194 protein-coding genes, 2 tRNA genes and 1 pseudogene are annotated in these 213,503 nt (G+C 39.1%); 119 read left to right on the forward strand and 78 right to left on the reverse strand.

Translation table 11 applies throughout. The annotated features are described in order from the left end of the window. Positions 1–195 precede the first annotated feature (195 nt). Both H5160_RS05120 and H5160_RS05125 read right to left on the reverse strand, forming a co-directional pair. Positions 196–1,800 carry a hypothetical protein gene (locus H5160_RS05120; protein WP_182736999.1) on the reverse strand — a complete coding sequence of 535 codons (1,605 nt, stop codon included), beginning with the start codon at positions 1,798–1,800 and terminating at the stop codon, positions 196–198. A gap of 126 nt (positions 1,801–1,926) precedes the next feature. Then, positions 1,927–3,945 carry a recombinase family protein gene (locus H5160_RS05125; RefSeq protein ID WP_182737000.1) on the reverse strand — a complete coding sequence of 673 codons (2,019 nt, stop codon included), beginning with the start codon at positions 3,943–3,945 and terminating at the stop codon, positions 1,927–1,929. A gap of 79 nt (positions 3,946–4,024) precedes the next feature. On the opposite strand from H5160_RS05125, the pseudogene H5160_RS05130 reads away from it, so the two are divergent. After that, positions 4,025–5,332 (forward strand): annotated as a pseudogene (locus H5160_RS05130) (YifB family Mg chelatase-like AAA ATPase); the annotation flags it as partial. On the opposite strand, the gene H5160_RS05135 reads toward H5160_RS05130, so the two are convergent. Both H5160_RS05135 and H5160_RS05140 read right to left on the reverse strand, forming a co-directional pair. Then, entirely contained in the window at positions 5,329–6,033 is a 705-nt protein-coding gene (locus tag H5160_RS05135) for a response regulator transcription factor (RefSeq protein ID WP_002957913.1), read from the reverse strand. The pseudogene H5160_RS05130 and the gene H5160_RS05135 overlap by 4 nt on opposite strands. A 216-nt stretch (positions 6,034–6,249) precedes the next feature. Further along, a complete protein-coding gene (locus H5160_RS05140; RefSeq protein WP_182737001.1) occupies positions 6,250–8,745 on the reverse strand; it encodes a S9 family peptidase in 2,496 nt (831 codons plus the stop codon). A gap of 84 nt (positions 8,746–8,829) precedes the next feature. On the opposite strand from H5160_RS05140, the gene H5160_RS05145 reads away from it, so the two are divergent. Then, positions 8,830–9,906: a hemolysin family protein gene (locus H5160_RS05145; protein WP_002957910.1), complete on the forward strand. Its 1,077-nt coding sequence runs from the start codon at positions 8,830–8,832 to the stop codon at positions 9,904–9,906. Between the two features lie 32 nt (positions 9,907–9,938). Here the strand turns inward: H5160_RS05145 and H5160_RS05150 are convergent, their stop codons facing one another. Next, entirely contained in the window at positions 9,939–11,150 is a 1,212-nt protein-coding gene (locus H5160_RS05150) for an EAL domain-containing protein (RefSeq protein ID WP_182737002.1), read from the reverse strand. Positions 11,151–11,316: 166 nt separating this feature from the next. On the opposite strand from H5160_RS05150, the gene H5160_RS05155 reads away from it, so the two are divergent. The 6 genes from H5160_RS05155 to H5160_RS05175 all read left to right on the forward strand — a co-directional run bounded on the left by H5160_RS05155 (position 11,317) and on the right by H5160_RS05175 (position 16,965). Next, on the forward strand, positions 11,317–12,333 hold the full coding sequence (locus H5160_RS05155; RefSeq protein ID WP_101217613.1) for a metalloprotease: 1,017 nt from the start codon (positions 11,317–11,319) through the stop codon (positions 12,331–12,333). 131 nt (positions 12,334–12,464) lie between these two features. Further along, positions 12,465–12,857, forward strand: a complete 393-nt coding sequence (locus H5160_RS20375; RefSeq protein ID WP_259416711.1) for a biotin/lipoyl-binding protein — start codon at positions 12,465–12,467, stop codon at positions 12,855–12,857. Positions 12,858–12,895: 38 nt separating this feature from the next. Beyond that, entirely contained in the window at positions 12,896–13,714 is an 819-nt protein-coding gene (locus tag H5160_RS05160; protein WP_259416713.1) for an HlyD family secretion protein, read from the forward strand. 202 nt (positions 13,715–13,916) lie between these two features. After that, on the forward strand, positions 13,917–14,099 hold the full coding sequence (locus tag H5160_RS05165) for a hypothetical protein (RefSeq protein ID WP_133120273.1): 183 nt from the start codon (positions 13,917–13,919) through the stop codon (positions 14,097–14,099). Between the two features lie 13 nt (positions 14,100–14,112). Next, a complete protein-coding gene (locus H5160_RS05170; protein WP_155945840.1) occupies positions 14,113–14,286 on the forward strand; it encodes a hypothetical protein in 174 nt (57 codons plus the stop codon). A 567-nt stretch (positions 14,287–14,853) separates the two neighbouring features. Further along, positions 14,854–16,965 (forward strand): peptidase domain-containing ABC transporter, encoded by a 2,112-nt coding sequence (locus tag H5160_RS05175; RefSeq protein WP_182737003.1) that lies wholly within the window; start codon positions 14,854–14,856, stop codon positions 16,963–16,965. A gap of 48 nt (positions 16,966–17,013) precedes the next feature. On the opposite strand, the gene H5160_RS05180 is transcribed toward H5160_RS05175, so the two are convergent. Next, the gene (locus H5160_RS05180; protein WP_182737005.1) at positions 17,014–18,324 is read right to left on the reverse strand and encodes a short-chain fatty acid transporter; all 1,311 of its coding nucleotides are present in this window, start codon (positions 18,322–18,324) and stop codon (positions 17,014–17,016) included. 169 nt (positions 18,325–18,493) lie between these two features. Between H5160_RS05180 and H5160_RS05185 the strand changes: the two genes are divergently transcribed. Next, positions 18,494–19,561, forward strand: coding sequence for a potassium channel family protein (locus tag H5160_RS05185; protein WP_182737006.1), 1,068 nt, complete (start codon positions 18,494–18,496; stop codon positions 19,559–19,561). After that, complete coding sequence (locus H5160_RS05190; protein WP_149603303.1) at positions 19,561–19,758, forward strand: PLDc N-terminal domain-containing protein; 198 nt, start codon at positions 19,561–19,563, stop codon at positions 19,756–19,758. The genes H5160_RS05185 and H5160_RS05190 overlap by 1 nt, the downstream gene beginning before the upstream one ends. 36 nt (positions 19,759–19,794) lie before the next feature. Here the strand turns inward: H5160_RS05190 and H5160_RS05195 are convergent, their stop codons facing one another. Together H5160_RS05195 and H5160_RS05200 are read right to left on the reverse strand one after the other, a co-directional pair. Then, entirely contained in the window at positions 19,795–20,829 is a 1,035-nt protein-coding gene (locus H5160_RS05195) for a cytosolic protein (protein WP_182737007.1), read from the reverse strand. Positions 20,830–20,898: 69 nt separating this feature from the next. Further along, positions 20,899–21,357 (reverse strand): EVE domain-containing protein, encoded by a 459-nt coding sequence (locus H5160_RS05200; protein ID WP_182715852.1) that lies wholly within the window; start codon positions 21,355–21,357, stop codon positions 20,899–20,901. Positions 21,358–21,434: 77 nt separating this feature from the next. Here H5160_RS05200 and tesB point away from each other — a divergent pair, with 77 nt between their 5' ends. Further along, positions 21,435–22,292 carry an acyl-CoA thioesterase II gene (gene tesB / locus H5160_RS05205; RefSeq protein WP_002957902.1) on the forward strand — a complete coding sequence of 286 codons (858 nt, stop codon included), beginning with the start codon at positions 21,435–21,437 and terminating at the stop codon, positions 22,290–22,292. 20 nt (positions 22,293–22,312) lie between these two features. Here the strand turns inward: tesB and plsB are convergent, their stop codons facing one another. After that, positions 22,313–24,751 (reverse strand): glycerol-3-phosphate 1-O-acyltransferase PlsB, encoded by a 2,439-nt coding sequence (plsB, locus tag H5160_RS05210; RefSeq protein WP_182737008.1) that lies wholly within the window; start codon positions 24,749–24,751, stop codon positions 22,313–22,315. 417 nt (positions 24,752–25,168) lie between these two features. Between plsB and rpsJ the strand changes: the two genes are divergently transcribed. The 21 genes from rpsJ to H5160_RS05315 all read left to right on the forward strand — a co-directional run bounded on the left by rpsJ (position 25,169) and on the right by H5160_RS05315 (position 41,484). After that, entirely contained in the window at positions 25,169–25,480 is a 312-nt protein-coding gene (rpsJ, locus tag H5160_RS05215; RefSeq protein WP_002957900.1) for a 30S ribosomal protein S10, read from the forward strand. Between the two features lie 27 nt (positions 25,481–25,507). Beyond that, positions 25,508–26,143, forward strand: a complete 636-nt coding sequence (gene rplC / locus H5160_RS05220) for a 50S ribosomal protein L3 (protein ID WP_002957898.1) — start codon at positions 25,508–25,510, stop codon at positions 26,141–26,143. A 17-nt stretch (positions 26,144–26,160) separates the two neighbouring features. Further along, complete coding sequence (gene rplD / locus H5160_RS05225; protein ID WP_002957897.1) at positions 26,161–26,766, forward strand: 50S ribosomal protein L4; 606 nt, start codon at positions 26,161–26,163, stop codon at positions 26,764–26,766. Continuing rightward, positions 26,763–27,065, forward strand: a complete 303-nt coding sequence (rplW, locus tag H5160_RS05230) for a 50S ribosomal protein L23 (RefSeq protein ID WP_002957896.1) — start codon at positions 26,763–26,765, stop codon at positions 27,063–27,065. Before rplD ends, rplW begins: the two co-directional genes overlap by 4 nt. 15 nt (positions 27,066–27,080) lie before the next feature. Further along, positions 27,081–27,905, forward strand: coding sequence for a 50S ribosomal protein L2 (rplB, locus tag H5160_RS05235; RefSeq protein ID WP_002957895.1), 825 nt, complete (start codon positions 27,081–27,083; stop codon positions 27,903–27,905). 15 nt (positions 27,906–27,920) lie between these two features. After that, positions 27,921–28,199, forward strand: coding sequence for a 30S ribosomal protein S19 (gene rpsS / locus H5160_RS05240; protein WP_004588689.1), 279 nt, complete (start codon positions 27,921–27,923; stop codon positions 28,197–28,199). Between the two features lie 13 nt (positions 28,200–28,212). Next, on the forward strand, positions 28,213–28,545 hold the full coding sequence (gene rplV / locus H5160_RS05245; RefSeq protein ID WP_002957892.1) for a 50S ribosomal protein L22: 333 nt from the start codon (positions 28,213–28,215) through the stop codon (positions 28,543–28,545). An 11-nt stretch (positions 28,546–28,556) separates the two neighbouring features. Continuing rightward, complete coding sequence (gene rpsC / locus H5160_RS05250; RefSeq protein ID WP_002957891.1) at positions 28,557–29,258, forward strand: 30S ribosomal protein S3; 702 nt, start codon at positions 28,557–28,559, stop codon at positions 29,256–29,258. 12 nt (positions 29,259–29,270) lie between these two features. After that, positions 29,271–29,684: a 50S ribosomal protein L16 gene (gene rplP / locus H5160_RS05255; protein ID WP_002957890.1), complete on the forward strand. Its 414-nt coding sequence runs from the start codon at positions 29,271–29,273 to the stop codon at positions 29,682–29,684. Beyond that, positions 29,684–29,875 (forward strand): 50S ribosomal protein L29, encoded by a 192-nt coding sequence (gene rpmC / locus H5160_RS05260; RefSeq protein ID WP_002957889.1) that lies wholly within the window; start codon positions 29,684–29,686, stop codon positions 29,873–29,875. The genes rplP and rpmC overlap by 1 nt, the downstream gene beginning before the upstream one ends. Beyond that, on the forward strand, positions 29,875–30,132 hold the full coding sequence (gene rpsQ / locus H5160_RS05265; RefSeq protein WP_002957888.1) for a 30S ribosomal protein S17: 258 nt from the start codon (positions 29,875–29,877) through the stop codon (positions 30,130–30,132). The genes rpmC and rpsQ overlap by 1 nt, the downstream gene beginning before the upstream one ends. A 622-nt stretch (positions 30,133–30,754) precedes the next feature. After that, complete coding sequence (gene tsaE / locus H5160_RS05270) at positions 30,755–31,222, forward strand: tRNA (adenosine(37)-N6)-threonylcarbamoyltransferase complex ATPase subunit type 1 TsaE (RefSeq protein WP_002957887.1); 468 nt, start codon at positions 30,755–30,757, stop codon at positions 31,220–31,222. Between the two features lie 27 nt (positions 31,223–31,249). Further along, positions 31,250–32,593 carry an N-acetylmuramoyl-L-alanine amidase gene (locus tag H5160_RS05275; RefSeq protein ID WP_138489744.1) on the forward strand — a complete coding sequence of 448 codons (1,344 nt, stop codon included), beginning with the start codon at positions 31,250–31,252 and terminating at the stop codon, positions 32,591–32,593. Positions 32,594–32,629: 36 nt separating this feature from the next. Next, entirely contained in the window at positions 32,630–34,477 is a 1,848-nt protein-coding gene (gene mutL, locus H5160_RS05280; protein ID WP_182737009.1) for a DNA mismatch repair endonuclease MutL, read from the forward strand. Positions 34,478–34,487: 10 nt separating this feature from the next. Next, entirely contained in the window at positions 34,488–35,405 is a 918-nt protein-coding gene (gene miaA, locus H5160_RS05285) for a tRNA (adenosine(37)-N6)-dimethylallyltransferase MiaA (protein ID WP_182737010.1), read from the forward strand. 78 nt (positions 35,406–35,483) lie between these two features. Beyond that, positions 35,484–35,747, forward strand: coding sequence for an RNA chaperone Hfq (gene hfq / locus H5160_RS05290; protein ID WP_024597268.1), 264 nt, complete (start codon positions 35,484–35,486; stop codon positions 35,745–35,747). Positions 35,748–35,762: 15 nt separating this feature from the next. Further along, positions 35,763–37,052 (forward strand): ribosome rescue GTPase HflX, encoded by a 1,290-nt coding sequence (gene hflX / locus H5160_RS05295; RefSeq protein WP_024597267.1) that lies wholly within the window; start codon positions 35,763–35,765, stop codon positions 37,050–37,052. Between the two features lie 100 nt (positions 37,053–37,152). Further along, positions 37,153–38,322 carry an FtsH protease activity modulator HflK gene (gene hflK, locus H5160_RS05300; protein ID WP_002957881.1) on the forward strand — a complete coding sequence of 390 codons (1,170 nt, stop codon included), beginning with the start codon at positions 37,153–37,155 and terminating at the stop codon, positions 38,320–38,322. Between the two features lie 5 nt (positions 38,323–38,327). Beyond that, positions 38,328–39,206, forward strand: a complete 879-nt coding sequence (gene hflC, locus H5160_RS05305) for a protease modulator HflC (RefSeq protein ID WP_002957880.1) — start codon at positions 38,328–38,330, stop codon at positions 39,204–39,206. Between the two features lie 214 nt (positions 39,207–39,420). Continuing rightward, entirely contained in the window at positions 39,421–40,734 is a 1,314-nt protein-coding gene (locus H5160_RS05310; protein ID WP_024597266.1) for an adenylosuccinate synthase, read from the forward strand. A 111-nt stretch (positions 40,735–40,845) separates the two neighbouring features. Continuing rightward, positions 40,846–41,484 carry a tetratricopeptide repeat protein gene (locus H5160_RS05315; RefSeq protein WP_024597265.1) on the forward strand — a complete coding sequence of 213 codons (639 nt, stop codon included), beginning with the start codon at positions 40,846–40,848 and terminating at the stop codon, positions 41,482–41,484. 69 nt (positions 41,485–41,553) lie between these two features. Here the strand turns inward: H5160_RS05315 and H5160_RS05320 are convergent, their stop codons facing one another. Then, a complete protein-coding gene (locus H5160_RS05320; RefSeq protein ID WP_002957877.1) occupies positions 41,554–43,401 on the reverse strand; it encodes a sodium:proton antiporter in 1,848 nt (615 codons plus the stop codon). An 869-nt stretch (positions 43,402–44,270) separates the two neighbouring features. Here H5160_RS05320 and proB point away from each other — a divergent pair. Further along, the gene (proB, locus tag H5160_RS05325) at positions 44,271–45,377 is read left to right on the forward strand and encodes a glutamate 5-kinase (RefSeq protein WP_002957876.1); all 1,107 of its coding nucleotides are present in this window, start codon (positions 44,271–44,273) and stop codon (positions 45,375–45,377) included. Then, positions 45,374–46,621 (forward strand): glutamate-5-semialdehyde dehydrogenase, encoded by a 1,248-nt coding sequence (locus H5160_RS05330; protein ID WP_182737011.1) that lies wholly within the window; start codon positions 45,374–45,376, stop codon positions 46,619–46,621. Before proB ends, H5160_RS05330 begins: the two co-directional genes overlap by 4 nt. A gap of 72 nt (positions 46,622–46,693) precedes the next feature. Here H5160_RS05330 and H5160_RS05335 read toward each other — a convergent pair whose 3' ends face one another. From H5160_RS05335 to H5160_RS05350, 4 genes are all read right to left on the reverse strand, one after another. Beyond that, positions 46,694–48,901 (reverse strand): EAL domain-containing protein, encoded by a 2,208-nt coding sequence (locus tag H5160_RS05335; RefSeq protein ID WP_182737012.1) that lies wholly within the window; start codon positions 48,899–48,901, stop codon positions 46,694–46,696. 59 nt (positions 48,902–48,960) lie between these two features. Next, positions 48,961–52,179: an ATP-binding protein gene (locus H5160_RS05340; RefSeq protein WP_182720360.1), complete on the reverse strand. Its 3,219-nt coding sequence runs from the start codon at positions 52,177–52,179 to the stop codon at positions 48,961–48,963. Beyond that, positions 52,179–53,441, reverse strand: a complete 1,263-nt coding sequence (locus H5160_RS05345; protein ID WP_182715861.1) for a PotD/PotF family extracellular solute-binding protein — start codon at positions 53,439–53,441, stop codon at positions 52,179–52,181. Before H5160_RS05345 ends, H5160_RS05340 begins: the two co-directional genes overlap by 1 nt. Before the next feature lie 179 nt (positions 53,442–53,620). Further along, positions 53,621–53,696, reverse strand: a tRNA-Ala gene (locus H5160_RS05350). Positions 53,697–53,862: 166 nt separating this feature from the next. Here H5160_RS05350 and H5160_RS05355 point away from each other — a divergent pair. Together H5160_RS05355 and H5160_RS05360 are read left to right on the forward strand one after the other, a co-directional pair. Beyond that, the gene (locus tag H5160_RS05355) at positions 53,863–54,258 is read left to right on the forward strand and encodes a hypothetical protein (protein ID WP_002957870.1); all 396 of its coding nucleotides are present in this window, start codon (positions 53,863–53,865) and stop codon (positions 54,256–54,258) included. Position 54,259: 1 nt separating this feature from the next. Continuing rightward, complete coding sequence (locus tag H5160_RS05360; RefSeq protein ID WP_182737013.1) at positions 54,260–54,760, forward strand: prolyl-tRNA synthetase associated domain-containing protein; 501 nt, start codon at positions 54,260–54,262, stop codon at positions 54,758–54,760. Here H5160_RS05360 and H5160_RS05365 read toward each other — a convergent pair. Beyond that, the gene (locus H5160_RS05365) at positions 54,727–55,875 is read right to left on the reverse strand and encodes an MFS transporter (RefSeq protein WP_182720361.1); all 1,149 of its coding nucleotides are present in this window, start codon (positions 55,873–55,875) and stop codon (positions 54,727–54,729) included. The two genes, H5160_RS05360 and H5160_RS05365, sit on opposite strands and share 34 nt — an antisense overlap. A gap of 198 nt (positions 55,876–56,073) precedes the next feature. Here H5160_RS05365 and H5160_RS05370 point away from each other — a divergent pair, with 198 nt between their 5' ends. The 4 genes from H5160_RS05370 (at position 56,074) to H5160_RS05385 (ending at position 59,254) form a co-directional block, all read left to right on the forward strand. Next, on the forward strand, positions 56,074–56,613 hold the full coding sequence (locus H5160_RS05370; RefSeq protein WP_002957867.1) for a DUF2058 domain-containing protein: 540 nt from the start codon (positions 56,074–56,076) through the stop codon (positions 56,611–56,613). A gap of 182 nt (positions 56,614–56,795) precedes the next feature. Beyond that, positions 56,796–57,119 carry a c-type cytochrome gene (locus H5160_RS05375; RefSeq protein ID WP_182737014.1) on the forward strand — a complete coding sequence of 108 codons (324 nt, stop codon included), beginning with the start codon at positions 56,796–56,798 and terminating at the stop codon, positions 57,117–57,119. A gap of 165 nt (positions 57,120–57,284) precedes the next feature. Next, the gene (locus tag H5160_RS05380; protein WP_010554363.1) at positions 57,285–58,052 is read left to right on the forward strand and encodes a class II aldolase/adducin family protein; all 768 of its coding nucleotides are present in this window, start codon (positions 57,285–57,287) and stop codon (positions 58,050–58,052) included. Positions 58,053–58,078: 26 nt separating this feature from the next. Then, positions 58,079–59,254 carry a mandelate racemase/muconate lactonizing enzyme family protein gene (locus tag H5160_RS05385; protein WP_007375956.1) on the forward strand — a complete coding sequence of 392 codons (1,176 nt, stop codon included), beginning with the start codon at positions 58,079–58,081 and terminating at the stop codon, positions 59,252–59,254. 101 nt (positions 59,255–59,355) lie between these two features. Here the strand turns inward: H5160_RS05385 and H5160_RS05390 are convergent, their stop codons facing one another. The 8 genes from H5160_RS05390 to zapB all read right to left on the reverse strand — a co-directional run bounded on the left by H5160_RS05390 (position 59,356) and on the right by zapB (position 65,064). Continuing rightward, entirely contained in the window at positions 59,356–59,727 is a 372-nt protein-coding gene (locus tag H5160_RS05390; RefSeq protein WP_182720363.1) for a hypothetical protein, read from the reverse strand. 49 nt (positions 59,728–59,776) lie between these two features. Beyond that, the gene (locus H5160_RS05395; protein WP_182737015.1) at positions 59,777–60,616 is read right to left on the reverse strand and encodes an amidohydrolase; all 840 of its coding nucleotides are present in this window, start codon (positions 60,614–60,616) and stop codon (positions 59,777–59,779) included. After that, positions 60,613–61,341 (reverse strand): SDR family NAD(P)-dependent oxidoreductase, encoded by a 729-nt coding sequence (locus H5160_RS05400; protein ID WP_182737017.1) that lies wholly within the window; start codon positions 61,339–61,341, stop codon positions 60,613–60,615. Before H5160_RS05400 ends, H5160_RS05395 begins: the two co-directional genes overlap by 4 nt. Positions 61,342–61,362: 21 nt before the next feature. Next, on the reverse strand, positions 61,363–61,851 hold the full coding sequence (locus tag H5160_RS05405; RefSeq protein ID WP_002957860.1) for a peptidylprolyl isomerase: 489 nt from the start codon (positions 61,849–61,851) through the stop codon (positions 61,363–61,365). A 66-nt stretch (positions 61,852–61,917) separates the two neighbouring features. After that, positions 61,918–63,387, reverse strand: a complete 1,470-nt coding sequence (locus tag H5160_RS05410) for a LysM peptidoglycan-binding domain-containing protein (protein ID WP_182737018.1) — start codon at positions 63,385–63,387, stop codon at positions 61,918–61,920. A gap of 55 nt (positions 63,388–63,442) precedes the next feature. Next, positions 63,443–64,465: an MBL fold metallo-hydrolase gene (locus H5160_RS05415; protein WP_182737019.1), complete on the reverse strand. Its 1,023-nt coding sequence runs from the start codon at positions 64,463–64,465 to the stop codon at positions 63,443–63,445. A gap of 63 nt (positions 64,466–64,528) precedes the next feature. Then, positions 64,529–64,834 carry a cell division protein ZapA gene (locus H5160_RS05420; protein ID WP_002957856.1) on the reverse strand — a complete coding sequence of 102 codons (306 nt, stop codon included), beginning with the start codon at positions 64,832–64,834 and terminating at the stop codon, positions 64,529–64,531. Beyond that, positions 64,834–65,064 carry a cell division protein ZapB gene (gene zapB / locus H5160_RS05425; protein ID WP_002957855.1) on the reverse strand — a complete coding sequence of 77 codons (231 nt, stop codon included), beginning with the start codon at positions 65,062–65,064 and terminating at the stop codon, positions 64,834–64,836. Before zapB ends, H5160_RS05420 begins: the two co-directional genes overlap by 1 nt. Before the next feature lie 238 nt (positions 65,065–65,302). Between zapB and H5160_RS05430 the strand changes: the two genes are divergently transcribed. Continuing rightward, positions 65,303–66,142, forward strand: coding sequence for a 23S rRNA (adenine(2030)-N(6))-methyltransferase RlmJ (locus tag H5160_RS05430; protein WP_182737020.1), 840 nt, complete (start codon positions 65,303–65,305; stop codon positions 66,140–66,142). A gap of 107 nt (positions 66,143–66,249) precedes the next feature. Here H5160_RS05430 and H5160_RS05435 read toward each other — a convergent pair whose 3' ends face one another. From H5160_RS05435 to H5160_RS05445, 3 genes are all read right to left on the reverse strand, one after another. Then, entirely contained in the window at positions 66,250–67,068 is an 819-nt protein-coding gene (locus tag H5160_RS05435; RefSeq protein WP_024595822.1) for an META domain-containing protein, read from the reverse strand. Between the two features lie 121 nt (positions 67,069–67,189). Next, positions 67,190–67,756 carry a PhnA domain-containing protein gene (locus tag H5160_RS05440; protein WP_007586451.1) on the reverse strand — a complete coding sequence of 189 codons (567 nt, stop codon included), beginning with the start codon at positions 67,754–67,756 and terminating at the stop codon, positions 67,190–67,192. Between the two features lie 78 nt (positions 67,757–67,834). Beyond that, positions 67,835–68,584 (reverse strand): ABC transporter substrate-binding protein, encoded by a 750-nt coding sequence (locus H5160_RS05445; RefSeq protein WP_024595823.1) that lies wholly within the window; start codon positions 68,582–68,584, stop codon positions 67,835–67,837. A 149-nt stretch (positions 68,585–68,733) separates the two neighbouring features. Here H5160_RS05445 and H5160_RS05450 point away from each other — a divergent pair, with 149 nt between their 5' ends. The 7 genes from H5160_RS05450 (at position 68,734) to H5160_RS05480 (ending at position 78,033) form a co-directional block, all read left to right on the forward strand. Further along, on the forward strand, positions 68,734–69,999 hold the full coding sequence (locus H5160_RS05450) for an HDOD domain-containing protein (protein ID WP_182737021.1): 1,266 nt from the start codon (positions 68,734–68,736) through the stop codon (positions 69,997–69,999). Between the two features lie 2 nt (positions 70,000–70,001). Then, a complete protein-coding gene (locus H5160_RS05455; protein ID WP_182737022.1) occupies positions 70,002–70,616 on the forward strand; it encodes a paraquat-inducible protein A in 615 nt (204 codons plus the stop codon). Between the two features lie 94 nt (positions 70,617–70,710). Beyond that, a complete protein-coding gene (locus H5160_RS05460; RefSeq protein ID WP_259416767.1) occupies positions 70,711–71,073 on the forward strand; it encodes a hypothetical protein in 363 nt (120 codons plus the stop codon). Positions 71,074–71,330: 257 nt separating this feature from the next. Further along, the gene (locus tag H5160_RS05465; RefSeq protein ID WP_182737023.1) at positions 71,331–72,707 is read left to right on the forward strand and encodes a TolC family protein; all 1,377 of its coding nucleotides are present in this window, start codon (positions 71,331–71,333) and stop codon (positions 72,705–72,707) included. After that, positions 72,697–74,259 (forward strand): efflux RND transporter periplasmic adaptor subunit, encoded by a 1,563-nt coding sequence (locus H5160_RS05470; RefSeq protein ID WP_182737024.1) that lies wholly within the window; start codon positions 72,697–72,699, stop codon positions 74,257–74,259. The genes H5160_RS05465 and H5160_RS05470 overlap by 11 nt, the downstream gene beginning before the upstream one ends. An 8-nt stretch (positions 74,260–74,267) precedes the next feature. Beyond that, on the forward strand, positions 74,268–77,387 hold the full coding sequence (locus H5160_RS05475) for an efflux RND transporter permease subunit (protein WP_182737025.1): 3,120 nt from the start codon (positions 74,268–74,270) through the stop codon (positions 77,385–77,387). 190 nt (positions 77,388–77,577) lie between these two features. After that, the gene (locus H5160_RS05480; protein ID WP_024600196.1) at positions 77,578–78,033 is read left to right on the forward strand and encodes a hypothetical protein; all 456 of its coding nucleotides are present in this window, start codon (positions 77,578–77,580) and stop codon (positions 78,031–78,033) included. A gap of 137 nt (positions 78,034–78,170) precedes the next feature. Here the strand turns inward: H5160_RS05480 and H5160_RS05485 are convergent, their stop codons facing one another. Then, entirely contained in the window at positions 78,171–78,677 is a 507-nt protein-coding gene (locus H5160_RS05485) for a glycine cleavage system protein R (RefSeq protein ID WP_002957843.1), read from the reverse strand. A gap of 380 nt (positions 78,678–79,057) precedes the next feature. Between H5160_RS05485 and H5160_RS05490 the strand changes: the two genes are divergently transcribed. The 7 genes from H5160_RS05490 to H5160_RS05520 all read left to right on the forward strand — a co-directional run bounded on the left by H5160_RS05490 (position 79,058) and on the right by H5160_RS05520 (position 87,705). Beyond that, entirely contained in the window at positions 79,058–81,292 is a 2,235-nt protein-coding gene (locus H5160_RS05490; protein WP_182720009.1) for an ABC transporter permease subunit, read from the forward strand. A gap of 15 nt (positions 81,293–81,307) precedes the next feature. Further along, positions 81,308–82,957, forward strand: coding sequence for a phosphate ABC transporter permease PstA (pstA, locus tag H5160_RS05495; protein ID WP_002957841.1), 1,650 nt, complete (start codon positions 81,308–81,310; stop codon positions 82,955–82,957). A gap of 27 nt (positions 82,958–82,984) precedes the next feature. Continuing rightward, entirely contained in the window at positions 82,985–83,812 is an 828-nt protein-coding gene (gene pstB / locus H5160_RS05500; RefSeq protein WP_002957840.1) for a phosphate ABC transporter ATP-binding protein PstB, read from the forward strand. Positions 83,813–83,858: 46 nt separating this feature from the next. Next, complete coding sequence (gene phoU / locus H5160_RS05505; RefSeq protein ID WP_007586465.1) at positions 83,859–84,560, forward strand: phosphate signaling complex protein PhoU; 702 nt, start codon at positions 83,859–83,861, stop codon at positions 84,558–84,560. Between the two features lie 150 nt (positions 84,561–84,710). After that, positions 84,711–85,388, forward strand: a complete 678-nt coding sequence (locus H5160_RS05510) for a TIGR00153 family protein (protein WP_002957838.1) — start codon at positions 84,711–84,713, stop codon at positions 85,386–85,388. 39 nt (positions 85,389–85,427) lie between these two features. After that, positions 85,428–86,696 carry an inorganic phosphate transporter gene (locus H5160_RS05515; protein ID WP_024597536.1) on the forward strand — a complete coding sequence of 423 codons (1,269 nt, stop codon included), beginning with the start codon at positions 85,428–85,430 and terminating at the stop codon, positions 86,694–86,696. 82 nt (positions 86,697–86,778) lie between these two features. Then, a complete protein-coding gene (locus H5160_RS05520; protein ID WP_002957836.1) occupies positions 86,779–87,705 on the forward strand; it encodes a hydrogen peroxide-inducible genes activator in 927 nt (308 codons plus the stop codon). 18 nt (positions 87,706–87,723) lie between these two features. Here the strand turns inward: H5160_RS05520 and H5160_RS05525 are convergent, their stop codons facing one another. Together H5160_RS05525 and H5160_RS05530 are read right to left on the reverse strand one after the other, a co-directional pair. Then, the gene (locus H5160_RS05525) at positions 87,724–87,936 is read right to left on the reverse strand and encodes a hypothetical protein (RefSeq protein WP_002957835.1); all 213 of its coding nucleotides are present in this window, start codon (positions 87,934–87,936) and stop codon (positions 87,724–87,726) included. Positions 87,937–88,127: 191 nt separating this feature from the next. Then, entirely contained in the window at positions 88,128–90,659 is a 2,532-nt protein-coding gene (locus H5160_RS05530; protein WP_039489071.1) for a GGDEF domain-containing protein, read from the reverse strand. Between the two features lie 186 nt (positions 90,660–90,845). Here H5160_RS05530 and queA point away from each other — a divergent pair, with 186 nt between their 5' ends. The 7 genes from queA to H5160_RS05565 all read left to right on the forward strand — a co-directional run bounded on the left by queA (position 90,846) and on the right by H5160_RS05565 (position 99,131). Beyond that, complete coding sequence (queA, locus tag H5160_RS05535) at positions 90,846–91,877, forward strand: tRNA preQ1(34) S-adenosylmethionine ribosyltransferase-isomerase QueA (protein ID WP_182737026.1); 1,032 nt, start codon at positions 90,846–90,848, stop codon at positions 91,875–91,877. A gap of 183 nt (positions 91,878–92,060) precedes the next feature. Then, positions 92,061–93,188, forward strand: coding sequence for a tRNA guanosine(34) transglycosylase Tgt (tgt, locus tag H5160_RS05540; RefSeq protein ID WP_002957831.1), 1,128 nt, complete (start codon positions 92,061–92,063; stop codon positions 93,186–93,188). Positions 93,189–93,213: 25 nt separating this feature from the next. Continuing rightward, positions 93,214–93,549: a preprotein translocase subunit YajC gene (gene yajC, locus H5160_RS05545; protein ID WP_002957830.1), complete on the forward strand. Its 336-nt coding sequence runs from the start codon at positions 93,214–93,216 to the stop codon at positions 93,547–93,549. Positions 93,550–93,568: 19 nt separating this feature from the next. Beyond that, positions 93,569–95,428 carry a protein translocase subunit SecD gene (gene secD / locus H5160_RS05550; protein ID WP_007586473.1) on the forward strand — a complete coding sequence of 620 codons (1,860 nt, stop codon included), beginning with the start codon at positions 93,569–93,571 and terminating at the stop codon, positions 95,426–95,428. Between the two features lie 9 nt (positions 95,429–95,437). Continuing rightward, complete coding sequence (gene secF / locus H5160_RS05555) at positions 95,438–96,385, forward strand: protein translocase subunit SecF (protein WP_182682574.1); 948 nt, start codon at positions 95,438–95,440, stop codon at positions 96,383–96,385. Between the two features lie 129 nt (positions 96,386–96,514). Next, positions 96,515–98,302: a GGDEF domain-containing protein gene (locus H5160_RS05560; protein WP_182715871.1), complete on the forward strand. Its 1,788-nt coding sequence runs from the start codon at positions 96,515–96,517 to the stop codon at positions 98,300–98,302. Between the two features lie 19 nt (positions 98,303–98,321). Beyond that, positions 98,322–99,131 (forward strand): ABC transporter substrate-binding protein, encoded by an 810-nt coding sequence (locus H5160_RS05565; RefSeq protein ID WP_182695500.1) that lies wholly within the window; start codon positions 98,322–98,324, stop codon positions 99,129–99,131. 53 nt (positions 99,132–99,184) lie between these two features. Here the strand turns inward: H5160_RS05565 and suhB are convergent, their stop codons facing one another. After that, complete coding sequence (suhB, locus tag H5160_RS05570) at positions 99,185–99,988, reverse strand: inositol-1-monophosphatase (RefSeq protein WP_002957826.1); 804 nt, start codon at positions 99,986–99,988, stop codon at positions 99,185–99,187. A 243-nt stretch (positions 99,989–100,231) separates the two neighbouring features. Between suhB and H5160_RS05575 the strand changes: the two genes are divergently transcribed. Then, entirely contained in the window at positions 100,232–100,648 is a 417-nt protein-coding gene (locus H5160_RS05575; protein ID WP_002957825.1) for a VOC family protein, read from the forward strand. Positions 100,649–100,686: 38 nt separating this feature from the next. On the opposite strand, the gene H5160_RS05580 is transcribed toward H5160_RS05575, so the two are convergent. Then, positions 100,687–101,355, reverse strand: a complete 669-nt coding sequence (locus tag H5160_RS05580) for a LiaF domain-containing protein (RefSeq protein WP_182737028.1) — start codon at positions 101,353–101,355, stop codon at positions 100,687–100,689. 328 nt (positions 101,356–101,683) lie between these two features. On the opposite strand from H5160_RS05580, the gene H5160_RS05585 reads away from it, so the two are divergent. The 4 genes from H5160_RS05585 (at position 101,684) to H5160_RS05600 (ending at position 103,689) form a co-directional block, all read left to right on the forward strand. After that, the gene (locus tag H5160_RS05585; RefSeq protein ID WP_182693927.1) at positions 101,684–102,250 is read left to right on the forward strand and encodes a BON domain-containing protein; all 567 of its coding nucleotides are present in this window, start codon (positions 101,684–101,686) and stop codon (positions 102,248–102,250) included. A gap of 72 nt (positions 102,251–102,322) precedes the next feature. Next, a complete protein-coding gene (locus tag H5160_RS05590; RefSeq protein WP_002957822.1) occupies positions 102,323–102,481 on the forward strand; it encodes a YqaE/Pmp3 family membrane protein in 159 nt (52 codons plus the stop codon). A 380-nt stretch (positions 102,482–102,861) separates the two neighbouring features. Further along, entirely contained in the window at positions 102,862–103,359 is a 498-nt protein-coding gene (locus H5160_RS05595; protein WP_259416769.1) for a hypothetical protein, read from the forward strand. Positions 103,360–103,612: 253 nt separating this feature from the next. Next, positions 103,613–103,689: transfer RNA gene (locus H5160_RS05600), tRNA-Ile, on the forward strand. A gap of 310 nt (positions 103,690–103,999) precedes the next feature. Here the strand turns inward: H5160_RS05600 and H5160_RS05605 are convergent. Next, positions 104,000–104,329, reverse strand: coding sequence for a 5-carboxymethyl-2-hydroxymuconate Delta-isomerase (locus H5160_RS05605; protein WP_002957818.1), 330 nt, complete (start codon positions 104,327–104,329; stop codon positions 104,000–104,002). 207 nt (positions 104,330–104,536) lie between these two features. On the opposite strand from H5160_RS05605, the gene H5160_RS05610 reads away from it, so the two are divergent. The 6 genes from H5160_RS05610 (at position 104,537) to H5160_RS05635 (ending at position 109,569) form a co-directional block, all read left to right on the forward strand. Continuing rightward, on the forward strand, positions 104,537–105,022 hold the full coding sequence (locus H5160_RS05610) for a CreA family protein (protein WP_076925008.1): 486 nt from the start codon (positions 104,537–104,539) through the stop codon (positions 105,020–105,022). A gap of 35 nt (positions 105,023–105,057) precedes the next feature. Next, positions 105,058–105,831, forward strand: a complete 774-nt coding sequence (locus tag H5160_RS05615; protein ID WP_170072317.1) for a hypothetical protein — start codon at positions 105,058–105,060, stop codon at positions 105,829–105,831. 11 nt (positions 105,832–105,842) lie between these two features. Further along, complete coding sequence (locus H5160_RS05620) at positions 105,843–106,469, forward strand: LysE family transporter (RefSeq protein WP_182737029.1); 627 nt, start codon at positions 105,843–105,845, stop codon at positions 106,467–106,469. Positions 106,470–106,495: 26 nt separating this feature from the next. Then, complete coding sequence (locus H5160_RS05625; protein ID WP_121953767.1) at positions 106,496–106,999, forward strand: gamma-glutamylcyclotransferase family protein; 504 nt, start codon at positions 106,496–106,498, stop codon at positions 106,997–106,999. Between the two features lie 7 nt (positions 107,000–107,006). Next, positions 107,007–108,548, forward strand: coding sequence for a serine hydrolase (locus H5160_RS05630; RefSeq protein ID WP_121953768.1), 1,542 nt, complete (start codon positions 107,007–107,009; stop codon positions 108,546–108,548). Positions 108,549–108,651: 103 nt separating this feature from the next. After that, positions 108,652–109,569 (forward strand): histone deacetylase family protein, encoded by a 918-nt coding sequence (locus H5160_RS05635; RefSeq protein ID WP_182737030.1) that lies wholly within the window; start codon positions 108,652–108,654, stop codon positions 109,567–109,569. 13 nt (positions 109,570–109,582) lie between these two features. Here H5160_RS05635 and H5160_RS05640 read toward each other — a convergent pair whose 3' ends face one another. The 14 genes from H5160_RS05640 to rsmD form a co-directional block, all read right to left on the reverse strand. Continuing rightward, entirely contained in the window at positions 109,583–109,876 is a 294-nt protein-coding gene (locus H5160_RS05640) for a hypothetical protein (RefSeq protein ID WP_182737031.1), read from the reverse strand. 6 nt (positions 109,877–109,882) lie between these two features. Beyond that, positions 109,883–110,692, reverse strand: coding sequence for a DUF2797 domain-containing protein (locus H5160_RS05645; protein ID WP_182737032.1), 810 nt, complete (start codon positions 110,690–110,692; stop codon positions 109,883–109,885). 22 nt (positions 110,693–110,714) lie between these two features. Next, positions 110,715–113,255 (reverse strand): EAL domain-containing protein, encoded by a 2,541-nt coding sequence (locus tag H5160_RS05650; RefSeq protein WP_182737034.1) that lies wholly within the window; start codon positions 113,253–113,255, stop codon positions 110,715–110,717. Positions 113,256–113,367: 112 nt separating this feature from the next. Beyond that, positions 113,368–114,651 carry a phosphoribosylamine--glycine ligase gene (gene purD, locus H5160_RS05655; protein WP_165744701.1) on the reverse strand — a complete coding sequence of 428 codons (1,284 nt, stop codon included), beginning with the start codon at positions 114,649–114,651 and terminating at the stop codon, positions 113,368–113,370. Positions 114,652–114,666: 15 nt separating this feature from the next. Beyond that, entirely contained in the window at positions 114,667–115,488 is an 822-nt protein-coding gene (locus tag H5160_RS05660) for a class I SAM-dependent methyltransferase (RefSeq protein ID WP_024597551.1), read from the reverse strand. Positions 115,489–115,594: 106 nt separating this feature from the next. Further along, positions 115,595–117,181 carry a bifunctional phosphoribosylaminoimidazolecarboxamide formyltransferase/IMP cyclohydrolase gene (purH, locus tag H5160_RS05665; RefSeq protein ID WP_024603412.1) on the reverse strand — a complete coding sequence of 529 codons (1,587 nt, stop codon included), beginning with the start codon at positions 117,179–117,181 and terminating at the stop codon, positions 115,595–115,597. A 326-nt stretch (positions 117,182–117,507) separates the two neighbouring features. Beyond that, positions 117,508–117,798, reverse strand: a complete 291-nt coding sequence (gene fis / locus H5160_RS05670) for a DNA-binding transcriptional regulator Fis (RefSeq protein WP_002957804.1) — start codon at positions 117,796–117,798, stop codon at positions 117,508–117,510. A 19-nt stretch (positions 117,799–117,817) separates the two neighbouring features. Further along, positions 117,818–118,789: a tRNA dihydrouridine synthase DusB gene (gene dusB, locus H5160_RS05675; RefSeq protein ID WP_024597553.1), complete on the reverse strand. Its 972-nt coding sequence runs from the start codon at positions 118,787–118,789 to the stop codon at positions 117,818–117,820. Positions 118,790–119,071: 282 nt separating this feature from the next. Next, entirely contained in the window at positions 119,072–119,953 is an 882-nt protein-coding gene (gene prmA, locus H5160_RS05680; RefSeq protein ID WP_182737035.1) for a 50S ribosomal protein L11 methyltransferase, read from the reverse strand. A gap of 68 nt (positions 119,954–120,021) precedes the next feature. Next, positions 120,022–121,872, reverse strand: a complete 1,851-nt coding sequence (gene rpoD, locus H5160_RS05685; protein WP_002957800.1) for an RNA polymerase sigma factor RpoD — start codon at positions 121,870–121,872, stop codon at positions 120,022–120,024. A gap of 390 nt (positions 121,873–122,262) precedes the next feature. Next, positions 122,263–124,014 carry a DNA primase gene (gene dnaG, locus H5160_RS05690; RefSeq protein ID WP_182737036.1) on the reverse strand — a complete coding sequence of 584 codons (1,752 nt, stop codon included), beginning with the start codon at positions 124,012–124,014 and terminating at the stop codon, positions 122,263–122,265. Positions 124,015–124,258: 244 nt separating this feature from the next. Next, positions 124,259–124,705 (reverse strand): GatB/YqeY domain-containing protein, encoded by a 447-nt coding sequence (locus H5160_RS05695; RefSeq protein ID WP_007376027.1) that lies wholly within the window; start codon positions 124,703–124,705, stop codon positions 124,259–124,261. 19 nt (positions 124,706–124,724) lie between these two features. Beyond that, positions 124,725–124,940, reverse strand: coding sequence for a 30S ribosomal protein S21 (gene rpsU, locus H5160_RS05700; protein ID WP_002957797.1), 216 nt, complete (start codon positions 124,938–124,940; stop codon positions 124,725–124,727). A gap of 145 nt (positions 124,941–125,085) precedes the next feature. Then, positions 125,086–125,691 (reverse strand): 16S rRNA (guanine(966)-N(2))-methyltransferase RsmD, encoded by a 606-nt coding sequence (gene rsmD, locus H5160_RS05705; RefSeq protein WP_182737038.1) that lies wholly within the window; start codon positions 125,689–125,691, stop codon positions 125,086–125,088. Positions 125,692–125,898: 207 nt separating this feature from the next. Between rsmD and ftsY the strand changes: the two genes are divergently transcribed. From ftsY to rpoH, 4 genes are all read left to right on the forward strand, one after another. Then, on the forward strand, positions 125,899–128,013 hold the full coding sequence (ftsY, locus tag H5160_RS05710) for a signal recognition particle-docking protein FtsY (RefSeq protein ID WP_182737039.1): 2,115 nt from the start codon (positions 125,899–125,901) through the stop codon (positions 128,011–128,013). Positions 128,014–128,100: 87 nt separating this feature from the next. Further along, positions 128,101–128,778, forward strand: coding sequence for a cell division ATP-binding protein FtsE (gene ftsE, locus H5160_RS05715; RefSeq protein WP_002957793.1), 678 nt, complete (start codon positions 128,101–128,103; stop codon positions 128,776–128,778). Next, positions 128,775–129,761: a permease-like cell division protein FtsX gene (gene ftsX, locus H5160_RS05720; protein ID WP_002957792.1), complete on the forward strand. Its 987-nt coding sequence runs from the start codon at positions 128,775–128,777 to the stop codon at positions 129,759–129,761. Before ftsE ends, ftsX begins: the two co-directional genes overlap by 4 nt. A gap of 314 nt (positions 129,762–130,075) precedes the next feature. Next, the gene (gene rpoH / locus H5160_RS05725; RefSeq protein WP_002957791.1) at positions 130,076–130,939 is read left to right on the forward strand and encodes an RNA polymerase sigma factor RpoH; all 864 of its coding nucleotides are present in this window, start codon (positions 130,076–130,078) and stop codon (positions 130,937–130,939) included. A 379-nt stretch (positions 130,940–131,318) separates the two neighbouring features. Here rpoH and H5160_RS05730 read toward each other — a convergent pair whose 3' ends face one another. From H5160_RS05730 to gpmM, 4 genes are read right to left on the reverse strand one after another with little or no spacing between them, the layout of a single operon-like run. After that, the gene (locus tag H5160_RS05730) at positions 131,319–132,080 is read right to left on the reverse strand and encodes a divergent polysaccharide deacetylase family protein (protein WP_182720031.1); all 762 of its coding nucleotides are present in this window, start codon (positions 132,078–132,080) and stop codon (positions 131,319–131,321) included. A 50-nt stretch (positions 132,081–132,130) separates the two neighbouring features. After that, complete coding sequence (locus tag H5160_RS05735; RefSeq protein WP_024597558.1) at positions 132,131–133,396, reverse strand: S41 family peptidase; 1,266 nt, start codon at positions 133,394–133,396, stop codon at positions 132,131–132,133. 34 nt (positions 133,397–133,430) lie between these two features. Further along, on the reverse strand, positions 133,431–134,570 hold the full coding sequence (locus tag H5160_RS05740; protein ID WP_182737040.1) for a murein hydrolase activator EnvC: 1,140 nt from the start codon (positions 134,568–134,570) through the stop codon (positions 133,431–133,433). Positions 134,571–134,573: 3 nt separating this feature from the next. Further along, positions 134,574–136,118 carry a 2,3-bisphosphoglycerate-independent phosphoglycerate mutase gene (gene gpmM / locus H5160_RS05745; protein ID WP_182737042.1) on the reverse strand — a complete coding sequence of 515 codons (1,545 nt, stop codon included), beginning with the start codon at positions 136,116–136,118 and terminating at the stop codon, positions 134,574–134,576. Between the two features lie 605 nt (positions 136,119–136,723). Here gpmM and H5160_RS05750 point away from each other — a divergent pair. The 4 genes from H5160_RS05750 to gpsA are packed head-to-tail and all read left to right on the forward strand — an operon-like array spanning position 136,724 to position 138,975. Then, the gene (locus H5160_RS05750; RefSeq protein WP_024604567.1) at positions 136,724–137,155 is read left to right on the forward strand and encodes a rhodanese-like domain-containing protein; all 432 of its coding nucleotides are present in this window, start codon (positions 136,724–136,726) and stop codon (positions 137,153–137,155) included. A 31-nt stretch (positions 137,156–137,186) separates the two neighbouring features. After that, positions 137,187–137,444, forward strand: coding sequence for a glutaredoxin 3 (grxC, locus tag H5160_RS05755; RefSeq protein ID WP_002957783.1), 258 nt, complete (start codon positions 137,187–137,189; stop codon positions 137,442–137,444). Positions 137,445–137,478: 34 nt separating this feature from the next. Then, the gene (gene secB / locus H5160_RS05760) at positions 137,479–137,964 is read left to right on the forward strand and encodes a protein-export chaperone SecB (protein ID WP_002957782.1); all 486 of its coding nucleotides are present in this window, start codon (positions 137,479–137,481) and stop codon (positions 137,962–137,964) included. A gap of 3 nt (positions 137,965–137,967) precedes the next feature. Beyond that, positions 137,968–138,975 (forward strand): NAD(P)H-dependent glycerol-3-phosphate dehydrogenase, encoded by a 1,008-nt coding sequence (gene gpsA / locus H5160_RS05765; RefSeq protein WP_024597561.1) that lies wholly within the window; start codon positions 137,968–137,970, stop codon positions 138,973–138,975. 68 nt (positions 138,976–139,043) lie between these two features. On the opposite strand, the gene trmL is transcribed toward gpsA, so the two are convergent. Next, a complete protein-coding gene (gene trmL, locus H5160_RS05770; protein ID WP_002957780.1) occupies positions 139,044–139,508 on the reverse strand; it encodes a tRNA (uridine(34)/cytosine(34)/5-carboxymethylaminomethyluridine(34)-2'-O)-methyltransferase TrmL in 465 nt (154 codons plus the stop codon). Positions 139,509–139,668: 160 nt separating this feature from the next. On the opposite strand from trmL, the gene H5160_RS05775 reads away from it, so the two are divergent. After that, the gene (locus tag H5160_RS05775; protein ID WP_182194048.1) at positions 139,669–140,532 is read left to right on the forward strand and encodes a cation diffusion facilitator family transporter; all 864 of its coding nucleotides are present in this window, start codon (positions 139,669–139,671) and stop codon (positions 140,530–140,532) included. On the opposite strand, the gene H5160_RS05780 is transcribed toward H5160_RS05775, so the two are convergent. The 3 genes from H5160_RS05780 to H5160_RS05790 are packed head-to-tail and all read right to left on the reverse strand — an operon-like array spanning position 140,495 to position 143,528. Next, positions 140,495–141,442 carry an alpha/beta fold hydrolase gene (locus H5160_RS05780; RefSeq protein WP_182737043.1) on the reverse strand — a complete coding sequence of 316 codons (948 nt, stop codon included), beginning with the start codon at positions 141,440–141,442 and terminating at the stop codon, positions 140,495–140,497. The two genes, H5160_RS05775 and H5160_RS05780, sit on opposite strands and share 38 nt — an antisense overlap. A 3-nt stretch (positions 141,443–141,445) precedes the next feature. Next, entirely contained in the window at positions 141,446–142,861 is a 1,416-nt protein-coding gene (locus H5160_RS05785; protein ID WP_182737045.1) for an ATP-binding protein, read from the reverse strand. Further along, a complete protein-coding gene (locus H5160_RS05790; RefSeq protein ID WP_165735455.1) occupies positions 142,839–143,528 on the reverse strand; it encodes a response regulator in 690 nt (229 codons plus the stop codon). The genes H5160_RS05785 and H5160_RS05790 overlap by 23 nt, the downstream gene beginning before the upstream one ends. A gap of 177 nt (positions 143,529–143,705) precedes the next feature. On the opposite strand from H5160_RS05790, the gene H5160_RS05795 reads away from it, so the two are divergent. Next, a complete protein-coding gene (locus tag H5160_RS05795; protein ID WP_182737046.1) occupies positions 143,706–144,194 on the forward strand; it encodes a periplasmic heavy metal sensor in 489 nt (162 codons plus the stop codon). A 72-nt stretch (positions 144,195–144,266) separates the two neighbouring features. On the opposite strand, the gene yacG is transcribed toward H5160_RS05795, so the two are convergent. The 8 genes from yacG to nadC form a co-directional block, all read right to left on the reverse strand. Then, entirely contained in the window at positions 144,267–144,497 is a 231-nt protein-coding gene (yacG, locus tag H5160_RS05800) for a DNA gyrase inhibitor YacG (RefSeq protein WP_002957774.1), read from the reverse strand. Positions 144,498–144,607: 110 nt separating this feature from the next. Next, positions 144,608–146,284, reverse strand: coding sequence for a type IV-A pilus assembly ATPase PilB (pilB, locus tag H5160_RS05805; RefSeq protein WP_002957773.1), 1,677 nt, complete (start codon positions 146,282–146,284; stop codon positions 144,608–144,610). A gap of 126 nt (positions 146,285–146,410) precedes the next feature. Next, the gene (coaE, locus tag H5160_RS05810) at positions 146,411–147,052 is read right to left on the reverse strand and encodes a dephospho-CoA kinase (RefSeq protein ID WP_182737047.1); all 642 of its coding nucleotides are present in this window, start codon (positions 147,050–147,052) and stop codon (positions 146,411–146,413) included. 1 nt (position 147,053) lies between these two features. After that, positions 147,054–147,947, reverse strand: a complete 894-nt coding sequence (locus tag H5160_RS05815; RefSeq protein ID WP_182737048.1) for an A24 family peptidase — start codon at positions 147,945–147,947, stop codon at positions 147,054–147,056. A gap of 51 nt (positions 147,948–147,998) precedes the next feature. After that, the gene (locus tag H5160_RS05820) at positions 147,999–149,228 is read right to left on the reverse strand and encodes a type II secretion system F family protein (RefSeq protein ID WP_182737050.1); all 1,230 of its coding nucleotides are present in this window, start codon (positions 149,226–149,228) and stop codon (positions 147,999–148,001) included. A gap of 14 nt (positions 149,229–149,242) precedes the next feature. Beyond that, positions 149,243–150,913, reverse strand: a complete 1,671-nt coding sequence (locus tag H5160_RS05825) for a PglL family O-oligosaccharyltransferase (protein WP_182737051.1) — start codon at positions 150,911–150,913, stop codon at positions 149,243–149,245. Between the two features lie 47 nt (positions 150,914–150,960). Then, positions 150,961–151,380 (reverse strand): pilin, encoded by a 420-nt coding sequence (locus H5160_RS05830; protein WP_310736667.1) that lies wholly within the window; start codon positions 151,378–151,380, stop codon positions 150,961–150,963. 483 nt (positions 151,381–151,863) lie between these two features. After that, on the reverse strand, positions 151,864–152,715 hold the full coding sequence (nadC, locus tag H5160_RS05835) for a carboxylating nicotinate-nucleotide diphosphorylase (protein WP_182737052.1): 852 nt from the start codon (positions 152,713–152,715) through the stop codon (positions 151,864–151,866). Between the two features lie 326 nt (positions 152,716–153,041). Here nadC and ampD point away from each other — a divergent pair, with 326 nt between their 5' ends. The 7 genes from ampD to H5160_RS05870 all read left to right on the forward strand — a co-directional run bounded on the left by ampD (position 153,042) and on the right by H5160_RS05870 (position 162,695). Further along, the gene (gene ampD / locus H5160_RS05840; protein ID WP_182715890.1) at positions 153,042–153,596 is read left to right on the forward strand and encodes a 1,6-anhydro-N-acetylmuramyl-L-alanine amidase AmpD; all 555 of its coding nucleotides are present in this window, start codon (positions 153,042–153,044) and stop codon (positions 153,594–153,596) included. Positions 153,597–153,609: 13 nt separating this feature from the next. After that, complete coding sequence (gene ampE / locus H5160_RS05845) at positions 153,610–154,461, forward strand: beta-lactamase regulator AmpE (protein ID WP_182671424.1); 852 nt, start codon at positions 153,610–153,612, stop codon at positions 154,459–154,461. A gap of 352 nt (positions 154,462–154,813) precedes the next feature. Then, a complete protein-coding gene (gene pdhR / locus H5160_RS05850) occupies positions 154,814–155,563 on the forward strand; it encodes a pyruvate dehydrogenase complex transcriptional repressor PdhR (protein WP_002957764.1) in 750 nt (249 codons plus the stop codon). Positions 155,564–155,653: 90 nt separating this feature from the next. Next, positions 155,654–158,320, forward strand: a complete 2,667-nt coding sequence (gene aceE / locus H5160_RS05855; RefSeq protein ID WP_002957763.1) for a pyruvate dehydrogenase (acetyl-transferring), homodimeric type — start codon at positions 155,654–155,656, stop codon at positions 158,318–158,320. Between the two features lie 10 nt (positions 158,321–158,330). Next, a complete protein-coding gene (aceF, locus tag H5160_RS05860; RefSeq protein ID WP_182737053.1) occupies positions 158,331–160,247 on the forward strand; it encodes a pyruvate dehydrogenase complex dihydrolipoyllysine-residue acetyltransferase in 1,917 nt (638 codons plus the stop codon). A 205-nt stretch (positions 160,248–160,452) separates the two neighbouring features. Further along, positions 160,453–161,877, forward strand: coding sequence for a dihydrolipoyl dehydrogenase (gene lpdA, locus H5160_RS05865; RefSeq protein ID WP_002957761.1), 1,425 nt, complete (start codon positions 160,453–160,455; stop codon positions 161,875–161,877). 137 nt (positions 161,878–162,014) lie between these two features. After that, complete coding sequence (locus tag H5160_RS05870; protein ID WP_182737054.1) at positions 162,015–162,695, forward strand: tRNA-uridine aminocarboxypropyltransferase; 681 nt, start codon at positions 162,015–162,017, stop codon at positions 162,693–162,695. A 10-nt stretch (positions 162,696–162,705) separates the two neighbouring features. Here H5160_RS05870 and H5160_RS05875 read toward each other — a convergent pair whose 3' ends face one another. Next, the gene (locus tag H5160_RS05875) at positions 162,706–163,221 is read right to left on the reverse strand and encodes a hypothetical protein (RefSeq protein WP_024604547.1); all 516 of its coding nucleotides are present in this window, start codon (positions 163,219–163,221) and stop codon (positions 162,706–162,708) included. Positions 163,222–164,157: 936 nt separating this feature from the next. Here H5160_RS05875 and H5160_RS05880 point away from each other — a divergent pair. From H5160_RS05880 to H5160_RS05895, 4 genes are read left to right on the forward strand one after another with little or no spacing between them, the layout of a single operon-like run. Beyond that, positions 164,158–165,162 (forward strand): Fe(3+) ABC transporter substrate-binding protein, encoded by a 1,005-nt coding sequence (locus tag H5160_RS05880; protein ID WP_182694322.1) that lies wholly within the window; start codon positions 164,158–164,160, stop codon positions 165,160–165,162. Then, positions 165,162–166,793, forward strand: a complete 1,632-nt coding sequence (locus H5160_RS05885) for an iron ABC transporter permease (RefSeq protein ID WP_182737055.1) — start codon at positions 165,162–165,164, stop codon at positions 166,791–166,793. Before H5160_RS05880 ends, H5160_RS05885 begins: the two co-directional genes overlap by 1 nt. Beyond that, a complete protein-coding gene (locus tag H5160_RS05890; RefSeq protein ID WP_024604545.1) occupies positions 166,794–167,843 on the forward strand; it encodes an ABC transporter ATP-binding protein in 1,050 nt (349 codons plus the stop codon). It abuts the gene before it with no gap. 48 nt (positions 167,844–167,891) lie between these two features. Next, entirely contained in the window at positions 167,892–168,791 is a 900-nt protein-coding gene (locus H5160_RS05895; RefSeq protein WP_182693601.1) for a Dyp-type peroxidase, read from the forward strand. A 7-nt stretch (positions 168,792–168,798) separates the two neighbouring features. On the opposite strand, the gene argR is transcribed toward H5160_RS05895, so the two are convergent. Beyond that, entirely contained in the window at positions 168,799–169,266 is a 468-nt protein-coding gene (argR, locus tag H5160_RS05900; RefSeq protein WP_002957753.1) for a transcriptional regulator ArgR, read from the reverse strand. A gap of 225 nt (positions 169,267–169,491) precedes the next feature. Here argR and mdh point away from each other — a divergent pair, with 225 nt between their 5' ends. Next, on the forward strand, positions 169,492–170,424 hold the full coding sequence (gene mdh / locus H5160_RS05905; RefSeq protein ID WP_002957751.1) for a malate dehydrogenase: 933 nt from the start codon (positions 169,492–169,494) through the stop codon (positions 170,422–170,424). A gap of 247 nt (positions 170,425–170,671) precedes the next feature. Here mdh and ispB read toward each other — a convergent pair whose 3' ends face one another. Continuing rightward, on the reverse strand, positions 170,672–171,643 hold the full coding sequence (gene ispB / locus H5160_RS05910; RefSeq protein ID WP_024596483.1) for an octaprenyl diphosphate synthase: 972 nt from the start codon (positions 171,641–171,643) through the stop codon (positions 170,672–170,674). A gap of 422 nt (positions 171,644–172,065) precedes the next feature. On the opposite strand from ispB, the gene rplU reads away from it, so the two are divergent. The 7 genes from rplU (at position 172,066) to H5160_RS05945 (ending at position 176,907) form a co-directional block, all read left to right on the forward strand. Then, a complete protein-coding gene (rplU, locus tag H5160_RS05915; RefSeq protein ID WP_002957748.1) occupies positions 172,066–172,377 on the forward strand; it encodes a 50S ribosomal protein L21 in 312 nt (103 codons plus the stop codon). Between the two features lie 16 nt (positions 172,378–172,393). Further along, positions 172,394–172,651: a 50S ribosomal protein L27 gene (rpmA, locus tag H5160_RS05920; protein ID WP_002957747.1), complete on the forward strand. Its 258-nt coding sequence runs from the start codon at positions 172,394–172,396 to the stop codon at positions 172,649–172,651. A 138-nt stretch (positions 172,652–172,789) separates the two neighbouring features. Further along, positions 172,790–173,947: an Obg family GTPase CgtA gene (gene cgtA, locus H5160_RS05925; RefSeq protein ID WP_002957746.1), complete on the forward strand. Its 1,158-nt coding sequence runs from the start codon at positions 172,790–172,792 to the stop codon at positions 173,945–173,947. A 73-nt stretch (positions 173,948–174,020) separates the two neighbouring features. Continuing rightward, the gene (gene folA, locus H5160_RS05930) at positions 174,021–174,512 is read left to right on the forward strand and encodes a type 3 dihydrofolate reductase (protein ID WP_138489689.1); all 492 of its coding nucleotides are present in this window, start codon (positions 174,021–174,023) and stop codon (positions 174,510–174,512) included. Positions 174,513–174,590: 78 nt separating this feature from the next. Further along, the gene (locus H5160_RS05935; protein WP_002957744.1) at positions 174,591–174,968 is read left to right on the forward strand and encodes a DUF3718 domain-containing protein; all 378 of its coding nucleotides are present in this window, start codon (positions 174,591–174,593) and stop codon (positions 174,966–174,968) included. A 448-nt stretch (positions 174,969–175,416) separates the two neighbouring features. Then, a complete protein-coding gene (gene galU, locus H5160_RS05940; protein ID WP_024594811.1) occupies positions 175,417–176,301 on the forward strand; it encodes a UTP--glucose-1-phosphate uridylyltransferase GalU in 885 nt (294 codons plus the stop codon). 132 nt (positions 176,302–176,433) lie between these two features. Then, on the forward strand, positions 176,434–176,907 hold the full coding sequence (locus tag H5160_RS05945) for a peroxiredoxin (protein ID WP_024594812.1): 474 nt from the start codon (positions 176,434–176,436) through the stop codon (positions 176,905–176,907). Positions 176,908–177,012: 105 nt separating this feature from the next. Here the strand turns inward: H5160_RS05945 and H5160_RS05950 are convergent, their stop codons facing one another. After that, positions 177,013–179,139 (reverse strand): S8 family peptidase, encoded by a 2,127-nt coding sequence (locus H5160_RS05950; RefSeq protein WP_154903589.1) that lies wholly within the window; start codon positions 179,137–179,139, stop codon positions 177,013–177,015. A gap of 328 nt (positions 179,140–179,467) precedes the next feature. Between H5160_RS05950 and H5160_RS05955 the strand changes: the two genes are divergently transcribed. Next, a complete protein-coding gene (locus H5160_RS05955) occupies positions 179,468–180,652 on the forward strand; it encodes an NAD(P)/FAD-dependent oxidoreductase (RefSeq protein ID WP_182737056.1) in 1,185 nt (394 codons plus the stop codon). Positions 180,653–180,849: 197 nt separating this feature from the next. Here H5160_RS05955 and H5160_RS05960 read toward each other — a convergent pair whose 3' ends face one another. The 4 genes from H5160_RS05960 to H5160_RS05975 form a co-directional block, all read right to left on the reverse strand. Then, positions 180,850–181,929, reverse strand: coding sequence for a DUF4238 domain-containing protein (locus H5160_RS05960; RefSeq protein WP_182737057.1), 1,080 nt, complete (start codon positions 181,927–181,929; stop codon positions 180,850–180,852). A 353-nt stretch (positions 181,930–182,282) separates the two neighbouring features. Continuing rightward, on the reverse strand, positions 182,283–183,482 hold the full coding sequence (locus H5160_RS05965) for an AGE family epimerase/isomerase (RefSeq protein WP_182737058.1): 1,200 nt from the start codon (positions 183,480–183,482) through the stop codon (positions 182,283–182,285). Continuing rightward, the gene (locus tag H5160_RS05970) at positions 183,479–184,456 is read right to left on the reverse strand and encodes a carbohydrate kinase (RefSeq protein WP_182737059.1); all 978 of its coding nucleotides are present in this window, start codon (positions 184,454–184,456) and stop codon (positions 183,479–183,481) included. Before H5160_RS05970 ends, H5160_RS05965 begins: the two co-directional genes overlap by 4 nt. 16 nt (positions 184,457–184,472) lie before the next feature. Then, a complete protein-coding gene (locus H5160_RS05975; protein ID WP_182737060.1) occupies positions 184,473–185,774 on the reverse strand; it encodes an MGH1-like glycoside hydrolase domain-containing protein in 1,302 nt (433 codons plus the stop codon). Between the two features lie 196 nt (positions 185,775–185,970). On the opposite strand from H5160_RS05975, the gene H5160_RS20580 reads away from it, so the two are divergent. The 4 genes from H5160_RS20580 (at position 185,971) to H5160_RS05995 (ending at position 192,674) form a co-directional block, all read left to right on the forward strand. Further along, positions 185,971–188,412 (forward strand): TonB-dependent receptor domain-containing protein, encoded by a 2,442-nt coding sequence (locus H5160_RS20580; RefSeq protein WP_182695562.1) that lies wholly within the window; start codon positions 185,971–185,973, stop codon positions 188,410–188,412. A 197-nt stretch (positions 188,413–188,609) separates the two neighbouring features. After that, the gene (locus tag H5160_RS05985; protein WP_182737061.1) at positions 188,610–190,190 is read left to right on the forward strand and encodes a sodium:solute symporter; all 1,581 of its coding nucleotides are present in this window, start codon (positions 188,610–188,612) and stop codon (positions 190,188–190,190) included. Between the two features lie 10 nt (positions 190,191–190,200). After that, complete coding sequence (locus H5160_RS05990; RefSeq protein WP_039488287.1) at positions 190,201–191,442, forward strand: glycerate kinase; 1,242 nt, start codon at positions 190,201–190,203, stop codon at positions 191,440–191,442. A 74-nt stretch (positions 191,443–191,516) separates the two neighbouring features. After that, entirely contained in the window at positions 191,517–192,674 is a 1,158-nt protein-coding gene (locus H5160_RS05995) for an ROK family transcriptional regulator (RefSeq protein WP_002957728.1), read from the forward strand. 285 nt (positions 192,675–192,959) lie between these two features. On the opposite strand, the gene H5160_RS06000 is transcribed toward H5160_RS05995, so the two are convergent. The 3 genes from H5160_RS06000 to coaBC form a co-directional block, all read right to left on the reverse strand. Then, positions 192,960–195,728, reverse strand: a complete 2,769-nt coding sequence (locus H5160_RS06000) for a prolyl oligopeptidase family serine peptidase (RefSeq protein WP_182737062.1) — start codon at positions 195,726–195,728, stop codon at positions 192,960–192,962. Positions 195,729–195,868: 140 nt separating this feature from the next. Beyond that, on the reverse strand, positions 195,869–196,456 hold the full coding sequence (gene slmA, locus H5160_RS06005; RefSeq protein WP_004335558.1) for a nucleoid occlusion factor SlmA: 588 nt from the start codon (positions 196,454–196,456) through the stop codon (positions 195,869–195,871). 111 nt (positions 196,457–196,567) lie between these two features. Then, positions 196,568–197,761 carry a bifunctional phosphopantothenoylcysteine decarboxylase/phosphopantothenate--cysteine ligase CoaBC gene (gene coaBC, locus H5160_RS06010; protein WP_182737063.1) on the reverse strand — a complete coding sequence of 398 codons (1,194 nt, stop codon included), beginning with the start codon at positions 197,759–197,761 and terminating at the stop codon, positions 196,568–196,570. Between the two features lie 144 nt (positions 197,762–197,905). Between coaBC and radC the strand changes: the two genes are divergently transcribed. From radC to rpmG, 3 genes are all read left to right on the forward strand, one after another. Continuing rightward, complete coding sequence (radC, locus tag H5160_RS06015) at positions 197,906–198,580, forward strand: DNA repair protein RadC (RefSeq protein WP_007581936.1); 675 nt, start codon at positions 197,906–197,908, stop codon at positions 198,578–198,580. 274 nt (positions 198,581–198,854) lie between these two features. Continuing rightward, positions 198,855–199,091, forward strand: a complete 237-nt coding sequence (gene rpmB, locus H5160_RS06020; protein ID WP_004335549.1) for a 50S ribosomal protein L28 — start codon at positions 198,855–198,857, stop codon at positions 199,089–199,091. An 11-nt stretch (positions 199,092–199,102) separates the two neighbouring features. Continuing rightward, positions 199,103–199,258, forward strand: coding sequence for a 50S ribosomal protein L33 (gene rpmG, locus H5160_RS06025; RefSeq protein ID WP_004335545.1), 156 nt, complete (start codon positions 199,103–199,105; stop codon positions 199,256–199,258). A gap of 202 nt (positions 199,259–199,460) precedes the next feature. Here rpmG and H5160_RS06030 read toward each other — a convergent pair whose 3' ends face one another. After that, positions 199,461–200,387 (reverse strand): manganese-dependent inorganic pyrophosphatase, encoded by a 927-nt coding sequence (locus H5160_RS06030; protein ID WP_004335532.1) that lies wholly within the window; start codon positions 200,385–200,387, stop codon positions 199,461–199,463. A 118-nt stretch (positions 200,388–200,505) separates the two neighbouring features. Here H5160_RS06030 and H5160_RS06035 point away from each other — a divergent pair, with 118 nt between their 5' ends. Together H5160_RS06035 and mutM are read left to right on the forward strand one after the other, a co-directional pair. Further along, on the forward strand, positions 200,506–201,021 hold the full coding sequence (locus tag H5160_RS06035; RefSeq protein WP_004335529.1) for a hypothetical protein: 516 nt from the start codon (positions 200,506–200,508) through the stop codon (positions 201,019–201,021). Continuing rightward, positions 201,021–201,830 (forward strand): bifunctional DNA-formamidopyrimidine glycosylase/DNA-(apurinic or apyrimidinic site) lyase, encoded by an 810-nt coding sequence (gene mutM / locus H5160_RS06040; RefSeq protein ID WP_004335526.1) that lies wholly within the window; start codon positions 201,021–201,023, stop codon positions 201,828–201,830. The genes H5160_RS06035 and mutM overlap by 1 nt, the downstream gene beginning before the upstream one ends. A gap of 69 nt (positions 201,831–201,899) precedes the next feature. Here mutM and H5160_RS06045 read toward each other — a convergent pair whose 3' ends face one another. From H5160_RS06045 to H5160_RS06060, 4 genes are read right to left on the reverse strand one after another with little or no spacing between them, the layout of a single operon-like run. Next, a complete protein-coding gene (locus tag H5160_RS06045) occupies positions 201,900–202,400 on the reverse strand; it encodes a DUF3299 domain-containing protein (protein WP_004335523.1) in 501 nt (166 codons plus the stop codon). A 14-nt stretch (positions 202,401–202,414) separates the two neighbouring features. Further along, on the reverse strand, positions 202,415–203,656 hold the full coding sequence (locus tag H5160_RS06050) for an ABC transporter permease (protein WP_182737065.1): 1,242 nt from the start codon (positions 203,654–203,656) through the stop codon (positions 202,415–202,417). Then, positions 203,653–204,351, reverse strand: coding sequence for an ABC transporter ATP-binding protein (locus H5160_RS06055; RefSeq protein ID WP_024597019.1), 699 nt, complete (start codon positions 204,349–204,351; stop codon positions 203,653–203,655). The genes H5160_RS06050 and H5160_RS06055 overlap by 4 nt, the downstream gene beginning before the upstream one ends. A 7-nt stretch (positions 204,352–204,358) precedes the next feature. After that, complete coding sequence (locus H5160_RS06060) at positions 204,359–205,429, reverse strand: CDP-glycerol glycerophosphotransferase family protein (protein WP_182695555.1); 1,071 nt, start codon at positions 205,427–205,429, stop codon at positions 204,359–204,361. Positions 205,430–205,607: 178 nt separating this feature from the next. Between H5160_RS06060 and H5160_RS06065 the strand changes: the two genes are divergently transcribed. The 7 genes from H5160_RS06065 to H5160_RS06095 all read left to right on the forward strand — a co-directional run bounded on the left by H5160_RS06065 (position 205,608) and on the right by H5160_RS06095 (position 213,148). Then, complete coding sequence (locus H5160_RS06065; protein WP_182737066.1) at positions 205,608–206,711, forward strand: phosphoribosylaminoimidazolesuccinocarboxamide synthase; 1,104 nt, start codon at positions 205,608–205,610, stop codon at positions 206,709–206,711. Positions 206,712–206,833: 122 nt separating this feature from the next. Next, on the forward strand, positions 206,834–207,496 hold the full coding sequence (locus H5160_RS06070) for a methylamine utilization protein (RefSeq protein WP_182737067.1): 663 nt from the start codon (positions 206,834–206,836) through the stop codon (positions 207,494–207,496). After that, complete coding sequence (locus H5160_RS06075; protein ID WP_182712864.1) at positions 207,489–209,804, forward strand: EAL domain-containing protein; 2,316 nt, start codon at positions 207,489–207,491, stop codon at positions 209,802–209,804. Before H5160_RS06070 ends, H5160_RS06075 begins: the two co-directional genes overlap by 8 nt. Beyond that, complete coding sequence (locus tag H5160_RS06080; RefSeq protein ID WP_182716626.1) at positions 209,791–210,624, forward strand: DUF3034 family protein; 834 nt, start codon at positions 209,791–209,793, stop codon at positions 210,622–210,624. The genes H5160_RS06075 and H5160_RS06080 overlap by 14 nt, the downstream gene beginning before the upstream one ends. After that, a complete protein-coding gene (locus tag H5160_RS06085) occupies positions 210,624–211,043 on the forward strand; it encodes a group 1 truncated hemoglobin (RefSeq protein ID WP_182716625.1) in 420 nt (139 codons plus the stop codon). Before H5160_RS06080 ends, H5160_RS06085 begins: the two co-directional genes overlap by 1 nt. 105 nt (positions 211,044–211,148) lie before the next feature. Beyond that, complete coding sequence (locus H5160_RS06090) at positions 211,149–212,315, forward strand: capsular biosynthesis protein (protein ID WP_182737068.1); 1,167 nt, start codon at positions 211,149–211,151, stop codon at positions 212,313–212,315. Continuing rightward, positions 212,315–213,148, forward strand: coding sequence for a sulfurtransferase (locus H5160_RS06095; protein WP_182720739.1), 834 nt, complete (start codon positions 212,315–212,317; stop codon positions 213,146–213,148). Before H5160_RS06090 ends, H5160_RS06095 begins: the two co-directional genes overlap by 1 nt. The last annotated feature ends 355 nt before the right edge of the window (positions 213,149–213,503 follow it).

Raw genomic sequence — 213,503 nt, forward strand, 5'->3', positions numbered from 1 at the left:
ATATGTCACAAATGAATGATTAGTTATTGGGTAATTTGTGACATTTTTATACGAATCAACTTGTTGATGAAGTGGTGCGCAGCACTAATATTGTGAGTAGTTTAATTTCATTCCATGAAATCACAACGCTTTCGTAGAAAGCTTGTAGTAACTAATAAAAATAGTATTAATGATAAATATGTCACAAATGAATAATTAGTTTTGATCAAAATCTTTAAGCATAACCATCGTTTGTTTTTTGTTCAATAATAAGAATTCATTAATACCACCATCTATCTTATCAATTAGTGATTTTATTTTTTCTTTACCAAAATCAGCACGTCGCCTTTTAAGCCTCTGTCTTTCATTAACACTTAATGATGAGCCGTCTTTTTTCACGATTCTGACTTTTCTTCCAGGTTTTTTATTAAATATTTTGCTTGTTAGCTCTGCACACAAAGCCTCTACTTCTATAAAAATATTGAACTCATCTTTAAAGCGTTTCTGTACATAATGCGCTACTTTGTCATCAGGAAAAATAATAACAGCCTTACTATTATTGTTTGTATCTCGCAAAGATCCTCTAATCGCTGTCTGAAAATAGTTATTGTACTCAGATTGGGCTAGTTGTTCCTCCGTAGTTAAACCATAAATTAATTCATTTAGTTTGAGAATATGATCATTAGGTCTATTAGACCCAGCACATATTATTAGAGTGTTCTCAGTATATTTGTTTGAACCTTTAGTTATGGTACTTAATATGTTTAGGTTAAAATGCTTTTCCAATTTATTAGTAAGTGTAGAAGCTTTATTCTTAGTATTAAGAGAGACTAAACAGTTCTTGTGCTGATTTTTAAATTTTTTTACAATAATTGCAGCTAAGTCGTTTTTAATCGCATCATTGGTAGTAAACTTAGTCGTTCCAACTCTCGTGCTTCCTCCAATAGAAAAAAATGAGATATCGCGATTAGAAAAATTATATCTATGATTTTTAACTATGTTACGTTTAAATTTGATATCGCTCTTTTTCCATAGCTGTACATTTAGATTGTTATCAACTTCATCACCTATCCATACTACTGAAGCAAAGCTATCAGCTATCTTTGGACTTAGTAAAGTAGTTAGATAAAGATCGTAAGAATCTCTAACCTTCCCTTTTAGTGCAATTAGTTGAATATCAGCGGACGTCCCCTTATTCATACATTTCTTTATTTTCAAAATAAGTGGATTAAAAATATTTAGAAGCTCATATCTATCTGTATTTACAGCACTATTGAAAGCTGGATTTACTTTTAATAAGGAAAATACCGCCCCATGCTCAGTCTCGTTAGATTTTACGTATTTAAAGCATTTTAAAATACGGTCGATCTCAAAACCTCTTGCTGAAGCTAATAGATCTGTTTTGAAGCTATTAGATTCGTCATCAATGAATAATATATCTTTTTTTTTGTTCATTTCCTCAAAGTTAAATTTAATAAGGGATGCTGAGCAAACAAAGATACATTTACCGATGTGGTTATGATTTTTCTCTTTAACTACTGCCTTAAATGATTCTGATACATAACTGCTATTAAGGTCAGATTTAACCGTGTATATATTGTCGAGCAGCTCTTTTTTATCAGATGTAGTATGTAACTTAATTAAATTTTTTAGCTCTTCTTTTTTTTCTTCCATAGTTGCAATGCTATGTACGGCAATTACTACGTTAGCCCCATTCAATAATAGATTTATTGATTTCTCAAGTACTAAGGTCGTTTTACCTGAACCAACTGTGCCACATAGCAGTTGAATAGTTTTTTCTGTCTTTGTTAGTTTAATCATTTTTTTACCTATAGACTCTCCTTAAAGAGTATTTTTTTGAACGAAAAAAATTCCCCGACTACAAGTAGAGGGGGAATTAAATAAATTGTTGTGTTTTCTAACACTGCATATATTGTAATATAAGTGTTACTTTAAGTAAATAGCCTGAGCACAAAGCTCATTTATTAACTCACCTTTAATCGTTTCAAAGCTCTTTTCAGAAATTATAGTTACCTTAGAGTGATTACCTTTAGAAGTTATATATTCAAGTTCTTGAGCAAGGCCTAGTTTAATAAAGTGCTTCTTTGCTTTCGTTTTATGTGTTTGCCACCTTTTTTCTGAAACACCCTCAGCTAATATATTCTTTTTCCGGTAAATCAAAAAATTTCGCTTTATTAGTCTATTTTTAATATAACTTTGAAATGACTCAAGTGCAGTTTCTTTAGTTGAATCTTCAGAATACAATTTCAATAAAGTTGGATCAATATGCTCTAGTTTTGTAGATAAGTATGCTTTGCTTCTTATTTCATCAATTGAAAATGCTATTTTACCAAAAACAGTATCTTCTTTTAAATCAGCATATGGGGCTTGCTTATCTTTCAAGGCCATAAGTTGAACTCCAAGGCGTCTACCTGTCTTTTTAACTTGTTCAGGTATATAAAAGAAATCAACACCACCAGCACTTTTTATAATTTCGATAAGCCCATCTTTATGTACAATAATATCCTCTATAAGAGTTGATAACTTTTTTTGTAATACTCTTTTATTCTCAGAGCTTTCGCTAATAATTTTATCGATATACTCTTCGTTATAGTTTTTTTTATCAAAAAAATCTGCCCCAAATATTAATTTAGAACTTTTATACTGAATCTCCTTAATTTTAGCTTCTAGATTATCAATTTCTTCTTTTCTACTATACATATCCACCTCTATTTCTTTGTTGTAGAAAAGATGATTGTTATAGAAGAAAAGTTGCTTCTCATTAAATTCTTCTAACTTAGACTTTAACTTTTCTTTTAAAATTGTAAGCTCTTTTGGATTATCAATATTAAAATTATTGCCTCTAAAGTAAGCAGCAAGATGACTGATTACTATCTTATCAATAGTGTATATTTTTTCTAAGTTATTACATTTCGCGTTAATACAAGCGTAGTAAGTTGCTCCTTTAGTATTTGTACGGATTACAGTCATACTACTTCCACACCCGCAATGAAGCTTCTTCATTCCTGATAGAAGAGTATATTCTTTTCTGCAATAGTTTTGATCTACATTTCCTCTAAATAAGGACTGCAATTGATACCATTCATCTTCATTACAGGCCGCAGGGTAGAAGTTATTCCGCTCATATTTTTTACTAATATACTTTTCTATATTTGTTTCTTCTCTAACTTTAGCTATTGCATCAAGGTCTTTTATTTTCACTACTAATCGACCATAAAGAGAGTGGGATTTTAGTAAATTACGAAGACCTGCTGAAGTCAGCGCTATATTTCTCTGAGACAAGAACTCTAAACACTTGCTTAAGCCGTTGCCTTTTAATGCAAACTTTATTAGTTCTTGTAAGATTGAAAAGTTTGTTGGATGAGCTGTTACTGTTTTATTAATAATTTTTACGTGAAAGGGCACACCTCCTACACCGATGTTATATGGTGCATTATTTTCACCTCTCTCTCCTCTATCAAATTGTTTTATTCTATTAATAGCATGGCTGTTAACTAAAAAAGATTTTTTTACAGACTCTTCATTTGCCAGTGAGAAAGATAAAGAGGCTAATACGAATGATAATTTACCATTATCTCCATGGCGTTCATAAAGACGACAGTCCATCGTTGTGTAGATCTTGACCCCAGATGTTAAAATTTTAGTGAAAATCTCCATAGCATCAGCGATATTTTGTCGGCTTAAGCGATCCAAATGTCTCATAACTATTATATCATTCGGCTTAATCCTTAATTCATCGATGTCAGATATTAAGTTTCCTAGTTCGTTTTTTAGGTTTTTCCCGTGGTATGCAGAGAATCCACTATCGGAATAAATTCTATCGGATAATGTTGTATTAAATTTCTGAGCAATTTCTTCTAATAGTTTTTTATCATTCTGCAAGCTCATCGATAAGCCTTCTAATTGCCTCGATGAAGACACTCTACAATATGCAATAATCGCCAAAATTTAATCCCCAAGTCAGTTTTACATATTGTAACTCAATTAAGTACACAATAAATCCCATCAGTTATATGTTTATTACTTAGCTCCAGCCGACTTACCAAAAGATGGTGGGCGGTTTGATCTGGCTATTGCGGTGGGTATTTTAGTCGCCTCTGGGCAAATAGTGTGTCCTGATATTCATAAGTACGAGTTTTATGGTGAGCTTGCTCTTAATGGTGAAGTGCGTGGTGTAAACGCTATTTTACCTTCGGTACTTGCTGCTAAAGAAGAAGATCGCTGCTGCTTTTTACCTCTTGCAAACGACAGCCTAGCAAGCCTAGTTAATGGCGTTAAACGCAAAGCCGTAAGCTCTATTCAAGAAGTATGGGGCGACCTACTTAATCAACAACCCTTGCCATTAAATATAGAGTACCCCGACTGCACGCAAGCCCCTGACTTTTTACTCGATTTAAGCGATGTTAAAGGTCAGCCCGGTGCAAAGCGAGTATTAGAAATAGCCGCAGCTGGCGGGCATAATTTACTATTTTTAGGCCCTCCAGGTACTGGTAAATCAATGCTGGCCCAGCGAATGGCTACAATTATGCCTACTATGTCGGACGATGAAGCTATTTCAACAGCTGCGCTTTACTCTATTATTGGACAATCCATAGATTTAACTAATTGGCGACAGCGGCCATTTCGTAATCCGCATCATACGTGCTCAGCTGTTGCTTTGGTGGGGGGCTCTTCAAATCCCAAGCCTGGTGAAATTTCTCTGGCACACAACGGTGTGCTCTTCTTAGATGAGTTACCGGAATTCGAGCGTAAGGTGCTTGATTCACTGCGTGAACCAATGGAGACCGGCACAGTAACTATTTCACGTGCAGCTAGGCAAATGGAGTTCCCAGCGCAGTTTCAGCTTATTACAGCATTAAACCCAAGCCCAACGGGGAGCCATACTGATAAGCGGGCAACTCCCGATCAAGTTATGCGTTATTTATCGCGAGTATCAGGGCCTTTTATTGACCGTATTGATTTGCAAATAGAACTACCTCGTTTAACGAGTGTTGAGCTACAAAGTACCAAACCAGAGGAAACCAGTGCTGAGGTTAGAGCAAGAGTTGAGGCTGCTTATTATGTGCAGCTAAAACGCCAAGGTAAGGTTAATGCGAGACTTAATAATAAAGAAATGAGTGTGCACTGTGAACTTGCGCCTGCAGAGTTGCAATTTTTAGCTAGAGCAAGCGAGAAGTTGTCTTTATCGCCACGCTCTTACCATAGAGTAATTAAGGTGGCGCGGACTATTAGTGATTTAAAAGGCGCTGAAAACATTAGTTTAAATGAGCTTAAAGAAGCACTTAATTACCGCGCATTTGAGCGCCTTATTGCGCAATTAACTAAGTATTAAATAGAAAGCATATAGCCTTTACCGCGTACGGTAACGATGCGTTTTTGATCTTTTTCGTCATTTAATTTTTTACGTAAACGACCAATAAGCACATCAACAGTACGATCGTTTGGGCTCCAATCGGGCTGGCCTATTTCTTCTGATATTTTTTCACGGGATGTGGCTTTACCTGCATTACTAATTAAGCAAATAAGCACTTTATGTTCGGCTTCAGTTAAGCGTGACTCAACGCCCGCAGCAGTAATTAATGTGCGGTTATCAGGATGAAGCTTAAAGTCAGCATATTCTATAAACTCTTCGCTTTCGTCGTCTTCTAGGTTAACTGCAACACGCTTATAGAGCGCGCGCATGCGAAGTTCTAACTCAAGTAAATCGACGGGCTTACAAATATAGTCATCAGCACCTTGTGCAAGACCTGCAATACGATCGGCTTGGGAGTCACGACTCGATAATACAATAACGCCAATATCGGTCAGTGTGTTTAATTCTTTTGCGAGCTGAAGCCCGTCGCGCTTTGGTAAGACAATGTCAATTATGGCTAATGATATAGCACCGCGCAGGTTTACCCGCTGCCTTACAATGTTAAGTGCATCAGCGCCAGTGGGGTCTACCTCTATTGTAAATTCGGTATCTGCAAAGTGATTTTGGATGCGTTTAACGAGTAGTTCATCGTCTTCAACCAATAAAACATTAATAGCCATAGTACTTTATTTTGAATGCTTATAGCTCTGTATGGTAGCACCAATAGGTAAATGCTGAGAAGGGGGTTTATTAGTTTTAAGTAACTTAATATTTCAAAGGTGTATAAGACGTTATTAGAGGATGAGGTTAGCACCTTTAGACTAATTAAAAGGTGCTAAATAATTAATTCTACTATTAATAAATCTGTATTAAGTCGTTATTTTAAAGGTTCAGGCTCAGTCATTTTTATACATCGAGTCCCACCATTGAGGCTCGTTTTTTAGCTTTTTATCAAAGTATGCGAGCATAGTGTTCCACCAATCAAATCGTTTATCGCGTGCAAAAATTTGATGGTCGGCGCCTTTGTATTCGATTAACTCTACGTCCTTATTAAGCAGTTTAAGTGCAGTGTACATTGTTAAGCTTTCGCCAACAGGTACATTGGTATCGCTATCACCATGAAGAAGTAGCATAGGTGTTGTTACTTTGTCGGCATGAAATACAGGGCTATGTTGGCTGTAAAGCTCAGGGTTATTCCACGGGAAGCTATTTTTTGATGCTTCGCCAGAATATAAGTAGCCCCACCAACCTTCACCCCAATACGAGGTAATATTAGAAATACCCGCATGAGCTATTGAAGCACTAAATATATCGGTTTTAGTTGCCAATAACATGGTCATGAAGCCACCGTACGATGCCCCTAAGTTACCTACTTTTTTACTATCAACATAGTTGTATTTATTTAAAAAGGCTTGTGTGCCTTCGATAATATCATCTGCGGTGTAGTCGCCCCAGGCATTAACATGCTGCGCTGAAAACTTTTGTCCAAACCCTGTTGCGCCAGTAGGTTGCACTACATAAACAACGTAGCCATTTTCTGCCCATAAGTTAAACGGGTAACGACCTGTAAAACCACGCGTAACTGGTGAAGTACCGCCGTAGTAATACACGAGCGCTGGGTGCTTTTTAGTTTTATCTAAATTGCTTGGAATGTAAACACGGCCCGTTATTTCAACCCCATGTTTATTTTTAAAATTAAACTCTTCTAATGTAGGGAGTCGTGTATTTGCATAGCTACTTGGTTTTGAATCCCATATTAAATCTGTTTTATTTTTACTTACGTTCAGGCGCTTTAGTTGTTGTGGTGTTAAAGCGTTAGTGCCACTTAATAAAATATCGGTATTACGGTCGTGTGAGTAACTAAATTGTTCAACAATATCCAATCCTGTATTTAACTTTTTAAAGCGCTGTTTACTTAAATCAAATAGATAAAGTGGTTGAGTGTCTTGCTCAGTTACTTTAATAAGCGCATCGCCGTTTTCTAAAACGTGCAGTTGGCCAATAGCGGGGTCGAACTGTTTACTGAGTGCTTTTACGTTTTTACCGCCTTCAGTAAGTAGGTAAAGTTGTCCGTCGTAGTTATTAGCGAGCATAGCTTTTGGTAATGCTCTGCCTGCGCCATTTTTAAAGTCAGGGCCTGCAACTACATAAATATCTTTATTTGTATATTTGGCTAAATTAAACGTTTTGAATTTACCAAGCGATGAAAGCTTGTTTGATTTTAAATCGAGTTCAACAAGCTCTGTTTCAGGGTGAGTTGATGCTTGCATTGCCATTACTGGGCGGCTCATTAATACTTTGCCACGGTTACTATTTGAATCTTCAAGGCTGTAAGAAAGAGGACCTTGGCTAAGTGCTTTTGTTAAACCACTTTTAGTATCAAGCATATAAATTTGGCTGATGGAACGTGCATACGACCAGCGATCTTGTAGACCTTTATAGTGCTTGGTTAAGCTGTTAGTGCTCTCAGGTGATTTAGACCAGCTAAACAAAAGGCTGGTGTTGTTATAAAAGGTAAAGCTATTAGCTCCTTCTAAATCGTTTGCTAATGTTTTTATTGAGAAGTTTTTACGGTTAAGTTGTTTAAGCTCACCATTTAACAAATACACTAAATATTGGTTATCTGGACTCCAAATAATGTTACTTGGTTGGCCTGCTTCAAAGCGATAAAGCGTTTGATTGTCTGAATCTTCAAGTATAGTAACTGTATTTGCTTGATTTTGTGTTTTATCACTATAAGTGCGAGTGGTAGTAACGTACTGCTTGGCATTAGGTGCGAGTGATAATTGGCTAATTGTAGGAGCATCAAACAGTTGTTTTGCAGATAAACGTTTTGTTTGTGAAGTGCTGAGCGTAATTTTATCAACCTCGCTTTTAGGTGCAAAATCAAGCGTTACATCGTGCCAATTAGCTACTTGCTGGGCTACTATTAAAACAGTGTGAGTACTGTTATTTAAAGCTAACTTATAGCTATTTTTATCGCCTGTTTGTAGTTCGCCATTAATAAATAACTGCCCTTGCTCAATCCCTTTTAAGGTAAGCGTACCTTGCGTAAAGCGGGTTGTTTCAATATTAAATTTTAGTGCCTGTAACCCACCTAAAGTGAGCGCATTGATTTTATTAAACGGTTGCCAGTTTTGTTTTTTCCCAAATATAGAAAAACTATCGGTGTCTGCTTGTAGTTGCGGCAATAGGTTGTTAATAATCGCACTGCCATGAGGTGTCTGAAAAGGCTTTAACTGCATATCTTCGGCAAGTGGGCCGATAAACTGAATTTTTGATTTATCCAATGGTGCAGCTATTGCAGCAAAGCTTAAGCTGCTAAGTGTTAAAAGAGCTGCTGCGTACTTAAATAGCTTATTTTGATGACACCATGGTGCGCTAAATTTCATTATTATGCCTATTATTATTGGAAGTTTGGCCAAATATAGCATGTATTGTTACCATGCTCACATATCCAATATAGAGGAGAGAAAGTGACTTTACTGATAGTTTATATGGTAGTGGCGATTGTTATTTCGTTTTTATGTTCTGTGATGGAGGCTGTGTTATTAAGTATTTCGCCCAGCTATGTTGCATCACTTAGAAAAAAACACCCTGAGCTTGCTAAACAGCTCGAAAAGCTTAAAAACAATATAGATCAGCCTTTAGCTGCTATTTTAACTTTAAATACAGTTGCCCATACAGCAGGTGCAGCGGGAGTTGGCGCACAAGCGGCTGTCGTTTTTTCCGATGCGGCTGTAGGTATTGCATCAGCCATTATGACATTTCTCGTATTAATTCTTTCTGAAATTATACCTAAAACCTTGGGGGCTAATTACTGGCGAGCTTTAACGCCAAGCGTTACCTACGCTTTGCGTTTTTTAGTTATATCGCTAAAGCCTTTTGTATGGTTTGCTCAAAAGCTAACAAATTTAATGGGTCCAAAGCACGATGAGGCTTATTATATTCGTCAAGAGATAGAGGCAATGGCAGATATAGGCACGGAGTCGGGAGCATTACATCAAGATGAATCTGATATTATCCGTAATTTGTTGCATTTTAAGCATGCAAAATTATGTGATTTAATGACGCCGCGAACTGTTATTTTCAAAATCCATAAAGATTTAACAGTTAATCAGTATTTAAATGAACATGGGTCGTCATCGTTTTCTAGAGTGTTGGTATTTGATAAAGATGCCGATGATATCGTTGGGTTTGTGCATAAAAACGATATTATGCTGGCATTTCACCGCTTAGGCACCGATTACAAAATTAGCAAATTGATTAAGCCTATTTATACCGTACCAACTTCTCAGAACGTATCGTCGTTACTGCAAACTCTTTTAACAAAGCGCACGCATATATGCCTAGTTGTAGATGAGTACGGTGACGTGCAAGGTATTGTAACGCTAGAGGATATGATTGAAGCTTTAATGGGGCTAGAGATTGTAGATGAGCGTGACCAATCTACTAATATGCGCGCAGTAGCAAGGCAGCGTTGGCACAAACGTTTAGCAAGTAGTGCGCATATAGTCAGTGAAGAAGATAAACACACTCGGGGTGATAATTAGTTAACCAGCCCCGATTAAATATTAATACCTCTTTAAGCGGGGCTGCCATCAGTTTTTAGCCAATCTTTAGCCCAAGATATAAATTCGTCTTGTGGTTTAGGGCGGCTAAATAAAAAACCTTGTATAGCTAGTTTTCTTTTATAATGCCTTAAATAAACGAGCTCTTCTGGGCGTTCAACGCCTTCTGCTACTAAGTCTAAATTATCTTTACTCGTAATATTAAATAACGAACTTACGACCACTTGAGAAAATAAATCTGTTTCTATATGGCTAATAAGTGAACGGTCTATTTTAATTTCAGTAAAAGGAAGATTTCGAAGCTGATTCATATTAGTAAAACCAACACCAAAGTCGTCTAGCGATATACCAAAGCCATGCATTCTTAATCTGTTTAGTGTTTCTAATTGCATTAGGCTTGAGAGTGCATGTTGTTCTGTTATTTCTATAATTATGTTACTAGGCGTGAGTTGGTTTAATTCTAAAATGAGCAGTAATTTATTAGGGCAGTTTAAGTCGTCGAGCTGAGTTGGCGATAAATTAAATGCCATTTTAAAATCATGACCTAGTTGCGCTTTCATATTTATGAATTCGCTGGTGGCCTTTTCAAAAAGAGAAAATGTAATTTGATTAATTAAGTTGTGTTGTTCGGCAGTGTTTATAAAACGGTTAGGTAAAATAATATTGCCGTCTTTACTTGATAAAATACGTGCTAAGACTTCAACGCTTTCAATTTTATTGTTATCAGCGTTTATTTTTGGTTGGTAAAAAGGCGTTATTTCATCGTTTTTTAATGCATCAATAAGCTCATCTTTTGAAATGGCTGACTCTTTTAATAAAGTGTGGCTGTTTAATTGCGCCACTTTAATAAGTAACCTACTAACCTGAGACAGTTGCACTGGTTTTGTAATATTACCAATGAGGTGAGCGTTATGTTGTTTCGCGAGATTGGCAGCTAAGCTAATAACTTTATGGTCCATTTCAGAAACAATTATAATACCGCCTTGATAATGTAGCTCTCCTAAGTGGCGGATTAGTTCCATGCCGTCCATTTCGGGCATATTGAGATCAGTAAAAATAGCATCAAAGTAGTTGATATCCTCTTTAACTTTTTCAAGAGCTTCTTTTGCATTCAGGCACGTAGTTATAGTGTTAGACATACCCAATTCGTTAAGTATAGCTTCCATAACGATCAAAATTGCTTTTGAATCGTCAACAACTAAAATATTAGGCACTATCTTCTTCACTGTTATCCCTTTCAATGTATCGCTTGGAGTTACTATAAAAGTAGTAGTGTTTTTTTATTTTGTCAGTATCAAATACTTTTATTTTGAAAATAGTTACCTAGCACCTTCACTCGTGTTTTTAAGCTGATTAGGTATACTAGCGCCATTATTTTAAACGGTCTTAATTATGATAAGAATAGATCTTACTTTAGCCGAGCAACCATTTTCGCTTATGGTGTCTGGGCAAAGAATTGTGCAGGTATTTCACGCGCAACAAGCCATTACCTTTGATAACCCTCGTGAAAACTATTTTCAATTTACTTACGACAACAAAGTAATAGGTATCGATACAGCGGCGGTGAAAGAGCAAAGCATTTCGCTCTTTGTAGATGATCAATTTGCAACACAACTTGCGTTACCAGCACCTACAAATGGGTCACCTAAAAAAGGCTTTTTAGGGCTAGCTGCATTAGGTTTTAAGCTTTTTAAAAGTGCTAAGGTAATTAAAGTGGTGCTTGCAGGGGCTTCTGTTGCAGGCTATGCGTGGTTATTTAGTATTGAATTTGCACTAATGCTAATTGGTTGCTTAGTTGTACACGAGTACGGCCATGTGCGAGCAATGAAATACTTTGGCATAAAAACCAAAGGTATTTATTTAATCCCGTTTGTTGGTGGGCTTGCTGTAAGTGACGATAAAATAACAACCCGTTGGCAAGATGTAGTTATATCATTAATGGGGCCTGCATTTGGTTTAATTACCTCGGTACTGGGTGTCGTTTTATATTACGCCACCGAGATGGAAATATTTGCAGGTGTTGCGGTGCTTAGTGCGTTATTAAATTTATTTAACTTGTTACCTATTTTGCCGCTTGATGGCGGGCATGTATTAAAAAGTATTAGCTTTTCAATGCGTTCATGGATTGGCCTAAGTGTATGTTTACTCGGTGTACTGTTTGGTTTATGGCTGAGCTACACATTTGGCTTAATGTTACTGGTATTCTTTTTGTTTGTAGGTGCGCTGGAAATTGTATTTGAATGGCGAGGCCGTCACTATTCACACTTAATGCCACTAGATAAATATGGCCAAGGCTTTTCAGCAGTTATGTATGCAATTGTAGTAGCGGGGCATGTAGCTGTAATGATGCACTTTGCCGATTCAGAAAATCCAATATTGAGCCTGCCGATGACTATTTTATCGAGCTAGTATTTTTATTTTTCCAACAACATAAGTTAGTTTTTTGCATTAATGTTTTATTTTTTAACTTTCTATGTTGATTTATTGTTAATTGAATTCTAGTGTAATATAAATTAGAACAATCTTAGCGAATCAACTGGATGTTATTTAGAAAGGAAGCTGTCGCTCAGCAAAGTGAGCGTTTAACTGGCGTGATTACGCTAGCACAACCATTATCAATAAAACTTACCGTATTTGTTTTGGTATGTATTGCGATTGTAGTGATAAGCTTCTTATTTACAGCAGAATATTCCCGCAAGGAAACAGTACGGGGGTTTTTAATACCCAATAAAGGGATAATCCAAAGCTTTGCTAGTCAAGGTGGTATGATTGAGCAGCTATTTGTACGAGAGGGTGATGCCGTTACTAAAGGTCAGCCTTTGGCGACCATCATTGTGCAGCAAAATAACAGCCAAGGTATTGCCTTAAGTACCCAGCTTGTTGAGCAGTTAAGTATGCAAATACAATTGCTTAATGACGAAATAACGAAATAACACAAAGCCATACCCTACAAGAACAAGAATCCCTTAACTTGCAAGCGCAAAAACGTGCGCTAACTAATGAGCAAGTGGCATTAAAAAACCAGCTTACACTGACCGATGAAAAACTCGCACTACTTAACCGCCAACAAAGTAATATCAACCAGCTTAATAAAAATGGCTTTTTATCAAATATTGAGCGTGAGCAACAACAGCAAGCTTTGTTAGATGCTAAGCAAGAAAAACAAAACCTAGCACGCTTGCTGATGCAGCAAGAAAACCAATTAAGTCAACTTAGCTTTAATATTGCCAACGTGCCCCAGCAGTATACGTTGCGTATAAATAGTCTTAAACGTCAACAAGCGGATATTCAAAACCAGCTCACACAAATTAAAAGTAACTATCAATATACCATAACAGCCAGTAACAGCGGTGTTGTTACTGGCATTCAAGTGGTTGAGGGTGAAACACTCACTCAAGCAAAACCGCTACTGCATATTATTCCCGAAGGTTCAGAGCTAGTGGCGGAATTGCTGCTACCTACTCGCTCAGCAGGGTTTATTGCGCTTGGTAATGACACTCGCTTACGCTTTGATGCCTTTCCTTATCAGCGCTTTGGTTTTATTAACAGCAAAATTAGTCGGATTGATAAGGCGCTTATTACCCCAAATGAAATACGCCTGCCTATTACCCTGCAAGAGCCTGTGTACCGTTTGCGAGCAACACTCAGCCAACAGCAAATGCAGGCCTATGGTAAGGCGTTTGAGCTGAAAAGTGGCATGTTGTTTGAGGCAGATATTATGTTGGAGCAGCGCACATTAATCGAGTGGTTACTCGAGCCACTGTACAGCCTAAAAGGGCGCGTAAGTTAAGTGTAGCGTTTTATGAAATAAAGAAAAATTTGAAAGTTTTGGTGGTTTGCTAAATGCAAACAACCGAAAAAGACGGCCAGCTTTAGTTAACTTTAGCGAGCAGCTAAAGCTAGCCTATTAACCGCTCACCTTTATTGAAGGGGAGCATATTAACAACCCGATGACTTAATTAAAAAGCATCGGATTTATGGAGTATAACATTATGCGTGAATTAAACGTAAATGAAATTAAAGACGTAAATGGTGGTAATCCTATAGTTGTAGCACTTATTGCTTATAGAATTTATAAAATAGTTAAAGCAGGAACGAAAGCTACGGCTGCTGCTACAGCTTTAGGCGGTGCTGGTGTTGTAGGTAACGAAGTTGGAAAAGCTTTAGCTAATTAATAAGGGACTAATTATGAGAGAGTTAACCAAGAAAGAGCAAAGTAATGTTAGTGGTGGTTTTCCTATATTAGGAGCTATCGCTGCTACTTTTATTGCAGGGGTTATTGTTGGCTATGCACATGAAAAGTACAAACAATACCAAAGTTCTAAAGAAACAAAACAAGCAGGGTGTGAACCGACCTGTTAACTAGCATATTTAGCTGAAAGAGGTAATAGAGTAGCTTTTTAAAGCTGCTCTAAAAAGCCGCAGGAAAATGTATGAATAATATTCAAAAAATTATCTTATCTTTACTTTATATTTTATTAATTCATTTGATCTTTAATGTTTATGAAAAAATAATAAGTCCTGATTTATATTATCCATTATATATAATATTTTTAATGATCCCATCTTATTATTTATATGAATATTTAAAAAATATTAGAAAATAAAACTACTTTAGTTTCGTTGGCAGCTACTAAGAGGAGTTTTATCGTACAGATTGAGGCTATTAATGATACTTTTTCAGCTAGACAGAGGGATTAGAAATTATTTCCAATCTGAATACACGTGTCGCCAAAATAGATATTTTAGTTGTAATTATTGAGATAGCGTCAGTTTTTATTTGTGCATACATATCTAGAAGAAAGTAAAACTATATAGAAAACTTCTTAGTTGTACTTCCATTCTGCCATCTTATTTATAGTGGTAATAATATTAACAACGGAAAATTTACCCTTTATCATGCAAGCTACAATAGAATTTAAAATAAACATGTCAGTTCCTCTAATTCTTCAATCCGAAATAGCCGAATGCGGCCTCGCGTCTATGGCTATGGTTGCGTATTATCACGGCCATAAGCTGGATATGCCTGCCATGCGAAAACGCTTTTCGGCTAATCTAAAGGGTATGAACTTACAGCAGTTGATTGAGCTAGGTGATAATTTAGGGCTAGCTAGCCGTGCGCTACAATGCCCGCTTGATGAAGTTCATAAACTGCAAACGCCGTGTATATTGCACTGGGATATGAATCACTTTGTAGTATTGACCAAAGTCTCTGGTAAAGGATCTTCAGCTAAATTTGCAATTAACGACCCAGCTGTTGGTAAACGCAGTTTAAATAGTAATGAGTTTAGTAAACACTTTACCGGTATTTGTTTAGAGCTCACGCCAACGAGTAAGTTTGAAGCTAAACAAGAAAAAGCGCAGATGAAGTTTACCCAACTTTGGAGCACCATGAAGGGCTTAAAGACGGGATTACTAAAACTGATAGCATTATCACTTGTATTACAGTTGTTTGCCTTGATGACCCCTTATTATATGCAGTGGGTGGTGGATGAAGTACTCATTAGTTTTGATGAATCGTTATTAACGGTGCTTGCTATGGGTTTTGCGCTGATTGCTATTATTTCGGTGGTGACTAATGCGGTACGAAGTTGGCTAATTTTACGTCTTTCCAGCCTTTTGAATATGCAAATGGGTGTGAACTTACTCCGGCACTTATTGCGGCTACCGATGAATTATTTTGAGTCGCGCCATGTCGGCGATATTGTGTCGCGCTTTGGCTCATTAGCGCAAATACGTGAGCGTATTACCACGGGGTTTGTAGAAACACTGGTCGATGGCGTGATGGCTATTACCGTATTGATTATGATGCTAATTTATTCGCTAAAGCTCACTGCAATAGTTGTAGGTGCAATTGTGCTTTACACCTTAGTACGTTTAGCGCTGTATCGTCCACTACATCAAGCCACCGAAGAAATGATTCAATCATCTGCCAAAGAGCAATCGAACTTTTTAGAAAATATTCGGGGTATGCAAACTATAAAATTGTTTGGTAATGAATCGCAGCGCCAAGGTATTTGGCAAAACCGTTATGCAGAGGTAATAAACAGTGAAATTCGTTTAGGGCGTTTAAACATTAGCTTTGATTCATTTAATAAACTGTTATTTGGCCTTGAAAATGTATTGGTGATTTACTTTGCTGCATTGCTAGTTATGAGCAATAGTTTGTCTGTTGGTATGGTACTGGCGTTTATTGCTTATAAAAACCAGTTAACCAGCCGCTTTGCCAACTTAATTGAGCAAATTATTCAATTCAAAATGATGCGCTTACACTTAGACCGTATTGCAGATATAGCACTCACGAAACAAGAAGCTAATCGTGACGGTGAAATGGCCTATACCGGTGATGACGAAGGTAAAGTTAAAGGCCAGCTTACGCTCGAGAATATTTGCTTTAGTTACAGTGAAGAGCAAGCGCCTATTTTAAATAATGTTAATTTAACGCTGAATACCGGTGACTCGATTGCGATTACAGGGCCATCTGGCGCGGGTAAAACTACGCTAATGAAAATTATGCTGGGGTTATTACAGCCGACCTCGGGTAAAGTGCTGCTGGATGGTAAAGATATCACCCAGTTTGGCCTTAAAAACTACCGTAAACAAATAGCTGCAGTGATGCAGGATGACACATTGTTAGCTGGCTCAATCGCCGATAACATCAGCTTTTTTGACCCACAGCCCAATTACTTGAAAATAGAGACGTGTGCTCGTCATGCGGCTATTCATGATGATATTACCAAAATGACTATGGGTTATAACTCATTAGTAGGTGATATGGGATCAAACTTATCTGGCGGTCAAGTACAGCGTTTACTCCTTGCTCGCGCATTGTATCAATCGCCCTGCGTGTTGTTTATGGATGAAGCAACCAGCCATTTAGATAAGGATAACGAGGCGAAAATAAGTGAGCAAATTCAGCACTTACCAATCACACGGATTATGATTGCTCATCGCCGAGAAACTATTAATATGGCTGGCAAAGTCTATCATTTAAATGCAGGTGAATTAGTGGACTTAGGTCAGCAAGGTGAGAGTGCTTAAAGCAATGAAGGCGTGCGTATATTGCACGCCTTTGCACAATGCTTGCAGTTAATAAAAGCTCAATACCAGCGATATAAAAACCCCAGTTACAAATAGCTGCACAACACAAAACCCCATAATATCTTTTGCTTTTAAGCCTGCGATAGCAAGGACGGGTAATGCCCAAAAAGGTTGAATTAGGTTAGTCCACGCATCACCCCATGCAACAGCCATTGCAACGCGAGATATATCGGCACCTAGCTCTTGTGCTGCGGGTATAACAATAGGCGCTTGTACTGCCCATTGGCCGCCGCCAGAGGGTACAAACATATTAACGAGTCCTGCACTTATAAAACTAAAAAATGGCAAGCTATCAGCATCTGCAACGGCAATAAAGCCACGTGATATCTGTTGTGCTAATCCGCTATCAACCATTACCGCCATAATGCCAGCATAAAAAGGAAATTGAATAATAATGCCAGCCCCGCTTGGAATTGCTTGTTGCAGACTGTTAAGTAAATTATGAGGTGTTTGATGCAGCGTAATAGCTAAAAACAAAAATACGGCAATAACGCTATTAAGGTTTAAGTTTCCGCCAGTAATAAAGAAGTAATAGCCTAAATATGCCAAACCTAATAAGCCAATTGTCATACCGAGTAGTTTACTTTGTTCCAAATGTTGGGCAGGTCTGGTTATTGTTGTGGGCTTAGGTGTTGTCTCTTGTAAAAGAGCTGGGTCGATATATACGCTTTCTTGCTCGCTTGGCAGCATATAGCGATTAACGAGCGGCATAATAATGAATAAACCAACTAATATGGCTATATTAAAGCCCGCAAATAAAGTGTGCTCTGTACTCATAATACCAATGCTGGCCTCTGAAAAGTGACCATCGGTTGCGATAGTTAAAGGAATCGAACCCGCTAATCCGCCATGCCATACAACAAAACCTGAGTAAGCGCTGGCTACTAATAATCGATAATCAACACGAGTATGTTTAGCAATTGCTTTGGCAAAAAGGGCACCAATAACTAAGCCAAATCCCCAATTTATCCAGCTCGCTAAAAGCGAAATAAGCGTGACTAATATAATTGCTTTAGGTGCGGTGCTTGCAAATGTTGCTAGCTTTTCTAATAACTTACTTATAGGTGGCGTACTTGCCAACATATAGCCTGTAATTAACACTAGTAGCATTTGCATCGCAAAACTTAATAAGTTCCAAAACCCACCTCCCCACGCTTGTAATACTTCAATGTTAGTTGCGGTTGTAAATAAGCTCGCACTGACAAGGGTAATTATTGTAAGTAAAATTACAAATATAAAGGGGTCGGGAAGATAACGCTCTACAATTTTAGTAAAAGGGCGGGCTATTTTATTAAGCATAAGCACAACTGTTTTGGTTATTATTTTAACGCTAATTAATCATGAAAAATCACCATTGGCAAACAGCATTTAGTCTAATATTTGCGGTTAAAAGCTTAAACATTGCTTAAAAGCATCGCTTACAGTAACGTACTGTTTATAGATAATTTACTAACGAAGACTTTGTATTATGCCGGTGATATTTAAAAGGCTAGCGTTACTTGTTCGCGCTCATATAGATCAGTTGAGTTGGCAAGCAGTGGCATTAGCTATTTTGACTCATATGCTATTAACATGGAGCTTACTATTTATAGCGAATGAGAAAGCGTTAACCTCGCTTACTACCTTTTTTTACTATTACACAGTAACAACATCAACAGTGGGATATGGTGACTTTAGTCCAACTACTGATCTTGGTCGTTGGGTGGTTGCATTAATACAAATTCCATTTGGTTTAGCTTTATTTGGTGTTTTGCTAGGAAAAGCAGGACAAACTGTTACTTACTTAATTAGGCGCGCTATGACTGGTGATAAAAACTTTGCCCACAGTAACCACCATATTATTATTTTTGGTTGGCACGACACTCGTACAAAAAAGATGATTGATTACATTTTGGCAGATACGAAACGTACTGACCGTCGTATTTTACTCGCGGTAACAGAGCAAATGGATCATCCTTTTTTAGCTAACGAAAGCGTTGATTTTGCACGTTTAACGAGTTTTACTAATTTAGCTGAACTAGAGCGGGTAGCTATTCGTAGTGCTGATAAAGTGATTATTGATGGTCAAGATGACGATCAGACATTTACAACAGCCCTGCGCATTAGTCGCTTAGTAAAAGATGATTGCCATATAAGCGCTCACTTTTTAGATGAAACCAAAGTTGAGATGATGTTAGAGCATTGCCAAAATGTAGAGTGTAGTAGTTCAAAATCAGCTGAGATACTCGTACGCTCAATGCAAGATCCAGGTTCGAGCCGTGTGCAAGAGGAGCTGCTATCTACTTTGCACGGCGATACACAATTTAGTTTGAAAATACCAAGCGGCTGCAAAGATATGGAGTTTGGTACTTTGTTTCATCATTTTAAGCTTGAGCATGATGCAATACTGTTGGGTGTTGCTCATAATTTAAGTGCGCAAAATATGGATTTAAACCCACCATTAGATTACAAAGTAAGTGAAGGCGATATTTTGCACTATATATCGGTAGATCGAGTATTAAGTAGTGAAGTAGACTGGTCGAGCCTAGAAAAATAATGAATGAAGTTGTATTTTTAATTGTTGTTTTAAGTGCTTATATATTACCTGTCGTTATTGTACTCAACAGTAGGCGTACACAGGGTCATGAAAAGAATGGCTGGCTAATGGGAATAATTATATTTTCTTGGTTAGGGTTAATGATGTACTTTGCCATTGTGCCCAAGTATGGGCACAAAAAGAAAAAGGCCAAATAGAGTAGTTGGCCTTTACAGCCGCTTTTACTGGCGTAACTACTCTTCTAGTTGCTTAATTTTATGCTCAATTAAAGGATCGTCAGGTACAAGTTGTTGAGCAACTTCTAATAACTGAATGGCATCATTAGGATGCTCATCTTGATGCTTAAGGGCAACATCTATTAATGGCTGAATATCAATTTTTGCCTGATGTTCCTGTACGTGAACTTCTTTTTCATCAATCAAAATATTATGAGCTTTGCTTAATAGTGCTTGACGGTGAGCTGAGTTTACATTCGCTTTATTAAGGCTTTTGTAATAATCCTCTTTAAAACGTAAGGTTTTAGTTTGCATACGAAATTGCGCAATATCAATTTGCTGATGCTGGATAAAATCGACGGCTACTTGCTTATAAAATCCAAACTTATTCAAATATGTGGCATGTGTGCCATGTCCCATACCAAATACTCGTAAGTGAGTTAACTGCTTATAGCGCTTAGCGTGCATTCGGTCTATACGATTAGTAGGATCGTAAATAATATAGCCTTGGGCATCTCCCAAATCTAGATCGTGATAATCTTGCTGCCAATCAAACTGCTGAGCTATATCGGTACTAGAGCGGTCATCCCACGGTACTAATTCTTTATTTTTAGTACTTACCGGATGGAAGAACAACACCTGATTTAGCTTTAATAGTTTAGCAAAAGCGCCAACAGCAAATCCGCCACGACTTAAACCATAGCCAAGTCGACAATTAAACGGCGTAAGTAATGTTGATAATTGCTCGAGAAAAAAGATTAAATTACGATTACGAAACCAATTACTTTTACCTAAATGCTGAAAAGCGATTACGTTTACGTTTTGTTTTTGAGCTAAGTGATAACCCCATGGTGCAAAATCAGGGTGAAGATCTTGCTCTTGCACGTTAGTGCCAGCAGGGGAAAAGGTAAAAAGCAGGGGTTTATTAACGTCAACAAAATCATACTTAACAAATACATCGCCGAGTAAATCACTACCCGTCATGGGTAATCGAGTTTGTTGCTCATTGCGCGGGAGAGTTAACCATTCATCTAACCAATACAGTAATTTCATTAATCCTCCAGCTATAAGTCAGCATAGATCATATCAAACTCAATGAAATTAGGTCAAACCGATAGGGTATTACTGCGCCATTTTGATTATTTCATCCCAGTCATTTTTAGTAACAGGCATTATTGATAGACGTCCGCCCTTTTTAAGTGCGATTTCAGTAATATTGTCATTGGCTTTAATATCTTTAAGGCTAATTAATTTTTTTAAATGGCTTTGATAAGTAACCTCAACAACCACCCAACGTGGTTTATCGCTGGTGGCTTTTGCATCGTAATAGTCGCTGCTTAAATCAAATTGAGTGGGGTCTGGGTAGGCTTCTTTAGTAACCTCGGCAATGCCCGCTACGCCCACGTGTTTACAGCTTGAATGGTAAATCATGACTGAATCACCGACTTTGACGCCGTCACGCATAAAATTTCGAGCTTGGTAATTACGCACGCCTTCCCAAAGAGTCGTTTGTTTTGGTGCATTTTTTAAGTCATCTAATGAAAACGCATCGGGTTCAGTTTTAAATAGCCAGTAAGCCATAACAGTATTCCTAACAAATATTTACTTCCCACTATTGTATAGTATCATTTGGACACTAGGGTAATGAGGAAGAAATAATGAGCCAAGTATTAGATGATTTATTGTCGTTGTTAACACTTGAAGAAATTGAGCAAGGTTTATATCGAGGACAAAGCCAAGATTTGGGCTTTGGTGCTGTATTTGGTGGTCAAGTAATGGGGCAGGCGCTTTCTGCTGCCAAAGAAACTCTACCTGAAGGGCGAATAGTTCATTCATTACATTCTTACTTTTTACGCCCAGGCGATCCGGCTAAACCCATTGTTTATGACGTTGAAACTATTCGTGATGGAAAGAGCTTTAGTACGCGCCGAGTCAAAGCAATTCAGTACGGTAAACCTATTTTTTATATGACCGCGTCATTTCAGGGTGAAGAAAATGGGTTATCGCATCAAGCGACAATGCCTGATGTTCCCGCACCGGAAGAATTACGTTCATCGCTTGAGTTTTACCAAGATAATGCTTCGCATATCCCAGAGGTTATCCGTAATAAGTTTACCCGTGAAATGCCAATTGAAATGCGACCGGTTACTTTTCATAACCCGTTTAAACCAGAGGTTATGGAGCCGGTAAAGCATATTTGGTTTAAAGCTAATGGTGAAATGCCGGACGATCAGCGTATCCATAATTACTTATTAGCGTATGCGTCTGATTTTGAGTTTTTACCAACTGCATTGCAACCTCATGGTGTATCGTTTATGCAGCCAAATATGCAAGTAGCTACTATTGATCATGCAATGTGGTTTCATCGTCCATTTAGAATGGATGATTGGATTTTGTATTCAATTGATAGTCCAAGTGCGAGTAATGGGTGTGGTTTGGTACGGGGGCAGTTTTTTGATCGCCAAGGCAACTTGGTTGCCTCAACAATGCAAGAAGGGGTTATGCGTCAACGCTAACCCCTTCTGTAAATGCATTGCTAGTTACACTGATCTTGAACTATATCGCTGATTGACTGCCAGACGCGTGCTGGCAGTAATGTTTTAAGGTGTGCGTAGGTTTCACATAGTTGTGTACTACCTACTAAGCCCTTATCACCCTCTGTTATTAATGACTCACCACGTAAGTTTTCGATAAAACTAACAAGTACTTTTTTGTCAAAAAACTCAGGTGTTTTTATGCCGTGCAGTGTACCTAAACGTTGTGCGAGTACTTGGCTTTCTCTTTCAAGTTCTGCTTTTTCAATGCCATCACTTGTTTGAATAAAACCAATTACAATAGCGTAACGTTGTAGAGTAAAGCTAAGTGCTCGTCCAAGCATTTCAAGCTTAGCTAGGCAGTCATTACTGTTCGTTATATGAATGTTATTGCCATCAAACTCAATTAAATTTTGATCAGCAAAGTTAGCTAAAATACGCGTTATGTAGTTTTCATCAAGAGGCTGTAAATACCATTCTTTAGCAAATAACGGATAAAACGTTTTTACAAGTTGCTGGCATTGAGCAATCGTAGTGCTGTGTTGTTTAAATAGATGTAGTGCAATTAAGCTTGGTACTGCAAACAAGTGCAAAATATTGTTTCGGTAGTAATTAAACAGTACTTTTTCTTTATCGCTAATAGTAATAATTTCGCCAAACTCATCACTGATAACTTCAAACTTATTAAGCTTTAATGCATGCGTTAGTAATTGCTCTGGTGTTTCGTCTGGTGTAGTTACTTTATTACTGTAGCTGGCATCACGCTGTAAGCGCAGATAAAAATCAAGCTGTGCTAATAGCTTTGGTTTACTCAATGCTTGCTTATCATTAACCAGCAATATCATCGCTAGTAAGTTAACCGCATTAAGCGCCGCTGCATTATTAATTTTAACCATTACTTGGTCGGCAAGTTTAGTTACTTGTGGTGCTAACCATTGTGGCTTTTGCACGTCAGTTGGGTGTATTGAATCACGCCAATCAGGTTGGTTATCGTTTAAGTATTGGTTAATAGAGATTGGATCGCCAAAGTTTAAGTTACCACGACCGTAGTTTTTAAGGTTTTTGATTGCCTTAAAAATACCAAATATAGATTCGCCTTTTTTATCTTTACCATCCAGCTCTTTAAGGTAGGTGTTAATTTCCATGACGTGCTCGTAGCCAATGTACACAGGAACAATAGATATTGGTCTGTCTATTCCGCGTAGCATTGCTTGTAATGTCATAGATAGCATACCCGTTTTAGGCGGAAGTAAGCGTCCAGTCCGGCTTCGACCGCCCTCCGTGTAAAACTTAACAGAGTAACCTTTAATAAACAGTTGGCTTAAATACTCTTTGAATATGGCAGAATAAAGTTTATTACCTGCAAATGAACGGCGAATAAAAAACGCACCAGAGCGTCTAAATATGCCTCCGGCAGGGAAAAAGTTAAGATTTATACCAGCAGCTATATGCGGAGGTACTAAACCCAAATGATAAATAGAGTAAGTAAGCAGTAAGTAATCCATATGGCTGCGATGACAAGGCATATAAATTATTTCATGTCCTTTATCTGTTAGTTCATGAATTTGTTCGGCGTGTTTAATATCAATACCATTATAAAGCTTATTCCATAACCAAGTTAAAAACCTTTCGGCCACACGTATCATTGCTTCAGAGTAATTAGCGGCTATTTCATCAAGTAGCTTAAGTGCATTTTGACGAGCTTCTGTTTGGCTAATGTTTTTAGCGTTAGCTTCATCTTGAATTGCTTTTTTTATAGTAGGTGACGCTAATAATGAATTAAATAATTGCTCACGAGATGGCATTTTAGGGCCTGTAGCAGCTAGCTTTTGGCGCTTAAAGTGAACACGCGCTACGCGTAATAATTTATGAGGTAACTCACTTACGTCGGCTTTTTCATTGACCAAAAGTGATAAGTCGAGTGGTTGGCTAAAGCGAATAAAGTTATCGCGCCCTGAAAATAACACCACAAAAAACTTTCTAAACCAGCTTGGAGTAAGAGAGTGTGTAATTAAAGTACGTAGTCCTGGCTTTTCTTTACCTGGATCGCGCCCCCATAAAATAGTAACAGGCACCACTTGTACGTTTTGCTGACCGCTTTTTATTAAGTACTCAATAATTTGCTTGCCTTGGGCTAAAGCATTGGTTGGTTTTGCTTCATCACCAAATAACGGTGGAGGATTTTTAATACCAATAAAACGGTCTAAATTTTGGGTCCCTAGCACTTGCTCTTCTGTTGGGCTAGGTAGGCCATTCTTTTTACAAACATGCGCCAGCGCGGCTAAATCAAAACGTGAATTTAAACGCACTATGTAAAATGTAGGGTACTCAGGGTTTAGATCATACTGTTTAATAGGATTTTCTGGCAGCACTTTGCTTTTCACAAATAAGCGGCTAAATCCAGCAGACATAACATTTAAACAATAATTAAAAATACGCATCGACTCACCATATTGAGAGTATTAAGGGCAAAATTAGCGCAACAGGATACCATAATATCTAAAAATCCCTTAGTTTGCGCAATTAAGATGTTTAGTTGTTTGTTGACTAGCATCAAAAGCATTAGTTCAAGTATAGCTATTGAACATGTATGGACGCATATTTAATCAAATAAGTATTCATTACATTGTTTCTAAATAGTTGTTGCATTTATCACCAATACCTCTATAATACGCAGGCTTTCAAAATTCCTCTGGGAATTAGAAAGGATAAATTAAGCTTGGATTTCAAGCTAATAAACAGGAGTTCCGATTTGGAACTCAACGTAGATATAATCAAACAGCCGACATCTTAAGTTTTAAGATTGTTTCGGTCGTTTTTTTATGCTCTTTTATATGCTCTTTATATTGAGGTTAAGAATGTCAAATCAACGCATTCGTATTCGCCTAAAAGCTTTTGACCACCGTTTGATTGACCAATCAACGGCAGAAATCGTGGAAACTGCGAAACGCACTGGCGCACAAGTACGTGGTCCAATCCCACTACCTACACGCTTTGAACGTTTTACTGTACTAACTTCACCGCACGTTAATAAAGATGCGCGTGATCAGTACGAGATCCGCACCCATAAACGTCTGATAGACATCGTAGAACCAACTGACAAGACTGTAGACGCGCTTATGCGTTTAGATCTTGCTGCTGGTGTTGATGTTCAAATCAGCCTGGGTTAATCGAAAGATTAGAGAGGTTTTAGGAAAATGGCATTAGGTCTAGTCGGTCGTAAAGTGGGTATGACACGAATCTTCACTGAAGATGGTGTATCTATCCCTGTGACAGTTATTGAAGCGACACCTAACCGCATTGCTCAGATCAAATCTGACGCAACAGACGGTTATAACGCGCTTCAAGTAACCGCAGGCACTAAAAAAGCAAGTCGTGTAAACAAAGCTAAAGCGGGTCATTTCGCTAAAGCTGGTGTTGAAGCGGGTCGCGGTCTGTGGGAATTCCGCCTTAACGGTGGTGAAGGCGATTTTGAAGTAGGCGCTGAGCTTACTGTTGAATTATTCAACGAAATCAACAAGGTTGACGTAACCGGTACTTCTAAAGGTAAAGGTTTCCAAGGTGGTGTTAAGCGCTGGAATTTCAGCATGCAAGACGCTACACATGGTAACTCTCTATCTCACCGTGCTCCTGGTTCAATCGGTCAAAACCAATCACCTGGTAAGGTGTTTAAAGGTAAGAAAATGGCCGGTCATATGGGTGCTGAGCGTGTAACGACTCAAAACTTAGAACTAGTTCGCGTTGACGCTGAGCGTAATTTGCTTTTAGTTAAGGGTGCAGTACCTGGAGCTATTGGCGGTGACGTTATCGTTAAACCAGCTGTTAAAGCATAAGTCCTGGAGATTTAGTGATGGAATTAGCAATTAAAGACGCTTCTGGCGGTCTTGAAGTTTCTGAAGCTACTTTTGGACGTGAGTTTAACGAAGCATTAGTACACCAAGTAGTTGTTGCATACGCAGCAGGTGCTCGTCAAGGTACTCGTGCTCAGAAGACACGTTCTGAAGTAAGCGGTGGTGGTAAAAAACCATGGGCTCAAAAAGGTACTGGCCGTGCACGTGCCGGTACAATCCGTAGCCCAATTTGGCGTTCAGGTGGCGTTAGCTTTGCAGCTAAACCACAAGACCACAGCCAAAAAGTAAACCGTAAAATGTACCGTGGTGCGATTAAAAGCATCTTATCTGAATTAGTTCGTCAAGAGCGTTTAATCGTTGTTGAAAGTTTTGCTCTAGCAGCACCAAAAACTAAAGAACTAGTTGCTAAGCTTAAAGAACTTGAGCTTAAAGATGTTCTTATCGTGACTGAAGAAGTAGATGAAAATCTTTTCTTATCGGCACGTAACCTTTATAAGGTTGACACACGTGATGTAGCTGGTATCGATCCTGTAAGCTTAATTGCTTTCGATAAGGTACTTATTACAGCCGCTGCTGTTAAGCAACTTGAGGAGGCGCTAGCATGATTCGCGAAGAACGTCTTTTAAAAGTGATCCTTGCTCCACATATCTCTGAAAAAAGCACAATTGCTGCTGAAGAAAACAATACTATTGTTTTTAAAGTAGTAAATGACGCAACTAAAGCTGAAATTAAAGTAGCAGTTGAGAAGCTTTTTGAAGTAGAAGTAACGGGTGTTCGCACACTTAACGTTAAGGGTAAAACAAAACGTACTGGCGCACGTTTCGGTCGTCGTAGCGACTGGAAAAAAGCTTACGTTACTCTTAAAGAAGGCAGCGAGCTAGACTTTGTCGGCGGCGCCGAGTAATAAGGGGATAGAATTATGGCACTTCAAAAGTGTAAGCCTACTTCTGCGGGCCGTCGTCACCTAGTTAAAGTGGTTAACTCTGATCTACATAAGGGTAAGCCATACGCACCACTTTTAGAGAAAAACTCTAAATCAGGTGGTCGTAATAACAATGGTCGTATTACGGTTCGTCATATCGGTGGTGGTCATAAACAACATTACCGTTTAATCGATTTTAAACGTACTAAAGATGGCATTCCAGCCACTGTTGAACGTTTAGAATACGATCCAAATCGTAGCGCAAACATCGCTCTTGTATTATATGCAGACGGTGAGCGTCGTTACATTATCGCACCAAAAGGCTTAAAAGCTGGCGATGCAATCCAGTCTGGTGTTGATGCACCAATCAAACCTGGTAATGCATTACCAATGCGTAATATGCCTGTAGGTTCGACTGTTCACAACGTAGAATTAAAACCAGGTAAAGGTGCTCAAATCGCACGTTCTGCTGGTGCATACGTTCAAATCCTTGCTCGTGATGGTCAGTATGTAACATTACGTCTTCGTTCAGGCGAAGTTCGTAAAGTTGAATCTGATTGTCGTGCGACTCTAGGTGAAGTAGGCAATGCTGAGCATATGCTTCGTTCACTTGGTAAAGCAGGTGCAAATCGCTGGCGTGGTATTCGTCCGACAGTTCGTGGTGTTGCCATGAACCCGGTAGATCACCCACACGGTGGTGGTGAAGGTCGTACATCTGGTGGTCGTCATCCTGTGTCTCCATGGGGTAAGCCGACTAAAGGTGCGAAGACGCGTAAGAACAAGCGTACGGATAAATTTATAGTACGTCGTCGTACTAAGTAATATTGAGGAATAGCCATGCCACGCTCTCTCAAGAAGGGTCCTTTTATAGACCTACACTTGCTGAAGAAGGTAGAGAAAGCTTTGGAAAGCGGTGAGAAAAAGCCAATTAAAACTTGGAGCCGTCGTTCAATGATCATACCTAACATGATCGGATTGACCATTGCTGTCCATAATGGTCGCCAGCACGTACCAGTTTTCGTTTCTGACGAAATGATCGGTCACAAACTAGGTGAATTTGCACCAACTCGCACTTACCGTGGCCATGCTGCGGATAAGAAAGCGAAGAAACGATAAGAGGGGAAGATAAATGCAAGCATTAGCTAAACATAAATTCGCCTCTGGTTCGGCGCAAAAAGCACGTCTAGTTGCAGATCAGATCCGCGGGTTACCTGTAGATCGCGCACTAGAAATCCTGGCGTACAGCCCTAAGAAAGCGGCTGTATTAGTTAAGAAAGTACTTGAGTCTGCTATTGCTAACGCAGAGCATAACGAAGGTGCTGACATTGATGAGCTTCGTATAACAACGATCTTTGTGGACGATGGTCCTACAATGAAACGTATTATGCCTCGTGCTAAAGGACGCGCAGATCGCATCCTTAAGCGTACAAGCCATATCACTGTTATGGTTTCAGATAGCTAGGAGTATAAGTAATGGGACAAAAAGTTCATCCTACTGGTATTCGCCTAGGTATATCTAAACCTTGGGTTTCTACCTGGTACGCGAGTTCAAAAGATTTCTCTGCACAGCTTTTTGGCGATCACAAAGTTCGTACATTCCTTACTAAGGAATTAAAAACGGCTTCTGTGTCTAAAATCGTTATTGAGCGTCCAGCAAAATCAATCCGAGTAACAATTCACACGGCTCGTCCGGGTGTTGTTATCGGTAAAAAAGGCGAAGACGTAGAAAAATTACGTCAAGCGGTAACTAAAATCGCTGGTGTACCTGCTCAGATTAATATCTCTGAAGTACGTAAACCAGAACTAGATGCACAACTAGTAGCAGACGGCATTGCCTCTCAACTAGAACGTCGTGTTATGTTCCGTCGCGCTATGAAGCGTTCGGTACAAAATGCAATGCGCATCGGTTCTAAAGGGATTAAAGTTGAAGTTAGCGGTCGTCTTGGCGGCGCTGAAATCGCACGTTCAGAATGGTATCGTGAAGGTCGTGTACCTCTACATACTCTTCGTGCTGATATCGATTACGCAACTTCTGAAGCCTTAACCACTTATGGTATCATTGGTGTTAAAGTTTGGATCTTCAAAGGCGAAGTTATTGGTGGTTTACCACTAGTACAAGAGCAAGAGAAGCCAGCTAAACGCGCACCAAAGAAAGCCAAGAAAAGTGCTAAGTAGAGGTAGCGAGTAATGTTACAGCCAAAACGTACAAAATTCCGTAAAATGCACAAAGGCCGCAACCGCGGTTTAGCGCAAAACGGTAACAAAGTAAGCTTCGGTACTTTCGGATTGAAAGCAACTGGCCGTGGCCGTATGACTGCTCGTCAAATCGAAGCAGCTCGTCGTGCTATGACGCGTCACGTGAAACGTCAAGGTAAAATCTGGATTCGTGTCTTCCCTGACAAACCGATTACAGAAAAACCTCTTGAAGTTCGTATGGGTAAAGGTAAAGGTTCTGTTGAATATTGGGTTGCTGAAATTCAGCCTGGTAAAGTACTTTACGAAATGGAAGGTGTTTCAGAAGAGCTTGCTCGTGAAGCGTTTGACCTTGCTGCTCGTAAACTGCCATTCAAAACAACTTTCGTAACTCGGACGGTAATGTGATGAAAGCTAGCGAACTAAAAGATAAAAGCGTAGAAGAGCTTAATGCTGAACTTCTAGGACTACTTCGTGAGCAATTTAATATGCGCATGCAAGCTAGCACTGGTCAGTTAGCTCAGACACACACGCTAAGAACAGTACGCCGCGATATCGCGCGTGTAAAAACAGTTATTAACCAGAAGGCAGGTCAATAATGAGCGATAAAATTCGTACTCTTCAAGGCCGTGTAATCAGCGACAAGATGGAAAAATCTTTCACTATCGCTATCGCACGTTATGTGAAGCACCCAATCTATGGGAAATTCATTAAACGTACGACTAAGTTACACGTACATGACGAAAATAACACAGCAAAAGCGGGTGACGTAGTTACTATCCGTGAATGCGCACCAATTTCTAAGAATAAATCTTGGACTTTAGTAGACGTTATTTCTAGTCCAAAACAAGCTTAATTTTTAATTAAGTTAGTTTTGTAAAAAAGCCCTGGCATTAGCCGGGGCTTTTTGTTTTCTGGAACTGCCTTGTCTTGAAACGTGTTTACACATTTAGGACTTATACCAATCCGCAATAATACTTAATCATTTTGTGGGGCTAAACGTGTCGCTACCTGCTTTAAAAAATGCTCATTTAGAACAACTAAATAGCGAATTTCTGCCTAGCTATCAACACGTTTTTCCAGCCTCAAAATAGATCACTTAATTAAGCGAATTGGTATTATCTTTTTATCAGAAATACAAAAGCATGCAGGGTAGTTTTCTGGTTTGTGTCATCAACTCCGTTGTTGCTATATATTTTTTAGTATCAGAACTAGTGGCTGAATCATAAAAGTTTGATTATAAGCTTACATATCTCAGTAACTTTAATACTTGCTATAGGCATATAAGCCGTAGCGTTACTTTTCTCTTACTTTATTTCAATGTTACAGTTTTAAGGTATCGAAAATAGATATTCAAATATAACTTAATCATTCGCTTGTCTGGTTTTTTTATGTCTAAAACCTCAATTTATCGCCTTAAATGAATATTCTGGTATGATTAGCAAATATGCGCTTTTGAATGAATTTTTGAGGTAATAATGACGCGTAGTTTTGAATTTCATTTAACTGATGAGATTGCCACGGTTGCAATGGGTAATCGCGTTGCTGATATTATAGAGCAAGGTGCGGTTATTTATTTACATGGTGATTTAGGTGCTGGTAAAACAACGTTTACACGAGGTGTAGTGCAAGGCTTTGGCCATACAGGTAAGGTTAAAAGCCCGACCTATACACTAGTAGAACCTTATGAGCTTGAGCGTGCAAATGTTTATCATTTTGACTTATACCGCTTAGGTGATCCTGAAGAACTCGAATACATGGGAATACGCGATTACTTCTCAGCAGACGCAATTTGTGTTGTTGAATGGCCTGAAAAGGGTGGTGAATTTATTCCTGTGCCTGATTTAGATATTACTCTAAGCTATGTGGGTAACGAACGTAAAATTGTTATAAATAGTGCGAGTGAGCGCGGTATAGCAATTGTCGAAAAACTAAATAATCAATAATAATATAGTTAAGGCAGTAATTATCCAATGAGCCGAGGTGTAGTTAAACTTTTTATTTATCTTATGGTTATCACCATAAGCTTGCCGCTATGGGCTAAAAACACAATCAATAGTGTGCGTGTATGGCCGTCTCCAGATAGTACGCGCGTGGTATTTGATTTAAATGATAAGCCCGACTTTAGCTATTTCATGCTTAAAAACCCTAGCCGCCTAGTGATTGATTTAGAAAATACTAGCGAGTTAAAAACATTGCCAGGTGTGCCCCCGAAACATCAAATAGTAAGCAAATTACGTTACTCAAAACCTAAAAATAAACAAAGCGTACGTTTAGTATTTGAATTAAGTGCGCCAATAAAGCCAGTGGTATTTGCCCTCGCACCTACAGGCCCTTATAAAAATAGACTCGTTGTTGATTTATACAATAAAAGCCAAGCTACTACAGTTGTTTCTCCTGCTCAAACAGCCGCTAAAAACCGTCAACTAAGCCAAGAGCGCGACATTGTTATTGCAATTGATGCGGGGCATGGCGGCGAAGATCCTGGTTCAATTGGGCCATCAGGCACCTACGAAAAAACAGTTACACTGCAAATTGCGAAACGTTTAGAGCGCATGATTGATGGCGAACGTGGCATGATTTCGCGCATGGTACGAAGCGGTGACTATTTTGTAAAATTAAATACCCGTACTAATCGAGCCCGTGAAAAAAAGGCAGATTTTTTTGTTTCTATTCATGCTGATGCATTTACAAGCCCTGGGCCAAATGGTGCCTCTGTGTGGGTTTTGTCATTAAGACGTGCTAATTCAGAAATAGGTAAATGGATAGAAGATAAAGAAAAACACTCCGAGCTTTTAGGTGGCGCTGCTGATGTAATGAAAGATGCCGCCAATGAAAAATATCTAGCACAAGCGTTGCTTGATATGTCGATGGACCACTCTATGAAAACTGGCTTAAATGTAGCTGATGAAGTGGTTAAAGAGCTTCGTAAGGTTGCCAAACTGCATAAAAAAGATCCCCAGCATGCGAGCCTTGCAGTACTAAAATCACCAGATATTCCATCTATTTTGGTAGAAACAGGGTTTATATCTAACCCGCGAGAAGAAAAGCTACTTAAAAGTCCTAATCATCAAGAGCGTTTAGCTAAAGCTATATTTACTTCAATTAAAAATTATTATTTGAAAAATCCGCCGGATGATTCTTTATTTGCTAAATTAAAGTCGCAATATCCAACAAAGCATAAAGTACGCCCCGGTGAATCTTTAAGTATGTTAGCGAGTCGCTATGGCGTTACAGTCAATAAATTAAAACAAGTTAATAAGCTTAGTTCTAATACCTTATTTATTGGGCAAGAGCTCGATATACCTCAAAGTTAGTCATTATTATTAGCGCAATGTTTGCTAGGAAGTCTCATGAATATTGAAATATTACCCGCGCGTTTAGCCAACCAAATTGCCGCAGGCGAAGTGGTTGAGCGCCCAGCGTCGGTAGTAAAAGAGCTTGTTGAAAATAGCTTAGATGCTGGCGCAACGCGTATTCAAATTGATATTGAGCGCGGCGGCCACAAACTTATTCGTATTCGTGATAATGGCGCAGGGATAAGTAAAGATGAGCTAACGCTCGCACTTTCTCGCCACGCGACAAGTAAATTAAAATCACTTGATGACCTTGAAAACATTTGCTCACTTGGCTTTAGAGGGGAAGCACTTGCGTCAATTAGTTCTGTGTCGCGTTTAACGCTGAGCTCAAAACCAAAAGAGCAAGAAGCGGCTTGGCAAGCTTTTGCAGAAGGCCGCGACATGGCCGTTCAAGTAAAACCTGTAGCGCATCCCGATGGCACAACCATTGAAGTAAAAGATTTATTTTTTAATACTCCAGCACGTCGTAAATTTTTACGCACCGAAAAAACTGAATTTAGCCATATTGATGAGTTGATAAAGCGTATTGCGCTTAGTCGCTTTGATGTCTCTATTACACTAACTCACAACGAAAAAGTAGTAAGGCAGTATCGTGCCAAAACTGATCCCTCTCAGGCTATAACACGCGTAGCACAAGTTGCAGGCAAGGCCTTTGCCGAGCAAGGTTTGCATATTCAATCAGGAGAAGGCGGTTTACAGTTGCATGGTTGGGTGCTACCTGTAGGCTCAGCTAATACGACTCAGTACACTTATGTGAATAATCGCATGATGCGCGATAAGCTTATTTTGCATGCTATACGCCAGGCATTTGAAGAAGTAAGTGGAACACAAGAATTACCCGGTTTTGTCATTTATATTGATATTGACCCTCGGCAGGTTGATGTCAATGTTCACCCTGCTAAGCATGAAGTGCGTTTTCATCAAGGGCGGTTAATTCATGATTTTATATTGCAAGCTATTAAGCAAGTAGTCGTGCCATTGCAAGGCGAATTCACTAACGAATCAGCGAGCACAGCAACAGAACTCACGCCAGCGTTCATTGAGTCGTCTCATAGCAGTGCTAATAATATAGAAAGCGAAGGAGTGTTTGATTACCCTAAATCGCAATTACAGCCCTCTTACTCTGGAGGTGCTGGTAGCTCAAGTTCGTCCTCAGGTACTAGAAGTGTTGGCGGTGCATACCGTGCTGCACCAAGTACGAGCCATCATGACGTAAATGCGTTTTATCAAGGAGTGAGTGAGCAACACGCCGCGCATTTTGATAATGCAGCCAATATATCTGCAGCACCACACCAGTCCGTATCTGTGGATAATGTCTTAAAAGCTGTTTCTATTATAAGTGTTAGTGAAGGAGTGTGTGTCTTTAGTGAAGAGCAGCAATTGTATTGCTCACATTTTAAATATGCATTAGTTGATGATTGGCATAATCAAATTAAAGAGTTCGGAAGTTTAGAAGGGAAAGCCCTTTTGTTACCAGTGCGAGTAAACTTAGAAAAAGAAGATTGCTTACTTATAGAATCCCAGCAATCGTGGTTTACCTTACTTGGTTTTGAACTTGTAATAGAAAAACAATTTGTAATGGTTAAAAAATTGCCAGCGTGTTTATATTTACTTGACGTAAGTGCAGCGGTAGGTGAGCTACTTGATGCGTGTAAAGCAAAACTTGAAAATATAGAGAATTGGTTAGAATGGCAAATGAAATGCGTGCCGACCCGATTTTATTTAAGCAATGTATTTTTAGCGCAACAAATGCGCTTACAAAATAATCCACAAACTATTGAACGCTTGCGTAAAAAAGCAGTTAAAATAGAGCTAAATCACTATTTAACGCAATTAGATTAAGGTATCAGTGTTGAGTAATTTACCAGTTATATTTTTAATGGGTCCAACTGCAGCAGGTAAAACAGCATTGGCAATCTCGCTGTGCGATCATTTAAATACAGAAATAATCAGCGTAGATTCAGCGCTAGTGTATAAAGGTATGGACATTGGTACAGCAAAACCTGATGCGGAAGAATTAGCCAAAGCTCCGCATCATTTAATTGATCTACTTGACCCGAGTGAAACGTATTCAGTTGCAGATTTTAGGCGCGATGCAGTGCAAAAAATTGAAGAATTTCACAGACAAGGTAAAGTGCCTGTATTGGTTGGAGGTACAATGCTGTACTTCAAATCTTTAATTGATGGTTTATCGCCATTACCTGAAGCAGATACAGAGATAAGAGCAGAGTTAGAAGCGAAAGCGAAAGAATTTGGCTGGCCTCATTTATATAAAGAATTAGTTAAAGTTGACCCAAAAGCAGCCGAAAAAATAAGTGAAAATGATTCACAAAGAATTAATCGGGCTTTAGAGGTTTACAGGTTAACTGGTAAGACCATGACTGAGTTGCAAATGCAAAAACAGCCGGCTTTACCTTATACTTTTCATCAATTTGCGATTGCACCGCAAGAACGCAGTGAATTACACCGCCGAATTGAAGAAAGGTTTAAAATAATGATTGATCAGGGGTTTGAAAATGAAGTTTCGACCCTATATCTACGTAAGGATTTACACCCCAATATGCCTTCTATTCGTTGTGTTGGTTATAGACAAATGTGGGATTACCTTGCGGGTGAAACAAACCATGATGAAATGGTTTTTCGTGGCATCGCAGCAACACGTCAGCTGGCAAAACGGCAGTTAACGTGGCTTCGTAGTTGGCCTGATGTTACTTGGTTAACAACAGGCGACGAAGAAAACTTGCATCGTGTAGTAAGTTCGCTAAGCTAGTAGTAGTTGAATATTGTTTTTTATCAAATAAGTTCAGCCACTTAATTATAATAACACCTAGAACGAAGGAACAATAACATGGCAAAAGGCCAATCGTTACAAGACCCATTTTTGAATGCACTACGACGTGAGCGCATTCCAGTATCAATCTTTTTGGTAAATGGCATAAAATTACAAGGCAAAATTCAGTCATTTGACCAATTTGTTATTTTACTAGAGAACACCGTAAATCAAATGGTTTATAAGCATGCAATTTCTACAGTTGTCCCTGCTCGCGCAGTTAACTTCCAAGCAGTTCAAGGGAGTGAAGACACTGAAGAGGCAGAAGCTGGAAACTTTTAATTAGGAGCATAATGTTTGTTTGACCGCTATGAATCCGGCGAACAGGCAATTTTAGTTCATATCGACTTACCTAAAGAAGGAGATCGTGAAGATCTTCATGAATTAGAAATGTTGGTATCTTCTGCTGGTGTTAGTAGTTTGGCGGTTGTGCAAGGCAGCCGTCAAGCACCACATCCGAAACTATTCGTCGGTACCGGTAAAGCAGAAGAAATAGCTGAGATTGTCAAAATCCACAAAGCAGATGTCGTAATTTTTAATCATCAACTCAGGCCATCACAAGAGCGTAATTTAGAGCGCGTTTGTCAATGTCGTGTGCTTGATAGAACGACGCTAATTCTTGATATTTTTGCCCAGCGCGCACGTACCCACGAGGGTAAGCTGCAAGTTGAATTGGCTCAACTTCGCCATATGTCGACTCGATTAATTCGAGGCTGGACTCACCTTGAACGTCAAAAAGGCGGGATTGGTTTACGTGGTCCTGGTGAAACTCAACTTGAAACTGACAGAAGATTACTTCGTGCCCGTATTCAAAATATTCGTGCACGTTTAGCTAAAGTTGCAGTGCAACGTGAACAAGGTAGGCGAGCTCGTACTCGCAACGAAATACCTACAGTTTCATTAGTTGGTTATACCAATGCGGGTAAATCTACATTATTTAATCGAATTACAAATTCAGATGTATACGCGGCCGATCAGTTGTTTGCCACGCTTGACCCGACTCTACGTAAGCTTGAGTTAGGTGATGTTGGCCCTGTTATCTTAGCTGATACAGTGGGCTTTATTCGTCACCTACCACATGACTTAGTTGCTGCTTTTAAAGCAACGCTTACTGAAACTCGCGAAGCTGATTTGCAGTTACATGTAATTGATGCCGCAGACTCACGTCTGCAAGAAAATATTGAACAAGTACAATCGGTGCTTAAAGAAATTGAGGCCGATGAAGTACCACAGCTATTAATTTATAATAAAATTGATGCGCTGGATAACGTAAGCCCACGTATTGATCGAGATGACGAAGGTCAACCTATAAGAGTATGGCTTAGCGCTCAGACTGGTGAAGGGTGTGAATTACTTAGCGAGGCTATCAGTGAGTTACTAGCTAAGAAGATGTTTAACGAAACATTATTTCTTACGCCATTGTATGGTCGCTTAAGAGCTGCATTGTTCAGTTTAAATGCAGTGCATGAAGAGCAATTTGATGAGCAAGGTAATTGGCTGTTAGATGTTAGAATGCCAATGGTTGAGTGGAATCGTTTAATTAAAGAATTTGGTCCTGAAATTGCTGGTTTTATCAACCGTAATTAAAAATTGACGTTTTAATGTCGGTTTTTGTATGAGAAACGCGGTAGATTTGTTAGATTTAACACAATTTCCTAATTTATTTAGATAACAATGGAGTATAGCTATGGCCTGGAATGAACCGGGTAATAATGGCAATGACAAAGATCCGTGGAATAATAAAGGCGGACGTGATCAAGGCCCACCTGATTTAGACGAGGTGTTCCGCAAGTTTAGTAACAAGTTCAGCGGCTTATTTGGCGGGAAAAAATCCGGCAATGGTAGCGGCGGTGGACTTGGCGGAGCCGGTATTTCATTCATACTTATTATCGCCGTTATTGTATGGGCGTTAAGTGGTATTTATACGGTTAAAGAAGCCGAGCGTGGTGTGGTTCTACAATTTGGTAAATATGACCGAATTGCTGATCCTGGTTTGCGTTGGAAAATGACTTTCATCGAAACGGTAATCCCAGTAGATATTGAAGCTGTTCGTTCATTATCGGCTTCTGGTTTTATGCTTACTGAAGACGAAAACGTAGTGAGCGTTGAGTTTCAGGTGCAATACCGTGTTATTGACCCATACCTTTATGAATTTAGCGTAACTAACGCTGATAGTAGCTTAGAAGAAGCGCTAGACAGTGCCCTGCGTTATGTTGTGGGCCATGCAAAAATGGACCAAGTATTAACTAATGGCCGTGAGGTTGTTCGTCAAAATACATGGGATGAGCTTAATAAGATTATCGAACCATATAACTTAGGTTTAATTGTTACTGACGTGAACTTTAAAGACTCTCGTCCACCAACTGAAGTTAAAGATGCATTTGATGATGCAATTGCTGCACAAGAAGATGAAGAACGTTTCATCCGTGAAGCAGAAGCATATGCTCGTGAAATTGAACCGCGTGCTCGTGGTCAAGTAACGCGTATGACTCAAGAAGCGGAAGGTTATCAAGAGCGCATTACATTGGAAGCACAAGGTGAGGTAGCTCGCTTTGAAAAGCTTTTACCTGAATATCAAGCAGCTAAAGAAGTTACTCGTGAGCGCTTATACATTGATGCAATGGAAGAAGTGTTAGGGAGTAGTTCTAAAATATTGGTTGATGTTAAAGGCGGCAATAACATGATGTATTTACCTCTTGATAAAATCATGGACAAGCAAGGAACCGCAACACGAGTTGCACTTCCAAGTTCAAGTGATATTCAAGACTTACGTAATAAAGTTAATACGTCGCGCAATAGCTCTGTTAATAGTGGCAATGACCGCTTTAACAACGACCGCTTCAATGATGGGAGATAATCATAATGAAAAACTTTAGTTTAGTAATACTATTAGCTGCCATTGTTATGTCTTTCTCATCGGTATTTGTTGTACCTGAAGGGCAAAAAGCAATTGTAATGTTATTCAGTAAAGTACAAAAAGATAGCGACGACAAAGCGATTGTATATGGCCCAGGCCTACAATTTAAAGTACCATTTTTTAGCCAAGTACGTCGTATTGATGCACGTATTCAAACGCTAGATGGTGCGCCAGATCGCTTTGTTACTAGCGAGAAAAAAGACTTAATTGTTGATTCGTTTGTAAAATGGCGAGTTAATGACTTTAGTGCTTTTTACTTACGTGCTCGTGGCGATAAGCAATATGCTGAAACGCTACTTAAGCAAAAAGTAAACAATGGTCTTCGTACAAACTTTGGTACACGTACAATTCGCGAAATTGTATCAGGTGAGCGTAGCGAGTTGATGGAAGAAGCGTTAGTACAAGCTTCTGAAAGTGCACGTGAGCTAGGTATTGAAGTACTAGACGTACGTGTTAAGCAAATCAACTTACCACAAGAAGTGAGTAGCTCTATTTACCAACGTATGCGCGCTGAGCGTACTGCGGTTGCAAAAGAGCACCGTTCTGAAGGTCAGGAAAAAGCAGAGACTATTCGTGCGGGAGTTGACCGTCGAGTAACTGTAATGCTTGCTGATGCTGAGCGTAATGCACGTTCTGTACGTGGTCAAGGCGATGCTGATGCTGCAGGCATTTATGCTAATGCGTATAACAAAGACCCTGAGTTCTTTAGTTTTGTACGTTCACTTGAAGCTTACAAAAAGACTTTTAAAGATAAGCAAGATGTTATGGTGCTTTCACCAGATAGCGACTTCTTCCAATATATGAAAGGCGCTAAAGCTCAATAGACTTTACGTTAATTATTTAAAAGTTAAAAAGCCTCGCATTTGCGGGGCTTTTTGTTAAATACAAACTAGTGCGTTAAATCACTGTTATTTATGTGGTTATTGGTCAATATTTGGATATAACAATTGCCCGCAGAAAAAATAAGCTGAACAGGGGTGATCTTTACTTTAGTTTTCTGGTAAAATCTCGTCCTAATTTTCTCTAAGTGAATTTACGATGGGTAAAAACGTTGTTGTATTAGGCACCCAATGGGGTGACGAAGGAAAGGGTAAGGTAGTTGATCTCCTTACAGACAAAGCATCTTTAGTAGTTCGTTATCAAGGTGGCCACAATGCGGGTCATACTTTAGTTATCGAAGGTGAAAAGACGGTTCTACACCTTATTCCATCGGGTGTATTACGTGACAATGTTAAATGTGTGATTGGTAATGGTGTAGTTTTATCACCAGAAGCGCTAATGAGAGAAATTGGCATGCTTGAAGAGCGCGGCGTACCAGTACGCGAGCGTCTTTTAATAAGTGAAGCATGTCCGCTAATCTTGCCTTTCCATGTTGCATTAGATGTAGCCCGCGAAACAGCTCGTGGCGATAAGCCTATTGGTACAACTGGCCGTGGAATCGGTCCTGCGTACGAAGATAAAGTAGCACGTCGTGGTTTACGCGTAGGCGATTTATTTAATCCTGAAGTATTTGCAGCTAAATTAAAAGAAGTGCTTGAGTACCACAACTTCACTTTAGTTAACTACTACAAAGTAGATGCTGTAGATTTCCAAAAAACGTTTGATGATGCAATGGCTGTTGCTGATATCTTAAAAGCAATGGTTGTAGATGTAACTGAGCTTTTAGATCAAACGCGTTTAGCAGGCGAAAACATTTTATTTGAAGGTGCACAAGGTACGTTACTTGATATAGATCACGGTACTTACCCTTATGTAACATCTTCAAACACTACCGCTGGTGGCGTTGCGACTGGTGCAGGTTTTGGTCCATTAAACCTTGATTACGTTTTAGGTATTATTAAAGCGTACACGACACGTGTTGGTTCAGGTCCTTTCCCTACAGAGCTTTACGACGGTCTTGATAAACAAGATCCAGTTGGTAAGCACCTAGGTGATAAAGGCCATGAGTTTGGCGCTACAACAGGTCGACTTCGTCGTACTGGTTGGTTAGATGCAGTGGCTATGCGCCGTGCAGTTCAAATCAACAGTATTTCAGGTTTTTGTTTAACTAAGCTTGATGTTTTAGATGGCTTAGAAACACTTAAAATCTGTACTGGTTACAAGCTTGAAGATGGCACAGTTACTAACGTAACACCATTAGCGGCTGAAGGTTACGATAAAGTAACACCAGTATACGAAGAAATGCCAGGTTGGTCAGAAAACACTGTTGGTGTAACTAGTCTTGACGGTTTACCAAAAGCTGCGATTGACTACATCAAACGTATTGAAGAAATTACGGGTGTTCCAATTGATATTATTTCTACAGGTCCTGACCGTGTAGAAACTATGGTGCTTCGCAATCCGTTTGCGTAATTACCATTAGATTAAAAAAAGCTGCTCCGTGCAGCTTTTTTTGTGTCTAAAATTCACCTTGGAACGATCTTTGTATATTATTTAATAAGTTTATTTATATAAGTGGTGAACATGCGTTTATTTAATCGTAATTGCGTACTAAGGCTTTCGTTAATACCGCTGTCTTTATTTATAGCAACCAACAGCTTAGCTACAGAAAGCCCTGCTGCTGTGCCGCTGTATACAGAATCAGAGCTAATTGCGTTAATAAATAAAAATACGCATTTAGCGCGCGTAAAGGCAGATGATTGCCAGTTGGTGCAAGATATAGAAGCACGAGCCAATAAAATGGCATTGCCGTCTTATCAATTTTTATACGGCGATATGCTGGCTTATAACGTGTGCGTTGATCGCAATGTAGAGTTAGGTGTGTATTACATGCGAAAAGCAGCTGAGCAAGGCTTAGCGGCAGCGCTAGAGCAATTGGGACGATACTACGACACTGGTCGCTTAGTTCAGCAAGATAAAGCAATGGCAATTACGTATTTGCGTGAAGCCTCGTCGCAAGGCAATTTAAAAGCACAACTACGTTTAGTTAAATTATTTAATGATGGCTATGGCAGCCCGCGTGATTTTGAAGATGCCTATCGTTGGCTATTTAATTCTATGGTGGCAGATAAAGCGACTCATAAAAAAATTGAGCGAGCGCTGACTAAGTTAGCGCAAAAAATGCCAGATAGTGTGGTTGCTCGAGCTCGCCTTCCTATTTAATGGCTTTTAAAAACAAAACCCTAACTTTTTAAGTTAGGGTTTTTTAGTTTTTACAGACCGTAAAAGTATTTAACTGTCTTCTTTAGCCTTTGTTTGCGGGTCTTTTAAAACTGACATTTTAGGCGGCTGCAATGCAACAACGCGTTCGCCTTCTTGCGGCGGTTTTTCCATGTTGATTGTAAACGGTCTTAGCTTAATTGGTGTATCGTCATCACTGTCTTTATCACCTTTGAGAATAAATAAAGGGATAGCCTCAGGGTTCATTTCTAAGTATTGTTCCCAGCTAAACTCATCCGAGATACGTGTTGAACTAACCTTACCGCCTTTAGCTATAATACTGCTTAAACGTGCATACGAGCCTTCGTCTCCAAACAGTATTTGTCTAGATAAAAACGTTGCGCTGTCTTTATTTGCTTTTGCATGCGACGTTGATGAGCGTAGCGAAAATACATTTTTCTCATTAAGTAAATGCGAAAAGTATTGAACACCTAACGCATTATGATGACGATTTGGCGATAATGCTAATACACTACGAATCGTTGTTAGAGGTAAGTAGCGTTCAGCATGCTCTGATTGTGGGTTACCATAATAACAAGCTAAACCATCCATACGTGCCATTCTGCAGTTTTCCCATGCAGGATCTGACAGGTGAACCGGAATGTTTTGCTCTTGCAAGCCTCGGCCGATAGCACGCGATACATGGTTTGCACCAATAATTAATATTGTATTAGGCGATGGTTGGCGTACACCTAATAGCTTGGCAACAGGAATGGCGGTTAAGCTCTGTAGTACAACGGTAATTATAATTACTGTAAATATAAGAGGTACCATTTTTTCAGCATCAGCAACACCAGACTCCATCATGCTAAGCGCAAATACCGACCCAACGGCTGCGGCGACTATACCGCGTGGAGCTATCCAGGCAAGTACCAAACGAGACTTCATTGGTAAATCAGTACCAAAGGTCGAAATAGCAATACACAGTGGACGAGCAACAAAAAGCACGATAGCTAAAAATATAAATACATCGCTGTCGAGCATCATTAAATCAGAGAGCTGTAAGCGTGCTGCAAGTAAAATAAACAGCGTTGATATTAATATCATCGACAAGTCTTCTTTGAACTCAAGTACAGAATCTATTTCTAAATCGTCTTGGTTAGCAAGCCAAATACCAAATACAGTCACTGCTAATAGGCCTGATTCATGGCTTAAATAGTTTGATACAGAAAAACTAATGAGTACTAATGCCAATATACCAAACTTATGTAATTCAAATGGTAGCCACTCGCGGCGCATTAATAGTGTTGTTAACCAACCAGCAGCAACACCAATACTTAATCCAACACCTAGGGTTTTAACTAAAGCAATAATAGTGTGGCTAAATACTTCGCCTTGGCCTACCAGCATTACGGCTTCAAATACTAATACAGCGAATAATGCGCCGATCGGGTCTATTACAATACCTTCCCATCGAAGTATGCGGTCAATGTCTTGTGTTGGGCGCATTGAGTTTAATAGCGGTGCTATAACAGTAGGGCCTGTTACAACTAGCACTGCACCTAATACCGCAGCTACACGCCAATTAAGTTCAAGCAACCAATAGGCGCTGAGGCTAATAATAATACAGGTAGTAAGCATGCCGATGGAGCAAAGGTTCCTTACAACTTTTCCGATTCCTTTTAGCTCTCTGAAATGCAGAGTTAAGGATCCTTCAAATAAAATGATGGCAACACTTAGTGATACAACTGGAAACAGTAAATCACCTAACAATGCATCAGGGTCTAAAACACCACTAAATGGCCCAAGTAAAAGACCAGTAAGCAATAAGAAAAGAATAGCGGGCACTCTAAAAGCCCACGCGACCCATTGGGCAAGCACAGAGCAAAGTGCGATACCGGCTATGTAAATTGCTGACATAGATTAAGAATTCCTTATTTATGACGGTTTGTTTAGAAAGTATAACTTTTGTTAATTATTAATACAGGGGTATACACGGGAAATTCAAATATTACTAATCAATTTTAGCTGCTTATAGAAGATTAGTAGGCTTAAATTATTTTGCGCGTGTTAAGCCGCCTTATTTTAGGCTGTATTAATTGTTTAATTGGTTGAATTTTAATAACAATCTAACACCACAAACGAGGAGGAATTAGCTTCGCTCGAATTTTAACCTTGATTTTTAAGGGGTATTTAGTGTAATATGCTTCGTGTTCTAATAATTAGTTATCTAATGAAGTTTATTGGAAGTAAAAGTGGTTTGTTAATCTTAACGTCATTTTTAATCTTTATAATCATGTATTAGTGGTGTTACTAGTATTCGAACACTATATAATTTCATTTGCCGAACTCTTGGTATGGTTTTGCTAAACAAGTTTATTTAATTATTTAAGTAAATAAAGGTTTGAGTTGAACTATTACTTTCAATGTTTAACCCCCATCGTGGCGGTTAAATCTCGGTCCTTTGGTCTTCACCCTATCTGTTGGTGTATCAGACTTTAGAGGCTCTATGTATGTTGTTAATAAAAAAGCCACACACAGCTTTTTACAGCGATGCATAAACAACACTTTTAAATTTTTTGATTAGTGCTGCTCGATATTATTGGGTTGTTGCTACTTTATACTTAACCTTAAATCTAAGCTTATTGTTTTAGATATGGTTTTCGCGTGTGTGTAAAAAAGTGTTGCCTAAATGAAAGACAAATTCGAAGCTATGTTTTAAACCTAGCTACTTAGTTTTAGCTCGTCTAATTAAGGTGAGCGCAGATAAAATGGAAAGTTGAGCATTTATGCAAAAGTTAAATTGGCGACGTATCGTACTTAAAGTAGGTAGTGCATTAATTGCACCAGATCAAGATGGCTGCCGTTCGCGTTACATATTAACCATCGCACAGTTCATTGTTCGTTGTCGTGCCCGTGGAATCGAGGTGATTTTAGTATCATCGGGTTCTGTAGCTGCTGGCGCGCATTTATTCCCATCAGACAAACCACGCTCTGTGGTAATGAAAAAAGCAATGGCGGCAGCAGGTCAAACAGAAATGATTGCCATGTGGGACCGCTTTTTTGACTTTCCATCTGCGCAGCTATTATTAACGCACGGCGATTTACGTGACCGCGAGCGTTACCAGAGCATCCGTGAAACCGTGTTCACTTTACTTGAACATGGTGTACTTCCTATCATTAATGAAAACGATGCCGTAACCACCGACGATTTACGAGTAGGTGACAACGATAACTTATCAGCAATGGTCGCAGCAGCTGCCGATGCCGATGCTTTATTAATATTCTCAGACGTTGATGGGCTATATGATAAAAACCCTAACTTACATGATGATGCGGTGTTACTGCCTGAAATAAAATCAATTGATGAATCTATTTATGCTATGGCAGGATGTGCTACAAGTGCGGTAGGTACTGGTGGTATGAAAACTAAAATAGAAGCGGCAGAAAAAGCAACGTCACATGGTATAGCGACTTATATTATAAATGGCTTTAAAGAAGAAACATTTACAAAACTGCTAGCTGGAGAAAACCCAGGTAGTGTATTTTTACCGTACGAAAAACCGATGCAGGACTCTATTCATTGGATGACACATACAGCAAATGAGCAAGGTGAAGTTGTTGTTGATGGATCATTTGATGAATCTCTTGAAGGTGAAAGTGGATGTATTCGTGGTGACGAAATTATGGAAGTTCACGGTGAATTTGCCGTGGGTGATACCATTTTAGTACGTAGTGAAGACGGTACGCGTTTAGCTAAAGCGACCGCAAATTATAGTAGCTGTTTGTTAAACTTTATTGCAGACAACGAACAGAGTGAATTCAGCGAAAAAATGCAGGATTCAATTGGACCAGTTATATCTGAAAAACATATCGCATTATTGGAGAAGTCATGAGTTTAATTACGGACATTTCACGTCAGGCAGCTAAAGCTGCACATACACTTGCTTTACTCGATACCGAGACTAAAAACCAAGTTTTAGTTGAAATGGCAGCGGCACTAAGAGAGCAAAAAGCATTTATAATAAAAGAAAATGAAAGTGATTTAAGCGCAGCACGCGACAATAATTTAGCAGCCTCAATGATCGACCGCTTAACGTTAAACGATGAGCGTATTGAAGCAATGGCAGAAGGTATTGAAGTAATCGTAAGCCTTGATGATCCTGTTGGTCAGCTGCGTGATATTACTGAGCGCCCAAATGGTATTAAAATTCGCAAAATGCGAGTACCTCTTGGTGTTGTATGTATGATTTACGAAGCACGCCCGAATGTGACAGCAGACGCTGGTGCATTATGTTTTAAATCAGGTAATGGCGTAATTTTACGTGGCGGCAAAGAAGCACTTAGAAGTTCACAAGCTATCGCAAGTGTAATGCACCGCGTACTTGAGAAGCACAACTTACCGGTATCACTTATTTCAGTGATTCCAGATCCAGACCGTGCGCTGTTAATGGAACTGATGCAGCAACGCGAAAGCATTGATTTAATCATTCCACGCGGCGGCGAGGGTTTAATTAACTTTGTTACTGAAAACAGTACGATCCCAGTAATTCAGCATTACAAAGGCGTTTGTCATCTATATGTAGATAAAGATGCCGACCTAGAAATTGCGCTTAACTTACTGCTTAACGGTAAAACCCAGCGTACCGGTGTTTGTAATGCACTAGAAGGTTTAGTTGTGCATCAAGATGTGGCAGATGAGTTTTTAAATTTGTGTGCAGTTGTATTACGCCAAGAAGGTGTAAAAATAAATGCTGACAGCTTTGCAGCTAAATACTTTGATAACGCAACAGTCCTAGCTGATAACGAATTTGGTGAAGAATATCTAGACCTAGAAATCGCTATTCGCGTTGTACCAAACTTTACGGCAGCGGTTGAACACATTGCACAGTTTGGATCAAACCATACAGAAGTAATTTGTACTAAAAATGAAGCTGCTGCAGAGTTATTCCAACGTAGTGTTGATGCTTCTGTAGTAATGGTTAACGCATCGTCTCGTTTTTCTGATGGCTCACAATTGGGCCTAGGTGCAGAGATTGGAATAGCTACTTCCAAGCTACATGCATACGGTCCTATGGGCCTCGAATCACTAACGACCGAAAAGTATTTAGTTAATGGAGTTGGCCAAGTTCGCGAGTAACCGCAAAAATTAAGTCCATAAAAAGCCGAGCATATTCATGCTCGGCTTTTTAGTTTATAAATCACGCTACAGTTACTTTAACTTTTTAAACCAATCACTTGCAGGTTCTGGTCTATGCAAATAATAGCCTTGCAGAATAACCTCAGGATACTCCTGTAGTAAATCAAAGTGGGACTGGTTCTCTACGCCTTCAGCTACAATCTCTAACTCGAATAAACGGCCTAAGCTTACAATCATATCAATAATTAACTTATCGTTATTATCAGTCGGTGCTTCCAATACAAAAGAGCGGTCAATTTTTAGTTCTTGTATAGGTAATTGTTTTAGATAAGTTAAACTCGAATACCCAGTACCAAAGTCATCAATAGATACCCTAATACCTAGTTTCTTGAGACAGTGAACAGCCTCAATAGCCGCTTCCATATGATTAAGCAATGTCCCTTCAATTATCTCAATAGTGAGTTGCTGAGGATTAATGCTATGTTGCTTTATTTGTTGGCTAATAAAGCTTAAAAAACGCGCTTCATGAAAGTGCCTACCACTTACATTAATTGATAGGTTTAACTCAGGGTGAGTTTTACTAAGTTGCGTTAATATTTCTAGCGCATTTGTAGTCACCCAGCAATCTAAGTCATAAATTATATCTGACTCTTCAGCTATAGATATAAACTCACCAGGGCTAATAAAGCCTTTTTGGGGATGCTCCCATCTTAATAAAACCTCAGCACCTTTAAGTTCTTGATTGCGATCAAATTGCGATTGCAAATACAGAGACAACTCATTTTGTGCAATTGCTTTGCGTAAATCTTGCTCTATTTCGAAGCGGCGCTTTGCTTGCTCGCCAAATGAAGTATCGAAAAAGGTGATTCTGTTACCGCCTTTTTCTTTTGCTTTGTAGCAGGCCGCTTCACAATTTCTAATTGTTTCTATAGCACTTTCCCATTGATCCTCACGCGGAAAAATATACGTGCCAATACTTACCGTTAAGCTTACTTCTTGATCATTAAATATAAATGGGTGATTTATTGCTATGAGTAACTCTTGAGCTTTTCGTTCTGCAATTATTTGTGCTCTAGCACGACCAACTCCTTTATCTACAATGCACAGTGTTGCAAATTCATCGCTCCCTAAACGGGCAATAACATCTTTTTTATCAATATGAGTATGAATACGTTTAGTAAGATCTTTAAGTATATTATCTCCTGCAAGGAGCCCTAAACCATCATTTATTGAGTGAAAGCTATCAATATCAATAATATAAATATAAGCGTAGGTTTTATCCGTATTGCAGGTTTGAAGCTGTTGCTCTAATTGCTTTAAAAAGCCATTTCGATTAGGTAAACCTGTTAGCTCATCATGCCATGTTAAATAATCAATACGCTCTTGAGTTATTTTAACACTCGATATATCACTAAATACACCAATGTAGTGTACGTTAGTATCTTGCTCACCTTTAACCATTGTTAGTGTTAAAAGCTCTGGATATAGTTCGCCATTTTTTCGTCTTGTAACAAGTTCGCCACTCCAGTAACCGGCTTTGTTAGCATGCTCCCACACCTGATCAAAACTAATACTAGGATGATTGTTTTTCTTTATATCGTGCAATTGCATTTTTAAAGAGTCAGCTTCACAGTATCCTGTAATTCGACAAAAAGAAGGGTTAACGGCAATTATTTTACCATCGCTATCAGTTATTACTACACCGTCAGCAGTGCCTGTTAAAGCTTGATAAAACAACTGTTGCTTAGAGGAAAGTAGCTTTAATTCTTCTTCTCGTTGGGTTAGTTCTTGTGCTAGAGATTCTATTTCGAGAAGCTTATCGTGTAGGTCAAAGTTTTTTTCAATGAGACGGTCTAACATCCCTTGAGCTGTTATATGCGTGCGAATACGCGCTCTTACCAGTGCTAATTTGTAAGGCTTATGAATGTAGTCAATAGCGCCCATTGCAAAGCCTTTTTCTTCAGACTCTTCTTCGGTAAGCGCAGTGACAAATATAACAGGGATCCCTTTAGTATTTTGTTTCGCTTTGAGTATATTGCATACTTCGTAGCCGTCCATGCCAGGCATCATTATGTCTAATAAAATCAAATCAGGGCGAGTTGACTCAACAAATACTAATGCTTGTTCACCACTAGTCGAAATACGTACATCGTAGTCCGTTAAAAGCCCTTCAACTAATACGTGTAAATTACTAGGTTCGTCATCAACAATAAGAATTAAAGGTTTATGCTTTTGTTCTGTGGTTAATCCATTACTGTTTGCGAGGTAATTTGAATGCACTATCTGTCCTTCTCTGCGTTCTTTACAATATTAAATCTAGTTCAGGTTAGTGGTTATGCCTAATTTTTATTATCGTTTTTATACTTATCAATAAGCTCAATCACTAACGCGTAGTTAAAATGATCAATTGCTTCTTTGAGCTTAAATAAAGAGTGTCCTCTATCATATTGATCCATTTCTAGCTGTCTAATCAAACTGCTAGGTACAGGGCGAGCCGTTAATGCTAATGAGTATATATTATCAATAACCGAGTCTTCGTTTTCTAACTGATTTAGTTGCTTATGCTCTTTTTTAAAGCCCTCAGCTATCAAAAATTGTTTTACAGCAAAAAGTGTAAGAGTTAATTGCTCATTAAAGCTAGATAAGTTAATACTCTTCTCACCTATTAAGTTTTTCTCAATACTTTGCGTGCTTTGTTGCAGTAGCTCCAAGCCTAATGTGCCGGCCAATCCTTTAAGTGTATGTACTAGTCGAATTAAGCTTTCTAACTCTCCATTTTTGATTAATATATCAGCTTTAGTTGAAAAGTCATTGTAATCGTTGACAAACTGAGTAAATAATTTAGCTAACAATTCATCATTGTTTTCTACGTTGTCTTTTGCCAGCTGCAGATTAATTGTATTTAATGGTTTGTTACTTTGTAGGTGTTTTTCTATACTTTCGAAAAGAGCATCAAAAATAATTGGTTTTACTAAAAAGTCATCCATACCCGCTCTAAACGCTGCTTTTTTATCATTAGGATCTGCGGCTGCTGTAATTGCAATTATGGGAGTTTTGTAGCCCCGCTCTCTTAATATACTTGTTGCCTCTAAGCCGTCCATAACTGGCATCTGAACATCCATAAAAATAATATCAATGTCATTTGTCTCTACTTTACCTAATGCATCATGTCCATCATTAGCAATGATCACGGCCATATCTAACCTTGCTAAAAGGGCAGAAGCTATTTCTTGGTTAATCTTATTATCGTCAACCACCAATGCATTAAAACCCGAGAATTTAGGATGAGGCCTTAATTGCTTTTCTTTAAAATTATCAGGTGAAAGCTTCCTTAAAATTTCTACTTCACTATTCTTATTACCAATAAGTGTAATGTCTATACTTTCATTTTTCGCAATTGGCTCAGGAGACTCTTCATCAGTAATCAATAAAATAAGCGTCAATTTTTCATTAGTATTTTTATTTTGAGCATACAGTTGTTGTAATATAAAGTTATCTTTGAGCTCTTTTTGTTTTATCGACATTATTACAATACTAAATGGGCTATTAGGTTGAGCCATTTTAGCAATGGCTCTTAATGGTTCTTGTGTGGTTTCTGTTGTTATATTTATATCACTTAGCAAGTCCATTAATTTTTTAATTTGCTCATTATCGGGGCTAATTAATAGGGCATGTTTTTTAAGTTTTTGCTGCTCAGATAAGGTAAAGGGTAGAGTGAAGAAAAACTCGCTACCTTGATTAATCGTGCTCCTTACTTGTATATCTCCGCCAAGCAGTTTAGTTAATTGTTTGCTTATAGTGAGTCCTAAACCGGTTCCACCATACTTTCTTGTTGTGCTTGAATCACCTTGCGAGAAAGACTGGAATATAATTTTTGATTGCTCTTCAGTCATCCCAATACCCGTGTCTTTTATACTAAAGCGAAGGTTTATTGTTTTTTCGTGTTGAGATGTCGCTTCTATAATTAATGATATTTCACCATGCTCAGTAAACTTAATTGCGTTACCTACACAGTTATTTATTATTTGGCTTAAGTGCATTGGGTCGCCAATAAGTTCAAGTCCTGCATCAACGTGTAAAGTAAAATTTAGTAGCAAGCCTTTTTGCTTGGCATTTGTTGAGAATAAATTTTGAACGTTAGAAACAATAGTATGTAAGGTAAAAGGGATTTGCTCTAACTGGACTTTTTCCGATTCTAGTTTAGAAAAATCCAGAATATTATTTAAAATCTGCAATAAATTTTGAGCACTTGAAAAAGCTTTATCTGCGTAATGTTTTTGCCTTGAGGGAAGCTCACTGCTTTGTAATAGCTGCAACATACCTAATATGCCATTCATTGGAGTGCGAAGTTCATGGCTCATATTGGCTACAAAGTCTATTTTTGTTTTATTGGCTTTATCGGTTTGCTCCATAGCGCTCGTCAAGTCGGCATTCATTGCTTCCATTTGGGAATTTAATACTCGGGTTTCATTGAGTAGCTCTTTGGTTTGCTTATTTTTTAAATATAAAGCGTTGGCTGCTTTTATTACCGACGCTATTTCAGTTTGATTTTGGCTGGTATTTGAAATAGTTACTGGCTTTTCGTTATTCATGTCCTTAAGTAATAAAGTGAGCTGGGTAATCGGTTTTATAACCGATCTAAAAATAAAGTAGCTTAACAATAAAATGATTAACATAATTAAAACGGCAAATATATTTGCCTGTTCTGTATTTTTTGTTAAGTGGCTACTTAGTAGCTCTTCTGTTTCGGTTAGTTTATTTTTTTCTATATTTTTAATTTCATTAGTTAAATACAGCAATTCGTTTTCTATGCCAGTTAGCACTACATTTACAGAAAAAGTGTAGCTGCGGGTTAGCAATACAAGTTTGTTATAAGCTTGTTTTAAGCTTATTGTTTTATTGGAGAAGGACTCATTTATTACAGACGTGCTCGTTAGTTTTTTATGTAAGTAATCTAGGTTTTGTTTTACATTTTGCGCTTCATCAAAGTTAGGCTTATAAAGGTAGCTTACAGCAGCGTGCTTTAAATTACTTATTGTGAGTAAAACATCGTTAAAAATAACTTTATTGTCATTGTTTGAAGACTCTTCTAAATCAATAATTGTTACTTGTAAGTCATCAATAGGTTTTTTGAACTGAGTGGTGTAAAGGTGTTCGCGTTTTTGTCTGTTTATGACAACTTGGCCAAATGTATCTTGGTAATTATTTAAATATTCGCCAAGGCGTATTAGTGAATTTTTGTACTGTGGTGTATGGTTTTGAGTGTTTGCTTTTAGTTGCTTAAGATCTAGATTTGCCTTATTTAAGTAAAAATTAAATTTGGTAATCGTATTTTCATTTGCATTGTCAATAAATGAGACCGCATGCGCTTGCAGGGAGATAATATCGTTTTCTAAGTTAGTTACAGCTTCACTTTGAATAAGTGCGTTATGTTGCGATTTTTGCAAGTTAAGTAAAGACGTTTGCGAATAGTTAAACAAATAGCTCTGTAAAAGAAGTAATCCAATCAGCGAACACAGAGCTAATATTATTTTTGATTTAATTGAGTTTATTATCATTATCGGCTAATCAACTCATACCATTTTTGCAGGCTGTAGTCATAGGTTGGCATAACTGTATTCCACACTGCTACATTACTAAAGCGCTTATGGTAACTACCGCCATTACGTTGCCCACCTGCTTTTACTGCTACATCGCCATTGGTATTTAATAAATCTATGTTTGTTGCTTTTCCACCGTACCAGTAATCCCATTCAGACTGAGATAGGAGTAGTTTAGAGCGCTGCGGGTTACTAATGTAATAACCTTGGCGAGCAATAAATGCACCAGGCCAGCCTGAAAGCCACCAATTCATATAATCGTACGCAGCATCTTTTGCGCTACTTTGTATTTGTGACGATAAACACATAACACCATGCCAGCCTCGGTAGCCTTCTTTTGGCGCGGCAAATCGTACATTAATATTTTGGCTGTTTAATGCAGACACGGCAGGCGAAAACATACTTTCTATGTGGGCTCGTTTACTTTTCATAAATTCAATCGACTCAGGAACCGAGTTCCAATAGCCACTAAAGTGACCTTGGCGTTTAAAATCGAGTAATATACTAAACAATCTATCAAGTTCGGAGCGGGTCATTGCACCTATATCGTTAAACTTTATAAGCCCTTTACTTTGTGCTGCTAGGGCTAGGTCAAATAATCCAATGGTAGGCGCATTTACAATAGCTACTTTACCTCTGTTCTCGTCATTAAGCAGCCAACTCCAGCTTTCTGTTTCGTATGCTATACCGGGCTTAATAAAGTCGGTGTTGTAACCAAAAGAGTCAACATTATGCACATAAGGTAAAAAGCTAAGATGATCGCTTTCTTGTGCGCTTAATGTGCCATCGGGTTGAACATTTAATAATTTATAGGGGGCATCACCTGCACCAATACTTGCAGTTTCGGTTAGTTTTCCCGTTTTAGTAAGTGGATTTATCTCGTTAAAGTAGGTGAGTCGTTTTTTTTCTATTGGCTGAATGGAACCTGCATCCCAAAGCACATTAATGCTGTCTGACCATTGTTCGTATAAATCAAAGGAGTTAGGGTCCATTGATGCCTTTTGCAAAACAGCAGCGCTGCCTGCGGGAGTAAATTCTATATTAATACCCAAGTCACTCATCGCTTGCTTGCGGATAGCCTCTTGGAGTGTTACATGCGTACCAAGCACTCTTAATGTGACTTTTTTTCGGGCAAAAACATAAGGCGCATGTGTTATTGCACCAGCTGTTAAACCTATTGCAGCTAGCTTTTTTAGCGTTGAACGCTTAGGGTTGTCCATGTTAAGCCTAAAGTACTAATGTGTGACATTATGTATAGCTAAGAACTTGTAAAGACACAAGTTGAATGGATAAATTTAAAATTATATAGAATGAAAAATTAGAATATTAGGGTGTCAAAAAATAATAAAAACAGTGGAAAAATAGAAGAGTAGAACGAATTTGAAAAGGAGTAGGAAAGTGGTGGAGCTAAGCAGGATCGAACTGCTGACCTCCTGCGTGCAAGGCAGGCGCTCTCCCAGCTGAGCTATAGCCCCACATTCCTAAGTTACATATAATGTAACTGCTTGACTGCTGAGTTCCAAGCGGGACGAACTTTAAGTTTTTTTATAAATTTGGTCAAGTATTTTTTCGTAAATTTTCACTGTTTACGTCAATTTTTGTTAGACTCGGCTTAATTCAAAACTAAAACGATAAAAAACAATGAAAAAATGTGTTCTAGCGCTTATGGTTTTACTCGCTGGCTGTGCCTCAAATGATGAGCCGCCTTTTGAAATAAATAATAAACAGTTTCACGAAAAGCAAGATGAGCAAGGCAATAAGCTTTTTGCTTATGTTGTTTCGGTAAAAGCTAAGCATCGTGAAAACTTTAACCTTGACCGTGGTCCTAATAAGAGACCAAGTCGTGGTGAGGTTAAGCAGTATATAGAGAAAGAGCATTTTGAAGAATCGAGCATTCTGAAGTTACAGCTAGAAGACCAAGCAGTTGAATTATTAAATCAGGAGCTAAAAGATCGTAAGTATTGCGACAACAAGCATGAAGTTAATGATGTTTTATGGCGAGATTTGAGTGTACAACTAAGAGGGCGTTGTTTGTAATATGTTGGCTGATAAAACTAAGTTAGCAGAGCTTTTGGCGAACCTAGATATTACTTACGATGCAATAGAGCATCCGCCGCTACATACTAGCTTAGCGGCAGATGAGTTTATGATTGAGCGCCCAGGTACTCGTCTTAAAAACCTATTTTTACGCGATAACGAAGGCAAGCGACACTTTTTAGTTATTACAGCGCACAATAAGCAACTCGACTTAAAGGTACTATCAAAGCAACAAGGGCTTTCACGCTTAGGGTTTGCATCGAGTGAGCGGCTAGCTAAATATTTAAAAGTGGCTCCTGGGTGTGTATCTATGTTGGCTCTTTTAAATGATAAGCAAAACGAAGTGAGCTTATGGGTTGACCAAGATATTTGGCACGGTGATTTGTTTCATTGTCATCCGTTTGAAAACACCCAAACATGGTTGCTTAGTAAAGCTGATTTAGAAACATTTTTTAATTACACAAAGCATCAACCGCGCGTTGTATTTTTACCCTCAAAATAAGCCCACATAATTAACGATAAACCACATAAGCAAACCGCAAGCAGCGTAAACATAAACGCTGTTTGCCCATGATGTTGGTATACCACACCGGGTAATAACGACCCCAATGCGCCACCACTGTAATAAAACGAGACATATCCGCCATTGGTTACACTTGGTGGGGCTTTACTGATTTTATTAACGAGCGGTGCGGCAGTTGAATGAATCACAAACATAGCACCACAAAACAAAGTAAATGCGATTAAAAATAAGCTAAGCTGATGGCTCATTAATAAAATAATACTCACACTATAAAAACTAAATACCGCAGTTAATAAATGCCAAGGCGAAGGGACTTTTTTAAGTAACCAAGGTGCAGCAATAGAGGCGAGGGCACCAATTAAATAACCACTGTAAACTAAACCTATGTCACGAGTATTGGTAATTAAAAACGTGTTTTGTAATATAAACGGTAAGTAATTAAGCAGTGCAGCGAAGCAAAAAAACATACAAAAAACGGCGCCGTAAACTTTAAGTACAGCGCCTTCTTTAAGTTGTTTAATGTAATCGAGTGGGGAGAGTTGCGACTGTTTAGCTGGGTTTGTAAAGCGAGAATGCTTAACTGTCAAAGCTAAGCAAATAAGCATAAAAGCAATTACGTAATAAAAGCTCTGCCAATTCCATAAGTCGCTAAACAAAGCGGCAAGCACACGTCCAAAGTAACCACCAACTATACTGCTACCAATATATAGGGTCATATTTTTTTGAAGTGTATCAGCGCTATAACTCATGCCTATATAGCTAGTCATTGCTGTTAAAGCTGCGGGGAGCGTTAAACCCTGTAAAAATCTGACTAATAATAAAAGCTCAAAGCCAGGTACATAAACAAAAAGTAAGCAGCTAAGGCCTAAAAGCACCATTGCAATACGTAATATAAGTAGTGGGTTTATTTTTGCTAAAAATAAACCGTAAACGAGCGGGGCAATGGCTAAGGGCAGCATAGTTGCAGTCATTAAGCTGCCAGCTACCGCAGGGGCTACATTAAATTCGCTCGCAAAAAGGCTAAGTAGAGGTTGTGGTGCATAAAGTACAAAAAATATAAATACCGAGCAAACGAGTAGATGAGGTAAACGCATTATATGGCTTATACATTTGCTGATTTGTTGTCTGGTATTGTATTAAAAATTGTTTTTAATTGATAATTAAAACCATGCTCTTTGCGTCATATCATGGTTTGTTTTAACTAGTTTGCTAGATTAATGTCGATAGCGCTGTTATTTGAACTCGTTGGTGATTAAAATAGCGATAATATTAGTTTTTAGTGGAACAAAGCCATGGGTTCATTACAAGACCAATTGCTTCAAGCAGGATTAACAACATCGCATAATGCTAAAGTTGCTAAATCAGAAAAGCGTAAGCAACAAAAAAAGCAAAAGAAAGGGGCTACTAGCAACCCAAGTGATCTGCAAAAGCATATTCAACAAACCAAGCTAGAGCAGCAAAAAAAAGCTGAAGAGCTTAACCAAACACGCCAAGTGAGCTTAAAGCAGCGCGAACAAGAAGCGCGTGTTAAACAAATTTTAGAGCACCACAACCAAGACGCTATTCGTGGTGAGCGCACATTTAATTTTACTTATCAAAACAAAGTAAAAAATATCGACGTGAACGAGAAAACGCAAAAAGCGTTATCGGGCGGTCGTTTAGCTATTTGTGTACTAGAAGGGCAATTTTACGTATTAGACGACGAACCAGCACGCAAAGTGGCTGAAGTTGACGAAAAGTATATTGTTTTTCATGTAGAGCCAGAAAACAAACCAAAAGATGAAGATGACCCATACGCAGACTTTGAAGTACCAGATGATATAGTGTGGTAATAGTTATTAAGGGTAAGCTCATTTTTATTTGCTAAAGTATATAAAAGTGAGATGGAAACGAGTTAGCGGTTTTTGGTTAAGTTGATCGTCTAGCGCCGTTTCGTACGTATGCTTTTTATTTGATTGTTTACTACAATCAATAGAACAGTTTTTCTAACCGTCAAAAAAGAAGAGTAAATACAATGAGCAAGATGAAAACACTACTATTAGGCGTGGGTATTACTTTAGCCGCAAGCTTCTCGTTTAATGCAGCAGCTGCCGATGGCGCTGCACTTTATACCGCTAAGAATTGTCAAACTTGTCATGGCGCTGAAGGTAAAGCACCAATTATGGGTATGTACCCTAAACTAAACGGTCAAAATAAAGACTACTTAGTAGCGCAAATGAAAGATATTAAGTCAGGTGCACGTAATAACGGTATGACCATGGCTATGAAAGCAATGGTTGCAACGGTAACTGATGAAGAGTTTGAAGCAATTGCAGATTACCTAGCTAACGTAAAATAATTTACGCAGCTATACCATTTTAATACAATTGGTATTTTAGTTTTACAAACAGCCACACAATAGTGTGGCTGTTTTGTTTGGTGTTTGCTATAAAATAGAGACTGCTTTAGACTTCTAAACATCTGTTCGTACAGGTTAATAATGTACGTTTTTAAAAGGCTCATTATGTTTGATTTACCCCAACTCGATTTAAAAAATAAAGTATCAGCACAAGAGTGGCAACTTCGTGTTGATTTAGCCGCGTGTTATAGACTGGTAGAGCACTTTCGTTGGGGGGATTTAATCTATACGCATTTATCAGCACGTTTGCCTGGCACCGACCACTACTTAGTGAATGCGTTTGGTTTAACCTTTGATGAAGTAACTGCCTCTAATTTAGTAAAGGTCGACTTAGACGGCAACATTATTGACGATACGCCATTTAGTATTAATCCAGCTGGTTTTACTATTCACAGTGCGATTCACGAGGTACGCGAAGACGCTCATTGTGTTATTCACCTTCATACCAAAGAAACAATCGCAGTCGCTACACAAAAAAATGGTTTATTACCGCTTAGCCAATATTCAATGTTTTCACTGCCATCGCTTTCTTATCATGGCTACGAAGGGCTTGCAGTAAACGACGACGAGCGAAAAGTGCTGCAAGATGATTTGGGCAGCACTAACCATATGTTATTGGTAAATCACGGTGGCTTAACAGTAGGCCCAACGGTAGGCGATGCGTTTATGCGCTTTTATGATTTACAGCGAGCGTGTGAAATTCAACTAGCGCTACAATCAAGCTCGCAAGAGGTGATTGAAGTACCGCAACCTATAATCGACAATATTTATAATCAAGCAAACGTAGTACACAGTGGCAGCACTGGCGGGCAACTTGCGTGGCCTGCGATGTTACGTAAAGCGTATCGACTTGACCCTAGTTTTGCAAAATAACCCATAGCGGTTAATAAGGAATTTTAATGAAAGTAAATCGCGTTGAAGTATTTGATATTCACTGTCCTGATAGACCTTCTTGGACACCTGTGTTTGTACGTATTCATACTGACGAAGGTATTAGTGGTGTTGGCGAAGCGGGCCTTGCATACGATTTAGGTCACAGTGCTGCAGCGGCTATGATTAAAGAAATGGCCGACGCCTTTTTAATCGGCCACGACCCATTTCAAACAGAAAAACTATGGTCTCGTATGTTACGTGAGAGCTTTTGGGGTTTAGGCGGCGGACCTGTTGTATATGCTGCAATGAGCGCAATTGATACCGCACTTTGGGATATAAAAGGTAAAGCGCTTGGTTTACCTGTATACCAGTTATTAGGCGGTAAAGTTAACGACAAACTACGCACTTACGCTTCGCAATTACAGTTTGACTGGGATAGCGAATTTAAAGCCCTAGTACAACCGCAAGAATATGCAGAAGCGGCTTTAAAGGCGATGGCCGAAGGTTACGATGCAGTAAAAGTAGATCCAATTCAGTACGATAAAGACGGTAACACTTATTACGACCGTACAAAAATAATCTCACGCACTGAAATGAAGCTATACCGTGCACGTATGCAAGCCATTCGCGAAGCAGTAGGCGACGAAGTGGATATTATTTTTGAATGCCACAGTTTACCAGGTGTTACAACAGCTATTCAGCTAGGTGAAATTGCAGAAGAATTTGACTGTATGTACTTTGAAGAGCCAGTTAACTATTTAAACCATTCATTGCATGCAAAAGTAGCAGATAAAGTTAATGTGCCAATTGCTGGTGGTGAACGTTTGTATAATCGCTGGGGTGTGCGCCCGTACTTAGAAGATCAAAGTATTGATGTTCTGCAACCTGATATTGGTTTATGTGGTGGCTTTACCGAAACTAAAAAAGTATGTGATTACGCAGATATCTTTGATGTGCGTATTCAAGCTCACGTATGTGGCGGGCCTGTTGCAACAGCAGCATCACTGCACTTAGAAACGGCTATCCCTAACTTTTTGATTCATGAGCACCACACTTATGCGATTAAAAAGTGGAACCGCGAGTTATGTTTACAAGACCCACAACCTAAAAATGGTTTCTTTGAAGTGTCAGAAGAGCCAGGCTTGGGTATTGAATTAAATGATGAGATTGTTATGCGTTCTCAACGCGTAGAAATAAAATAATAGCCTTTTAACCTAACTTTAGGTCATGCATTAAAAAGCAAAAGCCGGTAAGTGATTAGTCACTTACCGGCTTTTGCTTATTTAGGGGGAAGTAAAGCTTGTTATAACTCGTTAATTTTACATTCTACGTCTTTAAGCTCAATAGTGGCTTTACTATCAAGGTGGCGTATATAGCATTGCTTGCCTTTAATCATCAATTCAAACTGATCGGGTGTATTGCGACTTTGCGTGTCGATAATATTATTACCATCCACATTGCTAAGGGTTACTGTGCTGCTGGTAGTAAATACATTCTCAGCTAATTGAGTTTCTTGTATATGTACAAGTGTTTTAATTGCTTTGCTAACGGCTGTTTTATTTGGCTTTGCCAGTAGAGCATGTTGCAGCTTAGGTGTCGGATCTGGATTTTGAGATATGCAGCCATTGAGAAAAAACGCAGAAAATACAACGATTAGTAAAAAGTACATTTTCATAAATTGGCCGTATTATTATAAAAAGAGAGTTTAATATAACTAGTTTTACTTAAACTTGGTAGTAGTGCTTAGCGTTTGCATAGCTAAGGTTATGCCATGTCTTATCGTTTGAGCATAACGCCTTATGGCAGTGCCATAGAGTGTTGTAGCTTGTATTTATTTGGCACACAGGAAAGTTGCTTGCAAACATAATACGCTGCTGGCCAAAGTGATTAAAAAGAATATTAAAACACGCTGCTTGTTGCTCACTGGTAAGTTGTAGTAATTCAAAACCAGAGAATTTAATTGCTATGTTGTCGTGCTGAGCAAGTAACTCAGCACCTTGTTGCCAGTCATTTAAATTACTTGGTAGTCCTGCATGATTAATTATAATTTGAAGCTGCGGTAGCTGCTTAGCGTAGTAAGCTATTTGTTTGGTTATTTCGCTATTTTCAATATCAAATTGAGCTTCAAAATGCAGTTTATTTGTAGCCAATAAATTAAGGTTATTAATACAATGAGGGCTTTTTAGTCTCACTGCATCATCGTCTTCGGTTATATCTCTTATACCACAAAGGCTTGAATGAGCCAGTGCATTTAGCGCGTGATTAAATTGCTCTGCGGGCGCATCAATTTGGTTGTAACTAATAGCCTTAAACGAAAGGTTTTTTAAATGCGAGCTTAGCCAGTTTAACTCGTTTATAGGTGATTGATTATCAAACCCAGCCTCAATGTGCACAATACCCGCAAGTTCAAAATTAGTACTTTCAACAAGTTGCTCTGCACTTATTGGTTGTTTAATTTTTTCTAGGTTAGGCCATGCTGGTGGGTTTTCGCCTTGTAGCCAAGTATATTGCCCCTCGGCAAGATTAAAAAAATGCACATGAGGGTCAATAATTTGCATGCTCATTGGGCTGTATAGCCGCCATCAATACTTTGTAAGCTACCAGTAATAAAGCTGGCATCGTCGCTTGCTAAAAAGCTCACAAGAGCAGCAACTTCGTCGGCTTGACCTAATCGGTTAAGCGGTTGCAGACTTGCTTCCTCGGCAACTATTTCAGCTTTGTTTGCGCCACTTTTTGCGCAGTACGCATCTATCGCGTTATGAAATAGCGGGGTTTCTATTGTGCCAGGGCATACCGCATTTACTCTAATATTAAAGCTCGCGTAATCAAGCGCCGTTGTTTTGGCCATTGAGGCAAGGGCATGTTTTGTTAGGTTATACGCAAAAGAGTTTTGCTTACCTATAATTGCTTGATCGGATGCGACTAATATAATAGCGCCGCTATTTTGCGCTTTCATGCTTGGCAATACGCTTTGTACTGCGGCATAGGCGCCTTTAACATTAAGCGCAAAAAGTGCATCGAGAGTTTGCTCATCGGTGCTTTCTATATTTGCGCTTAAGTGTTTTCCAGCATTAGAAACAAGTACATCAATGCGTTTGCTTTGTTCACAGATAGCGTTGATACAGCTTTGTACCGCCGATACATCACTTACATCACACTGATGAAATATACCAGTTTCGCTTGGCTCTATATCAAGGTTATGTACTTTATAGCCATTACTTAGAAAACGCTTTACAACGGCTAGACCAATTCCTTTTGTACCACCTGTAACTACTGCAACTTTAGACATACTTACTTCCTTTATTGCTAACTAGTGAGAGTGACCGCAGCCGCCTTCAGCGTGCACATGTCCGTGAGAAACTTCTTCACTCGTCGCTTCACGTACAGATACAACTTCAACGTCGAACGTTAGTGTTTTGCCCGCAAATGGGTGGTTTAAATCACAATCTGCGTTAAAACGACCAACCTTAACAATAGTAACCTGATGACGACCTTGGTTAGAGCTAACCATTGCTGTCATACCTGGTTTCCATACTTTAACGTCGCCTTGTAGATGCTTAAGCGGAATACGTTGAATTAAGTCATCAACACGCTCGCCGTACGATTCACTTGGCTCTAGAGTTACACTAAATTTTTCGCCGGCTTCTTTACCTTCAAGTGCTTTTTCTAAACCAGGAAGCATGCCTTCGCTGCCATGAATGTAAGTAAGTGGCGCTTCGTTTGTGCTACTTTCAATTTGCTCGCCCGCTTCGCTAAGGGTGTAATGAAATTCAACTGCTGAATTTTTGCTAATTTGCATGCTTGTCTCTTCAAATAATAACTATGTTAGGGCGCAATTTTACGCGAAATATACTTGTTTATAAACTTAACGTGGCTGATTTAGTGTTTTTTGTAAATTTAGCAGAAAATCTTTTTTTATTGGTGCTGCTTTTTGCTTTTCAGCCTGTGGTATAAACAGTACTAATTGAGTGCCAGGCTTTAAAATGCTCGATGCAGAGAGTTTGTTCCATTTTGCCAAGTCGCTATGAGGTACATCGTAAAGCTGACTTATACTCCAAAGGCTATCGCCTGACTTAACTTCGTAATCTATTTCAATGGTGGGGATCGCAATCTCTTGGTGTTCTAAATAAGGGCTGATTTTGTAATCAACAGTTAATGTGCTTGGCAGAGTTTTAGGTTGCCCAACTAATAACTTTTCTCCAACACCTATTAAATTATTATTTTTATTATTAAGTTGTTTCAAAGCTTTTACAGACATACTAAAACGCCTGGCGATACTGTAAAGCGTATCGTTTTGTTTAACGATGTACTCTCCAGCAAAGTTTGATTTGAAGAACTGACTTTTTAATAATGCTTCTTGCCCTATAGGCAGCAGTAAAGTATGCGGCCCGTTAGGTGAGCTTTGATTTTTTAAATATCCCTGATTAATAGCATGTAACTGCTTTGAACCTATACCAGAGAGCTTGGCAATGACTGAAAAGTCGAACTGCTGGCCTATGTTCATCTGTGTTGTAAATGGTTTATATGCAAGCTTTGGGCGTTTTATACCCTTTTGTGGGTGTTTAACTAAATAGCTTAAAGCGAGTAACTTAGGTACATAGTCAGCGGTTTCTTTTGGCAGACTGAGCGACCAGTAATCGGTGCTTTTACCGCGTTTTTTATTTTTTTCTATTGCGCGTTTAACGCGGCCTTCACCACTATTATAAGCGGCCAAAGCATGTAGCCAATTACCATCAAAGCGTTTATGTAAGTAACTTAAGTAATCAAGCGCAGCATCGGTTGAAGCAAGTACGTCTTGGCGCCCGTCATACCATTGGTCTGACTTAACACCAAAGTGATGCGCCGTTGCGCCAACTAACTGCCAAACACCAACAGCTTGCTGTGATGAGGCTATTGTTGGTCTAAAATCGCTTTCTACAAATGGTAGTAATGCGAGCTCCATAGGTAGTTGCTTTTGCTCAATTTTTTTTACGATGTGATACAGGTAAGGCGCTGCGCGTTTACTCACCGTTTGTAAGTAGTTAGGTTGCTTTGCATACCAGCTGATACGCTTTTTTAAAGCGCGATTTTGATAAATCGTAAAGTGTAGATTATTGGCTATATGCACCCACAGATCGGTGGTTTTTGGTGGGCGCTTTTTTACGATTGTTTTTTTGAATTGAAGTGGCGTAACTAGCTCATTAACTTGAGGCGTTTGAGCTACTTCCTCGTCAATATCATAAGTATAGTCAGGCTCAAAATGAGTAAATATTTGTGGAGCTTCTTGTGGTTCTTGCTCCGTTGATTGACAACCAAATAACAAAATACCCAAACAACATAAAACCAAACTGCGCATAGTGATCACTTTTGTAAATTCCTTTTATTATTTTAACACAATCCGTTGTGTTGAGTTATTCTGCGCTTTTTACGCGATTTAGGCCTGCTTGTAAAAAAAAGTTACTCGATTTTATATTAAGCGCTTCTTGTTTATAAGGCTCAATAACTGATTCAGGAAACGACAGCATTAATTGCTCAATACTTTGATCTTTATTGTTTTTAACATGCTCAGTTATGGCTGCTAAGAATGATAGTGGCTGTTTCAGCTGCTCTTTTGTTAATGTGCCGCCGTGACCAGGTATAATAATAGCGAGCTTTTCATCGTTAATATATTGCTTAAGCAACGTTTGCCAACTATTAAGTTCGCCGTGACCAGGGTAAGGAAGCCAGTCAACGATATCGCCACCAATCAGCACACTGCCATTATTAGTAGTAATAGTTAAATCGCCGTTAGTATGGGCTTGCTGCGGCTCAAGCGTTACCTCAAAACCACCAAGGTCGATAACTTTACGACTATTAATGACTATTTCGGGTTTGCTAAGCTGATACTCCTGCCAGCGAAAAAGTCGCTTTTTTGCAAGCTTTAACTTATCACGCCATTTAGCTTGCTCTTCTTTAGGGACATTCGCTAATCGTTGGTAGCTCAGCTCAATGCTCTTTTCATAGGTGTCTAGTTTGTCGGTATATGCTGTTTGATAAAGACTAAAATTTTTGTTTACTTGCTGATGAACAGTGAGCTTGGCATCAGGATAAAAATTTTGCATAACCGCCATACCGAGCAAGTGATCGTCATGGTAATGCGTGGCAACCAAATAGCATAAAGGTGTTTTAAGGCGTTTTTTTAAATCTTCAGCAAGTTGTTCAACTGCAGCAAAATTGGCACTCGTATCAACCAGTAGGGCACATTTTTCGCCTTCAATTAATACTTGGTTAGAGTCGTAAAAGCGAAGCTTGTCTTGTTGCTTTAAAAACTGAATATGAGGGTTTATTGTATTCCAAATAACGGCAGCGTAGGTGCTAGGTGCTATTGATAGTAAAGTGCATGACAATAGTAAGTGCTTACATGAAGAGGTTATGTTTGAAAGTTTTAACTTCATTTATTATCTCTACGCTGAGGTTTAATTACTTTAATAATAAACAAAAAGCGCAGTATGCGCTTTTTATTTTTGGTGTTTGGGGTCATTTGCCAAATGCTGACTGAGTTTATCAATCAATTGGTCTTGATGCTGTTGTTCAACTGTAGCCTGTGTTTTTGCTTCTAGCAATTCGTGGCTTAAGTTTAATGCTGCCATTAGTAGGGCTTTTTGATCGTTTCTAACGGTTGAGCGTTGTTTCATTTGCTCAACTAAGTCATTTAGATTTTTAGCTGCTGCTATTAATGCATCTTCCTGCCCTTCGGGGCAAGCAAATTGCTGCTCTTTACCTAGCAACTCAACAGTGACCCGCTGGTTTTGCAGCTCAGACATTAGCTAGCCTGTTGTGCGCTTTGTAATTTATCAAGAAGACCAGATAAAGTAGTGCTGGCATCTTTTTGCTTTTCTTCATTTTCTAAAGCTTCAAGCTGTAGTAATTCGTTTTCATCGCTTAGTTTAGTGTTCTGTTCTTTTAAAGTAGCAACATCTGTTTGTAATTGATTATTACGTTCGATTAAAGAATCGATCAGTTGTTCGAGTTGTTGAAGAGTAGTGTTGTTCATAAAGGCGCTCATATAACTGTAATTAATGTCATGCAAATGTAAAGCAAAGTGTGTTGATTTGCCAGCATTTACGGTGGTTTTAGCTGATTTTTCTTCTGCGTTAAGGGATAATTCAGCATATGAGCTTTTTCATTCAGAAATGGTTCACTTTAACACTCTCTTATCTTGGTGTGAGTTGCCAAAGCCTAGTGCTTATGGTTCACTTACGATATTAAATTGCGTATGGCGAAAATAAATAATGCTTAGTTACAGACACTCATTTCATGCGGGTAATCCTGCCGATGTACTTAAACATTTAGTACTGGCACAAGTACTAAATTACCAAACAATTAAAGATAAACCGCTTGATTATATAGACACGCATTCAGGTGCTGGCTTTTTTGAACTGGCAGCTGCTGATGCGCAAAAAACGCAAGAGTATCAAGATGGTATTGAAAAACTTTGGCAACATAAAAGTGAACATGCTGAGCTTAATGAGTACATTGAATTAATTAAGTCATTTAACGACACTGACGAACTTTCATTTTATCCGGGTTCACCAAAAATTGCAGAGCATTACTTGCGCCGCCAAGATAAGGGTTGGTTTTTTGAACTGCACCCGCGCGATTTATTATTACTTGAAGAAAATATGCAAGGTAAGCGCTCCATTCGTGTGCGCGGAGAAGATGGCTTTACCGGCTTAGTAGGATTATTACCACCAGCATCTCGCAGAGCGTGTGTGTTAATTGACCCTCCGTACGAAATTAAAGATGACTACGAAACGGTTGTAAAAACCTTAGTTAAAGCTCATCAGCGTTTTGCTACAGGTACTTATATGATTTGGTATCCGGTAGTAGACAGAGAGCGCATTGATAATATGGAGCAGGGCTTAATTGATTCAGGAATGCGCAACATTCAGCTATTTGAATTAGGCACTGAAGCGGACACTGACGTACACGGCATGACAGCATCTGGCATGATTGTGATTAACCCTCCATGGAAGCTAAAGCAAACAATGGATGCAATAATGCCTGAACTTGTTGATTTGTTGAGTGAGCCAAGTGGTTTTTACAGAAGTGAACAACTCGTTGATGAGTAGCTTTAAATAGTGCTTACAATGAATGATAAAATGCCCAGTTTTGCTGGGCATTTTATTTAAAATCAATACGAATGTGTTAGGTAACACATATATTAGGGAGCTAAATATTAATTAAAATAAACTGCGTTAAAAGTAGCAAGCGTATTACCGCTGTTGTTTTTAAGTTTTAGTGACTCGCCTGTAATTTCCCACTTTGAAGTATTGTTAAGTACGTTAGACATAGCTGCCTCTTGGTCCATATTCTCCGAACACATCTTTTTTGTACTCGCTAACTGACTAAGTGTAATTGTGTGCTGCTCGGTGCTATAACTTCCGCTAAAATTATTACAGCCTAAAAAGCCATTAACACGGTAGTCTTTATCGAACTGAATAAACGGCTCTTTAGTTCTAACATTTACTGTTTGAGCATTGATTGTTATTGCTTTCCAGTACGTGTTTGTAAGCGTTACGTCTGGCTTTTCAACGGATACTTTTGAAAGCTCAATTTTATAAGGGCCAGTTAGCTGTGATTCTCTAAATGGGTCGTTATTTGTGGTACTTGTGTAAAGTACTTTGTCTTTATTTATGATTCTGGCGCTTAGGCTATAGCGGTGTTTATCGTTAACTTTACTGGCATCATAAGTTAGCTCTACAGTAAATGGTGGGGCTTGGGTAATATCAATCACTTCTTGGGTTATTATATCTGCTTTTACATCCATTTTAGATACATCCGAAAGCGTAACTATTAACTGTGAACCGGGGCGAAGCATACTGCGATCTTTGTAGCTAACTTGGGTAGTTAGAGTCGATATTGATTTTGCTTGCTCTGTATTTTCAGTCGGCTTTGTTTGTTGATCACAACCGGTTATAGCAAAAGCGCTCAGTGCTAATAAACTAAGTCCTGTAAGTGCTTTTTTACGTGAATGTACTGCTTGATGCTTTTCCATGTTTGTTATCCTTACTCAATATTATCTCCCTAGTGTATTACCTAGTGACTTAATCATTCCTTAACTTATTTTAAACATAAAAAAAGGCGCATTAGCGCCTTTAATAATTAAAAACAAACGATTATTTTTTAACAAACTTAGTTAAAATAACTATGCGCTGGCCGTCAACTCGCCCTTCAATATGTTCAGGGTTGCTGGTTAGGCCAATATTACGAACAGCTGTTCCGCGTTTAGCTGTAAGGCTACTACCTTTAACGTCTAAGTCTTTAATTAGGGTAACAGTATCGCCTGCTTGAAGTACTACACCGTTGCTATCTACATGCTTTAAATCGTCATCTTCAGCAAGTGCTTTTTTAGCCCACGTTAGCGTATCTTCTTCAAGGTAAATCATGTCTAGCGCATCTTGTGCCCAGCCATTATCAGGCGCTAAACGCGAAAGCATTCTGTAAGCTACAACTTGTACTGCAGGAGTTTGGCTCCACATGCTATCGTTTAAACAGTGCCAATGCGTAGGCGTTATTTCGCTGTTATTCTCGATTTGATCTTTACATGTTTGACACGTGTAAATACATTTATCTGAGTGGGTTTCAGTTACCGGTGGTACTTCATAAACAGATAAGTTCTCGGTGGCTGCACACAATTCACATTGATTATTACTACGTTCGATTAAGGCTTTTTCAATACTCATGGGGCTCTTTCTGATTCTGGTCGAGTTAACATTTGCTGCTATTGTACTCCAAAACACGAGCTCTGCGCCATTAGTCCCTTAATTTTGTGTGGGTATATTACTCATATACTTATCTTCAATAGTTTTTATATATCCTTGAGCGTGAAGGTTTTTAATTGCTAGGTTTATCTGGGGCAATAATTCTTTGTGTTTGCTCAATAAGCGAATTCTTAAAAAACCATGGGAATGCTGTGCGCCAAAGGCAATGTTTATCCCTAACTGCTTTGCCCAATAGAGCGCAGTTAACTTACCTACTAGTGCAGCTTCTACACGGTTTCTTGATAGGGCTGTCATAAGTTCTTTTTCGGATGGAAAGTCAACACGCTCAAAGGTGTTGTCATTAAAGTAATAGTAACCTAGTACCGTTCCTATATTTTTACCCTTCAAGCTATCAGCGCTTTGCCAATGCTGGGCATTTTTAGGCAAGGTAACAATCATTTCTGTGGCATAAATAAGCGGCTCTGAAAAAACATAACGAGGGTCATTTCTCTCACTCTTTGAGAGCCATTCTAATGAAATAACATCAAAATCGATTATTTCATCTTGTAAATATTTGGTAATACGCTTTGTAGGTAGGTCGATATGAGAAGCTGCAATATTGGCATCATCGAGTACTTTTTCAATAATTTCGGGTAATATGCCAGGCTTTTCTGGATCATTTGTATAATATGGATAATGACTCCCTGACGCGCTAACATTATATTTGAGGGGAGTAGGATTAATGCTGGCATAGCTAAAAAATACAAATAGCAGAGGGCTCAGTACTAATAACCGAATAAAGTTAGTCAAATCTCTACCTTTTATATTAATATTTTATATTAGTGTTGTGTAATTTTAACGTTTTTGCAATGACGACTATATTTATCTTATGCGTGTTGCATTAAAGTACACATATTATTGGCTGTTTTGCCATCTTTTATTTATAGGTTTAGAGCCAAGTGAAATTACATAACATACCTGATGAAGTACAAAAAATAACTCAGTTTGTTGCGCGGCAACCTATTTTTGATATAGACCAGAATGTTTTCTCGTACGAATTGCTTTATAGAGACTCAGCCAATAATGCGTTTCCTGTAGGCACTTCTGATGTCCATGCGACAAGCCGCCTATTTTTTAATGCTTTAATGTTGGTTGGTTTAGATAGACTTACCGCACATCATTTAGCTTTTATAAACTTGTCATCAGAAACTATTCTCGATAACTTCCCCAAACTTTTATTGCCAGAAAATAGTGTTATTGAAATAGTGGAGCGCACGGGTAATATTCCTGCGGTGGCTGAGCGTGTGCAAGAACTTAAAAAAGAAGGCTATATTTTTGCACTTGATGATTACGATGGCGATCCAAAATGGGAGCCACTGTTAGCACATGTTGATTACATAAAAATTGAGATAGATGATCCGGTTATTAAAACCAATATGCGCATTAAAAAAATAAAACGCGCAAATCCACATGCAAAAATAATTGTTGAACGAATAGAGACGCATGAACAATTTAATGTATTAAAATTGGCTGGCTGCGATTTATTTCAGGGGTTCTTTTTTTCTCGCCCAGAAATGATTACGTATAAAGGTGTAGAGCCTTCAAAGCTAACCGTTTTTGATCTATTGCGTTTTACAGCAAAAGAAACACTTTGCTTTAAAGAAGTTCATCAACGAGTGGCCAGAGATGTCGCCATAACAGCGAGGGTTTTAAAGCTAGCTAACGCGCGTTCAGGCAAAGCAAATTTAGTCATTACGTCTATTTCACAAGCGGTTATTTATTTAGGTGAGGACACAATAAGACAATTTGTTCGCGTATTAGCAATTAGTGAGTTAGGGGTCGAAAAACCAACCGAATTAACTAAGCTTGCTTTAACGCGGGCTCAATTTATGTCGCTAATATTGGAGCAAAATAATAAAGAGTTGACCGAGCAAGGGTATCTGGTGGGTTTGTTCTCGGTGCTTGATGCTATTTTAGATGCTGAATTAAAAGATATAGTTAAAGAGTTTACTTTAGATGCTGCAATATCTGATGCTTTACTATTAGAGAGCGGCATCTTAGGGAACTGTTTATCGCTTATAAAAGAGTTTGAATTAGATAATATAGATGAAGCTATGGTCCATTTGGCCAACATAAACTCAGAGCTGCATATTGGCGATATATTTAATTTTTTATTGGATGCTGTTTTATACAGTGATGACATTATTGAGGCAATAGCAGAATAAATATGCGTAATTGGTTGTCGGTTATAAGTGTAGTGGTTGCTCTTTGTTTATTGTTTCCTGGTATTACAAAACCAGTATTAACAATAGAGGGCAACATAGATAAATCAAAATTAGCGCAAGCGGGCATTGAAATGCTTGCTGAAGAGGGTGATGGTCGGACTCGTAGCATGCTAATGATGTTCTCGAATATGCTAGGGCTTGATAAGTTAGAGGGCGAGATTAGCGCCTATAACAAAACACAAAGTATTTTAGGCACAGTTCAAGAGCTTTCTAGCAATAATAATTTATTTGTAGCTGCTTTAGTGGGGTTGTTTTCTATTGTTATTCCAAGCTTGAAGCTGCTATTACAATTGCTTTATTGTTGCCTACCTTTGAATGGGTTGAAGCAAAAGCTCGGTCTGGTTATTTGTGCATTAAGTAAGTGGAGCATGGTTGATGTATTTGTTATTGCATTAATAGTGACTTACCTAGCAGGTAACGCTCATGGTAAAAGTGGTGAGCTACTTGTTATGAATTCACAATTTGGTGAGGGCTTTTGGTATTTTAGCGCATATTGTATATTTGCAATTATCGCGAGTAACTTAATTAAAACACCTGATAAACCGCAGTCTACATAATTAAAGTATTTGTGGTTACCGTTAGGTTATCTTACAATCATTTTAAAATTTATTAAAAGGCATAATGTTGCAACGTTTTTACTCTAGTTTACTCATGATAACTTTACTGCTCACTTTTGTGGGTCAGGCAGTTGCGTCTGTAGCTATTGTATGCGAAATGCCACATATGCCAACGAAAACAGCAATGCATGCCCAAATGCAAATGACACACAGTAGTGATGCAACAGCTGTTGCTAGCATGTCTGAAAATATGATGCAGATGGATTGTTGCGACGACGAAAGTACGCCACAAAATGACTGCAAATGCCTTATCAGTGGCTGCGCTGCTAATTCAATGCTTAATGTTGATACTTTATTTAGCGTTATTGTAATTGAATCTGAAAAAGTAAATATAAGTGTATTTACTACACAAATTAATATACCTCGTTCACTCTACCGCCCTCCTATGTCTGCTTAATAGCAGGATAGGTGTAATATCAATTTTATTGAAATCATGCTCATTCTAGGAACTAAATACCTCTCTAACTGCGTTAAAAATTACTTATATAAAGCAACTATACTGCGTAATTTTTTCCTTGTTATAGAGCAATTTTCCTACCGCAATAATAGATCATTAATTCAATGCAATTGATATAAAAGGTTTTTGTAAAACTCCTAAACACCTTTTTTGCTTCTTAATTTAAGAATTTCTTTTATTTTTAGATGGAGCAGGTGATGAACCACGCTGTAAGTATTAAAGCCGTATTATGTAGTGTTGTGTTATTTAGCACAGCTGTTAATGCGCAAAACAATTCAAATAACCTAAATATCGATACGCTAAAGCAAGCCCGCAATGAGCAAACGCTTAGCTTAACGCAAGCGCTTAATTATGCACTAACGCATGAGCCATGGCTAAAAGCGAGTGGCTACCAAGAAGATGCCGCAATAGCACAAAGTATTGCCGCAGGCACCTTACCCGATCCTGTTTTAACGGTTGGCTTACTTAACTTACCTACTAACGGTTATGCGTTTGATCAAGAAGGGATGACGCAGCTTAAAGTCGATTTGAGCCAAAAGTTTAGCCGAGGGAATAGTTTAGCGCTTAAACAAAAGGCATTAGCTCAGTCTGCTCAACAATATTCTTGGCAGCGCGCCGATCGCTTAGCACAAGTAAAAGCAATTGTGATTGAGTCGTGGTTAAACGCGTATCGTGCTCAGCGAAGTATTGCTTTAATTGAGCAAGATAAAGGGCTATTTACTCAGCTTATTGAAGTTACCGAAGCAAGCTACGCAAGTACCTTAGGTAAAACACGCCAGCAAGATATTATTCGTGCGCAATTAGAACTCACTCGCCTTGAAGATAAGCTGGTTATGCTTGAGCAGCAATTTGAAAGTGCTAAAAACCGTTTAGCACAGTGGTTACCTATGAATATGCTTATGCAGCCTTTAAATGCCGAATTTACTAAAACCACAGGGCTGGTTGATTTTGCAAACCTTGAATTTGATAAATTAATACAGTTGCTTATGGCGCATCCCGCAATTATTGCGATAGAAAAAACCGTCACCGCAAAGCAAACCGAAGTTGCACTCGCCAAGCAAAGTTACAAACCTCAAATGGGCGTTAATGTGGGTTATGGTTACCGAGATGAAACGCCTATGGGGGAGTCGCGAGCTGATTTACTTTCAGTAGGATTTAGCATTGATTTGCCATTGTTTTCTGATAACAGACAAGATCAACAGGTTAAATCGGCTATTGCTAGTGCAGAAGCTACTAAAACACAAAAGCTGGTGGCGCTTCAAAAACTCAAAGGCATGTACTTTAAGGAGTTTAGCCAACTCGCTCGTTTGCAAAAACGCGATGCGCTTTATCAAAATACGTTATTACCGCAAATGTCAGAGCAATCTCAAGCAACACTTAATGCTTATACGCGCGACGATGGGGATTTTTCTGACGTGATGCGCGCGCGCATTGGTGAACTTAACGCCAAAATAGACGCGCTTAATATTCAAGTAGAGCAGCATATTATTACCGCTCGCCTTAATTATTATGCAAGTAGCTTAGACCCCCAAGTAATGAGCGAGCAAACTGGAGAATTACATAATGAATACTAATTTAAAGTTACTTGTTGCTGCCTTAGTTGGTGCGGTCGCATTTGCGTTAATTGGCGCCTTAGTGATGCAGTTTTTACCTAGCAGCTCGGAAATGAATGAACAGCAAAGTGCTGAAAAACAGCCCTTATATTGGGTAGCCCCTATGGATAGTAATTACAGGCGTGACGCGCCAGGGCTGTCGCCAATGGGAATGGATTTAGTCCCTGTATATGAAAACGATAGCAACGCTCAGGATGGACCAGGTGCAGTAACTATTTCGCCTGCAGTCATTAATAACTTAGGTGTAAGAACCGCCAAAGTAGAGCTTAAAACACTTCACAGCGATATAAATACTGTGGGTTATGTGCAATATAACCAAGACCAACTTATTCACATTCATCCGCGTGTAGAGGGCTGGATTGAAAGCTTGTACGTTAAAGCGCAAGGAGCACAAGTTAAAGCCGGTGAGCCTTTATATACTTTGTATTCACCACAATTGGTGAATGCACAGGAAGAGTTTTTATTGGCGGTTAATCGTAATAATACCGTGTTAATTCGCGCAGCAAAGGCACGTTTAGAGTCGTTAAATGTGTCTGATGGATTTATTGAACGTTTACAAAAAAATAAAAAGATAATGCAAAATATTACTTTTTACGCAAAGCAAAGTGGTGTGGTAGATGAGCTAACAGTACGAGAAGGCTTTTACGTTAAACCAGGCACATCAATGATGAGTATTGCTCAGCTTGATGAAATTTGGGTAGAGGCAGAAGTATTCGAGCGCCAATCAGAACAAGTGAACGTGGGCTTGCCCGTTACAATGACGCTTGATTACTTAAAAGGTCAAAAGTGGGAAGGTAAGGTTGATTATATTTACCCCGCGCTTGATGCTAAAAACCGGACTCTGCGTGTAAGACTCAGGTTTGAAAATGCAGATCATCGGTTAAAACCAAATATGTTTGCACAAGTGAGCATTCACGCTAAAGCGAGTAAGGCGCAATTTACAGTACCAAAAGAAGCGGTAATTCGCACGCAGCATCAAAACCGTGTAGTTATTGCATTAGGTGAGGGTCGTTTTAAATCGGTAGAAGTCGAAGTTGGGCAAATTAATAGTAATGAAGCGGTCATTTTGTCAGGTGTAATGACAGGTGACACGGTAGTGACCTCAGCGCAATTTTTAATAGATTCTGAGTCAAGTAAGAGCTCCGACTTTAAACGAATGGAAATGCCTAGTTCTAGCATTAGCTCAGGTATGAGTTCGGATTCTGGTTCAGACTCAAATATGAACATGGATATACAGCCACAAAGCGCCACGGTTAACGGCACTATTAATGCCATAGATACACAAAATCGCATTATTAATATTAGTCGAGAGGCCATTGAAAAATGGAATCGAGAACCCGCCACAATGGACTTTGTATTAGCGCCAGATATTGATATTACCAAGTTTGAAAATGCCCAGTATATTAATTTTACTTTTAGCATTATTAATGATGAATTTGTAATTACTAAAGCGCAAAACGCAGAGCCGATTGATCATTCTACTATGCAACCTATGCAACACAGTTCTCACTAGGAGCCATTATGATAACTGCCATTATTCGTTGGTCTGTTGGCAATCGCTTTTTTGTGTTGTTGCTTACATTAATTTTACTGGGTGGAGGATTGTTTGCACTAAAAAATACGCCCGTGGATGCCTTACCTGACTTATCTGATGTTCAGGTCATTATAAAAACTACTTACCCGGGGCAAGCGCCGCAAGTAGTGCAAGACCAAGTTACATTTCCGCTCACCACTGCAATGCTTTCTGTGCCGGGTGCACAAACTGTAAGGGGTTTTTCGTTTTTTGGTGACTCGTACGTTTACGTTATTTTTGACGAAAAAACTGATTTGTATTGGGCGCGTAGCCGAGTACAAGAATACCTAAGCCAAGCAGCAAACCGATTGCCCGATAGCGCTACGCCAGAGCTTGGCCCTGATGCAACAGGCGTAGGTTGGATTTATTTATACGCACTAATTGATAAAACAAATAAACACGATATTAGTCAGCTACGAAGCTTACAAGATTGGTTTTTAAAGTTTGAGCTACAAACTGTGCCCGGTGTATCTGAAGTGGCTGCTGTTGGTGGCATGGTTAAGCAATACCAAGTCAATGTAGAGCCTGATAAATTACGTGCATATGGTATCCCGCTTAGCCTTATTCAAACGGCGATTCAACAAGGCAACCAAGAGATGGGCGCCTCGGTAGTTGAAATGGCTGAAGCTGAATACATGGTAACAAGCACAGGCTACATTAAAAGTGTTGCCGACCTAGAAGCTATTCCGCTTGGTGTAAACGCTAATGGTACTGCGCTGCAATTGCGTGATGTAGCCGATATTAGAGTCGGGCCGCAAATGCGCCGTGGTATTGCAGAGCTTAATGGCGAAGGCGAAGTAACCGGCGGCATCGTTATTATGCGCTATGGCGAAAATGCACAAAAAACCATTGAGCTGGTAAAAGCAAAATTAGAATCGCTTAAAAAGGGATTACCAGAGGGCGTTGAAATAGTCCCTGTGTACGATCGCTCCAACTTAATAAATAACGCAGTAGATAATCTAACAAGTAAGCTAATTGAAGAGCTGATTGTAGTTGCTTTAGTGTGTGTGGTGTTTTTGTTTCATGTGCGCTCATCATTGGTGGCGATTATTACGTTACCGCTTGGGATTTTAACGGCATTTATAATTATGTATTGGCAGGGGATTAACGCCAATATTATGTCTTTAGGGGGAATTGCAATAGCGATAGGCGCAATGACCGACGGCGCTATCGTCATGATTGAAAATATGCACAAACATATGGAAAAAACGCCACTTACCAACGAAAACCGCTGGGAAGTTGTGGCTAAATCGGCGAGTGAAGTGGGTCCTGCATTATTTTTTAGTTTATTAATTATTACCGTCAGCTTTATGCCGGTATTTATTTTAGAAGCGCAAGAAGGGCGTATGTTTGCGCCACTGGCTTACACTAAAACCTATGCTATGGCAGCGTCTGCTGGGCTTGCGATTACCTTAGTGCCGGTATTAATGGGTTACTTTATTAGAGGTAAAGTTATTTCGGAGCAAAAAAATCCAGTTAACCGATTACTCGTCGCAGCGTATCGCCCACTACTTAACTGGGTGCTTAAATTTCCAAAAATGACATTGGTACTCGCGGTGGTTGTTTCTGTTATTGGCTTTTACCCGGTAAACAAAATAGGCAGTGAATTTATTCCGCCACTTGATGAGGGCGACTTAATGTATATGCCCACAACGTATCCTGGTTTATCGGTAGGTAAAGCGCGCGAAATACTACAGCAAACCGACAAGCTAATTGCCACATTACCCGAGGTTAAAACAGTATTTGGTAAAGTTGGGCGAGCAGAAACTGCAACAGATCCTGCGCCGCTTACAATGATAGAGACGTTTATTCAGCTAAAACCAAAAGATGAATGGCGCGAGGGTATGACGCTTGAAAAACTTAAAAAAGAACTCGACGGTTTGGTTAAGTTTCCGGGGTTGACGAATGCGTGGGTAATGCCAATTAAAACACGTATTGATATGCTCGCAACCGGTATTAAAACTCCCGTGGGCATTAAAGTTGCGGGACCAAAGTTGAGTGAAATTCAAAAAATTGGTCAACAAATAGAAGTGCTTTTAAAAGATGTGCAAGGCACTGCATCGGTTTACTCAGAGCGAGTAGCCGGTGGGCGTTATATAAAAGTAGATATAAACCGAGAAAAAGCGGCGCGTTATAGCTTAAATATTAGCGACATACAGCAAGTTGTATCTACTGCAATAGGTGGTACAAACGTAACTCAAACCGTAGAAGGGCAAGAGCGCTACCCAGTTAATTTGCGTTACCCGCAAGCATACAGAGACTCGCCAGAAGAGCTAATGTTGTTACCTATTGTAACGCCTACAGGGCAGCGTATAGCACTTGGTGATGTAGCTGATGTATTTATTGAAGATGGACCGCCTGGTATAAAAAGCGAAAATGCACGTTTAAACGGTTGGAGTTTTATTGATATAGATGGCGTTGATATTGGTACTTACGTTGAGCACGCTCAGCAAGTGCTCTATAAAGACCTAATACTACCTGCTGGCTACTCAATTACGTGGGCTGGGCAGTATGAATACATGCAGCGCGCTAAAGACAAACTGACTTATGTATTACCACTTACATTAGCGATTATTATTGTGTTGCTTTATCTTAATTTTAGAAGCTTTGCTGAGGTCACTATTATTATGGCTACGTTGCCACTGGCAATGATTGGTGGCGTATGGCTAATGTATTTAGAGGGCTTTAACTTTTCAGTTGCAGTGGGTGTAGGCTTTATTGCCTTAGCTGGAGTAGCGGTAGAAATAGGAGTCATTATGTTGGTGTATTTAAACCAAGCCTATCAAGAAAAGTGCCTCGAAGCAGAGCAAGCCGGAAAACCGCTTAGTTTAGTGCAATTACAGCAAGCTATTATTGAAGGAGCAGGGCTTAGAGTGCGCCCAGTAATGATGACAGTTGCGACAATTATTATTGGCTTGCTACCTGTGCTTTATGGTACAGGCACAGGAAGCGAAGTAATGAGCCGGATAGCAGCGCCTATGGTTGGCGGTATGGGTAGTGCAATTGTACTTACCTTACTCGTTATTCCTGCTGTTTACTTGCTGTGGCGCAAACAAGGACTTAAATAATAAATACACAGAGTAATACGCTAATTTGATGGCGTATTACTCTATAAAAGTTACTCATAATTTGTAAGTTGTTCTATTAAATAGCTCGTTATTACTCATATTTAAATTAACTAACTGTTTTTAAATAGCTTTTTAATTGGCACGCTTTACGCAGTGTATTACCTATACAGTCAACAAGTAAGGAATGCACATGCAAGTTAAAACAATTAAAGAGGTATACGATTGGACCGTTTTGTTTCATACGCAAATGGCGGCTAATTTTTATAGCGTAAAGGATTTACTCGATGAACATAATGCAATGCTGGTGGACTACTACCTAAATTACGAAAAAAAACTCGCCGAAGATTTAGTCGGGTTTAAAGCGATAACTGAAATAAATACGCTCGATACATACAGCTATGAATACTTTGCTAAAAATCCTGAGTTAATTACCTTTGATGATATTAGTAAAGATCAGCAATTCGATGAGAAAGTTATCCAAGCTTATTTATCAGAGCAGCATCAAAAAGTGATTGAGCTATATGAATACTTACTTGAACGCGCCGAAACCCAAAGTGGGCAAGAAAAGCTTCAACAAATACTAGAGCTTGAAAAGCAAGGTATAAAGCAAATGATGCAAAGTACTAATCGACATATGGATATGTAGCTTTATAAGATAACTATTCAAAATAGCCGATGCTTGCATCGGCTTATTTTATGTCTGCGTTAAATAACCCGCAGAGGGCTTTGATAAACTGGCTAAAATAATATGCGTGTCAACAGTGTGGCACGCACCTAGGGAGATCAAACTTCTTCTGTATCTACAATTAAATCACTTGTTATTGATTCCAATGCTTCAATGACTTCATCTTTATTCATACCATTGGGTAAAGTAACGGTAGCAACAGCGCTAAAAATAGGCACCCCCCAATTAGGCGCACTTTGCTGCCTTGAATTTAAATGAGTAATGTTAGCGCCTTTGTGGCGTATTACACTCGCCAACTCTTGAACAATACCTGGGCGATCGTTACCTGTTATAACCAGATTGATTTGTTCTAATGTTGATGGTTCAATTTCTGTGTTTCCGGTTTCAATTCGAACGTCTAACTTAGGTAACTTATTTAAAGCGCTTTGTAATGATTGAAAGTGTTCCTCAGCAACTTCAAGTTGAATAATACCTGCAAAATGACCTAATAAATGGCTTAAGTTACTGCTTAGCCAGTTGCCATGATTTTGTAACACGACGGATGAGATACTCTCTACTAAACCAGGGCGATCTTGCCCTAAAATAGTTATAACCAACTGCTTCATAAATAATTCTCTTTTTAAGCCCAAAGAAAGTAAATGCATAGGCATTAAGTGTATTGTCTAATCTAAATTGTGTGTTGTTGCACTTTTATAAATCGTTGATTTTAAAATAATAAAATTGAATGTGGTTGTGTTGACTATACGTGGTATTAATAGTCATTCTTATTTAGTAAGTACTCTTTTAGTATTGACCTCGATAAATGCTTTGTCCAATTATTTTATAATTTAGTTCACTTAAAAATCATCTATATGAGACTTATTTAGCGATTTTCTTCGCTAGTTTTATTTAAAACCGTTTTAACGTGCTTATTATTACTGCTGTAACATTACTGTCATCTTGATGAAATATAATTTATACAACGTTAAGATTTAAGGGTGTTTTGATGACTTCAAATCCGAATAAACCGACTTTTAATACGGATCGAAGCCGTCTATTTAAAGATCGGTTTGCCAAATTTGGTATAACCGCAGGTGGGATAATGGTATTGGTAGCACTGCTATTAATATTCTTTTACCTTCTTTATGTAGTACAGCCAATTTTTGAATCTGCAAAAGTAGAAAAACGCGATAGCTTTCAGGTCGCTAATTCGCAGCAAATAGCAGGCCTAGGTGTAGAAGAGCAAACTGAAGTTGCTTATTTACTCAGTCAGCAAGGGCAGGTTGATTTTTACAGTGTGCAAGATGGCAGCTTTGGTAAAAAGCTTAAAACATTAAACGCCGAGCTACCAAGTGATGCAACAAGCTTTGCAACTAGCGCGCCTTTTCAAGGGCATTATGCGTTTGGTTTAAAAGATGGCACTGTAATGGTCGTAGCACCTAAATTTTTGGTCACCTTTCCTAATAATGAGCGTAAATTAACGCCTCGTTTAGACTTTCCTCTTGGGGAAATGGCTTTGGAAGTAGATGAACAAGGCTCAGCTATTAAACGCTTTGCATTTAGCCACTATGAAGACAGAACAGCTGTTGTCGCACTCACAGAAGACAAACGGGTGCTGTTTAGCAGTTTTGTTGCTGAAGAGAATATGTTTACTGGCGAAGTTGAGTGGGTTGTTGAGCGCACAGAGCTAGATGTTGAAGGGCGTGTAGATGAGCTATTAATGTCGCCAGATACAACCCGTACTTTTGTACGTTCTGCTAATCAAGTTTACGTATACGATACACGTGACCCAAGTGATGTAGAGCAAATTCAGCTACTTTCAGCTAACGAAGAAAATGCCAATATTGTATCTGCACAATTACTAGCAGGTGCAAACTCATTAATGCTTGCCAATGATAACGGCGAAGTTTCGCAGTGGTTTGAAGTTAACACTGACACTGGCCGCGAATATGAAAAAATACGTTCATTTGAAACGACTAAGCAAAGTAAATTAAATGTATTTACAGAGTTCTACCGTCGTACTTTTTTTACGACCAGCAGTAACGGTGAGCTTGGGGTGTACTACACAACAAGCGAAGCAAAATTATGGCAAGGTAAAGTAAGTGAAGGCGCAATACAAAACTTTGCAATTTCACCGCGTTCAAATGCTGCATTAATTTTAGCGGATAACAAACTAACAGTATTAGAAATACATAACGAGCATCCAGAAGTTACTTGGTCAGCGCTTTGGCAAGAAGTATGGTACGAAGGTTACCCAGAGCCAGGTTATATATGGCAGTCAACATCAGCCAGTGATGACTTTGAATCTAAGTTTTCATTAGTGCCAATTTCGTTTGGTACATTAAAAGCAGCCCTTTACGCGATGTTATTTGCAGTGCCTATTGCGCTTTCGGCGGCAATTTACACGGCATACTTTATGTCGAGCAAATTACGTAAGGTAGTTAAGCCTACTGTTGAAATAATGGAAGCATTACCCACCGTTATTTTAGGTTTTTTAGCCGGTCTTTGGTTAGCTCCATTGATAGAAGAGCACTTACCTGCAATTGTTGGGTTACTCATATTATTACCTTTAGGTATGTTAGCGACAGGTTTAGCTTGGACTAAATTACCAACCAAAATTCGTCATCGAATTCCTGAAGGATCTCATTCAATTATCCTTATTCCGGTCGTTTTACTTATTGGCTGGTTTTCGTTTGCGATGAGTGAATTTGTTGAGCTTTGGATGTTTGACGGCAATGTACGTCAGTACTTAACAAATGAGCTAGGTATGACATTCGATCAACGTAACTCGCTGGTTGTAGGCATTGCGATGGGGTTTGCAGTTATTCCAACTATATTCTCAATTGCAGAAGACGCCGTATTTAGTGTTCCAAAGCATTTATCAAATGGCTCATTAGCATTAGGTGCAACACAGTGGCAAACACTAATACGTGTTGTATTACTTACAGCAAGCCCTGGTATTTTCTCTGCGGTAATGATGGGACTTGGCCGCGCCGTTGGCGAAACCATGATTGTACTTATGGCAACGGGTAATACACCTATTATGGATTGGAGCATCTTCCAAGGTATGCGTACGCTTGCAGCAAATATTGCAGTTGAAATGCCTGAGTCAGAAGTAGGTAGTTCGCATTACAGAATATTGTTCTTAGCGGCCTTTGTACTATTCATATTCACATTCATTTTTAACACAGTCGCTGAGTTTGTTCGCCAGCAACTGCGTGAAAAATATAGCTCAATGTAAGCGGAGAGACATGACATGGTAAAGCAGTGGTTTAAGTCTGGTTCTCCTTGGATTTGGATGACCGGTGGTGCAGTGAGCATCAGTTTAATTTCAGTTCTAGGCTTATTAGCAATGATAGCCTGGAAAGGATTAAGTTTTTTCTGGCCTTCAGAAGTTGTGCAGTTTGAACTTGAAGGGTCAATTTCAAAACAAACCGTTATTGGCGAAGTTTATGACCGTGAATTAGTACCAAAAACGCGTTTAGCCGCGACAGGTATTGACGTTAGCGGATTTGAAAAAGAAGAAATAGAGCGCTTACTTATTAAAACAGGTAATCGTGAGTATGTAGATTTAGACTTTCGTTGGATATTAGAAACCGACATTAAAAATAAAACAACGCCTGCAACGCTTGCTGTATTTGAGCGTAGTAAAAACGGTAATTTTTATGGTTATGTTGAAAGTGTAATTAAAGATGGTAAACCAGTCGAAGGCGATAAAATTGAAGCTCTACATGAACTTGTAGAGCGTGCCGTGGATTTAAACGACGAAGCACTTGATTTACAAAATGGTGACATTGGGCATATTAACTATGAGCTTGAGCGTCTTCGTTTAAAAGAAAAGGGCTACTTACTAGATAACGCACTCACTGATGAACGTGTTGCTGAGCTTGCTCAAGAGCGTGCTGAATTACGTGCGCAGTATGGTGTACTTGAAAAAGATTTATTTGCACTACGTAAACAAGCTAAACGTGACCACGTAACTGTAAAAGATATGCGCGGTGAAGTAGTTACGATTCCAATGTATCAAGTACTTGATGTTTGGTTTCCAAATGATATGGGCTTTTTTGCAAAGCTAGGGCACTACTTTGTGCAGCTAGGTAAGTTTGTATCTGATGACCCACGTGAAGCAAATACAGAGGGCGGTGTTTTCCCTGCTATATTTGGTACTGTGTTTATGGTTATGCTGATGGCTGTAATAGTGACGCCGTTTGGTGTTGTTGCTGCAATTTACTTACACGAGTATGCCGCTAAAAATGCAGTCACTAAGATGATTCGTATTGCGGTGATTAACTTGGCCGGTGTGCCTTCAATTGTGTACGGTGTGTTTGGCCTCGGCTTTTTTGTATACATGTTAGGTGGTAGCTTAGACCAATTATTTTACCCTGAAGCGGCACCAACGCCAGTATTTGGTACGCCAGGTGTAATGTGGTCGGCGTTAACGCTTGCTATATTAACTTTGCCAGTTGTTATTGTATCGACTGAGGAAGGCTTATCTCGTATTCCAAGTACCGTACGTGACGGTTCACTAGCGCTTGGCGCAACAAAGGTTGAAACGTTATGGCGCATAATTATTCCAATGGCAAGCCCTGCAATTATGACTGGTTTAATACTGGCAGTTGCGCGTGCTGCAGGTGAAGTTGCACCATTAATGTTAGTAGGCGTTGTAAAAATGGCCCCTACATTACCACTTGATGGTAACTTCCCGTATTTTCACTTAGATAGAAAGTTCATGCACTTAGGCTTTCATATATACGATGTTGGCTTCCAAAGCCCTAATGTTGAAGCGGCACGTCCGCTGGTATACGCCACTGCCTTTTTATTGGTGTCGGTGATTATTACCCTAAACATAACGGCCATTGGTATACGTAACCATTTACGTGAAAAATTCAGATCGCTTGAACACTAATTAGTAAAGATTTTATAGGTAACAAAAATGATTACAGTCGCTCCACAAGTAAACCAAGCTAATATTGGTCAAAAGTTAGACCTAGAAAATTTAACGGATGATCAAAAAGCGCTAGAGATTAAAGACCTCGATCTTTACTACGGTGATAAGCAGGCGCTTAATAAAGTTAATATGAACATTCCTAAAGGCCAAGTAACTGCGTTTATCGGGCCGTCTGGGTGTGGTAAATCAACATTACTGCGTTGTATTAATCGCATGAATGATTTGGTTGATATTTGCCGTATTGAAGGTGAAATATTACTCCATGGTCAAAATATTTACGATAAGAGCGTAGATGTAGCAGCACTTCGTCGTAATGTAGGCATGGTGTTTCAGCGCCCTAATCCATTTCCTAAATCAATTTATGAAAATGTAGTTTATGGCCTGCGCTTACAAGGCATTAAAGAGAAACGTAAATTAGATGAAGTAGTAGAGCAATCACTTCGTGGTGCTGCTTTGTGGGATGAAGTAAAAGATAGATTGCACGATAGCGCGTTTGGCTTATCGGGTGGTCAGCAACAACGTTTAGTTATAGCTCGCTCAATTGCAATTGAGCCTGAGGTACTTTTACTTGATGAACCAACATCAGCACTCGACCCTATTTCTACTTTGGTAATCGAAGAGCTAATAAACGATTTAAAAAACAAATTTACCGTTGTTATTGTTACACACAACATGCAACAAGCAGCGCGTGTATCTGATCAAACAGCCTTTATGTATATGGGCGAATTGATTGAATACTCAGACACAAATACCTTATTTACTACACCAACGAAGAAAAAGACTGAAGATTACATTACCGGTCGTTACGGTTAATTAGCCCGTTATAGCGTGTTGTACAAGATTAAGAGAGAAGGTAACTATGGAACATAATATTAATAAGCATATTTCTGGGCGCTTTAACCAAGAACTAGAAAATGTACGTAACCATGTATTGAGTATGGGTGGCTTAGTTGAGCAGCAATTAAATAGCGCGCTTGATGCGGTGAGTCGTAACGATGCTGAGCTTGCTCAAAAGGTACGTCAGAACGATTACAAAGTAAATGCAATGGAAGTCAGCATTGATGAAGAATGTACGCGTATCATTGCTCGTCGTCAGCCTGCAGCAAGTGACTTACGTTTAGTGATTGCAATTGCAAAAACTATTGCAGATTTAGAACGTATTGGCGATGAAGCTGAGCGAATTGCTAAAGTTGCACTAGACTCATTTACTAAAGATCAACAAGACTTGCTAGTAAATATTGAGAATATGGGCCGCCAAGTTTTAAAGATGTTACATGATGTACTAGACGCATTTGCACGTATGGATGTGCAGCGCGCATTTCAAGTACATAAAGAAGATGCAAAAGTTGACCGTGAATATGAAGCTATCACACGTCAAATAATGACTTATATGATGGAAGATCCACGCTCAATCCCTAAAATTATGGACTTAGTTTGGTCTGTTCGTTCATTAGAGCGCATAGGGGATCGTTGTCAAAATATTGCGGAATACATTATTTATTTTGTAAATGGCAAAGATATTCGTCATACATCTCAAGAAGATATAGAAAAATCGCTATAATTTTTTACCTATTTTTCTTTTTTATTAAAGCGGCTTAGTGCCGCTTTGTGCATTGCAAGCCTTAGTGAAGTAATAAAAAGCGTTCACAATCTTGGTTAATACTGTAAAATTCATGCTGCAAAGCATATCAATTTGATTAAAGGGTCAGTTATGCCTACAAACGCGTTTTTAGGAGTATTTGCAAAATCTCCTATCAAACCAATGGAAGAACACATCAAGAAGGTTCATCAAGCAAGTAAAGCCTTGATACCTTTTTTTAATCACGTATTTAAAGAAGAGTGGGTACAAGCTGAAGAGCTTCGCATCACTATTCGCAATTTAGAACGTGAAGCTGATGATATGAAAAGAGATATACGCTTACAATTGCCACGTGGTTTATTCATGCCGGTAGAGCGTACAGATCTTCTCGAATTAGTAACTCAACAAGATAAAATTGCCAACAAAGCAAAAGATATTGCAGGACGAGTGATTGGTCGTGAAATGACCATCCCAAAAGTTATGCAAGCAGACTTTTTAGCTTACTTAACCCGTTGTGTAGATGCGACTAAACAAGCATCTAAAGCAATTAACGAATTAGAAGAATTGCTAGAAACGGGTTTTAAAGGTCGAGAAGTCACCTTAGTAGAAAAAATGTTAGTTGAATTGGATGCCATAGAACAAGACACGGACGAAATGCAGATAAAAGTACGCCGCCAGCTACGTGATGTAGAGGGTGAGTTAAATCCAATTGATGTGATGTTTTTATATAAAATCATTGAATGGGTTGGCGAGCTTGCAGATATTGCAGAGCGCGTAGGATCACGTCTTGAGCTGATGTTAGCTCGTTAATTTAAAATCAGTTCAAACACGAAAGATTAAGGTTTTACAATGGATATCATTGCATCTTACGGCACGGTATTAATTTTAATTGCCGCAGCAGTCGGCTTTTTTATGGCTTATGGTATTGGCGCGAACGACGTCGCGAACGCCATGGGTACATCTGTAGGTTCAAAAGCGCTAACAATCAAACAAGCTATTTTTATAGCGATGATTTTTGAATTTGCAGGCGCCTATTTAGCAGGTGGTGAGGTTACATCAACAATTCGTAAAGGAATTATTGACGCAGCACCATTTGCAGATATTCCGGAATTAATGGTTCTGGGTATGATTTCGTCTTTATTTGCAGCCGGTGCTTGGTTATTAATGGCCTCGTTCTTAGGTTGGCCTGTATCTACAACTCACTCAATCATTGGTGCAATCATTGGTTTTGCGTTAGTTGCAGTAGGTACTGAGGCGATTCAATGGGATAAAGTAGGTGGTATTGTAGGTAGTTGGATTATAACACCTGCCATATCAGGCTTTATTGCATACTTAATATTCATGAGTGCACAAAAGCTTATCTTTAATACAGATGCACCACTAAAAAATGCTAAACGTTATGTCCCTCTTTATATGGGCTTAGCAGGTTTTATAATGGCATTGGTTACAATTAAAAAGGGCTTAAAGCACGTTGGTATAGACCTAGGCTCAGCTGAAGGCTATGCACTGTCAGTAGGTGTTGCAATAGTTGTTGCTGTGATTGGTAAAATTGCCATATCTCGCTTAAATATTGATCCAAAAGCAGATAAACAAATGCAGTTCAACAATGTTGAAAAAGTATTTGCTGTTCTTATGGTACTAACAGCATGTTGTATGGCATTTGCACATGGTTCTAATGACGTTGCTAATGCAATTGGTCCACTAGCAGCTGTTGTAAACATTGTTGAAAACAATGGTGAAATTGCTAAAAAAGCAGCTATTGCTTGGTGGATTCTACCTCTAGGTGGTTTTGGTATTGTTGCTGGTCTTGCTATTTTAGGCAAAAAAGTAATCAAAACAATCGGTGAAGGTATTACACATTTAACACCTAGCCGTGGTTTTGCTGCTGAACTAGCTGCTGCTTCTACCGTTGTTATTGCCTCAGGTACTGGTATGCCAATCTCTACTACTCAAACCCTAGTGGGTGCGGTATTAGGTGTAGGTATGGCACGTGGAATTGGCGCGCTTAACATGGGTGTTATCAGAAACATTGTAGTTTCTTGGGTAATTACATTGCCAGTTGGCGCTGCCCTTGCTATTGTTATTTTCTACGTACTAAGAACCGCATTTGGGGTTTAATAAAAAAGTACTCAAAGACTTTTAGCTTGAAAAGATCTCAATGCCCTAGGTGTTGGGGTCTTTTTATTTGTGGAAAGAAAAAATGACTAACCTTCCAAGTATTAAACAACTACAGTATTTATTAGCTGTTCATCAACATCAGCACTTTGGCAGAGCCGCTAGTGCCTGCTTTATAGGACAATCTACTTTAAGTAGCGCTATTCAAAATCTTGAAGAAACACTAGGCTGTCAGCTAATTGAGCGTGAAAATCGCAGCCTGATGTTTACCAGTATTGGTGAAGAAGTTGTTGAGCGTTCTCGTAAAATAATTAACGATACAATTAGTTTAAAAGAGCTTACAAAAAGCTTTTTAACACCACTAAGTGGTAAGCTGACTGTGGGTGTTATACCTACAATTGCAAGCTTTATAGCGGCTCCGCTTTATCATTTTTGTAAAGAAACCTTTTGTGATTTAGAGCTGGTATTAATTGAAGATACGAGTGACAAGCTACTGGATAAACTTGAACATGGGCATATTGATTTAGCGCTACTTGCACTGCCGTACGAAACAGATAAATTTCATACACAAGTATTGGCAAAAGATCAGTTTAGTTTAGTGCACCATAAGGATTACAGCGCTGCAAAGGGCGTAGTCGACTTTAATCTATTACCAGAGGCTAGCGTATTCTTATTAGAGCGCGAGCACTGCATGACGGGCCATGCGCTTAGTGCATGTCACTTAAACCGTGCCAGTTGTATTAACCCATTTGAAGCTGCAAGCTTACATACTCTATTAAGCATGGTTGAGCATCAGCTCGGGGTGACTTTTTTACCACAGATGGCGATTAATGCGGGTATTTTAGATAATAAAAATATGGTGGCTACACCATCACAAAGTGATGCATATAGAGATATTGGTATCTTGTGGCGTAAAACTACGGGCCGAATTCGAGACTTTAGGCTATTTAGTCAACAGCTTGAGGTGTTTTTAAAGCGTCAATGTAGTTTAGATTTTTCTAAAGCAGAATAATAAGTGAACTAAAGCAGCCTACAAAGGCTGCTTTTGATTTTGAAGATGGCTTTCAAAAGGCTCAAGTTCAGGTAAAAATAATAAATAAATCCATACCACCAAGTTAAAGTAAGGCACGCAGCCTAATACAGTAAATACCTTAACTGGGTAGCCTTTAATATTCGCGTAGCGGTAACACTGATACGCGATTGCAAAATGTATAATCAGTAATAACATAACTAGTTGTGTCATACCTTCTTCCTTAAAAGCTTAAATAGCTTTGAAACCCACTATAAATATCGGTACTACGCCGCCAAAAGGTAATGTCATGTTTTTAAAGTGAAATACATAAAAAGGCACGACATTTTTTATTTGATGCTGAAAGTATAGGCAAGAAAGGTAATATTGGTAGTAATAAAATGATTAAAATTGTTTAATTTTGTTTATTTTGGGCTAGCTTGTTGTTGGTAAAACGTTTTATTTTTAGAAATTTTTTCGAGTTCATCTTTTACTTTTTCAACAGGTATTGGGCGTGCAATAAAGTAGCCTTGCCCATAATCAACACCAATTTCTTTTAGTGCAAAAAATATCTCTTCGTTTTCAACGTACTCAGCTACAGAGCGCTTATCGAGAGACCGACTAATATCATTTATTGCTTTTACTAACGCTAAATCTATAGGGTCATTGAGCATATCACTTACAAATGAGCCATCAATTTTTACATGCTGTGCTGGTAGCTGTTTTAAATAATTAAATGTACTAAATCCAGTTCCAAAATCATCGATAGAAAAATGACAGCCTAAGCTATTAAGCTTCTCAATCATTTTACGAGTGGCCTTTAGGTTATTAATACTCGCAGATTCAGTTATTTCAAAAATTATCCGCGAAGCAGGCACGTTATACTTTTCAAGGTTTGATTCAATTAATGGCAATAAGCGTTCATCTAAGAACGATTGTGCTGACAAATTAATAGCAACTTGGTTTAACTCTGGGTGCTTAGATACACAAGCAATAGCATTACGTATAACGCATTGATCCATCAAAAATGTGTCGTTAAGCATTTCTAAAGAAGGAATAAACTGGTTTGGGTATACGAGTTCACCTTTGAGTTTTAAGCGTAAAAGCGCTTCAAAATAAGCAACTTTACACTCCTTAAAATCCCAAATAGGTTGGTAATGTAGTTCAATATTATCTTGCTGTAGTGCTTGGCGAATTTCATGGCCCCATTCAAGCCCTGTTTGTAGTGTATTGTTTTGAGCATCTTCTTTTGAATAGCAATGTACTAAGTTACGCCCTAGGTTTTTGGCAATATACAAAGCAATATCGGCTTGTTTTAAACACTCATTAGGGTCGTTATTTTGTGTCGTGATTTGAGTTAAACCAATAGAGCAGCTAATAGTGTATATCTGATCTTCTGATTTAAAAGCATGTTTTTCTATCGCACTACACACACCTTCTGCAATAAGGTGTGCATCCAGTAAATTCATATTGGTAAGTATGACTGCAAATTCATCCCCACCAATTCTGCATACCAGGTGATCGTCGCCAATATTTGCTTTAAATAATTGCGCCACTTCTTTTAAAACTATATCGCCCTGATGATGGCCTTTACTGTCGTTTATTATTTTAAAGTGATCGAGGTCAATATAAATAACAGCATGCTCTATGCCATCATAGGTGTATTTATCTTGGCATATTTTATTAAGCTGTTGATCAAAATAATAACGATTATGTAAACCAGTTAATGGGTCATGGTGTGCTAAATGACGTAGTTGAATCTCAGCTTGCTTTCGTTCGTGTATATTGTCGATAGTTGCGGTTATAGTCGCGTTGTTACGACTATTTTTTATTAGCTGCAATCTGCATTCAACCCAAATTAAATTGCCATTTTTGTGGGTTAACTTTACTTCTATTTGTTGCTGTTGCTCGCCACCATGTAAAATATCGTTAATAGTGTAGTCAAGCCTTCCTTTATCTTCGTTATTACAATAAGCGCTTAATGGGTTTTGTAGTGATGATTTAACACCAAAACCGCTTAATGTTTCCCATGCGGGGTTAATAAAACGAATATTACCTTGCTGATCGAGCTCTAAAACAACTGTATTTAAGTGCAATAAAATACGCTGATGAGCTGAAAATAACTCTTTGTAACGCACTTCGCTCACGCTTAATTGTTCTACTTTGTAAGCAAATTCAGCATAACTCACCATAAAATCTTCACGTCGTGCGGCGTGGTCACACACTTTGTTTAAAAATGAAGGATCGTAAGGGGCTCTAATAAAGTCGGTAACACCCGAAAGTAAAAGCTGCTCAGCGTAATCGGCATCGTCACTTTCTATAATTGTAACAATAGCTTGTTTAGAATTGTGCTGGAGGATTTCTTCAACGAGTACACTCGAGCTCTCTGCACTTGATGTAGTGGCATCGAGTAGCACAATTGAAAACTGCTGTTGGTTATAAGCGTTAAGTGCCGCTTTAGCTGAAGTTACGTGAGTGATAGCAAAGTTTAACTTTAACTGTTCACTTATTTTGTCTGCCGTATTTTGAAGTGGCTCTAATAATAATAAGTTTAGCCGGCTACTTTTTTCTAAGTGAGTAGATAAAACATTCGCAAGTACTTGAGGGAGCATATCTTTGTGCTCAAACGGTAGTACAGCATCTATCCCATAGCTTCGGGCTGTTGTTTCGGCAATCCGCTCACAGTAAATTGGCGGAATAAGTAAGATTGGTGTGTTTTTTGGTGTTTTTAATAATCCTGAGCGGATCATCCTAGAAAAGCGCCAGCCATCAATTTTACCAACATTAATGCCCGTTATTATAATATCAACAGGGTGTTGTTTTAAAAGCTTTAAAGCTTGTTGGCTGTCTTGGGCATCAATAAAGGTAAATACATTTAAGCTCTCTAAAGTGCCCTTAATCGCGCGACGTTCAGCACTACTTGCGTTTAATATTAGCAATTTAAGCTGGTTTGGCACGAGTTGAACACCCCTAATATAACTTATAATAATTTAGCCGAATAAGAATAGTGACATTTAACCATAAGAACAAGAGAATTTAATGGCAAACACGCAAACAGACATTATAAGTTTGGCTGATTTCTTGAGCTTAATATCCGATACATATACACTTGGCGCGATTTTAAATGATGTGGATTACTAATTATGCGCGTGGCTGACTTTAGCTTTGACTTACCTGATGAATTAATAGCTCGTTTTCCTAAAGCGGACAGAACCAGCAGCCGTCTACTCACTTTAGATGGCCCAAGCGGAACTTTAGAACATAAAGTGTTTAGCGATATACTTGATTTAGTAAACGAAGGCGATTTATTGGTCTTTAACAATACACGCGTTATTCCAGCACGTATGTTTGGTCAAAAAGCTTCAGGCGGAAAAGTTGAAGTACTTGTAGAGCGGGTATTAGATGAGCATCGCGTACTTGCGCATGTACGGGCAAGTAAGTCGCTTAAGGTCGGTAACGAAGTTATTTTAGAAGGCAAAGCCAAGGCAATAATGGTTGCACGCCACGATACTTTATTTGAGCTTGAGTTCGATCATAGCCAAAACGTGCTAGATATACTTAATGATATTGGCCATATGCCACTGCCTCCTTATATTGACCGGCCTGATACCGATGCTGACCGTGAGCGTTATCAAACTGTTTATGGAGAAAAACCAGGTGCAGTTGCAGCACCAACTGCAGGTCTACATTTTGACGATAAATTAATGACAGCACTCAAAGATAAAGGCGTAAACATGGCTTTTGTTACGCTACACGTTGGTGCTGGTACTTTTCAGCCGGTACGAGTTGATAGTGTTGATGAGCATGTAATGCACTCAGAGTACATAGAAGTACCTGATGACGTAGTTGCAGCTGTTGCGCAAACTAAAGCAAATGGTGGGCGTGTAATTGCGGTAGGCACAACTTCAGTTCGCTCATTAGAGTCGGCTGCTAAAGTTCACGGCGGCAAGTTAAATACGTATTTTGGTGATACCGATATATTTATTTTTCCGGGTTATCAATTTAATGTTGTTGATGCCATGGTCACAAATTTTCACTTACCAGAATCAACGCTTATAATGTTAGTCAGCGCATTTAGCGGCCAAGACAATATTATGGGCGCTTACAATACCGCAATTGAACAACAGTACCGCTTTTTTAGTTATGGCGACGCGATGTTTTTAACACGTAAGTAACAAAATATTGTTTAATACTCAGTCGAATATATTAAAACCCCCAGCTTAGTTGCTGGGGTTTTTGTTTGCGGCAATTGGCAAGACTGAATTTATCGCAGCTAATAGTATTAGTGAGGCAAAAAGGGTAGAATCAGGCGGTTAAATTATAGCTTGTTGGACTGTTTTTCCGACATTGAGGATGATATGAAATTTGAATTAGATTGTACTGACGGAAAAGCGCGCCGCGGCCGCTTAATTTTTGACCGTGGTGTAATAGAAACACCTGCTTTTATGCCTGTTGGTACTTACGGTACTGTAAAAGGTATGACGCCAGATGAAGTTAAAGCCACTGGTGCGCAAATATGTTTAGGTAATACCTTTCATTTAATGCTTCGCCCAGGTACTGAGATCATTAAACAACATGGTGATTTACACGACTTTATGAATTGGGACTTCCCAATTTTAACTGACTCAGGCGGTTTTCAAGTATTTAGCTTAGGCGCAATGCGTAAAATTACTGAAGAAGGCGTTTTATTTCAATCTCCAGTAAATGGTGATGAAATTATGATGTCGCCTGAAAAGTCGATGGAAGTACAGCGCGACTTAGGCTCAGACATCGTTATGATTTTTGACGAGTGTACGCCATACCCAGCAACTGAAAAAGAAGCTAAAGATTCTATGGAGTTATCTCTTCGTTGGGCTAAGCGTTCAAAAGAAGGGCATGGCGATAATCCATCTGCTTTATTTGGTATTATCCAAGGTGGTATGTACCCAGAATTACGTGCACAATCACAAGCTGGCCTTGAAGAAATTGGTTTTGACGGTTATGCATTAGGTGGCCTATCAGTAGGTGAGCCTAAAAACGAAATGATGAATATCCTTGATCATTGTGCGTTTAAAATGCCAGAAGACAAGCCTCGTTACCTTATGGGTGTAGGCAAGCCAGAAGACTTAGTTGAGTCGGTTCGCCGTGGTATTGATATGTTTGACTGTGTTATGCCAACACGTAATGCGCGTAACGGGCATTTATTTATTACCACGGGTGTAGTAAAAATACGTAACGCAGTGCATAAAACAGATACAGGGCCACTTGACCCTGAGTGTGATTGCCATACGTGTAAAAACTATTCACGAGCTTATTTGCATCACCTTGATAAATGTAACGAAATTTTAGGTGCGCGACTAAACACAATTCATAACTTACGTTACTATCAACGTGTTATGGAAGGTTTACGTAATGCAATTAGCGAAGGTAAATTAGAAGAATTTGTACAAGATTTTTATGCTCGCCGAGGCCAAGATGTGCCAGAGTTAGCAGATATAAAAAATTAAACTTTAAAATTAAAGAGGAAGTATCATGAGTTTATTTATTTCAAATGCACACGCAGCAGCTGGTCAACCTGCGGCAGGCGGTGGTTGGGAAATGCTAATAATGTTAGCTATTTTCGGTTTGGTTTTTTACTTTTTAATCTACCGCCCACAAGCTAAGCGCGTTAAAGAGCACAAAAGCTTAATGAGTATGATGGCTAAAGGTGATGAAGTACTTACCCAAGGCGGTTTAGTGGGTAAAATTGTGAAAATTTCTGAAGAGAAAGATTTCATCGTTATCTCTTTAAACGAGCAAGCAGAAGTTACAGTACAAAAATCTGCAGTATCTGCAGTATTGCCAAAAGGCACAATGAAGTCGCTATAAAAATAATAAGGACGACCCCGTGTTAAACAAGTTTCCAGTTTGGAAGTATTTACTTGTTTTAGCTGTGGTAGCCATTGGCCTTTTATATGCCTCTCCAAACTTGTATGGTCGTGATCCGGCCATACAAGTTTCAGGTGCTAAAGGCGCTGATGTCGATCTCAGTGTTGTAGACAAAGTAAACGCAATCCTTGAAAAAAATAATGTAACCGCTAAATCGACAATACTTGAAGATGGGCAAATTTTAGTTCGTTTAAAAAATGTTGAAGAACAGCTTAAAGCGCATGATTTACTGCGTGATTCGCTGAGCGATGATTACATTTCTGCTATTAATATGGCACCTGCTCAACCAGCTTGGTTAAAAGCGGTTGGTGGTAACCCTATGAAGCTAGGTCTTGATTTAAGTGGTGGCGTACATTTCACCATGGAAATCGACATGGCAACAGCGGTTGATAACCAGCTTGAGCAAATGGAACAAGATTTTCGCAGTGACCTGCGCGAAGAAAAACTACGTTATCGTAGTGTTCGCCGCGTAGCAGGCTCCGATCGTATGCGTGTAGAAATGCGTACCGAAGAAGACAAAAATGCTGCAGAGAGTTTCTTAGAAACTCGCTACCCGCTAAATGTCTACATTGATGACAGCAGTAACGATAAAGCATTTTTTGCGACAATGAGTGAGCAAAAACTCAAAGAAATTCGTGACTACGCTATCAAGCAAAATGAAACGATTATTCGTAACCGTATCAACCAAATTGGTGTTGCAGAACCTAACGTACAACGCCAAGGCGCTGAGCGTATTATTGTTCAACTACCTGGTATTCAAGACACAGCACGCGCTAAAGAAATTTTAGGCGCAACAGCAACACTTGAATTTCGTGAAGTAGACGAAAACGCTGATATTAGCGCTGCTGCTCAAGGTCGTATCCCTGCGGGTACTGAAATGATCATGAGCCGCGACGGTTACCCTGTTGTACTTAAAAAGCGTATTATTCTAGAAGGCAGCCATATAACTGGCGCGCAATCTGGCGCTGATGAATACCAACGCCCGCAAGTGAGTATTACGCTAGATAGCAAAGGTGGGGCAAAAATGAATGCCTTTACCAAACGTGCTATTGGTAAGCGTATGGCAACGGTATTTATTGAGTACAAGCCATCAGGTAAAAAAGATGCAGATGGTAAAGCGCTTCCGCCTATTAAGGTTGAAGAAGTTATTAACGTAGCAACAATTCAAGCACGTCTTGATCGCTCGTTCCGTATTACAGGTATCGATAACCCAGCTGAAGCACATAACTTAAGTTTGCTACTTCGTGCAGGTGCGCTTGTAGCACCAATTCAAATTGTTGAAGAGCGCACTGTAGGTCCAAGTTTAGGTCAAGAAAATATTGAAGCGGGTATGACTGCGGTTGCACTTGGTTTTGCGTTTGTACTTGTGTTTATGCTTGTGTACTACAAAGGCTTTGGTATGGTTGCAAACCTTGCGCTTGCGGCTAACTTAGTACTAATTGTAGGTGTTATGTCTTTAATTCCGGGCGCTACACTTACGCTACCAGGTATTGCCGGTATTGTATTAACGGTAGGTATGGCGGTTGATGCTAACGTACTTATTTTTGAACGTATTCGTGAAGAGCTGGCCGATGGCCGTAGCCCTCAACAAGCGATTCATTTTGGTTACGATAGCGCATTTAGCACTATATTTGATGCCAACATCACGACACTAATTGCTGCCATTATACTGTTTGCAGTGGGCACTGGTCCGATTGCGGGCTTTGCAGTGACACTTGCGATTGGTATTTTAACTTCAATGTTTACAGCCATCGTTGGTACCCGTGCGGTAATCAACTTATTTGTTGGTGGTAAACGCATTGATAAACTTTCGATTTAAGGAGCAGACATGCAAATTTTAAGTTTGGGTAGTAGAACCCTTCGTTTCATGTCTCTTCGAAAAGTGGCTATGGGTTTCTCGACGCTACTAATTTTAGCGTCGTTTGCATCAATTTTTATCAAAGGCCTAAACTTTGGTTTAGATTTTACCGGCGGTACTGCGGTAGAAGTGGGTTTTTCACAACCGGCTGACCTTAAAAAAGTACGTGATGCACTAGCTGATAATGGTTTTGCTGATGCATCAGTGCAGCTATTTGGTTCAAGCCAAGAAATTTTAGTTCGCTTAGCACCACGCGGTAGCGATGTAAAAGCTGAAGTAATTGGTAACCAAGTAATCGATGCACTTAAAAAAGCAGACGACAGCGTAGTAATGCGCCGTATTGAATTTGTAGGCCCAAGTGTAGGTGAAGACTTAAAAGAGCAGGGTGGCCTTGCCATGTTAACTGCGCTTATTTGTATCTTAATCTACGTTGCGTTTCGTTTTGAATGGCGCTTTGCAGTAGGTGCGGTAGGTGCACTACTACACGATGTTATCATTACTGTGGGTTTATTTTCGGTATTAGGTTTAGAGTTTGATTTAACTATATTAGCGGCAATTCTTGCGGTAATTGGTTATTCACTCAATGATACGATTGTTGTATCAGACCGTATACGTGAAAACTTCCGTAAGGTACGCATTGACGATACGATAGAAATTATTGATATTTCACTTACGCAAACACTTAACCGTACACTTGTAACATCAATCACGACTATTTTAGTATTGATTGCCTTGTTTACATGGGGCGGACAAACCATTCATGGTTTTGCAACTGCATTACTGTTTGGTGTGTTTATTGGTACTTATTCTTCGATTTATGTTGCAAGCTCTGTTGCTATAGCAATGGGCGTAAGCAAAGAAGATTTAATACCAGAAGTAATAGAAAAAGAAGGCGCAGACCAAGACGCTATGCCGTAACTAGGTTTGTACTTAATAAAAACCGCTCTTATGAGCGGTTTTTTTATGAGCGCATTTTTTTGCGCAATAAAAATGTCATACACACTTGGTACTTTATTGCTCCAATCAAAATAGTTGTAAGGCAAATACGTGACGATTCAGCGCAAAGTATTAGAGTACATTTTAAAAAGCGGTGAAATAACAACGCTGTTTCAGCCTATTTTTGATATTAGTAATCAAGTTATTTTAGGTTACGAAGCACTTAGTCGAGGACCTAAAAATAGCCCGTTAGAAATGCCTAATACGTTATTTAAAGTTGCCCATGAGGAATGTTTAATTTCGGAGCTTGAATTACTATGTCGCTCTAAAGCGATTGAAAACTTTGTAAGGCTTAACCTACAAGGTAAATTATTTTTAAATGTAAGCCCTAAAACACTACTAGACCCTTGCCACCCTAAAGGGGAAACATTGCACCTAATAGAGCAATTTGGCTTAGCTGCTAACCGTGTAGTTATAGAGGTTACTGAGCAAGAAAAAGTAGATGATGGCTTCTTGTTATTAAAAACGATAGCCCATTATCGAGAGCTCGGTTTTACTATAGCAATAGATGATTTAGGCGCTGGGTATTCAGGGTTAAAGCAATGGTCTGAACTATGCCCTGATTTTGTAAAAATTGACCGCTATTTTATTGATCATTGTGATGAAAGCGAAGTTAAAAAAGAGTTTTTGAAATCTATTACTATTTTGGCCAGAGCTACTAATACTCAGGTTATTGCCGAAGGCATCGAACGTCCAGAAGAGCTTACATTTGTAGAAAACTTAGGCATTAGTAATGTACAAGGGTTTTTACTCGAAAAGCCAAGCATAAAGCCAAGTGAAGATTTCAGCTCAGAGCAACTAAAAGCTCTTTCATTTACGCAATCAAACACATTGTTTGATCAATCTATGGCCATAGGTCGCTTATCGGTTACGCAACCTGCAATAAGCAGCGACACTCGCTGTAAAGATGCGCATAAGCTCTTTGAGCAAGATAAATCACTCATAAGCATTGCAGTGTTAAATACTGAAAACCAGCCAGTAGGGTTACTTCACAGAGATCAATTAACAGAAGTTTTTGCAGCGCCCTATGGGCATGCTCTTTACGATAAACGCCCCGTTACTGCACTGATGGATAAGCAGCCCTTAGTCGTTGACGAAAACCAATTACTCGATACCGTAAGTAAACAAATAACTGAGCAAGACTTTGATATACGCCGCCATATAGTGATAACCAGAGAAAACGCTTATTTAGGTTTAGCGCCGCTTCGCGATATTTTAAAACACATAACCGAAGAAAAAATACGCCATGCACAACACGCTAATCCACTGACTATGCTCCCTGGTAATGTGGCAATTAATGAAGCTATAGAGCAGCGATTAAAAGGTAGTAATCCGTTTTCACTCGCGTATATAGACTTAAATCATTTTAAGCAATTTAATGACTTATACGGCTACGCTAGCGGCGACAGTGTAATTAAACTATTAGCTGATGTAACAGTGCAAGCGTGTAAAAATAGTGCTAACTTTGTAGGACATATAGGTGGCGATGACTTTATGGTGGTGTTTGATCAGCACAACGCGGTTGATATATGTAATACCATTATTGAGCAATTTCAACTCCAGTCTCGTATATTTTTTACACCTGAGCACATAAAGAGCGAAGGGTATTGGGCCACAAATCGTGAAGGAGAAAAGCAATTTGTGCCGCTACTAACGTTATCGATTGGCTTAGTTGAGCCTGATTTACAACAATGTAAAAACAGTCACCAAGTTGCAGCACTCGCAACTGATGCTAAAAAAGAAGCCAAACGTTATCGCCATAGTTATTTGTTTATTTGCAAACGTAAAGGGCCTGCGCCCGCAGTGGTGCGCCTAGCAAGCAATAAGCAGGTAATTTAAATAAAAATAGGTAATTATTATGTTGCCAATAAAAATCTCGACCAGTGTACTTGGTCTGCTTGCAAGTTTTGCACTTATGGCGCAAGAGCAAATAATTAATGTAGCCCAAAAGCAAGATACTCAAAACGCACGAGAAGAGTACTTAAGTGAGCTACTGGTACGTGCACTTGAGAGTGTTAACTATCCTGGGGTTATTAGGATGACTCCCATATCAGATCAGCAAAAACGTAAGCTCATAAACCTAAATGATAACGAACTAGATATGTATTGGAGTATGAGTAGTCCAGAGCGAGAGGCACTTGCTTTAGCTATTAAAATACCACTATTTAAAGGTTATATAGGAAAGCGGGCTTTACTCACTAATAAACAAAACGTAGCACGCTTTAAAGACGTAAAAACCCTAGAGCAGCTAGGAGAGTTTTCAGCAGTGCAGGGTCACAACTGGCCAGATACAAGAATAATGTCCTATAACGGCTTACGTGTAAGGCCGCTTACCAATTACCAAGCCATGTTCACTTTAACGAGCCGTGGGCGAATAGATTACTTTCCTCGCTCGTTTATTGAGGTTAATTCTGAGCTTATTGAAAACAAACAAAGTAACTTAGTCGTTGTGCCTGATTTATATATAAGCTACCCAACGGGTATTTATTATTTTGTGACTAAGAGTAAACCCGAATTGGCAAAGGCAGTAGAGGAGGGCTTAATATTAATGCAGACAAACGGCGAGTTTGATGCATTATTTAATGAATACTTCGCAAAGGATTTAAATACACTACCTTATACAAAAGGTAAAACAATAGAGATTAAGCTCGATAACCCTTATTTTTAGGCACAAAAAAAGGAGCCTAGGCTCCTTTTTAGTATGCTATTAATAGCATTTAATTAGCGAAGTAACGACTCAGTTAATACTGGACGAATTTCGCGGATAATTGCTTGAGTCAGTTTTGGTGAACCACAGATAATATTGCCGCTGTGGTTATAGTTATTACCACCGGCGAAATCTACAACCATACCGCCCGCTTCTTTAACCATTAGTTCGCCCGCAGCAGAGTTCCAAGGTTTTAAACCAATTTCAAAAAATCCATCAACACGGCCAGCTGCAACGTATGCCATATCTAAAGCAGAACAACCTGCACGGCGAATATCAGCAGTGTGTACAAACAATGCTTTAAACGCTTCAGTGTATGCATCCATGTGGTTTTTGTTTTTGAAAGGGAAACCAGTAGCAAGTACAGTGCCTGCAAGAACCGTAGTTTTGCTAACGCGTAGACGTTTACTGTTTAACTGAGTGCCTTGACCGCGAGATGCAGTGAAAAGCTCACCACGAATTGGATCATAAATAACAGCTTGGTCTAAACGACCTTTAACTTTAAGTGCGATAGAAACCGCGTAATGAGGGATACCTTTGATGAAGTTAGTTGTTCCATCGATAGGATCTACAATCCATTGGTAATCATCATCCTTGCCTTTATGCTCACCTAGTTCTTCACCAACAATTGAGTGAGTAGGGTAAGACTGTAAAATAGTGTCACGAATTACGGCTTCGGCTTCTTTATCAATGTTAGTTACTAAGTCGTTAGCGCCTTTTTGTTGCACTTCAACTTTTGATAAATCTTCACTTGCGCGAAGTAAAATTTTGCCTGCGTTGCGCGCAGCGCGAACCGCAATGTTTAACATTGGATGCATGGTATTACCTTTGGGTTGTAAAAGAACGTTTATATATTTCAGCCGGCGTATTTTAGCGACTTTTGCCATAAAGTAAACAATAAACCCCAAATACTTGTGTTTGTTTTTTATACAAGATTGAAAAGTTTATATATTTTTAAAAAATAATTATCTGCATTTAAATAAATTAATTTTAAATAACACTTTACCTAAAGTTAACTTGAGGTTTTATCGTGCTCCTAACTTAACTGATAGGATAACATTATGTATTTAGAGCACGTAAACTTAGTCGCGAGTGATATAGATAGTATGCTTACATTTTATCGCGCTGTATTTCCACATTGGTCGATTAGAAGTGAGGGCAGAGGCGATTGGCATGGAAAACCAAGACGCTGGGTACACTTTGGAGATGACACGCATTACATTGCGATAAGCAGTCATGGTGAAGGTGAAAACAGAAACTTATCGGGCCATCAAATTGGTTTTGCACACTTTGCTTATGTAACTAATAATTTAAGCGCAGTAGTAATGCGCTTAAATAAAGCGGGTTTTACTCTAAGCAAGCAAGGTAGCGAGAATCCTTTCAGAAAGAATGTCTACTTTATTGATCCTGCAGGGTTTGAAGTTGAGTTTGTAGAGTATTTAAGTGATATACCAAGCGAGCGAAATAACGATTTATAATAAAATACTAAGCAGCACGCTAAAGTGCTGCTACTCAATTATAGTGAGCGGTTATTATTACCCGTGCCAAACTGGGTTTTTAGCTCATTTGCAAAGCTCATAAATTTTTCTTTAATTGTGCGCTTTATTTTCACTTCAACCGAGCCCATTACTGCCTTTCCTTCAATATGAATTGTAGGGCCTTGGCGTTTGTTAAGCGACACAGATTTATTTTCAAGGCTACTTAAAATACAAAACATTTTAGACACTACATTGACATGCTCTGGTACGTAAATTTCATCGCTACCAAAAATACAGTTAACGTAAATAGTTACATTTTGATGCGCAAAAATAGCATCGGTAAAATCAAGCACCACCGATCCCATAAAGTTACTCAAATATATATTTTTTGGTACAACCCACTGACCACTTCGCTCGTTAGATCCTAAAATACTGCGTAATGTAAAATCATCATCACTGTTTTGCTGTGCACTATAATGTGGTGTAAATTGCGATTGTTTTTCTGCTTTATATTGCTGATCGGTATTAAGTGTTAAGTCTTCTACTAAGGCTAGCAGTGCTTCGTTATTAGGTGCATCCATCGCATTATCTAAACGTCTTTCAAATGCATCAACAGAAATAACACCATGACTGTAATTATAAATTAATTGATCAATCACTTGTTCGCGTACTTGCTCTATTGGGCGGTCTTCAACTTTTACAGACATGAGTTATTCCTTATTATATTTACTATTGATACTGCTCTTGTAGTTAGGCTGCAAACCGCGTACCAAATATAATTTCATTAATTATCAATTGGTTATTTTTTAACGGTGTTTTTTGTTTTGTTATATTAACGATAGATTAACCAAAAGAGCAATTATCTAGCTATTTTCACTATTTGAGAAAGTTTTACCGAGTAGCCTGTAAATAGTTACACAAACATAGATAAGGTTTTATCTTTTAATTAATTCAAGTCTTTGAATTTTAAGTATAAATAAAGTTGGCCTGAAGCTCGCATTAGTTAAAGTGTCTTTAATCAAAAGGAGAAAGATTATGAAAACATTTAACAAATCTATTATCGCAGCTCTAGTTCTTGGTACTACGGCTATGGGTGCCCAAGCAAACAGCTGGGAAAACGAAAGTAAAGATGCTTGGATTGATGGTAAGGCAGAAACCGTTCTACTTATGAACACTAATCTAAACAACTTTGACATTAACACTGATGTAAAAAATGGCAAGGTAGTACTTACAGGTAAAGTTAATAGCGAACTCGATAAAGAGCTAGCAGAAGAACTTGTACTTAGCCTAGATGGTGTAACTGATGTTGATAACAGCCTTACTGTTGTTAAAAGCATGGACACCGAAGATAAAAACAACGACATGATGGACGATGATGATAACGACCTAACGGACGCTAAAATCACCACTGTAATCACAACTCGCTTCCTGTTTGACTCAGAAGTAGGTGGTACAGACATTGATGTTGATACCGACAACGGTGTGGTAACTCTGAATGGCTCTGTAGAGTCTGAAGCTGAAAAGCAACTAGCAGTTAAAATTGCTAAAAATGCTGAAGATGTTCGCGACGTAGTTGATAAACTAGCTATTGTTGCTGAATAATACAGTGTAGTTAAGGCCCAGTAATGCTGGGCTTTAAGTCTTTTCAATGTTTAATTTAAATGGAGTTTGATCATGGATATTATTCGTATAATACTTTCGGTTTTATTACCGCCATTAGGTGTGTTTTTGCAAGTTGGCTTAGGTATGCATTTTTGGTTAAATATTCTATTAACACTGCTAGGTTATTTCCCAGGGTTAATACATGCAATCTACATTATTGCGAAAAAATAATGACAGATTATATATTGTGTAAGCCGACTACTGAGGTTTAGCTAAATACTTTAGTACCGATCGGCTCACAATATTAGTTTTTAGAGAGTTTTTAGAGAGTTTTTAGATTAAATCCAATTTTTAAAACTCTTCAACCCATTAATTCACTTCCTTAACTCACTCCCAATATTATTTTAAAACTATACTTATTGTTTACTAATAAGCTTTCCAGCTAACAGTCGCGCTCAGATTCTGATTTGATGCCATTTAGGAAATCTTCAACATTAGTGTGTTTATACATCCATAATATACAATCAAATACCTTATTATTTAGTGACAATATTACCTTCACTTCTAGTGTTATCATTAAACTAGGTTTTTAGGCATGTTGAGGTAGTTAATTGAATATTCGACTTATAATGTTAGGCGTTGTGTCATTCATTTTTTATTTTAGTTGGGCCTTCTGGGCAAATAGTGCGGCAGACATTGCTAAATCGGTCACTTTTCAAGCTGCATTAGTGCAAGGGTTGTATAGTGGATTTGTAACGCTGTTTTTTACCTTTATTTTAGAAAAGGTCGTCAACAAGTATAAGTTTAGTTATGTAACGCTTGCGTTCGTAACTCCAATTATTTGTATGTTTCATTCTAAAACACCACAAAACGTCGCAATACGACAAAGTTTTAATAATGCAATTAACTCTAGCGCCTCGTATTTAAGTAATAAAAAAATAGCAGGCGTACTTTTTGCGCCTATTATTCCGATTACTGTTCAATCGAGCTTAGTGATTATGGTGAATGTAGTTAATCAGACACCTAATCTGGCACTGACAGTAGCCCCAAGCATATTTTTTACAGCCTTGTATGCCTACACATATATGTTAGCTTTGCTTAAAAAGTAGAGGGTTAAATATAAAAGACTATATGGGATAGGTTTTGTTTATAATTTAATGCAGTGAATAGCACGGTAAATATCTTACATTTTATGTTTATGCCCACTTAAAAGATTACTATTTAAGCAGTTAGCTTGTTGATTGTTAAAATAAAGGTTTTTGGTAGTGACAAGCACCTAAAAAGTTTTTATACTGCAACCCGCTTTAGTCGCTCTGTGACTGAACGCTTCAAAAATTAACTGCCTAGCAGTTATATAAAGTTGGCCCCTTAGCTCAGTTGGTTAGAGCACACGACTCATAATCGTTAGGTCCCCAGTTCGAGTCTGGGAGGGGCCACCACTTTTACAAATTTCCCAAGTAAATATCTATCCAAATTATTTAAAGCTACATTAATTTAATATTGTGTAATTTTTATTCTTTAGTTACCCCTAAGAATAAACGTAATCTAAATAAAGTTAATCCATAGATTAAGCTAAGCTTTCTTAAATTTGGAATAGTGCGAATGCACTATTAAATTCCAGCGTTAGATCAGATGCTTTGCTTTATAAGTGACAGTGATCAGCATTTAATGTCAGAAGACAAAAAAGCCCCTATTGGGGCTTTTTACTTACTAGTGTTTACTTTTATTGCTCAAAGCTACAAGAGTTAACTAATTTTTACGGTATATCTCATGCTCAATATCGTAAATATTTACGCTTAGACTGTCTGATGCTCTGCAATATGTTTTTAAACATGAAAGTAGCAGTTCGCTTAACATTTGTTTTTGCTCAATTGAGCGTCCTGCCAAAATATGTACCGCGATATGTATAAACCCTGATTTTCCTGCGCCAAGTTGATATTGCTGATAAGCAATAGCACGTGTTTTTATGGTTTCTAATTCAAACAAGTTACTTTCGAAAGCGGTTGTATGAATTTTTTCTACCAGTACTTGAGGTAAAACGGGGAGGTCTTCTGAGTGTTCAATAATAATGTGCGGCATTTAGGCGTTTCCTATTATGAGTTACTGCATGAGCGAGAGGTAATTGTACCAAATACAAGAGGGGTCACTAAACCCTGAGCTATCTAAAATCTTTACTTTAAACTAATTTAGTCGTATTTATTTTTGATGTTAGTATAAAAACAAACAGGTGAACCTTCGCTTAGTAACTTATCTACTAAGTTACCTATATATTAATTAAGGATAAGTATGAAATTACCACAAAAATTTAAACGTTTAGTTTTACTTGCAGGTGCTGTTGTTACATTAAGTGCTTGCTCTGATGATGTTGCGTCGGTAAGTCTTGGGTTATTTACAACTAAAGATGTTGTGGTGAATTCGCAGCAAGATCCAATCCTCGAAGGCGTTACTTGTCATATTAGTCATATAGAGGCTAATTTGGACTTTTCTGACCCGTCAGATATGTCTATAGCGTGTCGTCAAACAGGGCCTATTACAGCGCAGCAACTACAAAAAATAGACCGCAGTAAATCAGGTGAGGTGATATTTAAATCATCTAAAAGTATATTATTTAAATCACTAAAAGTGCGCCGTATTTACGATGCTGAAAACCGTACCTTATTGTATTTATCGTATTCAACTAAAGAATCCAGTGGTAGCCACCACCATGCACTATCAACAGTGCCGCTATACAATACTCAAGCGTGGGATTGGGCACTTACACAGAAAAACTAAACTGGTACCTAAACTAAAATCTAAAAGAGCACACTATGTTAGCTTTATTTAAATCAAAGCCATTATTAGAGCAGCAAGAACAGCAATGGCTTATTGATACATTTATTTGGGCTGTAGAAAACTTTGATGCTGAATTTTTTACAAAGCACACTCAAATAATACTGCCAACGGCCACTTTTTTCCCCGATTCGGTATCGAGCATAGAAGAGATGGCGAGTAATGTTTTTACCCGCGTTACTAATTACGCGGGTATGAACGCATGGCCTATCCAACTAGTTGCACCGCAGCAGTTACAACCGCAAGTTTTTCCGCACTTTGAATTTAGTGATGAAATACGTGGTAAAGGCAGTCATTTAATTGTGCCGCCAAGCCATAAGGTCAGTATCTCTTTTAATCCTAATCAGATTAATCAGCCACAAGATTTAGTGGCAAGTTATGCGGGTACATTGGCCACCATACTTATTCATCACGTTGGGGTGCTACCGCCAGGTGGTAGGGAGTATTTACCACAAGCTGCAGATGCACTTGCCTGTTTTTTAGGGTTTGGTGTGATGATGAGCAACACTGTGTATCAGTTTAAAGGCGGTTGTGGCTCTTGTTATAATCCATACGCTAACCGTGAAGCTAAGTTAAGTGAAACACATACGGTATTTATGCATGCTCTGATTAGTTACTTTAAAAACGATAAAGTGTCTAAAAAACACTTAAAGCCGCATTTACGTGGTCAGTTTAAAAAAGCGCAAAAAGAAATTAAAGCATTGGTAAATAACTCGGCTAACCCGCTGTTATTAGCTTATTCGCCAAACTAGCAAGGATCTGCGTGGAATACTTAGATGAATTTTTACTGATTGTTATTGCTCATTTTTTTGCAGTAGCAAGCCCAGGGCCTGACTTTGCTGTTGTACTCAAACAGAGTGTGCAACAAGGTAGACGCAATGCACTCTGGACAAGTGCCGGTGTTGGCGCTGCTATTTTATTACACGTTGCCTATTGTGTTTTAGGTGTTGCGCTTATTTTAACGCAGTCACCTAGCTTATTTATGGCGCTTAAATATGTGGCTGGTGCCTATTTAGCTTATTTAGGTGTGCAGGCGCTTAGAGCGGCAAAACCACCAACAAGTAATCAAGACAATGTAGAAATAAAAACGGTAGTCGAAGAACCTGTTTGGCTTGCTTTTAGGCGAGGCTTTTTCACAAATGCATTAAACCCAAAAGCCACGTTATTTTTTATGTCGTTATTTACACTCGTGATTAGCCCAACAACACCTACTAGTATACAGGTAGGCTACGGCGTATACATGGCATTGGCTACGTGGACGTGGTTTTCAATGCTTTCAATGATACTTTCTAGAAATAATGTAAGGGGTTTTTTCCAACAACGCGGTTATTGGTTTGACCGTGGAATTGGCGTTATTTTAATTGCCCTTGCAGTACGTGTTGTTATTTAACTTATTTAAAAAGTGTAGGAGATAAAATGCCGTTATATAATTTTTCGTTTGGCTCTAATATGTCATCTAATCGTTTGCTAGCGCGCTTACCGAATGTAAAGCGTGTAGGAACAGCGGTACTTAAAGGTTATGAGCTAACTTTTGATATGCTATTTAAAGATGGCTCAGGCAAGTGCAGTATTTGCCCAAGCGATAAAGAAGACGCGCTGGTTTACGGCGTTATTTATGAGCTTAATGAAGATGAAAAAGTTATTTTAGATAGTATTGAGGGCGTAGGTTACGACTGCGTAGATATAGCCCCAACGCTTTTAACGGGTGAGACTGTAACTGCACATTGTTATATAGCTAATACCCACGACAGCGACGTACTACCATACGATTGGTACATAAAACACGTTCATCGCGGATCACTTGAAGCGGGCGTACCAAAAGAATACAGTGATGCGATATTAAATCGCGCACAAAAAAGCGATACCAATCAAGAACGCGCAGCAATTGAATTTGCAGTTCATCAAAAAATAATAAAATAGGATTGATATGAAATTAACCAAACTTGCCGCAATTGCACTATTAGCGGGTACTACGTTTAGTAGCTGGGCACAAGTTGATACCAACAAAATTGACGATGTTATTAAAGCCTCAATGGCACGTTTTGACGTACCCGGCATGGCAGTCGCCATTGTTGAAAACGATAAAGTGATATTTGCTAAAGGCTTTGGTGTAACTAATCTCGATACCAACAAAAAAGTAAACAAAGACACTTTATTTGGTATTGCTTCAAACACCAAAGCATTCACTACTGCGGCACTGGCAAAGTTGGTTGATGAAGGTAAATTAAGCTGGGATGACCGCGTCATTGATCATTTACCAGAATTTAGATTATACGACTCATACGTAACACGCGAAATGCGTATTCGTGATTTATTAAGCCACCGCAGTGGGCTGGGACTTGGGCAAGGCGATTTAATGATTTGGCCAAGTACCGACAAGTCAGTTGATGAAATTTTAGCGGGATTACAGTATTTAAAACCAGCGAGCAGTTTTCGTAGTAAGTATGCTTATAACAACTTAATGTTTGTTACCGCTGGCGAAGTAGTTGCGCGTGTATCGGGTATGAGTTGGAATGATTATATCGAAAAAAACATATTGCAGCCGCTACACATGGACAACTCGCGCGCGGGATTTTCGCGTATTCCAGAAAGTAATAAAAACTGGGCAACCGGTCATATTCCTATGGATGGCACGCTTCATCCATTTTTTGTGAACTACCTAGAAGATTTTAGAGGTGCAGGTGCAATTGCTTCAAGTGTAAGCGACATGAGCCAGTGGCTTCGTACACAATTAGCAGGCGGTAAAATGCCAAACGGCAAGCAGCTATTTAGCGAAAAGCAACAAGCGCAAATGTGGCACCCACATATTACGTCTATGGCGTCCAAAAGCGCGTTTGAATCGTATCATCAGCAGTTTAGAGGTTATGGGTTAGGTTGGAGCATTGAAGACTATCACGGCTTTAAAAAGCTAGGTCACGGTGGTGGTATTTTAGGGATGGTATCGCAAGTTACTTTATTGCCTGAGAAAAAGCTTGGTATTGTTATTTTATCTAATCAACAAGCTTTTGGTGCGCTTTCGGCGGTAACCCATGAAGTACTTGAAGATGCGCTTGAGCTTGAAGATAAAGACTGGGTAGAAGATTTAGCTAAAAGTCATTTTGAAGGTAAACAACACGCGTACGCTAATGCAAAACCAGAAGCTCCGGCTGACTACCAACCGCAATTACCAAACATTAATTACACCGGTACATTACATGATGATTGGTATGGCGATGTGATTATTGAGCAGCTTGATAGTAAATTGCATATTGATTTTACGCATACCAAGCGCTTAAAAGGCACACTTGAGCATTACACCGGTAATACATTTATAGTTAAGTGGGATGAAAAACTGCTTGAAGCGGATGCGTTTATTCGTTTTGAAATGAGCTCACAAAACCGTGTAAATAGCGCTAAAATGCGTGCAGTATCAACAGCGGTTACCGACTTTAGCTTTGATTTTAGAAACCTGCATTTAAAGGCAAAGTAGCTAATAGCTTTGATATTTAAAATGTTGATATAAACCAAAGTCGCAAAGCCACCGACAGGTGGCTTTGTTATATTAAGTTTTTACACATTGTAAGGGACTTTTTATGCGTACCGCTGTTATTTCTCATCCTCATTGCCGTAAGCATAAAATGATAGACGACCATCCTGAGTGTCCAGAGCGCTTAGATGCAATTACCGACAGATTATTAGCCAGCGGTGTAGATGTTGGCTTAACCCACCTTCAAGCGCCTAAAGCCGAGCGTGAGCATTATTTACTTGCTCACGATGAATCTTTAGTTAAACACGTAGAAGCCAGGATACCAACCGAAGGGCTTGCTAATTTAGATGGCGATACTTGGCTATGCCCAGATTCGTTTAAAGCGATTGAGCGTGCAGTAGGTGCGGGGTTATTAGCTGTTGATGAAATACTTGCTGATAAACTCGATGCCGCTTTTTGTTCTGTGCGCCCGCCAGGGCATCATGCTAATAAAGATTCGTCATCCGGATTTTGTGTATTTAATAACTTAGCCATTGCTGTTAAGTACGCCCAAAGCAAAGGGGTTAAACGTATTGCGATTGCTGACTTTGATGTACACCACGGTAATGGCACACAAGACATTTTTATTGATGACGAAAACGTACTGCTTTGTTCGTTATTTCAGTATCCGTTTTATCCTAATACAGCGGTCAAAAATAATAGCCATATAGTTAATTCACCTCTGCCAATTGCCAGTAATGGCGACGACCTAAAAGAGGTGTTTACTGGGCAATGGTTACCAAAATTAAAAGCGTTTAAGCCTGAATTACTTTTTATAAGCGCAGGGTTTGATGCTCACCTAGAAGATGATATGGCAAGCTTAAAGTTTGTTGAGGATGACTACATTTGGCTTACCGAGCAACTATGTGGTGTTGCTAAAGAGGGCGGTTGCAAAGGGGTTATTTCGTATTTAGAGGGTGGCTATGCGCTATCAGCTTTAGGTCGCAGTGCTGTAGCGCATATAAAAGTACTTACTGAACTTTAAATAAAAAGAGAGTTTATAACCCTAGTAAATCAAACGCCTGCGCTGCACTTAGGGTTTTGATTTTACCAAGGCAGCATTGCCCTTCATTTAATAAGTAAGCTGTAACAAGCTGTGCTAGCTGCTCGCCATTCAATTTAGGGCAAGCAGTGCCTTGTAAATTAAGGAAGTCACCTTGCTTATTAAGTACTCGCACATCGCTTAGCTCACTTTGCGTAACGCTGTGTAAGCATTCTTGTTGCTCTTGTTGGTTATAGGCTATCTCAAGCTCATTATAAATAACCAATAACTGTGGGTAGCTGTTTAACATAGCTCGTTAGCCTACGGTTACTTCATAAGACGTAAATTTACGAATATTAATAACGCCTTTTTCAAAAATTAAGTATTGGCCTTTAATACCTTGTAAAATACCACTTACTACAGGGTCTTTGTCAAAGTTAAATGAGCTGATTTTTGTTGGGTATTCGGTTACTGGAAAGTTTAAATCAACCACATCTTCATCAAGTTGCTCTATTGCTGTTGCGCCAAATAATTCACTGAGCTCGTTTAGCTTTTCACTAATTTGTGGGATCAGCTCGGCTGCCGCTGCTTTTAAGTCAATTGCGTCGTTTTGACCTTTTAGCATATTGCGCCAATTAGTTTTGTCGGCAATAAATTCAGCCAATGCAACTTCTACTAAACCAGATTGCAGGCGAGTTTGCACTTTAAAAATAGGTAATGCCTGAGTGGCGCCTTGATCAACCCAGCGAGTCGGTATTTGTGTGTGGCGGGTAATACCTACCTTTAAACCTGAGGTGTTAGCGAGATACACATAGTGTGGGATCATGCAGTTTTCTTCGCCCCACTGCGGCTCTCGGCAAGTGCCTTGATCGTAGTGGCAGGTTTCTGGTTTCATTATGCACATATCGCAACTAGCAAGCTTGCGCATACATACAAAACAGTGACCTTGAGAATAGCTTTTTTTGGTTTTTTTACCGCAGTTAGAACATAAAATAGTGCCACTAAAGGTAAGCGTAAGCTCCTTACCTATAAATGCATTTAAGTCTACTAAGTGTTCACCTACAGGTAAGTGATATTGTACTGGTTCGGTTAAGCTCGATTTTAGTTTACGCAGTGTGCCTTGCATCTTTACTTGGCCCCTAAAGATGTTAAAAAGAGGAGTCTAACATTTTTAAGCTATATTGGCTTTTTAAGAAGTGTAAATAGTCGGTGTAAGGCAGTGCTTTTGCGTATAAATAACCTTGGGCGGAATCAGCGTTCATATCTTTGAGCAAGTGATGGATTTCTTGGGTTTCTACCCCCTCAATTGTTATTGATAAATTGAGGTTATGCGCCATATCAATGGCTGTTTGTACAATAACTTGGTGAGTTGGGTTATTAGGCAAATCAAAAACAAATGACTTATCTATTTTAAGCTCACTAAAGTGATAATTAACTAAGTAGCTAAGTGACGCGTAGCCTGTCCCAAAGTCATCCAGTACCACTTTAATACCTAATGCGGTTAACTCATCAACTAACTTTATAAGTGCATCTTGACTATCTACGAAGGCCGATTCGGTTAGTTCAAATTTAAGTAAGTGTGCCGGCACTTGGTATTTAATTAAAATATTTTCTACTTTTTCGGCTAAGTTATTTATGGTTAAGTTTTTAGCACTTAAATTTACGCTAATTGTGTGCTCGTTATAGCCATTTTTTGTAAGCTCAACTATGTCTTTACAGGCTTGCTCTATTACCCACAGTGTTAGCTCGTTAATAATACCTGTGTGTTCAGCAAGTATTATTAGCTCTTCAATTGATAAGTTGCTGTAAGTTGGGTCGGGCCAACGTAATAAAGCTTCAGCACCACTTACGTGGTTACTTAATAAGTTTATTTGAGGTTGGTAATAAAGCGCCAGTTGATTTGTTTTGATTGCTTGTTGCAGCTTAGCGGCTAGAGCAACGTCCATCATCAGATTATTACCGTTTGACGATGACCCAACTTGATTAACGCTACCTTTTGCTTTTTTAAGCGCTAAATAACCACGCTTTAACCAATATTCAAAGTCGTTAGTCTTGCCTGCACTACTAATACCTATACTGTAACTAAGCTGCAGGTTTAGCCCTTTAATTTCATATTGTTTTGGTAGGCTACTAATTATTTTAGTCAGTAGTGCTTCTAGCATTTCTTGGTTTTGTGTTTTTGTAGAAATACAGGCAAATACACCACTGCTTAAATCGGCTAAGCGAGGACTGGTGTTTAAATCTGTTTCGAGGTTTGTAAATTCACGTTCATGGCTGAGTTCTAATTCAAGCTCTTTGGCTATATGCTTTATAAGTGTGTAGCCCTGAGAAGAGGTAATAATCGTATTAAGTGAATTAAAGTGACGTATTTTTATTAAACACAACGTTGTTGAGCGGTTTTGGCTCTGTAGTGCCATAAATGCTTGTTTTAGCTTGGAGCTATTAAGTAATCGTGTTTGTTGTGTATGCGTGGCATGATAAAGCGCACGTTCTCGCTGATACCTTACCCTGTCTGCTAATGCCATCGCCATTAAAATAACTTCACACAAAATAGCGACTAAAAAGGCATGGTGGGTTGCAAAGGTATACGGTAAAACACCAGTGAGTTCCATAGGCTGAATTGCCGCACCAAAAATTAGCGGTATCCATGATAAAACATAAAACTTAGCCCACCTAAAACCACTGCGTAACTTGTTATATATTAAAATAATACAGGTAATATAAAGCAGTACCATTACACCAAAAAATATAGGAGCCGCTATATTTTCAGGAATAAACAAGCTACATACAGCAAGAGTAAACATAAGCCAAAGTAGAGCTATGCTCATTTTGTAACGCCAACATTTATCTTTATGATAGCGCAAAAACATGGTGCAAAAAGCAAGGGTGAAAAAGGCGACCCCATAATTACTAAACACAATTTGTTCGTGAATAAAGAGCTGCCATTGCTTAGGCCATAAATAAAAACCAAAGCCCAGTACTGCACCCATTAGCGTAATAGCGCTGACGATGTAGCCAATATAAATTAAATAAACACGGTCTTTTATACCAAAATAAAGCACCAAGTTATAAAGTGCAGCCATCAATAGCACGCCTACAAAAATACCCCAGATCCCAGTTTGAGAGCGCACTAAGTCAATAAACTCTTTATCACGATACAAGTTTACAGGTGTTTTACTTATGCCTATTGTGTCTATTTTTATTACTAGGCGTTGTGATGATTTTCTTTCTACTAAAAAGCGAATATGCGGTACGCTGTATTCAAACAAAGAGAGGGCTTCTTCTTTATCGCCGAGTTTGTATGTTTCAATTAGTTTGTTATTTTTATCGAGGCGATAAACCGTAAGGTGATCGACCATAGGGTTGTCAAAATGTGCTACAACATTTTGCTTGTTAAGACTTTTATTTTCTAAATCAAGAAACAACCAATAATTTTGTTGGCTAAAGCTCCATGGAACATCTGAAAATGGTTGATGAGTAAGTAATTCAGGTTGGTTAATGATGGTATCGAATGTTTTAGTTTTGGTTTCGTCAATATAGTAGGCGTAATCGAGGTACATTGGAGCCGTTTTATCAATTGTATATCGTGGAGGCACGACTAAGTTTGATGCCAATGTACTGATTATAAAAAATATAAAAATCAGTATGGCAACAGCAATTGCATGGTAACGTAAAGTTCTTAGTTCCAACGTTAATTTACTTTTAAAAAACCTTTTAATTAGTGTAGCACTAAAAAAGCGCAGGGAAACTGCGCTTTTTTAGTTAAATTAATTGGTTATACCAATGAATAGGTATTATAGGCTATTGCTCGCGTGCAATAGCACGGTAAGCTATATCTGTACGATATTCCATACCATCCCAGCTAATTTGTTTAACAAGCTCATAGGCGCGTTGCTGCGCTTGCGTAACAGTGTTACCAAGTGCTGTTGCGCATAATACGCGACCTCCTGCGGTTACAACGTCATTGCCACTTTGTTTAGTACCCGCATGAAACACTTTTTCACCTGCAGGGTAATCCACTTTTAGCCCCGAAATGGCGTCACCTTTAGGGTAATCACCAGGGTAGCCTTTAGCGGCAAGTACAACACCAACGGCTGCGCGTGGGTCAAACTCAATTGTTGTTTTATCAAGTTCTACACGGTTAGCAGCTTCAATCAATTCAACCAAATCTGATTGCAAACGTAGCATCATTGGTTGAGTTTCAGGATCGCCAAAGCGACAGTTATACTCAATTACTTTAGGGGTACCTGTTTCGTCAATCATTAAACCTGCATATAAAAAGCCGGTGTACGGATGGCCTTCGCTTGCCATGCCTTCTACCGTAGGGTAGATCACTTCGTTCATAATACGCTGGTGGATTTCATCAGTAACAACTGGCGCAGGTGAGTATGCACCCATGCCACCCGTGTTAGGACCCGCATCGCCATTGTAAGCGCGTTTATGATCTTGGCTGGTTGCAAATGGTAATACGTTTTTACCATCAACCATTACGATGAAAGACGCTTCTTCACCGTCTAAAAACTCTTCAATAACAACACGACTTCCCGCATCGCCAAAAGCATTACCCGCAAGCATATCGCGAATCGCTTCTTCGGCATCGGCCTCCGTCATGGCTACAATTACGCCTTTACCCGCAGCCAAACCATCTGCTTTTACAACAATTGGCGCGCCTTTCTCTTTTAAATAAGCAAGGGCAGGCTCAATTTGTTCAAACGTTTGGTAGTCACCCGTTGGGATTTTATGACGTGCTAAAAAGTCTTTAGTAAACGATTTCGAACCTTCAAGCTGAGCAGCGCCCGCCGTTGGTCCAAAAATAGCCATGTTATGTTCACGAAACTTATCAACAACACCCAGTACTAACGGTATTTCAGGACCTACAATAGTAAGCTCTACCTTATTTTGCTGTGCAAAATTAAGTAAACCATCTAAGTCGTCAACGTTTATTGCTACGTTTTCAAGTTTTGGTTCAAGTGCAGTACCTGCATTACCAGGGGCTACAAATACAGTATTTACTTTGGTGTTTTGAGCGGCTTTAAACGCAAGTGCGTGTTCGCGGCCGCCGCTGCCAATGACTAAAACATTCATGGCGAAAATTCCTATTTAAAGCGGTTTCTTAAATTTCAGCGTCATGCGGTCGCTTTCACCAATGGCTTTATATTTGTCAGCATCTTGTTCGCCGAGTCTTAAGCTTGGTGGTAGCGTCCATACACCTTTAGGGTGATCGGCTGTATCTTTTGGATTTGCATTTATTTCACTGCTTGCTACTAATTCAAACCCAGCTTGTTCAGCAAGGTCTACTACGTAGCTCTGCTTCATATAACCTGATGTTTTTTGATCTTCATCAGCACGCTCTTCAGCTAAACGGTGTTCAACTAAACCTAATGTACCACCTGGTTTAAGGGCTTTATAAAAAGCTTGGAATGCACTTAATGCACCGCTTTTATCTTTGCCCATATACCAGTTATGTACATTACGAAATGTTAAAACCATATCGGCACTGCCAGCTGGCGCAATATCTAAATGTGTTACAGGTGCAAACTCAGTAATTTTAACGCTACTAAAGCGCTTATCTTCAGCTACTTTTTGTTTAAAGCCTGCAAGAGAGCGTTGGTAGTAGCCAACTGATGAATCAGCAGGAAAGTGCGCGGCATAATAAGTGCCTTGCTCTTTTAATGCTGGCGCTAAAATTTCACTATACCAACCACCACCGGGTGCAATTTCAACAACTGTCATGGTTGGTTTAAAGCCAAAAAATGCAAGTGTTTGAGCTGGGTGACGATATTCATCACGAGCGCTGTTTTTAGCATTGCGTTCGCTTGATTGAAGTGCATGTTCAAGGCTTGATTCGTGGTTATGGCTAAGCGCCATAGTCGATGTCATTGTTAGTGTGGCTACAAGTAGCGATTTTAGCGCAAATTTCATTGTTTGTTCCTTCACATTATAATTTTAAATAGGTTATTGAATAATCAGAATACGTGAATTTATAGCAAACAAAAAGGGTTAAACCAACGTTTAACCCTTTGTGTGATTAGTGGCGGAAATGGCGCATACCAGTTAGTACCATTGCCATGCCAGCTTCATCAGCAGCTGCAATCACTTCTTCATCACGCATTGAGCCTCCAGGCTGAATTACCGCAGTAATGCCAGCTGCTGCTGCTGCGTCAATGCCATCACGGAATGGGAAGAATGCGTCAGACGCCATAACTGAACCTTTAACTTCAAGGTTTTCGTCGGCGGCTTTTATACCTGCAATTTTAGCTGAGTATACGCGACTCATTTGGCCTGCGCCCACACCAATGGTCATACCGTCACGGGCATAAACAATTGCGTTTGATTTAACAAACTTAGCTACTTTCCAGCAAAACAGTAAATCTTTAAGTTCTTGCTCAGAAGGCTGGCGCTTAGAAACAACTTTTAAGTCGCCTTGCGTTACCATGCCTAAGTCGCGGTCTTGAACTAAAATACCGCCGTTAACGCGTTTAATATCTTGGCCTGCGGCTTTACCTGTCCACTGTCCACACTCTAATAGGCGCACGTTCTTTTTAGCTTCAACAATTTTTGCAGCGTCGCTCGAAATACTAGGTGCAATAATTACTTCAACAAACTGACGGTCAACAATTGCTTGTGCAGTTGCTGCATCTAGCTCTCGGTTAAAGGCAATAATGCCACCAAATGCTGATGTAGGGTCTGTTTTAAAAGCGCGCTCGTATGCTTGTAGAATATTGTCCCCAATTGAAACACCACACGGATTAGCATGTTTTACAATTACGCACGCAGGTACGTCAAATTCTTTAACACATTCAAGTGCTGCATCGGTATCTGCAATGTTGTTAAACGAAAGGGCCTTACCTTGCAATTGAGTTGCTGTTGCAACTGATGCTTCAGCAATGTCATTTTCAACATAAAAAGCAGCATCTTGATGTGAGTTTTCACCGTAACGCATATCTTGTTTTTTAGTGAACTGCATGTTGATAGTACGTGGGAATTTAGTCTCTACAGCAGCTTCCTCGGTGTAATCAGGCACCATTTTACCGAAGTAGTTAGCAATCATGCCATCGTATTGTGCAGTGTGCTCGTAGGCGGCAATCGCTAAATCAAAACGTGTTTTGTACGTTGTTGAACCATTGTTGTTTTGCATTTCACTAATAACACGGTCGTAGTCGCTTGCGTTTACCACGATTGTTACATCTTTGTGGTTTTTAGCTGCTGCACGAACCATTGTAGGGCCGCCAATATCAATGTTTTCAATGGCATCTTCAAGGCTGCAGTTTTCTTGAGCGACAGTATTCGCAAAGGGGTATAAGTTAACTACAACAATATCGATAGCAGAGATGTTGTTATCTGCCATTACATCTTCATCTTGTCCGCGACGGGCTAAAATGCCGCCGTGAATTTTAGGGTGAAGGGTTTTTACGCGACCATCCATGATTTCAGGGTGGCCTGTGTGATCTGATACTTCAGTCACTTTTATGGCGTTATCAGCAAGTAGTTTACATGTGCCGCCAGTTGATAAAATATCAACGCCTTGCGCTTCAAGTGCGCGGGCAAATTCAACAATACCGGTTTTATCAGACACACTTAATAGTGCGCGACGAATGGGACGATGAGTATCCATTGTAGTTTGATTTCCTCAGTTAATGAGCTAGCTTAGAAGCGGGCATTTTAACTGATTACTACTCAAAAAACGACTTATAAAGGCTCAATAAGCGTGAGCATTTTGCAATTTAGTTAATAAACTGTAGGCATAAAAAAAGCACCCTAAGGTGCTTTTTTTGCAAAATACCAGTTGTATTGGATTAGTAAGTAGTAATAACGATAGAAAAACAAGTCTATAACAAGGCAAAAATTTTGCAGTGTAGTTATTCTACATAAAAAAACTTTTAACGACGTTATGGGCTTGTTTAGCTCGTTAGAATACTTACGCTTTCAATATAATTGGTATTAGTTCATGCCGTATTTTTTAAGCTTTTTACGTAAAGTACCACGGTTGATACCTAGTAAAATTGCTGCACGAGTTTGGTTACCACGTGTATATGTCATTACTTCTTCAAGTAATGGCGCTTCTAGCTCTGAAAGAACAAGGTCGTAAACGTCTTGCACATCTTGACCGTTAAGCTGCTTTAAATAGTGGTGAACAGCTTTTTTTACTGCATCACGCAATGGCTGCGGTTTCTCGTGTGACTGAACATGAGGGTTAGTGATAAATGGAGAAGTCACGTTTTGTTCGAACATTATTAAGTCTCTTTCTTTCTTAGTTAGCTGCTAGTGTTTTAAAGTATTGCTCTAATGCGACGACCTGTGCCTGTGGGTTGTCGAGCGCATTAAATACTCGCCTAAACTGACCATCACTGTCATGGGTTTGCAAATACCAAGATACATGTTTGCGAGCAATTCGCGCTCCCATTGGCTCGCCGTAAAACATATGGAGGTTTGTTAAATGCTCCATTAATATACTGCGCACCTCTGCAATAGCAGGTGGCTGTAAATGTTCCCCAGTTCGCAAATAGTGGTCTATCTCCCTAAATATCCAAGGGCGACCTTGGGCGGCTCGGCCAATCATAATGGCATCTGCACCCGTATAGTCTAAAACCTGTTTTGCTTTTTCTGGTGATGTAATATCACCATTGGCAACTACAGGAATCGACACTGAACGTTTTATATCCCTAATCGTGGCGTACTCAGCCTCACCTTTGTACATACATGCGCGCGTACGCCCATGTACAGCAAGTGATGCAATGCCATAACGTTCAGCTATTCTCGCAATCTCTACACCATTACGGTTATCCGGATCCCATCCTGTACGGATTTTAAGTGTCACAGGTATATCAACAGCATTAACAACTGCATCAATAATCTCTTCCACAAGTTCAGGAAACTGTAATAAGGCAGAGCCTGCGAGTTTCTTGTTCACTTTTTTTGCTGGGCACCCCATATTGATATCTATGATCTGTGCACCATTAGCAACATTGAATTGTGCGGCCTGCGCCATAAGCTCAGGATCTGCTCCTGCAATTTGCACCGCGCGTATACCCGACTCACCGCTGTGATCCATACGGTTCATCGACTTTTCTGTTTTCCAAACCTTAGGATTTGACGATAGCATTTCAGACACAGCTAAGCCCGCACCTAAGCGTCGACAAAGTTGTCTGAATGGTCTGTCTGTAATGCCTGCCATTGGCGCGACAATTACATTATTCTCAAGTTGGTATTTACCGATACGCACTATATTCAATAGGCCTCTTTTCAAGGGGCGCTAAGTTTACGGTTTTTTTCACAAAAATCAAAGGCTATAAATTGAACAAAAGTAACTTTTTTTTGCCCTTTTCGTATTGACATTTGATAACCACATGACAAGTAGGTTGATTTGTTTGAAATTCATACAGATTTTATTTTTTACAAGATAACTAGAAAATTTTTTGATATGTAAAAAAATAGTAAAGCCTGTTAAATACAGGCTTTACATGCATGTTTTGAGTTAATGCTCTAGATTTGATTGTTCGATTTATTACGCTTTTTTAGTGCCACTTACTCGAGTCCAATCACCTTCAACGGCAATGTCATCTAGTTCAATGAACGGTGCATAAATGTCAGCAACCGATTGCGCTTGTTCTTCTAAAATACCCGACATGGCAATTTTACCACCTGGCTTTAATAACCCTAAAATCACACTATGTAATTCGCGAAGTGGCTGGGCTAAAATATTGGCCACTACTATATCTGCACTAAATTCAGGTTGGTTTTCTGGAAGGTATACTTCAAGTTTGTCTGCAACACCATTTCGGTTCGCGTTATCAAGGCTTGCTTCAAGCGCTTGAGGGTCAATATCTATCCCAATCATACGCTCTGCACCTAGTTTTATAGCTGCAATGCCTAAAATTCCTGAGCCACAACCAAAATCAACAACCGTTTTACCCGTCAGATCTTGGCTTTCTAACCATTTAAGGCACAAGGCCGTTGTTGCATGCGTACCCGTGCCAAAAGCAAGGCCAGGGTCTAGCAATACATTTACTGCATCAGGGTCAGGAATGTCGCGCCAGCTTGGGCAAATCCATAGTTTGTCGCCAAATTGAATAGGGTGGAAGTTATCCATCCATTCACGTTCCCAGTCTTTATCTTCAAGTTGCTCGATTTTGTATACTAAATTGTCTTTTAGCTCATCATGGCGCTTTAATAACGCAACGACTGCGTTCATATCATGATTAGCTTCGAACAGGCCAATAACTGTGGTATCAGCCCAGAACACAACGGTGCCAATTTTAGGCTCGTAGATAGGGGTGTCTTTTGCGTCAATAAAGGTTACTGAAGCGCTACCCGCTTCCATTAATAGATCGCTTACGGCATCAGCTGTTGCAGCATTGGCATTAATACGAATTTGGATCCAAGCCATGGTTATTTCCTTCAAATAGAAAAAAGGCCGCTATAGCGGCCTTTTTAGTTTATATAGTAGCGCTAAAATTATTTAGCGTCTAAAAAGCTTTTCAGTAAATCTGAGCGAGAAGGGTGGCGTAATTTACGCAGCGCTTTCGCTTCTATTTGACGAATACGCTCACGTGTTACGTCAAACTGTTTACCTACTTCTTCTAAGGTGTGGTCGGTATTCATATCAATACCAAAACGCATACGTAGTACTTTAGCTTCACGAGCTGTTAAGCCTGCAAGTACATCGTTAGTTGCGCCACGAAGAGATTCCATTGTTGCCGAATCGATTGGCGAATCAATAGTTGTATCTTCGATAAAGTCACCTAAGTGAGAATCTTCATCATCACCGATTGGTGTTTCCATTGAAATTGGCTCTTTAGCAATCTTAAGTACCTTACGGATTTTATCCTCAGGCATCATCATGCGTTCTGCTAATTCTTCTGGATTTGGCTCACGACCCATTTCTTGTAACATTTGACGAGAGATACGGTTAAGTTTATTAATCGTTTCAATCATATGCACAGGGATACGGATTGTTCTTGCTTGGTCAGCAATAGAGCGTGTGATTGCTTGACGTATCCACCACGTAGCATAAGTAGAGAACTTATAACCACGGCGATATTCAAACTTATCAACCGCTTTCATCAGACCAATGTTACCTTCTTGGATTAAATCTAAGAATTGTAAGCCACGGTTTGTGTATTTTTTAGCAATTGAGATTACAAGACGTAAGTTAGCTTCAACCATTTCTTTTTTCGCACGGCGTGCTTTCGCTTCACCTATGCTCATTCGACGGTTGATGTCTTTAATACGCTCAATGCTTAAACCTGTTGTTTGTTCAATAACAGATAATTTATTAATGCTACGAATGATTTCTGGCTTAACTTCTTCAAGTTTAGCTGAATACTTTTCGTTACCTGAAATTTCTAAATCAACCCAAGAAGCGTCAGTTTCGTTATTAGCAAAATGTTTAACGAATGTTTTCTTTGGTAATTTAGCAATTTGAACAGCTTGCTTCATGATTAGGCGTTCTTGAACACGAACACGATCCATCATTTCACGCATGTTATTTACCATGCGGTCAAACTGTTTAGGTATTAATTTAAATGTTCTGAAAAGCTCACCAATTTCAAAAATGGCTGCTTGTGATTCAGGATGCGAACGACCTTTAGCTTCAAACGTATCACGTGCTTTATTATATAAATCACGTAAATTTTCAAAATGAATACGAGCTTCTTCAGGATCTGGCCCTGTGTCTATCTCTTCTTCATCTTCATCATCGCTATCAGCATCATCTTTGTCATCTTTATCGTCGTCCTCAAGTTGCTTAGCACTTAATTCTGAACCGATGTTAGTTGCTGAAATTGGCGCTGTATCTTCATTAGGATCGATAAAGCCAACGATAATATCGCTTAAACGCATTTCTTCAGCTTCAAACTTATCCCACTGCTCTAGTAGGTAAGTGATTGCTTCAGGGTACTCTGCAACAGAAATCTGTACTTGATTAATGCCTTCTTCAATACGTTTAGCGATTACAATTTCGCCTTCACGTGTAAGAAGTTCAACAGTACCCATTTCGCGCATGTACATGCGAACTGGATCCGTTGTACGGCCGATTTCTTTTTCTACAGTCGCAAGGGCTGCAGCGGCAGCTTCAGCTGCGTCTTCGTCTGTCGTTGTTTCTTGCATCATTAATTCATCAGCATCAGGCGCGTTTTCGCTAACCTTGATACCCATGTCATTAATCATGCTTATGATATCTTCTACTTGATCTGAGTCTATAATGTCTTGTGGAAGGTGATCATTTACTTCTGCAAAAGTTAAGTAGCCTTGCTCTTTACCTTTCTGAATCAGAAGTTTTAATTGTGACTGAGGAGTTGGATCCATAGAGATTGTTTCTTCCACTCTGATAAGTTGATACAACAGGCGCCATCATGTAGTTTGCATTAAAGCTAACTAGAATAATGTGACGCAGTGAATAGCACAGTATAACAGTTTAAATCAATTTTGACTAGGGTCTGTTGGTCTTTCAGGATTAAAGTTTGTTCTATCCAAGGGTGGTTTAATCGCGGCGCGAGGTTTGTAACCTAGTGGGCTAAGTAAAAACCGAGCAACAAAGAGTAAACCTCCCTTGGGTCGAACCCAAAGGGCAGTGCGTGTTTGGTATTTATGCTGCGTTATCGCCTATTTATGTGGAATAACCACACTACATAAGCTCTGTCTTGTCTAAATACCAAACACACTGCTGTAAACTTAACCTCGAAAGATAAACAGACCCTAACTGTTAGTCGCTTTTAACGCTGTCATTAACAAATGACACTCAAGCCTTTCATCGCTTCTAAGGCCTTGTGTCTTGTCCTTTATTAATAGGGTCTCGAGTCGATAATTTAAACACTGATCTTCAATAAACTTGAAAGTATTTTTAAAAACCGTCTCTAAACGTTCTTCATTTATCTCATGTTGCCACGTTGCAAGCTTGATTAATGGCTCGTAATCTTCAGTTCCTCGAAAAAACTCGAGCAGTTGCGCAGTGGTCACATTTTCTTTTTCTAAAGCTTGTTCTTGTAATCGTAATAACAGCCCTATGCCAGCAATGTTCATTTGTGCAAGCTCAGGTAAATACGGCACACTTTTAGCTAGATTAGGGTGCTGGATCAATATACCGATAGCTTGGCGCATAGGTGTTATTTTAAATTTACGTTCAATAGAGTGTTGTTGTTTAGGCGTTTTTAAACGGCTATTCAACTGCTCACGCGTTCTGCCAATTAAGCGTCCTAATTGTTCAAGAATGTTTTCTTGATAAAACTCACTTGGAATTTTTTCAATTAGTGGAAGTGCTGCACTAAGAAGTTTAGCTTTTCCTGAATCGAGTGTTAAATCAACCTCTTGGCTTAATTTATTAAACAATACTTTGGTAAAGTCATCTGCTTGGCTTAGGCGCAATTCGAATTGCTCCTTACCTTCTTTTTGTACAAGCGAGTCAGGGTCTTCGCCATCTGGTAAAAATGCAAATTGTAGTGCTTTACCATCGTTTAAATAAGGGAGTGCATTTTCAAGTGCCCGCCAAGCAGCGTCACGGCCAGCCCTGTCGCCATCGTAACAACAGATTACTTTATCAGTAGTTCTAAATAAAGTGTGCATGTGCTCGCTTGTTGTTGCTGTCCCCAGTGATGCAACTGCATATTCAATCCCTTGTTCAGCTAAGGCAACAACATCCATATAACCTTCAACAATCATTACATGATCAAGTTTTTTATGGGCTTGCTTTGCTTCGTAAAGCCCATAAAGCTCAAAGCCTTTATGGAAAATTCGGGTTTCTGGCGAGTTTAGATATTTTGGCCCTTGGTCGGCTTGCATTACACGCCCACCAAATGCAATAACGCGTCCGCGTTTATCGCGAATAGGGAACATTAGGCGATCGCGAAAAAAATCAAATTGTCTGCCTGGTGTTTTTTCTGAAGCTAGCTTTAGCTCAACCAATTGCTCTTTTTGTTCTTTATTACGACCAAGCTGTAGGCATAGCCCATCCCATTCACTGGGAGCGTAGCCAATCATAAATTTTTTAACAGTTTCACCGCTTAAACCACGGCCTTTAACATACTCAATAACAGCAGCAGAATTACTATGGTGTTTTAATTGGTGCTGATAAAAGCGAGCAGTATGAAGCATTAAGTCGTAATCGGAGCGCTTTTGCGCAGCCGTACGCTCTGGTGCTGAATTTGCGCCTTGTTCTCGAGGTACTTCTAAGTTAAGCATGCTAGCTATTTCTTCAATAGCATCTACAAACTCTAGCTTTTCGTACTCCATTACAAACGAAATTGCATTACCATTAGCGCCACACCCAAAGCAGTGATAAAACTGTTTGTCTTGCGATACAGTAAATGAGGGAGATTTTTCGTTATGAAATGGGCAGCAAGCTTGATAATCCTTACCTGCTTTTTTTAGACCTACTCTTGAGTCTATCAGGTCGACAATATCGGTTCTGGCAAGTAAATCGTCTATAAAGTTACGTGGGATCTTTCCGGCCATTAGTAAAATACAGTCCTGAAATAATAAGAAGAAGAACGAATATGAAATTTACTTTTTTATACTTGCTTGATGCAAAATATAGTGTGCTTTAACTTACCAAAATGACAGCGAAATAAATAGGGAAGCTATAAAAAATTTCATTTTAAAGTAACCTAATCGGTGTACTTTTTATTAAAGTTAAAAACAAAGAAACCGAGCGCTAGGCTCGGTTTACTTCAATCATACTTTAATGTATGTGGGAGTATTAGGCAGTTAATCGTTGCTTAATTAAACCAGAAATCTTACCCATATCGGCTCGACCTTCAGCTTTGCTTTTGATTATACCCATTACTTTACCCATGTCTTGCATACCTGCTGCATTAGTATCAGCAATAGCCGCGTCAATGAGAGCAATTATTTCTTCTTCACTCAATTGTTGAGGTAAAAAAGTTTCAAGCGCTACTATTTCATTGGCTTCAATATCAGCTAAATCATCACGCCCAGCATCTTTGTACTGAGTGTAAGAGTCACGACGTTGTTTAACAAGCTTCACTATAACGGAGGTAATACCTGCGTCGTCTAGCGTTATTTGCTCGTCAATTTCACGTTGCTTGATTGCAGCAAGTACCATACGAATAGGGTTAAGACGTTGCTTGTCTTTAGCTCTCATCGCATCTTTTTGCGCATCTTTTAGCGTTATTAAAAGGCTCATTTATACAAGACCTAATATATTAGTATAATTTAACGCGACGAGCGTTATCACGAGAAAGTTTTTTCATGTGACGTTTAACTGCAGCAGCTTTTTTACGCTTACGCTCAGCTGTTGGTTTTTCATAGTGCTCGCGACGACGAACTTCTGAAAGGATTCCTGCTTTTTCACATGAACGCTTGAAGCGACGAAGTGCTACGTCAAACGGTTCGTTCTCTCTTACTTTAATTACTGGCATTAAAAATTCACCTACCTAAATTATGAGCGTTGCTCAAGTTGATCAAACATTGATCAAGTGGTTCAAAAATGGTGCGGTATTGTAATCCGAAGCAACACCACATGTAAAGGACAATATTAACAGAAACGCATTACGTTAAACAGTATTAATTTGCTTGTCGCTGGTACAGTTGGCAAAGTACTTGTCCTGCCTTTTTTTCTTTAATTAACAACCAGTTGGTTGGCGTTTCTAAGGCGGCTAGCTCTGCCTCTACTTCAACATAAATTAATGCGTCGTTGCTTAACCATTGGTTTTTTTCTAATAAATCGCAGGTTGTTTGCGCTAAATCTTTACGAAATGGTGGGTCAACAAATACAAGATTAAAAGCTTCGTTTGTGTTTTTTTGCTCTAAAAAGGAGAGCGAATTAGTATGTTTAACGTATGCGTTGTCGAGCTTTAAAGTGTTAATATTTTGTTCTAATTGCTTAGCAGCTAATGAGTCGAGCTCGATAAATGTAGCGCTTTTAGCATATCGTGATAGTGCTTCAAATCCCAATCCACCAGAACCTGCAAAACAATCAAGTACATTTGCGTCACGCGTATCTTGCATTAGCCAATTAAATACAGTTTCTTTAATTCGATCGGTAGTAGGTCTCAAGCCTTCTACGTTTTTAACAGGGAGTTTACGGCCTCGAAATTGACCACTAATTACTCTAATAAAGCCATCACTTGGCTTGTTAGTAGCTTTATTTTGCGTTGTTTTTTTTCTCATTTAGCTCACTAAAAAATGGTATATGGTATCTAGCTCAGATAATATTATGGGCGATTACGTGTAGCTTCATTTTTCAACCGCATTAAAAGTGTTACTATTGAACACTTACGTTTTGAATGGTTGTATTTATTAGCAACTATTGCTGGGCATTCCCAAGCTATTTCAAATTTTAGTTTATCAGATTTTTATAAGTGGTTATTAGCAAGTATGACAAAAAAAAGTAAATTCATGTCGTGGCTCGGTTTTGGCAAGTCAGATAAAAAAGAAGCAGAGCAAAAAGCAGCAGCTGATAAACAACAAGTATTAGCGCAAGAAGAGGCGCAGAAGCTAGAGCAAGAAAAACTAGCGCAGCAAGAAGCTGAAACTGATCGTTTAAAAGCTGAGGCTGAAACAGAGCGCTTAGAGCAAGAGCGTATCGCTGCTGAAAAAATTGAAGCAACACGTTTAGAGCAAGAAAAACTAGCGCAAGAGCAAGCTGAAGCTGAACGGTTAAAAGCAGAGGCTGAAACAGAGCGTTTAGAACAAGAACGCCAGCGTGCTGAAAACGCGGAAAAGATTGCCATTGAGCAGGCCAATTCTGAATTGCTTGCAAAACAGCAAGCAGATGCCGAGGCGCAAAGACAAGAACATGCGCACCGTTTAGCCGATCAAGAAAAAGAGATGCGCTTAGAGCAAGAACGATTAGCGGCAGAAAAAGTAGAGGCTGAGCGACTAGAGCAAATACGCCTTGAAAAACAAGATGAGGCAATCAAAGCCGAAAAGCTTGCAATAGAGCAAGCGAATGCTGAGTTATTAGCAAAAGAACAAGCGGATGCTGAAGCTCAAAGGCAAGAGCAAGCGAAGCGCTTAGCAGAACAAGAAGCGCAGATGCTTTTAGAGCAAGAACGCATTGCGGCTGAAAAAGCAGAGAATGAACGCTTAGAGCAAGTACGTATTGCAGCTGAAAAAGCAGAGAATGAGCGTTTAGAGCAAGAACGCCTTGCAGCTGAAAAAGCAGAGAATGAACGCTTAGAGCAAGAACGCCTTACAGCTGAAAAAGCAGAGAATGAACGCTTAGAGCAAGAACGCCTTGCAGCTGAAAAAGCAGAAAACGAGCGTTTAGAGCAAGAACGTATTGCAGCTGAAAAAGCAGAGAATGAACGCTTAGAGCAAGAACGCCTTGCTGCTGAAAAAGCAGAAAACGAGCGTTTAGAACAAGAACGCCTTGCTGCTGAAAAAGCAGAGAATGAACGCTTAGAGCAAGAACGCCTTGCGGCTGAAAAAGCAGAAAATGAGCGTTTAGAGCAAGAACGTATTGCAGCTGAAGAAGCAGAAAATGAGCGTTTAGAACAAGAACGTATCACAGCAGAACTTGCAATTGAAGAAGCTAAAAAAGCCGAAAAGCCAAAAAAAGAAGGGTTTTTCTCTCGTCTTAAAAAAGGCTTGTTAAAGACTCGCGTCAATATAGGTTCTGGTTTTGCGTCTATTTTTAGTGGAAAAAAAATAGACGACGAATTATTTGAAGATCTTGAAACTCAATTACTCACCGCCGATTTAGGCGTTGATACTACCATGAAGTTGATTGATCGTTTAACTGATGCAGCGAACCGTAAACAGTTAAAAGATGGTGATGCGCTTTATGAGTTAATGAAACAAGAAATGGCTGCGATGCTTAAAACGGCAGAACAGCCTTTAGTCATAAGCGAAGATAAAAAGCCGTTTGTTATTTTAATGGTAGGTGTAAATGGTGTTGGTAAAACAACGACTATTGGTAAAATGGCTAAGCAATTTCAAAACGAAGGTAAGTCGGTTATGCTGGCTGCTGGTGATACGTTTAGAGCGGCAGCTGTTGAGCAGCTTCAGGTTTGGGGAGAACGTAACAGCATTCCCGTTATTGCACAGCATACAGGTGCAGATAGTGCATCAGTTGTGTTTGATGCATTCCAAGCGGCCAAAGCACGTAATATAGATGTGTTAATTGCTGATACAGCTGGGCGCTTGCAAAATAAAGATAATTTAATGCAAGAGCTTGAAAAGATAGCTCGTGTAATGAAAAAGATTGATCCTGATGCGCCGCACGAAGTGATGCTAACTATCGATGCAGGCACAGGGCAAAATGCAATTAGCCAAGTAAACCTGTTTAATCAATGTGTTGGTTTAACTGGTATTACGCTTTCAAAACTTGATGGAACTGCAAAGGGTGGTGTTATTTTTGCGGTTGCAGATAAGTTTAATATTCCAATTCGTTACATTGGTGTTGGTGAAGGTATTGATGATTTACGCGCTTTTAAAAGCGATGATTTTATTGATGCGTTATTTAGCCAAGATGAGGACGACGTTTAATTTACCAAAAAAGGGAGCTAGCTCCCTTTTTAATTGCGAGGAATACTAATTTCATTAATGTGTTAATGGAGTTGGCATAATAAAAAGATGATAAATTTTCAGCAAGTAAGTAAGACCTATCCTGGAGGGCACCGCGCCCTCGAAAAAGTTAATTTTCATATTAAACCGGGTGAACTTGCCTTTTTAACTGGCCACAGTGGTGCGGGTAAAAGTACGTTGCTTAAGTTAATTAGCTTAATGGAACGTCCTTCAGCAGGTAGTGTATTTATCAACGGTGTTGATTTAAACAAAGTAAACTCGCGTCAAATTCCTTATGCTCGTCGTGATATAGGTATTATTTTTCAAAACCATAGGTTATTAGAGCGCTACACTATTTTTGATAACGTGGCATTACCTCTCATTATTGAGGGGACTCACCATAAGCAAATAGCTAAACGGGTCCATGGCGCGCTTGACAAGGTAGGCCTAATTGACAAAGTGAAATGTCATCCTTCAATGCTCTCTGGAGGCGAACAGCAACGAGTTGGTATTGCCAGAGCTATTGTAAACTCCCCACCAATTTTACTAGCTGATGAACCAACAGGTAATCTTGACCCAGAGCTTTCAATGGAAATACTAAAGTTGTTTGAAGACTTTAATAAACACGGTACCACTGTTCTTATCGCAACGCATGATTTGGGTTTGGTTGCACGTATGAAGTATCGTAGCTTAACCTTAAAAGATGGCCGTATGCTTCAAGACCCGCTTGCTGAGGGGGCACTATGAGTTTACTTTTTAAAGGTCGCCAAAATAGTAACGACAAGCAAAAAAAATCAGTATTAGCTGGCGGTTACTTTTTTATTATTAATATTTTTCGCCAAGGTGTGCATAGCTTAGGTGAAATGTGGCGCACGCCGCTTGCGTCTATGATGACTATCGCTGTACTTGGTTTGAGTCTAACGTTACCTGCAACACTTTACTTAGTCGTTAAAAACGTACAGCAAGTGAGTAGTGGCTTTGAAGAGGCGAGTGAAATATCGTTGTTCGTAAAAGAAAGTATGAACGAGCAAGAAACGCAAACATTAGTAAAGCGTTTAGCACTTTACCCAGAAGTGGAAAGTGTTGAGTTTATTTCAAAACAACAGGCATTAACTGAATTTAAAGATGTATCTGGCTTTGGGCAAGCTTTGGAGTATTTAGATAAAAATCCATTACCGGATGTGGTACTCGTTACTCCAACAAAACGTCACAGACACCCAAATGCCGCTAAAGTACTGCTAACTAAATTAGAAAGTGAACGTGAAGTTGATTTTGGTAAGCTCGATATAGCCTGGTTAGAGCGTTTAAATGCATTACTAGATTTACTCAAAGAAAGTGTAATAACTATCGCATTATTACTACTTACCTCAGTGACACTTATTATTGGTAACACCATTCGTTTGTCGATCATGGATAAAAAAGAAGAAATACAAGTAATGAAGCTAGTAGGCGCAACGAACACCTTTATACATGCCCCATTTTTGTGGACCGGTATTTGGTATGGTGTAATAGGTGGTTTGTTTGCCTTTATATGCGTAGGTCTGATGATGTGGTGGCTTTCAAGCGCTGTGAGCAGTGTGGCGGGGGTGTATCAAACAAGCTTTTCGTTAATAGGATTATCGCTTAATGAACTCGGCTTTTTAGTGTTACTTGCAACAAGCTTAGGATTTGTAGGCTCGTACCTTTCTGTAAATCGATATATTAAAGAAATAGAACCCGATAAAGTATAATAAACCCTGCAAACTATAAGTGAACCAACCCAGCTTGAAATGCGTAACGTATCGGACTGGGTTGTACCTCCCGTTATTAAAACTGTCATATTTGTGTACTATCCTCCCATAAAGTAATGAGTTGTAAATAAGGTGATGCGGTTAGGTTAATTGGCTGCAATCCCTCAATTCATCACTTATTCAGTCGCTTGTAGTAGACTAAACACATACTAAAAACTGCTTGATTTATACTTTTAAAAAGTTTTAAATTGGGGTTAGCACTCTTAGAGAAAGAGTGCTAAGATAGTTTCAAATGTTTATCACCGAGGTGAAAAATGAGTAAAGATTTATACGCAATGGCACTTACAGTCGGACAACAAAGCGCAAGCATGGACGGTTACCTTCAAGCGGTAAGCACTATTCCTATGCTTAAAGTTGAACAAGAGCAAGAACTTGCTAAAAGACTTCAGGAAGAAGGCGATCTTAGTGCTGCCAAGCAACTCATTATGTCGCATTTACGCTTTGTAGCACATATTGCTAAAAGCTACTCGGGATACGGCTTACCACAAGCTGACCTTATACAAGAAGGTAATATAGGCCTGATGAAAGCGGTTAAACGTTTTGACCCTACAGTGGGTGTACGTTTAGTGTCGTTTGCAGTGCATTGGATTAAAGCCGAAATTCACGAGTTTGTTCTTAAAAACTGGCGCATAGTTAAAGTTGCAACCACTAAAGCGCAACGTAAATTGTTTTTTAATCTTCGTAAAAACAAAAAGCGTTTAGGCTGGTTCAACCAAGCTGAGGTTAGCACTGTTGCTAGCGAGCTAGGTGTGAGTGAAAAAGAAGTACGTGAAATGGAATCGCGCATGAGCGGCCAAGACATGGGCTTTGACCTAACTGGTGACGATAACGACGATGCACCAACAAGTACATACTCTCCAGTACAGTATTTAACAGATGGCGCAGCTGACTTAGCTGACGACGTTGAACAAGAGCAGTGGAAAGAGCAAGCGCATACCCGTTTATTTAGCGCACTTAAAACACTAGATGAACGTTCACAAGATATTGTTAGCGCGCGTTGGTTGTCTGATGATAAAGCAACCCTTCAGGAGCTTGCACAAAAGTACAGTGTATCTGCTGAGCGTGTTCGTCAGCTTGAAAAAACAGCGATGAAAAAGTTACAAAGCGCTATGAGCTAATATTGCTCAAGCAGCAAAATTTAAAAAGCCCTGCATGAAAATGCGGGGCTTTTTGCTTTTGAGTAGGTTGGTTTGAGCGAAGCGAAACCCAACGATAAAATATCTAATCAAGTGAAGCGAAACCCAACGATAAAATATCTAATCAAGTAATACCGATACTCTGCATTATCGAATGGTTATACCAATCCGCAATAATACTTAATCATTTTGCGAGGCTAAACGTGTCGCTACCTGCGTTAAAAAAGTCTCATTTAGAACAACTGAATAGTGAATTTTTTGCCTAGCTATCAACACGTTTTTCCGCCCTCAAAATAGACCACTTAATTAAGCGAATTGGTATTAGTTTATTATTCGGATATAGCATTATTTAAAGCTTATATTACCTAGCACTCACTCCCTTTCTCTCAGCATGCGCTAACTGAATGTACTTACGTTCAACTAATTGCGAAACCGGTACGAGTTCAAAACCTTGCTTAGTTAGCTCTGGTAAGGCATGGCGTAAAAATTCGATGGTTTCAGGGTAGGGATGAGCAATTGCAATGGCAAAGCTATGGGAAATGGCTAATTGTTTTAACTCTTCAAGCCTTAGCTGCAGTTGTTCTGGTGTAGTTATGTTGTCTAAAAACACTTGGCGACTAATATTAGCAACACCCAAAAAGTTAGCGGCATTTTGTGCCTGACTCAAATCGGTTGTGCGACTATCTAAAAAATATAAATGACGCTTTTTAAGTACTTCCATTGTCCACTTCATAGCTTGGCTTTTTTGCGTAAGCGCTGAGCCCATGTGGTTATTAACGCCTTTAACTTGCGGTAAACTAGCGAGAGCTGTTCCAAGAGTTTGCTGAAGCTGCTCTTTATTCATATTTAAAGTAAGCGCACCAGGCCCTAGTTCTTTACCGTTAAGTGCTTGCATAGGTACATGAAGCAATAACTCTTTATTTGATTGACTGGCAAGTGTTGCAAAAATTTGCGAATAAGGGGTATGGGGCAAAATTGAATACGACAATTGCCCAGGTAAGGAAAGGAACTCTAAGTCCCGTTGATGATAGCCTATATCGTCTATCACTATTGCTATTTGCTTGGCGCTAATTGTTGCAGAGCTAAAACAAATAGCTAATGTTAGCCATTTTATTATTTTCACGTTTATAGTTTTTATTATCTTTTTAGCTTTATTTATACAGCTTATACAAGCTATTGCATGCTGAGTAATTGTTTGGCTTTAACCAACTGTAAATCGGTTAGATTACCAGTAAGTAATTGCGCATTATTGTTAGTGTGTTCATTTTTTATTATAACGGCTTTATTACTTTGTGAAAGGTTTGTTTGATTAACCGCCACATCTGGGGTTATTCCTATTCCATCAATCGATTTACCTAACGGTGTGAAGTATTTCGCTGTGGTGAGCTTTAATGCGGTATTGCCATCACCGAGTGGAATGAGTGATTGTACAGAGCCTTTCCCAAAAGATTGGCTGCCAACAATGGTTGCTCGGTTATTATCTTTAAGTGCTGCTGCAAGTATTTCGGCTGCAGAGGCAGAATTTTCGTTTATAAGCACAACTATGGGCGCATTTTTTAGAATGTCTCCACGCTTTGCATAAAATGCTTGGTTAGCATCGTAAAAACGTCCTTTAGTCGTTACTATAGTGCCACTTTGTAAAAATAGGTCTGATACAGCCACTGCGCTTTGTAATGTCCCCCCTGGGTTATCACGTAAATCAATTACTAAGCCTTTAAGTGGGTAGCCAAAATGGCTTTGTAGGGCGGCAACTTGTAGTGCAACTTCATGTAATGTGTGGTTAGAGAAGTTATTAATAGCTATGTAACCAGTTCCAAAATCTAAAAGTTCGCTTGTTACACTTTCGAGGTTTATTTGGCGACGTGTGACATGAAAAGTGAGTGGGTTTTTATTGTTATCGCGATTTACAATTATATCTATATTCGAAAATTCACTGTCTCTTATTAGTGTTGCTACTTCGTCGATAGTACGGTTTTGGGCTGCGTTGTTGTTTACACTTACAATAATATCGCCTGGTAAAATACCTGCCGCTTTTGCGGGCGAATTATTAACCACGTTAACAATAGTCATATTCTCGTCTATGTTCTTAACTTCTATACCAATACCTGTGTAACGACCATTTGTGTTATCAAATAATGAGGCTAATTCATACTCATTTAAGTACTTAGAATAGGAGTCGAGTTTTGAATATAAACGCTCAAACTGTTGGTTGTTATATTTAATATGGTGGCTATTTTGTAAGGTGAGATCTTCAACGTAATAGGTATGAATGTTGAAGAGTATTTCGTCTATTTGTTGTCTTTTAAGATCTTTAATTGAGCTTGCTAGTGCATTACTAGTAAAGGTAATTAGGGTTAGTAATACAAGCAAGTACAGACTTATATAAAAGTCTGCACTTTTTTTATTAACGGTATTTATTGTGTGTTTTTTAGTTGTCATCAGCTGCTCCAAGGCGGTGCAGCGATTTATCTAATTAAATACGTTTGCACCATTTTACAGGATTTACTGCGCGTCCTTTGTGGCGTATTTCAAAGTATAGACCAGAACTTGCCTGTCCGCCGCTTTGGCCTACTAAAGCGAGGGTTTCGCCTTCACGTACCATATCCCCTACATCTCTTAGTAGCGTTTGAGCGTGACCATATAGGCTCATAAAACCTTCACCATGGTCTACAACAATTACCCATCCATAACCTTTTAGCCAATCGGCAAATACAACTTGCCCGTTGTGCACGCTATTAATATTAGTGCCTTCTTTTGCACCAATTAATACGCCTTTCCAATCAATACCACCATGTTTACGTTGGCCGAATGTGTGCTCTAACTTGCCTTTGCTCGGCCAGTCTAATTTTCCCTTACTCTTATTTAGGCCAAGTAATTCTATTTTTTGTGTTTTTTCTTTTTCGAGCTCTTTAATCGTTGTTACTAAAGTTTGTTGGTTTTCTTTTAAATAATTTATTGAGCTTTTAGTGCTGTTGAGCTGAGCTTGTAAGTTTTTAAGATTTGCTTGGCGTTCACTTTGTGCATTAAGTAATGCAGTTTGACGTCTTTTTTGTTCATCAAATAAAAGCTCTAGTTTTTCTTGTGTTTTAACAAGCTCTTCTTGGTTTTGTACTATTTGCTGTTGAAGATCTTTTAGATCTTCGATTTGTTCAATACGGGCTTTATTTAAGTAATTGTAATAGCTAAGTGTGCGCTCAAACTTGGCTGTGTCTTCTTGATTCAACAGCATTTTAGAGTAGTCGTCGCCACCGGCCATATAGGCACTTTTGAGTTGCGCGGCTAAAATTTTCTGAAACTGAGTGTGTTTTTTATCAAGCTCATCGGCTTTACTTTGTAACTCTTTTTGCTGTGTTTTAGTCTCTTTTACGGATTGCTCTGCCATGTTAAGTGCTTTAGCATTTTTAGCTATATCGAGTTCATGGCTTTTTAGATTTTTTTGTAGCGACGCTATTTTTTTTCTTTGGGCGTTATATTCAGCTTGGCTTTGCTCAAGTGCATTTTGAACCTCTGATAAGTCTTTTTTAGTACGATCTTCATTAGCAACTCCAGATGCAGCCACTAATGAAGTTAGTATCAAACCGCACTTAATTAACCGGTTAATACGTTTGTTCATGTGTTATTTCAACATCATGATAGGCGTACCAGTCATTTCTTTTGGTTGCTCCATACCCATTAAGTGAAGCATTGTTGGGGCTACATCACTTAAGGCTTTACCTTGCATTGGCTCTGCATCGCGACCAACATAAATAAAATGCACAGGTTCGCTAGTGTGGGCAGTATGTGCTTGGCCTGTTTTGAGATCAGCCATTTGCTCAGCATTACCATGATCTGCTGTAATTAGTGCTTCACCACCAAACTCTTCTAGCGCATCAACAACACGTCCGATACAGCTATCTACAGCTTCACAAGCTTTAACAGCGGCTTCAAATACACCTGAGTGACCAACCATATCGCCATTAGGGTAGTTACAAATAATAGCATCGTATTTACCGCTTTTAATTGCTTCTACTAGTTTGTCGGTTAGCATTTCTGAGTTCATTTCAGGTTGTAGGTCGTAGGTTGCTACTTGCGGCGAAGGAATTAGCTCGCGTGTTTCACCTTTAAATTCGCTTTCACGTCCGCCACTAAAGAAAAATGTAACGTGTGCGTATTTTTCGGTTTCTGAAATACGAAGCTGTGTTTTATTATTTTTTTCAAACCATTCACCAAGTACGTTTATTAGTGGTGTAGGTCCAAATGCAACAGGTGCGTCTATATCGGCTGCATACTCTGTCATCATTACAAATGCGCTAAGCTCTGGCGTTCTTTTTTTAGTAAAACCATCAAATTCAGGCTCAACAAAAGCGCGGGTAATTTCGCGGGCTCTATCTGCTCTAAAGTTAGCAAAAATAACGGTGTCGCCATCGTTTATTGAAGCCGGAGTGGCACCTGTTGGCGTAATAGTCGTAGCTGCTACAAACTCGTCGTTTTCGTCGCGCTCGTACGCTGCATTAAGTGCTTCAACACCATTATTAAAATTAAAGTCGCCTTCGGCGAGCGTCATTACGTTGTAAGCTTTTTCTACACGGTTCCAACGGTTGTCTCTGTCCATTGCGTAGTAACGGCCAATAAGTGATGCTAAACGTCCGCACTTAAGTTTACTAAATAACGCTTCAATTCGTTCAATTGATGCTTTTGCGCTACGTGGAGGTGTGTCACGGCCGTCTAAAAATGCATGGAAATAGACTTCTTTAGCACCACGTTTTGCCGCCAGTTCGATACTTGCAACTATATGATCTTCATGGCTATGCACACCACCTGGGCTTAAAAGACCCATTATGTGAACCGCTTTACCAGCACTTACTGCTTTGTCTATGTTTTCAACTAAGGCTGGGGTTGAATCAAACTCGCCATCGTTAATTGCTTTGGTGATACGGGTAAAATCTTGATACACAATGCGCCCTGCACCTAAGTTTACATGGCCAACTTCTGAGTTACCCATTTGACCATCAGGAAGACCAACATCTAAACCCGAAGCCGATATTAATGTGTGTGGGCGGGTGGCCCATAAGTTGTCTAATACAGGTGTGTTAGCTGCAAGAATAGCATTACTTTGCGTATCTTCGCGGTGTCCCCAACCGTCTAAAATCATTAATACCAGTGGTTTTTTATGCTCTGTCATAATAGCTCCTGAAAATTAGTATCTGTTGATGGATACTGTGCACCTAAAAAGGTTTATTAGCGTGGTTTTAGCATACCGTGTTTTTAAGCTAGGATCAGCATTGAAAACAAGATATTAAATTTTTTCACTTATACCTCATTGACTAACCTGAACTCTGCTTGAGATAGATTTATTATCCAGAGTTCTTGTTAACTATATATGGGGGGGCTTTATCGTTTTTTAAACGCCTCTAAGTGCTCCTAAACTCGCATTTTAGGTTGGTTTGGGTATACTTGCGTGGCTAAAGTACAAAATCCTTAAAACATTAGGGCGTGTTGCACTTTGGTGGTTGAATTTGCAGCAGTATGTTTGGTTTTTAGGCAAGGCAGAGCCTATGAAGTGTGGTTACTCCCCATAAATAGGCGATAACGTAGCATAAATACCAAACATACGCTGCCCGTTGGGTTCTTTCTAGGGACAATTACCTCTTTGTTGCTCGGTTTTTACTTAGCCCACTAGGTTACAAATCTCGCGCCGCGATTTAATCGCCCCTAGATTGAACAAATTTCAATCCACAAAGGCCAACACGCCCTAGGTTTAAAACATAATTTCATAGTGGAAGTAGAATGGAACAATATATTGAATTTATTACAAATCATCCCATTTTAAGCCTTGCTTGGGTTGGTATTGTTTTCCTTATTGTTAGTGGCTGGATAAAAAGTAAGCTTTCAGCTGTTCGTCAAATAAATCCCCAGCAGCTTACGTTACTTATTAACCGTGATGACGGTCAAGTAATCGATATACGTGCGCAAAAAGAGTTTAATGCAGGGCGTATTTCTGGTGCTGAGCACTTAAGCCCAGAGAATGCGAAAAAATCTGACTTTTCAAGCCTTGAAAAGTACAAGACTAAACCCATTATAGTTGTATGTACTACAGGTATGACTGCCCAAGGTACTGCAGCCGCTATGAGTAAAGCTGGTTTTGAACGAGTTTACTTATTAGCAGGTGGCATGGGTGCGTGGCAATCTGCCAGCTTACCAACTACAACAGGTCGCTAATCAGTTTAGCTAGGCCGATAGAGGATTTATTATGAGTAATGTTGTTTTATACACCAAGGCGTATTGTCCATTTTGTCAGCGTGCTCTTTCGCTTTTAAACAGCAAAGGCGTTGAATACACAAATTATGATATTGGTGTGCAGCCTGAGCTACGCGATGAAATGATTGCCAAAGCAGGTGGTGCAAGCACAGTACCGCAAATTTTTATTAATGATGAACATATCGGTGGCTGCGACGACATGATGGCTATTGAAGCGCAAGGTAAACTTGACGCTAAGCTAAACGCTTAATTTAATTATAATAACGAACAAGTTAGGAATAACAATGAACGAAGAAAATCAAAACGTAGCAGCTGCTGAAGCTGGCGCACAATTTACTATTCAACGCATTTACACTAAAGATGTATCGTTTGAAACGCCAAACTCTCCGGCCATCTTTCAAAAAGAATGGACACCAGAAGTTAAGCTAGACCTAGATACACGCTCAAACAAGTTGGACGAAGGTGTATTTGAAGTTGTTTTAGCGCTAACTGTAACTGCATCTATTGGTGAAGAAACTGCGTTCTTATGTGAAATTCAACAAGCAGGTATTTTTACTATTGCTGAAGTTGAAGAAGTGCAACTTGCGCACATGCTAGGTGCATTTTGTCCTAACGTGTTATTCCCATATGCACGTGAAGCTGTTTCAAATCTTGTTAACCGTGGTACTTTCCCACAGCTTAACCTTGCGCCAGTTAATTTTGATGCGTTATTTGCACAATACATGCAACAACGTACTGCGCAAGCTGACCAGGCTTCAGCAGACGCATAACTTATGAGTACAGCAACTACAGCTGTTACTGTATTAGGGGCGGGGTCTTACGGCACCGCCCTTGCTATTTGTTTAGCCCGAAATGGTCACCAGGTGACACTTTGGGGAAGAAATAGCGACGACGTTGCCACGCTTGCAGCTGAGCGGAAAAATCAACGTTACTTACCTGATGCTCCTTTCCCAGATACTCTTACTCTTGAAGCTAACTTACAACATGCCGTTGCTAGCAGTGCTATTGTACTTGTTGTTGTGCCAAGCCATGCTTTTGGCGACACGCTTGCGCAAATAAAACCTGCATTGCAAGAGGGTGCTAAAGTAGCGTGGGCAACTAAAGGGCTTGAGCCTAATACTGGACGTTTGTTACAAGAAGTTGCTTTGCAAGAATTGGGTGATGACATACCACTTGCGGTACTTTCGGGGCCTACGTTTGCAAAAGAAATGGCTATGGGGTCACCTACAGCTATTTCAGTGTCTTCTACGTCACCTGAATTTGCGCAGCAACTGGCTGATTTACTTCATTGTGGTCGCTCATTCCGTGTGTATAACAATGATGACTTTATTGGTATACAGCTCGGTGGTGCGGTTAAAAATGTAATTGCAATTGGCGCCGGTATTTCGGACGGTGTAGGTTTTGGTGCTAATGCGCGTACCGCGCTCATTACCCGAGGCCTTGCAGAGCTCACTCGTTTAGGCTGTGCTTTGGGTGCTAAGCCAGAAACCTTTATGGGAATGGCAGGCCTTGGTGATTTAATACTAACCTGTACAGATAACCAATCACGTAATCGTCGATTTGGTTTGGCGTTAGGTAAAGGCGAGAGCGTTGATGCTGCTATTGAGTCTATTGGCCAAGTAGTTGAAGGCTTTAGAAACACTAAAGAAGTGTATTTACTAGCGCAGCGTGCTGGCGTAGAAATGCCAATCACTGAGCAAATTTATAAAGTACTTTATGAAAATAAAGACATGAAAGAAGCCGCTATGGCTCTTTTAGGACGAGAACAACGCGCTGAATAAGCGCTTGAGCTAGGCCTTAACTAAAAAACCGACACTATGTCGGTTTTTTATTGCCTAACGGATTATATTTACTGGGCGTTAGGGAAGCCCAACTGACGCCACGACTCGTAAACAAACACGGCGACTGCATTTGACAGGTTCATACTACGACTATTTGCTTGCATAGGAATACGTACACGCTGATCGTTTGGTAATGCTTGAATCATTTCATCAGGCAGGCCGCGTGTTTCAGGACCAAACACTAAACAGTCGCCAGCTTCGTAACTTGCTTCATGATGAAACTGACTGCCTTTAGTTGTACAGGCATACACTTTTTTAGGTTTGCATTTTTCAAGGTAGTCCTCAAAAGAGGCATGGCGTTGAACATGGCTAAATTCATGGTAATCAAGGCCCGCACGTTTCACGCGTTTATCGTCCCATTCAAAACCTAATGGCTCAATTAAATGTAATGCATAGCCAGTATTGGCACATAGGCGAATAATATTACCTGTGTTAGGCGGTATTTCAGGTTGGTATAAAACAATATCCAGCATAATGAGCCTTATAAAATAATCTGTAGTTTGACGAAGGGCAGTATACACGAAACCTTTTAAAAAAATGATATACTCAACACATTCAATACAGTGATTAATGGATACACGCGTGCATAACCGTAGCTACGAATTTTGGGTTAAAACTTCCAGCATTGTTACCATGGTCATGGTTAGCTTAATGATCGGCGCAAAAACATGGGCTTGGCTGGCTTCTGGCTCGGCTTCAATGCTTGGCTCGTTAACTGATTCGTTAATGGATATTACTGCCACCGCTATGAGCTTTTTAGTGTTGGGTTACGCACTGCGCCCAGCAGATGATGACCATAGATTTGGACACGGAAAAGCTGAAGCACTTGCAGGACTTGGCCAAGCCGCATTTATTGCTGGATCAGGTTGCCTACTTGCTTTTCATGGTATTGAGCGATTATTTAACCCTATACAGTTAAGCCATTCTTTATTAGGTGTGTGGGTAAGTATTTTTGCTATTGCGTGTACGCTCGTCATTGTATTTGTACAAAACAAAGTGGTTAAGTATACCGATTCAATTGCTATAAAAGCCGACTCAGTACATTACAAAGGCGATTTAATATTAAACGCTGCTGTGCTGTTAGCTATTTTGTTAGCTTATTATGGCGTGTTGTATGCAGATCCTATTTTTGCAATAGGTGTAGCGGGTTACTTACTTTATAACAGTTGGGATATAGCTCGCGATAGTGCCGATCACTTAATGGATAAAGAGCTCCCGGATGACGAAAAACAAAGCATATTTGACATAGCCAGAGCCCATGCTGATGTGCATGGCGTGCATGACATTCGTACTCGCCAAGGCGGTAAAGTTAAGTTTATTCAAATGCACTTAGAGCTTGATGATCATTTGAGTTTGATTCGCGCGCACAATGTGGCTGATGAAGTAGAGGCAATGCTCAAAGAACGTTTTGAGTCGGAGGTAGATATACTGATCCACCTCGACCCTTTGTCAGTACTTGTTAAGCCGTCACCGAATCACAAAATTGATAAAAGTTAGTTAATAGCGGCTTTCGAATTTCGTCACGTTCAAAAAGTAGCTCGTGTTTAGCGCCTTCAAAACTCTCAATCGTTGCATGAGCATGCCTTTTTGCAAGACTGTACTGTGCTTCGTTGTTTACCACTGTATCGCTAGCTGCACTTGCTATAAACAAAGGGATTGGTACGTTTAGGTTATCAACAGACTTTAAAAACGATATCGTAGCTGCTAGCCAGCCAAACGTAACGCCACCTAATTGTATGTTAGGTTCTAATTTATAGGTTTGCCTAAAGTAGGTGTAACGCTTCTCGCTGCTAGTAAGTACGTTTTCGGTAAATGGGATCGGGTTGTAGTTGCCTTGTCCAAATGCATAGCAAGAGTGTAAACCAAGTAAAGTGGCTAATTTAACAATAAACTTCGTTGGTATTTTTGGTACGTCTTTTGTAAAAATATCAAACATAGGAGCAGACAAAAACACGCCTTTATAGCTATTTCCAAATTTTGCTAAATAATCAATAGCAATGGCGCCACCCATTGAATGAGCTAGCATGACTTTTTTACCTTGCCAATGTTTTGAAACTATTTGCTGATCAAAGTTATTTAGGTCACTGCTGTAGTTATTATAATGTTTTACAAAGCCTTTATGTTTATTTTTAAGGTGCCTGTAAGAGCGGCCCTGACCTTGATGATCCATAATAAACACAGCAAAATTATTACAATACAGCTCCCAGAGTAGTTCTTTATATTTTTCTAGGCCTTCAATACGCCCTGTACTTACTACTATTGCGGTTGTCGCGTTTTTAGGGATTGCGTATGCGTAAAATAGCTTTCCTGATGGCGTATCTAAGTAGCTTTTAATTAAATTTGAAGTATAAAAAACATTAATGGCCTCTTGATTGCTCTCAAGCTGGGCTTCTGAACTATAAAACATGCTTTACTCTTTTATTAATGGCAAGGTTATATTAGCACACAAGCCACCTAGTTCTTTATTTGATAATACTAGACTGCCACCATGCGCAGTAATAGCATTTTTAGCAATCGCCAGCCCTAAACCCGTACCACCACTTACGCGATCCCGCGCATCTGATTGCCTAAAAAAGGGCTCACAAAGCTTGCCCAGTTGGTCATCGGGCACACCAGAGCCATCATCACATATTTCTATATAAATGGCATCTGTGTGCTTTAGAGTAATGCTAATTGTATTGTTTGCGTATTTAATAGCGTTACGAAGTAGGTTTTCAAGCGCACTGGCAATAAGTGTTTCGTCGCAATTAATATTTACGTCTACAGCGCCCACTATATTTAGCTGCTTATTATTTTGTTTTGCTTCAAACTGCGCATCGTTAATAACGTGATCTACAATTATTTGTAATGATTGTTTTTGCAGTGAAAGCGCTTGGCTTTTTGCTTCTAAGCGAGAAACTTGCAGCACGTCTGCAATCATTTTATCGAGCTGGTTTGCTTCTTTTTCTATGCGTAATAAATACGATTGGCTAGCGTCGTTAGCTTGCATTTGTGCAAGTCCGGTAGCCATTTTTAAACGTGTAAGAGGCGATCGTAATTCATGTGATATGTCGGCTAATAAGCGTTTTTGTGAGCTAATTAAAAGCTCTAACTGATTAGCCATGCTGTTAAAATCTCGCCCAAGTATTCCGAGTTCATCTTTACGGTTTACAGAAATATCGGCTCTTGCGCTTAGGTTACCCGCCGATAATTTAATAGCTGCTTTTTTAAGGCTATTTATAGGGGCTATTAAGTTACGGCTAAATACAAAACTTAAAATAAGAGAAGCAACAATTGCGATGACTATTTTCATCCAATTAGGCATAAGCTTAAAGCGCATTAATAGCGGCGGTTGATGGTTAATATCTATTTCATAAAGATAAAAACTCCCTTCAGGCACTTTTATATTAACAGGGCCGAAGGCTTGATATTTTTCGGTAAAAATAATTTGCGGTGACATATTTTGAGTAAAGTTTAATAAACTTAAGTCGATGCTCTCTGGCACTTCTTTATTACTAAGTGAGTCATCGGATTGTGCTGCGCTTAAATATAAAAGTTTACGCTTTGATAGGCGAGGGTGAACTAATACTTCGCTTAGGCTGCGCTTATGTTTAACAGCAGATCGCTCAATGCTTTTAGCGGTATATATCAGGTTTTTTTTCATCGGCCCATAAAGTGGCTCGTTAGATACCGCATTAATAGCGGTAATATTACTTAAAAATATAAGCGCTGCTACGGTGCCGATTATAGTTAACCAAAACCAAATAAATATTTTAAAAAATAGGTAGTGCCCAGGGTGCTTTAACCAAGCAAAGTAAGTGCTTTTATTCGCCTTGGATAAAGACATAACCTGTACCTCGCATTGTTTTAATTCGCTCGCCTGGAATATGCTCCGCAATTTTTTTACGGATATTACTTACATGCATATCAATAGAGCGATCAAAAGAAGCTAAGCGCCTGCCTAGCACTTCTTCGCTAATTTGCTCTTTACTAACAACTTCGCCTGCATTTTTACACAATAGCGTGAGTATTTCGTACTCTGTACCGGTAAGGGTTAGTGTAGAGCTTTCTATTGAGGCCTCTCGCGCTGCAAGGTTAACAGTAATACCATTAACGAGTAACTTACTCGTTGTAGCCGCATTTAAGCTATTAATGTGCTCTATACGGCGTGTTATAGCTTTTACGCGGGCTAGTAATTCACGATGATTAAAAGGCTTTGGAATATAATCGTCAGCGCCTAGCTCTAAACCAAAAATACGGTCAAAGTCTTCACCTTTTGCAGTAAGCATTATTACAGGGGTGAGTTTTGTTTGCCTAAGTTGTTTGAGTACTTCAAAACCATCAAGCGTTGGTAGCATTACATCAAGCAGTATAAGTGCGTAGTCGTTTGCTTGTGCTAGTTTAAGGCCCTGCTCACCGTCGTGTACGCTTTGTATTTCAAAGCCTTGGGCAGTTAAATATTCACTTAATAGTTCACAAAGGCCCGTATCGTCATCAATCATTAATAGTTTCATTTACAAACCCTTAGAGTTGTTTATAGCGTTATTTTACCCGCTAAATAGTGCAAAGGTGAATCTTTACACAACCTTTACACTGCTTTGCGTTACTTTGCGTTGAGTTAGGTATAGTTAACTCACTGGCTTAGCAGCCACAATCGCTCAACCAACCAATTCAATATTAAGGTAATGATTATGACTAAAGTAAACACACTATCAAAATTAGTACTTATTTGTGGCTTAGCAACAGCAACTCTTGGCGCTGGTAGCGTATTAGCTAAAGGCGACGGGCATAAGCAAGGCCATTCTCAAGCTCGTTTTTTACTTTCTGATCGCGGCGTTGAAAAATTAAGCCTAACAGATGAACAGCAAACTAAGCTAAAAGCTATTTTTGAAGCACAAAAAACACAAATGAAAGCATTACGCGGCGACGATAAAGAAGCCCGTAAAGCAATGCGTGAAGCGCACAAAGCAAAAATGGATGCATTACTTTCGGCGGCAACATTTGACGAAAATGCAGCTAAAGAGCTGTTAAACGAACGCCGCGAAAAAGGTGAGCAATTTGGTTTAATTAAACTAAAAACGCAGCACCAAGTAATGCAAGTTCTTAACGCTGAGCAACAAGAGAAGTTTGCTAAAATGCAAAAGCGTATGAATAAAAAGCATCGTAAACAAAAAAGTTAATTTTACTTTTTTGTAAATACTAAAAAACCAGCGTAATGCTGGTTTTTGTATTTAGGGCATTGTGAAGATAAATTATTTAAAAAAGTCATCTTCATTTTTAGCCATCATTGCCTCAATATCTTCTATCATGTCTTGGCTAAACTCTTCAGCCGAGGTAATTGGTGCAGAAATTTTATTATTTTCGAACGACCATTCACCTAAATCAATTAGTTGGCAGCGCTTTGAGCAAAAAGGGCGAAATGGGCTTTGCTCTGACCATTCAACTTTAGTTTTACAGGTTGGGCAGTTTACAACAGTAGGCATAAATTACTCTCTACAAATTTTTGGTGCATATTACATTACTTAGATATGAGTCTCTAGCTATAAGGCTCTGAGCTTAACGCTTAGAGCCTTATATCTTTTACTGTGGGACTTTAAAAATTGGTTACGCGGTTTATTTCACCAAGGGATGTAAGGCCATCGGCTGCTTTGCGTAAACCCGATAAACGTAAATTATTAAAACCGGCTTTAAGTGATACCTCTGCTATTTCAAGCGAGTTACCACCGCGCATAATAATTTGGGCAATTTCAGGAGTAATTTGCATTACTTCGTAAATACCCACACGCCCTTTGTAACCATCAGTACAGCTATCACACCCTTTAGGCATATATAACGTCATTTCTTCAATTTGCTCGGCGCTAAATCCTTGGCGAGCCAGTTCTTCACTCGGAAGTTGTTCTGGCGTTTTACATTTAGGGCACAAGCGACGTGCTAAACGCTGGGCTATTATTAAGCTAATCGAACTTGCTACGTTATAAGCGGGTACACCCATATTTAATAAACGAGTGATTGTTTCCGGCGCTGAGTTTGTATGCAATGTTGATAAAACCAAGTGACCTGTTTGCGCCGCTTTTATTGATATTTCTGCGGTTTCTAAGTCACGTATTTCACCTACCATAACTACATCAGGATCTTGACGTAAAAATGCACGCAATGCGTTGGCAAAAGTCATATCGGCTTTAATATTAATTTGTACTTGGTTTACACCTTCAAGGTTAATCTCAACCGGATCTTCCGCAGTACTAATATTACGCTCTGGCTGGTTTAATATATTTAAACCTGTGTATAGCGATACTGTTTTACCAGAACCCGTTGGCCCTGTTACAAGTATCATTCCTTGGGGCTGGGCAAGCGCATCCATATAGAGCTTTTTCTGCTCAGGCTCATAGCCTAATACATCAATGCCTAACATAGCGCTTGATGAATCAAGGATACGCATTACTATTTTTTCACCCCACAAGGTAGGCATGGTACTTACACGAAAGTCGATACTTTTGCGTTCAGTAATTTTTAGTTTTATACGACCATCTTGTGGTTTGCGTTTTTCGGCAATATCGAGTCGCGACATAACCTTAATACGCGCAGAAAGCTTGGTTGCTAATGTATTAGGTGGGCTTGCCACTTCATGCAAAATGCCGTCAATACGAAAACGAATACGGTACTTGTGCTCATACGGTTCAAAGTGTAAATCAGAGGCGCCTTTTTTAATGGCATCCATTAAAATTTTGTTGATGTAAACGATGATAGGCGCATCATCTTTATCGTCATCTTGTGGTGCTGTATCTCTTTGGCTTTCTGAATCTAAATCAGCAAATTCCTGAAACTCGTCATCAGTTAAATTTAGGCTGCCAGTGGCATCTAGTAATTGCTCAATTTTGTTATCGAGTTGAATATAATCAACAACAACAATTTCGCATGAGAGACCGGTACTAAATTCAAAGTTTTCGAATGCGCCGTAATCTGTTGGGTCTGATGCTGCTATATAAACTTTTCGATCTTTTTGAACAAGCGGCAAAATGTGATGTTTACGTATAAGTTTTTCTTTTACGAGGTCGGCCGGGATTCTTGTAGGATCAAAGTCTTTTAAATCAAAATAAGGTACGCGAAACAAGTCGATACATTGTTCAGCTAAATCTTTACTATCGATTTTTCCACATTTAGAAATAAGCTCAGCTGTTGAGGCAAATTCATTTTGTTTGTTTTTAACCGTGTCGGCATCAATGCGGCCAAGGGTTATAAATTTTCTCAATAACGGTGAGTTAATATTCATTGCGCACCTGTTTTATTCCTTCAATAGTAAGCAATTTATCAGAAAAAAGAAGGGGATTACATCACCTTTCATTCATTGTTGTGATTTTACTAACTAAAATACGAGTTTGTGTGAGTTAGGACAGTGTTAATGTGAGTTAGTTTTGTTGTGTAATGCATATTGTAGGTACTTTTTATGCAGATCAACAAGTTCTATATGCACTAGGTTTAAACTACGGTCGTTATTTAAAATATCATCCGCTTTTTGCTGTTTATCGGCACGTGACATTTGCGAGGCAATAATACTTTTAACTTGCTCACGACTTGTGTTGTCACGTTTTGCTGTACGCGCTATTTGTACAGAGGTTGGTACATCAATAAGTAAGGTATGGTCGCAATATTTATCAAGGTTGTTTTCAAATAATAAAGGCGCTACTAAAACAACATAAGGGCTAGTTGCACTATTTAAATCGTTTAGTATTTTTGCGCGAATAAGAGGGTGTAGCAACGCATTAAGCCATTCTTTGTCACTGTTGTTAGTGAATATTTTTGCGCGCAATTCTGCTCTATTTAATGTGCCATCAGGCAATAAAATATCTTTGCCAAAGTGTGCTGTAATCGCTTTTAGCCCTTTGCTATTTGGGAGTACGACTTCACGCGCAATTATATCGGCATCAACTATTGTAATACCAAGCTCTTCAAACATGTTACTGATGGCCGTTTTACCACAGCCAATACCGCCTGTTAAGGCTAATACCCAGCTGTTTACTTTAGTTATTTGCTCACTCATTTTAATAACCTATTAAATTAAAATAAGCGCCTTGAATTTGGTTGCCCCAAAGCATAGTGATCCAGCCTGCTATCGCTAAATAAGGGCCAAAAGGGATAGGGGTCGCTTTGTCTTTACCTTGTATGCTCAACAGCGCAATACCTATAATGGCACCTACTATGCTCGAAAGCAGAATAATAGTAAGTAATGACTGCCAGCCAAGTAATGCCCCAAATACAGCGAGTAGTTTAAAGTCGCCATAACCCATGCCTTCTTTACCGGTTAATAACTTAAATAGCCAAAACACGCTCCATAGACTTAAATAACCACAAGCTGCACCAATAATTGCATCGGTTGGTGTAATTGTGTAACCCATTACAGAAGCAATAAGTGCAAGCCATACTAGCGGAAGTGTAAGTTGATCTGGCAGCAGCATGTGGTCAATATCAATAAAGGTCAGAGCTACCAATATCCACGTTACAAAAATATATAAAAGGGCTTGCTCGGTCGCACCAAAGCTATAGGCAACAATTAAACTTAATAGGGCAGTAATTAGCTCTACAGCAGGATAACGGGCCGAAATAGGATTACTGCAGCTTGCGCATTTACCTTTAAGTATTAACCAACTAATAATAGGAATATTCTGCCAAGGCTTAATGGCTGTTTTGCATTTAGGGCAGGTAGAGTTGGGTTTTACTAAGTTAAAAGGCTTATTGATATTGGCTTGTTTAGATTTATTAGCTGTAAGCTCATCATCTAGCAATATGCGGCATTCGCTTTGCCACTCACGTTGCATCATCAACGGTAAGCGATAAATAACCACATTTAAAAAACTACCAATACATAAACTAATTAAGCCAATAGTGGTTAAATAAAACCACAACTGGCTTTGGATTACTTCAATAATACTTTGCATATAACGACCAAATAATTAAATAGCGTATTAAGATAAAAAGTTAAATAAAAATTAAACAACAGCGCCTAGTTGGAAAATAGGCAAGTACATTGCAACAATCAAACCACCAACAAGTACACCTAGTACAGCCATAATAAGTGGCTCAAGCAGGCTTGATAACCCATCTACTGCATCATCAACTTCTTGCTCGTAAATAGTCGCTACTTTAGCAAGCATGCCATCTAGTGAGCCAGACTCCTCACCAATCGCGACCATTTGTATTACCATATCAGGGAATATTTTTGAGTTACGCATTGCCCAGTTCATCTGATTACCAGAGCTTACTTCTACTTTAATATCTAAAATGGCATAACGGTAAACGGCATTACCTGAAGCGCCTGCGGCTGAATCAAGTGCATCAACCAGCGGCACACCTGCAGCAAAAGTGGTCGAAAGAGTTCGTGCATAGCGGGCAACTGCTGCTTTATTTAAAATCATGCCTATAACCGGGAGTTTAAGTATAGCTCGGTCGGTTGCATCTCTGAGCTTTAAGCTTTTTAGCTTAGCTTCTTTAAAAAGCCAACCTGCACCAACAACTGCTATCAGCATCATCCACCAATATTCTTGCATAAATTCAGATATGCCAATTACAAATAGAGTGAAAGCAGGAAGTTCAGCGCCGAAGCCATTAAAAATATCTTGAAATTGTGGAACTACAAATATTAATAAAATAGAAGTAACGATAAGAGCAATAACAAGTACAGCTATAGGGTAAAACATCGCTTTTTTGATTTTTGATTTTAAAGCTTCTGATTTTTCTTTATAAATAGCGACACGATCAAATATTCTATCAAGCGCACCTGACTGCTCGCCTGATGCAACTAAATCACAATATAAATCGTCAAAATAACGGGGGTGTTTTCTAAGTGCTGAAGATAAGGGTTGGCCGGCCTTAACTTCATCACCAATTGTTTCCATTAATTTACCAATACTTTTATTGGTAGAGCCTGATCCAATCATTTCGATTGATTGTATTAGTGGCACTCCAGCCATAAGCATTGTCGCGATTTGGCGAGTAATAAGTGCAATATCTTTTGGTGTGATTTTTTGAACACTTTGCAAGCCAAATAAAGGTTTTGCTTTGCGTTTTACCTTCGAGGGAGTAATGCCTTGCTTACGAAGCTGTGCTTTAACAAGTGCAATACTATCTCCACTTAATTCACCTTCTAACTTTCTCCCTCTGGCACTAACTCCAACCCATTGAAATATGTCAGACCCTTTCTTATTTTGTTTTTTTGCCATAAATAACTCTTAAATTAATATTTCGATGGAGTCCAAATAGCGCTATCCCAAGATTTATTTTGAGGATATAACGTTTTTGCAATATTAGTTTCTTGTTCTGCTTTATTTTTATAACCTAAGGATTTTAATGCCCTTATTTTTTCAAAATGTACATAGTCACTAGGGAAAGCTAATAAAAATGTATCAGTCCAATCTATAAATTGTTGGATACTATTTACATCATTGTTACGTATAGCTATTTCTAATTTTAATGTGTTAATTTGGATTTCTTTAAACTTATATTCTATGAGTGGGTTTAAAGCCTCTGAGAGTAAAATATGATTATTAGGTTCATTATAAATATACCTACGAAGTTTAATGGTTGACTGTAATGCAGTTATTGAAAAAACAAGAAGTAAAGTTGTAAATATTAAACTAGTTATTTTAATTAAGCTAATATTGGGCTTAATTTTTAAATTTTTAATGTTACATAATCGAATGATAGAATAGAGCATAGTAATAAAAACGATGAAATGTAATGTTGATTGGTAAAAAGGGTGCTCTGTTTGTGTATGTAAAAAAATAGGCAGCAGTATCAATAATAAGCAAGCTTTATAATTATTGGTACCATTATAGATAAGGTAGAAAAAATAGCTAAATAGCACTAAAAAGCTTACAGCTATTAAAATCCCACCTTCCACTATCCAAAGTAGTAGTTCATTATGAGGGTGTGGGATCCTCTTTCCATAATTAATGTTTTCTCGAACAGCTGATTTTGTTGCTGAGTATTTCAAAATTTCATTATGGAAACTGCCGTACCCATGGCCAGTAAACGGCTTTTGCAAAAAAAGTCCTGAGCTATCACTATATATATATAATCTAATTTGTGGTGTGCTAATCACATCTTTTTTTATTACGTATTCATTTCCTGAACTATATGGAAGGTTTTTTGCTAAAAAATGAGCTAATAGAATAAGAGCTGTGAATAAAACAATAGATTTGTAGCTTTTCTCTTTTAAATAAGTAAACAAATAATAAAAAGCAATGATTGCGCCTGCCAACAAGCCGGTTCTTGATTGAGTAAGGAAAAGAACCCAAATATTTACAAAAACAATGACCGTCAATAATACCTTGAAATTATTCTTCTTAGCTACTTTTAATAAATATAGTGCTATTGCCAACCCTGTTGACGTATAGCTCGCTAATACGTTTACTTGCTGAAATATACCAGTAGGTCTGCCATACTCAATTTTTATTGCAAAATAGCTATACTTGGTCATTAGGTAATTTTGATATAGAGAAAAGCAAGATGATATGAACGTTGAAATACAGATAACAAAAAGTAAAAGGGTTATTTGCTCTTTTGAAGGATTATATTGGCATAAAGAAAAATAATAAACTAAACCTAGGATTATAGTAAAAAAGCGGGGTATGGCTTTAAAGGCTTGAGCATTATCGCTCCATAAAAAAGGGATTGTAATTGCAAGTAAAAAAAAACATGAAGCTATAAAAAATTTATCAATTGTGAATTTATTTTTTAAGCAGGCAATGTGTATTAAGGTAAATGTTACAATACCAAGGCTAAACAACGTAAAAGCATTAAACGGCAGAGAGTAACCTGAACCACCAATGTTTGGTATGTAAAATAGAATACTAATAATAAAAAGAGGGAAAAAAATAAATGTTGTTCTATAGGTGTTATTCAAACTTGATACCAAATAATAAGAGCGCAAGTGCGCTCTTATTCATTATACTAGTTACAGCTAGTTGGTTTATGTTCAGCATCAGCATCTGTTGAACAAGTCCATGCACCAGCTGTTGAGCGAGTTAAAGTAACTATTTTTCCTTTAACAGCTGGACCACCAGCTACGGTACCTTTAATTGTGCCTGCGCCATCAGAAGGTGTCGAAGCAATTACTGTTGCAGAACAAGCTTTATTGTTTATTCCCATTTGGGCTGCAGTCATAGTTGCAGAAGCAGTCCCTTCATTCATCTTTATTTCGAAAGCAGTTTTACCTGGTGATATTTCAGCTAAACAAGCCGTAACTTGTGATTTAGAAGTGTAATTTTGATACGCAGGCAATGCAATCGCAGCAAGAATACCGATGATTGCTACTACAATCATTAATTCAATTAGGGTGAAACCCTGTTGTTTTTGAGTCATTGTTTTCATGTTTCCTCTCCTAAAGGATAGATTTTTGTAACTTAAATCACTTAAGCGGCAAAATGCCTCACTTAATTTAACTGATTTACTTTACAGTTTTACTTAAAATTAATTTTATTACACTTTAGCTTTAGAGTATGAAACACAAAAGCCGAATGTGAATTCATTATGTTTAGTACTAATTATAAAAGTTTACTAAGTGCACTACATGTTGTAGCAACAAATAGTATAGGCATAAAGTAAGTAGTTTAGTTGCTTTAGTTTTTAATTATGTCTTTAAAAACTAAAGGCACTAGTTATTAATGACTATCTTTTTAAATAAAATAGTACAACAGAATTAGTCTACCATTTTATTTTAGTATTTAGCACGTATCTTCTTATAAAAAAGCGATTTTATTTAACAATTTGTTACAAAGTAAGCCTTTTGGGTTATTTAATGCTTTTTTACTTAACTTGTCAATTAATTAGCGGTATTAATTACCCATTATTGCTTCATAATTGTTCAAAGCGCATCGATAAATCGATTGATTGTAAGTTTTTTGTTAATGCCCCGCTTGATATAAAATCGACACCTGCTTGTGAATGAATTTTGAGCGTTTCTAGGGTCATATTGCCTGAAACCTCTAGTTTTGCGCGCTTATTGGTTAAAATTACAGCTTGCTTAATTTGCTCTACGCTAAAGTTGTCTAGCATAATTATGTCGGCGCCAGCTTCAATTGCTTGCTTAAGTTCTGGGAGTGATTCTACTTCTACTTCGACAGGTTTGTTTGGGTGATTTTGTTTAGCTTGAGCAACGGCTTTGTTTATTGTGCCACAAGCCGCTATATGATTTTCTTTAATTAAAAATGCGTCAAATAAACCAATACGATGATTTGCACCGCCGCCACATTTTACTGCGTATTTTTGAAGTGCTCTAAGGCCTGGTATGGTTTTGCGTGTATCGAGTAGTTGCGTTGTTGTGCCGCTTAGCTCTTTTACATAATGTGCTGTAGTAGTGGCTGTACCCGATAACGTTTGTACAAAGTTAAGTGCAGTACGCTCGGCAGTTAATATTGAACGCGCTGAACCAGTGGCTGTAAATAATGTGCTGTTTGCTTTAACTGCGTCGCCATCATTAATAAGTACATTAACCTTAACGCTTGGGTCTACTTGTTTAAATACTTCAAGGATGATGTCTTTTCCGCAAAAAATACAGTCTTCGCGGGTGATTACTTTGGCGTTTGCTTGCTCATTTTGAGGGATCAATTGCGCGGTAATATCGCCTTCTTGTGCTGTTTGATAATTTAAATCTTCGTCAAGTGCTAGAGTAACAAGCTGAGTAATAAGAGTGTGCGAAATAGACATGGAATGCTCATAAGCGTTAATAAATTAGGCAAATTTTACTATGTTTATAAAAGAAAGAGAAGCGATTGCCTTTTCACCAATATAAAGATAAGTGCTTATAGTAAATTAGTATCTACGTGTGGGTTTGTATTACCTGTAGATGAGGTTTTATACCTCGCTTTTAATTTCAAAAGTTACGTTACATGAGCGGACGTAAATTAGCACCTACGTGTGGGGTTGAATTATTTGCAGGTAGGGTTTTATACCTGTTTGTTACTATCATTGTTTTAATAAATCCTTTAGCATCAGTGCTATGTATATCTTGATATTTATATAATAAACGTATCATGAAAATAGATTTAGACGGTGTTTTAAGTACTGTAGCGCAGCGGCCTTGTTCGCATTTTGATGAGCGCCCTGATGAGGCTGATATTTCTTTACTGGTTATTCACAATATATCTTTGCCAGCAGGGCAGTTTGGTACACCTTTTGTTGATGAGTTATTTATGGGTAGCATTGACTGCAATGCTCACTCGAGTTTTAGTGACTTAAAAAATTTACGTGTATCGGCCCATTGCTTTATAAAGCGCACCGGTGAGGTTATACAATACGTGCCTTTTGAAAAACGTGCTTGGCATGCCGGGCAATCTGAGTTTGAGGGCGTATCTGCTTGTAATAACTTTAGCATTGGGATTGAGCTTGAAGGTACCGACACCACGCCATACTCTTTAGCGCAATACGAAGTATTAGCTACACTTAGTAAATCTATAATACAACGCTATCCAAAAATTACCCCTTCGCGTATTGTTGGGCATTGCGATATTGCCCCGGGACGTAAAACCGATCCTGGCAGTAGCTTTAATTGGCCATTGTTTTTTAATATGCTTGAACAACTAAGTTAAGAGAGTTATTCCCATGATTTTAGTTTCTATAATAATTGCATTAATACTGGAGCGTTTAGGGGCTCGGTCTAATTACTGGCAGATAAGCTATTACACAAATGGTTATTTAAATCGCTCTAATAAGCTACTAGGTGACAAAGGCTTATTTAGTTCTGCTCCGGGCTTTTTAATTTGGCTGTTACTTCCAGTAATAGCAATAGCGTTTATTTATTGTTTATCTGATTTTGTACTATGGCAGTTAGCTATTAATATTGCTGTGCTTTTGGTTTGCTTTGGTTGTGCCAAGCAGCGTGCTTTATATAAGTCTTACTTAAATGCCTTAACGCGAGATGATGGTACTGCTGCATCTTTATATGCGCTGCAAATAGGTCAAAAGCGTACTGATGATCAAGATGGTGGCGAAACCTTTGGGCAAACATTGGCATGGGTAAACTTTAGATTTTACTGTGCGGTGATTTTTTGGTTTGTTGTTTTAGGTGCGCCAGGCGCGGTTTTATATGCACTGGTACGTACTTTAGCTGATTTAGTACGAGAAGATCATAAAGTAATATTTGCTAAGCGTTTTAAACTTATACATAAACTACTGTTCTGGCTTGACTGGTTGCCTGCACGCATCACCAGCTTTGGCTATTTAGTAATAGGTAACTTTAATAAAGGCACAAGTTGTTGGCTACGTTACGTGCTTAACTTTAAGTCTCCAAATCGCGAAGTAGTAACATGTACTGCACTTGCTGCAGAGCAAGTTGAAAAGCGTTATTACGGCTGTACCTACGAAGCCACGTGTATGATTAAGCTTGTTAAGCGTAATGTATTATTTTACTTAGTACTTATAGCGTTGCTTACATTATTTGGTGGGCTGTCTTAAGTTAATACTTTTTTAATAAAGTACCTTATGCAATGTAAGGTGCTTTAATCTCTTCCTGCAGTTTTTAAGTACAATAAAATAGAGCTAATATTCTAATTTATTCTGGTCAGACCAATTGTTTTCATCCCAAATACGTTATAACAATTTTTGTAAATTGCGCATTGTTTGATCTTCGTTCAAAATGCGTTACGCTACTTTAATTGCTCAAACTACCTGTAAATTGACAGCTAATAGTGTTTTTGATACCGTATTGAAAATTTTTGGTATGACCAATTTACCTTTTGGGTAAATCATACTACTTAAAGCCCCGTTTTATGGGCTCTTGGTATTTATACAACGCGGACGTTGATTCATGTCTTTAAAGATTAAAGCGGCAAAATTATCTGATGTTATTTTACAGCAACTTGAGAATATGATTCTTGAAGGCTCGTTAGCACCAGGTGAAAAGTTGCCACCAGAGCGTGAACTAGCAAAGCAATTTGAAGTGTCTCGCCCGTCACTGCGTGAGGCAATTCAAAAATTAGAAGCGAAAGGTTTAGTTACGCGTCGCCAAGGTGGCGGCACGTTTGTAAAAAATCAGCTCGAAGAAGGGCTTACTGATCCACTTTTTGATTTGATTAGTAAACACCCTGAGTCGCAGTTTGATTTACTTGAATTTCGTCATGCATTAGAAGGGATTGCTGCTTACTACGCAGCACTGCGCGGGACCAGCAACGATTTTAGCAAAGTAAAACAAAGCTTTGATGAAATTGCCTTAGTTAATGATGATTTACAGCAAAAAGCAAAAGCAATTAATGCATTTCACTTTAGCGTGGCAGAAGCCTCGCACAATGTGGTGTTACTGCATTTAGTTAGAGGTATGAAAGCGCTGCTTGAGCAAAATGTATTGCAAAATTTAACTGTTCTATTAAAAAAGTCAGATATTAGCAGTCAGTTAGCTCAACACAGGCGTTTATTAATGGATGCCGTTATTGACGGTAATCCAGAACAAGCCCGTTTAGCAAGTAATGCGCACTTAGCATTTATCGAAGAAGCACTACTTGAAGCAGGCAAAGAACATTCGCGAATTGAACGTAGTTTAAGACGCACTAAACAAAATTAAGTTAGTACATAACTACTTTGAACACACAAATTAAGTAGCTGTGATATTAAATTAACAATATTCGTATTTTAAACATAAGGAAACCTCCATATGTCTGAAGTCAATAAAATTGACGTAGACGCGCTAGAAACACAAGAGTGGTTACAAGCTCTTGAATCAGTTGTGCGCGAAGAAGGTGTTGAACGAGCTCAGTTTTTACTTGAGCAAGTATTAGAGCAAGCCCGTTTAGACGGCGTTGATATGCCAACGGGTATTACCACGAACTACGTTAATACTATTCCTGTAGATCAAGAGCCTGCTTACCCAGGTGATGTAAATCTTGAACGTCGTATTCGTTCAATTATACGTTGGAACGCGATTATGATCGTTCTACGTGCATCTAAAAAAGATCTCGACTTAGGCGGCCATATGGCGTCTTACCAATCATCTGCTGCATTTTATGAAGTGTGTTTTAACCACTTCTTTAAAGCACCAAATGATGTAGACGGTGGTGACTTAGTTTATTACCAAGGTCATATTTCTCCAGGTATCTACGCACGTGCATTTGTTGAAGGTCGTTTATCGGCTGCGCAACTAGATAACTTCCGCCAAGAAGTTGATGGCGAAGGCTTACCATCGTACCCACACCCTAAGTTGATGCCTGAGTTTTGGCAGTTCCCTACGGTATCAATGGGTTTAGGTCCTATTTCATCAATTTATCAAGCACGATTCTTAAAATACTTAGATGGTCGTGGCTTAAAAGACACTAAAAACCAACGTGTATATGCGTTTTTAGGTGACGGTGAAATGGATGAGCCGGAATCGCGTGGTGCTATTTCTTTTGCTGCACGTGAAAAACTAGATAACCTTTGTTATTTAATCAACTGTAACTTACAGCGTTTAGACGGCCCAGTTATGGGTAACGGTAAAATTATTCAAGAGTTAGAAGGCTTGTTTAAAGGTGCTGGCTGGAACGTAATTAAACTTGTATGGGGCAGCGGTTGGGATATTCTGCTTGCTAAAGACACTACAGGTAAATTACTACAATTGATGAACGAAACAATTGATGGTGATTACCAAACTTACAAAGCTAAAGATGGCGCATACGTGCGTGAGCATTTCTTTGGTCGCTACCCTGAAACAGCTGCCCTTGTTGCAGATATGACAGATGACGAAATTTTTGCGCTTAAGCGTGGTGGTCATGAGCCATCAAAACTATTTGCTGCATTTAAAAAAGCAGAAGAAACAAAAGGTCGTCCAACTGTAATTCTTGCTAAAACTGTAAAAGGTTACGGCATGGGTGAAGCAGCTGAAGGTAAAAACATTGCGCACCAAGTGAAAAAAATGGACATGTCGCATGTTGCACATTTACGTTCACGCCTTGGTCTTGATGACTTAGTATCTGAAGAGCAATTAAAAGAATTACCATACCTAGAGCTTGAAGAAGGTTCACCTGAGTACAAGTACCTACATGCGCGTCGTGATGAGCTTAAAGGTTACACACCTAAGCGTATTCCACGTTTTAGTGAAAAACTTACGTTGCCAGAAGTAGATGCATTTAAGCCACTACTTGAAGAGCAAAAGCGTGATATATCTACTACTATGGGCTTTGTTCGTGCACTTAATATCTTATTAAAAGATAAAGGCATTGGTAAAAATATCGTACCAATTATTGCAGATGAAGCGCGTACATTTGGTATGGAAGGTTTATTCCGTCAAATCGGTATTTACAATCCGCATGGCCAAAACTACACGCCACAGGATCGTGATATTGTTTCTTACTATAAAGAAGCAACTTCAGGTCAAGTATTGCAAGAAGGTATCAATGAGTTAGGTGCTATGTCGTCATGGGTTGCTGCTGCAACATCATACAGCACTAACGATTTACCAATGATCCCATTCTACATTTACTACTCTATGTTTGGTTTCCAACGTGTTGGCGACATGGCATGGATGGCGGGCGATCAACAAGCACGTGGTTTCTTATTAGGTGCTACAGCGGGTCGTACAACGCTAAATGGTGAAGGCTTACAACACGAAGATGGTCATAGCCACATTCTTGCAAACACGGTTCCTAACTGTGTTTCTTATGACCCAACTTACGCGTTTGAAGTGGCTGTTATTGTACAAGACGGTATTCGTCGTATGTACGGTGACGACCAAGAAAATATTTACTACTACCTAACGCTTATGAACGAAAACTACCATCAGCCAGCTATGCCAGAAGGCGCTGAAGAAGGTATTCGTAAAGGTATTTACAAGCTTGAAAGTTACGAAGGTAAAAAAGCCAACGTACAGCTATTAAGCTCAGGTACTATTATGACTGAAGTGCGCAAAGCTGCTTCAATCTTAAGCGAAGAATATGGTATTGCATCAGATGTTTACTCAGTAACATCTTTCAATGAGCTAACGCGTGATGGTCAAGATGTTGAGCGTTTTAACATGCTTAATCCTGAAAGCGAGCAAAAAACAGCATTTATCACAAGCGTATTAAACGACTCTGTGACTGTTGCAGCAACGGATTACATGAAAAACTACGCAGAACAAGCGCGTTCATTCATTCCAAGCAGCAACTACAAAGTGTTAGGTACAGATGGTTACGGTCGTTCTGATAGCCGTGAAAACCTACGTCGTCACTTTGAAGTTAACGCAAGCTACGTTGTTGTTGCTACGTTATCTGAACTTGCTAAACGCGGTGAAGTTGAGAAGTCAGTAGTTGTTGAAGCACTTAAAAAGTTCAACATCGACACTAACAAACTTAACCCACTGTACGCATAAGAGGTTTGCAATGAGTATTGAAATTAAAGTACCTGATATTGGTGACGACGAAGTAGAAGTAACCGAAATATTAGTAAGCGTTGGCGATAAAGTAGATGTTGACCAATCATTACTAAATGTTGAAGGTGACAAAGCATCAATGGAAATACCTGCTTCTCAAGCGGGGACTGTAAAAGAGATTAAAGTTAACGTTGGCGACACCGTTACAACAGGCTCTTTAGTATTTTTGTTTGAAGGCGAGAGTGAAGGCACTGATGAGGAAAATACATCAGCCGCTGCTCCAGCTAAATCTGAAGAAGCAGCACCAGCTGCTTCTACAGGTTCTTCAATTAAAGAAGTAACCGTACCAGATATTGGCGATGATGAAGTTGAAGTAACTGAAATCATGGTTGCTGTTGGTGACACCGTTGAAGAAGAGCAATCTATCTTAAACGTGGAAGGCGACAAGGCGGCAATGGAAGTACCAGCTCCATTTGCCGGCACAGTTAAAGAAATAAAAGTAGCCGCTGGCGACACAGTTAAAACTGGCTCGTTAGTGTTTGTTTTTGAAGTAGCAGGAAGTGAATCTGCAGCACCGGCTAAAGAGTCGGCTCCTGTAGAAGCGCCAGCTGATAGTTCAACAGCAAGTTCAGCACCAAGCACTAAAGAAGTTAATGTGCCTGATATTGGTGGCGATGAAGTTGAAGTAACTGAAATTATGGTTGCCGTTGGCGACGAGGTTTCAGAAGATCAATCAATCTTAAACGTTGAAGGCGACAAAGCTGCAATGGAAGTGCCAGCTCCATTTGCAGGTACAGTTAAAGAAATTAAAGTAGCCGCTGGCGATAAAGTATCGACTGGTTCATTAATTTTTGTATTTGAAGTTGCAGGCAGTGCGCCAGCGGCATCTGCACCAGCTGAAAAATCAGCACCTGCAGCAGCGGCTAAAACTGAGTCAGCACCGGCTCAAGCAGCACCTGCAAAAGCAAGTAATGAAAGCTTCACAGAAAACAGCGCGTATGCTCATGCATCACCCGTTGTTCGCCGTTTAGCGCGTGAGTTTGGTATTAACCTAGCTAACGTTAAAGGCACTGGTCGCAAAGCCCGTATAGTTAAAGAAGACGTGCAAAACTACGTTAAAAACCTAGTTAAGCAAGTTGAATCTGGTCAATTATCTGCAGGCAGTAGCGCAGGTGGTAGTGAGCTTGGTCTTATTCCATGGCCTAAAGTAGATTTTGCTAAATTTGGCGAAATTGAAGAGAAAAAACTGTCTCGCATTCAAAAGCTATCAGGTAAAAACTTACACCGTAACTGGGTACAAATCCCACATGTTACACAGTTTGATGAAGCTGATATCACAAGTCTTGAAGTATTCCGTAAAGAGCAAAATGCACTTAGCGAGAAGAAAAAGCTTGGCGTTAAAATCACACCACTTGTGTTTGTGATGAAAGCAGCGGCTAAAGCACTTGCAGACTTCCCAACATTTAACTCTTCACTGTCTAGCGACGGCGAAAGTTTAATTCTTAAGAAGTACATTAACATTGGTGTTGCTGTTGATACGCCAAATGGTTTAGTAGTGCCAGTGTTTAAAGATGTTGATAAAAAAGGCATTATTGAATTATCACGTGAACTAATGGAAGTATCTGTTAAAGCACGTGACGGTAAGCTTACATCGTCTGATATGCAAGGTGGTTGTTTTACTATCTCTAGCCTTGGCGGTATCGGTGGTACGGCATTTACGCCGATTGTTAATGCGCCAGAAGTTGCTATTTTAGGTGTATCTAAATCTGAAATGAAACCTAAATGGAATGGCAAAGAGTTTGAACCAAAACTAATGGTTCCGCTGTCTATGTCATACGACCATAGGGTTATTGACGGAGCATTAGCTGCACGCTTTACTGTGACTCTTGCAAGTTACATGAGCGATATTCGCCAGTTGGTGATGTAACCAGTTTAGTAAAATTGGTATACGCAATAAAATAAATAGAATCAAATCCCAGCCAGTTGTTTTTAGCTGGGATTTTTACCATTTGCAATGATACAATCTTTGTACGAATTGCATCACTTTGTGCGCTGCTCACTCTTTCTGCCTTGCAGAAACATGGCAGTTAAATTTTAGGGCAGTGTCCCGTTCAAACAATTAAGGTAAAAGCATGAGCAACGAATTAAAAACTCAAGTTGTTGTACTAGGCGGTGGTCCTGGTGGTTATTCTGCGGCTTTCCGTGCTGCTGACTTGGGCTTAGAAGTTACATTAGTAGAATCTCGCGAAACATTAGGTGGCGTATGTCTTAATGTTGGTTGTATTCCTTCTAAAGCACTTTTACACGTAGCTAAAGTGATTGATGACGCAGCAGAAATGTCATCTCACGGTGTTACTTTTGGCGCACCAAAAATCGATCTTGACCAAGTTCGTACTTGGAAAGATTCTGTAGTTGGCCAGTTAACTGGTGGACTAGAAGGCATGGCCAAAATGCGTAAAGTGAAAGTTGTATCTGGATACGGCAAATTCACTGGCAGCAATACTTTAGTAGTTGAAGGCGCAGACGGCGCTACAACTATCACGTTTGATAACGCGATTATTGCAGCAGGTTCTAAACCAGTTAACTTACCTTTCATCCCAGAAGATGACCGTGTAATTGATTCAACTGGTGCATTAGAACTTAAAGACGTACCAGAAAAACTACTTGTACTTGGTGGTGGTATTATCGGTCTTGAAATGGGTACGGTTTACCGTGCGCTAGGTTCTGCAATTGATGTTGTAGAATTTGCTGATCAATTAGTACCAGCAGCTGATAAAGACATTATTAAAATTTACCAAAAATACGTAAGCAAAAAATTCAACGTAATGCTTTCAACTAAAGTTGTTGGTGTTGAAGCTAAAGAAGACGGCTTATACGTAACGTTTGAAGGTAAAAACGCACCAGCAGAACCAGTACGTTACGACAAAGTACTTGTTGCAGTTGGCCGTACTCCAAACGGTAACTTACTTGATGCTGAAAAAGCGGGCGTAAACGTTGATGAGCGTGGCTTTATTAATGTTGATAAGCAATTACGTACTAACGTAAGCCATATTTTTGCAATTGGTGACTTAGTTGGACAGCCTATGCTTGCGCATAAAGCGGTTCATGAAGGTCATGTTGCTGCAGAAGTTATTTCTGGTCAGAAGCATTTCTTCGACCCTAAATGTATTCCTTCAATAGCGTACACAGACCCAGAAATCGCTTGGGTAGGTGTTACTGAGAAAGAAGCAAAAGAGCAAGGCTTAAAAGTTGAAACTGCGGTATTCCCGTGGGCAGCATCTGGTCGTGCAATTGCATCTGCTCGTACTGAAGGTTCTACTAAACTTATCTTTGATAAAGAAAGTGGCCGTATAATCGGTGGTGCTATGATCGGTATTAACGCGGGCGAAATGCTTGGCGAAATCGGTTTAGGTATTGAAATGGGTGCTGATGGTGAAGACTTAGCGCTTACAATTCATGCTCACCCAACATTGAATGAATCAATCGGCCTTGCAGCTGAAATTTTTGAAGGTTCAATCACTGATTTACCAAACAAAAAAGCAGCTAAAAAGAAGTAATTTAACTTCTTAGTATTTGCTTAAAAAAACCCAACTTCGGTTGGGTTTTTTTATGTCTATTTTTAACTCAGATAAATATAAGATTAAATAACAAGAAGTCGTTACAATGCGCGCTTAATTAATTGAAGGTAAATACAGTGAAAAACTCAGTTTTAGCATTACGCGCTCAACAAATAAGTGAATCTCGTCGAGAGTTTAATGCTCGAGGCGGTAAATTAGATCGCTGTGAACAATGCCTGATTGCTAAGCACTACTGTATTTGCAAAGGTGTTGAGCATGCAGATTGTAAGGCCGCTGTGTGCTTACTGATGTATCATAATGAAAGCTTTAAACCTTCTAATACAGGGCGTTTAATTGCTGAAATAGTGCCAGATAACCACGCCTTTAGATGGGATAGAACAGATCCTAACCCAGCGCTTTTAGCTTTAATAAATGATTCGCAGTATCAGCCAATGGTCGTGTTTCCCGCAGAAGATGTAGAAGAGGGCAGAGCTATTACCGAAGTGAGTATTGAATCAGGTAAAAAGCCGCTATTTATATTCTTAGATGGTACGTGGCGCGAAGCTAAAAAAATGATTCGTAAAAGCCCTTATTTAGATAACTTGCCTGTACTTTCTGTTACTGCTGATAAACTATCTGATTACCGATTACGTGTAGCCCCTCATGCACATCAACTAGGCACTGCTGAAGTAGGTATTATGGTGCTAGCACTTGCGGGCGAAATGGATGCATCGATAAAATTAGAGCAGCATTTTATTAAGTTTCGTGATGCGTATTTATTGGGTAAGCGCAATAAAGGCCGACCGCTAGAAGGTTAATTTTACGAAGTTAAGCAAATGCTTGCTGATTTTTTAAGTGAGCAAGTGCTTTATTTTGAATTGCTCTGAAGCCTTCTTCAGATGTTAATTGTAAAACAGTATTATACAATTGACTTATACTATTATGCACTTGAATAAACGAGATACAGTCTTCACCAATCATTTCTTTTGCTTCTTCAACTCGTTTTAAAAAGTAGCAGTTAATGTCTATTTTGCCATTAAATTGAGTCGTTGCAATTGCGTCTGCTATTCTATTAAGTTGATAACTAAACTCATCAGGTCGAGCACCTTCACCCCACTTGCTAATACGAATGTCGCGTTCTAACTGAATAATTTCGTTAAGTATATTTTTAAACTCACTCATTGGCATATTTAAAAAGTTATAACCTTTGGGGTTAAATAAAGCTTTATAGGGATTTTCGCTGGGGGTTTGGGCACTAAATACACCAATTGGTTTTGCTGTACTTGCGTCTGATACTTTACATAAAAAGGTATTACTTTGAGATGTTTTAAAATTCATATCCATTGAGTATTTATGATCCTTGCGTTATTTAGTTATCGGCGCAATTAATAAAAAACTTAGCGAAATTTAAAATATTAATAAAGTATTTTAAGGTCTTAGCATTGATTTGCTGTGACGCGATATTACTCAGTAAAGATTAGTGATAGTTGCTCAGTGCTTTACTCACCCAAATTTTAGGCAAAGAAAAGCGCGCTCTATCTCTAGGCGCGCTTGCGGAATCTTCTAATTTTCTGCATCCTGCAATTGAACTTAATCAACTCCAATTTTCACTAATCCATGTTTATTACTATATTACTTTTTAGTTCTATGTAATGTAGACCGTCCGGGCCTGTATCCTTTAATTCCTAAACATCCTGTAGGGTAAATACTATTACCAAATCCTTAATTACACTTCCTAGTGTATCCTTGTTTTAACCAATCCCTTGTGTTGCCTTAAAGGCCTGTCCATTTATTCCTTCAACATCCTGTTGAGCAACTTAGCCTTGTTGTTATCCTTTTCGCATCTTCCTGACGCTGTCCTTTTTACAACATTGCGTTGTGATACTCATCCTGAGCCTGTCCTAAAGTCCGTGTTGTCCTGATAACCTAATCATTGGTTGGTTGAGTAAGCAGTCCATTTCCTTTTACTCAATAAGCGTCATTGCTTGGTTGATGTGTAAATTATAGTGCAATAGAGCAACTAAAATAGAGATAAAACTACATTCAATTAGTGTTTTTGCAATAGTAATAAAAATAAATCTCATATAATTCATGCGTTTAACTGTTTTTAGGTTGTTTTTTATCTTGTTTTTTACTCATTAGCTGTCACATCCGTAAGACATCTCTTACACCGTATTTCCTTTTTGGGCGTTATTTACATATTTACATTTATTTAAAGTGTGCACTTTTAGAATGAGCACGGTAGAATTCGTTGATAATAACAGTTATTTAGGTGGAATAATGAAGAAAGTATTTGCACTTGTTTTAGGGGTAGTTGCATCGGCACCAGTCTTTGCAAACGATGTTGTTAACATCTACTCTTTTCGTCAACCGTTTTTAATTCAGCCAATTTTAGAAGATTTTACAAAGCAAACAGGCATAAAAACCAATGTTGTTTTTGCTAAAAAAGGGCTAATTGAGCGTGTTAAACGCGAAGGCAAGCACAGTAAAGCTGATTTAGTATTAACCTCTAACTTTAGCGCGCTTATTCAATTAGAAGATTTAAAATTAACACAAACTATAAAAAGTGACAGTGTAAATAATAATGTTCCAGCCGCCTTTCGTGACGGTGATGGCCAATGGGTTGCGCTTACTAAGCGAGTGCGTAATGTATATTCATCAAAAGAGCGAGTTGGTGAGTTACCTAAGCTCACTTATGAAGATTTAGCAGACTCTAAATACAAAGGACAAATTTGTACGCGCTCTGGCAAACATCCATATAATTTAGGTTTAGTGGCTTCTATGATTGCACACCATGGTGAAGCGCAAACTAAAGAGTGGCTTGAAGGTGTTAAGGCTAATTTAGCACGCAAGCCCCAAGGTAACGATCGTGCTCAAGTTAAAGCTGTTAAAGAAGGTTTATGTAACTTGGCATTAGGTAATAGTTACTACCTTGGCAAAATGCTAGAAGATAAAGAACAAAAAGGTTGGGCAGAGGCCGTAAATATTAACTTTCCGAATCAAGTTAATCGTGGCTCACATATAAATGTATCGGGTGCGGTTATTACCAAATACGCTAAAAACCCTGAAAATGCATTAAAGCTCATAGAGTATATGACCGACAGCAAAGCACAAAACATGTATGCCTCATTAAATATGGAGTATCCAGTTAAGTCGGGTGTTGAATTATCAACTTTGGTTGCCTCTTGGGGTAGCTTTAAAGAAGACAGCTTGCCACTTGATGAGATTAGTAAATATCGTCCGTTAGCACTTAAGCTAATTGATGAGGTGAAGTTCGATCTTTAATGACTAATAAATTTAAGCTGTCTAAATGGCAGCTCTTTGCGTGGTCGACTGGCTTAATACTATCGGCCCCGTTGTTTTTTCTTCTTTTTGAATCTCTACAAGGTAGCTCTGAGGTGTTTTCTCACCTGTGGGATACCGTGCTTTGGGATTACATAACCAATACCGTATTGTTAGTTTTAGGTGTTTGCGTCCTTAGCTGCGCCATAGCTTTGCCACTTGGGTGGCTAACGGCTTACTGTAGTTTCCCGGGTAAAAAACAGTTTGAATGGGCACTTATGCTGCCCCTTGCTATGCCCACCTATATTATTGCCTATGTATACACTGATTTATTAGATTATGCGGGCCCGGTGCAAATAGCGCTGAGAGAATGGTTTGGCTGGAAATCGCCTAGCGACTATTGGTTTTTTGATATACGTACATTACCCGGCGCCATCGTTATGATTGCCTTGGTGCTTTACCCGTATTTATTTTTAATTTTTAAAACGGCCCTTCGCGAGCAGTCATTCAAATTAGTACAAGCTAGCCAGTTAATGGGGCTATCTCCTTGGCAAAGCTTTTTTAAAGTCAGTTTAGTGCTCTCTCGTGGGGCAATTGTGGCGGCTCTTGCACTTATTAGTATGGAAACCATGGCCGACTTTGCAACAGTGAGTTATTTTGCCGTAAGTACATTAACAACCGCCGTATACGATACGTGGTTTGGTTATTACTCACTTACAGCGGCCGCTAAAATATCGGGTGTGATGTTACTGCTGTTATTTTTAGCATTAATGGCAGAGCGTTTTAGTCGCCGAAACCAAGCGGTATTTGAGCGACAATCAAGTGTAAATAGCGAATCTCTCTATGTATTAAAAGGAAAGTCTGCTTGGCTCGCAACGGCATTTTGTAGCTTTATTTTACTTATCGCTTTTGTAATTCCTATTGCAGTACTTATAAATTACGCCATTACCTACTTTGATAAAGCATGGGATGTTGAGTTTTTTAGTTACGCTTGGCAAAGTTTAAAAGTGGCAGGGGTTGTAAGTGTTATAACCATTACATTGAGTGTTTTTGTGGTTTTTTATCAGCGTGTTGCAAAGCAAGCGTATCCGCTTATTCCTGGTCGTTTAGCAAGCACAGGTTATGCGTTGCCAGGAACTGTACTCGCTATTGCGGTTTTGTTACCCCTTACATTATTAGAGAACACTATTAACACAGCACTCGAGCCGTATAACTTAGACATTGGCTTACTGCTTACAGGTAGCATTCTTACTATTATTATTGCTTATATTGTTAGGTTTTACGCCATTGCACATGGAGCAATTGAGTCGAGTTTTTTACGTATTAGTCCATCACTTGATATGGCAAGCCAATCAATGGGTAAAAGCCAAGGGCAAACGCTGCGTTTAGTGCACCTACCTTTACTGCGAAGAGGATTGCTCACTGCTGCCTTATTGGTATTTATTGAGTGTATGAAAGAGTTGCCAGCTGCGCTATTGCTCAGACCGTTTAATTTTGAAAGCTTAGCTACTCATGTATTTCAGTATGTGAGCGACGAGCAATTAGAGCTTGCTTCAATATCTGCATTATTTATTGTTATCGTTGGGTTTATTCCTTTGTATTTTATTAATCGTTCTATGGAGCAACGTAGTTAAATGAGTAGTTTAATTTTACAAGGCGTGAGCTATCACTATAACGGCACAAAGGTTATTCACGATTTAGATTTAACAGTGGGTAAAGATGAAATTGTTTGTCTACTCGGGGCGAGTGGATGCGGCAAAACAACCACATTAAAGGCGATTGCAGGTTTAATTGAAGCCAAGCAAGGGTCTATTTTTATAGACGGTAAATTAGTGAGTGATGAGCAATCTTTTGTCTCACCTGAGCATCGTAACATCGGCATGATGTTTCAAGATTATGCGTTGTTTCCGCATTTAACGGTGGCAAATAATATTGCATTCGGGCTTAGTAATATGAGCAAAGCTCAAAAGCAGCAACGCGTTGATGAAATGCTTAAGCTTGTACATTTAATTGGCTGTGCTGACAGGTTTCCACACCAGTTATCGGGTGGCCAACAGCAACGCGTCGCTATCGCTCGTGCATTAGCTTATAAACCTAGTTTATTACTCCTTGATGAGCCTTTTTCAAACATCGACACACAAGTACGCTTTGAATTAATTGCTGATATACGTCGAATTATTAAGGCAACTCAAGTATCTGCTGTATTTGTTACACATTCAAAAGAAGAGGCATTTGCCTTTTCAGATACACTGGCCATTATGCATCGCGGTAAAATTGAGCAACAAGGCACGCCTGAGCAGCTTTTTGCAGCTCCATGTTCAAAGGAGGTTGCAGAGTTTCTGGGTCAGGGCATATACTTAAGCGCAGAAGTATTAACCGCAACTGAATATAAAACACCATTTGGTTTAGTCGAATCTTATGTTGAGAGTAAGCATAATGTAAGTGCAGGGCTTATATATGTGCGCCCTCATCAAATAGAATTAGTGGCAGATAACCAAAGTGACAAATTCAGCAAGCGAGCTACAATCATAAGTCGTCGCTTTATTGGTTCGGCGTATGTTTATTCGCTTGTTATTGATGAACAAGAAATTGAAGTTGCTGCACAATATGGCCAGTCATTTGAAAATAATGATCAGGTTATAATAAAAATAAAACCTCACACGGTGAATTTTTTCGAATCGTAATTAATTTGTTATTCGCTGTGTTTTTATCTGTAAAACTAAGGAATAACAATGGCGCAAGCGCAATCAGGGATTTGTGCTGAAGCAAACTTACACGGTTTGCACTTATTTTTTAATGTGTTTGATGGTCAAGACGAATCACTTCGCGCAAAGTTAAAACAAGTAAGCGCTATAGAAGAAGAGTTTAGCGATCAATTTTCAGAATCAATGCTCTCTTGTATGGTTGCTATTGGTGCGCAATACTGGCCGCATATCCTCCCTGAATACATTCCAAGCGAATTACAGAGCTTTCCCAATATAACCCATAGCGATCACCAAATGAGCGTACAACCGTGTGATTTATTTGTACAAATTCGCTCTGACCGTGAAGATGTTAACCATTTATTTGCGCTGCAAATTTTAAAATTATTTGCCCCCGATGTAGAGCTGGTGGAGCAAATTCGGAATTTTCGCTTTTTAGATGGTCGTGATTTTAACGGTTTTATTTATGGTGGCGACACCGCACATGGAAGAAAAAAGCGCGCTACGGCTTTAATCAGCAACCCTGGTAGCTTTGAAGATCAGGGGAGTTATATTCATGTTCAGCGTTATAAACATGATTTAACTATGTGGCAGCATTTATCATTGAGTGAGCAAGAGCAAATAATGGGACGTACGCGTCTTGATAACACGCTAATTACCCCAGCGATCGAAACCAGCCATGCTTCGCGAAGTGAGCTAAAAGACGAAGAGGGACAACCGCTACTATTAAATCAAAGCATGCCTTATGGCGACGTGTATGAGCAGGGAATGTTATCAATTACATGCGCTTGTACGGGCACCGCATTTGAAAAAGTACTTAATAGTCGTTTAGGGGAAGGGGATTGCTACGACCACTGGCTTGATTTTACTCAAGCCGATATGGGCTCTGCTTTCTTTGCACCTTCAATAGGGTTTTTAAAACAAATTTAATTTGCTATTAAACCGTATCAAATAAAATGCGAACACGTTCAAGTGTTACATCTATTTCAGATATTTTAGCAGGAGCGATAAAAATAGTGTCATCGCCGGCAATAGTTCCTAGTACGCCATCTGCTTTACCTAATGAATCTAATAAACGTGCAATAAGCTGAGCAGCACCTGGGCTGGTACGAATGATGATCATCATTTCGTTGTGCATAATGTCGATTACTAATTGGCGTAATGGGCTTTTAGCCGTAGGTACACCCATTTCAGCAGGTAAGCAGTAAACCATTTCTTGTTTGGCATTACGTGTGCGTACAGCGCCAAATTTACTTAACATGCGTGATACTTTACTTTGGCTTATATTGTCAAAACCTTGATCTTTTAACGCATCAACTATTTCGCCTTGAGAGCCAAAATTTTCTTCTTTTAATAGTGATTTAAATGCTTTTACCAGTGCTTCTTGTTTATCTTGTGGTTGCATAGTCTTTATTCGTTTTTGTTATTTATGCCGCAAATTCTACACAAAAATGAATAATTATGCAGCAGTTGTTTAGTTAACTTGCCAGTTTGATGCGTTAAATCACATAAGTTTACGACTATGGTCGAAAATATACTTGAAATAGACAGGATAAATTTGTTTTTAGTCGCTAATTTCATTATCTTAAGAGCCACAAATGTTTCCTACCTCAAATTACGGAGAATTCCAATGAAAGTTGCTGTATTAGGTGCTGCAGGCGGTATCGGCCAAGCGTTGTCTTTATTATTAAAAACAGGCTTACCAGCTGGCTCTGAATTATCACTTTATGATGTTGCACCAGTAGTACCAGGTGTTGCGGTTGACCTTTCTCACATCCCAACAGATGTTAAAGTTGCAGGCTTTGGCGCAGACGATTTAAATAAAGCGCTTGAAGGCTCTGACATCGTTCTTATCCCAGCGGGTATGCCGCGTAAACCAGGTATGGATCGTGCTGATTTATTCAATGTAAATGCTGGCATCATCAAAACGTTAGCAGAAGGCATTGTTGCCAGCTGTCCTAAAGCGTTAGTAGGTATTATTACTAACCCAGTAAATGGCACAGTTCCAATTGTTGCTGAAGTATTCAAAAAAGCAGGTACTTACGACGCTAAACGCGTATTCGGTATTACTACGCTTGACGTTATTCGTTCAGAAGCATTTGTTGCTGAACTCAAAGGCGTAGACGTAGCAACAGTAAAAGTACCAGTAATTGGTGGTCACTCAGGCACAACTATTCTGCCTCTACTTTCTCAAGTTGAAGGTGTTTCTTTCACTGATGAAGAAGTTGCTGCACTTACTCCACGTATCCAAAATGCGGGTACTGAAGTTGTAAATGCTAAAGCAGGCGGTGGTTCAGCTACGCTATCTATGGGTGCTGCTGCAGCTCGTTTTTGTATGTCTTTAGTTAAAGGCCTACAAGGTGAAGAAGTTGTAGATTACGCTTACGTTGCTGTTGAAAATGGCGATGCAGAGTACTTTGCACATCCAGTACGTTTAGGTAAAAACGGCGTAGAAGAAATTCTTTCTTACGGCGAACTAAGCGCATTTGAAACAAAAGCAAAAAATGACATGCTTGAAACTCTGAAAAAAGACATCAAAGAAGGTGTTGATTTCATGGCGTAATAGCCAGTTTGAGCGATACCAATTGCATTAAATAAATGAGCAGTTATTACGATGGATAAATAGCTCGTTAGCAAGGCAAATATTACGATGTATAGTTGTTCTATATAAATAATATTTAACGCAGCTAATGAGTTATTTAGCCCGAAAGAATGCTTAATGTTTTGATAAAATTGGTATATAAAAAAGCCTGCATTTGCAGGCTTTTTTATTGCTCAGAATTAATGTCACACTGTGTAACTAGTTAAAACTAGTGGTCGCGGTCAACCGCAATACGGGCAAGGCTTATAAGTGCTTGCTTATAGTCAGACTCAGCTAAAAAGTCTAAACAGGCAATGGCTTTTTCGGCCTCAAGCTCTGCTTTTTGCATTGTAAACTCAAGCGCATTAGTTTGTTTTAGTGCAGTTAAAATTTCTTCTAAATGCTCCATACCATTACTGTGCTCTATTGCATCACGAATGAGCTGTGTTTGCTGCTCGCTACCATGTTGCATAGCATAAATAAGCGGAAGGGTTGGTTTGCCTTCAGCTAAATCATCGCCAATGTTTTTACCTAGCTGCTCAGCATCTGCATTGTAATCGAGTACGTCATCTACTAGTTGAAACGCAGTACCTAAATGCATACCGTATAGGTTTAGTGCATCAAGTGTCGCTTGGTCTTGCTCTGTGATAATGGCAGCAAGGCCTGTAGCTGCTTCAAATAATTTAGCCGTTTTAGAGTAAATAACCTGCATATAGCTGGCTTCAGTCGTATCTGGGTCATTGCAGTTCATCAGCTGCAATACTTCACCTTCAGCAATAATGTTTGTTGCATCGGCAAGTACTTGCATAATCTGCATTTTTCCAAGGCCAACCATAAGCTGAAATGAGCGAGTGTAAATAAAGTCACCAACCAATACGCTAGCAGCATTACCAAATTCAGCATTTGCTGTAGGCGTGCCACGTCGTAAGTTTGATTCATCTACAACATCATCATGCAATAGCGTTGCTGTATGGATAAACTCAACAATTGTTGCAAGTGTTATGTGATCTTTACCCTGATAACCGAGCGCTTTGGCTGCTAAAATAGCCAGCATTGGACGAACGCGTTTGCCGCCACTGCTAACTATATATAAACCAAGCTGATTAACTAACGCCACATCTGAGCGCATTTGCGCATGTATAAGTTGATTGACGTCATTCATATCGCTTTCGATTAACGCCTGGATAGCTTTTATATCCATTGATCTCCGAGCCAATTTTTATGTGTGAACGGCGCAGATTGTACAACAAAAAATGCACTAGCTCGATATTTTGTGACGATTGATTGAAAAAACACTATTAAAGTACTTAATTTAGACTGAATTAGCCAAGATAACTGATTAATTGATAATCAATATAGAGTTTATGGTGTGCTTAGATATTGAGCTGTGAGGGTCATATTTGAGTACATTAATTTATTTCGGCTAAGAGTTAAAAAGCGCTTGGCAAAAGGGCCAATTAATATAAAATGGGGTAAATATTGAATTGCTCTCAAAGCAGCTACTTTTTATTCATTTTAATTACAAAATAGGCTTGCTAGTTATTTCGCGTTAGCGTAAACTTCGCGCCCTATCGAAGAATATTTTAGTTGCGCCGATTTGAGGGTGCACAGACGGAGTTAATTATGTACGCGGTTTTCCAAAGTGGTGGTAAACAGCATCGTGTGACTGAAGGTCAAACGATTCGTCTTGAAAAATTAGACGTTGAAACTGGTGCGGCAGTAGAATTTGATTCAGTACTTTTAGTTGCTGATGGTGAGAAAATCGAGATCGGTGTACCGTTCGTAAACGGTGGCAAGATAACAGCTGAGGTTGTTTCACATGGTCGCGGTGAGAAGATTAAGGTTGTTAAATTTAGACGCCGTAAGCATTCTCGTAAGCAAATGGGCCATCGTCAATGGTTCACTGAAGTTAAAATCACTAGCATTAGCGCTTAATTAGAGGTACTTAGAAATGGCACATAAAAAAGCAGCTGGTAGTACTCGTAACGGTCGCGATTCAGAAAGCAAACGCCTTGGTGTTAAGCGTTTTGGTGGCGAATCAGTTCTAGCGGGTAGCATCATTGTTCGTCAGCGTGGAACTCGTTTCCACCCTGGTACTAACGTAGGTATCGGTAAAGACCACACTATCTTCGCAAAAGCAGATGGTAAAGTTCAGTTTGAACAAAAAGGTCCTTTAAACCGTAAATACGTAACTATCGTAACTGAGTAATCAGTAAGGTAGTTAAAAACCCCGCCTTTGCGGGGTTTTTTGTTTTGTAGTCAGCCAATATATACCCAAGCCTGCATTTGTGCTGGCTTGGGTATATAATAGAGTTATTAAACAAGCCAATCCCTAAAGTGAGTAATCATGAAGTTTGTAGATGAAGTAGAAATTCGCGCAGAAGCTGGAGACGGTGGCAGCGGCATCGTGTCTTTCCGTCGTGAAAAATATGTTCCAGATGGTGGACCAGACGGCGGTGACGGTGGAGACGGTGGTAGTGTTTATCTACAAGCTGATGAAAACTTAAATACCTTAATTGATTATCAGTTTGAGCGCTTCCATAGAGCTGAACGTGGTACTAACGGTCGTAGCCGTAACTGTACAGGCCGAAAAGCTGATGACTTATTTGTTATGGTGCCTGTGGGCACGCGCATCATGGATGTTGATACCCAAGAGGGACTTGGCGATTTAACGCAACATGGTCAACGAATTTTGGTTGCAAAAGGTGGTTTCCACGGCTTGGGGAATGCGCGTTTTAAATCAAGTACTAACCGAGCACCTCGTCAAAAAACATTAGGCACACCAGGTGAAGTACGTAACTTAAAATTAGAGTTACTATTATTAGCTGATGTTGGCTTACTTGGATTGCCAAATGCCGGTAAATCTACGTTTATCCGCAGTGTATCTGCAGCAAGACCAAAAGTAGCTGATTACCCATTCACGACGCTTATTCCTAATTTAGGTGTAGTACGTCCTGAAGCAAATAAATCATTTGTTATAGCCGATATTCCGGGTCTAATTGAAGGTGCATCTGATGGCGCAGGCCTAGGTATTCGCTTTTTGAAACATTTAGAGCGTTGTCGTGTGTTATTACACATTATTGATGTAATGCCGGTAGATGGTTCAAACCCTGTTGATAATGCGTTTTCGATTATTAACGAGCTGCACCAATACAGCCCTAAATTAGCTGAGAAGCCACGCTGGTTAGTATTTAATAAAATAGATTTATTACCAGAGGATGAAGCAAAAGCGTTATGCGAATCGATTGCAGAAGAGCTGGGCGAAACTGAAAATATCTATCACATTTCAGCAATTAATAAACTTAACACTCAACCATTAATCCACAACATAATGACACTACTTGATAGCATGCCTAAAGAGAAGTTTGTACAAGTGGAAGATGAAGAAGTTGAATTTAAGTGGGATACCTATCATGAAAAAGCCACTAAAGGTAAGGGCAATGATGATGATTGGGATGACTGGGATGAAGATGATTACGACGTAGAAGTTGTCTACGAGCGTTAATTAAATAGAATTTACTAAAAAGGAGCTTATGCTCCTTTTTCTTTGTTTAAGAATAAAGTACTAGGTGTTTATTATGATAATTTCAATGATAGCAGCAATGGCAAATAACCGTGTAATTGGTCTAGATAATAAAATGCCATGGCATTTACCTGCAGATCTTCAGCATTTTAAAAAGGTCACTACGGGTAAGCCTGTGATCATGGGTCGTAAAACTTTTGAGTCTATAGGCCGTCCATTACCTGGGCGCCGTAATATTATTATTACTCGAAACAGCGAATATACTGCACAGGGTATTGAAGTAGTAACTACGCCAGATGCCGCATTAGAACTCGTTGCTACTGCTGAAGAAGTAATGATTATTGGTGGTGGTAATATCTATGAGCAATTTTTACCAAAAGCAGAGCGCCTGTATCTAACTTTTATTGATTTAGATGTTAAAGGCGATACACAGTTTCCTGATTACAATAAAGTTGCTAATTGGTACGTGAAAGAAGAGCAAGAAAACCATCCGGATGACAAGAATTTATCTAGTTATAAATTCGTAACTTTATATAAAGAACGTTAACATTATTGCGTAAATTTTGATAGATTGATATAATATTCGATAGTCTATATAAGAACAAAGTATTATAAAGGGTTTGTCATGTTTAAATTACCAAAGCTAGTTGCACTTACTGCCGTTGTAGCTGTTAGTTCGTTTTCGTATACAGCACCTGTAAATGCTGAAGATCAATTAGCAGTATCTATTTGTGAATATATTGCGGCAGACGATAAAAACCGATTACGCAGCAAGCTTAAAAGCTCTCGTGTAAAAATTCGTAATATTTATGATGCAGTACAATGTAATGGTAATAACTTATTACGTCATGCTGTTGCTAGTAATGCAGTAGATACTGGTGAGTATATAGTTAAAAACTTATCAAAAAGTGCATTAACAGATGGTGCTGATATTGCTTGGGCTGAAGGGAATTTTGCCAGCTCACCACTTATTGCAGTAATTAAAGATCGTGCAGGTCTTTAATTATAAAAAGGTTTTGTAACGCTACCTTTAGTTAGAAATTTATTGGTCTGGGTTTGTTATTTATAGCAAACCCAGGCATTTTTCATTTAGCTAATGTAATCTCACCCCACAACAAAATCATTAATAAACTTCATAACTTACCTGCTTATTTTAAATAACCAAAAATGTAGAGTCTCTGTTTAATAAACAGCTTCAAATTTACTTCTTCAAAAGAGGTAACTTTATTCAGCTGGTATCTATTTTGTATCTGCTAGTTTGTACCAATACGCAATAATACTTAATTGTTTTGCGAGGCTAAACGTGTCGCACCTGTGTTAAAAAATTCTTATTTAGAACAACTAAGTAGCGAATTTTTTGCCTAGCTATCAACACGTTTTTCCATCCTCAAAATAGATCACTTAATTAAGCGAATTGATATTATTTACAAACTTAATCACTAAGGACAGATATGAAAGCTGTAATTCCAGTAGCTGGCTTAGGGACGAGAATGCTCCCTATGACAAAAGCTATCCCAAAAGAAATGCTCCCAATAGTCGATAAGCCTCTAATTCAATATATTGTCAGCGAATGTGTGTCCGCTGGTATTAAAGATATTGTGTTAGTTACGCATAGCTCTAAAAATGCAATCGAAAACCACTTTGATACAAGTTATGAACTAGAAGCGACTCTTGAGAAGCGTGTTAAACGAGCTTTATTAGATGAAATTCGCTCTATTTGTCCAAATGATGTAACTATTATGAGTGTACGCCAAGGTGAAGCTAAAGGGCTAGGGCATGCTATTTTATGCGCTAAACCAATAGTTGGTGATAACAACTTTGTTGTGCTCCTGCCTGATGTGATACTTGATGCCTATACTGCGGATCAAGAAACTGAAAACTTAGCGGCCATGATTAAACGCTTTAAAGAAACTCAAGCAAGCCAAATAATGCTTGAGCCAGTAGCTAAAGAAGACGTTAGTAAATATGGTATTGCGGATATAAACGGTGTTGAGTTAATGCCAGGTAAAAGTGCTGCAATTAAAGCAATGGTTGAAAAACCTGATGCAGATTTAGCGCCTTCTAATCTAGCTGTTGTAGGGCGATATGTACTGAGTAAGAATATTTGGCCTTTACTTGCAAAAACGTCTGTAGGTGCTGGCGGTGAAATACAACTTACAGATTCTATTGACGCATTAATGGCACAAGAAACCGTTGAAGCATTTCATATGAGTGGTCGCTCTCACGATTGTGGAGACAAGTTAGGCTACTTAAAAGCAATTGTTGAGTACAGTCTGCGAGATGAAAAGCTAGGTAATGATTTTTCAAGTTTTATAAATGATTTGAATTTACCTTAATACAGAGCGTATTTTTCGTTCTATGGTAGGCTATTTTGAGCTACTAAGTTAGCCGTACTTTTTATACCTAGTAGTGTAGGCTACGTAGTACGATTGTTACTTATTCTGTATTAATCTTTTCAAGGAATTACCATGATTGAGCAAGGCCAAGAATTACCAGCAGTGACGTTAACGCAATTAACTGACGACGGTATGCAATCTCTTACAAATAAAGAATTGTTTGAAGGTAAAAAAGTCGTGTTATTTGCAGTACCTGGTGCGTTTACACCAACGTGTTCAAATGCCCATTTACCTGAATTTATTACCCTTGCTGATAAAATTAAAGCAAAAGGTGTTGATGCTATTTACTGTGTATCTGTTAATGATGCATTTGTTATGAAAGCATGGGGTGACTCACAAAACGCGCAAGAAATTACAATGCTTGGGGATGGCGATGGAAGTTTCACTAAATCTTTAGGGCTTGATAAAGATACTGCTAGTTTTGGTGGTATACGTTCAACGCGTTACGCTATGATTATTGAAAATGCGCTAGTAACAGGTTTATTTGTAGAACAAGACAAAGAGTTTGTTGTAAGCCGCGCAGAATCAGTACTAGAGAAGCTATAACAGTAATAAAGTGTAGATTTTAGTTTTAACTAATCTGCTAGTTATTATTGAAAAACCGATGTTGGCAGCAACATCGGTTTTTTTATTAAAGGCCCAAACTTTAAATTACGGTTGGTATTGCCCGCTAAGCGTTAAACCAGAGAAAGTGCTATAAGCGTTAACGCTTAAGTGCCAAGTACCAGCTTGTGGATTAGTAAATGTACATGTTTCTGCATTGCCATTTTTATAAGGGCGGCAATCGTATGAGCTTGCTGTTGGTTGGCTACCGTATTTTACAAATAAATCAGCATCGCCACTGCCACCCGATGTTGTTACTGTAAACGTAGTCATTCCAGCTGGTACATCTAACGTGTAATGTTTCCACTGCCCAGTATTGGCTGACACATCGCTTATAGTGCCGCCACCTGCTTGTGGAGTACCTGAACCGCCACCCGATGATGAACCACCAGTAATATTACCTACTAAGCTAACAGCTGAATACGCAGAGTAGCCGTTAAGCATTACGTGGTAAGTTCCCGCAGTAGGGTTATCAATAGAACACTCTTCGCTATTACCGCCTTTATATGGACGACAATCATAGGTAGTAGTTGTAGGTTTACTGCCTGCACGTACGTATAAATCAGCATCGCCAGTACCACCACTCATAGTGAATGTTACGTTAGTTGCACCGCTTGGTACTGTCATCGTGTAAAATGCTTGTGCATTTGCAGCCCCACTTAAACCTGTTTTAGCTTCACCATTAATAAGCTCGCTATCGCCACCGGTAGGTGGAGTAGTGCCGCCACTTGCTGCTGCAACAGCTGCGGCAGCATCAACAATACCCGTACCACAGCTAGTACATGTTGCAGGGAACGAACGGGTAGTTGATTTTAAAATACTTTCTATTTCGTCAGGCGTTGCATCTGGCTTTGCTTGCTTAATAAGTGCCGCAACACCTGCTACGTGGGGCGCAGCCATTGATGTACCTTGTGAAAAGCCATAGCTGTCGCTTGAAGGTGTAGACGAACCTGAATTGTAAGTTGATAGAACGCCTTCAGAGTCGTTTGCAAAGCTTTGTGCGCCACCTGGTGCTGCAACATCAATATTGCTACCGTAGTTTGAGTAATAAGCTCTGCCGCCATTACGGCCCACTGAGGCTACGTTTACTACACCGTTACAGTTACCTGGGTTGTAGTTTGCTGAGTTATCGTTATCGTTACCTGCAGCAATAACTACCACAGTGCCGTTACTACGTGCTGTGTTAATTGCATTTTGAGTTGTAGAGCTACATGAACCGCTCCCACCTAAACTCATATTAATTACATCAGCAGGGTTTGAGTTAGCAGGAATACCTGAAACACTTCCACCAGATGCCCAAATAATACCGTCTGCAATATCAGAGGTTAAACCACCACACTTACCTAGTACACGAACAGGCACTACTTTTGCGTTATAAGCTACGCCTGCAACACCTTCACCGTTATTGGTTACCGCAGCAACTGTGCCTGCTACGTGCGTGCCATGCCAGCTAGAGTTTTGTGCACCGTTAGTACCACATTCATTCGCAGCAACTGCATCACCAGGATCACGTGCATCGCTATCGCGACCACCACCGTCATTAGCTACCGAAAGGTTAGAGATCATATCGTAACCCGGTAAAATATTAGCGTTTAAATCAGCATGAGGGCGGTAGCCCGTATCTAGTACAGCTACAACTACACCGCTACCCGTTGCGGTATCCCATGCGGTCGGTAAGTTTAAACCACCGGCTTGCTCGTAGTAGTGCCATTGGTCATCAAAACGTGGATCGTTAGGAGTTGAAAACGGCTTTAGCATTTGATCCACTTCAATGTATTCAACATTGCCAGAATCAACCATTTCTTGCATAAACTCTTGGGCCTCAGCCGCACTTAATTTTTTATCAGCACGCATTACGTGATGATTATTAAGTGCCATTGCACGAACGTATTTTGCTTTTACTTTGCCTTTTTTAGAAGCGAAGTTTTTAACAAAGCTTTGTGCGCGCTTTTTCATGCTAGCTGGGCTTGCGTCTGCAGTTGAGAGGCTCGCCATTTCGTTATTATTTTTATATTTAATAATGAACTGAGTTTCGAAACCGCCTTGGCTTTGTAGTTTAGCCGATGTTTCAGCCATTGAACTTGAAACTGATTGAGCCATGCCAGATGTTGCAGCAAAAAGCGTACTAACTGTAATTGCAATTGCGCATCTTTTAAAAGTTTTACTTGTTGTCATAATTATCCCTAGATTTTTATTTATTATTTCGTGATGTAGGATCACGATGCGGGAACAAAAGTAAACGATCTGTTAACTAGGTTAAAATATCAATTTATTATGTACCTCTTTCATTTAGTTATAACTCAGGTTTTTAGCGGTTTACTCGTTGTTTAGTATTTGTCATATAAATTAAAAATAAGTATAAAGGGTTGGTTTATTGTGCGGGTAATTATTCCCGACTTATTACTGATGCGTTTTTGTTGTGTTATTGCTAATAATTTAAATGCTACGTTGTTAGCTATCAAACTTTGCTATAATCGGAAAAATTTTTTAGTAGGGTAAAATAATGAGTCAAGTAGATGTAATTGTAATAGGTGCGGGAGCTGCAGGATTAATGTGTGCAGCGCAAGCTGGATACCGTGGCCGAAGCGTTACAGTACTTGATATGGGGAAAAAACCAGGTCGTAAAATTTTAATAAGTGGTGGTGGGCGTTGTAATTTTACAAATGAAAACGCAACCCCTGATAACTACTTATGCGCAAATGCTCATTTTGTTAAATCATGTTTAAGTCGCTATACACAGCATGACTTTATTGAGCTGGTAGACAGACATGGCTTGGCGTATCACCATAAAACACTAGGTCAGCTTTTTTGCGATAACAATGCACAAGACATTGTTGATATTTTACTGACCGAATGTGAGTGGGCCGGGGTAAATATAAAGCTACGCAACGAAGTGATCAGCGTATCAAAAACCGAAACCGGCTATAGCGTTACCACAGAGCAAGAAACCTTAAGCTGTGAGTCGTTAGTTATAGCATCAGGTGGCTTAACTATGCCAAAACTAGGGGCTACACCAATAGGTTATAAAATTGCAGAACAGTTTGGCTTAAGCGTGTTACCAACTATGGCTGCACTTGTACCATTTACTTTGCATCAGCATGATAAAGAGCGTTTTGAAGGGCTCTCGGGAATTAGCATTCCCTGTGAAGTTTCAAGCGAAGACGGCACCGTATTTAAAGAAAACATCCTCTTTACTCACCGAGGGTTATCGGGCCCAGCAATATTGCAAATAAGCTCATTTTGGCGAGCAGGGCAGGCTGTAATTATAAACCTATTACCTGAAATTGATTTAAGGCAGCAACTTGCTGATTGGCGAGAAACGCAAGCCCAAAAGTCTTTAAAAAATAGCCTTGCGACTATTTTACCTAAACGCTTTATAGAAATACTGCACGAAAGCAAAGCGATACCAGATTGTAATATTAATCAGCTTACCCATGCTCAAATAGATGAGCTGGTAAATTACATTCACGCTTGGCAAATTAAACCCAATGGCACAGAAGGTTATAGAACAGCAGAAGTAACATTGGGCGGTGTAGATACCGACGAGTTGAGCTCAAAAACCTTTGAAGCTAAAAAAGCTAAAGGCCTATACTTTATAGGCGAAGTAACTGACGTAACAGGGTGGCTTGGAGGCTACAACTTCCAATATGCGTGGAGCTGTGGATTTGCTTGTGGGCAGTATGCTTAGGTTGTGTAGAGACAATAAAGTTTGTAACCTTGGGGTGATCGCTTCACCCCTTAACCTTGGTAAAAAATATTATTTAAAATATGATTAAAAGTTAACCACTTGAATTTAATGTATTTTATTCCTTAAAAATAAAGTCATAATTTAAGTCATAAAAGCAATAAAATAGCGATTGAAAAACAAGCAAATAAGTCATATTTTTATTCTTTTTTTGACCTCATTTCTTTAATGAATTGTTCATGTTTAGCTAATTCTTCAGGTATTCGATCATAACAGGTTATATCCTGACTTTTTTTCTTGTTTTTAACTTTGCAAAATGACAACCATCTATCAAAAATATAAGATTTACGCCAGAGGGTGATTTTACTTTTAGCTTCCCTTCCAATAATTGTGGGAGCTATGGCTTTTACTGTATTACTATAAATGCTATTCGCTGGAAGCTTATCGCTCATTTTTTTAACATAGTTTGAGTCATCTGTAGACCTAAAAACAATAAATGAGCCTCGACTCCTAAATTGAAGTTCATTTAGCAGATGTATATCTGGTAAGTTTTCAATTATGGTACAGGAACTATTTTTAGCTCCCATTTTATAGATCTTACTATCATATAAACATAAGGTAATAGTGCTTGATATTGGTAAGAAAACTTGCAATCCACATTTAGACAAACCACTGATATCTATTGAGTGTAAGTTACGAAGATGCCAGTTGTAATGAACCACAGGATGATCTGATATCACAAACTCAGTGGCTGTTTCATTAATTAGTATGTGCCACTCTAAATCTAAGAGAAGAGGCACTTTGAGCGCAGCTTCCAGTGTTTGCAGTTGAAGAAAATATTTTGGGTTATCAAAAGAAACTTTTATACCGTCTAGAGCTTCTTTATCAAAACCATTTAATTGACCTAATTGATTTATTAATTCATTAAAATAATTGTCAATATTATTTAGCGAGGAAGAATATGCATTTGGTGTACGGCTTAATTGAACTAAAATAAACCGAAGAAGGTCTACTCGCCCTTCAAAATCCAATTGTCCATCAACTTCCCTTGTAATTATTTTTAAAGCCTGAGCGCCTGGCCCTTCAATATAATCACGCAAAAAATTTTCGATCGTGTTGTCTTTATCATAGAAGTTATTCTCGAATAGTTCAGCTCCAACATTAGATGGCCGTAACTTATTCCTAGTTGAATCGAATATATTAATAGCACCATCGTTATAGCTAAAGTTTTTAAGTAAACACCTGGGTACGAAGTGCTGCTTCCTTGTTATCTTTTTCATTTATATTTTCCCTACAATGTAGCGGCAATTATTAATAACCTCTAGCTATTTAATGCTAACGATCTTAGGTTTTGATTCTCGTAATAATCTAATTCTATCTTCTATATCTAGAAAATTCATCATCGCAGTTAACAGCATTGTTTGCTCTGCATACGCTTCATCTAGCCTTTGATTGGCAACATCTAACTCATGTCGGTATTTATCTTTTAGCCTGAGTTTGTTTCTCTGATGAGATTGCATCCAAAACCTCAAGATACAAGTGGTACAGTGATTTTGGCCACCCATTAAGAAAAAAACCGCCAAGCTGGCGGTTAAAAGGTCTACACAACACTGTAAAAGTTATAACTACATAGTTACTTTAATAGTTCGAGCACATCAAAACAGGCACCCATTGTATGGTAATCAGTTTTACCTATTGGGCTTTTCATCGTGTCTATTTTTTTATTGTCAGCGGTTAAAATTCTAAACCAGGCTCCGTATTTATGATCAACTAAATGCTGCCACGAATACTGCCAAACTTTGTCATACCATTGCTGATATTTTTCATCCCCTGTTGCTTGATAAAGATACGCTGCACAACACAGAGTTTCGGCTTGAACCCAAAAGTATTTATCGTCATCGCAAATAGTTTTATCAGGGGCAAAGCCGTAGCAAATACCGCCGTGCTTTTTATCCCATGCTACATTTATTGAGTTATCAAATAAGGCTTGAGCGCGTTCAATAAGCCATTTTTGTGGCTTATGCTTATTTAAAAACATAAGCAGTTTTGACCACTCTGTTTGATGGCCAGGTTGAAAGCCCCACGGACGAAATAAGTTTTTAGGATCATCTTTGTTGTACTCTAAATCGACCTGCCAATTTATATCGTAATGCTCCCAGATTAATCCGCCCATTAAATTAGCTTGGCGGTTAACCATGTTGTCGGCGAGTGTGAGCGCACGGTTTAAAAATATTTCGTCTTTTGTGGCTTCATAAGCGGCAATAAGTGCTTCACAAGTATGCATATTGGCATTTTGGCCGCGGTATGAATCACATTTTGTGAAGTCGCTGTTATGCTGATCTTTATATAAACCGGCTTTTGCATCCCAAAAATGTGTTTCCATTGTTTGAAATGTATCGTTGAGGTATTCGCGCGCCTCTGTAACACCTGCGCGATATGCCCAGCTGTACGCTAAAATAACAAATGCAAAGCCATAACAATGATTGGTGTTATCAAGCACGGTAGCTTGAGCGTTTTCAACTTTTAATAACCAGTTATAGCCGCCTGTTTGCTCAACAAGGTGATGCTTACGAATAAACTCAATTCCCGATTTAACACGGTTTAGGTACTTTTCGTCATTAAAGGTTTGGTACGCACGCGCATAGTTAAATACAAAACGAGTAGAGCTTACTAAATGGCGCGTGTGTTTATCAAATACCTCACCGTTATCAGAAAAGTTTTGGTAAAAACCACCGTGTTCATCGTCAATATTTGGCTCATAAAACGCTAACGTGTCGCTAATGTGCTGCGTTAAAAATTCACGGCTTTTAAAATTATCAGGTGTACTTTTCATAGTGCGCTCCTAAAATCGTTAAGCGATTTTTCGTTAGGTAAGGAGGTAAACGCTCCTTTATAAGATGCGGCATGAGCACCACATAATGAAGCAAATTCAAAAATAGTATTTAGTGTTTCGGGCGTGTTGCAAAGCTCGCTAAAAGAGCTGGGTGTCAGGTTTTGTAAGCCTAGTTGATACAGCAGTCCACCTACAAACGCATCTCCTGCAGCGGTGGCATCAACCATAGTAACCTTCTTAGGGTGAAGCGTTTGCTTGGCATTTTTTGTATACCAATGCATAGGGTTGCCTGCATCGGTAACTACAAATAGCTCACAACCGTTATTAAGTGTTTGGGCAATAAACTCATCGCTCGATTGCTCACCCGCTAAGTATTCAAGCTCTTCTTTTGAGGCTTTAATAATTGAGCAGTCTTTTAATAACGGTAAAATATGCTCGCGAGGGTTGGCATCACTTGGCCATAAATTAAGGCGCAAGTTAATATCAAAGCTCACAATTGAGTTATTTTGTTTTGCAAATTTAACACCGTAAGCGGTGGTGTTTCTGATGTTTTTGTCGGTTAATGTGTTTGAGCAAATATGAAAAATATCGCATTGCTCAAACCATTCGCGACTAAAGTCATTATTACTAAAGTGCAGATCGGCGGTGTTATCACGGTAAAACTCAAATGTGCGATCGCCGTCGTTATCAAGTGATACAAACGCGAGAGCTGTTTTTGCTTGGTTGGTAAAACGCATAAAGTCGGTTTTTACACCTTGCTCTTTTAATGCGTTATGTAAAAAGTCGCCAAAGCTATCAGTGCTTAGCATTCCTGCAAAGTAGGCATTACCGCCTAGCTTTGCAATGGCAACGCTTACGTTTGCAGGCGCACCGCCTGCAAACTTTGTAAACGCTTCGTGTTCGTTGCTGTTTTGGCTCAATTTATTTGAAAGTAAATCAACCAGTACTTCACCAAAGCATATTGTGTGTTTCATGATGTTGCCTTAGTTGTTAGTCAAGTAGCCAATGCAGTGCTATTGCCGCTGTCCACGAGAAATCTTTACCACCACAGCCTGCGCCTGTTTCTGGGTTAAAGTATTCGTAGTAGCCTGACTTAACAACAAGGTTGCGAGTGTCATCTTGAATTTTTTCAGCCGTTGTTACAAAACCTGCTTCTTTAAGGCCTGTGGCTATCATCCAGTTTATGTGTAACCAAATCGGGCCACGCCAGTAGCGTTGTGGCTCGTATTTTTCTTCTTTAGGGTGAGTAGATGCCACACTAAATTGACTCGACTCAATAAAATCTTCAGTGGCTGTATTAATTATTTTAGTTTGCTCATCGCTTGTTAAACCTGCATATACAGTTAATAGCGCAGCTGATGTTTTAACTTTAGCTAAACTGTTAGTTAGTACATCTCTGCAATAAAAGTACTGGCTTTGTTCACACCATAAAGTGTTTATGGCTTGCTCTGTTATTTGTAAACGCTGTGCTAAGTAATCAGTACGAGCATCGTTTAAGCCAAGCTGTTCACCCATTTTGAGTAAATCTTTGGTTGCACGGTGCAAAATAGCAATAATACCTAGGTCATTCATTTTGTACGGACAGGTTTCGTAGATTACTTTGCTGTCAAAGTTGTTACGTTTGAAAAAGTCTACAAGGTATAAAAATCGGTCGTATTCACTTTTATGTGGACGCTGAGAAGAATCTACATGACTTGTATCACGGCGCGTATATTCCCAATCTACACATGGCACAGCATGAAGAGCATCATCCCACGATGGGCTGTTATCCATGCCCGATTCCCACGGGTGGTAGGTTACTACTAAACCTGTTTTTTCAGGATCTCGGTCGTTGTACCACCATAAATGATAATCAACTACTTGTGAAAATAACGCTTTAACTTTTTGTTCTGCAAGTGCTTTATCTTTCGCGCTGGCAAGCATTTCTTTCATTACGGTGGCGACTACTGGCGGCTGTGAAATAGATGTACTTTTAATTTTTTTATCCGAACCCCATACGTCAGGACCAGGAAAATAAGTATTAGAATCTTTATGAAACAAGATGTGCGGCACCATGCCATCATCCCATTGGCCTGAAAATAACACATCAATTTCTTGCCATGCGCGGCTTTCGTCTGATTTCATCCAGCCTAGCGCTGTAATGGCTGAATCCCAGTTCCACTGAAACGGGTATAGGCCATGTGTTGGTACTGTATAGCCACCTAAGTCGTTTGCTATAAGTGTTTTAGTAGCAAGGTCTGCAAGCGATGAAGCCGTTGCTGAGTCAATTTTACCGCTGTTTATAGTAGTCATATTGGGTGCTCTTTGTGTGTTATTTCCGATTTGGATAATATTAAAGCACTCATTATGGGTTGTAAATGTTTTTTTTCTGTGCTTAAATCCTGTTCGAAGTAACAAAAAACTAACATGTTTACTTGATTATTTCGGCTTTGCTTAGCCACACTCTAAGTAAATACACACAGACAACTAGCACAATTGGAGAATACCCGTGAATAAAACAACGATCGCCTCTATTGTATCTTTATGCCTTGCACAGGGCGCTTATGCAGCAGAAGAAGCTGCACCAGATACAGCAAAAAAAGCTAACAACGTTGAGCGTATTATCGTCTCTGGTACCAGTAAAGGGCGTGTTATTTCAGACACTCCTCAATCAGTAACATCTATTAGCGAAGACGAGCTGGTAAAGCTGTCTTCAAGTAGCCAAGCGGATGTGCTTCGCTATATTCCGGGTATTAAAGTAGAAGGCGGTGGCGGTGAAGTCGCTACTAACCTACAAGTTAGAGGACTACCTTCATCGGGTCAGTTTCAGTTTACGCCGCTGTCTTATGATGGTTCACCTAGTTTGAGTGTTTTTGGTTTGAACTCATCAGCGTTTGATGTGTATTACCGTAATGATTTGGGTATTGAGCGCGTAGAGTTTGTGCGTGGTGGGGTATCTAATTTATTTGGTCAAGGTTCTGTGGCCGGCATTATTAACTATATTTCTAAAACGGGCAGTGACGATCCGCAAAGTACCGTACAAATGGAGCTTTCTGATCAAGGACGTACTCGCTTAGATTTTGCAACGAGCGGTCCACTTAACGAAGATGGCTTATATTACGCGCTTTCTGGTTTTTACCGCTACGACGAGGGTCCTTTAGATACAGGCCTTGAGACTAAAGGTACACAGTTGCGTGGTAATATTCGTAAAGAATTTAATGATGGCTCTGGCTCATTTACTGTTTACGGACAGTACATTGACGACCAAGCTCAGTTTTACTTACCTATTCCACTTGATGGCGACAGCCGCGAGCGCTTAATTGGTAACGATGGTCGTGAAGTCGAATCACTGCAAACGGCGCAAGTATCTAACTTAACGTACGATACAGCAAATGGTCGTTATGAATCGCCAATCAGCGATGGTGTAGTTACTAAAGGTGGCTCTATTTCAGTAGTGTTTGAAAAAGAACTCGCTAACGATTTTGCCATTAATATGCGCAGTAAATACGCTAAATACCAACACGAATTTAATTTATTTTTAGACGGCGACGGTATTATTAATGTACCTGAAAGCCAAGACGACTTCTTAGCTAACAGAGGGCTAGGTGATGCAAGCGGTGCTGAGTTTTCTTATGTTAATTCAGGTGTCGCACTTGCAAGTGATGACTTACTATTTGCTAACCGTATTTTAGACCGCGACCGCCCAGCTGAAGATTTTTCTGCAGAATTTAATATCATCAAAAGTATTTTTGTAGGTGATTTTAGCCATGATATTACAGTCGGTACATTTTTCTCGCACAGTGAAGCCGACGACGATAACGTTATTACAACTTACTTAGGTGAGTTTAATAACAACCCTCGCTTAATCGACTTAACGTATACCGATGTTAATGGCGATGAGGTTCAGTACACTCAAAATGGTATTAGTGGCCCAGGCATTTCTTATACTAACCAAACCATTAGCGCTACCCGCAGAGCATTGTACGTAGCGGATCAAATGGAAAGTGACGATTGGATTTTTGACTTTGGTGTTCGCTACGAAGAAATTGAAGGAAAAATTAGTCGTGAAGGCAGCCAAGTAGTTCAGATTTCAGATGATCCAACGCTTGCACCTAACTTACAAGTTAACACTACGGGCAGTGGTGTAATGACTTACGGCGAAGTCGACACGTCTGAATTTGCTGTATCAGGGGCGGCGTTATATCGCTTAACTGATAATTTAAATGTATATGCCAATGCATCTCGCGGGTTTTTCTTCCCAGAAATTAGAGGTATTCAGTTTAATGATTTAGGCGAGCCTGCCAGCTACGAAGCCGAAATTGTTGAGCAAGGCGAGCTAGGTGTTAAGTTTTTTGATAACGATTTTAGCGGTAGCATTGCGTTATTTAGAACTGACTTAAAAGACAGACGCAGCGTAGACTTTGTAAATGATGGTAATGGGGGCGTATTAGAGCTGCCAGTTATGCAATCAACTAAAGCAACGGGTGTTGAGCTTACCGGTCGTTACGATATTACCGATGAGTGGGCTGTTGATGCCAACATGACCTATACCGATCACGAATTTACTGAATTTGACTCAGACCCTTCTATTATTGGTAACGAATTACGTCGTAAACCAAAAATATTATTTAACTCATCTATTAGCTACACCGCAGATAACTGGGATGCATCGATTTACCATAACTTTACCGGTAAAAACTTTGCAAATGACTCAAACTCGGTAGAACTTGATTCATTCCACTTATTTAGATTTGATGCAGGCTATAACTGGCAAGTTGCACCAGAGCAAACAGTACGCTTAAGCGTTGGGGTATTTAACCTGTTTGATTCTGACGGTGTTACTGAAGGTTCGCCTCGTCTAGGTAACAGCCAAACGGCAGATAACCCATACTTTGTAGGTCGCCCAATTCTCCCACGACGCGTTACTTTAAGAGTTAAATACGACTTTTAAATAAATGCTTTATGCCTATTAACTCACTTTGGGGTTAATAGGCTTTTTGCATTGTGATGCATTTTTCAGCTAAGTTAGCTACAGGTTTATCTTTTTGACTAGGCTCGTTTATTCAAAAAGGTAAGGGCAGGTAGCCGTTTGGTATTTTAATTTTGAAAAGGCGCAGTGTTTTCATATTGTGAATACGCGAATAAATTATGAATATATTAGATTTTTCAATAGTTGCTCTTTATCTTGGTGCCTTATTGGTAATGGGATTTATGCTACGCGAACAAACCAATAAAAGTGATTACTTTTTAGGGGGTAAAAGCTTAGGTTGGAAACCTTTGGCTTTGTCGGTAATGGCCACTCAGCTTTCGGCTATTAGCTTTATTTCGGCTCCTGCATTTGTTGGTTTGCGTGAAGGCGGTGGTATGCAATGGCTCTCGTATGAGTTGGGTGTTCCGCTGGCGATGATCTTAATTTTAGCGACTATTTTACCCAAGCTTTATAAAAGCGGCATTGTTAGTATTTACGACTATCTAGAGATGCGCTTTGGCCGCTCAACCCGTGTGCTTATTAGTGTGGTGTTTCAATTTAGCCGTGCGTTTGCCACCGGCATTATGATCTACGCGGTATCGCTTATTTTACAAGGCACCATGGGAATAGAAGCATGGCAAGCTATTGTATTAACGGGTGTTATAACCGTTTTGTATTCACTGCAAGGTGGGATGAAAGCTGTAGTGTACGGTGATGCAATTCAAATGATCATCATTGTACTGGGTACTATTGCTTGTATTGGATTTGGACTATATCACTTAGGTGGGGTTGATACCTTTATTGCCAATGTTGATTCGAGCCGATTAGAAGCGATTAAGTTTGATTCATTTGGTTTTAGCGGTGATGGCTTTGGCTTTTTACCGATGATTTTTGGTGGTGTGGTACTTTACGCCTCTTACTACGGGTGTGACCAAACTCAAGCGCAACGTGCGCTCAGTGCAAAGAATCCTAAAAATCTACGCTACATGATTTTAGCAAATGGTGTAGTGCGCTTCCCTATTACCATTTTATATTGCGTGTCGGGTTTAATTGTTGGCACTCTGGCAATGAGTAACCCTGAATTTTTAGCAAAAATTCCAGCAGATAACCCTGATTGGATGATGCCTATATTTATTTTAGATTACCTACCGCATGGCTTAATTGGTTTATTGGTTGTCGCTATTTTGTCGGCAGCGATGTCGTCACTTAGCTCTGCAATTAATTCACTTTCGGCGGTAAGTATTGAAGATTACAGCCGTATATCTAATAAAGAGCTAGACCAACCATCTTACTTAAAGTTAGCTAAATACTTAGGTTTAGCATGGGGCGCAATTACCTTAGTACTATCACTTTTTGCCGGTGACATTGCGCCGACCATTATTGAAGCTATTAACAAAGTCGGCTCGTTATTTTATGGCCCAATACTGGCGGTATTTTTAGTTGCTGTATTAAGTAAACGCAGTGCTGCATTGCATGCCAATATTGGCTTAATTAGTGGTGTATTAATTAATTTGTTGGTGTCGGTATTTGCGCCAGATGTTTTTTGGTTTTGGTGGAACTTTATTGGTTTTGTAAGCGCTGCGGTGATTATTTATGTTACGAGTCGTTTAATTCCAAGAGAAGTAAACGAAGTCACAAAAGTACAAAATGCCGAGACCGTATCAAACTCAATTTTAACTGGCAAAGATATCGTTATGCTACTTAGCATGTTTGTTGTGATGATATTAATTTGTTTAGCTATTCCTTCAATTTTTTCGTGAGCTGTGACTAATGGATTCTAAAAAGTCGTTTTTAATTGATTTATTTACCACTGCGGTAAATGCCTGTAAACCAAGTGCTTGCATGAGTAAGTATTTAGAAAATATAGATGCAAGCAAAGGTTTGTGTGTAGTAGGGGCGGGTAAAGCCGCCGCTGAAATGGCTGCCGAAGTTAATCGCTTTTATGGTGATAAATGTTTTGGCGCAGTGGTAACGCGTTATGGCTACGAAAGTAGCGGCGATACTGGGCGAATTAAAGTGCTTAGTGCAAACCACCCAACACCAGACGATAACAGCTTAGCAGCTGGCAAAGAGTTATTGGAGCTTGTAAAAAATAATCCGGCTGATATTCCTATTTTGTTTATTATTTCGGGGGGCGGTTCGTCGTTGATGTGCCTACCTGTTGATGATGTGCCTTTTTCACAAAAGCAAAAGCTTAATCAGTTTTTACTTAGAAGTGGTGCAAGCGTTGATGAAATAAATGTAGTGCGTAAGCAGTTGTCACTTGTTAAAGGCGGTAAGTTAGCGCAGGCCGCTAAGTCGGATTATGTTACGCTCATTATTTCAGATGTAGTAGGGGACAAACCAAGTGATATAGCATCAGGCCCTACTATTAGCGATGGCAGTACCAAAGCCGATGCACTGGCTATTTTACAAAAGTACAATTGGCCGGTAATAGCAGAGGTTGAAGCGCATTTATTAAAACCAGAGCAAGAACGAGTTGCTGACACCGTGGGGGAGTACTTTATTGTTGCAAATGCGCAGCATGCTATTGATAGCGCAATAGGTGTTGCACAGCATCAAGGCTGGGAAACTCAGGTACTAGGGTATGATATTCAAGGCGAGGCTAAAGAGGTTGCAAAGCAACATGCGGCTATCGCTCTTGATCAAAAAGCCCAAGGCAAGCGCGTTATGTTGTTCTCTGGTGGCGAGCTTACCGTAACCGTTGCTGATATTTATGGCGATGGCGGGCCCAATCAAGAATACTTAATGGCGTTGGCTGAGGCACTTAATGGCGAAGCGGGTATTTACGCACTTGCTTGTGATACCGATGGTGTAGATGGTAGTAAAGATGTAGCGGGTGCGTATATAAATAGCAGTACAATTGCTCGCGCACAAGACGCTGGCGAAAACTTACACGCACAGTTAGAAGGTCATAATAGCCATCAGTTTTTTAAAGCCATTGATGATTTAATTATTACTGGGCCAACTAACACAAATGTGAATGATTTTAGAGTGATAGTGATTGAGTAGGCGCAGTTTGCCCACTTGTTCTTTATAATGGTTTCACGTAATCTTATGCTCCAATTTTGTTAGGGTTAATACCTATGTTTTCGTTAAACAACAGTAACTTATTACGCTCTGGTTTTGAGCTTGGAAAAGGCGAAAAGCTATTTCAAGATATTGAGCGCGATATTATAAAAGTGGTGTTTTGGGAAAAGTGCGTAACCCAAAGTCATATTGTGAGCGCAACTCGTATTCCACAGCAAACTGTGTCGCGTTTACTTAAGTCGTTAACCCAACACGGTGTAATTGTACAAACTGATACGCTAATTCCTAATAAAAAAGGTAAGCCTGGGTTTGGCATTGCCCTTAATCCCGATTACGGATTTACCTTTGGCTTAGCTATTTTGCTTGATGCTATTTCGCTTGCTGTAATGGATTTTACGGGGAAGGTGGTTTACACCCATATGCAGCTAATGTCGGATATGAGCATTAATAATGTGCTTAAATGTGCACAAAAGCTGGTAGAAGATATAAGCGCGGAGCGTGACATTCCAAGTGAAAAAGTACTGGGAATGGGCGTGGGTATCTCTGGCTTTTTTAGCTCAATGGATGGGAAAATGAATACCCACCATATGCTAGAAGAGTGGTCGCAGGTTGATATTATCGATATTGTGTCGCAGCATTTTCAACTCCCTACTTGGGTTGTTAACGATGCTACAGGCGCAGCCGCAGGTGAAGGTGTTGCTGGTATTGGACGCGAGTATAAAAACTTTGTTTATATGTTTGTGTCGGCCGCATTTGGTGGTGGTATTGTAAATAATGGCGACGTACTGCGCGGTACATACGGAAACGCAGGTGAGCTTGGCGACATGCTACCGCCAAAATTATATGCCCACCCCAATCTTGAATTACTAAAACGTATTTTGAAAAAAAATGGCGTAGCGGTTACTTCTATTTACGACCTGCATGACAACTTTGACCCCGATTGGCCAGGTGTTGAAGAGTGGCTGTTTAAAGTTCAAGACTCATTTGATTTAGTGGCAACCTGTTGCTCTGCATTATTAGATGCTGAAGCGATTATTATTGGTGGCCATATTCCAAAAGAGTTGGCTGAAAAAGTTATTGCACGAACTGAGGTTTATGCACAATTTAGACGTGGCGCTAAACGCCCTATGCCAAAGCTGGTGGTATCTAATATTGATAATTTTCCGGTATCAATTGGCGCAGCCACATTGCCATTTAGAGAGTTGTGTTTGTAGCTTAATACCAATCCGCAATAATACTTAATCATTTTGCGGGGCTAAACGTGTCGTTACCTGCGTTAAAAAATTCTCATTTACGACTGCATGGATGCAGAAGGTAGAGCAATGCAGGAGCAATTGCCGAGAACAACTAAATATCGAATTTTTTGCCTAGCTATCAACACGTTTTTCCAGCCTCAAAATAGCTTATTTAATTAAGCGAATTGGTATAAGAAATACAAATTTTAAAAACAAAAAAGCCGATATTGTTTTATGCAATATCGGCTTTTTTGTGTGGGTTATTTACTCTTCAACGAATGCTTCGCCTTGTGTCATCCACTTTGCAGCAGGTTTGCCTTTTAAGTAATGATCAAAGTACTGCATCATACGTACTGAAAAATCGACCTGATTAGGAAACTTTTTCAAGTGGTGTGGTTCACCTTCGTATTGTAAAAAGGTTGCATCTTTACCTGCGCGACGAAGCGCTAAGTAGTACTGCACGCTTTCATGCCAAGGCACAGCATCATCTTTATCGCCAGACATGATTAAAATAGGCGTATTAACTTTGTCTGCAAAAAAGACCGGTGAGTTTTCTATATAAAGCTCTGGTGCTTCAAATAAGTTTTTACCTATACGGCTTTGCCCTGTTTCGTATTGAAATTGACGTGCAAGACCTGACTTAAGCCGAATGCCACTATACGCGCTGGTCATGTTTGATACTGGCGCACCTGATACAACCGCTTTAAACATATCTGTTTGGGTGATCATAAACGCACTTTGATAACCTGCCCAAGAGTGACCCTGCAAACCAATTTTGTTTTTATCAGCTATGCTTAAATCTATTAATTTTTGGGTGGCGTTTATCATGGTTTGCGTTGACGATTTACCTGGGTGACCTATTTCAAAACGAATATCAGGTAAAAATACCGCATAACCGTTTGAGGTAAACATAGGGAAGTTAGGGCGATGGTTTAATTCCATTTTAGGAAAATCAAACATACGCTGGCTCATGTAACGGTAAAAATACACAACCACAGGCACTTTATCGCCTTTTTTATAGCCCGCTGGTTTTATTAGTACGCCTTGTAGGTCTTCGCCATCAAACCCTTTATAGCTTATTAGCTCTGGTTTTTCGCCCCACGCAAAATTACTAATTTGTGGGTTTAGCGTGGTCACTTGTTTTGGTGCGCTAAAGCTAAAATCTGTTTGGTAGTAATCAGGAAATTGGCTATAAGTTTGCGAGGTAAATAAGTACTTGTCAGCCTTTTTGGCTTTTTTAACCATATCAAAGCGTTTATTACCGCTAAGCACCTTAGTTAGTGTGTTAGTGGTTAAGTCGAGCTTTGCAACTTCACTTTGTTTAGTTTGTAAGTTAATAGCAGAGACAAGTAATGTATCGCCTTTTTTAAAGCCCACTTGGGTTTTATCAAGCTTAATAGCACGGTACTGCGTATTGCTTTGCTTACCATTAGTTAGGCGTTTAGCTTGCTTAGTTTTTACATCAAACGCCCAAATATCGTATTTACTATAAGCAAGCACTTGGCTGCTATCGGTCATCCAACCTGCAAAACCATAACCAGGTTGAGTAGATGGGTAGTCGTGTTTATCATCAGCAAAGGTTGCCTGAATCGCTTTTGTAAGCGGTGTTACTTTATTATTTTTTAAATCTTTTAACTGTATTTGGCTATCGCTAAAATAAGCTGCAAACTCACCATTAGGGGCAAGGCTCGGTCTAAACGGGTAGTTACTTATAATTGGAGTTTGTTTACCGGTGTGTATATTTACTGCAAAGTAATCAGCAAAAAAACCGCCGTACATTATTTTTTCTAGGTAGGGGATGTTAGATGAGCCAAGTAAAGACACATCTCGCTGAGGGTTTAGTGCAACCTCGGGCATGTTTGGTGTACTAAGTTGCGCAACTTTTTGCGAGTTAACGTGATACACCGCACTGTAATGGCGATTTTTATTAACTTCGTTCCATTGCTGCTCTTCACGTGGTTTTATTTGCGCATCGTTGTTGTGCCATACATTAAGACCTTTATGCTCACGTATGGTATCAAAGTCGTACAATGAAGCTTCGTCGGTATACTCTTTAGCTTTTACTTTAGCTGCTAATTTTGGATGGTTTTCAAAATATAAGCGCTCGCCATTTTCTGACCATTCAAGGGTGGCTGTTTTCCCTAACGTCCATGTTTTATTAGGTGAATCTATAGTTGAGAGCTTCTCGTTTTTATATAGCTGTAAAGTGTAGTTTCGGCGGCGTGTGTCATCATTTACATAGTTACCCAATGTAAACGCTGCAATATTGTCAGTGGGGTGCCACGCTATTTTATTTGCGATTACGCCCGGTTCATCAATTAATACGCTGCTATTAAAGTCACTGAGCTCAATTAACGCTATTTGGTTGTTATTACCATCGCTGTAACTTTGACTCACTAATAGCTGGCTGTTAGCTGAGTTAATAGCGTAGCTAAATACGTTTTCTATTGTATGGGTGCGTTTATCAGATAAATTTACGATAACAAGCGCATAGCTCTTATCTTTTTTATCGGACGTGATAGCGTTGTCTTCTTCGTTTTTAGTGCTATCGGTTTTATCTTCTACTTTTGCGTCATCGTCTTTTTTATTTAAACGATAAGCAAGCCACATACCGTCATCAGATAACGTGTAATCTTTTACATTAGCAAAGCTTTGTTGGGCACCTGATTGTGTGTTTACGAGTACCAGATTGTTTTTAAGTGTGTCTTTTTTTTTGGTTGTTTCTTTTTCAAGTAAGGTAGGTACTTGTGTAAAAGCGACCCAGTTAGCGGCTTTATTAATATGAGGCTTAGTGCCGCGTTCTACTTCTGCGATGAGTGTATTGCTTTGTAGTGAGTAAACTTGACCAGTTGCATTTCCACGATACGGCGTTGCACTAAAAGTGAGTACTTGACCATTGTCAGATAGTTGTGTGCTTTTAGCTGATTTAAAACTAAATACGTCTTTAAATTGTAGCGATTCTTTGGCGTGTATGCCGGTGCTAGTTAAGCTGGCAACGAGTGCCGTGCTTAATAAGGTGAGTTTTGTTTTCATTATTGATTCTCGTATTATGACATTGTTTCATTGTAACGAGTTTGGTTCATAATTCGAGCGGATCAGATAAATGGCAGCTACATACGACAAAACGACCCGCAGGTCGTTTTTTAGTATTCAATTTATTAATTTAGCAAACATTACAGCCAAATTTTTTGTAGCTCAAGCCATTGTTTTTCAAATTGAACACTAGGTTTTGCTTTAAAGTCGCTACGTACAAACTGATTCATTTTGCCTTCAACGTAGGCAAGTAAAAAGTTTGCAAGTGTAAGCTCATCACTTTGAAAGTTTTTACCTTCACGTAATTTGCGCTCACGAAGTACTTGTTTAAACTGAGTTTCTAGTTTTTCAAACAAGGTTTGTACACGTTCGCGTAAACGTTCTTGCTCACCTTGCAGAGCATCGCCCGTTAAAATACGAGTAATACCTGGGTTTTTTTCAGCAAAGGTTAGAAGTAATAATAGAATGTTATAAATGCGCGTTTGGCTTTCTTTTTCGTTTTCAATAATAATATTTATACGAGATAAAAGGGTATCTTCAATAAACTCAATTAAGCCCTCAAACATACGCGCTTTGCTCGGAAAGTGACGGTATAGCGCGGCTTCAGACACACCCACCTCAGCAGCTAGTTTTGCTGTAGTGATGCGTTGGCCTAAATTAGTTTCTAACATTTGTGCGAGTGCTTGCAGTATTTGCTCTTTGCGATTACTTCTTTTTGTCGCAGGCATGAACATTCCTTTTTATTAGTTATTCTTAGTGGCGCAGTTAAGAACCCTAGTCATTTTTTGTTCAAATGATTGGCGTATGTTAATGTTTTATTCAGTTTGTTTCCAGCCTTTTTATAGATGTTTAGCCAGCTGTTCGATCACCTTGCGAGCTATTTCTACTTTACTTGTTGTTGGTAATTCTAGTTGTTCATTGTGCCAGTACAGTGTTAAAGCATTATGATCGGAATTAAACCCTAAGCCACTTTTTGATACGTCATTAGCGCAAATCATATCTAGATTTTTATTTTGTAGTTTACCTTTAGCATAGCTTTCTACATTTTGAGTTTCGGCGGCAAATCCAACCGTATAAGGGCGGTTTTGTGTAAGGTTTGCAATAGCTGCAATTACGTCAGGGTTTTTAGTTAAAGTAAGGGTGAGTTCGTCGCCTTGCTTTTTCATTTTTTGAGTCGCAATGTTTGCAGCTCGATAATCCGCAACAGCAGCGCAACCTATAAAAGCATCAGATTGTGATGCATAGGTAAGTGACTCAGTTAATAGCTCCTCAGCGCTTTCTATATTAATAAGGTTTACGCCAGTTGGGGCTTTTATAGTGACAGGGCCCGAAATTAAATTAACCTTAGCACCGAATTGCAAAGCTGCTTCTGCTAGTGCATAACCCATTTTTCCAGAACTGTGATTTGATATAAAACGTACCGGATCGAGAGGCTCACGCGTTGGGCCTGCAGTTATTGTAATTGTTTTTCCTGCAAGTAATTGCGGTTGCTCTTTTGCTGTACATAGTGCAACTAGCTCATGTGGCTCTAACATGCGCCCAGCGCCGATATCGCCACAGGCTTGTTCACCTTTACCTGGGCCCCAAATAAGTACGTTACGTGCTTTTAATGTGGCTAAATTTGCTTGTGTAGCTGCGTGTCCATACATTTGCTGGTTCATGGCTGGTGCTACGGCTACTTTTGCAGGCGTTGCTAGCAGTAACGTTGTTAATAGGTCGTCAGCAATGCCCGCTGCCATTTTTGCAATAATATTGCAGGTAGCTGGGGCAACTAAAATTAAGTCAGCCCATTTTGCAAATTCAATATGCCCCATTGAAGCTTCAGCAGAAGGGTCTAGTAATGAGTCAGAGACTGTTTCTCCACTAACGGCTTGCATGGTCAGTGGTGTAATAAAGTGTTTAGCTGATTCAGTCATAACTACTTTTACTTCACAACCAGCGTCTTTTAATCGCCTAACGAGTTCTGCGCATTTATAAGCTGCAATACCGCCGGTAATACCTAGTACAATTTTTTTGTTTGTTAAGTTAGTCATGAATGTTCATCAGTTTTTATTAAATATTGGGCTTAAAATAACAAATCTTTACCCGTACAGCGAAGTTTTTTAATTCGAAATAACAGGCTAAATTTTAAATTTGCATTACATTTATAAGACACTTTCGCCTCTCAAGGATGAACAATGCAACTTACTTCACTTCCAAACTCACTTCGACCTCGTGAAAAACTCATCGCGAAAGGAGCTAAAGCGCTTACTGATGCTGAGCTCCTTGCCATATTTTTACGAACAGGGTTACCAGGAATGAATGTAATTGAGTTGGCTCAGCATCTATTAAATGAAAATAAAACCCTACATAATTTGTTTAATGCCAGTATTGAGGAGTTTTGCTCTCAAAAGGGGTTAGGGACCGCTAAGTATGTGCAGCTACAAGCTGTATTAGAGCTAAGCCAACGTTATATGCAGGAGCGTTGCCAACGAGATGCAGTGTTTAATTCGCCTAACTCAGTTTATGACTATCTAACAATTCAAATGCGAGGCTTGCAACAAGAAGTATTTATGGTGTTATACCTAGATAGCCAAAATAGATTAGTAAAAGACGAAATACTTTTTTATGGCACAATTAATTCTGCCAGTGTTTATCCGCGTGAAGTGGTAAAGGCTGCCCTTAAAAATAATGCAGCCGCTGTTATTTTTGCGCATAATCACCCAAGTGGTATTGCAGAACCGAGCCAAGCAGACAAACTTATTACTAATAAATTGCAGCAAGCACTGCAATTGGTCGACATAAGTGTGCTCGATCACATCATTGTTGGTGGAGAAACCTGTGTTTCGTTTGCCGAGCGAGGCCTGATTTAGCTTTGTTAGACACATAAGTGTGTTAAAAATGAGCTGTTTAACGTGTTTTGGCAAATTAGTTTAATTTAAATGCAGTTTTTACTTTCCCTAAGGGCATTCGATCTTTATAATTAGCCGCTATCAAATTTACATATATGAGCTGATTGGATAGATCAGTGTTTGATCTTTGCCTGTAAAAGCTGTATAAAGAGCGCCCTTCGATTTATCTCTAGGGCGGAAATACACGGCCTTAGATTAAATTAAGCTCGAGCGAAGTTATTGGAGATATATAGACATGTCTAAAGTATGTCAAGTTACAGGTAAGCGTCCAGCGGTTGGTAATCACCGTTCACACGCGAGAAACGCGACTAGACGTCGTTTCCTACCTAACCTACAAACACACCGTTTTTGGGTTGAAAGTGAAAAACGTTTTGTAACATTACGCACTACTACTAAAGGTATGCGTATTATCGATAAAAAAGGCATCGACACGGTTCTTACAGAAATCCGTGCTCGCGGCGTTAAAGTTTAAGGATCTGAATCATGCGCGATAAAATCCGTTTAGTTTCAACTGCCGGTACTGGTTTTTTCTACACTACTGACAAAAACAAACGTAACATGCCTGAGAAGATGGAAATCAAAAAGTTTGATCCAAAGATTCGTAAACATGTTCTTTTTAAAGAAGCTAAAATTAAGTAATTTTAGTTCTTCTTTTAGAATTTAAAAACCCAGCTTAGGCTGGGTTTTTTGTTTTTAAACTATGATTAGCGAATTGACATAAAAAAACCTCGTTGGCATAACCAACAAGGCTTTTAAATCAAAAAACGTTATACCAATAGCATTAAATTAGTGATTTATTTAATGCGATAAAATAATCATGTTTTTAATAAAATTGGTATCATTAGATTTTTGTGAATGCATCTTGTAGTGGTGGTACTACTTGCTTTTTACGGCTCAGTACACCATCTAACCATACTTTATCATTCTCTGGTTTTACACCGTAAGCCTGCTCAACTAAGTTTGCATCGTCAGATACAATTAGCATTTCTGAGCCTTCTTTCATTATATCGGTAAGCAGTAAAAATACAGAGTGGCGGTTGCCCTCAACTTTTAGCTTAGCAATATCGGCTGCAAGGTCTGCTTTAATATCGTCAAAAACAGCAAGGTCGATTACTTCTAGCTGGCCAATGCCTACTAGGTTACCGTTCATGTTGAAATCTTTAAAGTCACGCATTACTAAATCACGTGCTGGTGTGTCTTCTACCGCAGATTTAACGCGGAACATATCCATACCAAGTTCTTTAAAGTCTTCGATGCCTGCAATTTCAGCTAGCGCTTCAACACATTTAATATCGGCTGTGGTACATGTTGGCGATTTAAATATAACTGTGTCGCTTAAAATTGCACACATCATGATACCAGCGATGTCTTTAGGGATTTCTACGTTGTAGAAGTCATACATCATTTTAATAATGGTGTTTGAACAACCAACAGGACGAATCCAACATTCAAGCGGAGTCGATGATGTTAAGTCACCTAATTTATGGTGATCTACCACACCAACAACGCGAGCTTGGTCGATATCATCAGGTGCTTGTGTTTTTTCTGTGTGATCTACAATATACACATCTTCACCAGCGTAGCTTAACTTAAGCTCTGGTGCTTCAAAACCAAATCTATCAAGGATAAATTGAGTTTCAGGTGAAACTTCACCAAGACGAGTTGGAATTGCTGGCTCATCAATTTGGTTTTTTAAATAAGCCAGTGCAATTGCACCACAAATAGAATCTGAATCTGGGATTTTATGGCCCACTACATACATAGACATTGACGGAACTCCTTTAAATTTGCCGATATTCTAACAAAGTCTGCGGCCTTTAACATATAGACAGCGCAATTAAGTTTTAGTTACACTTTAAAATCTTGAATTTATTAGGTGTATTTATATGCGACTGGGCCGTAAAGGTTGGAACAACGTTATAATATTTTCGATGTTGATTATGATCTTCTTTTTAAATGGCTGGCATAAGCAATTTTTAGGAGGGGAGGATAAACCAGCGTTACAAGCTGTACTCCCCCAGCAAAGTTTTGTACTTACACTGCAATTTGTTGATCAAAAAATTGAGCGAATAGGAACAAGTTGGCGTACAACACCACTACAAAAAGATATACCGCTCGTGTGGAAAGCTTCTGAGCAGCAGCTTAGTGATTTAGTTAACCAATGGCAAAGCGCGGCGCTAATGGGGGTTAATGAGTCTGTTGTTTTTAATCCTAATGCACCTTTATACGTTGCTACATTTGAGTTGGCTGGCGAAAGTATGCCGTGGGTTTATTTGCTCTACAAAGGCGATGGACAATATTATTTACTCGAAAAGAGAAGCCAGCGAATACTCGCACTCGATTTAAAAACTGCTCAGCAGTTATTCCCTAGTTTTGATTTTTCACAAAGTGAGTCTAATTAATGCCTGAATTACCAGAGGTAGAAGTGAGCCGAATGGGTATCACTCCCCACGTACAAAACCAAGTTGTTACAAAGGTAAATATTTACAATGCCAGTATGCGCTGGCCAGTGCCCGATGATGTGTATCAACTTGAAGGGCTAATTGTTACAAGTATTGAGCGACGAGCTAAATATTTACTTTTACATTGTGAGCTTGGGAGCACTATTTTACATTTGGGTATGTCAGGTAATTTGCGTGTAGTAGATAAAAGTGAGCCGCTTAAAAAGCATGACCATGTAGAGTTTATTTTTGGCAACGGTAAAGCGCTGCGCTTAAACGATCCTCGTCGTTTTGGTTGTTGCTTATGGCAAGAGCCCGGTGAAGTGCATAAGCTACTCTCTAAGCTTGGTCCTGAGCCGCTTACCGATGATTTTTTTGCTAAACGCGTGTACGAACAATCGCGCAATAAAAAAGTACCCGTAAAGCAATTTATTATGGATAACGCAGTGGTGGTTGGTGTTGGTAATATTTACGCGAATGAATCGTTATTCAAAGCGGGTATACATCCAAAGCGAGAAGCGGGAAAAGTATCGCTCAAACGTTATCAAGCACTTATCCCTATTATAAAAGACACGCTTGCGGCGGCTATTACACAAGGTGGTACAACGCTTAAAGACTTTGCACAAAGTGATGGTAAGCCTGGGTATTTTGCCCAAGAGTTATTAGTATATGGGCGCAAAGGTAAGCCATGTATGACGTGCGAAAACGAATTAGAAGAAATTAGATTAGGGCAACGCAGTACTATTTTTTGCTCAAATTGCCAAAAGTAGTTATTTGAATTTTACTGACTCTAAATTTAATGAGATTTAAGGGCCAGCTTTAAAAGCGGGCCCTTTATTTTAAAGCTCGAACGGTGCTACACCGACTGCCTTCATTTTATATCCTACCTGCGCGATTTCGCCCGACCATGTTTCTGTGCTTATTATTCCGGTTACAACGATTGCGTCGTACAGACTATCTATAGGCACACCACCTTTAATCGTTACATGGACTATTTGATTTGGCGGTGGTGGTGGTACGTGTATACAGGCGCCAAAATAAGGCACGAGTAAAAACTCAGTAATGACTTCGCTATCGCCCTCAAGTGGCACAACAAAACCTGGCAAACTTACCGATTGACCATCAAGCGCTTTTACCACTGGAGCATCTAAATCGGGTTGCACCCAGTTTTGATCGCTGCCTTCGTGATTAGCTTGTGCTTGAGTGTCTATTTGCATATGACCTTTGGGAATTAAGTCTTCCCAAAAAATTTCTTTTGGTGGATTGGCATAGCTCGCTACGCTTATAAATAATAAGCTAATAGCAGCAATGTATTGAAAAGCTGTTTTAAAAAATGTCATAAAATACCTAAAAATTATGCTTTTATACTCATGCCATCGCTGAGTGAATAAAAATAAGCGCGAGTAGCGGGTATTAAGCCAATAACAAAACCTGCGGCCATAATAACCCCGATTAAGCCCAGTTCATAGTAAGAGAGCATTGTAATATTTACGCTTATACCGGCATGGCTTTGTAAGTAACCGCTGGCTGAAAAAATAACTAAATAGTAAAGCGCACTACCCACTAGGCAACCAAGTAAAGTTGTCAGTAATGACTCAATACTTATAAGTGTAAATAAATGCCAAGGGCGAGCGCCTACTGAGCGCAATATAGCAAGTTCGCGACGTCGCTGGCTCAGATTTGCAAGCAATGTCGTTAACATACCAAGTAAGCTAACTAACACGACAACAGCTGAGAATAGTAATAGTATTTTTTCTACTATGGCGAGCATTTCCCATAACTCTTTAAGTGTTACGGTTGGCATAATGCCAAGCAGGGCTTCTGGCTTATATTGATTTATATTGCGCCTAATTTGTAATGTGTACAAAGGCGAATTAAATCCCATTAAAAATGCTGTAATTTGCTTAGGGTGACCGACTAGGTTGTTATGTTCGTCATGCTCATGCTCATGGCTCGCTTTACCGCCGTGAATTAAATCGATTGCAGCCAAAGGAATGTGCAGCGTTTTATCAACTGGCGTGCCTGTTGGGTTTAAAATGCCGACGACTTTAAATGGGTTATCGTCATGATGATGAAAACTGGTGTTCCCCATGCCGTGCGATATAACAATAGAGTCGTTAAGTTTGTAGCCTAGTTTATTTGCAACTTCGCTACCTAGCACCACTTCGTTAATTGCGGCAAAAGGGTGGCCTTTGTTAAAGGTTAAATTTTGTTTTTTTGCAAAGCGATAATGGCTAAAGTAATCAAGTGTTGTGCCTAGTACCGCTTGGCCTTTATGGCTGTCGCCTAGGCTTATAGGTATGCTCCATTTTACGCCTCGCTGACTTGTTATGTATTGATAACTTTTCCAACTTACGCCGTTATTAGTATGGCCAATTCTAAATACTGACGAAAGCAGCAACTGTATATCGCCGGTACGCGCACCAACAATTAAATCAGTGCCCGAAATAGTATTACTAAAACTACTTTTAGCATCAATTCGTACACGTTCAATACTCAAAAGTAGCATTACACTAATTGCGATAGTAAATAATGTAAGCAGTACACTTGCGCGGCGATTTAATAAGCTTTTGTAAGCAAGTTTAGCGAGAATCATACCTGCTCCTGCAAATTTATAAGATCAATGGAGCGGTTAAATAAAGGCTTTAGTGTTTCATCGTGGCTCACAAATACCAACGTACTATTAGATAACTTTGCTTGTTCAAACAGTAGCTTTATAAAGCTCTCACGGTTATTTGTATCGAGTGCAGATGTGGGCTCATCGGCAATTATTAGTTCAGGGCTGCCTATAAATGCGCGAGCGGCAGCAACGCGCTGTTGCTGTCCAATACTCAGTGTCGCTACATCTTTATGGTGATACTGGGCAGTAAGGCCTAAAGCATTTAATAACCGTATCGCTTCTTTTTGTAAGGCAGAGTTTTTATTTGATGATTTCTTTAATATTTTTTGTTTTCGGCTTTTTGAAAACTCACACCCAAGCGTTATATTTTCAATAGGAGTTAAATAAGGAAGCAGGTTAAAGTTTTGAAAAATGTAGCCAATGTGATCCGCTCTAAAAACATCACGGGTGGTATTGCTTAATGTAGTTAGGTTTTGGTCTAAAATTGATACCTCACCGCTGGTGGCTGTATTAATGCCAGCAAGAATCGCTAATAAGGTCGATTTACCTGAGCCACTAGGACCGTGTAAAAAAATATGCTCACCTTTTTCTATAACTAACTCTTTTATGTTGAGCGTGGGTGAGCTATCGCTTTTATGCCACTTAAAAGTTACGTTTTTCAGGTTTATCATTATCCGATTACCAACCCCAGTAGTTTAGATCTTTACGCATTTTTAGCTGTCTTATTATATTTAATGGCTTGGGTTTTAGTTTTTCGTTACTTTGTAAAAATTCATTAGCTGCATTTAATACGCGTTGGCTAGATTGGCCATCGGTATACGGATGAAGTTCCTGGCAATAGCTTTCAATATTTTGCATTAAATCACTAGGTTTAGTAAGCACGTGTTCAATAGCTGCTTCTACTTCATCTGCGTCGGTAATATCAAGTAAATGAGGAAGTGGTTTTTGATTACAAAACGTGACTACCGGTTTACGTAGTAGTAAAAACATTAAAAGAACTGACGATGTATCGCAAAGCATAACATCAGCAGCTTGCAGTAACGGCAAAACGTTATCGGTTTCAATAAATGTTAGATTTTCGTTACTCAGCGCTTTATATTTATTAACCCATTCGGCAGGCATTTTAGGATGAAACTGCATCAAAATACGCCACTTACCTTGCTCACTAAAATGTTTTATTTGCTCATATAATTTAGGAGCAAGTGATAGCTTTCGTGAGAAAGTAGAGCATATAAGTAAAGTAGGGCGAGGGTCGTCGCTTACATAAGGATTATTTGAAGTGTTACTAAAAAGTGGATCGAGTGTTGGCCAGCCAGTTTCAGTTACTTTAAAGAAACCATGCTGCTTAGCTAGCTCTTTAAATCGGGTTGTTGTATTTGGGCCTTGCGTACAATATAAATCGTAACAACCACGAATAGTAAAATGACCACGATTACCTTCAGAGCTGCGCTTTTCAGAATTAAAACCATGAAATACAGCTACTTTTTTACCCGGAATAAAACTAGGTACTATATTTCCCGGTATAAATGTAATGTTTGGAGCCCAGCTTTTAACATCTTTTATGGTATGTAAACGTGGCTCGTCTGTGGTTAAAAAATCGGGGTTTACTTCGCTACCCGCTAAAAACCAGCGTACTTCACCACCATGTGTCAATATTTGCGCCTGCAAAGGTCTCAAGATAGCGTATGAATAATTCTGAGAAATATACATTAAGTATTTTTTATTTTTAGTGGCAGTTAAGTAGTTCAAGCTATCTCCTCAGGCTGGTTAGCACATTAAGTTTACCCCATTGCGACTCGCTTATAAATATATGCCTTTATTTGTTTTAAGCATCCGATTGAGCTTTGAGGTTGGCTAGATTATTATACAGCCCATATAACCCCATACCATACTTTGCTCAAAGAGCATCCCTAACCCCGGAGATAGCATGACTAGCTATAAAGTTTTAGACGTAAACGATGATTTACCCATTCGTACCAAAGGTGAAGTACACAGCGGTAAAGTTCGTTCAGTTTATTGGTTAACTGATGAAGACAGCGCTCGATTAATTAAAGACAAAGGCTACCAAGTACCGACTGGTACTGAGCTTGCTATTATGGTTATTTCAGACCGAATTTCTGCATTTGATTGCATTTGGCAAGGCGAAAACGGTTTAAATGGCGTACCAGGTAAAGGTATAGCTTTAAACTCAGTGGCAGCCCATTGGTTTAAGTCATTTGATAAAGCGGGTCTTGCGGGCAATCATATTGTTGATATTCCGCATCCGTATGTGTGGATTGTACGTAAAGCCAGTACAGTAAAGGTAGAGGCAATTGCTCGCCAATATATTACGGGTAGCATGTGGCGCGATTACGCTAAAGGCATACGTAACTTTTGTGGTATTGAATTACCAGAGGGTTTAAAAGCGAACCAAAAGCTTGATAACGTTTTAATTACGCCGTCAACAAAAGGTATTATTGAAGGCGTTGCTGATATTCCGCCTGTTGATGATGTAAATATTACTCGCGCTAATATTACTAATAACTTAGATGTATTTAACTTTAAATCGGCAGATGATGTAACCAAATACGAAAAACTGTTAGTTGAAGGTTTTAAATTAATTAGTGATGAACTAGCGAAGCTTGACCAAATTTTTGTAGATACTAAATTTGAGTTTGGTTATGTAGAGGATTTAAATGGCGCGCAACAGCTTATATATATTGATGAAGTAGGCACGCCTGATTCGTCACGTATTTGGGATGAAGCCGCTTACAAAGACGGTAAAATTGTTGAAAATTCTAAAGAAGGCTTTCGTCAATTACTGATTAATAACGTGCCAGAGAGCGACGTATTATTAAATAAAGATCGCATGAGTGAGCGTGAGCAGTTAGCTAAAGATTATATTTTACCAGAATCAGTAATGCTTGAAGTGTCAAACACCTATGTTGGTATAGCGAGTAAAATTGTTGGCAGAGATATCGTGATCCCTGAAGATCCTCGCCAAGAAGTTATTACTATTTTAGATAACGATTACGGATTAATTGTTAAATAACAGCACTTAAGTGCTAATAAAGCCAGTAACTAAATCTTTATTTTTAGTTACTGGGCTATAATTCTTGCAATTAGTGCTCGTCTCTAATTAACTTAACCTAATATTAATGTTTAGGTATTGTTATGTTTGAACGGGCATTGCAAAAGTTTGCTAAAAGTCATTACTTTTTAGCTATAGGTTTGTTTTTTAGTCAGTTTGCTTTAAGTGCAAATGTTGAATTAGTAATAGAAGATCAACACGGCCAAAAGTTATCAGGTGCTGTGGTTGAGCTTAATATTGCTGGTAAACAAGCCACACCATCAAATTTGCCCATTGCTATAATGGATCAAGTCCATAAGCAGTTTTTACCCGAATTATTAGTTGTACAACAGGGTCAAAAAGTTAACTTTCCTAACAGCGATAATATTCGCCATCATGTTTATTCTTTTTCACAAGCTAAGCCTTTTCAACTAAGATTATATTCAGGGCAACCAAAAGAGCCCATTACGTTTGAGCAACAAGGGGTTGTTGTTTTAGGGTGTAATATTCATGACTCTATGGTTGGCTATATTTATGTAGCTAACAGCGAATTCGTATATAAAACAGATAAAAAAGGCTATGTAAATTTGCCTATTAATACACTGCCTGTACAAGTGAGTGTGTGGCATCCATTACAAACAGCACCATTGGAGAATAAAAAAATGATAACAATTAATTCTCAAAAACAGTTACAGATAACAGTAAACACATCAACTCCAGCACCCAGAAATACCTTTGGTAGTAAGTTTAAGGCTGGTAATGACTAATAGTTTACGAAATCGCATAACCATTTTATGTGTTGGCTTAGTGTTATTAACCACTATGGTCAGCTTGTTTAGTTTTTGGTGGTCTACGAGTAAATTTCAAGAAGAAAAAGTAAATCAAGATATTACCGTAGCGCAAAATGTTTATAAGCAATATTTAAAGTCAAAAGAAAGCCTACTGTTAACCGCTGCAAAAGTACTCACCTCCGATTTTGGTTTTAAGCAAGCTGTAGCAACGCGAGATGCAGGTACAATCAGCAGCGTGTTGTTTAATCACAGTCAGCGTATTGATGCCGAATTAATGTTGTTACTTGATTTATCGGGTAAGCTAATTTCCGCCAATACTGACGAAGACGTTTTTGCACACAACTTAAAGCCCTTGATGGAAGAGCTTTTAAGTGCGCCAGAAGAGTCTAGTTTTGTGGTGCTTAATAACGAGCTGTATCAAATTATTTTATTACCTGTAAAAGCGCCACGTACAGTAGCCTATAGTTTGGTGGGCTTTAAAATTGACGACAATGTAGCCCATGAACTAAAAAGCTTAACAGGCATGGATGTAAGTTTTATAGGCAGTGCTGACGATATTGTTATTAGCTCATTAGCTAATCGTCCTGAGCAATTTGAACCTGTTAGCTATTTTAGTACCGTAACCACATCGCGGTTTTTTGGTGAGTATTTAGTGTTTCGTAACCGAGAAATAGATTTACCATCGTTGTTGACCCATCCCATAATTATTTTGCTGAGTGCCGATTTAACACAAAGTTATAGTGATTTCGAAAAACTGCTTTTTACACTTATTATTTTAGCTATTTTAACTATGTTTGTAGGTGTTATTACAAGCAGCATATTTGCAAATAATTTAACTACGCCACTTACTCAACTAGCTGTAATAGCAAGGCAATTTGCACAAGGGAATTATGCTTTTGAATTTAAAGGCCAAAGGCAAAGTACCGAAATAGACACGCTAGTCGCAGCGTTTGATAGCATGGGTAATGATATTAATCAGCGCGAGCAACAAATTAGCTTTCAAGCCCGTCACGACTCCCTAACAGGCTTTTATAACCGCTCAGCAATGCTTGAGGTGCTTGATGATGAGTTAGATTCATCAGCCGAGTACACGCTCGTTGCAATAGACATAAAAGGTCTTCGCCATATAAACGATAAGCTCGGTCCGCGCATTGGTGATGACTGCCTAAAGGCCGTTGCTTGCAGAATAAGTGAGTTTTCGGATGAGTTAGGGGGCTTTCATGCCCGTATTGGCGGCGATGAGTTTTTAACTGTGTTTCCGACTGCGGCAGCGCGTGAACACAAAAGCGGTATTGTTGGCTTAATGGCACAATTACAAGCGTGCTACACCATTCAAAAACTAAAAATTAACTTACGCTTTAGTGCAGGCATTGTGCAGTATCCTACACAAGGTATTGCAAGTGATGACTTAATGCGCCGTGTGCTAATTGCAGTTGAAAGTGCTGCAAACACACAAGAGAGCATACATTACTATCAAAATGGCGAAGACGAAGCGCACTTAGAGCGCTTAATAATGCTTGATGAACTAAAGCAGGCTATTAGTGATGACGATGGTCAATTGTTTATGACTTATCAGCCAAAATTACATTTGAAATCGCAAAAAATAGATAAAGTTGAGTCGCTTATTCGCTGGCAGCGAAAAGATGGTAGCTGGGTTAATCCTGAACTGTTTATTGACTTAGCCGAGCAGTCGGGGCTTATTGTTGAGCTTACTGGGTGGGTTGTTAATACGGTTGTAGCACAAGTAGCTGATTGGCAGTCTAAAAATATAAACTTACAGGCTGCAATAAATGTATCAGCGCAAGACATAGCATTTCCGGGCTTTCACGCTGCATTAGTTCGCACGCTTAAAAAGTACAAATTAGATTCTAAGCTGATCACTATTGAGCTTACTGAGCGCGATATGATCGAAAACGAAGAAAAAGGTATTAAAGCGCTCGAAAACCTAAAGGCAATTGGCGTTAAAATATCATTAGATGATTATGGTGTAGGGCAAACATCACTTGGTAGATTAAAAATGCTGCCTATTGATGAGCTTAAGCTAGATAAGTGCTTTATCCTAAAACTTGATGAATCGCAAAAAGATCAATTTATAGTGCAATCATCAATTACGTTGGGACATCAGCTAGGTTTCTCGGTTGTAGCTGAAGGGGTTGAAACGCTTGGCTCATTAAATTTACTTAGAGGCATGCAGTGCGACCATGCACAAGGCTATTACTTAAGTCGGCCTTTAAAAGCAGAACTATTAGAAGAATGGCTGGAGGAATACTATGCAAAAAATTAAATACTTATTAGCAAGTTTGTTTTTAATAGTTAGTGTGCCGAGCATTGCAAGCAATGGAAAACTGCTAGCTACGCCGGGAGTTTCTCAAATTGAAGGCAGTGGCGGCGGGGGGATTGTACCGTGGGCACAACTTGCTGGGTACGCAAGTGATGATGAATTTTCGGTAAATGGCTTTTGTAGTCGCGCAGATGTAACCGACTACACACTTGACGTATGTGGTGCACAACTTAATTTATTTAATCGTGTTGAGCTTAGTTATGCCCAACAGCGCTTTGATGTACCAGCACTTGATGCTGAAATAGAGCAATCAATTACAGGTGCTAAAATACGTTTGTACGGCGATATTGTTTACAGTGATTGGCCACAGCTTAGCTTAGGGATTCAGCATAAATCACTGGATGATGGCAGTATTGCAACACTTGTAGGCGCAGAAAAGACTAGCGGTACTGACTACTACCTCGCTGCTAGTAAATTACATTTAGGGGCTATTGCTGGCTATAACTGGTTTTGGAACGTAACTACAAGATACAGTGAAGCTAATCAACTTGGTTTACTTGGTTACGGTGGAGAAAATACTAGCGGAAAAGTATTATTTGAAGGCAGCACAGCACTATTTTTGAGTCGCGAAATAGCCGTAGGTGTTGAGTATCGTCAAAAATCAAATAACTTAAACTTAGGCGAACAAGATTGGAAAGACTTATTTGTAGCGTGGATGCCTAACAAGCATGTGAGTGTGACTGCGGCTTACCTTGATTTAGGAAGCATTGCAGGGGCTGACGATCAAACAGGTTGGTATTTATCGGTTACAGGGTATTGGTAATGAAAAGCGTTGGTATTTTTTTGATTTGTTTAGGGTTGCTTAGTGGGTGTGCAAATTCTACTAAGCTCTCACTTTATCAAAAGCTGGATGGTAAAGCGGGGATAGGCAGAATTGTTGATAGCTTTATCTATCAAATAGGCAATGACGAGCAGATAATTCATTACTTTGAACACAGCAATATAGCGTACTTTCGCCAAGGGTTTATTACTCATATGTGTATGTTAGTAGAAGGCCCATGTACATACGATGGCGACTCTATGGTAGCAATCCATACAGGTATGCATATTACAGAGAAAGACTTTAATCATGTGGTTGATTTACTTATAAATGCAATGAATGAGCAGAACATTAGCCATAGTTTGCAAAACGATATTCTCTCTAGAATGGCACCACTTCGTGGTGAAATTATAAAAATGTAGCCATAAAGGCTTTAAAGTAATTATTAAGTAAAGGGAACCTTGCTTTGATGTCATTGTCCACTTAGAATTATTTCATAAAAACAATAATTGGCAAATATAGCTTGTATGGCTTATCTATTCATCTCTCGCAAAAATGTACACGCAAAATACTATAAAAAAATAATCAAAAAATTGTCGATGGATTGCCAATTACATATCATGGGAGCTCCTAAGCTTTCTGCTGTTAAGTATTTAAAAGATGCGTTTCAAGTTAATTTTACTGATGTAGTTAACTCTCAGCTAAAACGCAAAAGAGCACGTAATGCTATCTGGAATAGTCCTATTATTGCTGCTGTTTACAGTGCTGGGTTAGTTTTATTTGAACGATTACGATACGCCAAGTATTTAGCCTTATTAACCGAGACTAATCCTGACTGCATTGTTATTTGGAATGGCAATAAACTTCCAAATACAACCGTTGCTATGGCTGCAAAAGCATTAGGTGTAAAGCAGTTTTATTATGAAAATGGTTTACTACCCGGTACAAGCAGTTTAGACCCTAATGGTATTAACTATTATGCGTCGTTAAGCCGTGACCCTTCTTTTTACCTAAATTTTGACCCACAAAATAAGTTAAACTTTTCTGCGCCGGATTTAATTCCAAGAGCTGATCATAAAAAGCGCTGTGAATTTGAGTGCGCCGATGTGCCAGAACGCTATATATTTGCGCCTTTTCAAGTACCTCACGATACTCAATTAGCTAGCTTTTCTCCGTGGATAAACTCTATGGACATGTTTTACGACGAGGTGATTAAAGCCGTCAAAAGCTTAAATGATCCAAGTTTAAAAGTGGTTTTTAAAGAGCATCCGTCGTGGCATAAACATTACGCTCATCTTTATGAAAAAGATCCGATTGCAATTTTTGCTAATGGAAATCAAACGAGTGATTTGATTAAGTGCGCAGAAGCCGTATTAACGATTAATTCAACGGTCGGCTTAGAAGCATTACTGCTAAATAAACGAGTTTTAACTCTTGGACAAGCCTGTTACAACATTGAGGGCTTGGTAAAGCATGCGAGCACTGCCGAGCAGCTTGCAGCAAATCTGAACGAAGTAATGCAGGGCTGGCAACTAAATACATTATTAAAGGATAAGTTTTTTAGCTTTATTGAACATGTATATTGTATTCCTGGCGTTTGGAAACACACTGAAGATAAACACATTAAAGCGATTGAAGCGCGTTTTACGGGTAATGATGAGTTTGCTAAATATCATGGTGATAAGGAATCGTAGTGAAAAACCTAATTAGCTGTCAGCAATTACACGAGCAAATTAATAATCCTGCATTAGTGATATTTGATGCAGGTATGCTGCGCCCAGGTGTTTTGGGTACTTATTCGCCACAAGCAATGCTGCCCAACGCTAAACGTTTTGACATAAAAAATGAGTTGGCCGATAGATCTAACCCCTTACCAAGTACGGTATGCAGCGAGCAGCAATTTACTCATGTTATGCAAAATGCAGGCGTAAATAACGATTCGTTCATAGTTGTATACGAAGATGGCGGTTTATTTAGCGCAGCAAGGGCGTGGTGGATGTTTAAAGCTATGGGGCATCACAACGTAAAAGTACTCAGTGGTGGCCTTAAAAAGTGGTTAGAGAGTGGTTACGCCACACAGCAAGGTTATAGTAAATCGTTAGGTAAAGGTGATTTTACGGCAAGCTATAATCCTGAGTATTTTATCAATAGCCAACAAGTGGTTGACGCAATTGATGAGCCCAGCATTGTATTGCTAGATGCACGTGCTTATAAGCGTTTTACAGGCGAAGAAAGTGAACCCCGAAAAGGCATGCGTAGCGGGCATATCCCAAATAGTCGCTCGTTGCCTTTTATGGATTTACTTAATAAAGGTGAAGCTAAACCACTTGCCGAAATTAAAGCGATATTTAGTGACGTGGTTGATGATGCGCGGCAGTTACAGTTTAGCTGTGGCTCAGGTATTACAGCGTGTGCTTTAGCGTTATTTGCTACTGAATGTGGTTACAGTAATTTAAGCGTTTATGATGGTTCGTGGAGTGAGTGGGGTGCAAGTGATTCATTACCCATCGCCACAGGAGAAAAGTAGATGTGTTGTGGGTTTAGAGCTTGCTCACGTTAAAGCCGCAGCGTCTCTAAACCTCTTTGTAAATAACAGTATTTAAAAATATTACTCACAAGGAGAAGTGAAAGAGAAGAAAATGAGAAGGTAAAAACCAGTGCTTGCTCGTATTTGAATACTCTTTTTATACAATCACTTACTCTAAAAGCGCAGCGCCTCTAAACCTTCTTGTGAATAACAGTACTTAAAAATATTATTCACAAGGAGAAGTGAAAGAGAAGAAAATGAGAAGGTAAAAACCAGTGCTTGCTCGTATTTGAATACTCTTTTTATACAATCACTTACTCTAAAAGCGCAGCGCCTCTAAACCTTCTTGTGAATA

Source organism: Pseudoalteromonas sp. SG43-4, from assembly GCF_014164325.1.
GTDB lineage: Bacteria > Pseudomonadota > Gammaproteobacteria > Enterobacterales > Alteromonadaceae > Pseudoalteromonas > Pseudoalteromonas distincta.

Excerpts from the sequence above, each read along its gene's own strand:
- H5160_RS05200 (WP_182715852.1), bottom strand. The coding sequence starts at position 21,357 with ATGGCTTACTGGCTATTTAAAACTGAACCCGATGCGTTTTCATTAGAT.
- H5160_RS05645 (WP_182737032.1), bottom strand. The coding sequence starts at position 110,692 with ATGCAAGGCACACTGCGTAAACTAAAATCGAGCTTAACCGAACCAGTA.
- H5160_RS05660 (WP_024597551.1), bottom strand. The coding sequence starts at position 115,488 with ATGAAATTTGCGCTAAAATCGCTACTTGTAGCCACACTAACAATGACA.
- H5160_RS05875 (WP_024604547.1), bottom strand. The coding sequence starts at position 163,221 with ATGGATATGAATTTTAAAACATCTCAAAGTAATACCTTTTTATGTAAA.
- rpmA (WP_002957747.1), top strand. The coding sequence starts at position 172,394 with ATGGCACATAAAAAAGCAGCTGGTAGTACTCGTAACGGTCGCGATTCA.
- rplD (WP_002957897.1), top strand. The coding sequence starts at position 26,161 with ATGGAATTAGCAATTAAAGACGCTTCTGGCGGTCTTGAAGTTTCTGAA.
- H5160_RS05405 (WP_002957860.1), bottom strand. The coding sequence starts at position 61,851 with ATGCAAATTAGCAAAAATTCAGCAGTTGAATTTCATTACACCCTTAGC.
- H5160_RS05380 (WP_010554363.1), top strand. The coding sequence starts at position 57,285 with ATGTTTGATTTACCCCAACTCGATTTAAAAAATAAAGTATCAGCACAA.
- phoU (WP_007586465.1), top strand. The coding sequence starts at position 83,859 with ATGGAACATAATATTAATAAGCATATTTCTGGGCGCTTTAACCAAGAA.
- H5160_RS05525 (WP_002957835.1), bottom strand. The coding sequence starts at position 87,936 with ATGACACAACTAGTTATGTTATTACTGATTATACATTTTGCAATCGCG.
- suhB (WP_002957826.1), bottom strand. The coding sequence starts at position 99,988 with ATGCATCCAATGTTAAACATTGCGGTTCGCGCTGCGCGCAACGCAGGC.
- H5160_RS05465 (WP_182737023.1), top strand. The coding sequence starts at position 71,331 with ATGAACCACGCTGTAAGTATTAAAGCCGTATTATGTAGTGTTGTGTTA.
- H5160_RS05140 (WP_182737001.1), bottom strand. The coding sequence starts at position 8,745 with ATGAAATTTAGCGCACCATGGTGTCATCAAAATAAGCTATTTAAGTAC.
- rpsC (WP_002957891.1), top strand. The coding sequence starts at position 28,557 with ATGGGACAAAAAGTTCATCCTACTGGTATTCGCCTAGGTATATCTAAA.
- tesB (WP_002957902.1), top strand. The coding sequence starts at position 21,435 with ATGAGCCAAGTATTAGATGATTTATTGTCGTTGTTAACACTTGAAGAA.
- H5160_RS06030 (WP_004335532.1), bottom strand. The coding sequence starts at position 200,387 with ATGTCTATGTATGTAGTGGGCCATAAAATCCCAGATTCAGATTCTATT.
- cgtA (WP_002957746.1), top strand. The coding sequence starts at position 172,790 with ATGAAGTTTGTAGATGAAGTAGAAATTCGCGCAGAAGCTGGAGACGGT.
- H5160_RS05435 (WP_024595822.1), bottom strand. The coding sequence starts at position 67,068 with ATGGAAAAGCATCAAGCAGTACATTCACGTAAAAAAGCACTTACAGGA.
- H5160_RS05890 (WP_024604545.1), top strand. The coding sequence starts at position 166,794 with ATGAGTAGTTTAATTTTACAAGGCGTGAGCTATCACTATAACGGCACA.
- rpsS (WP_004588689.1), top strand. The coding sequence starts at position 27,921 with ATGCCACGCTCTCTCAAGAAGGGTCCTTTTATAGACCTACACTTGCTG.
- rplW (WP_002957896.1), top strand. The coding sequence starts at position 26,763 with ATGATTCGCGAAGAACGTCTTTTAAAAGTGATCCTTGCTCCACATATC.
- coaBC (WP_182737063.1), bottom strand. The coding sequence starts at position 197,761 with ATGACTAACTTAACAAACAAAAAAATTGTACTAGGTATTACCGGCGGT.
- H5160_RS05470 (WP_182737024.1), top strand. The coding sequence starts at position 72,697 with ATGAATACTAATTTAAAGTTACTTGTTGCTGCCTTAGTTGGTGCGGTC.
- H5160_RS06045 (WP_004335523.1), bottom strand. The coding sequence starts at position 202,400 with ATGACATTTTTTAAAACAGCTTTTCAATACATTGCTGCTATTAGCTTA.
- mutL (WP_182737009.1), top strand. The coding sequence starts at position 32,630 with ATGAATATTGAAATATTACCCGCGCGTTTAGCCAACCAAATTGCCGCA.
- H5160_RS05830 (WP_310736667.1), bottom strand. The coding sequence starts at position 151,380 with ATGAAAACAATGACTCAAAAACAACAGGGTTTCACCCTAATTGAATTA.
- H5160_RS05965 (WP_182737058.1), bottom strand. The coding sequence starts at position 183,482 with ATGAAAAGTACACCTGATAATTTTAAAAGCCGTGAATTTTTAACGCAG.
- H5160_RS05315 (WP_024597265.1), top strand. The coding sequence starts at position 40,846 with ATGCGTTTATTTAATCGTAATTGCGTACTAAGGCTTTCGTTAATACCG.
- H5160_RS05490 (WP_182720009.1), top strand. The coding sequence starts at position 79,058 with ATGACTTCAAATCCGAATAAACCGACTTTTAATACGGATCGAAGCCGT.
- H5160_RS05735 (WP_024597558.1), bottom strand. The coding sequence starts at position 133,396 with ATGACAACTAAAAAACACACAATAAATACCGTTAATAAAAAAAGTGCA.
- H5160_RS05185 (WP_182737006.1), top strand. The coding sequence starts at position 18,494 with ATGCCGGTGATATTTAAAAGGCTAGCGTTACTTGTTCGCGCTCATATA.
- H5160_RS05190 (WP_149603303.1), top strand. The coding sequence starts at position 19,561 with ATGAATGAAGTTGTATTTTTAATTGTTGTTTTAAGTGCTTATATATTA.
- ftsE (WP_002957793.1), top strand. The coding sequence starts at position 128,101 with ATGATAAATTTTCAGCAAGTAAGTAAGACCTATCCTGGAGGGCACCGC.
- pstA (WP_002957841.1), top strand. The coding sequence starts at position 81,308 with ATGGTAAAGCAGTGGTTTAAGTCTGGTTCTCCTTGGATTTGGATGACC.
- H5160_RS05955 (WP_182737056.1), top strand. The coding sequence starts at position 179,468 with ATGAGTCAAGTAGATGTAATTGTAATAGGTGCGGGAGCTGCAGGATTA.
- H5160_RS06075 (WP_182712864.1), top strand. The coding sequence starts at position 207,489 with ATGACTAATAGTTTACGAAATCGCATAACCATTTTATGTGTTGGCTTA.
- H5160_RS06070 (WP_182737067.1), top strand. The coding sequence starts at position 206,834 with ATGTTTGAACGGGCATTGCAAAAGTTTGCTAAAAGTCATTACTTTTTA.
- H5160_RS05970 (WP_182737059.1), bottom strand. The coding sequence starts at position 184,456 with ATGAAACACACAATATGCTTTGGTGAAGTACTGGTTGATTTACTTTCA.
- yacG (WP_002957774.1), bottom strand. The coding sequence starts at position 144,497 with ATGCCTACTGTTGTAAACTGCCCAACCTGTAAAACTAAAGTTGAATGG.
- prmA (WP_182737035.1), bottom strand. The coding sequence starts at position 119,953 with ATGGCTTGGATCCAAATTCGTATTAATGCCAATGCTGCAACAGCTGAT.
- H5160_RS05390 (WP_182720363.1), bottom strand. The coding sequence starts at position 59,727 with ATGAAAATGTACTTTTTACTAATCGTTGTATTTTCTGCGTTTTTTCTC.
- H5160_RS05880 (WP_182694322.1), top strand. The coding sequence starts at position 164,158 with ATGAAGAAAGTATTTGCACTTGTTTTAGGGGTAGTTGCATCGGCACCA.
- plsB (WP_182737008.1), bottom strand. The coding sequence starts at position 24,751 with ATGCGTATTTTTAATTATTGTTTAAATGTTATGTCTGCTGGATTTAGC.
- purD (WP_165744701.1), bottom strand. The coding sequence starts at position 114,651 with ATGAATGTTTTAGTCATTGGCAGCGGCGGCCGCGAACACGCACTTGCG.
- rplB (WP_002957895.1), top strand. The coding sequence starts at position 27,081 with ATGGCACTTCAAAAGTGTAAGCCTACTTCTGCGGGCCGTCGTCACCTA.
- H5160_RS05365 (WP_182720361.1), bottom strand. The coding sequence starts at position 55,875 with ATGCGTTTACCTCATCTACTCGTTTGCTCGGTATTTATATTTTTTGTA.
- H5160_RS05420 (WP_002957856.1), bottom strand. The coding sequence starts at position 64,834 with ATGTCTGAGCTGCAAAACCAGCGGGTCACTGTTGAGTTGCTAGGTAAA.
- H5160_RS05275 (WP_138489744.1), top strand. The coding sequence starts at position 31,250 with ATGAGCCGAGGTGTAGTTAAACTTTTTATTTATCTTATGGTTATCACC.
- H5160_RS05580 (WP_182737028.1), bottom strand. The coding sequence starts at position 101,355 with ATGTCTGTAAAAGTTGAAGACCGCCCAATAGAGCAAGTACGCGAACAA.
- ftsY (WP_182737039.1), top strand. The coding sequence starts at position 125,899 with ATGACAAAAAAAAGTAAATTCATGTCGTGGCTCGGTTTTGGCAAGTCA.
- secB (WP_002957782.1), top strand. The coding sequence starts at position 137,479 with ATGAACGAAGAAAATCAAAACGTAGCAGCTGCTGAAGCTGGCGCACAA.
- H5160_RS05945 (WP_024594812.1), top strand. The coding sequence starts at position 176,434 with ATGATTGAGCAAGGCCAAGAATTACCAGCAGTGACGTTAACGCAATTA.
- hfq (WP_024597268.1), top strand. The coding sequence starts at position 35,484 with ATGGCAAAAGGCCAATCGTTACAAGACCCATTTTTGAATGCACTACGA.
- H5160_RS05605 (WP_002957818.1), bottom strand. The coding sequence starts at position 104,329 with ATGCCGCACATTATTATTGAACACTCAGAAGACCTCCCCGTTTTACCT.
- H5160_RS05410 (WP_182737018.1), bottom strand. The coding sequence starts at position 63,387 with ATGCGCAGTTTGGTTTTATGTTGTTTGGGTATTTTGTTATTTGGTTGT.
- rpoD (WP_002957800.1), bottom strand. The coding sequence starts at position 121,872 with ATGGATCCAACTCCTCAGTCACAATTAAAACTTCTGATTCAGAAAGGT.
- H5160_RS05795 (WP_182737046.1), top strand. The coding sequence starts at position 143,706 with ATGACTAAAGTAAACACACTATCAAAATTAGTACTTATTTGTGGCTTA.
- secF (WP_182682574.1), top strand. The coding sequence starts at position 95,438 with ATGCAAATTTTAAGTTTGGGTAGTAGAACCCTTCGTTTCATGTCTCTT.
- lpdA (WP_002957761.1), top strand. The coding sequence starts at position 160,453 with ATGAGCAACGAATTAAAAACTCAAGTTGTTGTACTAGGCGGTGGTCCT.
- H5160_RS05975 (WP_182737060.1), bottom strand. The coding sequence starts at position 185,774 with ATGACTACTATAAACAGCGGTAAAATTGACTCAGCAACGGCTTCATCG.
- galU (WP_024594811.1), top strand. The coding sequence starts at position 175,417 with ATGAAAGCTGTAATTCCAGTAGCTGGCTTAGGGACGAGAATGCTCCCT.
- radC (WP_007581936.1), top strand. The coding sequence starts at position 197,906 with ATGCAACTTACTTCACTTCCAAACTCACTTCGACCTCGTGAAAAACTC.
- nadC (WP_182737052.1), bottom strand. The coding sequence starts at position 152,715 with ATGTCTATTTCGCACACTCTTATTACTCAGCTTGTTACTCTAGCACTT.
- H5160_RS05995 (WP_002957728.1), top strand. The coding sequence starts at position 191,517 with ATGTTTTCGTTAAACAACAGTAACTTATTACGCTCTGGTTTTGAGCTT.
- rpmC (WP_002957889.1), top strand. The coding sequence starts at position 29,684 with ATGAAAGCTAGCGAACTAAAAGATAAAAGCGTAGAAGAGCTTAATGCT.
- H5160_RS05135 (WP_002957913.1), bottom strand. The coding sequence starts at position 6,033 with ATGGCTATTAATGTTTTATTGGTTGAAGACGATGAACTACTCGTTAAA.
- H5160_RS05640 (WP_182737031.1), bottom strand. The coding sequence starts at position 109,876 with ATGTTAAACAGCTACCCACAGTTATTGGTTATTTATAATGAGCTTGAG.
- H5160_RS05630 (WP_121953768.1), top strand. The coding sequence starts at position 107,007 with ATGAAATTAACCAAACTTGCCGCAATTGCACTATTAGCGGGTACTACG.
- H5160_RS05375 (WP_182737014.1), top strand. The coding sequence starts at position 56,796 with ATGAGCAAGATGAAAACACTACTATTAGGCGTGGGTATTACTTTAGCC.
- rplP (WP_002957890.1), top strand. The coding sequence starts at position 29,271 with ATGTTACAGCCAAAACGTACAAAATTCCGTAAAATGCACAAAGGCCGC.
- H5160_RS05990 (WP_039488287.1), top strand. The coding sequence starts at position 190,201 with ATGGATTCTAAAAAGTCGTTTTTAATTGATTTATTTACCACTGCGGTA.
- rpoH (WP_002957791.1), top strand. The coding sequence starts at position 130,076 with ATGAGTAAAGATTTATACGCAATGGCACTTACAGTCGGACAACAAAGC.
- H5160_RS05585 (WP_182693927.1), top strand. The coding sequence starts at position 101,684 with ATGAAAACATTTAACAAATCTATTATCGCAGCTCTAGTTCTTGGTACT.
- H5160_RS06055 (WP_024597019.1), bottom strand. The coding sequence starts at position 204,351 with ATGATAAACCTGAAAAACGTAACTTTTAAGTGGCATAAAAGCGATAGC.
- H5160_RS05395 (WP_182737015.1), bottom strand. The coding sequence starts at position 60,616 with ATGAGCATGCAAATTATTGACCCTCATGTGCATTTTTTTAATCTTGCC.
- H5160_RS05780 (WP_182737043.1), bottom strand. The coding sequence starts at position 141,442 with ATGTTTTATAGTTCAGAAGCCCAGCTTGAGAGCAATCAAGAGGCCATT.
- coaE (WP_182737047.1), bottom strand. The coding sequence starts at position 147,052 with ATGAGTGAGCAAATAACTAAAGTAAACAGCTGGGTATTAGCCTTAACA.
- slmA (WP_004335558.1), bottom strand. The coding sequence starts at position 196,456 with ATGCCTGCGACAAAAAGAAGTAATCGCAAAGAGCAAATACTGCAAGCA.
- H5160_RS05155 (WP_101217613.1), top strand. The coding sequence starts at position 11,317 with ATGATAAGAATAGATCTTACTTTAGCCGAGCAACCATTTTCGCTTATG.
- H5160_RS05170 (WP_155945840.1), top strand. The coding sequence starts at position 14,113 with ATGAGAGAGTTAACCAAGAAAGAGCAAAGTAATGTTAGTGGTGGTTTT.
- H5160_RS05485 (WP_002957843.1), bottom strand. The coding sequence starts at position 78,677 with ATGAAGCAGTTGGTTATAACTATTTTAGGGCAAGATCGCCCTGGTTTA.
- H5160_RS05360 (WP_182737013.1), top strand. The coding sequence starts at position 54,260 with ATGTTGGCTGATAAAACTAAGTTAGCAGAGCTTTTGGCGAACCTAGAT.
- H5160_RS05565 (WP_182695500.1), top strand. The coding sequence starts at position 98,322 with ATGTTGCCAATAAAAATCTCGACCAGTGTACTTGGTCTGCTTGCAAGT.
- rpmB (WP_004335549.1), top strand. The coding sequence starts at position 198,855 with ATGTCTAAAGTATGTCAAGTTACAGGTAAGCGTCCAGCGGTTGGTAAT.
- H5160_RS05740 (WP_182737040.1), bottom strand. The coding sequence starts at position 134,570 with ATGAACAAACGTATTAACCGGTTAATTAAGTGCGGTTTGATACTAACT.
- pstB (WP_002957840.1), top strand. The coding sequence starts at position 82,985 with ATGATTACAGTCGCTCCACAAGTAAACCAAGCTAATATTGGTCAAAAG.
- rplU (WP_002957748.1), top strand. The coding sequence starts at position 172,066 with ATGTACGCGGTTTTCCAAAGTGGTGGTAAACAGCATCGTGTGACTGAA.
- mutM (WP_004335526.1), top strand. The coding sequence starts at position 201,021 with ATGCCTGAATTACCAGAGGTAGAAGTGAGCCGAATGGGTATCACTCCC.
- rplC (WP_002957898.1), top strand. The coding sequence starts at position 25,508 with ATGGCATTAGGTCTAGTCGGTCGTAAAGTGGGTATGACACGAATCTTC.
- dnaG (WP_182737036.1), bottom strand. The coding sequence starts at position 124,014 with ATGGCCGGAAAGATCCCACGTAACTTTATAGACGATTTACTTGCCAGA.
- H5160_RS05415 (WP_182737019.1), bottom strand. The coding sequence starts at position 64,465 with ATGAAGTTAAAACTTTCAAACATAACCTCTTCATGTAAGCACTTACTA.
- H5160_RS06065 (WP_182737066.1), top strand. The coding sequence starts at position 205,608 with ATGACTAGCTATAAAGTTTTAGACGTAAACGATGATTTACCCATTCGT.
- H5160_RS06035 (WP_004335529.1), top strand. The coding sequence starts at position 200,506 with ATGCGACTGGGCCGTAAAGGTTGGAACAACGTTATAATATTTTCGATG.
- H5160_RS06000 (WP_182737062.1), bottom strand. The coding sequence starts at position 195,728 with ATGAAAACAAAACTCACCTTATTAAGCACGGCACTCGTTGCCAGCTTA.
- gpsA (WP_024597561.1), top strand. The coding sequence starts at position 137,968 with ATGAGTACAGCAACTACAGCTGTTACTGTATTAGGGGCGGGGTCTTAC.
- tgt (WP_002957831.1), top strand. The coding sequence starts at position 92,061 with ATGAAATTTGAATTAGATTGTACTGACGGAAAAGCGCGCCGCGGCCGC.
- H5160_RS05195 (WP_182737007.1), bottom strand. The coding sequence starts at position 20,829 with ATGAAATTACTGTATTGGTTAGATGAATGGTTAACTCTCCCGCGCAAT.
- folA (WP_138489689.1), top strand. The coding sequence starts at position 174,021 with ATGATAATTTCAATGATAGCAGCAATGGCAAATAACCGTGTAATTGGT.
- hflC (WP_002957880.1), top strand. The coding sequence starts at position 38,328 with ATGAAAAACTTTAGTTTAGTAATACTATTAGCTGCCATTGTTATGTCT.
- fis (WP_002957804.1), bottom strand. The coding sequence starts at position 117,798 with ATGTTCGAACAAAACGTGACTTCTCCATTTATCACTAACCCTCATGTT.
- trmL (WP_002957780.1), bottom strand. The coding sequence starts at position 139,508 with ATGCTGGATATTGTTTTATACCAACCTGAAATACCGCCTAACACAGGT.
- H5160_RS05340 (WP_182720360.1), bottom strand. The coding sequence starts at position 52,179 with ATGATAATAAACTCAATTAAATCAAAAATAATATTAGCTCTGTGTTCG.
- H5160_RS05775 (WP_182194048.1), top strand. The coding sequence starts at position 139,669 with ATGGTCATGGTTAGCTTAATGATCGGCGCAAAAACATGGGCTTGGCTG.
- H5160_RS05695 (WP_007376027.1), bottom strand. The coding sequence starts at position 124,705 with ATGAGCCTTTTAATAACGCTAAAAGATGCGCAAAAAGATGCGATGAGA.
- H5160_RS05610 (WP_076925008.1), top strand. The coding sequence starts at position 104,537 with ATGAAATTACCACAAAAATTTAAACGTTTAGTTTTACTTGCAGGTGCT.
- H5160_RS05590 (WP_002957822.1), top strand. The coding sequence starts at position 102,323 with ATGGATATTATTCGTATAATACTTTCGGTTTTATTACCGCCATTAGGT.
- H5160_RS05120 (WP_182736999.1), bottom strand. The coding sequence starts at position 1,800 with ATGATTAAACTAACAAAGACAGAAAAAACTATTCAACTGCTATGTGGC.
- H5160_RS05785 (WP_182737045.1), bottom strand. The coding sequence starts at position 142,861 with ATGTCTTTATCCAAGGCGAATAAAAGCACTTACTTTGCTTGGTTAAAG.
- H5160_RS05935 (WP_002957744.1), top strand. The coding sequence starts at position 174,591 with ATGTTTAAATTACCAAAGCTAGTTGCACTTACTGCCGTTGTAGCTGTT.
- aceE (WP_002957763.1), top strand. The coding sequence starts at position 155,654 with ATGTCTGAAGTCAATAAAATTGACGTAGACGCGCTAGAAACACAAGAG.
- H5160_RS05895 (WP_182693601.1), top strand. The coding sequence starts at position 167,892 with ATGGCGCAAGCGCAATCAGGGATTTGTGCTGAAGCAAACTTACACGGT.
- H5160_RS05515 (WP_024597536.1), top strand. The coding sequence starts at position 85,428 with ATGGATATCATTGCATCTTACGGCACGGTATTAATTTTAATTGCCGCA.
- H5160_RS05320 (WP_002957877.1), bottom strand. The coding sequence starts at position 43,401 with ATGTCAGCAATTTACATAGCCGGTATCGCACTTTGCTCTGTGCTTGCC.
- H5160_RS05575 (WP_002957825.1), top strand. The coding sequence starts at position 100,232 with ATGTATTTAGAGCACGTAAACTTAGTCGCGAGTGATATAGATAGTATG.
- ispB (WP_024596483.1), bottom strand. The coding sequence starts at position 171,643 with ATGGATATAAAAGCTATCCAGGCGTTAATCGAAAGCGATATGAATGAC.
- rplV (WP_002957892.1), top strand. The coding sequence starts at position 28,213 with ATGCAAGCATTAGCTAAACATAAATTCGCCTCTGGTTCGGCGCAAAAA.
- H5160_RS05455 (WP_182737022.1), top strand. The coding sequence starts at position 70,002 with ATGCGTAATTGGTTGTCGGTTATAAGTGTAGTGGTTGCTCTTTGTTTA.
- H5160_RS05355 (WP_002957870.1), top strand. The coding sequence starts at position 53,863 with ATGAAAAAATGTGTTCTAGCGCTTATGGTTTTACTCGCTGGCTGTGCC.
- H5160_RS05370 (WP_002957867.1), top strand. The coding sequence starts at position 56,074 with ATGGGTTCATTACAAGACCAATTGCTTCAAGCAGGATTAACAACATCG.
- H5160_RS05520 (WP_002957836.1), top strand. The coding sequence starts at position 86,779 with ATGACTAACCTTCCAAGTATTAAACAACTACAGTATTTATTAGCTGTT.
- H5160_RS05460 (WP_259416767.1), top strand. The coding sequence starts at position 70,711 with ATGATAACTTTACTGCTCACTTTTGTGGGTCAGGCAGTTGCGTCTGTA.
- zapB (WP_002957855.1), bottom strand. The coding sequence starts at position 65,064 with ATGAACAACACTACTCTTCAACAACTCGAACAACTGATCGATTCTTTA.
- H5160_RS05180 (WP_182737005.1), bottom strand. The coding sequence starts at position 18,324 with ATGCTTAATAAAATAGCCCGCCCTTTTACTAAAATTGTAGAGCGTTAT.
- H5160_RS05430 (WP_182737020.1), top strand. The coding sequence starts at position 65,303 with ATGCTTAGTTACAGACACTCATTTCATGCGGGTAATCCTGCCGATGTA.
- rpsU (WP_002957797.1), bottom strand. The coding sequence starts at position 124,940 with ATGCCAGTAATTAAAGTAAGAGAGAACGAACCGTTTGACGTAGCACTT.
- H5160_RS05475 (WP_182737025.1), top strand. The coding sequence starts at position 74,268 with ATGATAACTGCCATTATTCGTTGGTCTGTTGGCAATCGCTTTTTTGTG.
- ampD (WP_182715890.1), top strand. The coding sequence starts at position 153,042 with ATGAAAATAGATTTAGACGGTGTTTTAAGTACTGTAGCGCAGCGGCCT.
- H5160_RS05820 (WP_182737050.1), bottom strand. The coding sequence starts at position 149,228 with ATGGCAAAAAAACAAAATAAGAAAGGGTCTGACATATTTCAATGGGTT.
- H5160_RS05510 (WP_002957838.1), top strand. The coding sequence starts at position 84,711 with ATGCCTACAAACGCGTTTTTAGGAGTATTTGCAAAATCTCCTATCAAA.
- H5160_RS06080 (WP_182716626.1), top strand. The coding sequence starts at position 209,791 with ATGCAAAAAATTAAATACTTATTAGCAAGTTTGTTTTTAATAGTTAGT.
- H5160_RS05175 (WP_182737003.1), top strand. The coding sequence starts at position 14,854 with ATGTCAGTTCCTCTAATTCTTCAATCCGAAATAGCCGAATGCGGCCTC.
- hflK (WP_002957881.1), top strand. The coding sequence starts at position 37,153 with ATGGCCTGGAATGAACCGGGTAATAATGGCAATGACAAAGATCCGTGG.
- proB (WP_002957876.1), top strand. The coding sequence starts at position 44,271 with ATGCAAAAGTTAAATTGGCGACGTATCGTACTTAAAGTAGGTAGTGCA.
- H5160_RS06085 (WP_182716625.1), top strand. The coding sequence starts at position 210,624 with ATGAAAAGCGTTGGTATTTTTTTGATTTGTTTAGGGTTGCTTAGTGGG.
- ampE (WP_182671424.1), top strand. The coding sequence starts at position 153,610 with ATGATTTTAGTTTCTATAATAATTGCATTAATACTGGAGCGTTTAGGG.
- H5160_RS05815 (WP_182737048.1), bottom strand. The coding sequence starts at position 147,947 with ATGCAAAGTATTATTGAAGTAATCCAAAGCCAGTTGTGGTTTTATTTA.
- H5160_RS06090 (WP_182737068.1), top strand. The coding sequence starts at position 211,149 with ATGGCTTATCTATTCATCTCTCGCAAAAATGTACACGCAAAATACTAT.
- H5160_RS05750 (WP_024604567.1), top strand. The coding sequence starts at position 136,724 with ATGGAACAATATATTGAATTTATTACAAATCATCCCATTTTAAGCCTT.
- H5160_RS05480 (WP_024600196.1), top strand. The coding sequence starts at position 77,578 with ATGCAAGTTAAAACAATTAAAGAGGTATACGATTGGACCGTTTTGTTT.
- tsaE (WP_002957887.1), top strand. The coding sequence starts at position 30,755 with ATGACGCGTAGTTTTGAATTTCATTTAACTGATGAGATTGCCACGGTT.
- H5160_RS05635 (WP_182737030.1), top strand. The coding sequence starts at position 108,652 with ATGCGTACCGCTGTTATTTCTCATCCTCATTGCCGTAAGCATAAAATG.
- H5160_RS05985 (WP_182737061.1), top strand. The coding sequence starts at position 188,610 with ATGAATATATTAGATTTTTCAATAGTTGCTCTTTATCTTGGTGCCTTA.
- H5160_RS05790 (WP_165735455.1), bottom strand. The coding sequence starts at position 143,528 with ATGAAACTATTAATGATTGATGACGATACGGGCCTTTGTGAACTATTA.
- H5160_RS05440 (WP_007586451.1), bottom strand. The coding sequence starts at position 67,756 with ATGAGTATTGAAAAAGCCTTAATCGAACGTAGTAATAATCAATGTGAA.
- H5160_RS05625 (WP_121953767.1), top strand. The coding sequence starts at position 106,496 with ATGCCGTTATATAATTTTTCGTTTGGCTCTAATATGTCATCTAATCGT.
- pdhR (WP_002957764.1), top strand. The coding sequence starts at position 154,814 with ATGTCTTTAAAGATTAAAGCGGCAAAATTATCTGATGTTATTTTACAG.
- H5160_RS05385 (WP_007375956.1), top strand. The coding sequence starts at position 58,079 with ATGAAAGTAAATCGCGTTGAAGTATTTGATATTCACTGTCCTGATAGA.
- H5160_RS05165 (WP_133120273.1), top strand. The coding sequence starts at position 13,917 with ATGCGTGAATTAAACGTAAATGAAATTAAAGACGTAAATGGTGGTAAT.
- purH (WP_024603412.1), bottom strand. The coding sequence starts at position 117,181 with ATGGATACTCATCGTCCCATTCGTCGCGCACTATTAAGTGTGTCTGAT.
- gpmM (WP_182737042.1), bottom strand. The coding sequence starts at position 136,118 with ATGACAGAGCATAAAAAACCACTGGTATTAATGATTTTAGACGGTTGG.
- H5160_RS05330 (WP_182737011.1), top strand. The coding sequence starts at position 45,374 with ATGAGTTTAATTACGGACATTTCACGTCAGGCAGCTAAAGCTGCACAT.
- H5160_RS05310 (WP_024597266.1), top strand. The coding sequence starts at position 39,421 with ATGGGTAAAAACGTTGTTGTATTAGGCACCCAATGGGGTGACGAAGGA.
- pilB (WP_002957773.1), bottom strand. The coding sequence starts at position 146,284 with ATGAATATTAACTCACCGTTATTGAGAAAATTTATAACCCTTGGCCGC.
- argR (WP_002957753.1), bottom strand. The coding sequence starts at position 169,266 with ATGCAACCACAAGATAAACAAGAAGCACTGGTAAAAGCATTTAAATCA.
- H5160_RS06050 (WP_182737065.1), bottom strand. The coding sequence starts at position 203,656 with ATGATTCTCGCTAAACTTGCTTACAAAAGCTTATTAAATCGCCGCGCA.
- yajC (WP_002957830.1), top strand. The coding sequence starts at position 93,214 with ATGAGTTTATTTATTTCAAATGCACACGCAGCAGCTGGTCAACCTGCG.
- H5160_RS20375 (WP_259416711.1), top strand. The coding sequence starts at position 12,465 with ATGTTATTTAGAAAGGAAGCTGTCGCTCAGCAAAGTGAGCGTTTAACT.
- H5160_RS05960 (WP_182737057.1), bottom strand. The coding sequence starts at position 181,929 with ATGAAAAAGATAACAAGGAAGCAGCACTTCGTACCCAGGTGTTTACTT.
- rpmG (WP_004335545.1), top strand. The coding sequence starts at position 199,103 with ATGCGCGATAAAATCCGTTTAGTTTCAACTGCCGGTACTGGTTTTTTC.
- H5160_RS05345 (WP_182715861.1), bottom strand. The coding sequence starts at position 53,441 with ATGGACAACCCTAAGCGTTCAACGCTAAAAAAGCTAGCTGCAATAGGT.
- H5160_RS05950 (WP_154903589.1), bottom strand. The coding sequence starts at position 179,139 with ATGACAACAAGTAAAACTTTTAAAAGATGCGCAATTGCAATTACAGTT.
- rsmD (WP_182737038.1), bottom strand. The coding sequence starts at position 125,691 with ATGAGAAAAAAAACAACGCAAAATAAAGCTACTAACAAGCCAAGTGAT.
- aceF (WP_182737053.1), top strand. The coding sequence starts at position 158,331 with ATGAGTATTGAAATTAAAGTACCTGATATTGGTGACGACGAAGTAGAA.
- H5160_RS05615 (WP_170072317.1), top strand. The coding sequence starts at position 105,058 with ATGTTAGCTTTATTTAAATCAAAGCCATTATTAGAGCAGCAAGAACAG.
- rpsQ (WP_002957888.1), top strand. The coding sequence starts at position 29,875 with ATGAGCGATAAAATTCGTACTCTTCAAGGCCGTGTAATCAGCGACAAG.
- H5160_RS05400 (WP_182737017.1), bottom strand. The coding sequence starts at position 61,341 with ATGTCTAAAGTTGCAGTAGTTACAGGTGGTACAAAAGGAATTGGTCTA.
- queA (WP_182737026.1), top strand. The coding sequence starts at position 90,846 with ATGCGCGTGGCTGACTTTAGCTTTGACTTACCTGATGAATTAATAGCT.
- rpsJ (WP_002957900.1), top strand. The coding sequence starts at position 25,169 with ATGTCAAATCAACGCATTCGTATTCGCCTAAAAGCTTTTGACCACCGT.
- ftsX (WP_002957792.1), top strand. The coding sequence starts at position 128,775 with ATGAGTTTACTTTTTAAAGGTCGCCAAAATAGTAACGACAAGCAAAAA.
- H5160_RS05885 (WP_182737055.1), top strand. The coding sequence starts at position 165,162 with ATGACTAATAAATTTAAGCTGTCTAAATGGCAGCTCTTTGCGTGGTCG.
- mdh (WP_002957751.1), top strand. The coding sequence starts at position 169,492 with ATGAAAGTTGCTGTATTAGGTGCTGCAGGCGGTATCGGCCAAGCGTTG.
- grxC (WP_002957783.1), top strand. The coding sequence starts at position 137,187 with ATGAGTAATGTTGTTTTATACACCAAGGCGTATTGTCCATTTTGTCAG.